Here is a 230686-nt window from a genome sequence, read left to right as displayed (position 1 = left end):
CATGGACGCCTCCATTAATATTTCTATGGAACCCTTTCGGGCTTTTGTGGGCGACTTGTTACCTTCCGAACAACGCACGGCGGGGTTTGCCATGCAAAGCTTTTTTATTGGGGTTGGAGCCGTCATAGCCTCGGCTTTACCAGCCATTCTCTCGGCCTTTGGTGTCAGTAATACCGCCGATGTTGGCAAAATCCCGGATGCCGTGCGATGGTCTTATTACATCGGGGCGGCGGTCTTTTTTGTCTGCGTTTTATATACGGTATTAACTTCCAGAGAATATCCGCCGGAAGATTTGGAAGCCTTTCGTCGGGAACACGCCCGCGTTCGATTATCCGACGTTTTCAGAGAAGCGTATTCGGGTTTATTTCAAATGCCGAAGGTGATGAAACAACTGGCAGCCGTGCAGTTTTTTACCTGGTTCGGGCTGTTCTGTATGTGGATTTTCATGACGAACGCGGTTACTCAGCACCTATACGGAACAACCGATACCCAATCCAAACTCTATAACGAAGGGGCTGATTTTGTGGGTATTGCAATGGCCATGTATAACGGTGTTGCGGCTTTATTTGCCTTATTCTTACCCTACATGGCGAGTAAGCTGGGCCGAAAAGTCACGCACCTGCTGTGTTTGTCGGCAGGAGGCTTAGGCTTGATTTCGATTTACTTTATAGAAGACCCTAATCTGGTTCTGCTGTCTATGACGGGCGTAGGCATTGCCTGGACGAGTATTCTCTCCATTCCTTACGCGATGCTGGCGGGAAGCTTACCCGCGATCGGATGGGGTTCTTTATGGGAGTCTTCAATTTTTTCATTGTATTACCACAGGTGGTCGCCAGTTTAGGTTTAGCCGCTCTGGCCCGTTTTTTGGGTTTGCAACCCATTCAGGTAATCGTTATGGGCGGCGTTTTACTGATGATAGCGGGTTTGTTATCGCTGAGAATTAGCGATGAAGAAAATCTGAAACCAAAACTTCCGTCGTAAGTTCTTTAAGAACGGAACTTTCAGAAAGCTTTCTGGCTTCTTGAACCTGCTTACATCTAAATCATCACATGATTACATTCTGGAAAACTGCTGTCCTGGGCTTACTGGTGCTGACGTTGAATTCTTTTTCGAAAGATGAAGAACTCATTACCCAGAAACTCCATATTCCTAAAGGAGTAACGGCAGGAGAAACCGCTGGCCGCATCGCTCTGAGTTTTCAGAATACTCCTTACGTAGCTCGAACGCTGGAACTGCCGGGAGAGGAGAAGCTAGTTATCAATCTTCATGAACTGGATTGCACTACTTTCGTAGAAAACGTGCTGGCTTTCACACGTTCGGTTCAAACGGATCGCCTAACTATAGAACAGTTCCAGAAAAACCTGGCCCACTATCGGTATTACCAGGGGCAGGTGAATGGGTACGGAAGTCGGTTACACTATTTTTCTTCGTTTCTACAACAACTCCAAACCTACGGTGAAGCGAAGTTGATGGCCGAAGAATGGGGCGGAGAAGCGTATCATAAACCCATTCATTTCATGACCCAGCATCGCAATTTGTACGTGCAGTTGGCGGATGAAAAGGCATTTAAACTCGTAGAAAAAATTGAAAATGAGTTAAATGCAGTGAACAACTATTATATTCCGAAAAATAAGATCGCTGTCCTTGAGTCCAAAATGCAGACGGGTGATGTCATTGGCATTACAACGGCTAAAGCTGGACTGGATGTGTCTCACGAAGGTTTTGCTTACCGGAGAAATGGACGCATTCATTTATTACATGCTTCGACGGATCAAAAGAAAGTGGTTGTTTCTTCGGAACCACTGGCGGATTATCTCGCTCGCCATCGAGACCAGACGGGTATTATTGTAGCCCGATTAAGTTACTGATTGACAGAACCTCATCCTCCGGGTAGACCTATACACTCAAGCTTACATGATGAATAAACAGTCAGGAAGACCGCAGGACAAGCGAACGGCAATTCTGGAAGCCACGCTGGATCTGATTTCTAAAAACGGATTTCATGCCACGCCCATGAGTATGGTGGCAAAACACGCCAATGTAGCCGCCGGAACGATTTACCATTATTTTGAGAGTAAAGAACAGCTCATCGACGAACTTTTTGCGATGTACCGGGAGAAAATTGCTCTGGTCATTGCGGAGTCGGATGATGCTCAGAAGCCGTATAAAGATCGTTTCCGAGGCGTTTTTCTAGGCTTGTATGAATATTACGTCACTAATCCCGATCAATTTTTATTCATTGAGCATTACGCCAATTCTCCCATCATGACTAAAGATTCCAAGGAGGATGTATTCAACTTTTATACACCCCTCTGGGAGTTTTTAAGAAGAGGAATCCATACGGGCCAACTCAAAGATATCTCTTCAAAACTGATGGCCTGGATGGTGTACGGTAACATAACCGCCGTAGTGAAAATGAAACTCTCTGGCGATTTATCGGTGAACATCATGCTTCTTAATACGGCGGTGAACACGGTTTGGGATGGGTTGAAGAAGTAATTTGTTTTTAGTTGTTAGTTAGGGGTTGTTGGGAAGGTTAAGAGTATTAAGCTAGGAACAAGATGGAACCTCGCACCAGCGTTATCCTTAAGAAACATCACTTGCCAGTAATGAAGTTACCAGTCAATCCAGTAAGCTTCTTCGCTTCGCTCTGAATGACAGGTGGGCCTATAACTATTATAATTAACACGTATAAAAAGGATGCAGGGCTCACCAGTTGGCGAGCCCTGCATCCTTTTATACTAACACAATAAGATTACTTGATCTTACCTGCTTTTTCCCATTCCAAAGCCAGTTTGATTGCATTATAGGCATTTACTTCGCCACCAGAGTTAGACAAATCTCCGAAAGGTACCTGACCTTCACCGCCGGGTAAGTTTACCTGTTGGGTAGGAAATTTAGTCGCTGATTCCACCAATAATTGCTTTAACTGAGCCGCCGAAATTTTAGGGAAATAAGATTTCACTAAAGCTGCCACGCCTGCTGCTACGGGAGAGGCCATCGAGGTACCGTCCAGCTCTTCGTATTTTGAACCGGGGACTGTCGAGTAAATCGCAACACCGGGAGAGAAGAGGTCCACGCCTTTTTTGCCGTAGTTCGAGAAGCTGGCTACCTTATTAGCTTCGTGGCTGATGGCACCTACTTCCAGCCAGTTCGCTGGTTCACCGCCTGCTTTCAGCTTACGGTTGGGGTAGTTGGGTTCTACGTCCGTATTCAGCGATTCGTTACCTGCTGCGTGAACTAACAGAACATTCTTCGATTCTGCATACTTAACCGCCTCATCAACGGCCTCTTTTTGAGGAGAATACGCTTTTCCGAAAGACATATTGATAATCTGAGCACCGTTGTCTACGGCGTAACGAATGGCATTAGCTACGTCTTTGTCACGTTCGTCTCCATCAGGAACCGCCCGCACGACCATGATTTTTACGTTATCAGCTACCCCTTTCATACCCAGGTTATTGGAACGGTCGGCTCCAATGATACCCGCTACGTGCGTACCGTGGCGAGCGTCAGGTCCGATTACGTCATTATTACCGTAGTTATGATCTTTGGTATCTTCGGGGTTATCGCCAATGATCGTCTGCCGTTCGTTGAAATCGGGGTTTAACTGAACCTCGGCTTCTGTTTTGTAATGATCATACGCTTCCTGAAGGTCTTTTTCGCTATAACCCATCTGATAGCCGCGTTCATAAGCCGCAATGGCTTTCTTCACTGCACTATCTACCGTTGATTTATCGATCTTGGCAATGTCATCAGCCGTAAAGTTATCCTTCTTCAGATAGCCTTTCAGAACGTTACCCGCGTCTTTGTAAGTCTTCAGCAGGTTGTCGATCATCGGAAGCATCATCCGTGATTCCTGAGCTTTTTCGTTATAGGCAATTTTTAATTCCTGATAATACGTAAAAGCCTCCTTCTGGTCAGCCGGAATGTCGGCTTCGGTTTTATCGCCAAATAGCTTTTTATACTTTCCGTATTCCCGGGTTAATTCCAGACTTTCCTTATCAATGTTTTGTCCGTTTTTATTACCCAAAAAGCTCCAGCCATTTACATCATCCACGTAGCCGTTATGATCGTCATCTTTTCCGTTCCCCGCAACTTCCTTGGGATTGGTCCAGATTTTAGACTTTAAGTCTTCATGATTGACATCAATACCCGAGTCAATAACTCCGACAATCACGGGGCTGGACTTCCGTTTTTTCAGTAACTCATAGGCTTTCTCCGTACTAACTCCACGAACTTTATCCGCGTCATAATCTAAATTAAACCAGTTGGCGGGAGCTTTCAGTTGTACGGGTTCCGTAACGGGGGCCTGAGATTGAGCCGTTGCCAGGTGAGCAGCCAGAATGGCTACCGGAATGAACCATTTACGCATATGTATTCGTGTTGATAAAATGTTCGATCAATAGAACCCCATTCAGATCCAGAAAAATCCAGGGGATACTTCCTAAATAGTGTTAAAAGTAAAAGGTTAAGCTATTGGATTAATTGGCTTCTAAGCATCTGCATTCCTAAACTTGCGGTTTCCTGAATGTAAGTAACGTTTTTTCGGCGAGAAACTTTTGGTGATTGCGGATCAATTACGAAAACAGGTACACTGGAGAAAACATAATCCACTAAACCAGCCGCCGGATACACTTGCAGAGATGTCCCTACGACTACAAAAATATCCGCTTCTTCGCACATGGGAATCGCTTCTATCATCGCTGGAACCTCCTCCCCAAACCAGACAATGTGCGGACGTAACTGACTGCCTGCTTCGCACAAATCTCCCGTCTTCAGTTCCCAACCATCCAGCTCATAAATTAACTCAGGATTGTGGGTGGACCGAACTTTGAAAAGCTCTCCGTGCAGATGCAATACCTTTTTACTGCCCGCTCGTTCATGCAGGTTATCAACGTTTTGAGTAATGATTTGTACGTCAAAATGTTCCTGTAGATCCGCCAGAATCCGGTGGGCTTCGTTGGGCTCTGCCGTGAGGGCCTGTTTTCTTCGCTGGTTATAAAAATCCAGTACAAGTTCAGGGTTTCGAAGCCAGGCCTCTGGTGTGGCGACGTCTTCAATCCGGTAATTTTCCCAAAGTCCGTCCGAATCCCGGAAGGTTTTGATACCGCTCTCCGCCGAAATTCCGGCACCACTTAAAACGACCAGCTTTTTCATAGGATCAAAGCTTATTGCTTATAACCACTGCTGCCAGCACATAGGAGCTGGCAGCAGGAATGGTAAATCATAAAGTTACTTCTTAGCCGTAGACGCCTTCTTACGCGTAGCAGGCTTTTTCTCGGCTGCCGGAGCGGCGGTTTCGCCACCCAGTTCCAGGCATTGCTCAAGGGTTAACGTAGCCGGGTCAGTACCTTTTGGAATTTTAACGTTCCGTTTTCCAATCTGAATGTAAGGGCCATACTGACCATTCAGTACCTTCACCGTCGCGTTTTCAGGGAATTCTTTAATAACCTTGTTCGCTTCCGCCGTTCGCTTATTCTGGATAATCGTAATGGCTTCTTCCAGCGTTACCGTCTCCAGGCTGATGCCACGGGTGAGGGAATAGAATTTACCACTGTGCTTTACGTAAGGACCAAAACGACCTTTGCCTTTGGTAACGGGCTGACCCTCAAATTCGCCAATGGCATCGGAAGCTTCCGCCGCCCGGCGTTCCTGAATGACTGCGATGGCTCGTTCTTCGTCAATGGTATAAGGATCGTCGCCTTCGCTGAGGTTATAGTACTTCTCATCAAATTTGATGTAAGGACCAAGTTTCCCAATGTTAACAAGTAGCTCTTTCCCTTCCAATTCACCCACTACGCGGGGTAACTTGAATAACTCGATGGCTTCTTCCAGGGTAATACTTTCGAGTAACTTATCCTTGGGAAGAGGGGCGTATTGAGGTTTCTGATCTTCTTTGGAATCGCCCAACTGAGCAAAAGGACCGTATTTACCCAGCCGAACTGAGACGGTTTTTCCAGATTTAGGGTCAACGCCTAACTCACGGGCCGATTTTACGGAACTGCGTTCAGCACTTGAACTTTGCTCAATGGTTTGATGGAAAGATTTATAGAAGTTGTCAATCATGCTTTGCCACTGAATCTGGCCGTCGGCAATCTTGTCAAATTCTTCTTCAACCTCTGCCGTGAATTTAAAGTCAACGACATTATCAAAATTATCCACCAGAAAGTCATTCACAATCATACCGATGGTCGTTGGGAATAACTTGGCTTTTTCCGTGCCGTAATTTTCTTTATTGGTCTTGACGGTAATCTTCTGGTCTTTTAGCGTCAGCTCCTGAAAATTACGCTCCTTGCCGGGACGATCTTCCTTAACGACATATTCGCGTTTGATAATCGTGGAAATGGTCGGAGCGTAGGTAGAAGGACGACCAATGCCGCGTTCCTCCAGTTCCTTCACCAAACTTGCTTCCGTGAACCGAGCCGGTGGCCGCGTAAAGCGTTCGGTGGCTTTCAGCGTATCCAGATTCAGCATTTGACCGATGGTTAAAGGAGGAAGCATTCCTTTGCTTTCTTCATCCTCATCATCCTTCGACTCTAGATAAACCTTTAGGAAACCGTCAAATTTAATGACCTCGCCCTGAGCGACTAATTCTTCTGAAGTAGTAGAAATGCCAATAGTTGCAGTGGTACGCTCTAGTTGGGCATCGGCCATTTGTGAGGCGATTCCCCGTTTCCAGATTAATTCATAAAGGCGTTGTTCCTGACGGGTTTCGCCGGCAGATGGAACTGAAAAATCAGTCGGACGGATGGCTTCGTGAGCTTCCTGGGCCGAGTCGTTTTTGGTTTTGTAGCGTCGCTGTTGCGAGTATTTTTCACCAAATTGATCGGTAATTGAGGTTTTGGATTTCGCCAGAGCTTCCTCACTCAGGTTGGTCGAATCCGTACGCATATAACTGATCTTCCCTGCTTCGTACAGTTTCTGGGCGATCTGCATGGTTGAGGCCACCGAATAACCCAGCTTGCGGCTGGCTTCCTGCTGAAGAGTAGAAGTCGTAAACGGAGGAGCCGGCGATTTTTTAGCCGGTTTGGTTTCCATATTCCGAATGGTAAACGTAGCTCCGTTACATTTTTCGAGAAATGCCCGGGCCTGATCTTCCGTTTCGAAATTCTTGGGTAACTCCGCGTTCAGTACTTTTCCGCCTTCGAGTAAAAATTGGGCGGTCACTTTAAAGCTGGACTTGGTTTGGAACTGGTCGATGCTACGCTCACGCTCGACAACGAGGCGAACCGCCACCGACTGTACACGACCGGCTGAAAGGCCACGCTTTACTTTTTCCCACAGAACCGGCGATAACTCAAAACCAATCAGACGGTCTAGCACCCGGCGAGCCTGTTGGGCATTCACCAGATCAATGTTGATCGTTCTGGGGCTTTGAATCGCTTTTTGTATGGCAGTTTTAGTAATTTCCCGAAACACAATTCGCTTCGTAGTGTCGGGTAATCCTAAGGTTTCTTTCAGGTGCCAGGAAATGGCTTCTCCTTCACGGTCATCGTCAGTTGCCAGCCAAACTTCTTGCGAAGATTTTGCCAGTTGACGCAGTTCGTTGACCACTTTTATTTTTTCGGGAGAGACTTCGTACGTCGGTAAAAAGCCATTTTTGATGTCAATTGCAAGGCCTTTATCAGGTAAATCGCGGACGTGTCCAAAGCTCGATTTTACCTGAAAATCAGCCCCCAAGTAACCCTCAATGGTCTTTGCCTTCGCCGGAGACTCTACGATGACGAGGTTCTTCTTAGCCATATGTTTCGGTTATAGGTGTATGGGAAGCGTGTGCCAAAGTAAAGGACAAAATTTTAAACAGATGCAATTAGATCTTAAGGAATAATAAACTTATTGTCCGTTATAATAGTTGAAAATATATAAAACTCATGCCAGTGAACGAGTTTTTAATAGCAAGAAAATCGTGAAAAGTATAATATTTGACCACGATTTTTAAGCTATTAGCCAAGAATCAGCCCTACTTGGCCCGTATTTTTGGGGCTGAAACTGTTCCTTAATTTATTTTAACGCTTACTATATAAAACGATGGCTTTTGATATTGAAATGATTAAGGCCGTGTACGCCCGGATGCCAGAACGAGTGGCCGCCGCTCGGCAAGTACTAGGTCGTCCGCTAACTCTTTCAGAGAAAATTTTATATACCCACTTGTGGGAAAATCCTCTGGAAAGAGAATATCTGCGTGGTAAAGACTACGTTGATTTCGCTCCTGACCGTGTAGCTATGCAGGATGCGACGGCTCAGATGGCTTTATTGCAGTTTATGCAGGCCGGACGTCCTCAGGTTGCGGTTCCTTCAACGGTGCATTGTGACCACCTGATTCAGGCAAAAGTAGGAGCAAAAGAAGACCTTTTAAATGCAGTGCAACAATCGAAGGAAGTATTTGATTTCCTTTCTTCGGTATCAAATAAATATGGAGTAGGTTTCTGGAAACCCGGAGCTGGTATTATTCACCAGGTAGTTTTGGAAAACTACGCGTTCCCCGGTGGTATGATGATCGGTACGGATTCTCACACTCCTAACGCTGGTGGTCTGGGTATGGTTGCGATTGGGGTAGGTGGTGCAGATGCCTGTGACGTAATGGCAGGTTTGGCCTGGGAATTGAAACAACCTAAATTGATTGGGGTAAAACTGACAGGTAAGCTGAGTGGCTGGGCCTCTGCTAAGGACGTGATCCTCTGGGTAGCGGGTCAGTTAACAGTAAAAGGGGGTACGGGTGCCATCGTTGAATACTTCGGTGAAGGGGCAGAAAGCCTTTCCGCTACGGGTAAAGCAACGATTTGTAACATGGGTGCTGAAATCGGAGCAACGACTTCCATCTTCGCTTATGACCCTAAAATGTCGGAATACCTGAGAGGTACCAGCCGGGCGGACGTAGCTGAACTGGCTGACGACGTGGCTGAATACCTCCGTTCGGATGAGGAAGTATACGCTGATCCTGCAAAATACTATGATCAGCTACTGGAACTGAATCTGGATACGCTGGAACCACATATCAACGGTCCATTCACGCCGGATTTAGCGTGGCCCCTTTCTAAATTTGCTCAGGCAGTGAAAGAAAACAACTGGCCTGCTGAATTAGAAGTAGGTTTGATCGGTTCCTGTACCAACTCGTCTTACGAAGACATCAGCCGTGCGGCTAGCGTGGCTCAACAGGCAGTTGACAAGAAGCTGAAGGCAAAAGCTGAATATACGATTACTCCCGGTTCAGAGTTAGTTCGTTTTACCATCGAACGGGACGGCTTCATCGGCATTTTTGATACGATGGGTGCTGTAGTAATGGCCAATGCCTGTGGACCTTGTATCGGTCAGTGGGCTCGTCACACGCAGGACCCTACCAGAAAAAATTCGATCATTACGTCGTTTAATCGGAACTTCAAATCACGTAATGATGGTAACCCCAACACGCACGCTTTCGTAGCCTCTCCAGAGATCGTAACGGCCTTCGCCATCGCAGGTGACCTTACGTTTAATCCCATGACGGATACGTTAGTAAACGAGGAAGGCCAGGCAGTGAAATTCGATGAACCGCAGGGACTACAGTTACCTCCCCGTGGTTTTGCAGTAGAAGACGCTGGTTACCAGGCTCCGGCTGAAGATGGGTCTACGGTTCAGGTTATTGTTTCTCCTACTTCAGATCGTCTGCAATTACTGGAGCCTTTCACGCCTTGGGAAGGAACGGACATTACGGGCCTGAAGCTGTTAATCAAAGCTAAAGGGAAATGTACAACGGATCATATCTCCATGGCGGGTCCCTGGTTAAAATTCCGCGGTCACCTGGATAATATTTCCAACAACCTCTTGATTGGTGCTACCAACTTCTTCAACGATAAGGCGAACGAAGTGAAGAGCCAGCTCACGGGCGAAGTAGGAACGGTTCCCGGCGTTCAGCGTGGGTACAAAGCAGCCGGTATTGGATCGATCGTGGTAGGAGATGAGAACTACGGTGAAGGTTCTTCCCGCGAGCACGCGGCCATGGAACCTCGTCACTTAGGCGTTCGTGCGATTCTGGTGAAATCTTTCGCCCGTATCCATGAAACTAACCTGAAGAAACAAGGCATGTTAGCCCTGACTTTTGCAGATCCTGCCGATTACGATAAAATCCTTGAAGACGACACCATCGACATCGTAGGATTGACGGAATTTGCTCCCGACAAGCAATTAACAATCGTGCTGAATCACGCTGATGGTTCTACGGAGACATTCCCAGTGAATCACACTTATAACGCGGCTCAAATCGAGTGGTTCAAGGCTGGTGGGGCTCTCAATATCATCCGTCGTGGCGTAGGAGCTTAATTGTACTTGACGTATGAATAGTAAAAAGACCTCGGCCTTGGTCGGGGTCTTTTTCATGGTAACCCTGTGAATCCGCTGGCAACAACACTTTGATATCTGCTTAGTTTCTTGGTCCTAAGGTGGTTGCTACCAGCAGAAAGGCTGGTAGCGGTATGGAGGGTTAGTGATGCTAGATACTCTGGCTGATCCGCTGGTAGCATTACAAAGGCTTTGGTAGGTGTATAATCTACAAAAAGCATCAACTAAAAAATGACATTTATTACCTGCCGAAGGTAGTAAATCGCATTCGCATAATCAGGCTGATCTTGTTGTTTTGAAGTAGATATAAACGCCTGATGAAATGAAAACGATATTGGTTCCTACAGACTTTAGTCCCCTTTCCCTGAAAGCCCTTGACCGGGCTGTTGATCTGGCTATTCCCGTTCAGGCTTCCATTTTATTGTTGGGAGTTGTGAAATATCCCGAACCTATATTAATGGACGCTCATGCTGAAGGAAGTTGGGATCAGGACATGGATGATGCCTTTGAGGAACGCGTAGAATCTATCGAAAATCGACTGCGTTGCCTGTTAGACCAGCCCAAGTATCATCAGGTGCCCATATCAGCCATTGTGAACCGGCAAATGAGCACTATCGGCGAAACCATTGCTTCCAGTAAAGCCGATTTGATTGTAATGGCCTCGGAAGGAGCTACGGGCTGGAAGGAGAAAACCACAGGTTCCAATGCCGAGCGGGTGGTAAGGTATGCCAAATGCCCGGTTTTGATTATCAAGAATGCAGAACCGATTGCCTATCAGAAAGTACTGTTTCCAACGGATTTTACGAATACCAAAGCCTTGCATGCCTTCTTTGCCTTTGCGGATGTTCGAAAAGCTCATCCACACTTCCTGACGGTAAATACGGGTTACCTGGATCGTAGTTTTGATGACCTCGAAGAAGACATGACCGAGCTGGCCGTTGATTTGAAATTGGAATCGTATTCCTACGCGATTATTGACGCCGTAAGTGAAGAAGCCGGAATTATCCGTTATGCCGAAGAAATCAATGCCGATTTAATCGCTTTGTACACGCATGGCCGCACGGGACTGAGTCACTGGTTTCATGGCAGCATTGCCGAAAAGGTGGTTAACCATTCCGAAGTGCCCGTATTAACACTGGTGCAGCAGTAGTTCAATTGCTCGTGTATAATGAAAAAAGACGTGACTGTTCGGTCACGTCTTTTTTCATTAACGGGGATCTATCAATAAGGATTACTTCCCTAAAGAAATCAGGTTAGCAAACAATCGGTACGCCCCGGGAACACCGGCGGGCAACTGCCGGAAAAAAGCATAACCTGTAAAAACATACCAGCCTTTGCCGTACTGTGTGGCCAGCATCCCACCGTTCAGAGGCTGTTCATTGGGATCGTTACTGCTGAAAATGGTTTGATACTCTGGAGCCCACTCATCGGCGAAGTACAAGCCACGTTCCTGAACCCAGCCTTTAAAGTCGGCATCAGTTATTTTATTAGGTGTATTGACAATCGGATGGTTGGGTTGAAGCAAACGCATCTCCGCTTCTTCTACCGTTACCCGATCTTTGGATAAATGGAAAGAATAGGGGCCCATGCCTTTTTCCAGGGGCTGAATGCCTGAATTAACCTGATACTGAACGATCAGTGTACCGCCATTCTTTACGTATTCCATCAAACGCGGCTGGTAATAGTTCATGCGAGGGTTCACGTTGTAGGCCCGAACACCCACCACAATGGCGTCGTATGCTGCTAATGATCCGGTTAATTCTTTTTCACCCAGGAGGGTTACGGAACAGCCCATCTGACGTAAAGCTGCCGGAATTTCATCACCTGCTCCGGGAATATACCCAATGGTTTTAGCCTTATTCTGAATGGCTAACCGCACCAGTTTGGTTTCGGCGGCGGGAAAAACCGCCAGCGGAGGAATGTGCTCATACCCAATTTCGTAAAGCCCCCGCGAAGAAACTTCATCCGTTGTTTTCACGACCACTTTTACGCTAGCGTCTGAAGCTTCTTTCGGAGGAATTAGCTGGAAGGTAACCGTCTGTTCCTGAAACTTGGTAGTAAAATCAACCGGAATCTGAGTCGGTTCAGACCTCCATCCTTTCGGTAACTCCAGACTAACCTGACCCGATACATTCGCCTTTGAAGCCTTGAGCATCACACTATAACTTTTGGGCTGACCGTCCGGGAAAACCAGCACTTTATCAGAAGGGGTTGCCGTAAAGACCGGACGAACCTCAAAGGGACGGTATAACTCACCGCGAACGGCGTCGGTGTATTTGTAGGTAACCGGAACCTGAAGCGTCAGGGGAAGACCATTAATGTCCACCGAAAACTCCGTCTGGAAATCAGCAGGTTTTTCGGGTAAGCCATTGATGGCTAACTCATCCACCCGATACATACCTTTGCTCATTTTGGGCTGTAGTAGCCAATACGGCTGTGTAATGGGCTGATTGAGAGGAATGGTAAAGCTGTTACTGAGGCGTTGTAATTCATTATCAGGCAGCGAAAGATGAAGCATTGTATCTTTCTGAAAACCTTTGAAACGCACCGATTTTAAAGTGACGGGTATGTCTGAGCGTTTGATAATCGTTGTGGTGAGGGTAATGCCTTCTCCTCCGGCTACAGCAAATTTCGAAGGATTACTTTCGTAGTAAAGTCCGGCACAAGCCACGATGAGCTGTGATAACTCTTTCTTCTTTTGCTCTTTCCAGTAGGCATCATCTAGCTTATCAACCAATTGATAGGCCTGAACCAGCAGGGGGACAATAGCCGAAGGCTGTTCGGGCTTGAATTCCTGAATTGCCTGGGTAATAACGCGTTGCACAGCTTCGCCGCCCTTCACGCGTTTCCAGCTTGTCTCCACCCCATCAAACAGATCTTTCGTTGCTTTATCTCCGTTTTTATGAACGAGGTACTCAATTTTCAGTCCACGCGATTTGGCAACGCCGAATCCCTGGGATTTATGTTGGGAACGACTTTCTGCCGCCAGTTCGGGATAAGAGATACCCAACAATGGATTATACCCACCAATTTCAACCGAAATCCAACTACCTTCGCTGGGTCGCTGGGCCGGGTTTATACCGAACGCAAACGTATTCCATAGGATCCGTTTGGGCTGCCAGGGCTTTACAAACTTGAGTTGTTCGGGGAATTGGGTAGGATCACCTGCCATTTTGAAGGCTTCCTCGGCCAGATAAGCCGAAGCCGAGTGATTCCCGTGGCCTGCTCTCGGATCGGGAGGGAAGCGGCAGATCATGACATCGGGACGGAAGTTACGAATTCGCCAAACGATGTCGGCCAGCACGGCATTCTTTCCCCAGACGTCCAATGTTTCTTCGGTATTCTTGGAAAAACCAAAGTCGTTGGCCCGACTGAAGTATTGCTCAGGACCATCAATGGCACGGGCTCCCAATAACTCATACGTACGAATCAAACCCATTAAGTCGGCCTGTTCGCTGCCAATCAGGTTTTGGCCCCCATCGCCGCGAGTGAGCGACAGGTAACCCGTTCGGGCCAGCCGTTCTTTAGCCAGCCAGGACAGCATAACGGTGTTCTCGTCGTCTGGGTGAGCGGCTACGTAGAGCACAGACCCCAGTACATTGAGCTTTTTGAGATTGAGAAGAATTTCCCCCGGAGGGAGCGGTTTGGGTATTTGAGCATACCCGACAGTATAAACAAACAGGATTAGAGCGAAGAGTGAAAAACGAAGCCTCATTGAAAATTGCTCAGGTTATTAGTAGATAAGGGAGCTTAAATGTACCAAAGTATGGGCAAACTAAGCCCGTTGTTGCGACGAAAGCCGATTACAAATTAATAACTGTTAATTAATATGTATTTAACTAACAATAAATTGAATTATATCTTTGGATTGTCGGAAATCTGTTTAACTTTGAAAATACCAAAACACTAACCGTCAAATTGTATGATCTTCGTCTGTATTGCCATCCTGGGATTGCTCATCTACGCAGTATTTCATCAATCCACTACGAATGAAAAAGTAACCCCAATCAGAATGGCGGCGTCGATCATAATTGCATTAAGTATCCTGGCTGCTGTACACGTGTTTATTCGTGAACGCAAAATTGCCCGCTCAACGGCTTCTAAAATTATGCACCACCAAACGGGCGTTCAGCAACGTGTAGCCGTGGCCTTACGTAATCGGAGGTAAGTGAATTGATAAGTACAGAAGAATCAGAAGATACCTACTTAATCTCAATAGCAGAGGAAGCGATACCAATCGCTTCCTCTTTTTTTATTTTATCAGGAGATTATATAACGTGTAATGGCAGGTAGAGTAGGAATGAAGTAGAATCTTGCTCCAGAAATTGTTAGGGATTGAAATAAGAAAGAAAAATCTCATTTCTAGTCAATTTCCATGTATTGCACTTTTTAATACAAGATTAGTTAAGCTAAATAAACGCGATAGTAAAATAAGCTATAAATAGATTTTTGAAATTAAATTATTGTATATGTATATATAATATGCTGTATAATAGATAGTTAAATGGAAATTTTATTGAAAATAGATAATAATAAAACTTTTTATTAAATCGAAATAAAGTATTGGTACGGAACTGGAATACTTTTTTTAAGATGAAATAAGCCTTTAAAAATCTATCTAAGTACTAGTATCATTTTCTTTCGAGTAACGATAATATTTAGAATTTCTGAATATTAATCAAGGCCCTACACCGAATTCAATTCTCTTTGAACAAGTACACATCAGCCTTTTATAAAGACTGAAATAATGCCGTTGTGTCAGTATACAGACCACAACAGGTTCGCTTAATAAAAGGATCAGGGAATATTCAGTCTCTATTATTAACGTATGAAAAAGCGTCAACCTTTATGGCTTACTCTGCACGCTACCGGAGTGAGTTATTACTGTAAACGAATGAGTATACTGGCCTTGTGTGTGATGAGTTATACGGAAAGCCAGGCTCAGCAAACACCGCCAGACACCCTTAGCAGACCTAGGGTTGATACTACTTCTGTTCCGATCATTACGTCAGATACCATTCCGGTTCCGGCCCGACCTGCGGTAAAACCAGACACGCTAGTTAAACCCAAAACAAAGCCCGATACAACGTCGGTTCCGATGAGCAAGCCTGACTCCGTTAATCGGCCTCCCGTCAGACCAACCGCTAAACCAGATACTACCGCTCCCCGAAGGAGTGTACTTCAGCAAGATTCGGTACCCATCCCGGCGGTCAAGCAGGATACGGTTCCCAAACCTACTCAAACACCGGCCAAAGCAGATTCATTGTCTACACCACCACCGCTTCAAAATGCTGCTACGGATAGCCTACCGGGTGGGAAAGTCGTCAGAGGAAAAGTTTCGGATGAAAAAGCGGGGGGCTTACCCGGTGTTGGAATTACCGTAAAAAACACGAAGATTCAGACCATTACGGCGGTTGATGGGACGTATCAGGTTAAAGTGCCGAACGCTCAATCCATTTTAGTCTTCAGTTTTACTGGATATCAACCCCAGGAACAGCCCGTTCGAAATCTAAGTACGATTAATGTTTCGATGAGGCCGGATGTAAAAGCGTTGAAAGAAGTCGTGGTGGTAGGGTACGGTACGCAAAACAAACGGGACCTTGCCAGTGCCACTTCCCGGGTATCTGCAACGGAGATAAAAACGGCGGTGGTTAATACCATTGATCAGGCCTTGCAGGGACGGACGACGGGCGTGCAGGTAACGGAATCGTCGGGGGAACCGGGTGCTTCTACCGTCGTTCGGATTCGGGGTAATAACTCCTTGAGCGGCAATAACGAGCCGCTTTATGTCGTCGATGGATTTCCAATGCCGCCTTACCGCGAAGCTTCCGCCAATTTTACGGGAGCTTACGCTCAGAACGGGTTGTACGGCATTAACCCGAACGATATTGAAAGCATGGAAGTATTAAAAGATGCTTCAGCGACGGCGATTTATGGTTCACGGGGGGCTAACGGGGTGATTCTGATTACAACCAAAAGTGGCAAGCGGGGCGAAGGACGGGTAGAATTAGTCAATCGAACGTCGTTTGGACAAATCGCCAATCCGATCCAGATGATGAACAGTCGGCAGTATGCGGAAGTCATTAACGAATCTTACGCCTTGACGAACCGACCTCCGGCCTTCACGGACATCAACGCTACTATGCCCAGCACCGATTGGGTAAAGGCGATTACCCAACCTAGTTTTCGGCAGGATATTACGGTAGGCGTTTCGGGTGGAGGACCTAAAACATCCTTTTACCTTTCCACCAATTACCTCCACGAACGCGGAACGATCATTAATTCCAATAACAATCGGGGAAGTTTTCGGGCTAATATTAACAGCGATATTACTGATTGGTACACCGTGAAAGCTCAGCTTTCGCTGGTCCGTCAGCAATCCAACCGGGCCATTACGTCTTCTAAAGCCTGGCCGAGTTCGGGTGGGTTACTGGATGGATTGAAAGCACCACCGACGCTTGGTCTAGATTACCTGGGCTTCAACAGTGCCGGAATTCCCAATTATTCGGGTTATTACTTCGCCAATCCTTACAATGAGTTGATGTCCAAAACGGATGTTTCGCTCAATGATTACTCCATTCTGAACCTGGAAAACTGGTTCAAAATTGTGAAAGGGCTGCAATTGGTGGTAAGCGTAGGTACGAATCAGAACCTGACGCGTCGGAAAGTTTTTCTGCCCCCCACCACGGCGGAGGGATATGCCTCGAATGGGAGCGGCAGCAATACCCTGGCGAATACGTATAGCTATAACCTGAATTCCTATTTCCTGTATGAAAACAATTTTGCTAATAAACATTACCTTAACACAACGCTTGGGGTAGAATATAACCAGCAGATTGTGGAGTTACTCAACACCAATTCTACGGGTTATGCAATTCCTGAGTTCGGAGTAGATAACATTGGTAGTGCTCAGAATCAGAATATTGGATCATTCAAGGAAAACCGAACCATCCAATCGGCTTTCGCCCGGGTTAACTATACGTTCAACGGTAAGTATGTGCTGAATACTTCGTTACGTCTGGATGGAGCTTCGCCCTTTGCGGCTAACAAAAAGTATGGATTTTTCCCATCGGTAGGGGTGGCCTGGAATCTCAATGAAGAGAACTTCATGAAAAACGTTCGCTTTGTTTCGAACGCCAAACTTCGGGGTTCGTTCGGGGAAACGGGTAGCCAGGCTATTGGAGCGTATTCTTCACTAACGCAGTTCTACAGCGGGTTTTACCAGATGGGGCAGGAAGGTAACATTGCGACCAGTTTGTATTCCACAACCATTGGTAACCCGAATCTTTCCTGGGAACGGACGCGACAGTTAAACGCGGGGATTGACTTTAGTTCAGCTAATGAGCGACTGAATTTCAGCGTTGACTATTACGAAAAACGAACACTGGGATTGTTGCAACCCCGTACCCTGCCTTCACAATCGGGTGTGAGTTCTATTCTGGATAATTATGGTTCCATGCGAAACCGGGGGGTAGAGGTTAGCATTCAGGCAACTATTATTCAAAAGAAAAGCTTGACTCTATCGACTCGACTGAACGTTTCCCATAACGTAACGACGCTGCTGGATCTGGGCGAACGAACCACGCCAGATTACGTGAACATCAGTGGAAACCTGCTGGGCGGAACCTCGGGTATTCTGATTCCGGGTCGGGAAGTGGGCTTGTTTTTTGGAAACCGAATTGTGGGTCTGGCCCAGCCCGGCGATTTTGATTCAGAAGGAACGCCCAATTATCCTTACGGAATCTTAAGTGATCAGATTCCGGGAACCTGGAAGTATCAGGATTTGAACGGAGACGGAAAAATTACGGCTGATGACCGACAGGTTCTGGGCAAATCCAATCCTGATTTTACATTTGGCTGGAACACTGACTTTACCTGGAAAAATTTCGGATTAACCGCATTTTTCACCGGGTCCGTGGGGAATGACGTACTAAATCTCACTCGTTTTTACCTCAATAATGGGCTGGTAGATTACGCGGGAGTTATTTTCAACCAGACCCAGGATTGGTATACTAACCGCTGGACCCCTTCCAATCCTCATAACAACCCTCGTTACCCAAGTACCCAACGAGGCATTGGATCGAGCGATATTAACTCGGTCATGCTGGAAGATGGTAGCTTCGCCCGATTGAAAATGCTGACGCTTTCCTACGGTTTTCCTACGTTGGGACCCGTTAAAAACCTCCGCCTTTTTGTAACGGGAACCAACTTGTTGACCATTACCAACTATACAGGATTCGATCCTGAAGTAAGTTCATTCAATCAGTCCTTATTGCAGCAGGGAATTGACTACGGAGCATATCCGGCCCAGCGTTCGTATACGTTCGGTCTTTCCTGCAACTTTTAATGAGCCAATCCATGAAAAATAGACTGCTTTTAGGATTTACCTTACTAATCGGACTTTCTTCCTGTCGAAATGCCCTGGATGAAGAACCGTTCTCGTCCATTTCTAAAGAACAGGTTTTCAGTAATGAAGACGGACTAAATAAGGCAACGCTAGGGGTGTACCAGATCTGGTCGGCACCGAATTTTAGTGACGTCTGGAGCCGCTTTTTATTAAGTGAATCAGGACATCGCTATTCCACAGGGGGCATCCTCGGTCCTGGAGCCGACCCTTACTATCGGTTTGGGCACTTACCTTCGGCGGGGGCTTTCGATGCCGTCTGGACGCGAATGTATCGGGTGATTTATCGGGCGAATATTGTCATTGATAACGCTCGGTCGGCAGTTAATCAGGACTCGACAGCAGCTCCTTACATTGCCGAAGCTCGTTTTCTGCGTGGATACGCTTACTTCAATCTCGTGCGGGATTTTGGCGGCGTTCCTCTGATTTTGCGTGAAATTACTTCTCTGAATGATCGGGACTTGATTTATGCTCCCCGGGCATCGGTGGAAGAAGTGTATACCGCTATTATTGAAGATTTAACGTTTGCCGAAGCGAATTTACCCAATCAGTGGACGGGAGAAAACCTCGGTCGGGTTTCGGCAGGAACGGTGAAGGCCATGTTAGGGAAAGTATACATGCAGATGGCCGGTCAACCCTTAAATCAATCGGAATATTACCAGCGGGCGGCGGCCAAGTTGCAGGAAGTGGTCGGAACGGCTAATGAGGCCAAGTATAACCTTGGACTTATGGATGACTTTGAATCGATCTTTTCGCTGGATAATGAACGGAATAAAGAGCTGGTGTTATCCTTTGGCTACTTTATTAACTCTTCGAATCCAAACGGTAACATCTTTCCCTTTAATCTTTTCCCGCGTGGGTTAGTGAATGGAGATGAACAGACGAGTTACGGATTAACGTACGATTTGTACCGCCTTTACGAACGCACCGATACGCGTCGGGATTTCACCCTCGTAGATCGGTATGTATTCAAGGGTGTGGCAAACGGCGGTGCTGAACCGGGAGACAGCATTGTGTATAACCCCACAACGCGGCATTATTACGTGAAACGAACGGGAGAAATCTTTCTGCAAAGTAATTTTGAATGTGGACTGGCCTACGGAAAACTGGCTCGCGTAGCCCGGCCTTCGGGAGCAGCGGCTCAAGGGTATAGCTCCGATTTGATCGAGTTACGATTTTCGGATGTGTTACTCTTACTAGCCGAAGCTTTAAACGAAACGAATCAGACGGCTCAGGCTTTGCCCTTGCTGAACCGCGTACGAACCAGGGCGAAAGCTTCGACAGTGCAGGCTAGCTCGGTAGCTGATTTACGACAGGCCATTCGTCGGGAGCGGCGTCTGGAGTTAACCGGAGAGTTAACCACCATTTACGACATTCGTCGCTGGGGCACTTTGAAAGAGGAAATGGCGGCCATTAAACCCGAGCAGATCATTAATAGCACCTTACCACCCTACGATGCTAAATTTGAAATATACCCCGTGCCTCAGTCGCAGCGGGACGCAAATCCGAATTTGACGCAGAATAGTGGATGGTAGTGGATAGAAACGAATTTTGAGCTGACTTAGATCAACTCCGCTCTTTCGGATTTGCAATCCGAAAGCCATCTGTAAGGGATTTGTAATCTGAGCTGACTTAAATCAATCATAGTTAAAAGGAGAAGGCAGACCATCGGATCTGCCTTCTTTTAGATACAATCACTTTCTTCGACTGACATGAAAAATACATGTCAGTTTATTTTAATGCATAAGTAAGATAACCACCATCCGCTACAATCTCAGCTCCGGTGATAAAGCTGGCTGCATCAGATGCCAGGAACAGGACTGTTTTAGCAATTTCATCGGGGTCTCCAAGCCTTTGCAAGGCGGTAGCACCCGCCAGCATACCTTGTGCTTCCGAAGGGATGACAGTAGCCAGACCTGGTGTGGTAATGGGCCCCGGGCTGATGATGTTAACGCGTATTTTTCTATCAGCCAGCTCATTAGCTGCGATTTGAGCAATTTTATTCAGTGCTCCCTTCGTTGCGGAATAGATGCTGGTTCCGAGGTTGGCAGCAGTAGCAGCAGTTGATGAAGTGAATAGTACGGACGCACCATCCGCCAAGTGAGGAATGAATTGTTGCAATGTGAAAAAATGCCCTTTCACATTTGTGTTAAACTGAGAGTCAAAATTTGCTTCGGTAACTTCTATAATGGGTTCAAAAACTCCGATTCCTGCATTCAGAAAGAGAACATCCAGCTTGTTTCCGGTCTTTGCGAACGCTTGTTCCAACGCCGCAATACCTGCAAGTTGGGAAGTGTCCGACACGACAGTGGTCAGTTTTGGGCTTTGTATTTGGTTACTCGCTTTTTGGAGATTTTCAGCATTTCTCCCAGTGATCCACACGTTGGCCCCTGATTCGATGAATGCTTTTGCCGTGGCGAATCCAATACCCGTAGTACCACCAGTAATAATGACGTTCTTACCTGTAAAGTCCATAGTTAATTTTAGCTATATTAGCAGTTTGTTTTCCGAACTACAAATCTAGCTAAAGTAGTTTGAAAAATAAACTACTTTTAATGAAAATAGAATGAAAACTAGCGAGAGAAGATCAACTTGTCCCATCAATTATTCGGTTGAAATTTTTGGTGATAAATGGATGTTTCTGATCTTGAGGGACATTATGTTCAACGGGAAGAATTCGTTTCTGGAGTTTCGGGCTTCGGACGAGAAAATATCTTCAGCTGTCCTTACCGAGAAGTTGAACCTATTATTGGAAGAAGGGATTGTTTCCAAAGTAACGTCGCCCAAAAATGCGTCCAAATTCCTGTATCTGATCACGGAAAAAGGCATTGAGCTGGTGCCAGCCATGGTAGAGTTTCTAGATTGGGGTTCCAGATATAACCCCGACGGAGGCCCCAAGACTTGGCTTGAACGGATCAGGCAAAATAAAAAAAAGGCGATTATGGAGCTTCAGGATAAATTAAGAGAGGACCGGCGTTCGCATGAGTTAACGTGAAATGAAGCACCTTATCAAGTAAAGGTCGGTAAGAGTAATAAGGTAATGTTTCACTTGGGTCTCAGGAATGGACAGGTAAGGGTATGGTATTGAAAATACAGGCCTCTAGCAATGTCCAAACATTAGCTGTAACAATATGACTGATCAGCAAGTAATAGAATTAATAGAAAAAGAATTTAAAGAGAAGACGCTCGGAGTAACGGAGCAATATCTTGAAATTCATATCCCTATTTATATTGACGGTAATCTAAAAATTGATCGAATTGACCGTGAGAAAAAAGGGGAACTAATTATTGCTTATTTACCTGTATTTAACGAAAGATTTTACTTTGCCATTTATATCGACATTGTAACGAATGACATAATCAGCATCGGGACCGAAGCTCACAATTGCGTATCTTTTAGGGCAGACTCTGCTAAATTCAACTTAGAAGAACTTGCTACAATGACGTTTCTCGACTCTACGGATGGAAGAAATAAAGGAGATAAAAAGGGAACTGGATTTTGGGAAGAAAGTACAATTTTTTTCGAACCTAACCCTGAACCAGATGAGTTTGAAGACAAACTGAAAAAGCTTTTAGACTTTTTAGAAAGCGATAGGGAAGGGACAAAGCATCTTGTAAGAAATGCTGGTGGATATATTCAAGTCACAATGGAGATGCATAATGGTAATAGTATGCTTGGAGGTCCGCATATTGATACCAATGCATTAAAAAGAATGAGTGATTTAGGTTTAGGAATAAATTTTGACCTTTGCGTTGGAGGTAAAAGTTTTAAAGATTAAAATTACTACTATTGACAGTTTAACTTAAATTTCAGGCGAACCACAAGCATATAATTTGAATTCATTTACTGTGAATTAGTACTTTGTTTTTTGTGGAGCATCCTAAACAAAAATCATAGTTTATAAGCTGTTTCTTATTTCAAGCGAAGTAGAAAATTAATAATAAACTACATCATAGTGAGTGATTACAATCATCCTACTTTTCATAGGAAAGAACATGCCGATGGCTTCATCGGAAACACTAAACCAAATGTCTTCCCAGTATTGTAACAGATAAGCTAAAGCAAATTTATCTATTTCGTTGGGGTAATTCCAGATAACGAATACCTCTGTATCTTTTAGTAACGCTAAATCTTTTAAAACAGCTTCTAATTCAGCAGAAGTATTAATGCCACCATATTTTCTTTTGTTGAATAATCTATCTACTAGATCTTTAAAAAGACTATTATTTGAATTCATACCGTATTGATTTCTAAAAAAATCCTCTAAGAATAATTTTTCATGGGTAGATATGGGCTGAAGAGATATATGGTAGCCATATTCCTTAAAAAACAAATCCTTTCTAAATTGTTCCATTGCTATAATAATTTATCTTAGGTCTCCGCTCTTTCTAATTTGCTACAAAAAATAATGTAAATTAATTATTTTTAAGACACTGCTCAAGTTGAAAAGTTGCATTCTCTTTTATAATTAGATCATCAGATTCTTCTAGCAGCTTTAATTTCTGTATTGCTTCAGGGGTATTAACTGCCCCTAAAGCGTAAATACATTTTTTAGCTAATGCACGCATTTCATCATAATCAGGAACATCAACTGCAACTTCATATAATTTATCTACACTTTTAGGATCTTTAATAAACTCAAGTACACTAACAATGTCTTCTTCAGAAATATGCCATTTCTCATCCAAAAGATGAAGTAAAATATCTGTATAGTCTTCATCTGCCCCATCCCAACAAAGCACAGCAACTGTACAAGCTAAACCCTTTTTATCTTTATTTGCTACATTTTCTTTCAATAAAGAAAGTGTTTGCTCTTTGAATCGAACTAACATCCCTTCTGGAAATTGTCCCCAATAATTATTAAAATAGTTGGTTCTACTTAATAATCCTTTATAAAATTTGTTAAAATCAAACATTACAGTATTTTTTTTAAACTTTGAATCCAAGGATTAAACATATGGGTATTTTGTAGTGTTCCCAAATTCAGAATACTCTCCGCTTTTTCGGATTTGCAATCCGAAAGCTATCTGTAAGGGATTTATAATCCCAGATTGCTGTTCATCTTAACTGATTATAAATTGCATTCAAATAAAAAGGCAGACCATTAGGGCTGCCTTTTTATTTGTCATAGCCGAGCGTAAATTACTTCTTCAACACGGGTAAAAGAATTTTACTGGCGGCTGAAGCATTATGGAATACTTTGATATTCGCTTTTTGGAAATCAGAGTCTTTTGCCTGATAAATATCTACAAATTTCTGAGGATTACGATCCGCTAAGGGGAACCAACTACTTTGAATCTGTACCATAATTTTGTGGCCTTTTTTGAAGGTATGAGCCACATCAGGCAGATCGTACTTCACCTGCGTTACTTGGTTCGGAACGAAAGCTTCTGGCTTTTCGAAACTCTTGCGGAAACGGCCTCGCATGATCTCACCCCGAACCAGCATCTGATAGCCGTTCATAATGTATGAATCCGACTCGCTGTATTCAAAGTCATCAGGGAAGACGTCAATCAATTTTACTACAAAATCGGCGTCAGTAGAGCTGAGACTTACCTGCAAATCAGCCGTTAAGGTTCCTGAGAGCGTCACATCGTCGGTGAGAACTTCCGTTTCAAAAACTAAAACATCGGGACGAATGGCTGCAAAACGCTGATCGTCAGTCATGTACTCACGTGTACGGGCCGTTTTTACCCCTTCGGCGTAAGGAACGGGTTTTGCGGGATCACTTACATACTCTGTAAATTCTTTCGTGCTCTGAGGTTTGCTAAAGCTTAAGCCGCCATTCGACTGTAAGTAAAGGGGCGTTTCAGTAACGGCTTTAGGAGGCCAGGTTTCGAAAGTCTTCCACTGATTTTCACCCGTAAAGAAGATCGTTGCTTCGTTCAGTTTATCAACCGAACCCTTGCCTTTGAGGTAATAGTTAAAGAAAGGAATCTCTACGTTTTCAGCGTAATACGTACTTGTGGGGCTGCCGAACTGTACATTACCCAGCGAAGAGCCATCGCTACCACGACCCGCCCATTGACCGTGGAACCAGGGACCCATGATGATTTTATTATTATTTTTTGCCTTGCTTTCAATAGCACTGTACGTGGTCCAGGCACCGAAGCAGTCTTCCGCATCAAATAGACCACCCACTACCAGCGTCGCGATGTTTGGCGAGATGTTACCCACAAAATTCCGTACGTTACGATCTGTCCACCACTTCGTCATGTTAGGATGTGTCATCAGGTCATTCCAGAAACGAACGCTGTCACCCGCCATTTTTGTGAAGTTGGGCAGAGCTCCTGTTCTCAGAAAAAAGTCGTAGCTGTCTTTGGTTGGTAAGGCAAATCCTCTGGGACCAACCGTAGTAGGTTTCGGACGCGGAGCACCAAATCCGCGAGCCACGTAGAAATTGAAGGCATCCATCAGCATAAATGCCCCGTTGTGGTGAAAATCATCACCCAGAAACCAATCCGTTACCGGAGCTTGCGGACTAGCCGCTTTCAGAGCAGGGTGGTTACTAAGAGCTGCCATGGTCGAATAAAAGCCGGGGTAGGAGATACCAAATACGCCAACCTTGCCATTGTTATCCGGCAGATTTTTCACCATCCAGTCAATGGTATCGTAGGTGTCACTGGCTTCGTCAACGTCTGATTTTCCCTTCTTTGCGGGGTTATACGGACGAATATCTTCAAATACACCTTCACTCATCCAGCGACCGCGAACGTCCTGAATCACCATGATGTAACCTTCCTTCAGATAGGTCTTATAATGATTAACGTAAAAAGGACGGTATACATCTGAGCCGTACGGAGCACAAGAGTAGGGCGTCCGGGTCATCAGAATGGGGTGTTTCTCTGATTTGTCTTTGGGTAGGTAAATGGAAGTGAAGAGCTTCGTGCCATCCCTCATCGGAATGTATTGTTCTAGCTTGGTGTAATTGTTTCGAAACCAGGTGGAGTCAGCGTTTTGTGCCTGGGTAAAAAGCGGTACTAAAAAAAGCAGTAAGTAACGAATCTCTTTCATTATTGATGGAGGTTTACGGGAAAAACAGAAGATTCGTAAAGGTACACCTAAATCCGACATAGAAATATAGCCACAAAAAAAGCCTGACCGGAAGGCCAGGCTTTCTATCGTAATAGCAAGAACTATTTGCCACGAAGTGAACGTGGGATATCGATCGTACCAACAGGTAAGCTCAGAGCGTTTAAGATTTCAACGTTCTCAACTTTGATGTCGCTTACACGAACAGATTTACCCAGATCCAGACCTTCGATGCTAACTTCTACGAAATCAGGAATGTTGTCAGCTAAACCACGTAAAGTTACTTTACGTAATTTCTGAACCAGTTTACCCCCTTTGATAACCCCAGGAGAGTTACCTACGAATTTCACGGGAACGTTCACTTTAATAGGCTTATCTGTGATTTCCAGAAAGTCAGCGTGTAATAATGAATCGTTTACAGGGTGAAATTGAGTATCCTGAAGAATAGCTTTACGGATCTCACCTTCGATGTTTAACGTTACTTCGTAAGCTTCTGGAGTGAACAGAAGATCACGGAATAAAATGGTAGGAGCATAGAAGTGTAATTGCTCGCCACCGCCGTAAACTACCGATGGAGTGTAACCCTCGGCACGAAGATCTTTAGATCCTTTCTTGCCGAGATTCGCTCTTTTAAACCCTACAATCTCGAGTTTTTTCATTTGATTTGGTAATAAGCGTTTCAAGTCAGAGACTTAAAACATGATTAGTAATTAATAAAAAGGGAACTGATTGATTCGTAATCACGAATGCGACCAATAGCTTTTGCAAATAGCTCGGCTACGGACAATACCGTTACTTTTGGATTTTCCTGTTTCTGAGGAATGGTATCAGAAACGATCAACTCTTCCAGTGCGGAATTGAGAATATTTTCGTGAGCTTTTCCGGACATCACGGGGTGAGAACAGATCGCTCGAACTGATTTTGCTCCTTTATCAAGCAACAACTGGGCTGCTTTGCAAATGGTACCACCCGTATCCAGCAAGTCATCGACCAGAATAACGTTGGCATCGGTTACGTCTCCAATCAATTGCATGGAGGCGATTTCATTTGCTTTCTTGCGGAATTTATCCACGATTACCAGGTTGGAACCGGGGAAGAAACTCGCGAATTTTCGCGTCCGGGCTACGCCTCCAACGTCAGGAGAAGCAAACACCAGGTTATCCAGATTTTTCGAGCGGATGTAAGGAACGAAAATTGAAGCTCCTTCCAGATGGTCCACTGGAAAATCAAAGAAACCCTGAATCTGACCTGCGTGTAAATCCATCGTAATTAAGCGGTCAGCACCTGCTGCCGTTAACAGATTGGCTACCAGTTTGGAACCGATAGAAACGCGAGGTTTATCTTTACGATCCTGGCGGGAATACCCGAAATAAGGAATCACAACCGTCACATAGTGAGCCGAAGCCCGACGAGCGGCGTCAATCATCAATAATAATTCCATCAGGTTTTCAGCTGGAGTAAACGTGCTCTGGATAAGAAACACGTCACAGCCGCGGATGGACTCATCAAAGCTGGGTGACATTTCACCGTCGGCAAAACGCTGAACGGTAACGGTTCCCAAATCTTTGCCGTAAAAACGAGCAATTTTTTGGGCTAAATACTGACTAGAACTGCCTGAGAAAATTTTTACCGGATTGGAAGCCATCGGTCTCCTTGTAAATTGAGCCGCAAAGGTATGAAAAAATACCTACAAAAACGCTCAAGGTTTTGAAAAAAGCTTGGAAATAATGGTTGATCTTCGGATAATCAGAAGCTTACTTAATCAGCTTTGGTAAATTTGGAAGTGCGGCCCAGCATGGGAGTGCCAATGTACCCCCGAATGGCCAGTTCCTGATCGGAAACTTTCGTGATTTTGCAGGAATAGGTCTTCCCATTCCGGGGATCATAAATTTTGCCGTCTTCCCATACTTTATCGTCGCTTTGCTTAAAGTTAGAAAGGATGACTAAACCCATCAGCGGCTTATTTCTGAGTTTTTCATCGGGATTATTCACGTCTGTTTTGGGTTGATTGGCTTTTACATCCTTTACCCAGACGATCTTGCCATAATAACGATCTCCCTGTTTATAGATCTGAATTTTGGATGTTTTTTCTTCGTTAAACCAGGTGCCCTGAATATCAGAAGCCCAAGAAGAAATAGCAGTGGTGCATAAAAAAACGAAGCTTAATAGGAATCTCATATCTGATAGTTTAATGGTAGTTTTCGGTATAAAAACGATACCAGAACAGCTCCCAGTATACCTACCGTCCCTCCCACAAGCACATCACCGGGATAATGAGCTCCTACGTAAATGCGACTGTAAGAAACCAAAGCTGCCCAGACGTATAACCATTTCAGCCAGGGGTACTCTTTACCGATTAATAATACCAGCACCGTAACAAAGCCAAACGTATTGGCCGCGTGGCTGGAAGCAAAGCCGTACATCCCGCCGCATTCCCAAACGACGTGTACCATTTTTTCAATAGATGGCTCGTGACAGGGACGGGGGCGGGCAGCCCAGGGCTTTAGTATACTGCTGGTGATCTGGTCGCCTACGAGAATAGCCAGGACACAGGTAAAGATGATACCTACGGCTTTAATCCGGTAACGCCAGATTAAGAACAACAGAATCAGAGCGTAAAAGGGAAACCAGAAATTTCGGTCGGAAATCCAGAACATGGCCTGATCCAGCCAGCTGGCGTGGGCTCCGTTGAGGGCCAGAAATAGCTCCGTATCTAATTCGTTAAGCATACAGGGGATGAAAAAACTTCCCGAAAGTGGTTAACGTTCGGGAAGCTAAAAAAGATACTAACTAAATCCGAGTACATCGCGAACGCGTTTGATTGTCTGTTGGGCAACGACTTTCGCTTTCTCTTCGCCAATGCTTAACGTTTTTTCCAGTTCCTGCGGATTTTCCATGTAATAATTGAAACGTTCGCGTTCAGTGGCGAAACGTTCCAAAATCAATTCGTACAAAGCCTGTTTGGCATGACCATAGCCGTAGTTACCTCCTTCATAATTGGCCCTCATTTGAGCCGTTTGCTCGGGAGATGCCAGCAAGGAGTAAAGCGTGAAGGTAATGTCACCTTCGGTTTTCTTCGGTTCTTCCAGCGGAGTCGAGTCCGTTAGAATGCTCATTACCGCTTTGCGTAACTGCTTTTCTGGTAGGAAAATGTTGATGTAGTTATTGTATGACTTCGACATTTTACGACCATCCGTCCCCGGAATTGTCATGACACTTTCGCTGATACGGGCTTCGGGTAATACCAGCGTTTCTGGGTATTTATTATTGAACGCCGAGGCGATATCACGTGAGATTTCGAGGTGCTGTTTCTGATCTTTCCCCACCGGAACCAGCTCAGCGTCGTATAATACGATATCTGCCGTTTGTAAAACCGGATACACGAATAATCCAGAGTTAACGTCCTTCAGGTTCTCTGATTTATCTTTGAATGAGTGAGCATTTGCCAGCATAGGGTAGGGAGTAAAGCACTCCAGATACCACGCTAATTCCGTGTGTTCAACAATGCGGGATTGACGGAAAAACACATTTTTCTCGGTATCAAAGCCGCAGGCAAGCCAGGCGGCTGCAATGGCATAAGTATATTGGCGACGGGCTTCGCCGTCTTTCAGTGACGTTAGGGAATGGAGATCGGCAATGAAAAAGAATGAGTCATTGGCGGGATCTTTTGATAACTCAATGGAGGGGAGAATCGCCCCCAGAATATTTCCCAGGTGAGGAAGGCCGGAACTTTGAATGCCGGTAAGAATACGAGCCATCGGAACTTAAATAGTTAATTGGTTTTTTCGCTCTTGTAGGCGAGCGATCTAATTTTACTGCAAAACTGCAATCTGCAAACCGTAATCAAAAATATACTGACGAGACTATGCCTCAAATTCCAGCATCAACCTTAAAGTTTTTAAAAGACCTGTCTCAAAATAATACCCGTGAATGGTTTCAGGGCCACAAAAAAGAATGGGAATCGGTAAAGTCGAACTTTGAAGAAACCGTGCAGGATTTAATTAATCGAATTGGGAAGTTCGAAAATCTGGCCGGAATTCGGGTGCAGGACTGTAACTACCGCATTGCCCGTGACGTGCGTTTTTCGCCGGATAAGTCGCCTTACAAAACCTGGCTGGCGGCTAGTTTCGGTGAAGGAGGCCGGAAATCGCCCAAAATGGATTATTACCTGCACATTTTGCCGAGCGGCTCGTTTCTGGGTGGAGGAATGTGGGATGCTAATCCGGTTCAACTGGCCAAATTTCGTCAGGAGGTGGACTACAATCCTCAGGAGATCAAGGCTATTATCTATGCCCCGCAATTCAAGGAGCACTTTGGTAACCCCGAAGGGTCTTCGCTGAAAACTGCTCCCAAAGGATATCCCAAAGACCATCCCGATATTGAGCTGATTCGTCGGACGCAGTTATTTTTCTCGCATTCCTTTACGGATAAAGAGGTAACTTCGCCGGATTTTACCGAGAAAGTAGAACAAAGCTGCCTGCTTTTGAAGCCTTACCTGGATTTTTTGAATATGATTTTTGAGGAATCTGCCGAGGAAGAAAACTAGTAATCGAAATGAATTAATTACTTTCTGCTGCTGTTATTACTACAGATAAGACGAAAGTAAGATTCTGAAGCTAGTTTGAACTTTCACGAAGCGAATCCGTTTTACCTTCGAAATACCTACTCATTACAAATAGAACAAGACAATGGCACACAAAGCAATTGAAGCAACTGATTCCAATTTTGAAGAACTGATTAATTCCGATAAACCTGTACTCGTAGATTTCTGGGCTGAATGGTGTGGACCCTGTAAGATGATCGGACCACTGGTTGAAGAACTGGCTGGCGAATACGAGGGTAAAGCCGTAGTAGCTAAAATGGACGTTGATGCGAACAGCACAACTCCTTCTAAATTTGGAATTCGCAGTATTCCTACGTTAATGATCTTCAAAAACGGGGAATTGGTTGATAAAGTAGTTGGTGCAGTACCTAAGCCTGTATTAGCTCAGAAACTGGCTGCTCAGTTATAATTTAAGTTGGAGTGTTTGATAAAAGAGGTTTGAGCGTTTGAGCTCAAGCCTCTTTTTTTTGATTTGTTGGGAAAAATTAAATGTAACCTAAGTTCTTGTAATGATTTATTGGGAGATAAAAGGTAGAATAGTAATCGATTAACAGACCACAAAGACGATCAACTAGTTACATTTAGTCAACAACCGCCTTAACTGCGTTCAAAATCACTTCACAAGCCTGACGAATTTCTGCTTCGGTGATGGTTAACGGCGGTGCAATTCGCATGGAATTATCGCAAAACAGGAACCAATCGGTAATGACCCCATTTTCAATGCCGTGATCGATAATGGCTTTTAGCTGAGTAAAGTCGGCAAATTCAACGGCCATGAATAAACCATGACCCCTGACTTCCCGAATGGCTGGATGGACCAGCAACTCCCGGAATAATTCAGCTTTGGCTTGTACGGATTCACAAAGTTTTTCTTCCAGAATCGTTTGGACTGTTGCCAGCGAAGCCGCGGCACTCACGGGATGACCGCCGAAAGTAGTGATGTGACCCAGAATGGGGTTATTCTTGAAAACTTTCATTAATTCCTGCGGAGCTATAAACGCACCAATGGGCATACCGCCACCCATGCCTTTGGCCGAAAGGAGAACGTCAGGCACAATACCAAACTGCTCGAATGCCCAGAAGGAACCCGTCCGGCCAAAGCCCGTCTGTATTTCATCAAAAATGAGTAAGGTACCTGTTTCGGTGCAGCGGTTTCGTAACGCCTGTAGGTACTCCCGCAAGGGAACCCGAATGCCCGATTCTGCGGAGATAACTTCGATGACAACAGCAGCCGTTCGGGTAGTAATGTATTCTAAATCACTAATGCATCCGTGATGAATATGACGGATGTCAGGTAACAAAGGGCGAAAGGGTTGCTTAAAAAAATCAGCCCCCGCCAGACTTAAAGCTCCCTGCGTGGAACCGTGATAGGCATTGATGCAGGAGATAAGTTCCGTTCGTCCCGTAAAGCGTTTGGCCAGTTTCATGGCTCCTTCCACGGCTTCTGCTCCCGAGTTGGTCAGATACACATTGTTTAGGGCAAAGCCCATCGGTGTGCGGTAGGCACCTAACGTTTGCACCAGAGCTTCGGCTAACTGAACCTGTGGAGCTTGCACGTACTCGCCGTAAACCAGCGTATGCAGGTAATGATCCACCTGATTTTTAATGGCGTTAACCACATTCGGGTGGCGGTGTCCCACGTTGGATACGCCAATGCCCGCAATTAAATCCATATAAGCCTTACCATCAGGACTGTAAAGCCAAACCCCTTCGGCTTTTTCAATCTCCAGGGCTAGTGGGAAATCAGAAGTTTGAGCAAGATAATTTAAAAAAAGCTGTCGTTGATGCATGGCAAAACGCAAGCCTGAATGAGGCTTGCCATTAATAAAACGTCCGGCAAAGGTACAGCTTGTCTCGGGTTGACGAGACAGGATTTGGGTAATAAGCGTAAAGAGTCTTAGTTAAGATTCGAAGAAACAGGCCGTTCCGCCAACCCAGGTAAAGTCCTTATTAAAGCGAACGCCAATCATCTCGCCCCGACTCAGACGACTTAAACTGGTAAGTAACTCAGGTCTTGTCGCGTGATCGGGCCAGACATAGAGCATCCGAATTTCGCATTTGACCAGGCCGTCTGGAGCTTGAATGACGGGTTGATAGCTTACTTTTTTCTGTAAAATATAGTTTTCAGGGTCTGTGATTTCCGCTAGTAACTCCCGGGTCGGGTAAAGATTAACACCCGTTCCGGCAAAACTGAAGAGCGGTTTCAAAACATAGGCCTCCAGATTTTCGGGGAAATTACCCTGATACTCACTCAAGTAATGCGTTTCGGGGACGTAAGGAGACTGAAGTAGGGGTAAGGTATACTTGGAAATTCGGAAAAACCAGTTGGGGTGTCCCACCCAGGTAACATCCAGGTCGTCCATGAAACTAAACTCGGCCTGCAAGTCGGGATAACTCGTTAAATCGTCAAAAATCAGGCGGTTGTAAATGCGTTTGATCGGTGTTTTAACGCCATCCAAGTCATAATACAGCGTTCGACCTTCTTTTTTGATTTGGGTATAGCAAACCGAACGAATGCCGAGAAAGGCTTCGGTAACCGCAAAATCCACCCGGGTTTTCTGCTTTTCAGGAAAGATTTCCAGCAGAATGCAATGAGCAGGCTCTTCGTCCGCCAGGATTACTTCTTTAAGCTTTTGCTTGTATTCTTCCAGCGAATAATTGCCAAAATTCCAGATAAAAGATTCTGGAATTGGGAACTGACTTTTGAATAACTCCGGTAAATAGCCCTGAAAAGCAAATAAGGAAGGAAAGCCCTGTAATTCAATGAGCTGAGGATCATATTCGCCCGCTTCGTTCTGGCAAATGGCAAAATCAATGGCCAGAAAGTGCGTATGTGCATTTTCGTTGGGCACTCGCTGATGCGGAGGTATAGCGGCATCCGTTTTAGATTTAAAATCGGGTGCCGCTATCGTATCGATGAATGATTCGCAAGCCGTAGTTAATTTTTCACGCAGGGAGACCGGAATGAAAACCGGCGATTCGGCAATTCGGAATTCCAGTTGATCAGGCCAATCCCGGTGGATGGTATCGATCAATTGCTGGTATTTTTCTTCGGAAAAAGCTGCGTTATAACTCGCTCGGACTGACGGAATCATACGTTCCTTTTTACTTTAGTTGGAAGACAATTTGTGATAAGCATCCCGCAAGAAGGTCGGAATAATAACCGATTCCGTCAAGAGTATTTTGTCGGGATCATTCAAATGACTAACCATGCTCTGATACTTGTCGAAGCCATGCTCGTCAATGATCTGCTTCTGCTTTTCGGGCTGCTCAAAGTAACGCAGCATCCCTTCGGCATCGGCTTCGGGGTGAAATTGCGTTCCAAATACTTCCTTCGAAAAACGGATGGCCATAATGGCTCGCTCCAGCGGTACATGCGGACGAATCTTTTCGCGGCTCAATACCTTTGCACCCATCGCATCAATCTGAGCCAGATTGGCATTAATAATCTGATAATCCCGCGAATCAACCGCCCAGAAAGGATCTGGTAATAACTCGAAATAAGGTTCGTCGTAGCCATTGGCCGTTTTATGAATGGGGAAGGTTCCAAAGCTGGTAGACTTCCGGCGATTCACTGTGGCAAGGCCCAAATGATGACAAACCATCTGGAAGGAATGGCAAATCAGTAAGAGGTATTTCTTAGGTGACTGCGTTTTATTATGTTCAAAAATTTCATCGATGAGGGCAAAGTAATCAGCCCCCCAGCCATCCGTTTCGAGTGGATTACCGGGACCACCCGTTGAGATGAAAATATCAAAATCGGCAATCTTCGGAAATTCAAATTTCTGACGAACATCAAAATGACTCACTTCACAACCTCCAATTTCGTCCGAAAACTCGCGGATCAACTGGTTAATGCAACGCATTCCTTCGTTGGGCACTCCATTATATAAATCAAGAATGGCAATCCGAATTCTATTCATTCTGCTCAATTTAATTAAGTAAATGTCTTGGCGGGGCAATCCAGCGCACCAATATAAATAGTAAAGATCGGTATCTTTATTGATAAAATAGGTATTATCGGATGCCGTAGCTAGTTTCTGCGACGATATAATCTACTACTTTCTTCAGATCCTGCGTTTCTTCCCATACCGCTAATTGCCGATCTGCTCCGGTTCCCATTTGTAGAATTTGGTGGATATACTCTACTTCTTTCCGGCTCCCTAATTCATCCAGAACATCATCTACAAAGTCGAGTAACTCCTGAGCTAAAACGTTATATTCCACTTCTTCCTGACGACCAAAATCAATTAATTTGCCCGAGATTCCGTAACGGGCCGCTCGCCATTTGTTTTCACTAATGAGGGCTTTACGGTACAGGCGGAAGTTGAGATTCTGCTTCATCAGCTTGTAAATCTTCACCACCAAAGCCTGCATTAAGGCCGCCAGAGCGATGGTTTCATCTACCCGCATGGGAATGTCACAAATGCGAAATTCGACGGTATCAAAATGCGGATGTAGCCGAATGTCCCACCAGATTTTCTTGCCGTCGTCAATACAGTTGGTTTTAACGAGCAGCTTTATGTACTCGTCATATTCATTAGCCGTATTGAAATACTCAGGAATGCCGGTTCGGGGGAATTTATCGAAAACCTTCGAACGGTAACTCTTGAACCCTGTATCCCGACCGCACCAGAAGGGCGAATTGGTGCTTAAAGCATAAATATGGGGCAGAAAATAACGCACGGCGTTCATGATCTCCAGCCCTTCGTTCCGACTTGGAATGCCCACGTGTACGTGCAAACCAAAGATGAGATTGGAACGAGCCACGTCCCGCATTTCGCTAATGAGCTGATCATAGCGGGGGTTGGGCGTAATGAGCTGATCTACCCAATCGGAAATGGGGTGAGTTCCGGCAGCGGCAATTCGCAGGTTTTGCTTATCGGCCAGCTCCATGATTTCGCGGCGGAGGAAGGTAACCTCCTCGCGAGCTTCATGAATATTCGTGCAAATGTTAGTGCCGACTTCCACCACGGCCTGGTGCATTTCGGCTTTTACACGTTCCTGTAAAATGATTTTACCGCCATCCACAATTTTACTCATGTGGGAGCGGAGTTCCCGGGTTTCGGGATCTATCGTCTGAAATTCTTCTTCGATTCCAAGGGTGAATACGGGCATAGATCGTACGTTCAGTTATTTCTTCCGGGATTTTTTAACTGGCTTAGCCGGAGCGTACTGCTCTAACAATTCGCTGATGTTACCGTTTGCAGTGGCCGTTTTAGCGAAATCGCCCCAGGTCAGGTTGAGTTTGCCGGGTTCAAATTCGCGGGCCTTTTCAATGGCGAAATTTGCCGCCGTTTCTACAACCCATTCAAAATTTTCAGCACCAACGGAGTTATAATCAGCGTCAGGAGCGGGGTTACCAAAGTCGATGGCGAGAGGAATGCCATCCCGAACGGCGAATTCTACCGTATTAAAGTCATAACCCAGAGCTTTATTCAGCCGTAGCACGTAATCTTCCATGAGCTTGATTAACTCAGGACTATCGTTAAAACTTGCTACGTAACGTAAATGATGCGGATTCCGAGGTTCATAAGGCATCACCCGAACGTGCTTGCCGCCGATGCAGTAACAACGGTAATACGATTGAAAATCAACGGCTTCCTGAAGTAACATGACCAATTGACCCGTTTCATCGTAAGCTTTGAAAAGCTCTTCTTTGGTATCCACTTTGTAGACACTCTTCCAGCCCCCTCCTGAATGTGGTTTCATGAACGCGGGAAAGCCGATGTACTCATAGATTTCATCCCAGGGCATCATGGCCAGGTTACGGAAAGACGTTTCCTGTGTATCGTCGGGACGAGCTTTAGAAGGTAACAGAACCGTATTAGGAACCGGAACTCCTACTTTTGTGGCTACGGCATTGTTAAAAAATTTCTCATCCGCACTCCACCAGAAGGGGTTATTAATGACGATTGTCCCGTTGATAGCGGCGTTCTTCAGATAAGCCCGGTAAAAAGGAACGTCCTGAGAAATGCGGTCAATGATAACGGCGTAATCGGTTGCTTCGCCCTGTACTACTTTGCTGATGCTTACCGGTTCGGCAATGATTCCCTCGGGGGCTTTTTGATTGATACGTTCGACAAAAGCGGCTGGGAAGGTGTTTTCCATGCCGTGAAGAATGCCAATTTTTTTCATCGTATAGAAGTAGTTGCAGATGATTAGATTCTGGATAAATACTGTGGAAACATGTCTCGCCAAACGGGCCAGTCGTGCGTGCCGTACCCGCGAATATCGAGCCAGTGACGAATGTTTTTATGAGACAGGATACTGGATAACCGCTCATTGGCAGGTCGGCAGAAATCAGCCTGACACGTGCCTAATACAATATCCATATTCCACAAATTCGAATCGTTGGATTGGGGTAAATAATCGGGTGGGTTATTGAAATACACGTTGTTGTCGTAATAGCCATCCATGAACATGCGAATGTCAAAGGCGGCCCCCATCGTAAATAAATGCGACACTTTATAGGGATACCTAAACGCAAAATTAGCCGCGTGATATCCCCCGAAACTACAGCCTGAAACAGCTACCCGGGGGGCATTACACTGTCGCTGCACCCAGGGGACTAATTCATCGTGCAGAAAGAGGTAATATTGATTGGCATTGTGCACGCGGGCCGAAGGGTGCAGGTGTTTGCCGTACCAGGAGTCAGCATCAATGGAATCAACACAATAGAGTTTGATTTTTCCCTGTTCAATCAAAGGTCGGGCAGCCGCTACAAGCTGGTGATCTTTAGCCTGATAATAGCGTCCCAGAGTGGTTGGGAAAACCAGAACAGGGTAACCCCAATGACCGAAAATTAACATTTCGACATTACGGTTCAGGTGATGGGAGTAATAAGTTAGGTACTGTTCGTTCACGTGATGAAGGGATTTCTTTACCCAAGATTCATTTCATTTTTAAATTATCCAAAATAAATTATTGATTTTTTATTGAAAATAAATATTTATTATCCATTTATTAACTTTAAGAAAAATTTAATTTGGTTTTGTGGGGATATGCCATTTGCTGAGAATATCATGCTTATTTTGCAGGTTTATTTTACCCTTCTGATTAGGGTTATTGTGGTGATCACCTAATTGAATACATTATGCAGAACCGGACGGTGTCCCTTCATTCGCGGTTTCTGGAACGTCAGGTTTCGTTAACTTTTTTGTTACCACCGAATTACGACGAATCAACCGAGGCTTATCCGCTGTTGATTTTGAATGATGGACAGGACTTTGAACGCCTTCGCCTCTCCGAAAGAGTCGAAGCATTGTATCAGCAGGAAGCCATTCCATCGCTGATGATCGTGGGTGTTCACGCCAACGAGTTACGTTTATCCGAATACGGTACCGCCCATCAACCGGATTATAAAGGCCGGGGGAATCGGGCAGAGGCCCATACGAAATTCATTTTACAGGAGTTAATACCTTATCTGGAAGAACGTTTTCGCTTACTAACTGATGCGAAAGCAAGAGCCATAGCGGGCTTCTCGCTGGGGGGCTTATCTGCTTTGGACATTGCCTGGAATCATTCGGAAGTGTTTTCGAAAGTGGGAGTCTTTTCGGGATCGCTCTGGTGGCGAAGTCGGGCGTATGAAGAGGGATATGATGATGAAAATGACCGGATTATGCACGTTCAAATCCGTAAATCGGCTCATAGACCGGAGCTGAAATTCTGGTTACAGGCGGGTACGGACGATGAAAAAGATGACCGTAATCACAACGGAATTATCGACGCTATTGACGATACCCTCGACTTAATGAAAGAACTCAAAGCCAAAGGGTATCAACCCGATGTTGATTTTACCTATGAGGAAGTAGCCGGGGGGCAACATAATCCCGAAACCTGGGGAGCCATCATGCCCGTATTTTTGAAATGGGCTTTTGCCTCATCCTTTTAAAAAAGGTTAAAAACAAAGTCCGGTGCAACTTCGCCGGACTTTTCTGCATATACTAGGGAAACTAATCGCTGTATCTGTGAACGCACGTTTTCTTTTCCTTCTTTTCCTACTAACTCAACCGGTTTTCTCTTTCGCTCAGGGCGTAAAAGGAATCGTCAAAAATAAAAGCGGCGAGGTGTTGCCATTTGCCTCCATTCAGGTAAAAGGAACGCAGACCGGAACGATAACCAATGAAGAGGGTCGTTATGAAATTAAATTACAACCCGGAACATACGAGCTTCAGTTTCAATACCTGAATCACCAGACCGAAGTTCGCCAGGTTGAAGTAAAGGAAGGCTTTCTGACGCTGGACGTGGCTCTGGAGCAGGTAGCCGTTCGACTCGCTGAAATTCGGGTTGGCAAAAGTAAGGAAGACCCTGCTTATACCATCATGCGAAAGGCCATCGCCACGGCTCGTTATCATCAGTTGGAGGTAGATACCTGGTCGGCCCGGACTTATGTAAAGGGAAATTTCAGAATTGAAAAAGTCCCGTTTCTTTTCGAAGACGCTCTGAAAAAGTCAAACCTACAGGTCGGTACGATGTACGTACTGGAATCCATTAACGACATCGAATTTCGACAGCCCAATCAGGTAACAGAAAAGGTAAGATCGATTCGTTCGAATCTGCCGCCGGGGGCTAATCCTTCTATCAACTTCGCCCGGCTAAGTTTTTACAATCCCAACCTCGGGGACATTGTCTCGCCTTTATCGCCCCGATCTTTTGGTTACTACAAATTCGAATACCTCGGATTTTTCACGGATCGCGGTCTGACGGTGAATCGCATCAAGGTAACCCCTCGCAGTAAGGGTATTAACGTTCTGGATGGTACCATCAACCTTATTGAAGGAAGCTGGAGCATCCACAGCTTGTCCTTCACATTTCAGGATGAAAACGGAATACAATACAGTATACGCCAATTGTTTTCACCTTTCGAGAATGTCTGGATGCCCGTACAACTGGAGACGAATGCTAAAATCAGCATCTTCGGAGCCAAAGGCGAAACCCGTTACGTGACCTCCGTTCGCAATTACCAGCTTAAGGTGAATCCGAAATATCATCAGGTGCCGGAAGTAGTGGATGAAAAAATAGATAAGGAACTGGCGGCATCCCTCCGTAAACCTGCGGACATCAAAACCGTTCCCGCTCAGGCCACCCGGAAGCAATTGCGGAAAATGGTGGATCAAATGGAGAAAGAGGAACGGAAAGAACGTAAAAAACAGGGAGAAGATGTGACCATTACTCGTAACTGGAGCTTTCAGGTGGATTCGCTGGCTCGAAAACAGCCCAGTACTTTCTGGGAAGGCGAGCGTCAGGTGCCTTTAACCGCCCTGGAAACGCAGGGTTACCAGCGAGCCGATAGCTTGTATAAAGCCAATGAGGCCAAAATTCGGAAAGACTCGATCCGAAACTTACCGGCGTTTAAACTGGGGCATCTGATTGCCGGGCATACTTATAATTACGGCCAACGGAAGGAAGGGGAGTGGTATCGTCAATCGTTGACGTTTGAATCACCGATTATGAACCTTACCAAGTTTGATTTCTTTAATTCCGTGGAAGGTTATGTATTAAAAACCCGATTGGCTTACACCGAGCGATTATCGAGAACAGCTCGCTGGCACATAGCTCTGGATGGACGCTATTCGTTTGCCCGCAACCGCCTGAATGGTGGGTTAACTACCGGATTTTCCAAGGAACGAACCAGCGTGACCCTTCAGGCCGGACGGAATGTTTTTCAGTTCAATCCTGCCAATCCGATCCCTGAAAACTTGAATACCTATTATACCCTATTTAGAGAACGAAACCTGATTAAATTATACGAAAAAGCATACGTTGAAGGGAATGTGACGCAGCAACTGGGAAACCGTCTGCGAGCATCGTTTAGTATGGCGTTAGAGGATCGCTATTTGCTGCAAAATAGGGTGAGCAAAGGCTGGATTAACCGCCCGGAGGTTGAGTTTACCCCCAACAATCCTGATGATGTTAAATTCCCTAATCAGGCCAATTTCGGCTCAAACCGTGCCGCTATTGTTAGGGCTGGGCTATCGTATCGGCCTTTTGCCAAAGCTGCCATAGTGAATGGCCGCCGGTATGTAATCAATAATCGTTCGCCGGAATTTACCGGAAATTATACCTTGGGAGTTGCGGGCAGCCGGGTTTTTAGTTCGGTAGAATTAGGGGTTCGGGATGAAGTAACGCTCTTTCGGAATTCCTTTAGTTACGCAGTGCAAGCGGGAGGTTTTATCAAGGGTCCCACGTATTTCATGGATTTCAAGCACTTTAATGGCAATGAAACGATCTTCCAAAGTCCGGGGCTGATGAATTTCAGAATGCTTCCTTATTACTCATACAGTACTGCATCGGGGTACTTGCAGGCCCACGGAAGTTATAACTTCCGTAAGTTTTGTTAACTCAGATTACTCCCGTCAGACTTTACGGAATTCGGGAAAATGTGTTCGTTAATTATCTTAAAACGAACAATGTAGGGCATCTGGAAGTAGGGTATGGCTTTGAAGGCATCCTGAAAGTATTAGGAGCGGAGGTCATCAGCAATTTTCAGAGTAATCGATTTCAAGGGATGGGCTTCCGAATCCGGTCCGCATTTTAAGAAATTTATCTTTATTGATTGTCAAAGGCTTATCGTACTGATAAGCCTTTTTTTATGAATTAATTTTTAAAAAACTATTTAATAAGTAAACGTTTATTTACTTTTGAAGTATCTATAACGATCTAGACGATGAGACCTAAGAATATTGAGAAGGAGGAAGCGATTCGTACAACGGCCATGCGAATCATTGCGGAGGAAGGACTGGAAAATCTTAGCATGCAGAAATTAGCGAAAGAGGCCAATATTTCGCCGCGAACGATTTACCTCAAGTACGAGAATAAAGAAGATTTACTGGTAAAACTCTTCATTGATGAAGTAATAGGATCTTACGAAGCTGCGGTATTACAGGACTTTAACGAAGCGATGGGTTTTGCCGAAGGCGTACAGAAGATATGGCTTAATGTCTTTCACTACTTCGTGGCCAATCGTTCAGCTTTTGTGTTGATGCAATACGGTAAATCGTCGCCCTTATTGAATCAATCCTTTCAGGAAAAGAATATTAAAGAAGGCCAGTTTTTCGCTCCGGTGCATCGCTTTCTCAAGCGTCATACCCAGGAAGGAATGATCGTTAATCTACCTTTTGAAGTGCAGCGAGCCTTGCTATTTGCTCCAGTCTTGGAGCTTGTTAATGAATACTTTGAACACCTGAACCGTCCTCAACAGATTATTAATGAGGAGAGGATCATTCAAAGTTGCCAGTCGGTTATCAAAGGCATGAGGATACCTAACGATTAACGCATACCTAATAAAAAGCCATGGATTCAATACAAAACAAAACTATTGCCATCATCGGTGGCGGTCCCGGTGGGTTAACGCTAGCCCGACTTTTACAAATAAAGGGGGTAAGGGTTAACGTCTATGAACGAGACGAAAATGAGCACGTTCGGGTGCAGGGAGCTACCCTGGATTTACACCAGGAGTCGGGATTGAAAGCATTGGAAGAAGCCGGATTAACCGCAGCCTTTAAAGCTAACTATCGTCCTGGTGCCGATCATATGCGGATCGTCGATAAAAATGCAACCATTCTCATGGACGAAGCTGTCAATGACCGTGAAGAGCTCTTCCGCCCTGAAATTGACCGGGGACCGCTGCGTAAAATTTTGCTGGATTCGTTAATGCCTGGAACCCTTAGTTGGGATAGTCATTTCAAAGCCATGAGTCCCGAAGGGAATGGCTGGAACTTGCAGTTTCATAACGGTGCTATGGCCTATGCCGATGTTGTGATTGCGGCCGATGGTGCGAATTCAAAAATCCGTCCGCTCATTACCCCCATTCGTCCATTTTATGCTGGAATAACAATTGTTGAAGGAGCCGTTTATCAGTCAGAAACGACGATTCCGGTCCTTCACGAGTTACTTCAGGGCGGTAAAATTTTTGCGTTGGGTGATTCCAAAACATTGATTGTTAGCTCTAAAGGTGACGGGAGTGTAGTATTTTATACCGGCTGTAAGACCGATGAATTCTGGTATAAAACTAGTGGAATTGATTTCACGAATAAACGGGAAGTACTCAACTGGTTTAATACTGCATTTGCAGACTGGAATCCACTGTGGACGGAGCTATTTGAAAAGGCTGAATCTACGTTCATCCCTAGACCCCAATACTGCATGCCGCCTGACCAGCAATGGGAAGCGTTATCCAATGTAACCATGCTGGGTGATGCCGCTCACCTCATGCCGCCGTATGCGGGCGAAGGCGTGAATATGGCCATGCTTGACGCTCTGGAATTAGCCCATGCCCTAACTAACGAAGATTTTCAGGATACGCAGTCGCCCTTGCGTTTTATGAAAAGAATATGTGTCGAAGGGCCGGAGAAATGGCACAGACCACCTTGGAGCAAACCGAATCCATGCACGCTCCAGATGGGTTGAGTCGAATGCTGGAAATGTTTAGTCAGGCATGATTATGAAAGGCCGGAATTTGATTCCGGCCTTTCATATTACTGAAGTTCAGTTAAGAATTGAAGGGTATCCACTCCGTCGGCGTAATCCCAGAGCTGAGGTGACTGGGTGGTGCCAAACGGAATGCTTCCCGGAAAATCCTTACTCACCATGCATTGAATTTTCTCTTGTTGAGCCTGAATCTTGGATTTTAACGCGTCCAAATTATCGTAACGTTCATAGAAAAGAACCGAAAGTGGAGATACCAGCGATTCGTTTTCAGTAACCGAAAGAAAGCCATTATCAAGAAACGGCGTACGATTGACGAGGTAAATCGAGCGGTTGTAATCGTAATTATGAACGTATTTATGATTGTTACTTACCGCTTCTAGCGAAGCAATGGCTTCAAAAAATGGCGTAAAGTCGTAATCATTCGGAACGTAAGCTTTTGAAATATTACGGCAACCCAGTCCATAATAAGTCAGAATATCCTGACCCAGCTTGAAGAGTTCTTCAGTCGTTTCCGTTCCAGTGAGAATGGCTACCGAAGTACGGTTTTTGCGAATGATGTGTGGTTTTTTAGCGAAGTAATAATGGAAATAACGAGCCGAGTTGTCCGAACCCGTAGCAATCATCGCATCCACTTCCTTCATTAACTCGGTAAACGTAATCTGTTCTGCAAAGGCAGGCTCTAAGTCAACCAGCTTTTTCAACAAAGCCCGAATCAACACTTCGTCTTGCGAACTAGGCTTAATAAAGGCATGATGCCCCGAAATCAGAACGCATAAAATGTCGTGAAAACCAACGGCGGGGAGGTTACCAGCCAGTACTAGTCCGATTTTTTTAGGCGAAACCGTTGCGTTCAATGCGGGATAACGCTGGGCCCATTCCTGTAAAGCATCGGTCGTAAGAAAATTACGAGCGATTTCTTTCAGGCTTAGCTGAACTAATTCTGGGGTAAACCAGCCGTTTTTACGGTTTGCAAATTCAGCCCATTCCTGTATTTCCTCCGCATTTAATTCATCTGTAAGCCAGTTTCCTAATTGGGAAAGAGCTTGTATTCTATGGTTTACTAACATGAGTTTCCTTTATAAATAATATGCTGGGGTGATTATTCAGATTTTTTTGAGCCCCGAACTTTATTTAGTTACATTTGTTATCCGATTGGATAAATAGGCTACGAAATTACTAAACACGACTGACATGGCCATCATGATTACCGACGAGTGCATCAATTGCGGTGCCTGCGAACCTGAATGTCCCAATACTGCTATTTATGAAGGCGGGGTGTCCTGGAACTTTGCAGGAGGTACGGCATTGGTCGACGTCGAATTAGGCGACGGGACCGTGGTGAGTGCTAAAGAAGCTCAAACGCCCTTTTCTGAAGAATTCTATTATATTGTTACCGATAAGTGTACCGAATGCATTGGCTTCCACGAAGAACCCCAGTGTGCAGCGGTTTGCCCAGTAGATTGCTGTGTACCTGATCCGGAAAACGAGGAAGATGAAGACACCCTGATGGCCAAAAAGGCCTGGTTGCACGACGAATAGAGTTTTAATAGGTGGTGTAGATAACCAAAAGCACCATCAGAGTTAAGACCTCATATACAGTCTTGGAAAATTTAAAGGACGAGCATTGCTCGTCTTTTTTTTGTACTTATCTGGGATGTGATAACACAAGTCAATTTTTAAAATATTTTGTAAATTGGCCTAAATACAGAATAATATGCAAACATACTATTTTTAAAATTTTGTTATACTTAAACTATAAAAAATATGTATATAATAAGAATGTGAGATTTTTATTCTGTTTTTATGAGAAATAAAAACCTAAAATTTGCATTTTTTACATTTTGACATAATATTTGATCCATATTTAAACCTCCATTATTATTCATGTAAACAAAATTATATAATGAAAAAGGCCGTACTTTCAATCTTTTCTTTGTTTTCGATGTACCCAGCATTTGCTGAAGTTTCCCCAGAAACGAAAAAGTTATTAAAGCCCAAAAAATCCGCTCAAACCGTCACTACGGATACTACGAAGAAAGCCCCGTTAGCAGAAGAGGGAAAAGAAACGAAGGAAGAAGGAAAGCTGACCTTTTCAGGATACATTGATACGTATTACATGGCTAACCTGAACAATCCGGCTTCTCGCAGTAACCTCGGAACGTCCGGTTTGGATGAAAATGGAACGCCTAAAGTTGGTAATGCCCGGGCGTTCGATCAGAAATCAGGTCAGTTCTCCCTGGGTTTGATTCAGACGAAAGTTGCCTACACCAGTGACAAGCTCGATGCCGTAGCAGATATTACGTTTGGTCCTAACTCGGACATTGCTAACTATGGTAACTATGTTGGCCCGTTAGGAGCTGGTTCTACGGCATTAGCTATTAAGCAGGCGTATCTGACTTATAAATTTTCGGGTAAGTTTTCGGTAACAGCGGGTCAATTCGGTACCCACATTGGCTATGAAGTTATTGATGCCCCGGTAAACTATAACTACTCGTTGTCTAACCTTTTCAATAATGGTCCTTTTTACCACGTAGGTGCAAAAGCACAGTACTCTTTCAGTGATAAAGCCTATTTGATGGCTGGCGTGGTTAATAATATTGATAATATCAACGATAATAATAAAGCTAAGGGAATTATATCTCAATTTTTCTTCTCACCTGCAACCAATTTTAATGTATATTTGAACTGGATTGGCAGTAATGAATATTCGAATGTTGGGGCTCCGGCCAAAGGAAATTTTTATTCTTTGTTCGATTTGGCAACAACCTACCAAATTACTGAGCGTTTCTTTTTAGGGTTAAATGCGGCCTATGGTACTAATAAAACCACAATTCCAGTTACAAAAGCAACTTCAACTCCCAAATGGGGTGGTGTAGCCGTGTATAGTAACTATGCATTTAGTGATAAATTTGGCTTGGGTGTTCGTTATGAGCACTTTGACAATACCAAAGGTGATCGTGCATTGGTTAATGGGGATGGGTTAGGTACGTCGGTAAATTCATTCACCGTAACCGGTAACTTCACTTTAGCTGATGGACACTTATTACTGAAACCAGAGTTCCGCATGGATGCGTATCCTAAAGCTCCCGGATCGGTTCAAAAATTTGAAGATAGTGACGGCAATTATACCAAAAGCAGTCAATCAACCATTGCCGTGCATGCCATTGTTAAATTTTAAACCCTTTCTCTCATCGTTTACTAATACTCATCAAACATTTATTTCCTAACTTCTATGCAAAAACCATCGTACGTTCCATTGATTATACTGGCCGCAGTCAGTTTATTGGGAGCTTTTATGCCGAATTTGCCTACGCAGATTCACACGGAAGGACTTGATACTGGCGACATTGCCTGGATGATCGTTGCTTCGGCATTTGTATTGCTGATGACTCCTGGTCTGGCGTATTTTTACGGCGGAATGGTAAATGCCAAAAACGTAATCTCTACCATGTTCCAGAGTTTCATTGGCATGGGGGTAATTTCGGTACTCTGGGTGGTCGTTGGCTTTAGTATTGCCTTTGGAGACTCAGTAAAAATTGGCGATTACGGTTTTTTTGGTAACCCCGCTACCTTCTTTATGTGGAAGGGTGTTCTGGACGGCAAGCCCTGGTCACTGGCACCAACCATTCCGCTGGCTTTGTTTGCATTATTCCAGTTGAAGTTTGCCGTTATTGCTCCGGCACTGGTAACAGGCTCCATGGCTGAGCGGATTAACTTCCGTAGCTACGTGCTGTTCATGATCTTGTTTAGCGTTTTCGTGTACAGCCCTCTGGCACACATGACCTGGCACCCCGAAGGCTTCCTGGCTAAATTAGGTGTTCTGGATTTCGCCGGCGGTACTGTTGTACACATGTCGGCAGGTTGGGCTGCTTTAGCAGGAGCCATCTACCTGAAACGCCGCAAGTCACACATGGAAGCAAATTTCCTTCCTCCCGCAAACATCCCATTCGTACTGTTAGGTACGGCTCTGTTATGGGTAGGTTGGTTTGGTTTCAACGCTGGTTCAGCGGTAGCCGCTTCACCTTTAGCCGTTTCAGCTTTCGCCACTACTAACTTTGCTGCTGCAACTGCTGGTTTAGCCTGGGTATTATTCGATGCAGCGAAAGGTAAGAAAGTATCTTCCTTAGGTTTCTGTATTGGTGCGGTAGTAGGTCTGGTAGCTATTACGCCTGCGGCTGGTTTCGTGACGGTTCCTGTAGCTCTGTTCATTGGTACTGTAGCAGGTATTGTTTCTAACTACTTCGCTCACCTGAAAGCTAAAGGTGCTCTGGATGATACACTTGACGTATTCCCTTGCCACGGTATTGGTGGTATGGTTGGTATGATCATGACGGGTATCTTCGCTACGAAATCGGTGAACTCCGCAGTAGCAGTAGATGGTCTGGCGTATGGTCCTTTCGACACGTTTAAAGCTCACATGATTGCACTGGTGATCGTATCAGTATTTGCTTTTGTAGTTTCTTACTTCCTGTTATGGGTAACGGATAAAATCCTTCCTCTGCGTGTAACGGAAGAAGATGAGAAAACAGGTCTGGACGTAAGCCAACACGATGAATTTTTAATCGAGGCTTAGTCTCATACCCCCAGCAAATCCACCGGTTTTCCGGTGGTTTTGTTGCATAGAATACGAAGGGAGCCCTGCATTGCGGGGCTCCCTTTTTATATAATTGCCAGAAAATCAGTATTAATAGTGAGCTTCAATCATCTGGGGTTCTTCCACTTCCACCAGGCCATTTTCAGCAATGGTAGTTAATTGAACGGTCTTGATCTCATTAATCAGCAAGGGATCGTATTGAGCGGTGATGCGGACGTAATTCTCGGTCCAGCCCTGCATCTGACCGTTTTCAATTTCCTCTTCGAAAAGAACCTGTAACGTATTCCCTAATTGGGTTTCGTAGAAGGCCCGACGTTTTTTATCGGATAGAATATGAAGCATTTTCGAACGCTCCGCTCGTTGAGAACCGGGTACGGCGGGCTTAATCGTTAATGCAGTCGTATTGGGACGTTCGGAGTACGTAAATACATGTAAGTAAGAAATGGGTAACTCCTGTAAGAACTGATACGTTTCCAGAAATAACTCCTGGGTTTCGCCGGGATGTCCCACAATTACATCAACGCCAATACAGGCTTGGGGCATTAATTCTTTAATTTTTGCCACCCGATCAGCATATAGTTCACGTTTGTAGCGACGTTTCATGTAGCCGAGCACTTTGTTACTGCCCGACTGAAGAGGAACGTGAAAGTGTGGAACAAAACGTTTGGAGGTACTGATGAATTCCAGAATTTCGTCGGTCAATAAATTGGGTTCGATGGATGAAATACGGAAACGGTCAATCCCTTCTACGTCATCCAGAGCTTTTACCAAATCAGCAAATCGCTCATGGCGAATACCGTTCTGAATACCAAAGTCACCAATATTAACACCCGTTAGTACGATTTCTTTCACGCCACGTTCGGCAATTTCGTGGGCTGCCTTCAATACATTTTCAATGGTATCACTACGGCTAGCCCCGCGAGCCAGGGGAATGGTGCAATAGGAGCAAGGGTAATCGCAACCGTCCTGTACTTTGAGGAACGTACGGGTACGATCGTTCAGACTATAGCTGGCGTGATAATCCACCACTTCTTCGATATTCGAGTTATAAACCCGAGCCTCACCCGTAGGTTCTTTCTGAAATTCGTCGAGTAATTCTACCAGCCGAAATTTTTCGGCAGCACCCAAAACAGCATCTACACCAGGAATGGTAGCAATTTCCTGCGGTTTCAACTGGGCATAACAACCCACAATCGCCACGTAACCGTCGGGATTAATCCGTTGAGCTTCGCGAACGATTTTCTTACACTTCTTGTCCGCGTTATCGGTAACGGAACAAGTATTAATAATGAAGATATCTGGATTCTGATTGAACTCGACGCGTTGATACCCTTTCTCTTCGAAATTCCGGGCAATGGTCGACGTTTCAGAAAAGTTAAGTTTACAACCTAAGGTATAAAATGCTACTTTTTTCATGGAATCATCCCGCTTATGGGAAGAATAAAAGGCGTAAAACTCCTGACGAGTTCCGCTGGTTGCTCATATAAGTTGCAAAAATACCTAATTTGTTCAGTTTGAGCTAATAAAAAAGCCTCCGATGTGAGTCGGAGGCTTTCGGTAATCTATATCAAAGCAGATTATTCTGCACTTTTAACCGTTTTGATGATACGGGCAGCTACTTTGTAAGGATCTGCTGCTGAGTTTGGACGACGATCTTCTAACCAGCCTTTCCAACCACGTTCAACCGTAGCGATGGGGACACGGATCGAAGAACCACGGTCAGAGATACCCCAAGAGAATTTGTTGATGGCAGCTGTTTCGTGCTTACCAGTCAAACGCAGGTGGTTATCAGGACCGTATACCGCTACGTGCTCTTTCACTACAGGACGGAAAGCTTCGAGTACTGTTTCGTAAGCTTCGCGGCTACCTGCGGTACGAAGTAACGTGTTAGAGAAGTTAGCGTGCATACCTGAACCGTTCCAATCCAGAGCTCCCAGGGGTTTGCAATGCCAGTTGATCACTACGTTATATTTTTCACCTACGCGTTCCAGCAGGTAACGAGCCACCCACGTTTCATCACCAGCTTGTTTAGCACCTTTGGCGAATACCTGGAATTCCCACTGACCTAAAGCTACCTCTGCGTTGATACCTTCTACGTTCAGACCAGCCTCAAGGCAAAGCTCAAGGTGTTCTTCGATAATCTCGCGACCTACGGCCTTACCAGCACCTACGCTGCAATAGTATGGGCCTTGAGGAGCTGGGTATCCACCTGCTGGGAAGCCCAGAGGTTTGTTAGTTTCGGGATCCCACAGGAAGTATTCCTGCTCGAAACCGAACCAGAAATCATTATCATCGTCATCGATCGTAGCACGACCGTTAGACTCGTGTGCAGTACCATTTGCATTCAAGACTTCGCACATTACCAACCAACCATTGCCACCTAAACGGGCAGGATCCTTGCAAACAAATACTGGCTTAAGCAAACAATCAGAAGAGCGACCTGGAGCCTGTTCGGTGGAGCTGCCATCGAAAGACCACATATCGAGGTCTTCTAGTTTGCCTGAAAAATCATCAACAATTTTAGTCTTGCTGCGGAGGCTTTGCATGGGCTTGTATCCGTCGAGCCAGATATACTCCAATTTAGCTTTTGCCATGGTTTTGTTATATAAGTAGTATGAAACGATTCGTTCGATTGACGGGTCAAATCTAAGTCGATAATGAGTACTTTTCCAAATCATTATTTGGCATATTCTTACTTTTTATGTTAAAATGTTTTGAATTATTTGAAATGTACAATAATATCTTTATTTTGTTAATATATATTTTTCATTACACCTCATTTTTCTAGAAAAAATCATCAAATGGATGAATTTTTGGGTAAATCCATTAAATTTTAACCTGTTTTTAACAAAATACCCCACTTTTTAAGGGTTAGGCATTAAAAAGTCACTCTCCATTTTTTAATAGATGAATTTAGTAACTATGCTCTTAGTGCAAGAGTGAAATTGTATTTTACCAAGAGGATAGGTAAGGAAGAATTAATTTTTTGCAGATTTGCATTTCAGCCACCGTTCCTAATTTATTTAGAGCCAGGTTGAAACCTCTTTATAATGTAATACCCCGACTCTAATTACCATTCTATGGCATTAGCACGTTTTAAAGCATTAAGCCTTGCTCAGTCCCGACAGTTGCCCACGGTAAAGGTACCCTCTGAAAAAGTTACGGAGTATTTTGGCAGCTTAACCTTCAATGAAGAAGCCATGCGGTCTCTGTTGAGTCCGGAAACTTTTCAAAGGATCACGAAGTCGATTAAAGAAGGACACAAAATAGACCGCGATACCGCCGATGAAGTGGCCGCCGCCATGAAGTCATGGGCCTTGTCGAAAGGAGCTTCTCACTATACCCATTGGTTTCAGCCTCTGACCGGAACTACTGCCGAAAAGCACGATGCTTTCTTTGATATTGTTCCCGGAACGGGTAAAGCCATTGAGAAATTCAAAGGCTCCGCTCTGGTTCAGCAGGAACCGGATGCCAGTTCATTCCCGAACGGTGGTATTCGCAGTACATTTGAAGCCCGTGGGTATTCAGCCTGGGACTCTTCGTCGCCTGCTTTCATTCTGGAAAACTCCGCAGGTACGTCTACACTTTGTATCCCCAGTGTATTTGTAGCCTATACGGGCGAAGCTCTGGATTACAAAACACCATTACTGAAGTCGATTGAACTCATTGACAAAGCGGCCACGAAAGTCATGAGTGAGTATTTCGACCGTAACACCGAAAAAACAATCCCGACGCTGGGAGCAGAGCAGGAATACTTCTTGGTAGATGAAGCTCTGTTTAATGCTCGGCCTGACTTATTAATGGCTGGACGTACCGTTTTCGGGCATTCTCCCGCCAAAGGTCAGCAACTGGAAGATCATTACTTCGGTTCAATCCCTCCTCGCGTGAACGCCTTTATGGTTGATTTCGAGGTGGAAGCTCAGCGTTTAGGTATTCCCGTTCGCACGCGTCATAACGAAGTGGCTCCCGCTCAGTTTGAGGTGGCTCCCACGTTTGAGGAAGTAAATCTGGCTTGTGACCATAACGCCTTATTGATGGACCTGATGCAGAAAATTGCGTCCCGTCACAAATTCAAGGTGTTATTCCACGAAAAGCCATTCGCCGGAATTAACGGTTCAGGGAAACATAATAACTGGTCATTGGCGACAGATACGGGTATTAACGTATTGGGTCCCAGCACAAAACCCAAAGAAAGCCTGCGTTTTGTTAGTTTCCTGGTCTGCGTAGTAAAGGCCGTACACGACCACGCCGATCTTTTACGGGCAACCATTGCTACGGCGGGTAACGAACACCGTCTCGGAGCCAATGAAGCACCTCCGGCCATCATGTCGGTATTCCTGGGTTCTGAATTAAGCCGAGTGATTGATACCATCGAGAACATGCCTCTAATGACCGAGTTCAAGCTCGAAAAAGGAGATAACGTGTATCTGAAACTGGGTATTAATAAAGTTCCTTCGTTGTTACTCGATAACACCGACCGTAATCGTACGTCGCCCTTCGCTTTCACGGGTAACAAATTTGAATTCAGAGCCGTAGGTTCTTCGGCAAACTCGGCGTCTGCCATGACGATTCTGAATACGATCGTTGCTGATCAGTTAATTCAGTTCCGTAAGGATGTCGATGAGTTAATTAATACCGACCTGAAGAAAGAGCTGGCGATTGTTGAAGTATTGAAAAAATACATTACCTCTTCTAAACGCATCATTTTCGAAGGAAACGGTTACTCGGATGACTGGGTAGTAGAAGCCGAACGTCGTGGGCTCTCAAACATTCGTTCAGCTCCAGAAGCTCTGGCGGTTTATACTCGAAAAGAAGTAGTTGACCTCTTTGAAAAATACGGAATCTTTACGGAGAAAGAACTGCACGCCCGTTACGAAATCGAGCTGGAGAATTACATCAAGAAAATTCAGATTGAATCCCGCGTCATTGGTGATCTGGCCATTAACCACATTATCTCCACGGCTCTGAAGTATCAGACCAAACTGGTGGAAAACGTGAAAGGTCAGAAAGACATCGGCATCGAAGAGAAGTATTACGCTCCAACGGTAGAAACGATCAAACGTATTGCAGAACATACGGCTCAGATTCAGATTCTGGTGGATGAAATGACTGAAGCCCGTAAAAAGGCAAATGCCATTACCGACAGCGAAGAACAGGCCAGACTTTACGGAACTGAAGTGAAGGATTACTTCGAAAAAATTCGTTATAACGTCGATAAGCTGGAACTAATCGTGGATGACGACGAATGGCCACTGGTGAAATACCGTGAGCTTTTAATGCTTCGCTAATTCGCTTTTTAGTTAAAAAATAGGAAAAAGCCCGCAGACATTGCGGGCTTTTTTTTCGTACTTTGGCTTTCAAACCAATGCATAACTAATATGCCGACTGCAGAAAACTCCGGCTACGACTCATCAGCTATTCAGCAATTGAAAGAAGAAATCCGCCAGGGCGGCCATTCTTTTGTTTACACCGAAGACCCTGATCTGGACGAACCCATGGGAGATGAATATGCTCACTTTCAATTTGTTGGCAACCATGAAGGGAAGGAAGTGATTTTTGACGCGGTGTTATACACGCTTCGCCTGCACCACAGTAGTCTGGTGTACGAAGAAGCGGAACGCCGGGCCACGCAGGAACACCCACTCTACGTTCCTATTGATCAGCGTGATGAAACCTATCAGGCTAATGATGAGATTGACGAAGAAGTGGAATTACTGATTACGGAAATTATTGAAGAGATTGAGGAAAACGAGGAAATCAAAGTAACCGAGCACTTGGAAACGGAAGTAAACCCCGAAGAAGGTACGGTTGAGCTGGACGTTTGCCTGAATGTAGAGGTATTGAACGACCAGGTGATTGAGCAATTCGTTTCAGAATTCACGTCAGGGCAGTTAGAGCTGGACCCTACATTGTATTCCTTCCACAGTCTGGACGAAGAGGAATAATCCTTATTAGTATGGATCAGTGAATGGTGACACTGATCATCATTCACTGATTACTAGAGCATGCATTTATTTTTTGAATCAGAAATTCAGGAACACCTGTATCTATCGGAAGAAGAGTCACGTCACGCCGTGAAAGTATTGCGATTGGGTACGGGCGATATTATAAAAATTGTTGATGGCAAAGGGAGTTTTTACGAGGCAGCAATCGTAAACCCTAATCCCAAACGCTGCTCTGTACAGATTCGGTCCGAACAACGGGAAGAGACACGTCCGTATTCGATCCATCTGGCGATTACGCCAACTAAAGATTTGGATCGGATTGAATGGATGCTGGAAAAATGCGTGGAAGTGGGCGTTAGCCGCGTAAGCTTTATTCTAACCAAACGTACGGACGAACGTTACTGGAAGGGCAAATCTATTAATCTGGAACGCTTGCAGAAAATTGCCGTTTCTGCCCTGAAACAATCCCTGAACTTGACTTTACCAGCGGTAGAAGGGCTTGTTCCATGGAAGGATTTTCTGAATCAGGTAAGGTTAGGTAGTCAGAAGTTCATAGCTCACCTGGAAGATGATGACCGGAAATTGCTGAAAACGGAAATCATTCCGGGTAAAGATTACGTTATATTGATCGGACCGGAGGGAGACTTTACCGCTTCGGAAATTGAAGAGGCAAAAAGGGCTGGGTTTCTGTCGGTGAGTTTAGGAAACAGTCGCTTACGAACCGAAACGGCGGGCCTTATAGCCGTACACACGCTTGATTTGATGAATCAGTAAAGCCTATGAATCTGAAACGGATTGCTGGAAATGTGTTGATTATCATCTGCTTGATGAGTCTGAATACCTGGGCTCAGCAGGCTTCGCTACGAATTGCCCGCTTGAAATACGGGGGGGGGGCGATTGGTATGGTAATAAAACTTCATTACCCAATCTGATCAAATTCTGCAATCAGAACTTGAAAACCAATCTGGCGGCGGAGGAAGATATTGTTGAGCCGGGGAGTCCTGAACTCTTTAATTACCCCTTTGTGCACATGACTGGGCATGGGAATGTAGTATTCACTGAATCCGAAGCTCAAAATATACGTAAGTATCTGATAGCGGGAGGATTCCTGCATATTGACGATAACTACGGACTGGAAAAGTTCGTCCGTAGAGAAATGAAAAAAGTTTTTCCTGAGCTAAATTTTGTCGAGTTACCTTTTAATCATCCCCTATACAAGGCGAAGTTTCCTTTTCCCGCGGGCTTACCCAAAGTGCACGAACACGATGGCAAGTCGCCGCAGGGCTGGGGATTAATCTGGCAGGGAAAACTGGTCTGTTTCTTTAGTTACGAATGTGACTTAGGAAATGGCTGGGAAGATCAAAGTGTGTATAACGACCCCGAAACCGTGCGGCAGCAAGCCTTGCGAATGGGAGCCAATTTGGTTTATTACGCCATGACCACTTTATAATTCTGGAAATGTATAGTATGAAAAATTTTTTGAATATTTTATAAACATTTGCAACTATCCTGCTAAAGCTGGAGTTTGATTCTTAACTTTGTCACTGGTACAATTTTAATTCTGCCGAAATGCAACTAATTATTCCAACATTTATTATTCACTGGTACCTGTCGCTGTTCAGCCAGACCTTCTTTTTGCATCGTTACTCTGCTCATAAGATGTTTACGATGAATAAGTTTTGGGAACGCTTCTTCTACTTGCTTACGTACATCTCGCAAGGTTCGAGTTACCTGAGTCCTAAAGGGTATGCGATCCTTCACCGGATGCACCACGCGTTTAGCGATGGTCCAAGAGATCCTCACTCACCTCACAACTCAAGCAACGCTTTCACGATGATGTGGAAGACGAAAGACATTTATAACGCGATTCTTTTTGGTAAAACCAAAATTGAACCACAATTTGATCGTAACTATCCTTACTGGAACACCATTGAGAAAATCGGTGATTCATGGATTTCCCGCATCGGCTGGGGTACGGCTTATTCTTTGGTTTACATTGCTGCTTTCATCTGGTTTGATATGCACTGGGCGTTTTTCTTCCTGTTGCCTATTCACTTCCTGATGGGCCCCGTTCACGGTGCAATCGTAAACTGGAGTGGTCACAAATACGGTTACCAGAACTACGATAACAACGATAAGTCTCGTAACTCACTGATTCTGGATTTCCTGATGATGGGTGAATTATTCCAGAACAACCACCACAAGTTACCTAACCAGGTAAACTTTGCTTCAAAATGGTTTGAATTTGATCCTACCTATCCGGTAATCAAGACGCTCCACTGGATGCGTATCATCCGCTTGAAGCCTGTCAAAGCTAAAGAATTACAGGAAGTGGAAGCTTAATTAAAAAGTTACCAATAAAAAAAGGACGATTCGTATGAGTCGTCCTTTTTTATTGGAATAATCGAGAGGTTATAAGTGAACTCTTCTATTTGCCTTACGCAGTCGCTCGGCTCTAGCCGAGTGACTGCGGGGGATTTTCGAGTAGAGACGCGACTTTATCGCGTCTGGGTAAGAGGCGATTTTTACCTTACGCCGTGGTTGGTGTTTCACTAATTACTGTTTGCGTGCAAATGATTGGTGGGACACCAGCCGTGGCGGGGAGAATCAGACCCTACGTTTACCTTTACGCCGTGGTTGGTGTCTCACCAACCACTATTTGCATACAAATGATTGGGGTAATGATGAGACACCAGCTATAGCATAAACCGACGCTAAGCTATTTCTTCTACAAAACCTCCTGGTAGTAATAGCCTGATTTAGATCAGCTTGCGGTTTGGATCGAAGTTTTCCAGATAATCTGACACTCGTTTGACAAACTGACCTCCCAGTGAGCCATCAACAATGCGGTGATCATAAGAGTGAGAGATAAACATCTTTTGACGGATCGCAATTACATCACCTTCGGGCGTTTCGATGACTGCTGGTTTTTTCTGAATAACGCCAAAAGCCATGATTGCTACCTGAGGTTGCAGAATGATAGGTGTCCCCATGATGTTTCCAAAAGAACCGATGTTTGAAACGGTATAGGTTCCATCTACCAGATCTTCCGCCTTGAGTTTGTTCTCACGAGCCCGCTTCGTCAAATCGTTGATCTTCTTGGTTAAGCCAACCAGATTGTATTGATCCGCGTTATGAATCACAGGAACGATCAGATTACCATTGGGAAGAGCAACGGCCATACCTACGTTAACCGCTTTCTTGACCAAAATTTTATCTCCTTCGACGGAGCTGTTAATCATCGGAAAATCTTTAATCGCCTTCACCACGGCTTCAATTAATAAAGGCGTGTAGGTCAGATTCTCACCGTATTCTTTCTGAAACTGACCCTTCATCCGATCTCTCCAGCGAGAAAGCGTGGTCATGTCCGTTTCAACGAAGCTGCTTACGTGAGGAGCGATGCGTTTGGAATCCACCATTCGTTCGGCGATAATCTTCCGCATCCGATCCATTTCAACAATCTCTACAGTACCGCTACTAACGCTTACGGGTTTAGGAGCATTGGTGGGAGCTGGCGTTGGTGCCGCAACGGGTTGGGGTGTTTCAGGAGTAGGCTTCTGGGCAGGTCTATTGGTTACGTAATCCAGAATATCATTCTTGGTTACACGACCGTCAGCTCCAGTCCCAGGAATCGCATTGAGCTCTTCCATAGAAATGCCTTCCTTCTCGCAAATAGTGAGAACTAAAGGGGAGTAGTAACGACCCTGAGTAGCGGGTGTTTCGAAACGCGGGCCGAGTGAAGCCGCTGCCGAGTGAACAGAACTTTCCAGGAAACTGGCTACTTCCTCTGGACTGCTGTTTTCATCCAGAGTAGGGGGCTCCGGTTTCGCTTCAGGAGTAGCCACTCCCGTACTTTCCATGCGGCAAATGGGTTTGCCAATAACGGCAACCTGACCTTCCTGAATCAAAATCTCCTTCAAAATACCTGTATGCGTAGAAGGAATTTCGGTATCTACTTTGTCCGTTGCTACTTCCAGCAGAGGCTCATCTATTTCCACGTGATCGCCGGGCTTTTTCAGCCAGGTTAATACGGTTGCTTCGTGGATACTTTCGCCCATGGCAGGCATGAGAATCTCAGTCATAAGAAAACTGTGTTTATAAAACGACGATGAATTCTTGATTCAAAGTCATTTCAGCAATTAATCCAAAGGAATATTGAGCAGAACCTTTCTTAATACATTCAGCAGGGAAATAGCCGACTGATGAATGTTCTGTTCACGGGTTCCTCCGAGGGTGAGCTTTTTGGTAATCGTTTGTTGAGGCGTAGCCAGAGCAATCCAGACGGTACCCACGGGTTTTTCGGCAGTGCCGCCATCAGGGCCAGCTATTCCACTGGTTGCGAGTCCAAAGGTAGTCTGAAAACGTTTACGAACGCCTTCGGCCATTTCACGAATGGTTTCTTCGGAAACTGCTCCGTGAGCAAGGAGCGTTTGTTCTTGAACGCCGAGCGTGTGCATTTTGGCTTCGTTGGAGTAACTTACCACGCCACCTTCAAAATATGCTGAACATCCTGGAACCTTGGTAATCAGGTGAGAAAGGTACCCTCCAGTGCAGCTTTCCGCCGCTGAGAGGCTCTGTCCTGATTTTTTCAGTAACTCAGCAACGACGTCTTCAAATTCATCCGAATCGTAGCCAAAAACGTAGGGCGAAATTAAAGGTAAAACTTTTATTACCTGTTCCTGGACTTCTTTTTCCAGAACATCCACGTTCGTTCCCGTAGCGGTGAGTCGCAGCTTTACCATGCTCATGGAAGGCAGATAAGCCAGCTTGATGTGCGAAGGGAGGGCGTCTTCCCAGGCTTCAATTCGCTCCGCCAGAAAGGACTCCCCAATCCCAATCGTTTTGATCATTTTATGATAAATGACGGGTAATTCGAATGATTGCTTCAGGCGGGGAATGATTTCGTCCGTCATTAAGCCAATCATTTCATGCGGAACGCCAGGTAAGGAAACGAAAATGGTATTACGCTCCTGAAACCACATGCCCGGAGCAGTGCCGCGGGTATTAGGGATGTACGTCGCATTTAAGGGCAGGGCGGCTTGGCCCTTATTAATGTCGGTTATCTCGCGACCTCTTTTCCGGAAAAATTCGGTAACAAATACCAGAGCCTCTTCATGGATAGCCAGACTGGTTCCAAAATATTCGCAAAGGGTTGTTTTCGTGATGTCGTCTTTGGTGGGACCGAGTCCGCCCGTGATAATAACGATGTCCGCTCGTTGTTCGGCCTCGGCCAGAATGCGTAAGATTTCAGACTTATTATCGCCCACGGAGCTTTTTCGAATGGTTCGAACGCCAATGGCTGATAACTCAGCTCCGATCCATTGGGTGTTGGTATCCGTGATTTGTCCAAACAAAATCTCGTCTCCAATCGTAATAATTTCAGCAGTAATGGTATTCATTTTTTCTACGTAAGGAGTCTGTACCAGAAACTAGGAGAGAGGATGACAACATCGTTGATCATCTTCGCTTCATAAAGCTAATCGTAATATCTGGCGGTATGTTTCGATTTTGCTCTAATTTTGCAGCTCAAAACTACATAAAAAGTCTTGACCCAATTTAAAACATCAACCACACGAATCTTTATGAAATCAGTAAAAACATGGGTTGGTAGTCTGTTAGTACTAGCATTGACTACACAAATAGTTCAGGCTCAGACGGATACTACCCAGGCAGCTCCTAAAAAAAGTGGCTGGGGCGGCATTCTTCAAAAGGCTGAAACGATTCTGAATCAAAGTTCCTCGGCAACGGGTTTAGGTTCGGATGAAATTGCCAAAGGTCTTAAGGAAGCTTTAACCGTAGGTATTCGCAATGGTTCCGATCAGGCTTCAAAGACGGATGGTTTCTTTAAAAATTCCTTGATTAAAATTTTATTACCCCCTGAGATTCAGAAGGCTGAAAGTACGTTACGCAGAATTGGTTTAGGAAAACAAGTCGATCAGTTTGTATTAACCCTGAACCGGGGAGCTGAAGACGCGTCGAAGAAAGCATTCCCTATTTTCGTGGATGCGATTACGAAAATGACGATTCCCGATGCCATTAATATATTGAAAGGGGAGAAAAACGCAGCGACGGAATATCTAAAACGTACATCCTTTGATGCTCTTTACAAAGAATTCTCGCCAGTGATTCAGACTTCGATTGAAAAGACGCAGGCCACTAAATATTACGGTACAATCGTAACGAGTTATAATAAATTGCCATTGGTACCTCAGAAATTGAACCCTGATTTGAATGACTACGCCACTCGTAAAGCGATTGATGGGTTATTTAAACTGGTCGAACAGGAGGAAGCGAAAATCCGCGAGAATCCACAGGCCCGGGTGACTGATTTGCTGAAAAAAGTTTTTGGACAGCAGTAGTTAGGTGCTTAGTATAATGTATCCGCTGCCAGCTTTTTTGCTGGCAGTACCTTCCCTGATACTTGACTGGTTGTTGCCAGCAAAAAGCTGACAGCGGTAGAGAAATAGTAACTAATCTCTACAAACAGAACCAACAACTTTCAACAACTAACAAACAACGATAAGGAAGGAACTTATCGAAGGCTTTTGCCCTTTACTAACCTGATTAAATTTTTTGAAACGGGCACGCATGCCATTCATTTATGAAAAAAGCAGAAATCCATTTTGACGTTGAATTAGACGAGAATAACGTTCCCAACAAAATTTACTGGGATGCTTCAGACAACCCAAACGAAGGGCTGAATGACACGCAGGCCGTTTCTATTGCCACCTGGGATCGTTACCACCGGGCAACGATGAAGCTTGATTTATGGACGAAAGACATGGAAGTAGGCGACATGAAGCAATTTTACATTGAAATCATGTCAGGTGTGGCGGATTCTATTATATCAGCCACAGGCGATAAGAAAATGGCCGAGCAAATTCATGACGTTTGCAAAATTCTGAGCCGTACCTAAAGGCTGAACTCGAAGAGTTACAGCGAAATGGCGGTAAATAATTTATAATAGGTAGTTTGATCGTTTGATAAATTTCGCTTTAGCGATGGAAGCGTTAACTTCATTTCTCAAACTTCAAACGATCAAATTTTCCAATCTTTATGCGGAAACTCAGTTGGGTTTTAGCCTTTCTTATTACCAGTACTTATGCCTTCGGGCAAGGCGTTAACTTTATTCCGGGTAATCTTCGAACGCCTTTCACCCAGGCGAAGACAAAGGGAAAATTAGTTTTCCTGGAAGTGTATTCGCCTACGTGTCACATCTGCGAGAGTTTTATTCCGACCTTTAAGAATGCTTCCGTAGGGAAAGCATTTAATGATCGGTTTGTGAGTTATAAGCTGGACGTTAATACGCCCGAGGCTCAGGCTTTTCTGGCGAAGCAAAACCTGTTTGTTCCGTCCTTACCTTTATTTCTGTTTTTTGATTCGAACGTGAAGCTCATTCACGCTCAAAGTACTGAAAATGCAGTACAACCCTTAGTCGCTCTGGCTAGTAAGGTGGCAGACCCCAAACAACGGGCTCAAAATTATCAGAATCGTTTTCGGCAGGGAGAACGTAATCCCAGTTTTCTGGCAGACTACGGGTATTTTAGCCGTATTATGAAAGATACGGTGAGTAACATTCAGACCATGCAGGCTTATACGAAAGCACTCAAGCCTGCTGAGTATACGTCGAAAGCCGCGTTTACGGTTATCCAGAAGGTATTACTCGATGCTGAAAATCCCTTGTTTGATTACTTCATGACCCATTTGGCCTTGTATAAGTCGAAATTTCCCGCCGAAGATTTAAAGAAGATCGGTGAGTACATTGTCATGACGACGCTATACTCCAGCCGGGCGGCTACTATGAGTCCCGCACGAATTCAGAAATTAGGGTCTTACTTAAATACGCTGGGATTTGACAGAAAATCAATCGAAAATCGAACACTGATTCCTGAACTGAATGCCTTGATCAAAACCCAGCAATGGGCTCAGGTCATTGACCGGGTCAATCAGTACGAGAAGTTAGGAAGTCCGGGACCCGATGAGTTTACGTATTTGGGAAATTACTTAAAAGGTAAGTCACAGAACCCACAGGTAGTACAGAAAGCAACTATGCTGTTAAGCCGGGGTAGAAGATAACACAAACGGCCCGTCACTGCGGCGTTTGTTATGTACTCTCTTTCTCAATTAAAACTTGAAGTACTCTTTCGCATTGTTGTAACAAATGTTCTGAACCATCTGGCCGAGCCATTCGGTGTCGGCGGGTAACTCCCCGTTTTCAACGTCATTTCCAATCATATTACAAAGAATACGACGGAAATACTCGTGACGAGGGTAGGATAGGAAACTGCGGGAGTCCGTTAGCATTCCTAAGAAGCGACTCAGCAAGCCCATGTTAGACAGAGCGTTGATCTGCTTCTCCATGCCGTCCTTTTGATCCAGAAACCACCAGCCCGAACCCCACTGAATCTTGCCGGGTGTGCTGCCGTCGTTGAAATTACCGATCATCGTCGCAAACACTTCGTTATCGGCTGGATTGAGGTTATAAAGAATGGTCTTGGCCAGTTTATCGTCGTTATCCAGCATGCCCAAGAAGGTGCTTAACGGACGAGCCTGCCCAAAGTCTCCGATGGAATCCCAACCCGTATCAGGACCCAACTGACGAAGCAGCCGGGCATTGTTATTCCGCAAAGCACCGAGGTGATACTGTTGCGTCCAGCCCTTTTCCCAGTCCATGATGGCAAATTCGAGCAACATGGCAGATTTGAACTTCAGACGTTCTTCCACGGAGGGTAACTGTCCGCTGCGGGCTTTAGCAAAAATCGTACGAATTTCGGATTCTGTATACTCAGCGGTGTACATGTGCTCCAGGCCGTGGTCAGACAAGCGACCACCCAAAGAAGCGAAAAAGTCGTGACGCTGGCGGAGAGCCGCTACGTAATCGTCGTACGTACTGATTGAACTATTGGAAACGCCTTCGATTTTGTCGACGTAAGCATTAAAATCCAACGGATCATCAATCGAAAGCATAGCCTTATCGGGACGGAAGGTCGGTAACACTTTGATGTCAAAACCTTCATTCGCCAATTGCTGGTGAAATTTCAGATCGTCCGATGGATCATCCGTTGTACAAACCGTCTCGACGTTCATCCGGCGAAGTAGGTTCCGCACCGTGTAATCCGGCGTATTCAACAAAGCCGTAGCTTCCTCATAAATCTCTTTAGCCGATTGGCCATTCAGAACGCGATCAATGCCAAAATATCGCTGTAACTCCAGGTGAGTCCAGTGATATAAAGGATTTCTCATGGTATAAGGAACCGTTTCGGCCCATTTCTGGAACTTTTCGAAATCGGTTGCGTCCCCGGTGCAATAGCGTTCTGCCACCCCATTCGTCCGCATGGCACGCCACTTATAATGATCGCCATAAAGCCAGATCTGGGTCAAATTTGCAAAGCTTTTATCCGCAGCAATCTGATCGGGAGGAAGATGGCAATGGTAATCGATTATGGGCATTTCTCGTGCATAATCATGATACAGTACACGAGCGGTTTCAGTTTGGAGGAGGAAATCTTCGCTCAGGAACGGCTTAACAGAGAGTAATGTGGCGTTCATACGAATAGCGTTCTTTTCTGTCAAGACCTGACAAATTCACTCTATCCCTCAAAAAAGTTTCAAAATAAATGAAGATCGGCCCGACCCGGGTTATTTCTTCAGTCGCGTAGGCGAACCAAAATGCAATTGCAGGTAATGGGCGGCGTTTTCATCTCCCAACTGAGCGGCCTGCTCCCAGTCGCGACGAGCAGCGTCCATTTGCTGGAGGCGGTAACGGGCTTCGCCCCGAAAACGGAGCACATTCGGATTTTCTGAACGCGAGTGCCAAACGGCCTTATCCAGTTCCAGAAAGGCCTGATCTGATTCGCCGAGTTCTAAATGCGAAAGTCCTTTGTAAAGGAAACATTCCCACTGGGTATTATCGAAAGAAGCGGAATGAGTGAAGTCGTACAGGGCCGAGTAATAGTTGCCGAGGTAATAATTACAAATGCCCCGGTAGAGGTAAGCAATGGCTGATTTAGGATAACGATCTACCAGCAAAAAGAAGTAGGCGTGAGCTTCTTCGTATTGCTTGTTCTTTACCAGATCAATACCCTCACTGAAACGCTTCCGGTCCTTATCGGCGGGCGTGTCATGATCTTCCGTGAAATACCGAATAATCACGTAGGGAATGAATAACAGGATCAGGGCAATCGTTTCCATAGTTTCAATTGGGAAGCTGAGCTAGTTCAGCCTGTAATTTTCTGGGTAAACTGGATTTCACCAAGTCGTAGGAATGGTTGGTTAATTCCTTAATGAGCGTATCTGAACTTCCCACAGGACTCGTAACGGTATTCCAGTGTTTTTTATTCATGTGATACCCCGGCTGAATCCAGTCATATTGCTCCCGTAACTCCAATGCCCTTTCGGGATCGCATTTGAGGTTACAGGAGAATGATTCGGTATCCAATGGGGTTAGGGCAAAAACCTTTCCCATTACCTTATAAACCAAGGTGTCAGGCCCGAAAGGGGTTTCTTCGGTAACGCCCTGCATACGCAGGCAATGCTCACGGAACAATTCTAAATTCACGGGGATGAATTTTTATTAACGAGTAAAAGCCCGTACAATCATCACAATCAAACAAAACAGGAACATCACAATGCTGATCTTGTTGATGCCGTGCATGAGTCTTAAATTGAAGCTATCGGGACGAGAGGGGTCTTTTTTTCCGAAAACGCGAAAAAAATAACGAAAGGCTTCGCCCAGTTGAAATTGTTTTTTAATGCGATTTTCCATGAAATTCGTTTGGTGTTTTGAGTTTGTAGTTTTGAGTTAGAATTCTGAATGATAGAATACTAGCTACCTCAAACTACTTTAATTTACTCTAAAACGGCTTCGGGTTCTTTCCAGACGCCGTCTTCACGCATAAGTTCGATAAGTTCGTCGAGTGCCCGGTCGGCAGGGACGGAGCGTTTGACTACTTCCTGACCGCGATAAAGAGCAATCTTGTTTACGCCCATACCTACATAACCGTAATCTGCGTCAGCCATTTCACCGGGGCCGTTAACTATACAACCCATAATCCCGATTTTAATTCCCTTGAGGTGGTCTGTTCTTTGTCGAATTCGAGCCGTAGTGTCCTGTAAATCGAATAGCGTACGTCCACAAGACGGGCAGGAGATATACTCCGTTTTGCTCATCCGGGTACGGGCCGCCTGCAAAATCCCAAACGCCAGTGAGTTTAAAAATTTAGCGTTGTTTTTGTGGTGATCAGCCGAATCAGTCTGTTTTATTAACAAGCCATCGCCTAAGCCATCTACCAGTAAACCCCCACAATCCGTGGCCGCGTAAAGCGTAGTTTGATCTACGGAATCACTGTGTTGCGTCCACTGGGTTACTACGGGCAAATGAATGCGATGTTGGGCTAATTTGAAGAACAAACGACGAAGCTCGGCCATCGCGTGCGTATTCTTCGTTTCAATAACCAGAATGGCGTAAGGATCTTCCTGTAAGTAATTCAGAATATCTCCTTCGCAATCGCTGATTTGTAGTTTTATAAAATGAGTAGCCTGTAAAACGCTGCCATTCAGAATAGTAATGAGGTATTCCTCTTTAGTTAGTAGAGGATAAGTTCGACTCTGATCCTTGAGGGTATTCCAGGTTGTATAATCAATGATTTCTTTCAGGCCATTGGGTAACATGAAAGGAACGGGCCGGGCACCGGAATAGATATAATCGGCTCCGAGGTCGTTCATCGCCCATTTATCGGTAGCAGGTAAATAGAAATGCCCGATGGGTTGTAAATCAGCGGGTTCGCTGATGTCGATTTGAGAATAATCGGCAATTACCCGGGGTACATTTTTCCCGCCAAAGTTTTCAACTTCAGCCGTTATCCGACGCGAGTAACTATAAGGATCGATGGGTAATACGTCAATCGGTTCGATGAAGGAAGCGGTTTCGCTGCGGTTGTTATAACGATCAACCAGCGTACGAGCCACGGGAATTTCAAATTCAGGATCTTCCGTTAAGCTTACCCGAACGGTATCTCCCAGACCATCTTCGAGAAGCGTACCGATGCCCATGGCCGATTTGGTACGCCCGTCTTCGCCTTCCCCTGCTTCAGTTACCCCTAAGTGTAGTGGGTAAGGGTTGAGTTTTTCCTCCTGTAACTTTTTGGATAACAAGCGATATGCCTCGACCATTACTTGAGGATTGGAAGACTTCATGGAGATAACGATATTCGTAAAGTTCTCATCTTCACAAATCCGTAAGAATTCCAGAGCCGACTCTACCATCCTACCGGGGTGTCGCCGTAACGACTCATAATCCGGTCGGATAAAGAACCATGGTTGGTTCCAATTCGCATGGCGGTGCCGTATTCCTTACAAATCCGAACCAGGGGTATGAATTTATCGCGAATCCGCTGAATTTCATCCTGATACGCCTGTTCGGTATAATCAATGATTTCGAAACGCTTTTTATCGGCGTAGTTACCGGGGTTAATCCGCACTTTTTCAACGAGACGAGCAGCTAACTCGGCAGCGTTGGGGGTAAAGTGAATATCCGCACAAATCGGAGTATGGTAACCCCGACGATTCAGTTCTTTTCGAATATTATCTAAATTCTGAGCTTCTTTCACACTCGGAGCGGTAATACGCACGAGTTCACACCCGGCTTCAATCATGCGGATGGATTGTTCCACCGAACCCAGGGTATCCATCGTGTCTACAGTAGTCATGGACTGAACACGAATGGGGTAATCAGAGCCCATCCAGAGATCTCCCACGCGAACCTGTGTGGTGGGTCGGCGGGTATAGGAAGTTAATGATTGACTATAGGATGGGCCAGCTGCCATGGAATCAGGCATTTGAAATTCCGATTTTACTTGCATGTACTTAGATAAAAGCTCGTCCTGCAAAGGTAGTGGGGGGCAGGCGTATCCGCGAGTTATTTACTAAAAATATACCTGAATCTTAACGATCAAAACAGAAGAAATGTTCGATAGACACTTTGCAAATATTACCTCTGATTCATCAATTTCTTGTAGTAATGCTATAGAATGAATATTCGACCTTACGTAATAAATTACACGTTAATGAAAAAAGGCTATTTGAGGAATCTCAAATAGCCTTTTCTATAATTACTCTAGCCGTAGCTTACCAGGACTGTTTCTTGTGACCAATCAGGGCATAGAACAGGATGTACGCATACAAAGGGATAAGAAGTCCGTAGGCTAATTGAGGACTTACGGTATCAGTGAGGTAGCCATGAATAAGAGGAAGTAAAGCTCCACCCGTAATACCCATAATTAATAGTGCTGAAGCCAGCTTAGTAAATTTACCTAGTTTATTTAGGGCCAGAGGCCAGATGGCAGGCCAGATAGGGGCGTTGGCGAAACCAATTAAAGCAACACATAACACAGAGGTAAAGCCCGTAGTTAGCAATGCGGCAATAGAGAGTATAATGCCTAGGATCGCTCCAATTCGCATGGCAAGTTGCTGAGAAAGAACTTTAGGGATTAAGACAATACCTAGAATATATCCTGCCAGCATGCCATACAGGGTGTAGGCCGTAAAATACTTTGCTTCGTCGCTTGAAAACCCAATTGATAAGCCATAGTTAATGATGGTATCTCCTGAGATTACTTCTGCTCCCACGTAACAGAACAAAGCCAGAATGCCTAAGACAAGATTAGGAAATTGCCAGACGCTGGTACGAGTTGTGGTTACGTGTTCAGTAATATCATCATCATCTTCTTCAGATACTTCAGGAAGATTAGAGAAACGAATCCAGATAGCCAGAACTATCAATACACCCGTTAAAATCATATATGGTGTTACTACTTTTTCAAGTGTGGCCGAACTATCCGTAGTAGCATTCGATAACAAAAGACTACCGAAAATAAGCTGGCTAGTAATACCCGCCAGTTTATTAGCTACCCCCATAAAACTAATACGCTGAGCCGCACTTTCACGAGGGCCCAGGATGGTTACATAGGGATTTGAAGCAGTTTGTAGAATAGTTAACCCAATTCCAATCAGAAATAAACCAACGAGAAACAAAGGATAGGAAAGGGTTTTAGCCGCCGGAACAAAAATTAAGGTACCAACGGCCATGGTAACTAGGCCAAAAGACATGCCCATTTTAAAGCCCGTTTTCTTCAGTAACCAAGAAGAAGGAATGGCCATCAGAGCATAGGAGATAAAAAAGGAAGTGGCAACGAGGTTAGACGAGAACGTACTGAGTTGAAAAGCATTTTTGAAAAAGACAATCAACACGCTGTTTACCCACGTCACGAAGCCGAAAATGAAAAACAGTACACCAATAATAATCAATGGGCCCAGGTACGACTGCTGCGGTTTAGCTGTTTGAGACATAGAAAGTTAGATATAGAATAGGGAGTGTAAGTGCGTTAAGCAGTTGATAAAAGTTCGTGAATTTATAAATAATTTTAATAATTACCTGCATCCAAATGATTGATCTACCAAATATGGTTTGGATTTTATTACAAAAAAGAGGGTAAGCAATTAGTTTTTAAGGGATATGGGCAAATTTTACTGAAAAATGATTCGCAAAACCTTCTGGTTGGAACAATTCATCTGACTCATCTTCACCCAAGACTTTTTTGCTTTTTATCGAAAGAAAGGAACATTTGTTCAAAGAGTTCAGTTTCTTTGACACAAGAATTGCTCTTTCCTCGAATGGCCGGGCGTTGCTGACAAACTTTCAGACGGCCTCCCATTCAAAGAAACACTAGTAGACAGAAGCCTGTACCTTATGGAAGAAAAGAGAGTTGCCGTGTTCCGAAAGGAACATTTTAATGCTGCTCATCGACTGCATAATCCCAACTGGTCGGATGAAAAAAATAAAGCAGTATTTGGCCTCTGCAATAATCCGAATTATCACGGGCACAACTATGAACTTATTGTGCAGGTGACGGGCTCTGTTGACCCGGAAACCGGATATGTTGTCGATTTAAAATATTTGTCCGATTTAATCAAAACGCACGTGAGTGATCGTTTTGACCACCAGAACTTAAATCTGGACACTGAAGAATTCGCTCAACTCAACCCAACGGCTGAGAATATAGCCATTGTTATCTACGACAAGCTTCGGGCCGAGCTCGATTCAAAGCTTGACTTAAAAATTCGTCTGTATGAAACCGAACGAAATTTCGTTGAATACCCTGTTGTCGGATACTAAGATTACGTTTTCTGATGAAGAACTGGGGGAAGACCACATTGCTACCTCCGTTGATACGCCCCTTCGGGCCGACGCCTTTGAATTGTCCGATGATGAAAAAATCGAAAAGATTCAGGAGCATTTTCGCGAAATCATGTTGACGTTAGGTCTTGATTTGAATGATGATAGCCTGAAAGGTACGCCCAAGCGAGTAGCCAAAATGTACGTAAAGGAAATTTTTAGTGGTTTAGACCCTAAAAACTACCCTTCTACGACGCTTTTTGATAACAAGTATCGCTATCAGGAGATGCTTGTGGAGCGGGACATCCAGTTTTATTCTAACTGTGAGCACCATTTTGTGCCAATTATGGGAAAAGCTCACGTGGCCTATATCTCGAACGGTAAGGTCATTGGTCTCTCGAAACTGAACCGTCTGGTGCAGCACTTTGCTAAACGTCCACAGGTTCAGGAACGGATGACGATGCAGATTGCTCGTGAATTACAACGTGTATTAGGGACAGAAGACGTAGCAGTAGTCGTGGACGCCAAACACCTTTGCGTTTCGATGCGGGGTATTGAAGATCCTACTTCTTCCACCGTTACCTCTTTCTACGGAGGTAAGTTTGAGGAAGAAAGCAGAAAGCAGGAATTCCTGAAATACTTACAGCTTTAATGCTTATACAGCTAGCCATAGGTTCAAACCTATCGGGATGTTCGTGTGCTCGTTAGCTGTGGTTTAAGAATTTTATATACAAAAAACGCCTCCAAGAAGTACCTAACTTTCTGGAGGCGTTTTTTGTTAATTAGCAGAGGGTTAATCCCTGACCTACTGCTGGTTATCGGCTTTGTTCTCATCCAGTGCCAGAAGGAAATGTTTCTGATTTAACACCAGATTTTCCCTATTCCACTTGATCTCTTTCATGCAGGGATACTGACGTACGGGACAGTTTTTCAACTGACAATGATGACAACAGGCGGGCAAACAGGGGTCTACGTGAATGAACACTTCAACTCTGGAGTTAAATTCCAGGTCAATAATAGCTTCCACTTCATGCACGGCTGTGTGTACCTTTTCCAGATCCCAGTAATACGGTAAGGTCAGGTGACAGTCAATGTGCAAATCGGCTCCGTAATGCTGGATTCTGAGGTTATGGATGTCAATCCAGTATTCTTTCCGGTGCTCTTTCAGAATTTCTACGACTCGCTTCACGGTGGCATCGTCTGCTTCGTCCATTAAACCCGCTGCCGATTTTCGGGCAATTTGGAATCCATTGAAAATCAGAATTACGCCAAACACAATCGATATCAGGCGGTCGAGCCAGAGGAAGCCGGATAACAAAACCAGGCCGATTCCGAAAAGCAGGATTAAAGTTGAAAACGCGTCGAGTTGTAAGTGCTTTCCGTCGGCAATAAGCGAAGGAGAGGACTGCTTTTCGCCTTCTTTCTGAACGTAATAACCCACGGCATAATTAACCACCATCGTGATGGCGACGAGTAACATCCCCGTGTCGAGTTCCTGAAGGGGTTCAGGGTAAATCCACTGACGAATGGCCTGAATAATGATGAAAATTCCCGCAAGCAGAATCAGAACGCCTTCGAGTCCTGCCGAGAAGAATTCAATTTTACCGTGACCGTAAGGGTGATTTAAATCGCTGGGCTGGGAGGCCAGATAGACGCTGTAGGTAGCAAATCCGCTGGCAAGTACGTTGACAATAGATTCCAGAGCATCCGATAAAATGGCACTGGAACCCGTCAGCCACCAGGCTACAAACTTGAGTAGCATCAAAACGACACTTACCCCAAAAGATAACCAGATGAGCTGCTGTTTTTTACTTAATGACATGGCTTTAACAAAAAAATGCCCCCGTTCGTAAACTTGGGCGTGCAAAATTAAGGATTTAAATGCCGGAACCGCAGTCATGCCCTATTTTTGCAAGATGCAAACTGAACTATCCCCCTGGAAAACCGTCTCTTCGAAGGAAGTCTACGATAATCCCTGGATTACTCTTCGCCATGAAGAGGTTATAACTCCCGCCGGAACCCCCGGCATTTATGGCGTGGCTCATTTTAAAAATAAAGCCATCGGTATTATTCCCATTGATAACGAAGGCAACACCTGGCTAGTGGGTCAGTACCGTTATCCGCTGGAAGAATACTCCTGGGAAATTCCCATGGGGGGCGGAAGCATCGACGTGGACGTCTTACTTTCCGCTCAACGTGAATTGAAGGAAGAAACCGGACTCATGGCTCAGAAATGGGAAATGATTGGTCGCATCCATACTTCTAACTCCGTAACGGACGAAGAAGGTTTCATCTTTGTGGCAGAAAATCTGGAACAGGGCGAAACCGAATTTGATGAAACGGAAGTATTACAAATCTGGAAGTTACCTCTCACGGAAGCCGTTGAAATGGTCATGAATAATAAAATCACCGATTCTCTCAGTGTATACGGCTTGTTAAAAGTAGCTCGTTTGAGAGGCGTTTGATTAGGTTTGAAAAGTTAGAATGTTTGAACACGTTTGATGATCTAAGTTTGAAGAGGTTTGAAAGTTAGATTTCGTTTGAGTGATCACTATCAAACTCACTTCAGACTTTCAAACCTCTTCAAACAACCTCAAACTTTATCAAACCATTTATAAGCTTACGATTTATAGAAATTATCCTCTACTAAATGACTTTACAGTTCTGGGAAGCTCTTTTTTTCGGATTCTCGTCCGGCTTTGTGATGTGCATCACTTTAGGAGCAGTGTTCTTTTCATTAATCCGTAATAGCCTGGACTACGGCTGGAAAAGCGGATTACGGATTTCTACGGGAGTCATCGTTTGTGATTCAATTTTCATTTTTGTTGCCTTAACGGGGACTTCGTTTATTCCAAACTTTCCCCATTTCGATACGTTTTTACGAATAGCCGGTTCCATCTTCCTGATTGCGATGGGAGCCAGTACCATTCGCAAAGCCAGTGCTCAAATTCCCGCTACGCAACCCAAGAGACGATTTTTTCAGTTTCTGAAATTCTTCGGCATTGGTTTTACCCTTAATGCAACGAACCCGGCGAATTTCATTATTTGGGTATCTGTATCTGCCTATGTAAAGGGAGTACTCAAATACGAATTGGACTTGCGAATCGCCTATTTCGGAGCCTGTCTGCTAGCCATTTTCATGACGCAGGTAGCGATTGCCTTCTTTGCTCAGCGAATCAAGCGTTTCCTGAATAATACGGTCATTACCTGGGTAAATCGCGTGAGTGGGGCCGTTTTTGTGGGCACTGGCCTTTATTTATTCTATCGTCAGGTAGAAATCTGGATTAGTGCAAGCTAATAAACTGTGTTGATTCCTCGTTACCCTTTTATTAGTGTACCCCATGAAAGCTATTAATCCAGACGCTCAATCGTTTCCGGTGATGCCCTACACCCAAAAGGGCGAACGATTACTACGAAATCTTATTCGTGCCTATAAGCCTTTGTACTGGCTGAAAAAAAACACATGGCGGAAACCCTTGCCTAATTTTGAAGAAAACCCGCGTTTGTCGCCCTACAAGGGAGCGGCTTATCTGGGGTACAAATATTACATCGCTCCACCGGTAGAAGCTCAGGGAAACCTGGAAGAACATTTTCGTTCGCAAACGCTGGACTTTACGCCTTCCCCTGCTTTTATGCCAGAGTCCCGTATTACGCTTACGGCTGGGGGCGATTTAATGCCTTATGAGCGAGTAAACCCAGCCGCTACTCAACATTTATGGGATGAAGTAGGCGAGTGGTTCTTTGGGGCTGACCTGGTTGTAGCCAATCTGGAAACACCGATTGACACCGATAAACCCGCCTCCGCCGTGCCGGAGGTGATGCTGAACGACATGCATTTCAACGGTTCCGACGAAATGTTTTCCATCTTTTCTGGAAATGGCTCGTATAAAGGGTACGATTTGCTTTGTACCGCAAACAACCACAGCCTGGATCAGGGAGAAGAGGGGGTTTTTAAAACCATTGAATTCTTAAAGAAGAAAAAGGTAGCCCACGTAGGAACGGCTACTGATGCTAAAGAGGCCGAAGAACCGCCAATTTTGGAGCGAAACGGTATTCGGGTAGCCTTTCTTTCCTGGACTTCCAATCTGAATAAATTCGAAACGGAGCCCGGTAAAGAATGGTTGGCTAATTACGAACGCCTGAATCGGCCCGAAGCTGATCTATCATCCATACGTACTCAGGTCAAAAACGTACGTCAACGAGGAGCCGATCTGGTGGTGTTTTTATTTCATACGGGGAACGCCTATCAGGCTTATCCTTCGGCTCATACGGTAGAAATCTATCATCGGGTTTTTCGGGAATGTGGCGTAGATATTATTCTCGGCAGTCATCCGCATAATCCTCAACCGATGGAGCGAGTGGATTTTACCGATCCATTTTCGGGCGAAAAGAAAGCGGGTTTTGCTATCTACTCGCTAGCCGATTTTGTGGCGTATGATATTTTCGTCTGGGATCGTCTGGTGCCCTTACTGAAGTTAACTATCGAAAAAGGGTCTGAGCAGGGCGTTCCTAAAACGCTTCTGACGAATGTGCAGGTATTACCCGTGTATAACTGGGGAGCCAAACCTGGGCAGCCGGATGAAATGCGTTTTCTGGACCTAAAAAAAACAGCCCGCCTGGTGCAAGACGGACTGGTTCCTGAATTCATGAGTCCTTTATGCGTGAAAGAACTCCGACATTTAAACTGGTTTTGTGACCGGCATTTTCTGCCTAGGCAAGCCGATCATTTATTAGCAGTGACGGAAGCTTCGTATCCTTTTTTGGATAAAAACTCTTCCCATTCCTGAATCATCATTTTGCGTAATACCCGGGGGAATTTGTGCTGACCGCCCATTTTCCCCTTCGACGCCATCCAGTCATAAAAGGTTTGGGTGGGTAAAACCGTTACCAGTACCTCTTTTAGGGCGTGTCGACGTTCAACGGCGTAATCGTCGTTGAGGTCCTTCAGTTTTTCGTCAATCAATACCCGAAGCTTTTCAACATCCACCGCATCGTCGGTACCGATGTACCAGTGGTGAGCAAACAGCGAATGGTAAGGAACACCAGCCACGGTAAACTCGGGTACCGAAATCTTTAGCTCATGGCAGGCTAATTCCAAAGCCCGGTTCATATTGTCAACCGAAAGGTGTTCTCCACACATACTCAGGTAATGCTTGGTCCGTCCGGTGATGGTAATTTCGTAACGTTTTTTATCCGTAAAGCGAACGGTATCGCCAATGAGGTAACGCCAGGCTCCCGAGCAGGTGGAGATCAGCAGAGCATATTCAACGCCTTCTTCCACATCGGAAATCATCAAACTTTTGGCATTGGCCTTTACTTCACCCTCGCCGTTGAAATTTTCGTCATTAAAAGGAATGAATTCAAAGAAAATACCCTGATTCAGAGCTAATTGCATGCCTTTGGCATCGGGACGAGCCTGATAAGCCATGAAACCTTCCGAAGCCAGATACGTCTCAATATACGTGATGGGTTTTCCCAATAGCTTCTCAAAGCCAACCCGGTAAGGCTCAAACGAAACGCCACCCCAACCAAATACTTCCAGATTCGGCCAGATTTCGTGAATGTGCTTGAGATTATAATGCTTAATGATCCGCTCCAGAAGTAATTGAATCCAGGCCGGAACGCCCACTACATACCCAATATCCCAGTCTTTTGCCTGTTTGGTAATCTCTTCGAGTTTGTGCTCCCAATCGCGAATGCGGGCGATTTCTTTGCCGGGCTTATAAAAACGCTCGAACCAGAAAGGAATCTGTGAAGCATTAATTCCACTCAAATCACCTTCAAAATACCGACCGCTGAACTTAAGGTCGGTACTTCCACCCAGCATGAGGTATCCTTTTTCAAATAACTCATTTGAAAGGTTTTTGAATTCCGACAATGCCAGAATCTGACGAATACTGGTACGTTGCATGGCTTTTACCATGTCTTTGGTTACCGGAATGTATTTGGAAGCCGATTCGGAAGTTCCAGAACTCAACGCAAAAAACTTCACCCGACCGGGCCAGGAAACGTTCTTTTTGCCTTCCTTGGTCAGATGCCACCATTCACTGTACATTTTATTATAGTCGTGAATGGGAACGATCTTTCTGTATTCCTCATAAAACTGCTCATCCTTGCGGAAGAGAGCCCAGGAGAGGATTCGCTCAAACTGATATTTTTCACCAAAAGCAGTGTAACGAGCCTTATTTAATAGCTTAATGAAGGCTTTACGCTGCGATTTCAATCCATTGACCCGGCGACGGCGTATGACAGTTCCTGTCAACCCAATTCCTCTTTTCAATAGACTCCCAAGTACGGCCATAACTTAACTGGATAGAATTCTATAAACTTTTACGGATTAATCTTAATGATTAGATGGTTTGATAAAACGTAGTTAGAGAGCTGGTAGAGCCTTTCGGTTAGGTTTGAAAGTTTGAAACGAGTGCGGCAATAGCCTGCAAAACGTTTTCTAACTTTTAAACAACGTCAAAAGCCATCAAGCAGACGCTAACTTTCTCAAACGCTTATAAATCCCAGGATTTCAAGGCTTCCATGGTTGAATAAGCCGTTAAATCGCATTTGCAGGGAACGACGGAGGCATAGTTATTAGCCAAAGCCCACTCGTCGGTATCGGTTCCTTCATCAAAATTAACGAAATCCCCATCCAGCCAGTAATAAGGACGACCGTAAGGGTCTTCGCGTTGCTGGAAACTTTCCATGTAGCGAGCATCTGCCTGACGGCACACTTTAATACCCTTTAGGGGCTCGTCAGATTTCGCGGGAAAGTTCACATTCAGGGCTACATGCTTGGGTAAGCCTTTTTCCAGCACCTGACGAGCAATCGTTTGGATGGCTTCCACGGTGTGAGAAAAGTCGGCTTCAGGATGGTAATTCGCCAGAGAAAATCCAATCGCTGGAATTCCTTCAATCGCGGCTTCCATCGCCGCCGACATGGTTCCCGAATATAAAATGCTAATGGCAGTATTACTTCCGTGATTAATACCACTCACAACCAAATCGGGCTTGCGATCTTTCAGAACGAGGTGTTTTCCCATTTTGACGCAGTCCGCCGGGGTGCCAGTAGTTTCATAGGCTACCGCAGCATTTTCAAAAAACGGGCTTTTTTAATACGAATCGGATGGTTAATCGTAATTGCGTGGCCCTGACCCGATTGGGGACGATCGGGAGCAATGACGATGACTTCTCCTAATTCCTGCATGGCCTCAGCCAGTACACTAATGCCTTTGGCGGTAATATCGTCGTCGTTGGTGACGAGAATAATTGGTTTTTTGTCGGACATAAAACTAGTTAAGCGGGTCATTTCCAAGTTAGGATAACCCATTTCAATATGTAATTTAGAGGCAGAAATAAGTATTAATTGGCCCCTAATCATGCTTCAAATCTCCCTTGCCCAGCCTTCGGATATTCCTGTTATTCAGGACATTGCCTTTACTGCTTGGAAGCCCACCTACGGGCATATTCTTTCAGAAGAACAATCCCGCTTTATGCTGGACTGGATGTATAGCTCTGAAACCTTACATCAAACTATGGAGGGTCATACGGTATTTCTACTGGCAAAAGAAGAAAACATCGCGATGGGTTTTGCTGCTTTTGAGCCCAAAGAAGGTGGTATTGTGAAACTCCATAAAATCTACTTTTTACCGATCAGCCAGGGCCGGGGGTATGGGCGGCAGTTACTGGATGAGGTTTCAAAACAAGCCGTTCAGGCCGGAGGCAAATACCTGGAATTAAACGTCAATCGAAGCAATTCGGCCCGTCAGTTTTACGAAAAACTGGGTTTCGAAATGGTTCGGGAGGAGGATAATTACATTGGAAATGGCTACTGGATGAACGATTACGTTATGCGTAAAAACCTGTTGTAATGAAATGATCCGGGAAAATACATTCCCCGGATCTATCACTTATACTTTTTCCGGCTTAAAGCTACCCAGGGCACTTTTAAAGCCCATGGTTGGGGTATACTCTTCCGTCTTTTTAGGATAATAGCCAACGCCATTGTAGGGGCGTTTGCGAGGGTGTGCCTTACAGGCCTCCGAACAGGCCCCGTCCATTTCCCATCCGCAATTTTCGCAAATGGGCAGGTGTTCATTACACTCAGGGTTTGCACAATTCACCATTCGGCTCGTGGTCGTTCCGCAGAGGTGGCAAGTCGAAATTACATTCGGGTTTACGTTATTCACGCTGGTGGTTACCCGACCGTCAAAGACGTAACATTCGCCGTCAAAGTTCTCGCCTCCTTCTTCCAGTCCATACCGGATAATGCCGCCATGAAGCTGATACACATTCTCGAAACCCTGATGTAATAAATACGCCGAAGCTTTTTCGCATTTAATACCACCCGTACAGTACGTGATGATCTTCTTACCGGAACCTTTCAGATGCTCAATTTCAGCCACGTGATCGGGGAGTTCGCGGAGGTTTTCCATGTCAAACGTAATGGCCCCTTTGAACTTGCCGACGTTGTGCTCGTAGTTCGAACGCATATCGACCAGCACTACGTCAGGATCATTCAGTAACTCCTTGAATTCATTCGGCTCCAGATGAATTCCGGTTTCCTTCAAAGGGTCTACGGGTAAATCAGAATTTACAATTTCCTCTTTAACCCGTACATGAAGTTTGTGAAAAGCGTGCTGATCGTGACTCTCAATTTTAAACTGAATTGCCTGAAAACGAGGATCGGCATGCAGCCAGTCCATGTACTTCTGACAATCTTCAACGAGGCCGGAAACGGTTCCGTTCAGTCCTTCGGGAGCGACGATAACGCGGCCTAACAGATTATTCTCCAGACAAAAACGATGGTGTTCTTCCCGATACGCCAGGGTATCCTCGATGGGCGTATAGAGGTAATAAAGCAGGATTTGGTACGGTTTCATAAAGTAATTTGAAGCCACCTGTAACGTGGATCATTCAACTGCAAAGGTAAGGTATTTTGAGATAGACAAGATTAGAAGGTCCTTAAAGACGCGGTTGAAAACTAAAAAATCCACTTTTTTTTGCTGAATTTTGAACTACTCGATACCCCGGATGGTTGCTTCCTACCTTCGTCAGAAGTTCACCACATGAATTTAATTTTTTACTTCTTTCCCAGATGCATATTGCTGTAACCGGAAATATTGGAGCCGGAAAAACCACACTTGCCCGAATGTTGGCCGAACATTTTGGCTGGGAAGTTTTTTATGAAGCCGTAGAGAATAACCCATATCTCGCTGATTTTTACGGAGATATGGGACGTTGGGCTTTCCATTTACAAATCTATTTTTTGCGAAGCCGTTTTGATCAGGCCCGGCGAATCATGGAATCTACCAAACGTATCATTCAGGATCGTACGATTTATGAGGATGCTCACATTTTTGCCCGCAATCTGTATCATTCAGGATACATGAGTCAGGTGGATTATGAGACGTATTTCTCGCTTTTTCAAACGATGATGGATGTGGTAAAACCGCCCGATCTGATGATTTACCTGAAAGCTGATTTACCCAAATTATTGGGACAAATTCAGAAAAGGGGACGCGACTTTGAATTAAATATGAGTGTCGATTACCTCACAGATTTGAACAATCATTACGAAGATTTTATTCGTAATTATACGGATGGAAAGCTTTTGATCCTGGATGTCAATAACTTAGATTACCTGAATAGAACAGAAGATTTTGAATTTATTATCAAAGAAGTAGATCGGGCTCTGCTGTACGGGTAATGCACTTAAATGTGCTGGACTTGCTTTTTAGAATAGGGAGATAATTCTACAGGAATGGATTGAATCATTACCAACTATTTTCCACTAACTAAACCTGAAATGCCATGAGCGAGCATGTTGAAAACATCGATGAATTAGCTCGTATTAATCAAAAAATACTAGCTCAAGGAGAAAGCCTGCCAACGGTTCAATTGAAAGATGGAACCACCGTCCAGACGGGAACGATTGCCACGTTACTGCATAACATCAATCTGTACAATCTTTCAAAAAGTGAGAAAATACAGCATGAGTTAAAAGCTGCTATTCCTACCTTATTTAAAGTAGGTTTATTTGACTTATTTCCACCCGCTGAGTGGTTGAATACCAACAATGAGGGTCGGAAATTTGTGGGTAATGCAGCTATAGAGTATCTCCAGAAATTAGAGAATTAGACTTCATTATTACGAAACAATACCCGCTCCTGAGAAGGGGCGGGTATTGTTTTTTACGCATGTTCCCTAAATTATCGACCTATTTTATGATTGTATTACCGGCTCCTTATGGTTGGGAAGTAATTCATCAGCAGGCTCATGGCATGCTGGCGTTACAATTGGCTATGCAGTGGAAAGTGAACAAGCGTCCCGTTCGCTGGATTGAAACTTTGGTGGCTTTAACCGAACATGATGATGGCCAGGAACCCTGGGAGGGCCGAAATCACCTCACGGATGCAGGAGCACCGCTCAACTTTGAGATGATTCAGTATTCAGTTCCGCAATGCATTAATGTTATTCAGATTGGTTTGGAGAAAAGCCGCTGGAATGCTCTGATGACTTCCATGCACATTTCTTTCCTCTACGAACCCAAACGAACCCAATCGTCTGAACTGGACCAGTTACTCCACGAACAAACCCGATTACAGGAAAAATGGCGTAACCATTACCACGTGGGTAAGGATGAGGTTACGTATGCGTACGCATTTTTGCAATGGTGCGATGCATTATCCTTGATTCTATGTCAGAATCAGTTACCCGTGGATGAACGTCGGCTGGAAATAAGCAAAAGTCCCGATGGAGAATGTTCTTACGTTTTTCAACGCAAGAATGGTACCATTGGCGTAGAACCCTGGCCTTTTCAGAAACAGAAGTTTACGGTTGAAATCGAGAGTTATCAGGTAGAAAAACTGACTTTTACGGATGATAAAGATTTGTTTAATACCATGCAGCATTCAACCGTAATAGACAAAAGCTGGGAATTCAGAAAATAAATTTACTGAATCAAGGTTAAGAACTCTTCTTCGGTTAATACAACCAGCGGAAACCCTCGATTGATAAATTCTTCTGCTCGACGCATTTTTGTGGATTTCAGGTCTTCTCCGACCAATAAGGCATTTTGTTTCCCTACTACCACATAATGCGTTTGAGGTGAAATGTTTTTCGCCGCAACGCCTCCCTTCTGAATCACTAGATGCTGGGCTTCTTCGCGACTAAACGTTTCAAGATCTCCCGTGAAAACCACCAGCTTTCCAAACAGATGATGGTCAGGACTGGGGATTTGGTACAAATTCGGAATGACCGTGGCCGATTTAGCTTTGCGACGGGGCCGGGGCGTGAGTCGGGCAAAACTGCCGTCCAGATTACGCTTGCTGATTTTGGTTTTATAAATCAGATCATCCAGGTCTTCTGCTTGGTGAAGTTCTGCCATACGAAGGGCTAGCATAGCACATACGCGGGCATCATCATCGGCCCGGTGATGCACAAACTTGATTTGATTATAGTAGGCCAAATACCCCAGTGAGTGTTTAGGCTCGTTGGGCCAGGTAACCTTAGCCATGTCAACGGTGCAGGCGTATTGCAGGTTTCCAATAGTCAGCCCGTAATGATCGACAAGGCCACGTAACAGGTTCAAATCATAAGAAGCATTATGGGCAAGAATGGTCTGATTTTCAAGATATGGGCGTATCTCGGACCATAACTCATCGAAGGTAAGTTCGTTTTCGAGCGTAGCTAATTCAATTTTATGAACACGTTGCTGGAAAAACCCCATTTCGAAGGGATAAGGCTTGATTAACCAGTATTTCGTTTCCTGTATTTTTCCGTCTTTCACAATGGTAATGCCTAAAGAACAAGCACTGGATCTGGCATTATTGGCATTCTCAAAATCTATAGCAACAAAATCTAACATAAGAAACTAAGCAATTGGGCCTAATCGCGAGATATAAATAAGTATCTTATCTATACATCACTCTAATAAATGTAAGGTTTAAAAGTAAAAAATGGTTGAAGAGGTAACGAATTTATTAAAAGGTAAATTCAGGTTGTGCTTGTTATTTATGAAAAAACCTCATCAGCAAGGCCGATGAGGTTTATACTAATCCTTTTTCAATTTAAGTTACAAAAATACGAATGATTAGTTTAGTCTCCCTAAAATCTAGTAATAATTACACGATATGATTAATTAGTTATAAGGTAAATTCAGCTATTGAACCATAAGCATAGAGGGCCAATGGTTTTAAAACCAATTGAAAATCAGGACTAATGGGATGAACATTGATTAAGTACGTCGATAGAGATAACCAATGAAAAACCCTACCCGGAAACCAGATAGGGTTTAAAAAATACAAGTGTTTACAAAGCATAAATATACGTATAGTCTATGTATATTCATTGGCGGAGTTACTTTTAATGGAATAGGTATGCCGTTGGTTGTTATGCCTGTTGCTTATCAACAGGGGAAAAGATGGCGGAATCTGATGAGGTAGAGGCATGTTAGACGAAGCGATAGGGCATAAAAAAACCTTCCATTTTTATGGAAGGTTTTTTACTAGAGCAGACACTAGTCGTTAATGACGGGCTTTTTGTGTTTGTTTTTCCAGTTAGCCAGGTCTCGTTTTAATCGAGCTCTTAAGCTCTGGTTATAGGCTTCAATCTGAAAATTGATGTGAAGTATATTTTTAAAGGCATCCATAAAATACTCATCAATCTGAGACTTCGCCAAGGATTCGTCTTCCGTTTCCAATGGGATAACAAAACCCAGGTGACGATTCTTCGTATTTAGAAAAACGGCATCAGGGTTCAGGCTGGTGTCGGAAGGGATAGAAACCAATAACTCAGGATCACCGGAGCAAGAGTAAGTAACTTTATAATGAGGTACCTCAAATTCCTGAACGGTCCCATACGTACTCCGTACCTTCATAGTAGTAGTGTGAGCGGGCTCAATTTTGGGAGTTTGGGTAATATTTACCGGATGGAGTGAATGCAAAGAAATGGTTTCATCCAGGTGAGAATCCAATTCAGACGACAGCGATTGACGATTCAATAAATCCTTGAATGCCTGATTATATTTTTGTTCAAAGTAAGCAGGCAGGGCGGTTTGAGTAGTAGGCGATGTAGTCATAATTGAACAGGTTGATCATGCTGATAAATTCGTTACTCGAATTGTCAAAAAACCGTGCCAGTGTTGCGTTTCCCTGATTCTATTACGTTTAAATCCATAGCATGTTCTTATAAATCGCTAATTTATAAGAAGTTATCGTAAACGTTGGAGATATAATTTAACGCCTTGCGTTCCTTCAGCAATGTGGATAGTATTGGGAAGTGAGAGGGGAGGGGTAAGCTTTAATTCTACGATAGCTCCAGCAGGTATATAAGCAATAGAAGTAGAATTTACCGTATAGTTGGATTTAACAGAAGATATTCTAGACTCGGCAAGAGGATTGTTATCGATGTATATCAGGGCAAAATACAGCCCCAGGGGTGTTTGATCGGGAGTAATAGAAAACGTAAGTTGGTAATAGCCTGCATTATTGACCTGAAATGAATAATAAGCATGACTAACAGAACTATAATTAGCTTTGATATCAGGCGAAGAAGTGTAGGTAGGAAATAGCACAGCGACGGGAAACGCCGAACCTTTATTCTGAGCTATGGCTAAATTCAAACGATTGGTATTGGAAGTTTTGTAGTTGTTATAGTCTAAAACGTATCCTTGCCGATTGTCCCAGGCATACAAATACGAGTTGTTAGGCACTTCACTGGAACGAACCATACGATCCCAATTCTTTCCATCATATACATAGAAGCCCGAATCCTGATCTATCTGGTAGATCATCAAACCAGCCACTGCGGTGTCTTTTCCAGGGCTTCCGGGTCTGTTTTGCTTTGTAATCCGTGGGATTAACAAACCTTTGTTAGGAGAAGAAATCTCCAGTTGAGCACTCGAATGAGGGGTGGAAGTACCGATGCCAACCTGAGCAAAAGTAGTTAGTGAGAAAATACTAAGGAGGAAAATAGAAAAATACTTCATAGGTGAAAAATCTTATAATTTAAAACCGCCGAATTTAAGATATATGACTTAATTAATTAGGTTTCTATGCATATAAAGTATCTAAATAATTTTAGAATAATAGGCCCTCTAATGAGTCATATTTATATAAGTAAAAGATATAATAATATCCTTGCCGTCTTCTATTAAGATTACTGGTAAGGACACAATTTAATGTATCAACAAAAGCCTGTGATTGAATAAATTCCAATTTTATAATGAATAGGAATTAATATTTATTAAATGAATAATACAGATTTTCGGGAAAGTTAAGCTTTGATCAATGAGCTGATTCTGGCTTGTTAATGGATAAAGTTTGAAGAAATTAATGATCGAATAGATTGAGAATAGTTAGGAAAGATTACCTGTATTTTAATTTTTGTCTTCATGAATTGATCTTTTCTTTGCATCACTAACCAAAGAGTAATCATGAAGAAGATTGGAGTTATTCTGCACGGATCGGGTGTATACGATGGAACGGAAATCCACGAAGCGACCTTAGCTTTACTTGCCATTAAAGAATTGGGAGCTGATTATCAGTGTTATGCTCCTAATATTATGCAGCATCATGTAATCAATCACCTCACGGGAGAAGAAATGTCCGAGCAGCGGAATGTACTGGTCGAATCGGCTCGTATTGCACGGGGGGCGGTGAAGGATTTGAAAGAGCTAAACCTGGAAGAGCTGGATGGCCTTTTGATTCCGGGAGGATTTGGGGCAGCAAAAAATTTGTCTAACTGGGCTTTCAATGGTCCGGCTGCTGAGGTATTGCCGGAGGTAAAAGAGCTTATTTTAAAAGCGGTACGGAATAAAGTCGGCATTGCTTCCCTCTGCGTGAGTCCGGTTGTCATTGCGAAAGCACTGGAAGGTTCGGAATATCATCCACTCCTGACGTTAGGCACAACCGAGGAAGCTTCACCCTATGACATTTCTGGTTTTGCGGCGGGGATTGAAAGTGTAGGTTCGCAGCACGCATTAGCTGGCATCGACGAAGTCATTGTTGATGAGAAACTGAAAATAGTCACGGCTCCGTGTTACATGATGGAAACCGACATCGTAGGGATCCGAAAAAATACCCAACGAGCAGTGCAGAAATTGCTGGAAATCATCTAAACAAAAAGCGGTAGAGTAAGGCTCTACCGCTTTTTGTTACTTAGAATGGTAAATCGTCCGTGCCGTTATCGGAAGGCAGGAGAGGAGACGCGGGAATAGAAGGAATATCTGAAGATTGATTTCCAGCTCCGCCGACGAATCCGTTATTATCAACCAGCTCTACTTTCCAGGCTCTGGCTTCAGTGTACCAACGGCCGTTATACTCACGCGATTCGAGGTTAAAAGAAACCTTGATTTTATCGCCGGTTGTGTACTGTTTGAAATCTGCTACTTTGTCTCCCCAAAGAGAGAAGTTTACTTTTTTCGGATATTGATCTTCCGTGGTTTCAATTACGAAATCCTGTTTTACCCAGGGATTACCTGTTTTGCTGGTTCCATTTACTTCGGGCAACACTTGTTGCAGGATACCTTCGATTTCTAATGCCATTTATTTTTCAATAAGAGGATTTGATTATCAGCACCTAGCATGGTACTGGTGCTAATGCTGCTGCAAAAATACGATACACTACTTGCATTCGCTTCTAAAAATCTATACTTTTGCACCACATTAAACAAAGGGCGTTGTGGTGGAATTGGTAGACACGCTACTTTGAGGGGGTAGTGCCGGTTCCGGCATGGGAGTTCGAGTCTCCCCAACGTCACTCTCGTGAGGGGTAAAACCCGAGATAAACCCGATAAATCGGCTGTAAAAGCTGGTTTATCGGGTTTTCTGCGTTTAGGCCCCCTGCTGAATTTCGGATATAAAAAACTGGTATTATTAACGAATAGACCACACCCGAGCTTTGGCTATGCCTGTCGCTAGTCTCTCCGTTGAGCAGCGAAGAGACCAGAACGACCGGCTTATCTCTCTAATGTTAATGTGTTCAGGGGGTAAGTAAACGCAGTTGCATGCTTAAATGAGGTGGGTGAGTCGCCACTCCTTAGAAACTACCTGCACCAGATATTACTCTTGACATTTTAGCTAGATAAGATTTATTGAAGCTTGGTTATTTTAATATATCCCTTCGTTCCAAGGGGATAAAAGTCCATTACAGTAGGGGCTATTCTATTCTCGACGTAGCTGGGACTGACTTTTATTCTAATGGTTGAGTTAGGTTCAATCCGTACTATTCTTGTAATTAATACCCTTGGGGTCTTCAAAGTTGCTATGCCTGTAAGCGGACTTTCTAACTTTCCGTTGATTCTGAATTCAATTATAGATGAATTTCCAGAAATGGTTTCGGCGTTAATGCAATATTCGATGGAATAAACGCCTCCTTTTTGGATGACAAAGGTAGTACTATCGGCATTGAGGGTAATATCCGGGGAGGAGCTTTGTACGGTGAATGGTAGAGGATAATCACTAAACCCATTCCAAGCTATAAACCTTGTAGCTTGTGGTCCAAATGTAAGCGTAGCATCCATGTAACTGAGCGTAGGAAGCTCTGACTTCTTAACTATCTTTTCCCATACGTTACCATCGTAAAAATAAAATCCCGGATCATTATCGGTTTGATAGATGATTAGACCAGCTGTAGCCGCTAGCTTGCCTGGGCTACCGGGGCGGTTGGCATAGGTTATCCTTGGAATAAGTAGCCCTTTATCCGTTGAGCTTATTTCTAACTGAGCACTGGGATCGGGTGTTTCCGTACCTATGGCTACCTGAGCATAGCTAGAATAGGTGGAGAGGAAAAATAGGAGAGTGTAAAGGTGTTTCATAGGAAATTAAATACATTTAATAATTTTATAAAATTACTGGCAGTTACAATGCCCCCGGTCAACATATGGTTTTATTGCCATTACTGTTAATGTAATAACAACCACCTTTTGGACCCGTGCGAAGACGATTTCCGTTGTAGGTTCCGCATTCCCATTCTTCAGGCTGTTGTTCAATAGCTAGAATGTCATTTTCTTTTATGATGAGGATATGGACCTGACCATGTTCACGCTCCGTACGTTGAGTTTTAACCGTTTTGCCCTTATAGCGGGTTTCTACTGTGATAGTACCTGCATTAGTATGCTTCCAGGCTTGTAATCAGGTCTTCTCAATCGTATTTTTTCTTAATTGAATCTTGTAAGGAAGAGAGGTAACGGTAACCGTATCTAGTACATCGTTTTCATTATTGTACACTATTGTTATAGGAGTAGTATTCCCTGTAATGATATATTCAATGAGATACTCGTAACGCTCTGTGTCTTTGGAGCAGGAAAGGATTAGAAATAAACTTAACAATAATGCAAATAAGGAAAACTTCTTCATGAAGGAATTAGTTGAATTATATTACTTTAAAACTTCTGAGTAGTAGCACTGGAAAGTCCATTATCAAACCAACGCTTTAGGTGAAGTAACCAGTTGTCCTAAATTATTTAAAATTCTGTTTTACAGATTCCTTGTGAGAAAGAGATTTTTGTCCTTAAGATCAGGAAAGAGGCAAGAATAATTAGGCGGTACAAAGGGCGAATAGTTAAAGTTGAAAGGTAGTACTGTTTACATATAAACTTCAATATTAAAAGATTGTTAAAATATTACAAAATATTTTATCTGAAATCTTTCATTTATATTATTTGAACGTGGGTAAGAATACTTAGGTTTTGCTTTTATTACTTGCCTTACTGTAGAAGCCCTCAAAATAATTAACTTTTTCGTAGCCGGTATATCAGGTAACCTATTTACTTTAATTAATAACGGGTTTAAAGTCTTTGGTAAAAATGTAGTTTACGGTATCAAGCTTGTTATGATCGCCGAGGGTGGCTTTTAGGAAAGTTTTGGTTTTAAAATACTTTCTTTCCGCATGTTTTCTTAAAGCTATTCGTGCTTTTATGACGGAATCTCTTTTAATAATGGCTACTAGCGAATCTTTATATTGCGTAGCTTCATTTATATGTTTCTGGGCGTCTTCTCTGGAAATATCTGATAAAGAACCCTTACCAAACGTTTCTAAGTACAGGTTGGCTTGGGATGATTCTGTTTGGGCAAGTTCAATGGTTGATTCAAGCAGACTTTTGTAATCTTCATAATCCTGATAGTTAGTAGTCAGCCGCATAGAGTCAAGGTAGTTATCGCTAACTTCTTCAAAGTCTACGGTTCTAAGTTCATAGATCGTACATGGGTAGTTACCTTTAAAAGCAAGATCTTCAAGATGTTTTCTTAAGGATGAATCAAGTTTTTCGCAAGTTTCCTCTTTGGTAAGCTCATGGTTACATGAGAAAATAGAGAGCAGGAATACTGCAAACAATACATGTTTGAGCATAAGAATTCAAATAGTTAAATGTGCGTAGGCGGTACCTAGGTATATGCGTCTTCAATACTAAAAGCTTATCAACTAAATACAAAACCCTTTATCTAAATCCCCTTATTTTGGGTGTTTATACGTGAGAAATAATACTTAGATTCATGCTTTTAATAGAGTAAGTCTGTAGGTTTTAAACCTATTTTTTTAGAAAAATTTAGGTGTCTGAATGGAGCCATCTTTTGAGATGGTTTTACATTCCTTCATAACCGTATACAAAAGCCCCTGAAGTTCGAATATCATAACAGGGAATACGTAATCTTCTGCAAGTTTCTACCCAACGTTTGGTAACGCTTTTGCTGTTCGTTACGTCCAGTACCACTTGTTTCATTGAAACCTGTTTTATCCAATCACCTGGGTAACGAATCGCATTATTGGTGAGGAGCAAAATATCGAACGATTGGTTGATGGAAAACGAAGTGTACTTAGGAATTTCTTTATGTATCCAAACGATACTTCTGGATTGCCACTCAATGTAATTCCCGTAAGGAATGGGACGGACATGAGTCGGCGTTACGCCTGATTCTTTGGAACGTATATCATGATTAATCCAGAAAGGCACCAGGTGTAAGGATTGAGTTCTGGTATCGCCATATAAAGCTGAATCAGCCAGTAGGTGTAGCTTTCTGCCTTTGATCAGACTAATAGCGGTATGCTTTTTAAGGTGGTGAATGCAGATAATTTGCTGTTGTCGATGTTGCGTAAAGGCATATACCTTGCTGAACGAAAATAGAATGACGAGCCCCAATCCGCCCCATAAATAGGCTTTTTGCCTTTTTAGAAAAAGCATCAAAATCATCAGGATAACTCCGTAAATGATTACCAATTGCACAGGGGTGATCAGCAGATTATTCCATAAAGCTCCGGGTAGATGCTCGGTTGCTTTCACTACTACGTTTAAGCCACCGAAGGATAATTTTAATACATACAACAGAAAGTCATTGAGAACCGGAACGCTGGCGAAGATTAGATACGCCATACCTACGATTAACCCCAGACTGGAAAAGGCCATTACCAACGGATTGACCACTAGAAAATACGTAGGAAACTGATGAAAGTAATAAACCGCCAGCGGATAAGTCACCACCTGTGCGGCCACGGCTCCGCAGGATAAACTCCAAAGTTCGGCCCCCAAGGGGTTATCAAATTTCCAGAGCCAATGCAGCTTGGGATAGAGGTACATGATTCCTGCCACGGAAAGGTAGGAAAGCTGAAAGCCCATTTGAAACAAGCTGTAAGGGCTGAAAAGCAGAATGAGAAAAGCGGAAAAGGCCAGGGTATTAAACGCATTTCGGCTGAGTCGAAAGGTATCACTCCAGACAAAGACACTCAGCATAATGGCCGATCGTAGCACTGGGCCAGATAAACCCGTTACCAAAGCGTATCCCCAGAGGAACGAAGTAACTATACTGGCAAAGAGCCACTTTTGGTGACTGGATCCTTTTCGCAGGGGTGTTAGTAACCAACTTAACACCAGAAAAAGGATACCCACGTGCATCCCGGAAACGGAAAGTGTATGAATGGCACCGGCAGCGGAATAAGCCTGGAGCAACTCATAATCAAGTTCTTCCCGAACGCCCAATAACATGGCAGCCGCTACGGCGTATTCCTGTCTTGAGGGCAGTTTCTCTGCCAGTAGGGATGATGCTTTATCATTGATCGTGTAGGCTAAATTGAGTAACACCGAAGGGGGATGGTTACCAAGCCGGGCAAAATCAAAGGCGTGTACATATTGCTGATGGTAAATGCCCTGGTAACCCAGATAAGCCTGATAATTGAATTCATCGGGATTAGAAGGTGGTTCGACTAACTCCGGTCTTTTGCGAATGAGCCATACGTCGCCATACCTGGGCTTATGCGTAATGGTCCGGTCGATAAACAGAAGTATTTTTCCCTGAGTCTCCCGCCATTCATGTTGAACTTTTACGGCATTGATCTCCGCAATAACTCGGTAGGTGCTGGGCTTTTTCTCAACGGCAGAGGACAAAACCGCCCGGTAGGCTATAACAGAATCCTGAAGAGGTGTAAAATGGTTAATCGCAAGTTTTTCATCGGAGGTGTGAGTAATCAATCCTCCTAAACCCATACAGAATACCGTTCCCGCCAGACCGCCAAGCCATTTGATTCCGACGGTAGTAAACTGAAGCCCCAGGAATGCGATCAACGCCGTTCCTGAAATGATCAGAAAAGTTTGAAAGGAGAAGTGCCCCCAATGGTAGAGTAGAGTACCCGCAGAGAGGGCTATTACATACCTTAAAAAAGGAAATAGATTCCAACGCATGAAGTCATTTTTTAGGCTTCAAAGTTGAAATCTATTTTCACGAATCCTTGCTAAAACTGAGTATACTTAGCTAATGGTTAAGGGACCGCAATGCGATGGCTCGCTTTCTCGGATTCCGTCGCAAAGGTTAAAATGTAGGTACCTGGGGTTAATTGCCCGACCGGGATTGAGTAACTACTGCTGGGCTGATTGTTTGCTTCTGAATGAAACAAAGTATGGCCCTGCGTATTAGTGAGTTGATATTTGACCGAATGTAATCCCTGAAAAGTAGCGTCAAAATAAAGTATCTTATTCTGAATTGGGTTCGAGTAAACCTTCAGTTGTAGCGTTGAGGTTTCTTCGAGCGAATTATTAGCATTAACCAACTGTTTTCGGCGGGGACTTAACTCTAAAACGGCCCGCACCCGATTTTTCTGATCCTGGGTAAAAACATTCATACAAGCATCGGGCGAATAATCAAGGTAATTTTCAATCATATTTCGCGTGGTCTGTCCTGAAACGCAGTTGGAGTAGCGGTCGTTACAAAAGCGGGTGTTGTTAGACGATTCCGTGGGGGGAGTGTCATCGCAGTAATCAGTACCGCAATATTCATCGCCCCAGGTGTGAATCAACCCCAGCCAGTGGCCTACTTCGTGGGTAACCGTTCGGCCCAATGCGTAAGATTGATCAGCCAGATCTCCAGTAGAACCAAAGTATTGGTGAGCCACGAAAATACCATCCGTATGGGCATAATCCTGAAAGTAAGAACTTAAGCCGGGAACCGAGGTGGAAGCTGGAAATTGTCCATAACCCAGGTACGAATAAATGTCGGGTAAGACCCAGATATTCAGGTAATGGTCAGAAGGCCAGTAGCTTGTGGCACTAACTGTTTCCAAATCCGTATCAATCGAATAAATGGATTTGTTTCGATACCGACGAATGATTCCCGTAGTCGCATTGCCGTTAGGGTCCCGATTGGCAAGGTAGAATTCGATCTCCATGTCAGCACCTACGGCATTGGTATTATAGCCATTCGTACCTTCTTTCCGGCGATAATCTTCATTCAGGACCCGGATTTGCGACTCAATTTGCTCCACCGAAATATTCGCGTTTCCGCGTCCGCCGATGGTTAATGAATCAGGGTTGTTATGGATCACATGAACGACCACGGGAATGCGAATAATTTTCTCAGCGGTACGGCCACCCCGATTTTTTTTATTCTGGATGTAATGCCGAATCGAATCTTCGAAAATCTGCCGGGAGATGGTTGCGTTTTTTACCTTCAAAACCTGCTGTTGATACACCGGAGAAAACGCACAATCCCGGATGCGTTGAGCCCAGCTGGTACTCATGCATAAAAGTCCAAGCAAAAAGCCGCTGAGGAGCGGCTTTTTGCAAAGAATACTGGAGTGACTATCTTTTTGATTCATGAGGAGCTTCGGCCTTTTCGTAGGCTTCAATGATCAATCGCACCAATTTGTGACGTAACACATCACGTCCGTCTAACTGAACAAAACCAATTTCGGGAACATCCTTTAAAATGGTTAAAGCCTCACTCAAACCAGATTTCATCTTGGTTGGTAAATCCACCTGAGTGCGGTCCCCGGTAATAATGGTCTTGGAGTTTGGACCCATCCGCGTCAGAAACATCTTTAGCTGCATGGTCGTCGTGTTTTGAGCTTCGTCCAGCAGAATAAAGGCATTATTGAGCGTTCGTCCCCGCATATACGCCAGCGGGGCGATTTCGATGGTTCGGTTTTCGATGTATAATTTCAGCTTTTCGGCTGGAATCATGTCGTCCAGAGCATCGTAAATCGGGCGTAAGTAAGGATCAATTTTCTCTTTCAGATCGCCGGGCAGGAAGCCAAGATTTTCGCCAGCTTCCACAGCGGGGCGAGTAATGATGATTTTTCTTACTTCCTTATTTTTCAGAGCTTTAACTGCAATGGCAACGGCCGTATAGGTTTTCCCGGTACCCGCCGGACCCACCGCAAATACAATGTCGTGTTTAGCAACTGCATCAACCATGGCCAGTTGATTGGCCGTTTTCATACGGATTACAATGCCTTTGTTCCCGTACAGAAAAACGTCATCATCGGTTGGGGTCTGTGGAACAGAACCTTCCTCTTCGGTATGGCCGAGGTAATTCTTTACGTTGTCAGAAGTGATTTTACCGAACCGTAAATAATGCTGTTGTAGAGATTCTAAAATTTCTGTAATTCGACTGATTTCAGCGGAGGTACCCCGAATGGTAATTTCATTACCTCTTGAAATAATCTTACTCATCGGGAAAGCCGCAGAAAGCTCCCGGATATTCGTATTCTCGACGCCTAAAAAGTCAACTAGTGAAACCTCGTCGAGGGTAATGGTCTTTTCTATCAAACTATACAGAGGTTTTGTGAAAATTTCTTTGACTAAAGTAATGATTTGCGACTGGTTTTCCGAAAGCTTGTCTATTTTTTTTCAGGTTTGAGCCCTGGGATTCGGGTTTATTTTCAGTATCAGCCATTTAGCAAATTTCTGAAAAAAATGAGCTTATTCCCTGTGAAATGAGCGTCATTTTTGCGTAACATTGTACCTATGGATGACAAACGACGAAACATAACTGCAAGAAAACCAACAACTTCGGTAGGAGGGCTCGCCACTAGTAATCGTTGGCTCGATACGGGACTTGGAAAGATCCCTCCCCAGTCGGTTGATCTGGAAGAAGCGGTTTTGGGGGCGGTAATGCTGGAAAGAGACGCATTAACCAATGTGGTGGATATCCTGAAACCAGAGAGTTTCTATCGCGAAGCTCATCAAAAAATATTTTCGGCGGTTCTAACGCTTTTCAATAATTCGGAACCTGTTGACTTATTAACCGTTACGCAACGCCTGCGAAATGATGGCACGCTTGAATTTACGGGTGGTTCGGCTTATCTGGCCGAGTTAACCAGCCGAATCAGTTCCGCCGCTAACGTGGAGTCGTATGCCCGTAAAATAGCTGAAAATTCAATCAAACGCGATTTGATTACTTCTTCCAATGAAGTACTGAAAATGGCGTATGAAGATACCACGGATGTTTTTAACCTTCTGGATAAGGCCGAGCAGGATTTATTCCGAATTTCAGAATCGAATATTCGTAAGAATTTTTCGGATATGAATGCGGTGGTGAAACAAGCTCTGGAAGAACTCGAAGCAAAGAAACACTTACGCGATGGTCTGACGGGCGTGGCTTCGGGCTTTACGGCTCTGGATCGGGTAACGGGGGGCTGGCAAAAGTCCGAATTGGTGATTATTGCGGCTCGTCCTGCCATGGGTAAGACCGCCTTTATTCTTTCCGCGTGTCGAAATGCGGCGGTGGACTGGAATCAGGCCGTAGCCGTGTTCTCGCTGGAGATGTCTTCGGTTCAATTAGTAAACCGTCTGATTTCGGCGGAGGCAGAAATTGAAAGTGAGAAAATCAAAAAAGGAAGTCTGGCCAACCACGAATGGGCTCAGTTACACGCCCGAATTGGGAAGCTCAACTCGGCTCCAATTTTCATTGATGACACCCCGGCCTTATCCATTCTGGAACTTCGGGCAAAGTGTCGTCGATTAAAGCAGCAGCACGATATTCAGTTGGTGGTTATTGACTACTTGCAACTAATGCAGGGCGATAGCTCGAAAGGCGGCGGAAACCGGGAGCAGGAAATTGCCTCGATTTCACGAGCTTTAAAAAACCTGGCGAAAGAATTGAACGTACCCGTGATTGCCCTGTCCCAGTTGAGCCGGGCCGTGGAAACGCGGGGTGGAGAGAAAAAACCACAGCTTTCGGATTTACGGGAATCAGGTTCGATTGAGCAGGATGCGGATATGGTAATGTTCCTGTATCGTCCTGAATACTACGGTATTACTCAAGACGAAAATGGACAGCCAACGACGGGTGTAGGGGAAGTAATCATTGCGAAAAACCGTTCGGGTTCTACCGAAACGGTGCCGCTTCGCTTTATTAATAAGTTTACCAAATTCGCTGATTTAGGTGGAGGAGATTTCTCCATGATGGATGCTCCGCGTTTCAGTCCAGCGGATAACAGCGAGACGATTGGGTCCTTCGAAAATCAGGCTCCTGCCAGGACCTTTGGTAGTAAAGTGAATCAGCAAAGTCAAACCCCACCTCCGGGTGAGTTTGGCAGCTTCAGTACGGGGATGGGTGACGTCCCATTCTAGGTATGGCTGAAATAACGCATAATAAAAAAGGAACTCGAATCAATCGGGTTCCTTTTTTATTAAACCTGCCAGCGGACATTTTCTTTTAAGATTCGTACAGGACTTCCCCCAAAAATAGCTTTGGTCCCTTCCAACGGCTTCGTGATAAGGCTTCCTGCCGCTACGATAGAGCCACTCGATACTGTGCTTCCTTTGAGAATGGTAGAGCGGCAGCCAATCCATACGTTATCTCCCACATGAATGGGTTTAGGATAGTTAATGACTTCGCCTTGACTATTTTTTATGGTGTGCAAATCCGTATCCATCATTAGGATCTCCCAGGAAAGTACACAATTCGCACCGAATTCAATTTTGCGATAACAGATGAGGGACGTTTCTGCCGTGATCGTAAAATTATCCCCAAAGATCAGAGTGCCGTCGTCGCCAACCGAAATTTTAGAACCATGGCCAATATTGCACGCTCCTTTAAAAACAACGTTCCCGGAAACTTGCCAGATTGAACGTGATTTTTGTTTATCAAATATGCCAATTTCACCATAACCAATCTTAATCTTACCCGGCCAAAGATGGCCTTCAATGGAAACTTGCCCGGCTAAGTGATTGAAGTGTACTTGAGGAGCCACGTAAACGGGAAAACGTATGGCTTGTCTAAACGGGAAATATTTAAAGTTGAACCGGATGGTTTGTAGGTTGATGTTAGATAGAACGTTAAAATACCTCTTCATAAATGATACTTAATCTTTCAAGGTCAGGATTGATTTACAAGTATACTTTACGAATTTTAAATGTTTATTTATTTTAACAAATGTTTATCGACCAAAAGTAATAATTCTTTAGACTTGACTTCATCAAATTTCCTCCCAAATAAGGCATGAATATGACTTTCCTTTAAAGCCGTAAAGTCCTCTTCTACCAGGGTTTTGGGTAAGATGACAGTAGGGGTATGCCAGTCGGTGTAGAATAACCCTAACCAGTTTAATCCATCGGTATTTTTTTCATAGTCAAAATATAAATCATTTGCATAAGGAGAGGTTTTTACCAAAGTCGGTAAGAACATTTCATCTGGGCAATACATGAATTTATAGAAACGAATCAGCTTCTGAATAGCAACCTCGGTGAATAAGTACTTAACGAATGCATGAGTTAACCCAACCCAGGTTGGGCCCTGGTATAAGTGAATGTTTTCAGGGATTCTTCTGCATAGGGGATGCTTGTTTAAATACTTCCTTACCTGATAAAAGAAAAATTGATTACTGTGCTTGCCCCGAGGGTTTAAGAAGTCGTTATTAATGAAATGATAATGGTTAAATCGGTCACTAAACCGACGGTCAGTAGTCGGATAAATGCAACCCTGTACAGGAATAAAAATGCGTTTTTCCTGTACTAAAAAAGATCTAATGTATTCAGGAGGTTTGATGGGATAGTCTGAACCACTAAGTAAAATGTACTGGTCAAATGCTCCATACTGATACGCCGCCCGGAGTAATTCAACCTCCGCTAATACAGTTCCTATGCCTACCCAGAAAATGGACTTACGATCGCTTATCCAGTGAATATTTTCGGTAGTCATTACTTCGTTCTGAAACAGTTCTATTGATTGTTTGCGATCTACATGAATAAAAAAATGATCATCGCTATGTTCCAATTGCTTAATGAGCCGGGCCAGGTGAGAAGGCTGATGATGAGCAATAATCAAGTAGGCTATTCGAGATAGAGACTGCTTGCGTTCCATCGAAAGAGAGTTTAGAAAGCTGGGCTGGCGGCATAAAAAAAAGGCTCAAAAAAATTGAGCCTTCTCTAAACTATCGGGTAACCTTCTCTGATCTATTGTGCTTTCTTCTCCAGCCACATCACATTCTCTACGTGATGGGTATGCGGGAACATGTCAACGGGTTGAACTGCTTTCACCTCGTATAATTCCGATAACATCGCTACATCGCGGGCCTGGGTGGCAGGGTTACAGCTTACATAGACAATCCGCTGGGGAGCGGCGGCAATGATTGCTTCAACCACATCTGCATCCATACCGGCTCGTGGAGGATCAGTAATGATGACGTCGGGTTTGCCATGTTCAAAGAAAAACTCAGCCCGAAGGAGTTTTTTCATGTCTCCGGCGAAGAAACTAGTATTCGAAATACCATTGATTTCTGAATTAACCTTAGCGTCTTCTACGGCTGAGGGAACGTATTCAATGCCAACTACATGAGCAGCCTGACGAGCTACGAAGTTGGCAATCGTGCCCGTTCCGGTGTATAAATCGTACACTAGCTCATCGCCTTTCAGTTGAGCATAGTCACGGGTAATCTTGTATAGCGTATAAGCCTGATCGGAATTGGTCTGATAGAAAGATTTCGGACCCACCCGGTAAATCAGGCCTTCCATTTGTTCTTCGATGTAAGGCGTTCCTGATACGTGAATCACGTCCTGATCCTGAAACGTATCGTTTACCTTTTCGTTTACCACCACATGAAGCGAAGAAATCATCGGAAACGTTTCCTGTAGGTAACGGGTCAGTTCGTTAATCGCTTCCCACTGAGGTTCGCCAAACTGAACAATCACCATAACCTGACCCGTACTGGCCGTACGAATAACGACGTTCCGAATAAAGCCCTGGTGCTTAATAAGATCATAGAACGTCCAGTCCCGATCTTCAGCGTAAGCTTTAATCGCCAGTCGAATGGCGTTAGAAGGCTCTGGTTGTAAATGACATTTTTCAATGTCGAGGATACGGTCGAAACGCTTGGGAATATGAAAACCAGCGGCCCGCCGTTCCAGCGTATCGCCCGAAGCTATTTCGGCGTCGGTATACCAGCGGTTTGACGAAAAAGTAAACTCCAGTTTATTACGGTAACCATACTCCTGAGCAGAGCCAATAATGGGAAGAATGCCCGGATGAGGAACTTTAGCCAGCCGATCCAGCGAATCCCGTACCTGACGGGTTTTAAAATCAAGCTGAGTTTCGTATTGAATGTGTTGCCATTTACAGCCTCCACAAGTGCCAAAATGCTGACAACGAGGCTCCTGTCTTACGTTCGAAAACTCATGTACAGCAATGGCCCGGCCTTCTCTAAAGCTATTTTTGGTTTTGAAAATGCGGACATCTACCAGATCACCGGGGGCCACTTCACCCTCAATAAAAATCACCTGACCATCATTCCGGGCCAGACACTTACCTTCTGCGGCAAAATCTTCAACCCGTAAATTTTCCAGAATTACGGGTGTTTTCTGTTTGTTCTTTCTCATTGACTTTACAAAATTAGATAATTTCTACAGGTCAATCGCTATTTAATGCGTACTCGTCGGGGATTCTTTGTTAAATCGTTCATAAAGAGTAATTTCAGAGCGGAACCGAATCTTCTATGGCAAAATTTTACCTGACTTTATTACTACTTTTCAGTACCCTTGCCGCCTGGGCGACGCACATCGTTGGTGGAGAGCTTCAGGTCGAATCATTGCGAGCCAGTTTATACGGGGGGACGCACCGCATTTACCTGAATCTTTACTTTGATGACATTAATGGAAATCGCGGAGCGGATGATCCCAGTGTCACGATCTCCATTTTTCGAAAAAAGGACAACGCCCGGATGTCGGACCTGGTCATGCCGAGGTTAACGGATGAAATTATTCCGTACAGCAACCCGCTGTGTAGCACTTCGGCCGCCTCTTTGCGAACCCGTTTGATTCGATACGGGTCAGAAGTGATTTTTCGTCAGGAAGTGTTCAATGACCCCGATGGGTATTACCTGGTTTGGGAAAGATGTTGCCGCAATAACATTATTAATAATATCGTCAGCCCGAGTAGTGCCGGAACCGCATTCTATCTGGAAATGCCTGCTCTTTACCAGAATAACCGGGTTTTTGTAAATTCTTCTCCTCGTTTCGAAACCGTTAAGGGGGATTTTATTTGCATTAATAAACCTTTCACTTTCGACTTTAGTGCTACCGATGCCGACGGTGATAGCTTATCCTATTCGCTGGTAACACCCCTGAACGGGTATAGCACTGCGGCTCAGCCTGCACCTTTGGCCAGAGGCAGTTCGGCCTATCCGGCTGTAAGTTGGGGGGTGGGGTACTCGGCAACGAATGCCATTCCCGGCAATCCTCCTTTAGCCATTGATCGTCGAACGGGTCGGCTTTCGGTAACGGCTACGCAACTGGGGTTGTATGTGTTTTCAGTGATGGTGGAAGAGTTTCGGGCTGGCAAACGAATTGGTCTGGTGCGACGGGATTTTCAGCTCAAAGTCATTGACTGCCCGATGAGTGCCCCGCCACGGGTGATGGCTCGAGAGGCAGGAAAACGTAACTTTTACCGAGCCGGAGAAACCATCGAAATGGTCGTGGGTCAGGAGCGTTGCCTTGACTTATTTTTTACGGATCAGGACGCGAATTCTCGTCTGAATCTGAAAGTCAATCCTTTGTATCCAACGCTACTGGATTTTAAGCTCGACCATTCTCAAGTAACGATTACCCATGCAGGGGACACGGCCAAAGCACGGATTTGTCTGGCAGAGTGTGCCGAAAGTTTTGAAGGTCGGCCGCTGCGGTTTCAGGTGATTGCCAGTGATGAAAGTTGTCCATTACCGCAGCATGATACTTTAACCATCAGCGTTTTTGTCCGACCAAGACCGAATCTGCCACCTCAAATTTCTACGACACTGGCTAACAATCGGGCGACGATAGCGATGGGTACTCCCTTACAATTCAATATTGATGGTCTTGATCTGGATCCCGATAGCATTCGTCTTGAAGCCCGAGGCAGAGGTTTTACTCTGGCCAGTGTAGGGATGACTTTTACTCCTTCCAGCGGCTTGGGAAAAGCCCGATCTCCTTTTCAGTGGACTCCCGTTTGTAGTGCCGTTCGAAATGAACCCTATATCGTGGACTTTTATGTCATTGACCTCCGTTGTGGTCGGAATCGGCGGGATTCGGTCAGTGTGGAACTGAAAGCCACGGGCAGACCCAGTCAAAGGCCACGGGTTGAAACCACACTTGCCGGTAATACCGCTACTGTCTTGCTGGAAGGAACCACCGGGCAACCCGTTCGTTTTATGGTTAATGCCGAGGATCCTGATAATGATCCGATTACACTGACGGGGAACGGGCGGGGCTTTACGCTGGCTTCTGCCGGCATGAGCTGGCAAAATCGATCGGGTACGGGTAAGGCCAGCGGTCCTTTCGAGTGGATACCTACGTGTGCGTTAATGGAAGGGTTACCCGAAAAAACGTTTGTGATTGACTTTGTAACGGAAGATAACTCCTGTAACCCCAATCGATTCGATACCGTAAAAGTGGAGTTAACCATTCGCGACCGTATGGTGGACTATACGTTTACTCCGCCAAACGTGTTTACGCCGAACGATGACGGAAAAAATGATTACTTCTCCATTGACGATTTACCGTTGGATAACTGCCTTGAACAATTTGAATTCGTGGAAATTTATAACCGCTGGGGAAAGCAGATCTTTCGGGATACCAAACCAACCTTTCGGTGGACCGGAGAAAATACCTCAACGGGACAGTTTTATTACCTGATTAAGTACAGCAAACGGCAATTCAAAGGGGTTGTGAACCTCCTTCGATGACTCGATGGAAAAAATCACGTACTTTGAGTGCTTTAATGAATAACCATTACAATGAAAGATAAGGTAGTATTAATCACGGGCGGTTCGTCGGGGATTGGCAAGGCGTTGGCTCTTGAATTTGGCCGGCAGGGTAGTAAAGTCGTGATTACGGGACGGGACGAGAAGAAACTGGCTGAGGTTAATCAGGAATTAAGTCGGGCAGGTATTGATTATCTAAGTCTGGTGGCGGATGTGAGTATTGCCGAAGATAATGGCCGCATGATTCAGGAAATTATCAGCAAATACGGTCGACTGGATGTACTTATTAATAACGCGGGAATTTCCATGCGGGCCATGTTTGAAGACATGGACCCGGAAGTAATTCGGAAGGTAATGGATATTAACTTCTTCGGAAGTGTATACGCGACCAAAGCCTCACTTCCATACATCAAAGCAGCCAAAGGCAGCATTGTCGGAATTTCCTCTATTGCAGGTTACCGGGGTTTACCCGTTCGTTGTGGCTATTCGGCGTCTAAATTTGCTTTAAATGGCTTTTTAGAAGCCTTACGCACGGAACTTTTACACACGGGCGTGCATGTACTGACGGCTTCGCCTGGATTTACGGCGTCCAATATTCGGGTAGCTTCACTCGGCAAGGATGGAAAAAGCATGGGCGAAACCATGCGAGATGAGGAAAAAATGATGTCAGCGGAAGAGGTAGCCGTCCATATTTACAAAGCCGTTGTGAATCGTAAACGCGAATTGATTCTGACCTCTCAGGGAAAGCTCACCGTCTTTCTTAATAAGCTATTCCCCAAGTTTATGGACAAAATGGTGTATAATACACTGGCCAAAGAAGATAACTCGCCCCTACGAAATCGATCTTAGAGAATTACCGGACAATCCACACATCCGCAGATTTCACGTAAACGAGCTGATTCTCCCACAAGACCTGATACCAGATATCAGACTTTCCTACGACTTTTAATCGGTGGCCTTCTTTTACCATCTCAGTAGGAGGGGCCGCCGCCGAAGGATCTGAACGAAGAATAGAATTCTGTTTTCGGATGATAACCTGTCGGTAACGTCCGGGAAGATTGACGAGTAGGGTAATGGCTAACCAGTACAGAAAAAACAGAGCTTTATACCGAAAAGCAATGTACTGATGCTTGATCCTTTTAATCAGCAGGATAATAAAAACGTATAAGCCCACGCTAAGCAAAAGGCCGATGAGGTAACCGGAATACTGTTTGAATAACAAAACCAGTAGATTAAAATCGTCGAGTTCGTATCCTTTCCAGCCCTGATCACGGGCAATTTCATTCATTTTTCTCAGTACCCTTTCATCAGGAATCTGTTCGTAATACAAATTCAGGTAATACTGAACGTGCAACCAGTCTTTTTTTTGCTCGTAGAGGTACGCAAGTTTAAGAAAAATAGCGGGAGAAATGCGGTTGGAAACTTTCAGGACATCCTCGTAAGCGAGGGTAGCTTTCGAAAAATTGTGAATTTTAAACAAAGAATCGGCCTGCTGAATCTTGGCCGTGACGTTCTGAGCAACAGCGTTTCCGAGGCTCAAAACGAAAAAAAGATAAAGAAATTGTAAAATTTTAACTCTTAACACTTGCGTTCGGCTTCTGATAACACTACTTTTGCACTCGCAAAAACGGAAAGGCTTTCTGTCAAGCAAAGATAATGATTCTGTAGCTCAGCTGGTAGAGCAATACACTTTTAATGTATGGGTCCTGGGTTCGAATCCCAGCGGAATCACAAGTAAAGAAAAGTACGAATCAGAGTTTTTTAAGTTCCCATCAGACTTGCCTTAACTCACTATTTCAACTTAGATTTACCGCATCATCAGCAAATTAGTACGATTCTGTAGCTCAGCTGGTAGAGCAATACACTTTTAATGTATGGGTCCTGGGTTCGAATCCCAGCGGAATCACAAATAAGTTTAGCGATTCTATCGCTTCAGTACACCAGAAATTTACGAGTATCGATTCTGTAGCTCAGCTGGTAGAGCAATACACTTTTAATGTATGGGTCCTGGGTTCGAATCCCAGCGGAATCACTTTAAGAAACATCCTAAACCAGGATGTTTTTTTTATGGCTTCAGGTTAAATCAGTGATACTCTTGCCTGTATAACGAGATTTCAATAACCTCGGTAAAACCGGAGCCAAGCATCTTTCCTAATACAAAGTCCCTCAAATCATTAAAGAATACCTGAAATTTCGTGCAAATAGGTAATTATTTGTGCGAAGTATAGTTTTTCATACGGAACTCTAAACCTGAAATTTATCAATGATTATTAGTAGTGAACGTTCGGCAAAGCCGCATTATCTTATATTGGATGGATTACGCGGCGTGGCAGCCCTTATCGTCGTTACCTTTCACCTGACGGAGCCCTTAGGGACCGGGCATTTGGATATCCTTGTGAACCACGGCTACTTAGCCGTTGATTTTTTCTTTCTGTTGTCAGGCTTTGTTATGGGTTACGCGTACGATGACCGATGGCATACCATGACCGTCGGTTCGTTTTTTAAGCGTCGCCTCATACGGCTTCAACCCATGGTCATATTGGGAATGACGCTTGGAGCTATCGGATTCTACTATACAGATTCAACGATCTGGCCATTGATTCACACCGTTCCTTGGTGGAAAATGTTGCTAGTCCTGCTCATGGGGTACACGATTCTACCCGTTCCGTTATCCCTTGACATACGGGGCTGGCAGGAAATGCATCCGCTCAACAGTGTAGGCTGGTCCCTGTTCTTTGAATACATTGCCAATATCCTCTACGCGGTCGGCATACGGAAATTCTCGACTGTTGCCCTCAGTATACTGGTAGGTATCGCAGCCCTGGCCCTGGCTCATTTGGCTATTACTAGTCCCAGCGGAGACGTCAGCGGTGGCTGGACCCTGAATGCGGAGCAGGTACGGATAGGAATTACCCGGACGATGTATCCGTTTTTTGCCGGATTACTGTTGTCACGCATCACCAGGCCCACTCGCGTAAAACGTGCCTTTTTATGGTGCAGCCTCTTGGTAGCTCTTGTATTATACATGCCACGCATAGGCGGTGCTGAGCATCTGTGGCTAAATGGCATGTATGAATCAGTCTGTATAATCTTCATTTTTCCCCTCATCGTTTATTTGGGAGCCAGCGGCGTGGTGCATACGGAGACGGAATATCGACTGTGTAAATTCCTGGGGGATATATCCTATCCGCTTTATCTGGTTCATTACCCACTCGTTTATTTTTACGTAGCCTGGATCAGTAATCATAAAGGCGTAACGCTCGCCCAAGCCTGGCCTTATGCTTTATTAGTCCTGATCGGTAGTGTTGCCTTGGCCTACGTAAGCTTGAAATGGTATGATGAGCCGGTTCGTGCATGGTTAAGAAAAAAACTGGGGTGAGAGAACATATAGTAAAATGAGAAGAGGCACGCGAAAGCGTGCCTCTTTGTTGGGTTCCCTTACCGTTCATCCTTCTCCTGTATTACTCTTTCGCATTCATTTGTTATTTGCCGGAAAAATATCTAGTAAATCCTGCAACGATTCTCTAAAATTTGAGAACTACCGTAAGTCGTTTTACGTTTTATCAATTAGATATCTTTCCCGCAACATATGGCAGCTTCGTTAACCAAGATTAAAGATTCGTATATCGACTATCTCTTAGAACACGGTCAACAACCACCGACCGTTTTTGCTTTTGCCAAGAAACTCAAAATCAAGGAAGCGGATTTTTACGAGTATTATAATTCCTTCGAACAAATTGAAAGCAGTATCTGGCTGGGCTTTTTCGAAGATACATTGGCTCGCCTCCGTAATGATGAGGTATATGAAACGTATTCCGTTCGGGAGAAGTTACTGGCCTTTTATTATACCTGGATCGAAACGCTCACGAACAATCGGAGTTTCGTCATTCGTAGTGTGCAGGAAGCCCGCAAGCACCGTTCGCTTCGCACGCCTTCGACATTGGCAGAATTCAAGTATCAGTTTGAAAAGTTCGTCAAAGATCTGATGGCCGAGGGGCGGGAGAGTCGTGAAGTACAGTCTCGTCGCATCATTGAAAATAAATACCCGGATGCGTTCTGGCTCCAGACGCTCTGGTTACTGGATTTTTGGAGCAAGGACACATCCAAAGGTTTCGAGAAAACGGATACGGCTATTGAAAAAGCCGTTAACATGGCCTTCGATCTGCTGGGAGCTTCCGCTCTGGACTCGGCACTGGATCTGGCCAAGTTCGTGTATCAAAATCGCTAAGTATTCTCTATTAGTATGAAATCACAGCAATCCATCCCCACATCTAAAGTAGCTCGGGCCACGCAGTTTGTTAAAACGGGCGTTAAAATTGGCGGGAACTATTTAAAGCATAATGTTAAGAAACTGGTGAATCCTGATCTGAGTAGGGATGAACTGCACGAAGATAACGCCGTTGACATCTACGAATCCCTGAGTCAGTTGAAGGGCTCTGCCTTAAAGGTAGCTCAAATGCTGTCCATGGATCGGAATCTACTACCGAAGCAGTATTCCCAGCGTTTCCAGTTATCGCAATATTCGGCACCTCCTTTGTCGGCTCCGCTGGTGACGAAGACCTTTCAGAAGCTTTTCGGAAAGTCACCTAAGCAACTATACGATACCTTTGAAATGGAAGCTACCGCGGCGGCCTCGATTGGTCAGGTACATAAAGCCACGAAAGATGGCAAAAATCTGGCCGTAAAAGTGCAGTATCCCGGGGTAGCGGATAGCATCAGTTCAGATTTAAAAATGGTAAAACCAATGGCGAAAACGCTTTTTGGTTTGAACGAGAAAGACGTAGATCGCTACACGGCTGAGGTAGAACTTCGCTTGCTGGAAGAAACGGATTACGAGCTGGAATTACGCCGGGGAAAGGAAATTACTCAAGCCTGTGCTCACATTGAAGGATTAATTTTCCCGCAATATTATCCAGAGCTTTCGGCTCGACGGATTCTGACGATGGATTGGCTGGAAGGAAAACACCTGAGTGAATTTCTGGAGACCAACCCCAGTCAGGCAGTGCGGAACCGCATCGGACAGACGCTTTGGGATTTTTATGATTACCAGATTCACACCCTCAAACAGGTTCATGCCGATCCGCACCCCGGTAACTTCCTGCTTCGTCCCGACGGCACTACGGGAGTGATTGACTTTGGTTGTATCAAGGACATTCCGCAGTATTATTACGAAAATTACTTCGCCCTGATTAACCCCGATACCGTGGCAGATCAGAAAAAGACGGAGACGATTTTCTATAACCTAGAATTCTTATATCCGGGTGATTCCGACCATGAGAAAGAATTGTTCTCAGGACTTTTCGTTCAGATGATTCATCTGCTGGGTCGTCCGTTTAAAGAAGAAACATTTGATTTTGGGGATGATGCCTACTTCGAAGAGGTATACGCCTTTGCCGATAAGCTGCAACGCATTGAGGAAATCCGTAATTCCAAGGTAGCTCGGGGTAGTCAGCATGGATTATATGTGAACCGAACCTACTTCGGGTTGTATTCCATTCTGAATGAATTAAAAGCCCGGGTTAAGACAAACCGACCGGATTGGTTACGTCCTAAAGGTAAAGCCTAATCATAAAAAAAGACCTTTCCAGAGAAAGGTCTTTTTTTATGGGGATTACTTGGCAAAAGCCATCGGAATCTGAACTTTTACATCATCCCACATTAACTGCAGAGTCGCTCCTTCGCTGGTTTCTTCAAACTTGAAGGTGAGGGCTTCGTAAATCTGATTATTCTTAATCGCGGGAACATCTACACGAACGTAATCATGTTCAGGCTTGTAATTAAAAGCTCCCCATTGCCCCAGGTCGGTGTTCAGGATAATGGTCCATGAATTCTGATTGGGAATGCTGAATAAAGTATAAGTGCCTGAGCGAACGGGAACACCCGCAATTTTAAGGTCTTTCGTAAGGGTCAGTTCGGTCGCTTCGTTGGCTCCTGTTCGCCACAGTTTACCATAAGGTTCAAGCTTCCCAAAAATCTCCCGACCTTTTCGCATGGGTTGGCCATAGGTTAGTTTCAGGTAACAATTTTCGGTTTTATACTGAGCCATAGCCACGGGGCTGGGGCGTAATTGGGGCTGTACTAATTCAACGGTAGGGGTTGACTGGGTGGAGTCGGCCTGAGCCTGAACTTTACCCGCAAACAGACTAAGCAGAACGAGCAAATGAAATAATTTCATAGTTTAAGTAAGCGTACGTCGTTTTAATGTCGGAACTTTCGGCAAAAGTTAACGAACAAAAACAACGAAATAAGATACCTTTCGAGAGATTATCTCCCATTTCCGCTTATTTGATCTGATTGTCAGCGTAATTCATGAAACCCCATTTCGACGATATTTTTATGGAACTGGCCATTAATCTGGCCAAACGATCCCACTGCATCAAAGCTCAGGTTGGTGCCGTATTAACGAAAGACACCCGTATTATTTCCATCGGTTATAACGGCCCCCCCGCCGGAACTCACAACTGCGACGAAGAATTTCCCGAAGTAGGCTGTCCCAGGGATTCCAAAGGAAGTTGTTCGCTGGCTCTGCACGCCGAACAGAATGCCATTCTTTACGCGGCCAAACTGGGAGCCAGTATTGAGGGAGCCACGATTTACGTAACCCTTTCGCCCTGCATCGCCTGTGCCCGTATTATTTATTCCATGGGCATTACCCGCGTGGTTTTTAAGGACTCTTATGCGAAGTATAAAGGCATTGGCGTTGACGAAGGCGTCGAGTTTCTGCGAAAGTTTGGGGTTACCGTAGAAGAATATGTACCAACGATGGCCTGATCAATAAAAAACAGCAACGAATCAATTCGTTGCTGTTTTTTATAATGGGAAGCTTAAGTAGAGCTCATCTTAGTGATGAACGCCGCCTTCACCGTGTACGTGACCGTGGCTTAATTCCGTAGGAGTAGCTTCACGAACGTCAAGGATTTTACCTTTGAAATGTAATTGCATTTCAGCCAGCGGGTGATTGAAATCCATCCAAACGGCATCGTTCGTAATTTCTACGATACGGCCATTCATTTGTTGACCTTCTTCGTTGGTCATGGGTAACACGTTACCAACCTGAAGTAAGTCTTGGTCGATTTCGCCGTTAACGCTAAATACATCAAGTGGTAAATCAACCACCGCTTCGGGATCACGCTGACCGTAGCCTTCGTCGGGAGAGATGGAGAAGTCAAAAGTGTCACCTGGTTTCAAACCTTCCAGGCTGGTTTCAAATCGTTCGGGATATCCACTCAGACCATGGATGTAACCCATTGGTTCTTCTTCGCCAATGGCTTCTACCAATTCAAAGTCTGCTTCATCCGGGCCTTTGATTGATAAGTCGTACGTTAAAAGAACTACTTTGTTTTTTGTAATTTCCATGAGCTTTGTTTTTTGCAAACGTACCAATCATACGCCGGCTTGAGAAATAAGACAGTTGAAAAGATTAAAAGGTCGAATGGATTTAAACTGAACCTTGTTGGTTAAATAACCATTCCAATATAAAGTGGATCGGACTAAATTTCTATTTACCCATGAATTTTCTGGCACATACTGTACTTTCGGGGCGTAATCAAGACGTGCAGGTCGGTAATTTGCTGGGTGAATTCGTGAAGGGCCGCCTGGAAAATTATCATCCCGAAGGCATTTCTCAGGATATGCTGGTAGGGGTAAGGCTTCATCGAATCATCGATGATTTTACGGACCATCATCCGGTTACTCGCCGCAGCAAAGACCGTCTCGTGGAGGAATACGGGTTATTATCAGGCGTTTTGGTGGATATGTTCTATGATTATGTATTAGCCCGAGAATGGAAGACATACGGGACAGGACCTCTGACCGCCTACGCTCAGGACTTCTACCAGGCCGTTTTACGACACCAGGCCGTATTACCCGAGGTCATGCAAAGCACCGTTCGTTCGCTGACCAGCCGGGATTGGTTTACCGGGTATGCCACTTTGGCGGGGATTGAATGGTCCCTGAAAGGAATTGGTGTACGCTTTCCGCCAGCGGCGGGGATTGAACGCAGCATCGGACAACTGGCCGATGAATACGAATTTTTTAAAACCGATTTTGAAGAGTTCTGGCCCGATCTACAGCAGCGGTGCCAGCAGTTCTTACAGGAATCGAATCATTTATAATTGAGTAATCCTATGCCCCAGACGTTTGACGCGATTTGGAAAGACGTAAAGAAAAATCAGTTTGCACCCATTTATCTTCTGGCCGGGGACGAACCCTTCTACATTGATCAGCTTGCTAGTTACCTGGAAGAAAATGCCCTTTCTCCTTCAGCCCGCGATTTCAATCAGTTTGTTCTGTATGGAAAAGATACGAGCATTGCGAATTTATTAGGTCATGCCAAACGTTACCCCATGCTTTCCGACCGACAGCTAGTGATAGTCAAGGAAGCTCAGGACATGCAGGGGCTTGATTCCAAAGATACCGTACGTTTTCTGGAAGATTACATTGTTAATCCGCTGGATTCTACCATCCTGGTGCTATGCTTCAAAAGTACCGTGGACGAACGCAAGGCCTGGGTAAAGGCAGCCGATAAGAAAGGTGTCTACTTTTCTTCTAAAAAGCTGTATGACAACAAGATACCGGATTGGATTGCCGCGTATTGTCACGACAAAGGAGTGAAGATTAGCCCGAAGGCGTTACAAATGTTAACGGAGTTATCGGTAATGATCTTAAACGAATTGCCAATGAACTGGAGAAGATTATCCTGAACTTAAAAGCGGACGAATCCATCCAGGCCGAGACCGTAGAACGCTTTGTAGGCGTGAGCCGGGAGTATAATAATTTTGAATTACAGAAAGCTCTTATTCAGCGAAATACCGAACGAGCCAATCGCATTGCGTATCACTTCGCAAAGAACCCGAAGGATAACCCCATTCAGCCCACCTTAATCATCCTTTATAATTTTTTTAGCAAGCTGTTACTCGTACATTCCATTGCTGACAAAAGCGAACGGAATCTGGCTTCTGAGCTGGGAGTTAACCCCTTTTTTGTGAAAGATTACCTGGCGGGTGTACGCAACTACAGCCTGGACAAAACAGCTCAGGTGATTAAATATCTGAGACAGGCGGATGCGTATGCCAAAGGGGTAGACGGAGGTACAATTACCGATGAAATTATCCTTAAAGAATTAATTTTCAAGATTTTGCACTAGAGATTCTAAATTTCTGCTTAAAAGCACATAAAAGTAACATCCTCCCAGTTGGGGAGGTATTTGTGACAGGCAGTCAATATGGCAGAATACGTTTCTTATTTTTTGTCCTGATTTGTGAATCAGTCATTTTCAGCTATTTAGGTGAATAGATGGACAAAAATGGAACCATATAGGTTTAAAAATCCGTGCCGAATGAAGTTGAGGATTATTGAGTAGCGGAGGGAACAAAACTGGTTCATTCCGACACGGAAAGGAGTCGTTTAGCAAATACTTAGCAAGCCCAGCAGTAGCAGAAAAGCACGAATAGAAAGGGTATAAATGCAAAAACGCAGGCTTTCGGCCTGCGTTTTGTTTTGTAGCGGGGACGAGAATCGAACTCGTGACCTCCGGGTTATGAATCCGACGCTCTAACCATCTGAGCTACCCCGCCGTTATTTTGTGGTGCAAAAGTATGTGATTTTTCAGCGAAAAGCTATACCTTGTGAAAAAAAAATCGAGAATTCTTTCAATGACCCGTTTGAGTAATTGAATATTTTATTGATTTTGAGTAATTTAACTGGAGGCGTCATTGACGAAAAAAATTATGACTAAGTACAAATTTGTTACCGAATACGAACTCCGGGCTTCTCCCAAGATGCTCTTTTCTTATATCAGCACTGCTTCTGGCCTTCAGCAATGGTTTGCTAATAAAGTAAACGTGGGCTCCAATCAGTCTATGATTTTTGAGTGGGACGGCGAAAACCACCCTGCCAAGATTACTTCGATACGCCAGAATAAAAGTATCAAGTATGATTTCTTACCTGAGCCCGGTGAAACCGAAGGCAACTATATGGAATTTCGTCTCGAACAAAGTGACCTTACCAATTCTACATTCCTGAAAATTACGGATTACTCGGATAACAACGATGAGGAAGACCTCCAGGCTCTTTGGGATGGATTAATTGATAGTTTGCGGGAAGTAGTAGGGGGATAAATGTTAGGAGTTGTTAAATCTGGCTACTGCAAGAGATGATTCCTTCATTTCTTGGTTATACTTGAGCCCGATTGACAGAATCTGCCATGAGAAAATTAGATAAATTAGTGTTAAAGGCTTTTTGGGGGCCTTTCATTGTAACTTTTGCCGTTACTGAATTTATTTTTTTAACCCGTTTCATCCTTCTTTATTTCGACGAAATCGCCGGTCGCGACGTAGGCTTAGATGTCTATGGGCGTCTGTTTTTCTTTTTCAGCTTAATGGTCGTTCCGGTGTCCATGCCGCTGGCGGTGCTCTTGTCTTCGCTGATGTGTTTTGGTAACCTGGGCGAATTCTCAGAGTTAACGGCTGTAAAAAGTGCGGGCATTTCTCTGGGACGGGTTATTCGGCCCGTGGCGGTGGTTATGTTGTTTATTACCGGATTCATACTCTGGTTTAATAATACGGTTCAACCCTGGGCAAATTTGAAGGGCTATAGTCTGCTTTGGGACATTAAGACAACGAAAGCAACGCTAAGTTTCAAAGAAGGTGTTTTTAATAATGACCTTCCTGGCTATAGTATTAAAGTTTCCAAGAACTATGAAAATGGTTCGCTGAAAAATGTATTGATCTATGATCATGCGGAGAGTAATGGCAACCGGCACGTGACGATAGCTGATTCAGCCCGAACGTACACGATTCTGGATGGAGGGTATCTGGTTTTTGAGTTATTTAATGCCACAGACTATGTAGAAGATGTGGATAAGTCTTCCGGCGATGGAAATACCACTGACTTTGCCAAAAACGCTTTCAAGCATACCAAGAAATACATCAATATGCGTTCGTTTCAAATGACGAAAACGGACGAGGACCAATTTAAAAACCACGCGATCATGAAGTCCATAAGTCAGCTTTCGATGGACGGGGATTCGCTGAAAAATAATTACGAGCTGGCGATTAAAGGACTGGTCTCCATGGCAAGGCAGTATTATTCTTACCACCTGCAACCGCTTAGTGAAACAGCCCAAAAAATGCCTAACCGCTGGGTTGACTCCCTGATTACAGCAAGAGAAAAGTTACCGCTCGTCAAAAGCACGGATATTACAGCCAGTGCGTTAAGCTCGGCCAAGTCCCGGTTGACTTCCATTGAAACGGATGATTTGCTGATGTATGACCGCCGTAAGAATATTTATAAAAATGAGCTGGAGTGGAATCACAAATTCACAACCGCGATATCCTGTCTGGTTATGTTTTTGATTGGGGCTCCGCTGGGTTCCATTATCAAAAAGGGTGGATTCGGTTTACCCGTTCTGGTGGCCATAGTCTTTTTCATTCTGATGTATGTATTAACAATTCAGGGTGATAAATACGCCAAGGAAGGAACCATGTGGGTGCCTTTGGCCGCCTGGATGTCCAATCTGGTGCTGTTTGGTTTTGGTATTTATTTCCTGATGAAGGCCTTGAATGATTCCCGGTTGTTTGAAGCTGACGTATATAGCATTGCTTTCAACCGTTTGAAAGAAAAAGTGATGAACTGGAAGTCGCAGACCACATTATTTAAGAAAAAAAGCAGAGCAGTATAGTGTTTTTTCGTTTAAATCGTTGTATTTTTGCGATTCACAATTAATATTAGCTGCATCACATGTATCTGACTGCCGACAAGAAAAAAGAAATTTTTGAATCGCAGGGGCATGCCAAGTCAGCAACCGACACAGGTTCGGCTGAATCGCAAATTGCTCTGTTTACGTACCGGATTAGCTCTTTAACGAGCCACTTGAAAGTACACAAAAAAGATTACGCTACTCAAGCAGGTCTTTTGAAATTAGTAGGTAAACGCCGTCGTCTACTCGACTATCTGCACAAAAAAGATATCAATCGTTACCGTGCAATTATTGCAGAATTAGGTCTCCGTAAATAATCGGATGATTGTCAAGTCAGGGAATTCCTTTTGTGGATTCCCTGACTTGTTTTGCGTTTGTCCTGAAATTTATTTTCGACAAACAGATTACTTCCCGTGCTTTTTTTACTCTAATAGAATAAAGACTGCACAGGAGTAAAAATACAGTAAACCAGAAACGCATTTTCTGGTTAACCTCTTGAAAGCGGTTCCTCCTCTAGGATGAGCTACACAGCGGTCCCTCGCTTAGTGGAGAGCGGTCTCAAAAGCGGTCTAAACGAAAAAATATGAACGTTGTAACTAAAAAAATTACCCTTCCCGATGGTCGTTTTATTACCATTGAGACAGGGAAACTGGCTAAACAAGCCGACGGCTCAGTCGTAGTTCGCATGGGCGATACGATGTTACTGGCCACGGCAGTAGCCGCTGCAGATGCACGTCCGGGCACCGATTTCTTACCTTTATCGGTTGACTATCAGGAAAATTTGCATCTGCTGGTAAAATCCCAGGAAGTTTTCAGCGTCGGGAAGGTCGCCTTTCTGATTACGAAATCCTGGTAAGCCGTCTGGTAGACCGAGCTTTACGTCCCACCTTTCCCGGAGATTTTCACGCAGATGTTCAGGTGAACATCATGATGATCTCCGCAGATCCTGAAGTATTGCCTGATGCCCTGGCCGGTTTAGCCGCATCAGCTGCTTTAATGGTATCTGACATTCCTTTCAATGGTCCCATTTCAGAAGTACGGGTAGCAAAAATTGACGGATTGTATTTGATCAATCCGCCTACCTCTATGCTGGATCGTGCTGAACTGGATCTGATCGTTGCTGGAAATAGCAATGATATTTTGATGGTAGAAGGAGAGTGCAACGAAGTATCGGAAGAAGATATGTTAACGGCACTCAAAACAGCTCATGAAGCGATCAAAGCTCAGTGTGCGATTCAGAAAGAATTAGAAGCAGAAGTAGGGAAAACAGTGAAACGTACGTACAGTCACGAAACGCACGATCCCGAACTGAAGAAGTCATTATATAATGCTTATTACGATAAGGTTTATGCCGTTGCCGCTCAAGGTAATGCGAACAAAACCATTCGTAAAGAAGGATTCAAGGCGGTTCGTCAGGAATATCTGGATAGCTTACCCGAAGATCACACCATTGACCTTTCGCTGGTAGGAACGTATTTCCACGATATTGAGAAAGATGCCGCCCGTAATCTGGTATTAAACGAGCGTCGCCGTTTGGATGGTCGTCAGTTAGACGAGATTCGTCCGATCTGGTGTGAAGTGGATTACCTGCCCCGTGCCCATGGTTCGGCTGTGTTCACCCGCGGAGAAACGCAGTCCATTACGACGGCAACGCTGGGAACCAAGATGGACGAACAGATTGTGGACCAGGCTTTATTTTCCGGTTATAATAAATTCATGTTGCACTATAACTTCCCTGGATTTTCTACCGGAGAAGTGAAGCCCAACCGTGGACCTGGACGCCGTGAAGTAGGACATGGTAACCTGGCCATGCGTGCCATTAAGAAAGTAATGCCAGCAGATGCTGAAAATCCATATACGATTCGTGTCGTTTCGGATATTCTGGAATCTAATGGTTCTTCTTCTATGGCAACGGTTTGTGCCGGTACGCTGGCACTGATGGATGCAGGCGTAAAAATTAAAGCACCAGTTTCAGGAATTGCGATGGGATTAATCTCTGACCCTGAGACGGGTAAGTACGCCGTGTTATCCGACATCCTGGGTGATGAAGATCACTTAGGTGATATGGACTTTAAGGTAACGGGTACCGAAAAAGGAATCACTGCCTGCCAGATGGATATGAAAATTGATGGCTTAGCGTATGAAGTGGTGGCAGAAGCATTACTTCAGGCAAAAGCGGGTCGTCTGCATATCCTGAACGAAATGAAAAAGGCTATTGCCGAAGTTCGTCCGGATCTTAAACCTCATGCTCCACGTGCCTTCATCATTGAGATTCCACAGGAATTCATTGGTGCAGTGATTGGACCTGGTGGTAAAGTTGTCCAGGAAATTCAGAAAACTACGGGAGCTACCATCGCCATCGAAGAAAAAGACAGTAAAGGTTTCGTTAGCATTTTTGCTACCAATAAAGAAGCCATGGATGCTGCGGTTGGTCGCGTGAAAGGAATCGTAACTGTTCCTGAAGTAGGTGAAGTGTATACGGGTAAAGTAAAAACGGTTACTGATTTTGGAGCTTTCGTAGAATTTTTACCAGGACGTGATGGCCTGTTACATATTTCTGAAATCTCATGGGATCGTTTGCCCGCCATGAAAGGTGTTCTGGAAGTAGGTGAAGAAGTTCAGGTGAAACTGATTGAAGTAGATCAGAAAACCGGAAAATTCCGTTTATCTCGTCGGGTGTTGTTACCCAAACCCGAAGGTTATCAGGAACGTCCCGAAAGACCCGAACGTAGCGACCGCCCCGAACGCAGTGACCGGGGAAATTCTGAGAATCGTCGCCCCCGCAATTAATTTTTGTAGGACAAGCTTCCATTCCTGAATTTTTTTTCTACGATTTCATGTTACATAATCATCAGCAACCCATAGCAAATTCTGATGCCAGATGAGACAGCTAAAAATTTCTAAGCAGATCACTAACCGGGAAAGCCAATCTCTTGATAAATACCTTCAGGAAATTGGTAAAGTGGATTTGCTCACCCCGGACGAGGAGGTAGAACTGGCTCGAAGAATTCGTGAAGGTGACCAATTAGCGTTAGAGCGACTGACTAAAGCAAACTTACGTTTCGTAGTGTCAGTAGCTAAACAATATCAGAACCAGGGTCTTTCTCTGGGTGACTTAATCAACGAAGGTAACTTAGGTTTGATCAAAGCCGCTCAGCGTTTCGACGAGACTCGCGGTTTTAAATTCATCTCATACGCTGTATGGTGGATTCGTCAGTCTATTCTTCAGGCTTTGGCCGAACAGTCTCGTATTGTTCGTCTGCCCCTGAACCGGGTAGGTTCCCTGAACAAAATTTCTAAAACGTTCTCTGAACTGGAGCAACGTTTTGAGCGGGAACCTTCTCCCGAAGAGTTAGCCGAAGTACTGGAAATTTCCGCCGGCGAAGTAGTAGACACCCTGAAAATCTCAGGTCGTCACGTTTCAATGGATGCTCCTTTCGTACAGGGAGAAGAAAACTCCTTACTTGACGTTCTTGAAAATGACGGTGAAGACAAACCTGACTCAGGATTAGTGAATGAGTCTCTTCGTAAAGAGGTACAACGTGCCTTATCTACGTTAACTCAACGCGAAGCAGATGTCATCACTCTTTATTTCGGTCTGGATGGTAACCATGCCATGACACTGGAAGAGATTGGTGAGAAATTTAACCTGACTCGTGAACGTGTTCGCCAGATTAAAGAAAAAGCCATTCGCCGTTTACGCCATACTTCACGGAGTAAAGCGTTAAAAACGTATTTAGGATAATTTTTCAAGTCCAGAAAAATAAAAAAAGCCTCCACTTCGGGGGCTTTTTTTATAGGATTTATTTTTAAGTACTTCGGACCTCCGTCCGCTTACGATATAATCTATTATGATTTTGCAACCGCTATTGGATCTGGCAGAATTATGCGTACGTCGCGGCATAACCCAGGCAGTCATTTCGCCCGGCTCTCGGTCTGCTGCTTTGACGTTAGCTTTTGCCCGGCATCCTTCTATTGAAACAAAAGTGATTCCCGACGAACGAGCGGCGGCCTATATAGCCCTGGGTATGGCACAACAATTGAATAAACCCGTTGTACTTATCTGTACTTCTGGAACCGCAGCTCTGAATTTTGCTCCGGCTGTCGCCGAAGCCTACTTTCTGGGAGTGCCCTTGCTAGTACTCACTGCCGACCGCCCCCCCGAATGGATTTATCAGCAGGATGGACAAATGATTCATCAGGATTCGGTGTATGGAAAACACGTCAAGGAGTCTATTTCATTACCAGCAGATTATACCCATTCGGATAGTTTGTGGTTTATCGAACGAAGTGTAAATCAGGCCATTCACACGGCGGAAGAAGATCCGAAGGGACCGGTTCATTTGAATGTGCCCATCCGCGAACCCTTCTATCCGAAAGCGGATGAATCGTACACCTATGGTTCACCTAAGGTGATTCTGCGTTCAAGGGGTAAAACTCAGTTACCAGTAGAAACCTGGGAAGAGTTACTTCAAAAAATTGAATCCACTGATCGGGTTTTGATTTTAGCGGGTCAGCAGGTGATTTCCCGCGAGTTACTGGAAACACTTCGCCAAATCAAAGACGAGTTAGGGATCCCCGTAGTAGGGGAGGTGCTCTCCAATCTTCACGGAAATTTCATTACCCATCCCGATTTTTTTCTGGCTTCTACCCATACGGATTTACTAGAAGAGCTACAGCCGGACCTGGTCATTTCTTTTGGAGATGCATTCGTTTCCAAAAATCTGAAATTATACCTCCGAAAACATAAACCGAAAGATCATTACCACATTACTTCCCGACGGGAACTGATTGATCCCTTCCAGACTTTAACGCATCAGCTTGCAGTTGATAAAGAGCTATTTTTTAAAGAGTTACTGGAAACGCTGGACTTACGGGCATTCCGAAATGGTGACGATGAAATCGAAACGGAATACCTGGCTCACTGGGAAAAGGCCGAACAAAAATCACTTCAGGCTATTCGTTCAAATTTTCGGTTGACGGAAGCTTTCGTAGAATTCAAAGCTATCGATGAAGTGATGGCGGTAATGCCAGCTCATTCCCAGTTACATCTGGCCAATAGCATGTCGGTTCGATACGCCAATTTTATTGGGCATGAGAGAAACATTACCGTTTTTTCAAATCGTGGAACCAGTGGCATTGATGGATGTTTAAGTACGGCTGTCGGAGCCGCGTTGACAACCGATCAGTTGGTTTTTGTACTGATTGGAGACGTAGCCTTTTTCTATGATCGAAATGCTTTATGGCATCCCCATGTACCGGCTAACCTTCGGATTGTCTTAATCAATAATTCAGGCGGTAGCATTTTTCGAATGATTGAAGGACCTCGTCAGCAACCTGAACTGGAGACCTTCTTTGAAACGCGTCATCAGACCTCGGCCCGAAACACTGCTCAGGACGCTGGATTGCATTACGAGCACGTGGCTAGCTACGAAGAACTCGAAAAAGCTCTTCCTTCGTTCATTTTAGAGGATGAAAATGCTAAACTCCTGGAAATCAGTAGTAATGCTGAGATGAATCAAAATTACTTTGATCATTTTAAGACCCTTATGAAAGCACTTTAGGTCTCTTGTAAGTCCTTTGAAATGAGTAGTTTATGGTGAGTATTACGTCAGTCTTTTGATCGATAATGCCTTCTGAGAATTGGATAGAGGAACAAAGCTCGATATAGTGCCCGTTCCGTTCAATTCTCAGAACGTATTATCGGCAGGTTTTAGCCGCTTCCAATGCTTTTTTCTCATGCAAAGCAGCCCCTTTTTGCCAGGATTTACACTTTTCAGCCGACTGACCCAGTAACTCGTACGTTTTTCCGAAGTAATAATTAATTTCATCTACCGAAGGGTCCAGCTTTTCGGCTTTTTGTAATTCTTGCAGGGCTTTTGCAGCATCGGATTTCTTCAGGTAATAGATACCCAGGTTACGGAAAGCCCAGGCATTATTTTCCTCAAGCCGGAGGGAGCGATCTAGCTCAGCCTTGGCCTCTTCCAGTCGATTAAGTTCCAGCAAAGCAAAAGCCCGGTTGTTAACGGAGTAGGCGAGAAGTTTGCCTTCCGTAATTTTTACGGCCAGATCGGCCCATTTCAAACCTTCCTGCGGATTTCCGAGCATGGTACTAACCATAGCCAGGTTATTAACCGAACTAGGCTCATTGGGTTTATACTGCAATACTTTTTTGAAATCTTCCTGAGCCTTGGCGTATTCTTTCCGAAGTACATAGATCCACCCTCGGAAGGCGTAGGTAGTGTAATCGGATGGGCGTAATTGAGCGGCTTTATCAAAAGATGAAAAAGCTAAATCTTCCTGACCCGTCATGTATTGGGCATTACCTAATAAAGCCCAGGCCGAAGACGAATCGGGTATCAGTTTTACGGCTTCTTCCAGGTCTTTTCGAGCAGGGGCATATTGGCCTTCCAGCGAAAAAAGATTACCCCGATTTTGATACGTGCTTCCAAGTTTAGGATTGATTTTCAGTGAGTTATTTAAATCACTCAGGGCTTTTTCCGTATCACCCTGTTGCAAGTAGGAGAGGCCCCGGTTGGTCAATGCTTCTGAAAAATCTTCTTTTTTCTTGATGGCTTCTGTATAAAAACGAATGGCTTGCGGGTAATCCTGTTTCAGTAACTGGTCGTTGCCGCGAAGGAAAAATTGGTATGCTTCCTGTTCACGCTGGTTTCCACAACTGACAAAAAAAACTAGGAAAAGTAGGGATAGTAATCGCATATTCGTACTGGAAATGGCTCGTTGCCATGTATTCACATTATTCGCATTCATTATGAAAGTCATTGGAGAAGTACCGCATCCTTCCTGTAAAATCACCCTGTATGCCTGGAACAATCGCTACATTGTTAAAGTTGAAGCCGGTTATTTTGAGCAGACGTATAAAATTAATGAGTATGATATTACAAGTGAGGATGATTTAAAAGAAATGTTGAATGGTCCTTTTTTGGACAAAGTGATGCGTCGTTTCGAAGAAATGGCCAAAGATTGGGGCGAAGCCGTGGACGAATTAGATGATTAAAAAACGTAGACAAATACCGTAACACCTTGAAAATCAGTTTTAGTATTTACTAACTAAATAATACTAAAGGTATTTTGGACTTAGTCAGGTTTTTTAATCAGCATAGATCCAGCAGATTTTATGATCCTTTTGGCGAATAATCGCTTACGCCCAAACCCAGGTTTCAAATAGATTTTGCTGTTCCTTACTCGGGTTAGCATCCCTGACAATGACGTATTTTTTCAAGGGAGAAGTGCTTAGTTTGACATCAAACGTTCGAATCAAACCACTTCTCCTTACTTCGAAAAGTAATTCATCATTGGGCTTCTGAGTTAGAATAAACCGATTCAAATCAGTGAGTGGTTGGCCGTTTACACTGACCAGTTCATCGCCTGCATTCAGACCAGCCCGATAGGCCGGAGAGTCTTTGATGATGGATGATACCACATTTTTGCCGGGAGCTACGTTTGCTCCGAGAAAAGCTGTTGTGAAGGGCTGAATCTCGTTCGCAAGGGAACAACCTACGTACGCCAGGTATTTATTAAAATTCAAAGCTTTCGTTCCCCAGATGTAATCGCTGAAAAAGGAGTCAAAACTTACTCCGGCTATGTGCTCGATGGCAGACTGAATTTCTTCTTCACTGAAGCCTCGGTTTTGTTCCAGGTAATACGTCGTATACAAGTAACGCATCACATCGTCAAGGGAGCGACTCCCCTGGGTGGCGTGAATAATTTCAAGGTTCAACAACGTGGCCACAGCGGCCCCCTTCACGTAGTAAGAACTCTGGCTATTGATCGCATTCTCGTTAGGACGGTAGTACTTGATCCAGGCATCCCAACTGGCATCCGTCAGTGACTGGATTTGGGTGCCGGGTGTGTTAGCCACGTAACTGAAATCGCTCGCTACATCAGCCAGGTATTTTTCGACACTACTCAGTTTCGCCCGACGCAGGATGTGATTATCGTACATGCTGGTGAAGCCTTCTGCAACCCACAGCAGATGCGTATAATTTTCATTCTCGTAATCGAAAGGTCCCAGCTCAATGGGACGGATTCGTTTTACATTCCACAGGTGAAAATACTCGTGAGCGACCAGCCCCAGAAAGTTTGCGTATGAAACGTCCTGGCTATACGTATTCCGGTTAGCCTGCAAAGTCGTGCAATGCAAGTGCTCAAGCCCGCCCAGTCCACCGTTGGTGTGTTGAACGATAAACAAATAGTGTGAACAGGGATGTTGCCCAACGACAGTTAAGGCCGCCTCACAAATGCGTTTGTAATCGCTTAAGAGTTGCTCTTCATCTACGGGAGCGTGAGAGCCAACCATGGCAATTTGATGGGGAATTCCACAGGCTTCAAAATGCAGAGTACGGTGCGTACCAATCTGGAAAGGCGAATCAACCAGCAAATCGAAATGATCTGCCCGATAGGTATGAGGATCCCATTCGACGGCGGGGAGGGCCGTCGATACTGATTTCCAGTCAGAAAAGGGCTTTATGGTAACGTAATGCGGTAAATGAACGAAGGGTTCGGCGTATAAAAAGGTAGCCGCCCCGGTTAGGTAGGCTTGTTGATCGTCGAGAAAATTAGTGCGAACGGTTAACTCGTTGGCGTATAACTGGTAATGAACTTTTAAGTGTTTGGTACAGGAACTGAGCGGAATCCGCCAGACATTTTTTCTAATCTTTCGGGCCACCGTTGGCTGGTGATCCGTCCATGCTTCTAAGCGGTCAACGTTTTTGGAATACTCACGAATCAGATAGGAACCGGGTGTCCAGACGGGCATTTTTAAATCAATATAACCCTGGTGCTGGAGGTCCGGCTGGTTTACATCTGAAATTTGCATTTCGACCTCAACACAGTGCGTAGCTGGCTCAGGCATCGAAATGGTGTACTGTATATGGGTTTGACTCATGGAATCAGGCACAAAAACGAAACCGCAAAGGAAGAACACGATAAAAACGAAAACAACGAGTCGTTGAATCATATCGGTTTTGTATTTCTTTGCGTTTAAACCGTGAAAATAGTCTATGGAAATGAAGACACCGCCCTTTATTTGTCTTTTTTTGTAGCATTTTGTAATAAACCCTCACAAAACCCTCTGGTTTGTGGTTATTGCAGTGGTTGTTCTATGCCATTGGCCTCTTTTTTCATAGATTTTTATAAGTATTAAGTTCTGAATGATCCTAAATCAGCCTCTCTCTATGCGTACACGCCGCTTGTCCCTCTTGGGGTCGTGCTTACTTTCGATGTATTCCGGGCAAGCTTTGTTAGCTCAGAATACATTAAATTATATCTCACCGGATACGTATTATCGTTCAGGAATTGAGTTTATTGAAAAGAAAAATTACGCATCTGCCCGTCAGGAATTCCAGCGATTTCTGGATACGAATAAGGGCTTACTGGCCAGTAATGATTTGAATGCCGTCAATGCGGAGTATTACATCGCTATGTCGGCTTTGTATCTGAATCAGCCTGAAGCCGAAATTCTTTCGGAGCGGTTTGTGAAAAACCACGGCGATCACCCGGCAGCCAAGCAGTTGTATGCGGATCTGGGTAACTATTATTATAACAATGGTGATTACGCCCGGGCCATTCCTTACCTGGAAAAAGCCAGTGGGATGGAAGCGACCTTCAAGCTGGGGATGGCTCAGTATTACACTCAGAATTATCCGGCAGCCCTGACTTCGCTGGATGTCGTGAAGCAAAGCAGTACGGAGTTTGCTACCGCAGCTAGCTATTATGCCGGAGTGATTCGCTTCAAGAATGAAGATTATGCCGGTGCCGTCCTCGACTTTCGTCGGATTGAAAACTCCAAGGAATTTGGGAATGAAGCCCCCGGCTGGATTGCTCATTCCTATTATCGCCAGCGACAATACGATTCCCTGATTTCTTACGCAGAGCCCATTTTACGGAAGGGAAATAAATCGGGTAAGAAATTGGACGACCTATCGTTGCTAACGGCTGATGTGTACTTCCAGAAAGGCAATTACGCCAAAGCCTCCGAATACTATAAGATGCATACTAATTTCCGGGGTGGGAAGTTACCCGCACCGGCGGCCTATCGGTATGGGTATTCCCTGTATCGCCAGAACGATTTTAACGGAGCCATTAACACCTTCAAGCCGCTGGCGGCCAATAGAGATACCCTCGGACAGTATTCCTCTTATTACATGGGGATTAGTTATCTGAATACGGATAATCTACAGTATTCCTTGGCTGCGTTGGATCAGGCCCGTCGCCTGAACTTTAATAAATCGGTTCAGGAAGACGCCGCGTTCAATCACGCAAAAGTTCAACTGGATTTGGGAAATGGGAATGAATCCGTAAAGGAATTCGATCAGTTCATCCAGACGTATCCCAACAGTGCGTACCTGAATGAAAGCAAAGAATTACGGGGTGAAGGCTTATTACTTTCCAATAACTACGCTCTGATTCTGGATTATCTCGATAAAGAACGCAACCTGAGCCCGAAACAACGGAATCAATACCAGCAGGCAGCCTATAACATTGGCATAAACGCCTATAATGCCGAGCAGTTTGACCGGGCCATCGTAGCTTTTGACAAATCCCTAAAATACAATGATAACCGCGATCTGGCGGTAGCGGCTCGTTTCTGGAAAGCAGAAGCAACTTCAGCCCAGCAGAAATACGCCGAAGTCATTCCTCAGTATACCCAGCTTATTGCCAGCAGTGAGCAGTCCCGAATAGTGCCGGATTATAAAATTCGGAGTCGTTACGGCTTAGGTTATGCCTATTACAACACCCGGGAATACGATAAAGCATCCACGCAATTCAAGGCTTATACTGATGCGGTGCGTGGACTACCTTCGGCGGATCGCAGTAACTACGAGGATGCCATGATCCGATTGGCTGATACGTACCTAGTGGCGAAACGTTATGATGAGGCTACCAAGATTTACGATCAGGTTGCGGTTACGGGGAAATCAGATAAGGATAATGCCCTTTATAATAAAGGAATTTCCCTGCTCTATACCGATAAATACGCCGAAGCCCGGACTACGCTGAATCAGTTACTGAATCAGTATCCTAATTCGCCCTATGTAGATGATGCCATTTTTCAGTTAGGTATGGTGGAACTGAATCAGCAGAATTACCAGGGAGCCGTAGCCCAGTTTACAAAACTGATTAAACAACAGCCTCAAAGTCCTATCCTGCACGCAGCTTATCTGCAACGAGCCATTGCCTACAGTAACATGAAGCGTTACGACGAGGCCATTGCCGATTATCAGGTAATCCTGAGTAAATACGCAGCGTCCAAAAGTGCAGAATCAGCCCTGATTGGTGTACAGGATGCCCTGAATTCCGCAGGTCGTCCCGAAGAATTCTCTACTATTATTAAGGGATACGAGCAAAGTAACCCGAATGGCGAATCGCTGGAGAAAGTGAAATACGAAGCCGCCAAGAACTTATACTTCGGTGAGAAATACGCTCAGGCGATTGAAGCATTCCAGAGTTACATTCAACAATATCCGAAGAGTGCTTCTACCCCCGAAGGCGTGTATTACCTGGCTGATTCCTATTTCCGGACGGAAGACCGCACGAATGCGTTACGGTATTACTATCAGGTAATTCGCGAAAACAAAACCCAGTTTGTCAATCGGGCAGCTCAGCGGGCTGCGGAACTAGAGTACCAAAACGAAAACTACCGGGCCGCCGCTAACAACTACCAGACTTTACTTCGCACGTCCAGTAACAAGAAAGATCAGGTAGCGGGTCAGCTGGGGTTGATGGAAACGTACTTCAAGGGCAATAAACTGGATTCTTCGCTGGTGTATGCAAAAGAAGTCATCAATGGTGGTAATGCAGTATTAGGAGCCCAAAACCGGGCCCAGCTGTTCGCCGGAAAAATTGCTCTGGCGAAAGGCGATTCCAAGAAAGCCATCGAAGAATTTGAGAAGACTGCTAAACTCGCCAAGGATTCCTACGGAGCGGAGGCGATTTATAACGTCGCTCAGATCCTGTATAAAGAGAAGAAATGCAAAGAATCACGCGATAAGATTATCAATGAACTCAAGGAGCAATATACCGATCAGTTGTGGATTGACCGGGGCTTCCTGCTACTGTCCGATGTCTATGTGTGTCTGAATGAAGCATTTCAGGCGAAGGCTCTGCTCAATACCATTATCGAGGGAGCTGAGAATAAAGAAGTAGTAGAAGAAGCTCGTAAAAAATTAGCTGCTCTGGGAAATAAGTAATCCATTCAACTGAAGATCTGTCCAAACATGAGTCATAATCGCACCATTCGAACCTTCCTTCAATCCCTGGGTTTTGTGGGTTTATTGGGAAGTAGTGTCACCAGCTTTGCCCAAAACCGAAATCCAGGTGAAGGAGAAATCCAGACCGGGGAAATTGATATCGTTCGTGAACGTAAAATCAACCTGACTACCCAAAACCGCAATTTCGAGAAAATACCGGCCAGTCAATCGGCTCGGCCTGATCGGCAGCCACTCAAGTATCAGTTCACCGATCAGAAGCTACTCATTGCTCCGCCTCAGTTTAATCCAGCAGTAACCGAAATGCCCAAATCGCAGAATGATGGTTCGCTGTTTAATTCCGAAGTCAAGGTTGGAGCCGGTAACTATGGTCGCTTCTTACTAGAGGCTAATGTCAATTCCCGCAATGACCTGCCTTACGGACTGAGCATAAAGGGATTACACAATTCCACGGCTACGGGTCCGGTGGATGGTCGTAACTCCGGTACCAGTCACCAGTTGATTCAGGTAGATGGACGTTACAGTGGAGGTAGCATGAAGCTGACGGGTAGTCTCGGGTATGACCGTAATCAGTATTACTTCTACGGATACAGCCGGGCTATTGAAACGCCCAAACGAGAAGATATCAAGCAGGTACTCAATAACTTTAACGTCGGCATTGGCATTGAAAATACGAAGAAAGATGCGGTCATTGATTACTCCATTAAAACGAAACTGCGTTCCTTAAGTACGTTTACGCAGGCGAATGAATACGACTGGGGTACGAACCTGAAAGCGACTTTTCCGATTACGAAAAACTTTTTTGCTCACCTGGCCGGAGATGCTTACCTAACCCAGCGGAATGATTCGCTAACTAACAGCCGGAACCTGTTCCGCATCAAGCCGACCTTCCAGTATCGGACCGATCGGTTTAGCGTGCTGGCGGGTATTAACGTTGTCAATGAAACGGACAATCTCAACGCCCTGGCGAAACCCACACATGCTTATCCGGTAGTCGAACTGGATTTGATGCCTGTAGAGGATATTCACGTGTTTGCGGGGTATCAGGGAGACATTCACCGGAATACGCTGGCCAGCCTGACTGATGAGAATCCTTACCTGGCTCCAAACGTACGCTTGTTGAATACGGAAAAAGTGCACGATTTCTACATTGGAACGAAAGGGCTGATTCAGGGAGGCTTTAGTTATGAAGCTAAAGTATCTTTTGGCCGGTACCGCAATCTGTATCTGTTTAATAATTCCGGTAGTGACTCCACTCGTTTCTCCGTGTTGTACGATCAGCCGCAGGATAATGGTTTCTCGAATGTCATTAACGTGTCGGGCCAACTAAACTACCAGCATGAAGACATCTGGCGTTCGTTCCTGAAATTTGATGTGTATGGGTATGACCTCAAGCAGATTGATTTTGCCTACCATCGTCCGACATTCACGGCTACCTGGAGTAACACAGTAACCTTCAGCAAGAAATTAATCGTCGGAACGGATTTCTACGTTATTACCGGTTTGAAAGGCCGAAATCTGAATTCAGGAGTCGTAAGAACGCTGGCTCCCATCATTGACCTGAACCTGCGAACCACCTACCTGATTACCGACCGCATTTCTGCTTTTGTGAGTGTCAATAACATTGTAGGAAAGAACTTTGAACGCTTTCAGTATTACAAACAACAGGGTGTTAACTTCCTGGCAGGCGTATCCTACCAATTCTAAATCATTGCTGTTGCTTTAAATTAGGCCCGCTGTCTCAGCGGGCTTTTTTTATGTATAGAGAATGTTAGGAAGATAATCGGGAATTTCTCTCTCTTTGTTCATTGCTTACTGTCTTACCGTAATCTGTCATTCAGAGCGAAGCGAAGAACCTTACTTAGGATAACGACTTATTTCTACAGGCAAACTAATAATGTACAATCGTTGGATCTTTGATGACGAATGATCAAAGTATAAATGAATTCTTCTCGCGGCGTTGAGGTGGAGGTCAATCTGTTCTCTCATGATCTAGTAGGCTCGCAAAAGTGATAAGGTCCTTCGCTTTGCTCTGGATGACAGAGAGGGATACTCCAGCGAAAAGAGAGAAATTTTTTATGAAGAATGTCCTGTTTAGCCCAGTCTCCAATGTCCTGTAAATAACAAGAGTTAATGAGCCCTGACTGAATAAAAACTGCATGCAGGTGAGGGCAATCTGCTAAAAACCGAAAACTCATTTGACTTTTCGTAGTTGTTATTCTACCTTTAAACTTTAAAATGATCTGAACTTCCTCAGATCTTTCATGCTCAGGTAATAACGGTTTCAACCTCACTGGATCTCATGGCTACCATTCCCGAACACGTAAGAAACTTGCTTTTTGAACAGGATTGTGTGGTAATTCCCGAATTTGGGGGATTTATCGGCAATTTTGATTCAGCAACTTTTTTATCCGATGGATCTGTTCTGCCTCCTCGTACCCGGCTGGTATTTAATGAGATGTTACAGTTTGATGATGGCTTGTTGTCCAATCATGTGTCGAAATCGGAGAATATTTCCCGGGAAGAGACCAGAAACCGTCTGAAGCAATTTGTTGAGCAGGTTAAACTGGACATTCGTAGTCAGCAACAGTATCGATTTGAGCATCTGGGAACCTTCACTCAAAACGGAGAAGGTAAACTGGTGTTTGCACCTCAGGAAAAGGTTAACTATTATGGAGAAGGGTATGGTTTAGCCTCCTTCGTTCCTGCCTACCACCGTCATTATGCGGTGAACCAAGCCACAGAAACTGCTTCGGTTGTAGAAACACTGGCGGAAGAACCGATGGAGTCGAATTTAACCGTAGTTCATTCTTCCAAACGGCTGGGCCGTTGGGTGGCCGCTGCGGTGCTCGTGGTGGTAACGGTAGTGGGAGCCTGGTATACCGGACAGAAAACAAACCTGAGTAGCATGAACCCCATGACTGCTCTGGATTTCTCCTGGTTGAATTCAAAGAAGGTTTCTCAGCCCGTAAGCGTAGTAAACGACCCAATTCATGCGAAAGTAGCTATTACTCCCAAACCTGCTCCTAAAGTTGAAGTAGTTGATGTACGCGAAACTCCTAAAGTAGAAGTTGAGGCAGCGGAAGAGAAAGTAGTAAAGAATAAGGTTAAGTTTTTAGTGACTCCATCCCGGGTAAAAACCATTGAAGGAGAAGCCGTTCCGAGTGGCTATTATGTAGTAGCTGGTAGTTTCGGAAGCGTCAAGAGTGCTCAGGTCATGAAAAAGCAATTGCTTTCAAAAGGATATAAAGTAGAATTATTACGTCCCCGGAAAGGTTTGGTTAAAGTAACGGTTAGTGACCGTCTCAACACGGCCAGTGCCGCTCAGGCCATGGCTCAGAAACTGGGACCTGATTTTAATAATAATCTCTGGATTCTGAAATCCATCGCTGATTAAGGAATTATTTATTCGTATGTTTGAAACCAAACCTCAGCCGGGTTTGGTTTTTTGTTACCACACTTTACGTAACAATTTACCCATTTGGTCGTTTTACAATCAATCGTTTGAATCATAAGTAACGTATATGAATAGCAGTGTGCAACTAGAACAGGAAGAACGCAGAAACCGATCGGTGGCTTTGATGGTCACGACCGGCATTTATGTTCTTTTGTTTTTGCTGTTATGGCTGGTCGGTATGTGGAAATTGACACCACCGCCAGAACCTATGGTGGGCATTGAACTGGCCAATATCGGTTCTGGGGCCCTGGGTAGTGGAGACATTCAGACTCGTAACAAGCCCAGTAAACTGACGAATCGGGAAGAATCCAAGCCTGCCAAGGAAGAGGTAAAGGAAGAAAGGGTACGCAAACCTGAGGTGAAAGAGGTAGTTCCGGTAAAAAAGGTAACTACTCCCAAGGCAGTGGAGGCTCCTTTGAAAACATCCAAAGTAGAAAGTCCGGTTAAAGTGCCCCCGAGGCCGGAGCCGAAAGAAGTAAAACCCGTAGAGACGAAAACGCCAGCTCCAGCTACGCCAGCGAAGACGGTTTCAAAGCCCGTTGAGCAGCCCAAAGTGGATACAAAAGGTTTGTATGGGAAAGCGAAATCCAATGGAACCAACGGCACCAGTGATAATCCCGGAGGTAACAACAACGGTCCTGCCGGAAATAAAGGGGTAGGAGATTACGGTGCTCCAGATGGAAAAGTGGATGGTCGGGGCTTGTATGGAAAAGGCTCAGGCGGCGGTGGAGGTACGGGTAACGGTTCTTCGTTAAGTATGACGGGCTGGACCTGGAGTCGCAAACCCAGTCCGCAGGGATTGAATTCGGATGGAAAGGTGGTATTCCGGATCAAGATTGACGAGAACGGTAACCTGATTTCGAAATCTGTGGTGGAAAGCACACTAAGTCCGGCTGATGTTCGTAAATGCGAGCGGGAGATTGAACGACTCGAATTCGTTCCTACCAATTCCGCTGGAAGCCGGGCGGCTCAATCCTCCGGTACGATCACTTTCGTAGTCCGCTCTCAATAGAAAACGTACTTACAATACATACGAATGCGTACTTTTGAAGTACGCATTTTTTTATGACCATGACTTATCAGGAAACCATCGAATACCTTTATCAACAGTTACCCGTGTTTCACCTCTCCGGCAAGAAAGCCTATAAACCGGGTTTCGCTAATACGGATGCATTGCTGGAGCATTTGGGAAATCCTCATCGACAATTCAAAAGCATTCATGTCGCTGGAACGAATGGGAAGGGAAGCTCTTCGCACATGCTCGCGGCTATTTTTCAGCAGGCAGGGTACAAAACGGGTCTCTACACTTCCCCGCATCTAAAAGATTACCGTGAACGTATCAAAATCAATGGACAACCTATTCAGGAACAGAAGGTTATCGATTTCATTGAACATAACCGAATGTTTATTCAATCGGTAAACCCTTCCTTCTTTGAGCTCACCGTTGCTTTGGCGTTTCACGTATTTGCGGAAGAGCAGGTAGATATTGCCGTCATTGAAGTGGGAATGGGGGGACGATTGGATTCAACGAATGTAATCCTGCCCGAACTGTCCCTGATTACGAATATTGGCTGGGATCACGCTGATGTATTAGGCGATACTCTGCCCAAAATTGCGGCTGAAAAAGCAGGTATTATCAAGCCTCAGGTTCCGGTGGTCATCAGCGAGCGTCAGGTAGAAATTGATGAAGTGTTTATTACTAAAGCAGCATCAACCACAAGTCCTATTCTGTTTGCTTCTGATGAATTGCAGGTTGTTTCCGAACAGCTAGTCAAAGGAAAAAGGCAGCTAAGTATTCAGGGTGGAGATGGGTTGATTGATCTGGAATTAGATTTAACGGGCTCGTATCAATCTAAAAACGTTCTGGGTGTGCTCCAGGCTGTTGAAGTATTACGTGAGCAGGGATACGATTTGCCAGAGCAGGTAGTAAAAGAAGCATTACAAAATGTGATAGGGCTGACCGGACTGAAAGGACGATGGCAGTTAATTCAGGAAAAACCCCGGGTGTATGGGGACACAGGGCATAATGAAGCCGGCATTAAAGAAGTTTTAAAAACGGTTGCATCCTACACCTACCATCAGTTATGGTTTATCCTGGGGTTTGTAGCGGATAAAGATTTGTCGAAAATTCTTCCCCACTATCCTAAAGAAGCAAAGTATGTATTCTGCCAATCTTCTACGCCACGAGCGTTGGCTGCAGAAAAATTAACAGAACTGGCTCAGGCTTACGGATTAGAGGGAACGTGGTTTGTAAATGTCAATGAAGCATTGAATGAGGTATTATCCCAGGCAAATGAAGACGATTTGGTGGTAATAGGAGGCAGTACGTTTGTCGTGGCGGAGGTAGACCAGCTATAAAAAGTAAAAAGCTCCTGAATATCCATTCAGGAGCTTTTTAGTGCTAGGGTAATCTGGAATTACAGATTAGCTACTTTAGCTACCAGGTCAGCAACGCGGCTTGAGTAGCCGGCTTCGTTATCATACCAACCTACGATTTTCACTAAGTTACCTTGGCTAGAAGTTAATTCTGAGTCGAAGATACAAGAGTGAGTATCGCCTACGATATCGGCAGAAACGATAGGATCAGTAGCATAGAATAAGTAACCTTTCATCGGTCCATCAGCAGCAGCTTTGATTGCAGCGTTGATTTCTTCAGCAGTGGCTTCTTTCTTCAATACCAAAGTAAGATCCGTTACAGAACCTGTAGGTGTAGGAACGCGTAAAGCAGAACCATCTAATTTACCTTTCAGGCTAGGTAATACCAGACCGATGGCCTTTGCAGCACCCGTAGTACTAGGAATGATCGACAGAGCCGCCGCACGAGCACGACGTAAATCGCTGTGAGGAGCATCTTGCAGATTCTGATCAGCAGTATATGCGTGAACAGTAGTCATGTATCCTTTCTCAATACCGAATGTATCTTCAATTACTTTAGCCATAGGAGCCAAGCAGTTGGTCGTACAAGAGGCATTAGAGATGATTTTGTCATCAGCAGTTAAGATGTCATCGTTAACACCTAATACTACTGTTTTAACATTACCCTTGGCAGGAGCGGAGATGATTACCTTCTTAGCTCCGGCAGTTAAGTGTTGTCCAGCACCAGCTTCATCAACAAAACGGCCAGTAGACTCAATAACTACGTCAATATTTAAATCACCCCAGGGAAGTAACTTAGGATCACGCTCAGCATAAGCGTGGATTTTGCTGCCATTTACAGTGATGCTTTCTGAATCAGACTCTACTGTACCAGCAAATTTACCGTGAATTGAATCGTATTTAAGGAGGTGAGCTAAGGTTGCATTATCTGTTAAATCATTGATAGCAACAATCTCAACGTTTTCTTTCTCTAATAGACGACGGAAGGAGAGCCGTCCAATGCGACCGAACCCGTTGATTGCGACACGAACTTTTGCCATGTGAAAATAGATTAATGGTTTTCGATGCAATATTAATTAATATAATACGAATTCCCTATCACCTATAAAGAGTAATAATTTAGCAATTAACTAGCTACTAAAATTAGCAATAATAGATGATTAGTATTTTAGTAAATTATTTTAGTATTTAAAAATTGCTAAATATATTATTAATTATCTATGCTATTGCTAATGATATATTGCATTTATCTAATCGTCTAAAAGAATAGGGTAGTCCCTGATATGTAAGCCAAAACAGTATTCATAGTCATTATCCTGCAATAGAGATCAGTCAGGAAATAGCATATATGATAAATATATGAGAGATAAGTCTAGAAATAAGTAGAAAAATAATGTGGAATAACCAAAATAGAAAAACACATCATATCGTATATCCCTAAGACTAATCAAAGCACTATATCCTTCATTTATCTATCAAATCCTTTGCTAATCACCAACACCATAGTATAATAGGGATTGCTGGCATTACATTTTTTACAGTTATCTGTAAATCAGTAAATACTCCAATAGGATACACAATAATAGACCTGTAATCATATTTTATTATCATCTATTGACATCCATATAATATTCTGAATTGTATTATATGGAACGTATAAGATTTAACTATAATACTAGTACATACCTGTAAATCAATCAAATAACCTCTATAATCTTAATAATATTTGAGGAGATGTAATTTTATATATTGTACTTTTTAAAGTGACAAACTGTCGTATCTATTAAAGAGAGTTTCTATTTACATTTGCAGAAACCATTTTAATATATGACTGAATTACAATCAACGATTGAAAAGATCTGGGACGATCGTCAACTGCTAAATACGGACTCTGCTAAAGAGGCTATTCGTTCTGTAGTAGAAGCCGTAGACAAAGGCACGCTTCGTGTAGCAGAACCTCTTGCTAATGGAGAATGGAAAGTTAATGAATGGGTAAAAAAAGCAATCGTTCTTTATTTCCCTTTACAGAGCATGCAAGTACAGGAAGTAGGCATCTTCGAGTACCATGATAAAATGAAATTGAAGACGGGTTACGAACAGTTAGGTGTTCGGATCGTTCCTCCAGCCGTGGCTCGCTATGGAGCTTACCTTTCTAAAGGCGTTATTTTAATGCCATCTTACGTGAACATCGGAGCCTATATTGATAGCGGTACTATGGTTGACACCTGGGCAACCGTCGGAAGTTGTGCTCAAATTGGTAAAGACGTTCACTTAAGTGGTGGCGTCGGAATTGGGGGTGTTCTTGAACCACCTCAGGCAGCACCCGTTATTATAGAAGACGGTGCTTTTATTGGCTCTCGTTGTATTGTCGTAGAAGGGGCTAGAATCGGTAAAAAAGCCGTTTTGGGTGCTGGAGTCGTGATTACGGGCAGTTCAAAAGTGATTGATGTTACTGGGGAGACACCTGTTGAATACACCGGATTTGTGCCTGAAAACTGCGTAGTTATCCCAGGCAGCTATACCAAACATTTCCCTGCTGGCGACTATCAGGTTCCTTGTGCTTTAATTATTGGCAAGCGTAAAGAGAGTACGGATCTGAAGACTTCATTGAATCAGGCTCTGCGTGAAAACAACGTAGCTGTATAGTGATTTCTATAACATTAACTCAGTAAAAAGGGTAGGGGAACAATCTCCTATCCTTTTTTATACCCTTCTAATGAATATTTGATCTGTTAACTTTCATAAACTTTTGAAGCACAATTGTAATTTACATTCGTAAATAATACTGATGTTCAACAGATTATACGGGATATACCTGTTCACAATACTAAATTTACAAAAGTATTTGACTATTTACATTAATGAATTTATAAATGTTTCTATCCGTCATTGGTTAATTCACAAAAGTAAAATACATTTGTAACATGCTAGTGTTTACAATACGATATAGCCACTATGACTGATAAAGAAAAAGTAATTTACCTGCTAGAATCCAACGACTTAACTGCTGCACAATTTGCAGACTCTATTGGCATTCCAAGATCCAGCATTTCTCATATACTTTCAGGCCGAAATCGGCTCAGCATGGATATTGCTCGCAAAATCGTGAAGCAATTCCCTGAAATCACCTATGAATGGCTTTGTGATGAAAATCCGACGGTCATTAAATCAAATGGCTTTTCGCACCCTAAATCCGCTTATAGTCAGCCTATTGTTAACGAAATGCAGCCGCAGGTTAAGTCCTCAGATTTCGCTAGAAAAAATGGAGTAGGACAAAGACCCGATCTGGCGTATTCTCAGGCTCATGAAAAAGCCTCTTTTGAGAATAAACACGTCGTTAAAATGATTGTCTTCTATTCCGATCAAACCTGGCAGGAGGTTTTTTAATAAGTAAGCATAATGATTCTTTCCACACATTTATATTCCCCCATATACGAATGAATAATCATTCAATAACGTACTTGAGTGCATACTAGGTTGGGTCATGAGGCTACGCTTCAACGATCATTTTGAGAATAGTTTGATCGGACTCGGTGGCGAGATTTAGATACCCTGATTCGATCCTTCCTACTAACCGTCTCTTTACAGTTACTATTTTCATACCATTAAGTATTTCCCAATCACTTTGCCGATGACCGATTCACAAGATTCATAGGGCAACGAAAAAGCATATAGGCAATTCTTGCGAAAGACCATTGCATCGCTTACGTTTCAAATATAGGGCAAGACGGCTACATCTTTAATTACTATCGGATTCCTCCAGGTCACATCCATTCAAAGGAAGACAAAGGCTTAGAGAAAAGACTTGCGATTAACCAAGACAGCAAGGATTTCAAAAACGAAAAGGCCAACTGCGGCGTTCCTTCATAAACCATTTCAGTCTCAGCATTCTACTAATCCGAATAACAATCCCTGGTATAACGCTGGCAATCGTTGAGGCTTCACTACCAACTAATTATTGAGAAGGAGACCTATAAGGACCTATTTTTCAACTATTTATTAATATTCTAAAAGTTAATGTTTCACGTGGATATTAATTTGTTCATTGTGAAAGAGTTAGCTACCAGTCGGGCGTGAAACAAAACCCTGTGGTAGAATTAACCTTTAAAAGGGCGGGAGTGAGGCTTATATTTGCTTAGATTTTGTATCCTGACCTGGGATTCTTCTACGTGTTTTTTCTTTCTATTAAACATAAAGTACGTTATTATACACTATGGATCAACTTAATTCTCTTCAACAAGTAGCTGAATTTCATCATACTTTTCATGCTCCTGTCTTATCTGATCCACAAATACCCAGTGAGAACAGATCGAAATTACGGTATGCTTTACTGGCGGAAGAACTGAAGGAATTTCAGGAAGCGGTGGAAGCAAATGATTTGATTGGCGTAGCGGACGCTCTCTGTGACCTTCAATATGTTCTGTCTGGAGCGGTGCTTGAATTTGGTCTGGGAGAGAAGTTTGTTGACCTATTCAACGAGGTGCATCGTTCTAATATGAGCAAAGCCTGCTCTACTGAGGCCGAAGCACAGGCCACGGTTGCCTTCTATCTGGCGAAAGATGGCACGGAAGCGTCCTATCATGAAGACAACGGTAAATGGCTCGTATATCGCAAATCTGACCATAAAACGCTCAAGTCGGTCAACTATTCACCGGCGGATTTGGCATCTATTTTACAATCCTAGTCCAGAGCAGGCTTCGGAGCTCTTCACGAAGCCTGCTCTCCAAAAATTAACTTGTATAAATAGGCTGGTATTTTAAAAAGACCAACCCAGACTTAAAAGATTGCGTTTCCAGTAGCTCTAATTCCAGATGCTTCATTTCTTCGGAAAAGAGCCGTTTGCCTTTACCCAGAATAACGGGACATACCCGCAACTGAATTTCATCGATCAATTCTGCTCGTAACAGCGATTGTGCTAGTGAAAGGCTTCCCCAAAGCACCATGTCCAGTCCAGACTTATTTTTAAGCCGTGTGACTTCTTCAACGGCATTTCTGTTGACAATCCTGGCATCGTTCCATTTTCCCCAGGGAACATGATCCACCATGCGTGAGAATACAATCTTCGGCGTTTCATTTAATTTGTCAGCTATGGTTTCAACCTCAGTGGTTACCGTTGGCCAATACTCCACGAACATGCGATACGTTCGGGAGCCCAACAGGATGGCATCGATGGTGCCCATGAAATCCAGCACATCATCCTCGGATTCTTCGTTATACTCAGGCTTATTAAAGAAATCCGTCTGACCGTTTTCATCAGCCGCAAAACCGTCCAGTGAAATCCATTCCTGTAGAATTAATTTTCTCATTTTGATTTGATGGTTGATTCATTGTAATCTGCTAAATTATTGATCCATCTATAATCAGTATAGGGATGAAATACATTTCATAGCTCCGTAAATTCGTACCGTTACTCCTGTAAATCAGCTATTTATATATGTTATATAATTTATATTATGTTAAGTAATTAAATCCAATATCCACCCTACATGAAGTTTTTGAGAATTCTATGGCTGTAGCTAAACTCCACAAAAAAAGTCTCTGCGAGATTCTCGCAGAGACTTTTTTATACTACACCAACTCAAATTTGCTACTGTAACGCTGCAAGTTTTGAATCGTAAGCGTCTGTTTTCTCTAACGTCTTAAGAATGGTATACGTTTGAGACAAGTTATTTTTCAGAGCTTCTTCCTGCTTCAATGACCATGCTTTTTCAAAGTATGGTAATGACTGCTTGAATTTAGCTACCGTTTCCTGTTCAACCGCTTTACCTTCTTTGTTATAGGTGTTCATGTCCATCGCGTCTACTTTGCTTTTCACCATAACACCTTCGTTGAAATAATAAACGCCCATGTTATAGTTGGCATCGTAGTTATTAGGCTCGATCTGAAGAACTTTCTCGTAGCCAGCCTTAGCCGCACTTTTTTCCTCTTCCAGTTTTTTCGTCAGTTCAGCAACTTTCGCCTGAGCTTCGGCTGCTTTACCAGAATTCTGCTGATCAGAAGCAGCCTTTGCCTGAGTCGCTGAAGCTAAAGCAGTCTTCGCTGATTCGAATTTTGATTTTACTTCACCCAACTGACGCTTTAATTCTTTGTCCGTTGGTTTTTTCTTCAGAGCAGCCGTCAAACGAGTTACCTCATCCTGATACAGTTTCACATCCGCTTCAGCCGTTTTTACTGCTTTGTCAGCGTCTCCGCCTTTTCTGGCTTCTGATGCATACTTTTTCAGTTCTTCCTGCGTATTCTGTGCGGCATTGTCATACAGAATGGCCAGGTTAACGATGTTCTGCGTGTTGTTGGGATCTTTCTCAACTAACGCCTTCAAATCATCGATCGCTTTGTGCGTATTACCTGATTGCAGATAAATGTTGATCTTTTCGTTTTTAAGATCCTTGCTGTCGGGGTTAACCGCAATCCCTTTATCTAAGACTTTGACCGCCTCATCATCGTTCTTTTCAGTACGATAGATGTTAGACAAAGTGTAAAAAATAACGGGATCTTTACCACCCAATTCCAGGTACTTGCCAAAGCCTTCCTTAGCCGTGGCATTATCGCCCGTTTGTTGAGCCACAATACCCGTAAACATGGCAGCCGTGGTATCCTTAGGATCTACGACCATCGCTGTCTTGAGAAGTTTCAGAGCGTCAGGAAAATTCTTGTTCTGATATTTTGCATTTCCCTGTCCAATCAAGCCATAGTAAAGACGAACTTTATCCTTCGAATCCGGTGCCTGCGTGATTGCTTTCTGGGCATCTTTCGCAGTACTACCCTGTTTTCCATCTTTCGTGTCCAGCTCCACTGCTTTTTTGTAAGCATCGTAAGCAGCCAGCGAAGACATGGAATCAAGACCCGCTAATTTCTGATCTGTTGAGAGAGCTTCATAAACCTGGCCTTTCACTAACCACGTCTTTGGTTTTGCTCCTGACTTGGCATCCTGAACTGCTTTATCGATCTCCTCCTTTGCCTTGTCGAGCTTTCCGCTTTCTAACGCTGCCAAAGCACTGTTCTGGCCATAAGCGGATGCTGATAACAGGCCTAATAAGGCCGGAAGAATGAGTTTATTCATTGTACTACTATTTTGGTTTAGTTACTATGCGAAGTAAGTACTTTTCCTGATATACGGAAAACGTACTTTTAATTGATTTGTTTGACAAGACTTTATTTCTGTAGTCTTTTAATCGTAAACAAAAAGAAAGACCTTGAAGACTTTAAAAATCTTCAAGGCTTAAAAAATCATGCCTCAGCAGGTGCTTCAGGCGGCGTAGTAGGCTGTTCCCCCTCCTGCCCTGTCACCTCCAGCAGCTCTTCATTCTCAATCTTGGTAATGGATGAAATCTCATCCCCATTACGTAAACTGATCAGTCGAACACCCTGCGTATTTCGTCCCATTACCCGTAGATCGGCTACGGCAAAACGAATCGCAATTCCTGAGCGGTTAATGATCATTAAATCGTCATTATCAGTCACTTGTTTAATAGCCACCAGCTTACCGGTTTTATCGGTTACTTTCAGCGTAGTAACGCCTTTGGCACCCCGGTTCGTCAGGCGATAATCTTCAATGTCGGAACGTTTTCCGTAGCCCTGTTCCGATACAACGAGTAACTGAGCCGTCGCGGGATCCACCACACAAACCATTCCAATCACTTTTTCATCATCTGCCAATTCGACACCCTTGACACCCGTGGCAGTCCGGCCCATCGGACGAACTTTACCTTCGTTAAAACGAACCGCACGACCTGCATCTACGGCAATGATAATTTCGTTGTTACCATTCGTCAGAGCTACGTCCAGCAGGCGATCACCTTCATTGATATTTACGGCAATGATCCCATTCTGACGCGGACGCGAGTAAGCTTCCAGCGAAGTTTTCTTCACCGTTCCCTGTTCCGTACACATCACAATGAAGTTATTGTTTACGTAATCAGGGTCCGTCAGCGTCTTCACGTTAATCACGGCACGAATGTGATCACCGGATTCGATGTTCAGCAAGTTTTGAATCGGACGACCTTTTGCCGTCTTATTTCCTTCAGGAACGTTGAATACCCGTAACCAGAAGCATTTACCCGTATCCGTAAAGAACAACAGGTAATTGTGCATAGTGGCCGTAAAGAGGTGTTCGGTGAAATCGTCATCTTTCGTTTTCACTCCTCTCGCTCCTACGCCGCCGCGGCTTTGGGTGCGGTATTCAGCCAATGGCGTCCGTTTGATGTATCCTTGTGAAGAAACGGTAATCAGCATTTCTTCATCGGCAATCATATCTTCAATTGATAACTCGTCGTCCGCGTGAGAAATCTGCGTCCGCCGATCGTCACCGTAACGGGCTTTTAATTCCGCTAAATCATCCTTAATGATTTGATACTGACGTTCGGTACGAGCCAGGATATCTTCCAGATCAGCAATGAGTTTCATTAACTCATTGTATTCTTCCATGATTTTATCCCGCTCCAGACCCGTCAGACGTTGCAGACGCATTTCCAGAATCGCTTTCGCCTGAGCTTCACTCAGAATCAGTTCGGAACCTTCTTCGTTTTTGAAGGTATCGACGATCTGTAACGAACGATTCGGGTTTTCCAGAAACTTCTTGCGTTGATCTGGCGTCATGAACGAACCATTCATCAAACCAGCCTTCGCCACTTCCGGGTCTCGTGAGCCACGAATCAGAGCTATCACGGCATCGAGGTGATCCAGAGCGACCAGCAAGCCTTCCAGAATGTGAGCCCGTTTGCGGGCTTCGCGTAAGTCATACCGCGTCCGACGCACAATTACATCCAGACGGTGCTCAACGTAATAGCGAATCATGTCCTTCAGATTCAGCGTCATCGGGCGACCTTTAACCAGGGCCACGTTGTTTACGCTGAATGCCGTTTGAAGGGGCGTATGTTTATACAGGTTATTCAGGACCACATTAGGAACGGCATCGCGTTTGAGTTCGATAACCAAACGAATACCTTCCCGGTTGGAGCTTTCATCCCGAATAGCGGAGATGCCTTCGAGTTTCTTGTCTTCAACCAGTTCAGCAATTTTTTCCTGAAGTGTCGCCTTATTCACCTGATAAGGCATGTCGGTAATAACGATCTGGTCCTTACCCGTTTTAGTCTGCTCGAATGTAGCATTCGCCCGTACCACTACGCGACCACGACCCGTTTCAAAGGCATTCTTGATACCCGTCAAACCGTAGATCGTCCCGCCCGTGGGGAAATCAGGACCTTTGATATGCTGCATTAACTCAGGAATCGTAATGTCCGCATTATCCAGATACGCGGCAATACCATCCACTACCTCCGTCAGGTTATGAGGAGCCATGTTGGTGGCCATACCCACCGCAATACCCGCCGAACCGTTCAGCAACAAGTTGGGTAATTTTGCGGGCATAACCGTTGGCTCCTTCAGCGAATCATCGAAGTTGTTCTGAAAGTCAACGGTTTCTTTACCTAAATCGGCCAGTAATTCTTCAGCAATACGCTTCAGACGAGCCTCCGTGTAACGCATGGCTGCGGGAGAATCGCCGTCAATCGAACCAAAGTTACCCTGACCGTCCACTAAGGGGTAACGCAGGGACCAGTCCTGGGCCATACGTACCATGGTATCATAAACGGAAGAATCACCGTGGGGGTGATACTTACCTAACACTTCTCCAACGATACGGGCTGACTTCTTATATCCGCGGTTGTAGTTAACGCCCAACTCGTCCATTCCAAACAAAACCCGACGGTGAACGGGCTTCAGACCGTCACGCACATCAGGCAAGGCACGCGATACGATAACCGACATCGAATAGTCGATGTAGGCTCCACGCATTTCGTCCTCAATGTTAATGGGAATGATATTTCCAGAGTTACTATTGTCTTCGGGCAGATGGTCTTCTGTAGTTTCAGCCATTTTAAATCAATTGCAGAATTTCCCGATTTACGAGGGAATCATTATTATTAGAAGTACCAAAAATACTGATTTTTTACCGTTTTTTCAAAGATTTTCCCAAGAAAAGGACACCTAACTTTGCCAACGGATTATTGGATTTTGCGGTTACTCCCTACGAACGGAACAGAAAAGCACTCATACTCAGTCAGCCAGAAATTCATTCGGCTTTTGACGTGAATAGGAGTGCTTTAACGGGGCTTTAGACCTTACCCGTACGGCTTTATACTTTTTCCCAGGGTAATAGCTTTTTGAATTTTTTCCTGGTCTTCGGATCTTCGTTATCCCGGTAGAGCGATTTTTCTTCGGCCTCTCCCCTACGATTTTTCATTTTCCAGGCAAACCCATGCGTAGGACTGGAAAAGATAGAGCTTCCCCGATAAATTCTTCCTTCGTGACGATGTTCCATTTTGACGTGACAGCTTTTCATGGGACACTTCGGAGCCCAGCAAGAACTCATCAGTACGGTAAGAATCAGGCTAAAAGCCAGCGTAAGTATTGATTTCATAAAGTAAACAGACTGTTTTATGGAAACGATCATTCGGACTTTATCAGTGCATGAACGATTATTTATCAATGAATTGGTTATTGATTCCCTGTTGCATGACTTGCCAGGCTACTTTTGAGCCCAGCTTATACGCCCATTGAAAACGTTTATTCCTATGGCTCACTCCCACGCTCACGATCATTCCCATGCTCCTGCCGAAGTAAATCGTGCTTTTGTCATTGGCATCATTCTCAATACCACCTTTGTTATCGTTGAAGCCGCCGCTGGTTTTTATACCGATTCGCTGGCCTTACTCACCGACGCCGGACATAACCTAAGTGATGTAGCCAGCTTATTGCTGGCCATGCTTGCGTTTCGTCTCGCCAAATCCAAACCGACCGAACGTTTTACCTATGGCTATCAGAAAAGCACCGTTCTGGTTTCTCTGGCCAATGCTGTGTTATTACTCGTAGTCATGGGTGGCATTGGGTATGAGGCCTTCAACCGATTATGGTCCGCTCACGTTGTGGCAGGAAATACCATAGCCTTGGTCGCTGGTATCGGTATTGGAATTAACGCATTTACAGCGTTATTATTCTTTCGACAGAAAGAGCACGATCTTAATGTCAAAGGGGCTTATCTCCACCTGCTGGCCGATGCCTTGGTATCCGCAGCGGTAGTGGCAGCAGGCATCGCTATGCCGCTAACGGGCTGGTACTGGCTTGATCCTGTTCTCGGGATCATCGTCGCCCTGGTGGTGGTCTGGAGTACCTGGTCTTTGCTTCGGGATAGTCTAATTCTGTCGCTCGACGGCGTTCCGGCCACTTTATCTACGCAATCCATCAAAGAGCAGATTCTTCAATACCCTTCCGTCCTTGACGTGCATCACATTCACATTTGGGCGATGAGTACCACAGAAAACGCATTAACCGCCCATTTGGTTATTCCTTCGCATTTGAGTTCTGCCGAAATCTTTAAGCTAAAGCACGAGATCCGCCATACCCTCGAACACCTCTCCATACAGCATGCCACCCTGGAAACGGAAACGCCAGACGACCCCTGCCTGGATACACACCATCATTAATACAGCAAAAAGTCGATGGCAAATCTGAAGCAAGTGCCCTTGCCCGGACTGCTTTCCACCTGTATTTGGCTTTTGTATTGCAACAGAATCAAGCGTACAATGGATAAGCCCAGGCCCGAACCCTGGTACAGTCGGCTGGTTTCAGGGGTGGCCTGGGTAAATTCTTCGAAAAGATGGTCCAGAAACTCGGGGGGCATACCAATGCCGGTATCTGCTACTTCAAACTGAGTCGTTACCCATTTTTCCGTAATCTGCGTAGCAAAAACACGTAAGGATACCTGACCTTTCTCCGTGAATTTTATGGCATTTGAAATTAGGTTGTTCAGTACCTGCACCAGTCGTCCCGGATCTCCGTAGATGGTTTGAGGAATACTGCCGTCCACCTTCAGATTCAACTCAATGGCTTTACCCCGGGCTGAAGGCTGATAGGCATCAATCACCCGATGCACCACTTTCTTTAAATCGAAAGGAATTTTTTCCAGCACGACTTTTCCGGCTTCCAGTTTACTATAAGCCAAAATATCGTCGAGTAGCGTATGAAGCGTCTGAGATGAAAACTGTAGAATATCGACCAGTTCTTTCGATTCTTCATTCAAATCTTCCATCAATAACAGATCACAGGCACCAATGATGGGATTCAAAGAGTTTCGGATTTCGTGACTCATGGTCGATAAAAAACGGGCTTTGTCTTCCCTGGCCAACTCCGCCTGGCTTTTGGCCAGTTGCAGGCTTTTATTAAGTTCGGCCAACTCATTTCTGGCTTTGATATTTTCCAGACTGGATCGTCGAAGTTCGAACAGCCATACCACCTGAGCCGCCAGATCCTGTAGAGCTTCCACTTGAAACTGGCTCAATTGTTTGGGTCTCTGATCGAACACACATAAGGTTCCGATGGCCTGACCTCTGGGGGAAACCAGCGGCACGCCGGCGTAGAACCGCACGTGAGGGTCTCCCGTAACAAAAGGGCTATTTGAAAAGCGGACATCCAATACCGAATCTTCCACAATCAACGGGTGCGAAGGTTCCTGTATGGTATAATTACAGAATGCTATTTCTCTGGGAATTTCGTCGATATCAACGCCTATTTTAGACTTTAACCATTGCCGATTTTGATCAATTAAGGTCACTAAACTGATAGGCGTATCGCAAATAGCAGAAGCCAGTCGGGTAATGGCATCATAAGCAATCTCGGGTGGAGTGTCTAAAATCTGATACTCATTTAAATCCTTCAAACGCGATTGTTCACTCAAAATCATAGCTTTATAACGTATTTCAACGAGCGTAAATACTTATTTAATTAAATACTCATTTACTGAATAACTGCAATCGTTATACTCCATTACTTATTTACGTAAATAGGTATTTAATGAAAAGCCACCCCTATTTAAACATTTAAGTAATTACTCATGCAAGTAAACTAAATCTATAGTTCCCGGTTTGGTTTAAACCGCTCAATAACTCTGCTACTTTTCTATACTGAGCTACCTCCACACTTGAGCCTGAAAAGTTCTGGTTATCGCATGAACGCTGGAGCATTTGAAAAATACGATCCAGCTCTTTTCTTCAAACCTAATTTATTTTTATAGGGTTTAACTCACATGGTTGTTTTGGGGAGTTCATTTACCAAAACCTCCTGTTAACTGATTCGGGCTAGTAACCTTTTTCTCCTTTCAGAAACTTGATAGCGGTGTGAAGGCCGATTTCTCATTACGGCACACCTATCAAACAAAACGCCTAAAGATAATCAGATTTTAACACTACGTGATTCTTAAAAAAATCGATCACCATGAACGAAGTGCTACAAAATTATAAACGTATAGTATAAATAGTTATCTAAATAGTGATATAAAATAAATCTTTAAAAATAATCTTTTCGCTGATTTGCATCTTCTCTAATATTTATGAACTTTTGGTAAGATCTTTTTATAGTCCCCAGCATCCTATTTTATCCACTTCGGTGATGATAAGATAAATAAAACCTTGTTCTTTAGCACCGGTCTCCGTGTTTACAAATGAAGAAACTTTTTTATGAAACTTTCCGCCAGAAAGGTTGCCTCGGTGTTGCTTGTCACCGCCGTTTCACATTATACGTTTGCCCAAAATGACACACGTACATTTTTTAATCATTCCGTCGCCTTGACGGTAGAACGTAGCATCAAGAGCGGCTACAAAGTCAACCAGGATTATAGTTACGTAGTTACTACACATCAGGTAGAACTCGAAAGGGCGGTCACACGTAATTCAGACGAGCAGGTTTCTTTGCATTTTCTGGTCATCCCTCAATACAATACAACTGATTTTCACGACTGGAAGTTCAAGGAAAACCGTTCGAGCTGGGAAGCAGGAATTAACGCCGGACTTAAGATTTGCGTATACCCTGGTAAGGACCATCAACGCGTGTTTTTATTTGCTTCCATCAGTAGCGGACCCCATTACATTGATCGGGCCCCTGTTCGACAAAACAATGGCTTTATCTTTAATAATAACTTTCGTTTCGGCTTTCACTTCCCCATTGCAGGGGCCTTAGGAATGGAAATAAAAGCCGGACTAAGGCATATGTCTAACTTAGGCCTTTTCCCACCCAACCACGGCCTGGATAATGTGATGATAGGCGGTAACCTCAACTATGCCTTCTAGAGAAGAATGGATTACGATCTTATGTCCTTTCCTGGGGAGTTATGCAAAAATGCCCCAAACAAAAAAGCACTTAACTAGGTAGTTAAGTGCTTTTAAGAGCCCCCTATCGGGATCGAACCAATGACCTACTGATTACAAGTCAGTTGCTCTACCAGCTGAGCTAAGGAGGCTTATGTTGCTTGCGGGTGTTTCATTTCCCTCAAACGTTCCGCAAAACTAGTATTTTTACGACCCTTTGTCAAGACCGTCTTTTATTTTTTTGAAGATATTTTCTAATAATCTGGTTATCAAAACGGATTTTAACAAAAATACCCATCTGAGTAAGATGGGTATTTTTGTTACTAATGAAAGTCAATCTTCTATTAATCTTCGGCTTCCCGAACGACACGCAGCTGATGTTGCAGTTGTTCCAGATCTTTACGAGAACGTTCGATCCGTTTTTCGAAGTCAAGACGGATTTTCTCCGCGTTTTTAGAATTCGCGAAGAATGCCAGGTTGTTTTCCATTTGAGCAATTTCGTCTTCCAGCGTGCGAATCTTGCGACGAATGTCGTTTTCCTTTCCACGCAGATCTACCTGACCGCCACGACCGCGTTCCTGCTTCACTAATTCTACCTCGCTTTCCAGCACTAATTGCTCTTTTTCGTGAGCACTTAGTTTACCCATCGCTGCTACGTAGCTATTGATAGCCTTGATGTAGCGTTGCTGAATGGGCTGAATTTCTTTGCGTGGCACAAATCCGATGGCTGCCCACTGGGTTTTGAATGCGTTCAGTCGATCCACATCGGTATCTCCCGACTTCGCCTCCTGTTCAATCTGATCGCAAAGGGCTTTTTTCTGAGCCAGGTTTGCTTCAAATTCTTTCTCGATACCGGCGTTTTTATCTCGCTTGCGTTCAAAGAAGGCATCACAGGCTTTCTTGAAACGATCAAAGATCTTATCCCGCATTTTCTCGGGAACGTGACCAATGGATTTCCAGCGGCGTTGCAGTTCGATAACCGTTTGCGTGGTCTCTGCCGAGTCCTGTCCGCTTTCCAGCAAAGCCTCCACCTGTTCGCAAAGGGCCGTTTTCTGACGGAGATTCTCATCCCGCTTGGCTTCCAGCTGACGGAAGAATTCACCTTTGTTACGGAAGAACGTTTTAATGTCTCCCCAGAACTTCTGGCTCATTTCCCGACCTTTATCACGAGGCATGGGACCTTTTACCGCATTCCATTGATCCTGAATCGCCAGGATAGCCTTCGTTTTATCGTTCCACTCATTAATGGAATTCGACTGGAAGGTCGTGAATGTGGCTACCAGTGAAGCAATGTCTTCTTTTAATTTATAGATTTCCTCCGACTGCGTTTTCAAAGCTTCGTTTTGTTCCCGCTTTTTGCTGTAAAGCGTGTCCAGGGTAGCTTTGAATCTCCGCCAGAGTTCTTCGTTTACTTCTTTGGGAGCTGGGCCAATGTGTTTGAATTCTTCAAACAACTCGTTGGCATCATCAAGCATTTTTCCGCTCACTTCTTCTCCAGCCTGAACCGCCGCCGCAGTTTTCTCCACTCGCTCGATCAGTTCAATTTTAGCCTGCATATTCCGCTTGCGATCCAGCTCTTTCAATTCGAAATAAATATTCCGATTGTTGAAATAACGGTCTACCAGAGCGTGATACGTCTGCCAAAGCGTGTTGTTATGAGCCGAAGATACATTGCCTGCTGATTTCCAGTCAGTCTGAATTTGCTTGAACGTATCCCAGCTTTTCTCGCCAGCTCCGCTTTTTTCTTCGTTTTCTACGAGCTCACGAAGTTTATTCAGCAATTCCGTCTTTTTCGTGAAGTTATCTTCACGGGCTTTCTCCGCCTGTTGGAAATGACGAACGCGTTCCCCGCGAATCTGACCGTATAACTGGTCGAATTTTTGAGTCAGTGCATCGGCTTTGTACGCAAACCCTTCTTCATCGCCACCTTCCTCAATAAAACGTTGCAGAGCTTCCTGACGTTCACCCGCTTTGATATGCTCGAAAACGGGCTTGGTTTCTTTCAGAATTGCGTCGGTAGCTTTCAGATCGGCAGTTCCTTCTTTTACAGCAATGAGCGTGGTCTCCAGTAACGTTACCAGATCCTGTTTCGACCATTGCGTATAATCAGTGTGCGTGTGGTCACTGGCCTCGACTTCATCCGCCGACGAATCAACCACTGATTCATCAGATTCGGAAGTGGGCAGTGAAGGATCCGCCACTTCAGGTGCAGCCTCAGCGACTACTTCTGGCGTGGATTCCCATTCGGTCGTCACCGATGGTTGTGCCGGTGCTACCTCTTCCGACACGGGAGTTCCCTCAGCAGAAGTCTCTGCTGAGTCAGCCGGTGTCGTTGGTTGATCTTCAGTGCCAGCGTGTGATGTCGTTTCCTGTGTAGGCAGCCCTTGCGGTGCGTTCTGTCCTGCTGTCGAATCCGTCGATTGCTCTTCAGGGGTCAGTTGGTTGTCGTCAATCATTTTGAAATCCTTTACCCATTGAATTGGAATGGCAAAAATAGAATAAATTCGGCACGCACTGTACCACTTCGTAGATTCCGCTGCAATTGAATCCCTTTTTTAGATGAAATTTAGAAAAACATGCTCGTAATCACGACTTAGTCCTTTCTTTTGTCCATGTTAAATTTGTATGAAAGCCATGCCATCATCACCTATGCTTGATTTATCCGCTCTCCGGGAAAACTATACCAAAGGCAATCTGGATGTCTCTTCGGTCTTGTCGAACCCCATAGATCAGTTTCGCATCTGGTTTCAGGAAGCAACCGCTTCTCAAGTGCCCGAACCCAACGCCATGCACCTGGCAACGGTCTCGGCCTCAGGCCAGCCTTCCGGTCGTATTGTGTTATTAAAAACCGTGGACGAACAGGGATTTGTGTGGTATACGAACTACGAAAGCAAAAAAGGCCATGAGTTAGCCGACCATCCACAGGCAGCCCTGACATTTTTCTGGGTGGAACTGGAACGCCAGGTTAGAATTGAAGGAAAAGTGGAAAAAGTTACCGAGGAAGACTCGGACGCCTACTTCGCCGTCAGACCCAGAAGCAGCCAGATTGGAGCTTGGTCATCCCCCCAAAGTCAGGTTATTACGAACCGTGAAACGCTGGAAGAAAACGAAAAGCGTTTTCAGGAGCAATTCTTGAATCAGCCTGTCCCCCGACCCGCTCACTGGGGTGGGTATCGACTCATTCCTCAACGCATGGAGTTCTGGCAGGGCCGCCCTTCCCGTTTACACGATCGGCTGTTGTACACATTTACGGATAACCAATGGCAAATTGAGCGATTAGCTCCTTAATAATTTGAGAAGAGCTGAAGGTTTCAGGGGTGATTTATAGATAGTCAATCAAGCCTGAAACCTTCTATTTAAAGGATTCGTAAATCTGAATCATTTGTCGGGCGGTTCGCTCCCAGGTAAAATCCTGAGCAATCTGTTTCGCTTCTTCCACTAATCGGCTACTCCGGGCCTGATCCGTATAAAGCGTAAGAATCGATTCTGCTAATAGAGATACATCCGTTGGCTCAATACACGTGACGGACTGCCCGGCAATTTCGTGCATAACGGGTAAGTCAGAGGTGATTACGGGTACGCCCACGGCCATGGCTTCCAGCAGCGGATTTATAAAACTTTCCCGGGTAGAAGGATAAATAAAAACCTTTGCTCCCAGATATAGTCCGGGTAAATCGCTCTGCTTCAACGTTTCCAGAATACGAATACGGTTCCGCAATTCAGATTTATGTATGTGAGCCAGGCTATTTTCTACAAAAGCATTTGAAACGTTGGTAATCACCAGGCATAGTTGATCCGCTCGCTCTGCTACTCTGGCGAAAGCCTCAATTACCCGCTGGGTATTTTTTCGGGCCTCGGAGCTTCCGAAATGCAATACGTACTGATCTGGCAGGGAATAACGCTTCTGTACCGCAACCTGATTCGCTTCATGGGCCTGATGATACGCCTCGCTTACACCGTTATACACTACCTGCACCCGATTTGCCTGCACTTTCGGAAAACGATTCAGAATTCGCTGTTTTTCTTCCTCGGAAACGGTAATCACTAACTCTGCTTGATCGACCACCCGGGGAACAATCCAGCGACGGTATCGATTACTCAATTGCTGATACCGCGTTTCCGCTTTTGTCCGGTCGTGCGTATCCATGAAGTTAATGTGGTGCAGATTTAGCACCAGAGGCACCTCACGGCGTACCGGGGCCGTATTAGCCGTACTGTGCAAGACGTGAATTTTAAAGCGACGCATGTACCGGGGTAACTGCACCTGTTCCCAGTGAAGGTAATTATAACCCGGAATTTCGATGACGTGAAAATTGGAGGCTTCCTGCATACTGCTCCGATCTTCGCCGGGACGGGCAAAAATAAAGTATTCATTTCGCTGATCGAGCTTTTGCAAGGCTTGGATCAGGTTAATGGCTACGTAATCAGAGCTGTGTCTTTGGGGATCAAAAATGCGTTGAGCTTCAATTCCAATTTTCATAGATTCGTTACTGAATCGTCAGTAACCTCATTAAATGCTTCCGGCTGAATGATCTTCAAAACTAATGATTCTTAACAGGAATTAATTATTATTTTTGTATGTTAGTACATATAATGTATTAACATCATAATTCAATAGTGTGAAATCAGAAGATCATCCTTCGTTTATCATCTATTAACATGGATTTACAGGCACTAAAAAAAATAACAGATACCTACAAACAGACGCACGAAATGCCCGTCCTGTTTGTGGGACATGGTTCGCCCATGAACGGCATTGAAGATAACACCTTCAGCCAATCCTGGCGGGAACTGGGTAAACAGTTACCTCAACCCGTTGCGGTGCTGGTCGTGTCGGCTCACTGGCTTACGCGGGGTACCCACGTAACCGCCATGGATCACCCCAAGACCATCCACGATTTTCGCGGTTTTCCTCGGGAGTTGCATGAAGTTGAATATCCCGTTCCAGGAAGTTTGTCCGTTGCGTTAGAAACCAGACAGCTTATTACCAGTACCGACGTTGGTTTAGATCACGACTGGGGGCTGGATCACGGTTCCTGGACGGTGGTTCGCCATATGTATCCCGAAGCGAATATTCCGGTTTTACAGTTGAGCATTGACTATAATAAACCCGCATCCTATCATTATGCCTTAGCCAAAGAACTGGCGGCTCTTCGTAAAAAGGGGGTATTAATTATGGGAAGTGGCAACATGGTTCATAACCTGCGGATGATTGCCTGGGAACACATGCATAAACCCGAATATGGGTATGACTGGACACTGTCCATGAACGAGGCGTTCAAGAAAAACATTCTGGAGCACACACACCAGAACCTCATTCATTACGAGAAGCTGGGACCAGCGGCTTCCCTCGCCATTCCAACGCCCGATCATTATTACCCGCTGCTGTATACCCTGGGTTTACAAAGCGAGAAAGATCAGGTACAGTTTTTCAATGATAAGGCCGTAGGTGGCTCTTTAACCATGACTTCGGTTGTATTTTCAAGATAAGTAAATACGCAAAACAGTAGTTACGTATTCTAGTAATTACTGTTTTACGTATTTACTCAAATAAAAAGTCCTCATTTTCAGAATCATAGAAAATGAGGACTTTTTATTTACAGTAATGCGAAGAGATCTTTCGTTCCAATTTGTCGATAATTGGTGAATCCTTCTCCGAATTCAGCACCGATCTGATGGCCCGCTTCCCGCCAGCGTGATACCAGAAAATCGAAGAACTCTTTACTGGAAATATACGAGGCCGGTTCGGTGTTCTTGGGGTCGTAGAACTGACTGCGATAGGCTTTCACACTTTCGAGTTTTTTCTCCCAAAACTCTGAAATGTCAACAACCACATCGGGCTTGATGTAACGATCCTGGATGTAATGAAACACCTGTTTGGGTCGCCAGGGTAACTGCGGGGTGCCATCTGGCTCGAAGGTTTCGATGCGACGGAGGCCACTCAAGAAGTTAGCCGATTCCGCCAGAGCAGCCCCTTTTCCGTGGTCCGGGTGACGATCATCAATGGCATTGGCAATTAATAAATCCGGCTGGTAACGACGAATCACTTCTACGACCTTCAACTGATGGGCTTCATCGTTTACAAAAAAGCCATCCCGGAAGCCCAGGTTTTCGCGAGCCGAGAGACCCAGAATTTCGGCAGCGTTGGCAGCTTCCTGAAGACGTAACTCCGGCGTTCCTCTGGTTCCTAATTCTCCACGGGTAAAATCTACAATTCCTACTTTCTTCCCCTGAGCAACTGCGGCAGCCATGGTACCTCCGCAGGACATCTCCGCGTCATCGGGATGAGCAGCCAGAACCAGTATGTCTAATTTCATTAGCGTATGCGTAATTTTTGTCCAATTTGTAATCGGCTTGTGCGTAATCCATTTAACTCTTTAATCCGGCCAATGGATATACCCGAACGACGTGATATTTCATCCAGAGTATCCCCTTTCCGTACGGTATACCAATCGGTTTCCCGGTATTCTACTTCTTCTTCCGCTTCGTCAGCATCTCCTTCCGGCTCGTTCTTGGTTTCTTCAAACTTACGCCCGGTCACGTAAGCAAATACTTTAGGCGTGAGGATGTACTGGCTAAAGCGTATCACATTCTCAGGAAAGGCAAAAATCTCCAGTGGGTTAAAGGGATGACCTTCGTACCGCAACTCGAAATGAAGGTGTGGCCCACTACTTCGACCCGTGCTTCCACCTAACCCAATCAGTTCGCCCGCTTTTACCTGCTGTTTGGGCTTCACCAATTGTTTGGATAAATGCCCATAAACCGTTTCCAGCCCATTGTAATGCCGGACGACGATGTAACGACCAAATCCCCGGCCTTCGAAGCTTACCACCCGAACCTGGCCATCAAAAGCGGCCCGAACCTGATCGCCTGTATTTAGATTCAAATCCACGCCTTTGTGCCAGCGAATTTTCCGCCAGCCGAAAATCGACGTAGGTTGTCCCTTCTCAAGCGGTGCCGACCAATACTGCTGACGAGTGGTGTCATAGAGTTGAATGTTAATTGACTCGTCAAAGTTCCGTATGTCGTAGCCATAGGGATTTACATGGTGCTCGTCCCACACTCTAAAGTGCTCACTTACTTTTGCCCAGGTGTCAGAATTATAAGGACGAATTTCCTGAAAAGTTTCTACAATAAACTGATCCGTTTCCAGCTGAGACGCATGCATGGTATCAACTGCACTGCGTACGAACGGATTAGGTAACTTCAACGGCTCAAATTGCTCGTAGGACCGTAAGAGTAATACGGGATCTTCTTCCAGCGTCGATTTTTTCGTTACCGGCTTGGGAGGAATCTTACTTTTGATGGTGGGGGTATTCTTAAAAACACCCCGTTCCTGAGCCTGGACGGGCGTTGTAGCGAGGTAAGTGGCTAGAAAGAAAACGGCGGTACATAAATAGTGGGAATAAGACATGAATACCAGGTAACAAATAAGGAGGCAGGCCGTGCCTGTCTCTTACTAATAATTGAGCCAATAAGAACGGATTTACGAAGGCTGGGTTTAATGAGGAAGCAAATAAAACGAGTAACCACCGCAGACGATGCAGCCTGCGGTGGTTAGCGATACTCATTTCTTATTTTACCCGGAGTTTTTTACCAATACTCAGGTTACTGTTACGCAACCCATTCAGACGTTTCAGTTGGGTAATGGTGATGCCGGAACGGTGAGCGATTTCGGATAAGGTGTCTCCTTTCCGAACGCGATACCATCGAATCTGACGGTGTTGTTTCGATTTCTCCCCCGTGTTATATTCATACTGAACGCGGTTACTTCCGCCGCCCCGCAGGTGGTCCCACACCTTGGAAGTGAGCAGGTAATGATCGGATTTGATTACGTTTTCGGGGAATTTATAAATCTCCAGCGGATTAAAGGGATTACCCTCGTAGCGTACTTCGTAGTGCAAGTGCGGTCCCGTACTCCGGCCCGTGCTTCCTCCCAAACCAATTTTTTCCCCAGCCTTAACGAACTGCCCTGATTGAACCAATTGAGCTGATAAGTGACCATATAACGTTTCTAAACCGTTATAATGTCGGATAACGACATAACGACCGTACCCGCCTCCATCAAAACTGACTACCCTAACCTGCCCATCAAAAGCAGCAAACACATCCTCTCCGGTATCCAGATCAAGATCAGCTCCCGTATGCCAGCGGCCCCAACGACGGCCAAACTGGGAGGTTAACACGCCTTTTTGGAGCGGTGCCGACCAGAGTTGGCTTTTGGCCTCATCATATAGGAGTAGATCGATAGGTTCGTCGAAATCCAGTGGATTGATGTTATAGGGATCAATGGTATTGGGATCCCAGATGGAGAAGTAGCGGTGGGTTGTTACCCAAACCCCGGAAGAATCATCATAGACCTGATCTTCGGTTTCCGTCGGAATTTTCTCCGTTTTATCGTCTACCCGCGTGGTGTCCATATTACTGGTCACGGGGTTTACGGCTTTCTTGGGTTCAAACTGTTCCGAAAAGCGAAGACTCGGCGTAGCTTCCTGCTGAAGCTCAAACTCATTCACTTTTTTCTTATCTGTCGACTTAGGCTTAATACTGGGGGCCTTTTTAAACAGACCTTTTTCCTGTTGAGCAAAGCTTTCCGTGGTGGCGAACACGCAGATGCTACAGAAAAAAAGAGCGGTTACTAATTTCATCATGTGTTTCAGTACACCTAAAAAGTATCCATTCAGACGTATTGAATGGATCGATATGTCTATCCCAAAAAGAAGCGGAGCTTTCAGGAGGGTTTGGCTCCGAAAGCCCCGCTTCTATTCCGTTAGAGTACGGTAAGGGAGTTATGTTCAATTAATTTTCCAAAATTTCTGGAGTAATGACCACTGGAGCTTCCATTTCAGCCAGCCAGCGTTCAGCGTCCAGAGCAGCCATACATCCCGTACCTGCTGCCGTGATCGCCTGACGGTATACATTATCCTGAGCATCACCACAGGCAAATACGCCTGCTACATTCGTTCTGCTACTACCGGGAACGGTTTTAATGTATCCTGTAGTATCCATGGTGATATAATCCTTGAAAATATCGGTGTTAGGCTTGTGTCCAATCGCTACGAAGAAGCCCGTTACGCATAAATCCTGCGTTTCTCCCGTAATTACGTTTTTCACCCGAGCCCCTGTTAATCCCGTTTCATCACCTAATAACTCTTCCGTTTCGGTGTTCCACAGGATTTCGAGGTTAGGTAATGATTTTACGCGGGTCTGCATGATCTGCGAAGCACGTAACTCATCCCGACGCACCAGCAGGTATACCTTCTTGCATAATTTGGCGAGATAGCTTGCCTCTTCAGCAGCGGTATCACCCCCTCCGACAACCACTACTTCCTGACCCCGATAGAAGAACCCATCACAAACAGCACAGGCCGAAACGCCGCGACCATTGTAGATATCTTCACCGGCTAAGCCCAGCCATTTGGCAGACGCTCCCGTAGAGATGATGATGGCATCGGCACAGATTTCGTGCGTTTCATCAATCCATACTTTCTTGGAGGTTGGGTCCGAGAAATCAACTTTGGTAGCTAAGCCGTAACGGATTTCCGTGCCGAAACGACGAGCCTGTTTCTCCAGATCCTGCATCATTTCAGGACCCGTTACTCCTTCGGGGTAACCAGGAAAGTTATCGACTTCCGTAGTAGTAGTCAACTGACCACCGGGTTGAGGACCTGTATATAAAACGGGATTAAGTCCCGCACGTGAGGCGTAGATAGCGGCTGTGTACCCCGCAGGGCCTGAGCCGATAATTAGGCAATGGATATGTTCTGCTGACATAAAAAATGGGAAATGATACTTCCTTTGCAACAACGTTGCTAACACAAAAATTGCCAATTCATGCCGGAAAGGCAAGATTTTTTTGAGACTTACTGAAAAACAGAGTGTAGCATTGGGAGTTTTGCGTTTGGGATTTAGAGTTTTGTCAGAAATCTCCCCTACTTAAATGCCTTTATCTGAGTATCGGCCCTAAACTACATCTCGGAATAATTCCCTAGTTATTGACAGCCCGAGGAAAATTTTGAACCAGTATTAACTCAAAACACTAAACTCTCAACTCCCAACGCTAAAGTATTTTCACCTCAATCCGCCGATTGAGTGCCCGGCTTTCTTCGTCGGTGTTGGAGACTACGGGTTGCGTTTCTCCGTAGCCCACGGCTTTGATGCGGTGGGCGGAGATCCCCTGACTGGTCAGGTAATCCGTTACAGAACGGGCCCGTTTCAGGGATAACTCTTTGTTATTTTTGTCTTCTCCTACGTCATCGGTATGGCCTGAGATTTCGATAGAGACGGACGGATTTTCGTTCAGCAGTTTTACGAGCTTCTCCAGCTCTGCCTGTGACTTTTCCTTGATTTCCCATTTACCCGAATCGAAAAAGACATTTTTGAGGATTTCGTGCTGATCTTTTCGGATGGCTTCCAGAGCGATATCCAACACTTTATCGGCACTAGCTCCCGAAAAATCAAAGGAAAGACTCTTATACAAGTACCCCGGACGATTCACAAAGACGGCGTATTCGTTTCCTGAGGTTAAAACCACGGCATATTCCCCCGTGCGGTTATCGCTGCGGAGAACGGCTTCTTTTTCTTTGGTTTTCAGATTTATCACTTCCAGAGCCGCTACCAAAGGTTTCTTGGTAGTCGCATCGACGATGGTTCCCTTGAGCACATGAGCCCGCTTGAAACGGGAGGCCAACGTTTCAGGAACATCCAGCTCCCATAAACGCGACTGCCGATGATCCGTCTCGATGCGATCCTCCTGCGAATAATAGCCCTTCCGACCATCGGCTGTGATGTAAAGAGCCACCTGATCTTCATGATTGTTCAGCGGATACCCCAGATTTTCGGGTTTTGAAAAAGTTTTTCCGTCAAATTCGGTTAACCAGAGATCAAATCCCCCCAGGCCCGTGTATCCATCGGAAGCAAAAAACAGCGATGTACCATTGGCATGCAGGAAGGGAGACACTTCATCTTCGGTGGTATTAATAGCCGGCCCGGCATTAACCGAAGGCATCCAGCGACCGAGTGAATCCTTTTTACTCATCCAGATATCTCGCTTGCCTAGGCCCCCGGGACGATCGGAAACGAAGAAGATGACCCGTCCATCGGGCGATAAGGTAGGTTGAGACTCCCAGGCAGCGGAGTTAATCTGCGGCCCCAGGTTTTCGGGTTCCGTCCATTGATCGCCATTTCGATAGGTAATGTATAAATCACAATTCCCATATCCCCGACGCAGGCGACTCTGGCAAACGGTAAAGACTAGCGTCCGGCCATCCGCTGAAATGCTGGAAGTTCCTTCGTTTTCATCGGTATTAATCATCCCGGAAACCGCCCTGGGCTTCGTCCAGCCGAGTTCTTCGGTATACGAAGAAATGTAGAGATTTTCATCCCCATTGGGTTGTTCAATTCCGGTAAAGAAAAGGTGTTGCCGATCGGCAGTTAAGACTGGGAAATACTGAGAATCAAAAGCATTAATAACGTCGGGGAGCTTTTTGACCTGTACGGTAAGCGGGTGTTTGACTGCCTCCTGAGAGAAGCGGCAGACATCCAGCATTCGCTGAGCACGCTTCAGACTTATTTTCAGAATCGGACTCGGCTTGGTAATGGATTTCTGAACCTCCAGGTATTTCTCCAGCAATGGAGCTGCCTGAGCGTAGTTCCCGGTTTTCAGGTAATAAGCCCCTAGCCATAAAAAGGCAGGCTGCACTTCCGGCGAGTCGGGCTTGAGCGTAACGGCTTTCTGGTAATACTTCGCCGATTCTTCCAGATTCCGGTCATATTCGAAAAGCTGAGCCAGTCTGAAATAAGCCTCGCCATAATTTTCGTCCCGCTCGACGGCCTTCTGAAATTCCTTGCGAGCCGCCCCCATATCCCGATTAGCCAAGGCCTTTTGCCCTTTCTCGTAAGCATCCCGGGCTCTTTTGTCCTGAGCAAATGAAGTTTGGTACCCCAGCGTGAACAGGGCCAGCACTGCGGCTGCTTTGAAACATCTTCGGGCCTGCATGGGCTCCGTAAAAAAATTCCGAACTAAGGTACCTTTTTCAAACATACGGCTTAGGGTATATTCATGTATTTATGCGTTTGTAACGAAACCCGCCACTTCGGATTGTCTTTTACGTACGCAATGATTTGGGGAAGCATCATTTCGTGCCTGCTCCATTCCGGCTGTAACAGAAGCTGACAGTCAGTCTGTAACTTCGCTGCGTGTTCTTCCGCAAACTCAAAATCGGACTTATTATAGATAATTACCTTCAATTCATTCGCTTTCGAATAAATGTCTGGATGCGGCTCCTTGAATTTCTTGGGTGAAAAACAAACCCAGTCCCAACTTCCCGACACCGCATATACACCGGAGGTTTCAATATTGGTCTGAAAACCGACTTGCTGTAAGGCCGCTGTCAAATCCGTTAAATCGTGCATTAAGGGCTCTCCACCCGTAATTACTGCCAATCGTCCTGGATGCTGAAGGGCTCCTTTCACTATGGCTTCAATCGTAAATTGAGGATGCAGGCTGGCATCCCAGCTTTCCTTCACATCACACCAGTGGCAGCCTACCTCACAGCCACCCAGGCGGATGAAGTAAGCGGCTTTTCCGTTATGATATCCCTCGCCCTGAAGCGTATAAAAGGATTCCATCACAGGTAATTGAACAGGCTGGGGAGCAATAAGCACTTCTGACATATCTCGTTATAATCTTTTCACAAAGATAATTCAACGGCAATTGCATCCGGTAAAGTTCCAGAGCTTTAGCTGGCACTTTGTTGTTTTTTGCGTTGCCAGAATAACACATACGAGCTTAAAAATACCAGTAACCCGCCCGCTAATGTAAACAGCGTTCGCTCCACGCCAACCTGAAACGTGTTCGTCGATTGTCGGCCAATCAGCAGAATAATATAAATCGTCAGGAAAATACAGGCTATTGGATAATTATGCTTGACAATCAGCAGAAAGGTAAACATACAGAGGATGAGTAAAGGCATCCCTAGTAGCGGATCCGGGTGAAGGGCCAATAGGAAGCTCCCGATGATGCTCCCGATAAAGGTGCCCAGCACTCTCCCGCCTACTCGCTTGAGCGTATCCAGATGGTTATCCTGTAACACGATTACTACCGTTAAGGGAATCCAGTACGCGTGCAGTGAATGCGTATAATTCACAATCCAGACACTTAATATCAACAGAAACATCAGCCGAAAGGTGTAACGCCAGAGATCAGGCTTTACTGAAGAAATGAGCGTCAGATCGACCGGGTTGGCCCGAGGGCGTTTCCGGGCCCGGCGACTTTTCAGTCGCATGACGGGAGACTTTTTATCAAAAGCCTGGGGGTATACAAACCAGAGAAACGCTTGCAGGCCGATGCCCAGAATTCCACTGAATAAGACCGCCAGTAATGCTTTTTCATCCGCCTTCGTCGCCAGGGTTACGAAATACAAGGCCGATGCGGGGGCATTGATACTCCTCCAGTCCTCTGGAAAGAAATGTCTCCAGTACGTCAAAGCTACGGATAATAAGAGCACGCCGAAGACGACATTGATGGTATGAAAAGAGCTAAAAATTCCCCAGGCCGTCGTCCCGATCAGGATGAGCAAAACGTAAGCCAGCATTTGCAGACGCTCCCTGTACGAACCCTTAGCCCGGACGCTCATGAGGCATTGCATCACCATTACCATGAATCCGGCGAAGGGCCCAAAGTAAGAAATCTGAGCTAATACCAGCCCTACAAATACCCCAAGTGTGGGTAAGGCAGCTCCTTCCAAATCGCTTCGGGTAAAGTTTTTCAATAACTTAATTTGAGGTCTATGTAGTAAATTCATTCTTTCCATATCCGGTTAATACACTAACAATCAGACACTATTAAATACTCAATTACTTAAATGATCTTTATAGTAAATCAGTATTTGATTATTTCAGTAATTACTCATCACCTATTTTTATTGAAAACCGATAACTTGTCGAGTCTAATTTTTTTTCCTTCTTTTCATGCGTAAATTCTTATTCCCAGTCTTTTTTCTGGCGAGCCTGATTTGTTCGGCTCAGAAACAGGTGTATCTGTTTTCTTACTTCACAGATAACGGTCAGGACGGTTTACATTATGCCTCCAGTACCGATGGTCTTCACTGGTCGGCCCTGCGTCAGGGAGCTTCTTACCTGAGCCCTGAAGTAGGCAAAGACAAGCTCATGCGGGACCCTTGTATCATTCGGGGAGCTGATGGTCAATTCCACATGGTCTGGACGTCCGGCTGGCACGATCAGATTATTGGCTATAGCTCTTCCAAAGATTTAAAAAACTGGTCACCTCAACAAGCTATTTCGGTCATGGAGCATGAACCCACCGCTAAGAACAGTTGGGCCCCCGAAGTCTTCTACGACGATCAGCAAAAGCAGTACCTCATCTTCTGGGCTACAACCATTCCGGGAAGACATGCGGACATAGCCGATTCTGAACACGAAAAAGGACTAAACCACCGCATCTATTACGTCACGACCAAAGACTTCAAAAAATTCAGCAAGACGAAGCTATTCTTTAATCCCAGCTTCAGTGCCATTGACGCAAGCTTGCTGAAAAAAGGAAAATGGTATTACATGTTCGTGAAAAACGAGAATCCGAAACCAGCGGAAAAAAACATACGGATTACCAAGTCAAGGAAAGCGGAAGGGCCTTATCCCGTTGAGGTTTCGGCTCCGATTACGGGTAAGTACTGGGCAGAAGGCCCTACGGCGGTAGAAATTGGCGATTACGTCTATGTGTATTTCGACAAATACATCGACCATACCTACGGTGCCCTCCGTTCGAAGGACATGGAACACTGGGAAGATGTATCTGACCAGGTAGAATTTCCCAAAGGCATTCGTCACGGAACAGTCTTGACGATTACTGAAGCTGAATTTAATGCGATCAAGTAATTGAAGATTGCCTAAAGTCACTACTTGCCTGCCTCTTTTTGCTAGTAGTAATGAATTGACCGATTTCCAGCTTATGCTGCCAGCGAAAAAGCTGGCCGGGCCACGCTGGAAGCGACGAAGAAATAAGTACTGCCTCTCGTGGGAGATACTTTTGGACTGCCGCTGCCAGCTTTTTTGCTGGCAGCATGAGCTGGGAGGGAGCGAGTCATTGCTGCCAGCAAAAAAAGCTGGCAGCGGTGGAGAAATGACCGATGGTGTATGCTTCGTAATTTCTCGCTTCTTAGAGATGTATTAGCCTTTCCATTTTCAATCGGTGAAAGCTTCAGAAGCTATGTTTTTTAAGATCAAGTAATATTACCGCCGCTGGCAGCGGGGGGCGAGTCATTGCTGCCAGCAAAAAAACTGGCAGCGGCGGAGAAATAACTCAAGCAGGCTCTTAGAAAAATACAAAATCCCCGAAGCAATTTCGGGGATTTTTTGTTGAGTTGTGTATGTTTCTGACCGAAGAACTATTGAACCATCAGGCTATAGATTATTAATCCCAATCCGCAGAAAAACCGGGAAGATTACCTCTTGTCGCGTATCCACATCCCAAAGCGGACTGATTTGCTTGATTAACTCCGGCACGGGGTCTTCGCCTTCGTTGGCTTCCTTATATCCCTGCACACTCGACCAGGAGCTGAAATAGCCCGCCAGATCTTCCAGCGTCCAGTCTTTTACCATCTCAAAATCCGGAGACTGAATTTCTCGGTAAGGAAAGGAAATCCGGCTGTACTTCTCTTTTATATGATGCCGCTCGGGTGCCCAATAAGGCCCGACAACATTTTCATAAAATTCCAGAATCAGGGGATCAATGTCTGGGGAGATTTCTAAGAGCTCGTACCCCCACACCGCAATGACCCCTTCGGGTTTCAGTACCCGTTTGGCTTCCTGGTGAAAGGCTTCAAAATCGAACCAGTGAAAAGCCTGAGCCACGGTTATTAAATCAAAGTAATCATTCGGGAAGGGCGTCTCTTCAGCCCGACTGATTTCATAGTGAACCTTCTGAGCCGGGGTAGCCTGACTCAGTTGTCTTTCACTAATATCCGTCGCATTGACCTGCTCGAAATATTCGGCCAGTTTAACGGCCACTTGTCCGTTACCCGTAGCACAATCCCATGCCTTTTCCTTCGTGGGAACCTGCTGTAAAATGAAGTCATATAACTCCTGTGGATACGTAGGCCGGTACTTAGCATAGGCTTCTGATTGCTGGGAAAACAAATCTTTCATAACATCAAGGTGGTTTAAGGCACTGATTAACTGTTCTTTACAAATGTGTATTTACTTAAATAATGCTTTATTAAAATAAGTAATTGATAATTTACGTAAATCATTATTTATTCATAACCTCTTTTACTTGAATCACTATTTACTTATTTAATAAAATACACACTTAAACAAATACTCATTTCATTACAAGTTTTTGCTTGCAAAATAGGCTTACTGTTATGTATAAAAAATTCCCGCCACGGAAAAACCGGACGGGAACTTTCAACGAGATTCCTAATGTATTTTACCGGATTTCCTGAGCCTGCGTAACTGCAATGGCCACCATATTTACGATCTCCCGAACGGAACTACCCAACTGCAATACGTGCACGGGTTTCTTCAATCCTAAAAGAACAGGGCCGATGTATTCCAGATCCCCTACTTCTTTCAGTAAGTTATAGGCAATGTTAGCGGCGGACAGGTTAGGGAAAATTAACACATTGGCTCCCTCTTCGGCTAAATCAGAGAAAGGATACTGTTGCTTCACCAGATCGGTATTAAAGGCCAGGTGAGCCTGCATTTCGCCTTCTACTACCCAATCGGGATGCTTTCCACGGAGGATGGCTGTAGCTTTCCGCATTTTTTCAGCATCTTCACCGTCAGCCGTACCGAAGTTAGAGTAGGTTAACAGAGCGATTCTGGGTTTAACACCCATGCTTTCTACTGAATTCGCCGTTAATTCCGTGATCTCAACGAGTTCCTCAACCGTCGGATTGAAGTTAACCGTCGTATCAGAAAGGAATAAGGGTCCTTTTTTCGTTAACAGGATGTACATACCGCACACCTTACTGATGCCTTCCCGGCGACCAATGATCTGCAAGGAAGGACGAATGGTATCGGGGTAGTTACGCGTCAGACCCGAGATCAGACAGTCGGCCTTGCCCGTCTCTACCATCATCGCACCGAAATACGTCCGACGAAGCATAAATTGCTGGGCATCAGCGGGACTAATTCCCCGGCGTTTGCGTTTTTCGTAGAAAGCCGAAGCAAATTCATCCGCCAGCGATTTGGCCTCCTCCGAACGAGGATCAATGATCTGAATGCCTTCCAGTTCCAGACGGTCTTCCTTGATGAGCTGGCGAATTTTAGTCTGGTTACCCAATAAAATAGGCTCGCAAATGCCTTCGTCCCATACTTGCTGAACAGCTTTCAATACCGCCTGACTTTCGGCATCGGCAAAAACTACTTTCTTAGGATCTTTTTTCGCCTTGTTGACGATGGCACGGGTCAATTGGTTATCCTGACCTAAGCGTTTCGCTAATACCTGCTCGTAAGCTTCCCAGTCTTCAATGGGCTGGGTTGCTAAGCCTGACTCCATCGCTGCTTTCGCTACTGCGGGAGCTACTTTGGTTAATAAACGAGGGTCCATCGGCTTGGGAATGATATAATTCCGGCCAAAAGACAGGTTTTTCTCGTTGTAAGCAATCGTTACAATATCGGGGACGGGTTCTTTAGCTAATTCGGCAAGAGCATACGTAGCCGCCATTTTCATGGCTTCATTAATGCCCGTGGCCCGCACGTCGAGAGCTCCCCGGAAGATATACGGGAAACCTAAGACGTTATTAACCTGATTGGGGTAATCACTACGTCCCGTCGCCATAATAATGTCAGGACGAGCCGCGGTAGCGTCTTCGTAAGAGATTTCAGGCGAAGGGTTAGCCATGGCAAAAACGATGGGGTTATCCCCCATGCTCCGCACCATATCCTGCGAAAGGACATTGGCCGCACTTAATCCAATGAAAACGTCGGCACCTTTGACCGCGTCTACCATAGAAATGGATTTCTCTACGGCAAATTCACGCTGAATATCAAAGATGTTATCGCGTTCCAGACAGATCGTACCGTCTTTATCGAACATCGTGATGTTTTCCTTACGGGCTCCCAGATTCACGTACATTTTTGTACAGGAAATGGCCGCCGCTCCGGCTCCACTAATCACGAATCTTACTTCGCTGATTTTCTTTCCAACGATTTCCAGAGCGTTTAACAGAGCAGCACCGGAGATAATCGCCGTTCCATGCTGGTCATCGTGCATGACGGGAATCTTCAGTTCCTTCCGCAGACGATCTTCAATTTCGAAACACTCGGGAGCCTTAATATCTTCGAGGTTCACACCGCCGAAGGTCGGTTCAAGGATTTTTACCGTCCGAACAAATTCATCGACGTTTTTTGTATTCAGCTCAATATCAAAGACGTCGATATCTGAATAAATCTTGAAAAGTACGCCTTTCCCTTCCATAACGGGCTTACCCGCCTCTGGACCAATATCTCCCAGTCCCAGTACAGCCGTACCGTTGGAGATGACCGCTACGAGGTTACCCTTGGCGGTGTATGTATATACGTCTTCAGGATTTTGAGCAATAGCGAGACAGGGTTCTGCAACACCGGGCGAATAAGCTAGTGAGAGGTCGCGTTGAGTGGCTGTTTCTTTCGTAGTAACCACTTCGATCTTTCCAGGACGGCCTTTGGAGTGGTAATCCAAAGCATCCTGACGGCGAAGATTTTTTTTCTCTTCCATGCATGCGTTAGTTTTTAGAAGCACGTCTTCCAATCCCTGGAAAACGCTTCAGAAGTACGATAGGCCACTAAGGTAGTGCATTTAGGCCGAGGCTGGTGTCAAAATTTAGCATTCTTTATTGCCTCCAGAAGCCCCTAATGAATCATTTCATTCTCCTCTTCCAAAAGATTCTGATCTTTCAATTTACCATTTCATAACAAATCCAAACATCCTTCGGTCAGGTTTGAAAGAAACGTTCTAATATTTTGAGTACGGTGCAATCATCTTTTCCACTTCCTACTGAACAAAGAAGGCCTCCCCGAACCGAGGAAGCCTTTCCCATAAAAGCCATGAAAAAGTAAAGGCAAAAAAAATGTGGGAACAAGCCCACATTTTTGAATAGCAGTTCGGTGACTATCGGTTTTCGATAGGAACGAATTCGCGAAGCGTAGCACCCGTATAAATCTGGCGAGGACGACCAATAGGTTCTTTCGCCGCACGCATTTCTTTCCACTGAGCAATCCAGCCGGGCAGACGTCCGATGGCGAACATAACGGTAAACATGTTCGTTGGGATGCCTAAAGCACGATAGATGATACCTGAATAGAAATCTACGTTGGGGTATAACTTGCGAGCAACGAAGTATTCGTCGTTCAAAGCAGCTTCTTCCAGTCCTTTTGCGATTTCCAGAACGGGATCATTCACGCCCAGTTTCGCCAGTACTTCGTCAGCTGCTTTCTTAATGATTTTCGCCCGGGGATCGAAGTTTTTGTACACACGGTGACCAAAACCGAACAAACGGAAGCCCGTTGTTTTCGCGTTTTTAGCCATATCAATGTATTTGCTAACGTCTCCGCCGTCGGCTTTGATCGCTTCGAGCATTTCGATTACTTCCTGGTTAGCACCGCCGTGCAGAGGTCCCCAGAGAGCACTAATACCCGCCGAAATCGAAGAGTACAGGTTGGCCTGAGAAGAACCGACCAGACGTACCGTCGAAGTCGAACAGTTTTGTTCGTGATCGGCGTGGAGGATCAACAGCGTGTTCAGGGCTGAAGCAACCACGGGATCAACTTCGTATTTCTCAACGGGCAGCGAGAACATCATGTGTAAAAAGTTTGAACAGTAGTCCAAATCATTTTTAGGATAGTTCATCGGGTGGCCCATCGCCCGTTTATAGCTCCAGCTGGCAATTGTAGGCAACTTCGCCAGTAAGCGAATGATATGACGGTCAGAATTGTCTTTTCCTTCGTACGAGTCTGGATAGAAGGCACTCAGGGAGCTTACCAGCGAGGAAAGCGTCGCCATGGGGTGCGAATTCACGGGGAATCCTTCAAAGATCGTACGTACGCCTTCGTTTACGATCGTGTGGCGACGAATCGCTCCTTCGAATTCAGCGTATTGCTCAGTAGTGGGAAGCTCTCCATAAATAAGCAAATAAGCGACTTCAAGGAAAGTCGCTTTCGCTGCTAAATCTTCGATACTATAGCCACGGTAGTTCAGAATACCCTTCTCACCATCCAGAAAAGTGATTGCACTTTTCGTAGCACCAGTGTTTTTGTACCCAGAATCAATCGTGATGTATCCCGATTCATCGCGAAGTTTGTTAATATCGAGGGCTTTTTCAGCCTCCGTCCCTACTACGATGGGAAGTTGATACTTTTTACCTTCAACGGACAGTTCTGCAAAATCAGACATAAAGCAAAAATTTATTTGGCAATGGCCATGCTAAGGAGAGGCATCGTTTTGATGACAGCGAAAATACACAAAAACCCTTCACACGGCACAAAAATAAATTTGAATGACGTAAAAAAGCGGCCTCCATTCCGCAAAAAAACTTGCTAATTTGCTATATAATTTTGTACAAATCCCTTATTCTATTGACTATCAATGATTTCAGCGAATTATAATTTTACCGTCACCGATCGCTTTTTACGTTATGTTCAGGTCGATACGCAATCCGATCCGCATTCAAAAACCTCTCCTTCTACTGAAAAACAGAAAGATTTAAGCCGAATACTCGTTCAGGAGCTTCTGGAAATGGGTATTACGGATGCTGAACTGGATGCATTCGGGTACGTCTATGCGACGTTACCAGCTACCTCCGGCAAAACGAATATTCCGGTGATCTGCTTCTGTTCGCACGTGGATACCTCGCCCGACTGCTCCGGGGCCGGTGTCAAACCCCTGGTTCACAAAAATTACGATGGTTCCGATGTGATTCTGCCCGATGACCCCACACAGGTGATTCGCCAGAAAGATCACCCCGACCTGGCCGCTCAGATTGGGAATGATTTGATTACTGCCTCTGGAACTACTTTGTTGGGAGCTGATAACAAAGCCGGTGTGGCTGAAATTATGGATGCGGTTCATTACCTCATTACGCATCCCGAAATTGAACACGGCGTTATTAAGATCCTCTTCACGCCTGATGAAGAAGTAGGACGTGGTACAGAACACGTAAATCTGGCGAAACTCGGTGCTCACTTCGGCTATACCATTGACGGCGAAACGCTGGGTTCGCTGGAAGACGAGACCTTCTCTGCCGACGCCGTTCACCTTCGCATTCAGGGAGTTAGTCAGCACCCCGGTTTTGCCAAAGGACGCATGGAAAGTGCCATCAAGATTGCCGGAGACATTCTGGCTGCTTTACCTAAAGATCGCCTTTCGCCCGAAACGACGGAAGCGATGGAAGGCTTTGTTCATCCGACTTTCATGAATGGAACGGTTGAAGAAGCCGAACTGGAATTCATCATCCGTGATTTTTCGGAAGCAGGCCTGCACGAAAAGGAAGCCTTTCTGAAAGAGATTACCAATCAGGTATTAACGCATTATCCAAATTCCAGCATTGACTTCAAGGTTATGGAGCAGTACCGGAACATGAAAGAGGTACTAGATCAGCATCCACAAGTAGCTCAATATGCTTTGGAAGCTATTGAACGCAGCGGTATTGTGGCGAAGCAAATGAGCATTCGCGGAGGTACCGACGGTTCCCGACTTTCCTTCATGGGCTTGCCTTGCCCCAATATTTTTGCAGGCGAGCACGCTTTTCACTCCCGTCAGGAATGGGTAACACGTCAGGACATGGAAAAAGCCGTGGAAGTCATCGTAAATCTGGCTCAAATCTGGGCCGAAAAGTCATAATTATTCGTTTGAGCTGGGTAATTCGGAAGTTCTGGTTACTTTCACACCTCACCGAAGGCAAGGGTTAACCTTACTTCCGAATGTTAGCCCCAAACGTACTGAAATGGCTTTATGGCACGACCTTCTTACGGTTAACGATCCATTTACCACCATTTCTATTGAACAACAAACAGCCCCAAACGTAACTAGAGCCTTTTCTGGTCATCCTTCTGCCCATTCAAGCCGTTCTCAGTCCCATTCATGAACACTATGAAGAAAGTAACCCTCTTATTCCCCGCCTTAGTTCTATTGGCGTCATGTGAGTCCAAACAATCGGAACAGTCCTCTGCCAAAGGTTCGGACGCCCCCGCCTATGAAATCAAAGGCGATTCCGTTCAGAGTCAGTTATGCGTACGTCCCGACTCTTTGTGTGCGAAAGCCAGCTTCACGTATCCGGTTTTTGAAGGAAACAAAGCTCTGACCGACAGCATTATTCGGGCCAGTGTGGCGGCCTCGGGTTACCTGGACGGAGAGAGCAGTACAGAAGAAATGAAGAAAGCCAGCCCGAATACCGTCGTAAAGGACTTTGTGGCAGGCTTTGATGACTTTATTACCGATCAGCGGAAACGTTTTCCGAATGAACCCATTTTAGGCGGAGCCTGGGCGAGTGAAGTAAAAACCGAGGTAATCCGACAAACGCCTCAGTTGACTGTCGTTTCGATTTTCAGCTACAATTACTCCGGCGGTGCTCATCCCGTTACGTTCACGCAATACGCTAACTTCACTACGAACGGACACCGGATTAATCTTTCCGAATTATTTAAGCCAGGTTACGAGAAGACTCTTTCGACCGTAGCCGAGAAAATTTTCCGTAAACAGGAAGGATTAAAAGACGGGGATGCCTACGGAGATCGTTACTTTTTTACGGGGAATGCCTTTGCTTTAAATGATAATTTCAGCATCCAGAAAGAGGGCTTATTATTCCGCTATAATGCGATGGAAATCAAGTCATACGCTGAAGGTCCAACGGAAATTATGATTCCTTACGCAGAGCTGAAAAGCATTATTAAAAGCGATGGATTATTGAGTAATCCAGTGCAATAATTGGATAACATTACCTTTATAAAAAACGGCGAATGATTTCAGGTTCATTCGCCGTTTTCTTTGATAAGCGTTCGAGCAGTCATTAGATTTTCGTCAGGCGAACCCTCCAGCCAATGGATAGTTAAGCCATCCCGTTCCATTTTTCGGAAGAAGGTCATCTGCCGTTTAGCGTACTGATGAATGGCTACGTTCAATCGTTCAAAGAGTAACGCATACGTCCATTTTCCTTCCAGATATTCCGTTATGAACTTGTATTCCAGACCATAATACATCAGTCGGTTCGCAGGTATGCCCCGATTCAGTAAAGCCTCTACTTCTTCAATCATTCCGTTTTCTAATCGTTCCCGTAAACGTTTGGTAATACGATCCCGACGGATTTCAACGGGTGGATTTAAGCCCATCACCAGAGGATTTAACGTTAGTTCAGGGCGAGCTTCCAACGCATTATTTTGCAGGTATTCCGCAATTTCAATGGCTCGTATCGTTCGTTTCCGCGTCGAAAGATCTGCGACCGCATGAAACGCGGAATGCAGACGAGAAAAGCGACTTTGTAATTCTTCATCCGTCAGGGTATCCAATTCCGTTCTTAGCTTAAAGTCATTCGGAATGGTTGTATACTGGTGGTTTTTAAGTACCGCTTCCAGGTATAAACCCGTCCCTCCACACAACACGGGTCTTTTTTGACGATCCTTGATTTCAATAAACTTTTCTCGAAAATCTCGTTGAAATTCCGCTAGATTATAAGCGGTACCGGCGTCAACCAGGTCAATTAAATGGTAGGGTATATTTTCATATTCGGACAGATCTTTCCCTGTCCCAATCGTCATATCCCGGTATACCTGCCGGGAATCGACGCTTATAATCTCTGCATTAAATTCTTTCGCTAACTGCACCGCCAGACGGGTTTTGCCCGAAGCCGTCGGCCCAAGAATAACGAGGGGCTGAAGCGTTTGTAACTCGCTCATATTAACTTAAAAACTTGATGTACTTGTAATTACCGGAATTATACACTTCCCTGAATTCTCCCGAAAAATCCTTTTTGAGTCGATGTGGGTAATGCCGAATATTCGTTTTTAAATCCAGCCAGAACTCCTGTGGCAGTGTTGTTCCTACACGCTTAAAACCGAGCCGTTCATAACTTTTACCAGTTGACCAATCCCGGTCAGCGTAGGTCATTAAATCCTGCACGGGATGTTCACGCAAAAAGGCTTTGATCAATTTATCCAGTCCGCCCACAACCGTATGATTCAGCACATTAGAAAACCGAATTAATTCTCCTGAATAGTAGTTTTCTCCCCGGCCAGGCATGAAACGTACAGGGCCGAAGCCAGCCACGGCCACACAGTCATTAACGATAGTCGGGTCATTTAAAAAAAGCTGGTTTTGTGGCTTATTTTTTAAAAATAAGCCGTAGCGATAGGGACATTTAGCCGAATCCTGTAAATGGTTCTTTTTCAAAAACTCTTTAAAAAAATCAGATTCAATCGGTTTTATAAACGTCAGCCGCCCCGGAATTCGGGCTGATTTTCCAAGCAAAGACTTTAGCCGACTTTTCACAATGGAAGGTTGATTCTCCCATACATCCTGCCATAATTGAATCACTTGCCAACCCCGTCTTTCGTAAAAGTCTAATTCTTGTAAAAGTACAATTTTATCCCTTTCTACGTTGAGAGCTATAGCCAATTGACGGGCTTCATTTTCATACCGGCCTTCACCCGCTTTTACCCAGTCCTCTCCCTCCATTTCCTGCCAGAGGAATTGTTCAAACGTCTCGCGAAATATCGTGTTCTGTAATGAAGTCATTTGGTAAAACAAAAGGGCGGAGCCATGCCCCACCCTTTCTTTTCTTTAGGGGTAATCTTATCTTCCAATCAGAATTTTGTTGGTCACTTCCTGGTCGATGGTAATGTAACCCGGATAGTTTACCCGAGCTCCCCCTAAAGAAAGCGTAGGCTTGATCTTGATGGTTAACTTACTAGCCTTGGCTGATTTGTTACCCGCCAGATTCTGTACAAACTGAATGAACGAATCCCGCGTTTTGGCATCAGAAAGCAATTGATAGGCGTTTGTCGACACTCGGATGGGAACCTGCGTTTTAGAGCCCGGAGCGACCGAAATACGCTCATTAATGAACCCAGTGGCAATCTCCTGCCCCGTTAGCAGCACTTTATACTCCAATTGATTGATTCCGGCGGCCCTACCCGTTGGATTCTGGATATTCAGGTTTACCCGGGCATCTAAAGGCACATTTTGACGCAGCAATGCCGCTCCTAACTGTGGAAATTTCAACGGATTAAGGGCTTCGAAGTTCTTGAACTCCCGAATGTCTACACCAGCTAGATAAATGCTATCTGCGGAGGTTACATCGTAGCGACAATCGCCCAGAGCTTTCGCTTCCGCAATTTGTTTGTTTACACCGCAACGGCTCAGCGTACCTGCTGCCAGCAGAAGCGAACCCCATAAGATTATTTTTTTCATGGATTTGGGAAATGCCTTTTTATGCAACAAAAATATTCTAAAAAACTGAGCCCATACCTATACTAAAACTATTGACCACTTTAAAATACACAATAATTAATATATTCAATAATTACATAATACATCTATTAATAAATTATTTGTATTCAATAGTATTTATCTAATCAATCATTATTGACTACGGCCTTTTACTACATACCCAGCTACCGCAAAAATCTTTTCTATTCACTTTCCATTCCTGATTACATTCTACTGATCTGATAGATATCAGAGACACTTTATTATGTAACGTCAACAATTATTCATTATCCAACCCACCCATATACGAATAAAAAAGTCACCAGGTTATTCGTAATGGGTTTTAACCCCTCTCGATTCATTCTTTTATTCCCCTTAGACACTACCTACTTCCGTTTAAGAAGTAAAATGATAGAAGCATTATTTCCTACTCTCTTCTGTCATTCTGGACGGAGGGCTTTACTAGCGTATTGGGTAACGGCTAAATTGATCAGCCCTTCTTTGATTTCGTCCCATTCCCACGGAAGGTCTCTCCCCTCATTCGAAATGAGAGGTAGGAATATTAAGCATATTCTGCTGAGAGAAATAAAGGATCGTCTTCCGGTTTTTAATTAGTGAAGACTTCAAAAGTCATGATTCGCATCAGGGCCGACGATTGTAGTTTTACACAATCTCTTCGCATAAGCAGACTGCTCAGGGCAATGGGCAGTCAATTTTCTAGTACAACCTAAAATATAATATTTTATAAGTTAATTAGCTTATAATTTCATAGTATTAGATAATTAGCTTATATTTGAATATTATCAGATAAATAGCTTATAAAATGAAAGTATTTGCTGTACTCACAGGCGACATTGTGGATTCTACGAAGCTAGTGATTCCAGAAAGAAAAGTCCTGATGAAGAATCTTGACTACCTCTTTACACGTCTGGAAGCGAAGAACGAATTACAATTGAAGATTCCATTTGAAGTATTCAGAGGAGATAGTTTTCAAGGATTACTGGATACGCCAGCCGAGGCTTTACGAGTAGCCCTGCTTATTCGCTCCTACCTGAAAAGCGATTTTTATTCTGGACAGAATCTGGATGCCCGAATTGGCATTGGAATCGGTACAGTAGCCTATAAATCGCCTAAATTGTCTGAGTCAGATGGCGAGGCCTTTCATTACTCAGGGCGTCTTTTAGATGGGATGAAGAAGCATCCTAATCGTATAGAAATTCAGTCTTCCTGGCCCGCCCTGGATGCAGAAATCAATACGGGACTCGTATTACTCGAAACCATTACCAGTAAGTGGACCGCAGCCCAGGCTGATATTATGTATTTAAAGCTATTGGGTCACACCGAAGTGAACATTTCTGCAACGCTGGGTATAACGCAGTCGGCAGTGAACCAGCGGTCGAATGCCGCTTCCTGGAATGCCGTTGATTTGTTCGTCAAAAGATTTTATACAGTTGTTTTGCAGTGCATTAATTCAAAATAAATTGAATACAACTTTTATTATACATCAATTACTGTATAATAAACATATTGACTACAATAAAATATGTACACCACCTCTCAACTGCTCATTATACTAAAACTATTGATTGCTCATATTCTGGGAGACTTCTTCCTACAGAGCCATGCATGGGTAAAAGATAAAGAACAACGTAGTTATAAATCACCTTATCTGTATGCTCATGCGGGTTTACATTTTTTATTGACCTGGCTATTTTTGAATAGCTGGAATCAGTGGATCGTTGCTTTAGTCATAGCCATTTTGCATTTGTGCATTGACATCTGGAAGCTGGAGGCCGACCGACGTTCGCAGGCCAAAGTTCGGAACTTTCTACTCGATCAGGTAGCTCATGTAGTCGTACTCATTTTGGCTTGGCTTTATCTCATCGATCGGAATCTGACCTATCTGTGGAGTAACTTACTTTCCGATGCAGACAGCTTGATCGTAATGGTAACTTTTTTACTGGGGACCTTCCCCGTTTCTATTCTTATCAACATGGCTACTCGGCGATGGCAGGATCAACTCAACCTGCATAGTACCGGTGGCCTGGATCGAGTGGGTATGTGGATTGGCATTGTGGAACGCATCATCATCATTGTTCTGATTTTTGCCAATCACTATGATGCCATTGGCTTTTTGATTGCGGCGAAATCGTTACTACGATTCAGTGAGGAAAAACAGGCTACCCCCAAATCAGAGTACGTGTTAATCGGTACCCTATTAAGTTACGGGGCAGCAATTGCCTTGGCGGCAGCCGCTGAGGTTTTGATAGAGCGTTTCTAACTGACCCTTTATCCATTCACACGATTCTCAGAGCATTCTGATTAGCTACCTGTAAAGGTAATTTTATAACTAAATTAATTTACTATATAATTATTCTAATCAAAATACTCTATAAGGCTAAGATGTTACACATCTTTCCGCATTTTAGAAGGAAATTTCAGACGAAATCTTGGTTTTGTACAATTTAAAACGGCAGTTTCCACTGCCGTTTTTCTGTTTCTAACGAAGCTTGGCAAGTGGATTTTGATGCTTATCCCTCAGCCTATTTGATCCTTGAAAAAAGGTATACCCCATTTAACCATTCATGAATTCTGAAGAAACTTAATGACGGCTATTCCTCGGTTAGAAAGACTCCCAATTATCAACTATTTATTTAGTTAACAGATTAGTTAGAATCATCTCAATCTTCTCGAAAAGCTTCGCTTCCTCCTCTTAATACAGAAAAGTATAAATCCAGTAATTCTCTTTGAAGATTTTCTCTATCTATCAAATCAGATCTCTTAATTAAAAAATCAATTGCCCGATTGTGCCCTACGGCTCCTTTCCTAGATTCCTTATTTAGCTACCACTCAAGAGCTGATTTCTGACTAATGACTTCTGGTTAATTATTAATTTAAGTATTTAAGTATATCCTTATTATTCACTTTTTCAATCTTAGTATTTTACTTAAAGTAACCGTACCTATTGGTGTTTGAATAGATCCCATATATCCCTCTCAAATCTTAATGAAAGTTAAAAGTCTAACTTATTCCGAATATTTCGGAATAATCAACTATATTTCGGATGTAATCGGATTATCATTTATCTCACTTATACCTTGTCACTTATGAAAAATAGCAAAATCCTAATTCTCTCTGCTACTCTACTGTCATTATTAGGGGCGAGTAGCTGTAATAAACGCTCTGAAGTTGTTCCTACTTCTCAAGAAAAAGTTATCAAAATCGGCGAAACCACCAGTCTTTCTTCGAAAGGGAACAGAATAAAAATTAATGGATTGGATAAAAATGTAGTTATCCTTGTCAATGACAAAGTTTGGTCTAAAGAAAAATTAGAAAAAGATTTAACTACTGATCAAATTAGTTCAGTTGAAGTTTTCAAAAAAACTCCTGATAATTTCATTCAGAAGAATTTTGGGGATGATCCCGAAATTCTCAGCAAAGCAAAAAATGGAGTTCTACATATTACAACTAAGGATCAAGTTAAAATCAAATCCTCGGGTAAAACGCCAATCATTCTTGTCAATGGCAAAGAAGTAACCCAAGATCAAATGAATGCTATTGATCCTAATACCATTGAAAAAGTAAATGTTTTAAAGGGCGAACAAGCTTTAAGCCAATACGGTGAAAAAGCAAAAGATGGCGTTGTTGTGATTACTTTAAAAAAGTAGCCGATCAGTAAAACTTATCTTCATCCTCTGTTTTTTGAAATCGATACAGGTAAGGTGCTTTATGAGCCTTACCTGTATATTTTTTTCAATACGTTCCAGAATTTCAAGACTCAGCATTTTTCGCTGAAAGTTGGTCCGCAGCAACGTTTTTCCTAAAATTATTTCGTAAGCTTTTTGTAATTCAGCGATGGTAAATATTTCGGGTAATAAATTAAAAACCAGCCACTTTTGGTCTAACTGCAATCGCAAAGTTTCCAGAGCTTTTTTTACCATCAGGCTATGGTCCATCATGAGAGAAGGTAACTCGTTAATGTCAATCCAATCACAGGAATCAGAAATTTCATCTGTGGTGAGAACGACTTTTGAAAAATCAACCAAAGCATAAAAGCCAACGGAGATAAAACGTTTTTCTAACCACTCGGGAACGTCCCGTTTGTTTGCTTCCGCCCACTCCCTTTGCATCTTTACCTCTCCCCTTTCCCGCTGACCAAACGTGTAAAATTGTTCGAGATATACTTCGGTCAATCCGGTTCTTTCCATTAATACCCGCTGAGCCGCCTCGTTCAAATCTTCATCCTGCCGGATAAATCCGCCCGGTAAAGCAAAAAAATCCGAGTTTTTAAAACGCAAAACCAGCACTTTTAACTGACTGGCATGAAAGCCAAAGATGACACAGTCGAGCGAAAGTTGAGGAATGTAAGGATTTTCTAAACTCATAACCTCTCTAATAAACGCCTTTTTATACAATTTTTTCAAGAATACGTCTAAAAGATTGGATAATGAAATTTCTAGACCGATTATTGTATCCTGATGATACAATAAGTGATTTTCATATTGATCTGAGAATAATTAGTATCAATAACCCGATGAAAACGCTCATTAAAATCCGATAAACCTAGTATAAAATTTCAACGAATCACGCACATGAAGCGAAAACGAACCTATCAGCGGATCGCCTTGTTAGGTCCATTGGCTATGGCCATTGGGTTAGCCTCATTTATTTCGAGGGATCAGGTCCCTCAGGAAAAACCGGATGAAAGTCGGTTCACTCCCGTAGTTGTGGCAGAGGACCTCGACGAACCCATGTCTTTTGAAGTATTGAAAGATGGCTCTGCGTATATCATAGAACGTAAGGGAGCTGTGAAGCGATACAACCCAGCAACGAAATCGGTAGATCTGCTTGGCACACTCGAAGTGAATACCAAGTATACCAGTGCAGAAGGGAAAGTTTCAGAGGCTGAAGAAGGGCTGATGGGAATGACACTGGATCCCAACTTTACGAAAAATCACTGGATCTATTTGTTCTACGCCCACCCTACCGAACACAAGCATTTGCTTACTCGCTGGATAGTCGAAGAGGATGGTTTGAAAGAGGGTTCAGAAAAAGTCATGCTGGAAATTCCAACGCAACGCGAAGTCTGCTGTCACACCGGTGGTGGCATGACCTGGGATAAAGCGGGTAACCTTTTTCTGACCGTGGGTAATAATACGGGAAATCAGAAAGCGGCCCAAACCGACGAGCGTCCGGGTCGGGCCAGTTGGGATGATCAGGGACATGCGGGTAACACGAATGACCTTCGCGGAAAAATCCTTCGCATTCACCCCGAGGCCAATGGAACTTATACCATTCCCGAAGGAAACTTATTCCCAAAAGGCACGGCTAAAACACGTCCCGAAATTTACTCGATGGGGCACCGAAATCCCTGGAGAATTTCTATCGACAGTAAAACGGGTTATATCTACTGGGGTGAAGTTGGTCCAGATGCAACGGAGGATTCAGAAATTGGACCTCGCGGCTATGACGAATTGAACCAGGCCCGCAAGCCAGGTAACTTCGGCTGGCCCTGGTTTGTAGGTGACAATCAGGCCTTTCCGGTTTACGATTATGCCGCTAACAAACCTCTTGAGAAAAAAGACCCCAATCATCCAGTCAATAACTCTCCCAATAATACGGGCTTAGCCGAGTTACCTCCGGTTGCTCCAAACTTCATTTACTATCCTTACGGGGTTTCGGAAAAATTCCCACTGGTGGGAACGGGTTCCCGAAGTGCAACGGGTGGACAGGTATATCGGCAGGCTGATTTCAAAGGAGCCAAACGCCCCTGGCCCGCTTACTACGAAGGTAAATGGATCGTTACTGATTTTTCCCGTGGATGGATTATGGCCATTACCATGAATGAGGCTGGAGACTATCAATCCATGGAGCGGGTGCTGCCCAGTTACCCTCCTATCGAACCCATTGATATGAAGTTTGGACCCGACGGAGATTTATACGTACTGGAATACGGTAGCAACTGGTTCCGGAAAAGCGATAACTCCAAACTGGTTCGTATCGAATATAATAGCGGAAACCGTAAACCCATTGTTCAGGCTTCGGCTAGTAAAAAAGGGGGCACCGTTCCTTTGAAGTTAACACTCTCGGCGGATGGCACTAAAGATTATGACGGTGATGCTCTGAAATATCAATGGAAAGTAACGGCTCCGGGTAGTACACCTAAAGTTTTCAACACGGCCAATCCCGCCTTAACCCTTGATAAGGCCGGAGTTTATACGGCGTCATTAACCGTAACGGACTCCAAAGGAGCCGCCAACACGAAGTCGGTAAAAATTATTGCGGGTAATGAGCCCCCCGCAGTGAACATTGCACTGACCGGAAACAAAACATTCTTCTTCCCCAACAAAGCCATTGAGTATACGGTGAATGTCGAGGATAAAGAAGATGGCAATTTGGCCAGCGGCAAAATTCCTGCCGACCGGGTGGCTTTGAGTATTGACTATACTTCGGAGGGTTTTGATTACGCAGAAGTAATTCAGGGACAACGGACTGTCGATGCGAACACGCAATACGCGGTAGCTCAGACGCTTATCAGTCAGAGTGACTGCAAAGTTTGCCATCAGATTAATAGCAAGTCGGTAGGTCCAAGCTTCACCGATATTGCAACCAAGTACAAAGGTAGTGGTGGAGTTAAAGCTCAGTTGGTTCAGAAAATTCGGAACGGTGGCGTTGGCGTTTGGGGCGAAGTAGCCATGCCTGGCCACCCCGCCATGTCCGTTGCGGATGCCAATTTGCTGGTTGATTATATTCTGAACGTGACGACCAAGAAATTCAGTACCTTACCCATGCAGGGAAAAATCACACCTACCATTCCCGAAGGAGATAATGAAAAGGGCTCCGTTCTGGTTCGGGTAGCGTATACTGATCGGGGTAATAATCTGAATGCCAAGGCTATTCCCTCTCAAACGTCTGAACAACTCATCGTTTTGCGTAGTCCCGAAATGAATGCTTCTTCAGCCGATGCCGTGAAAGGTGCGGAATTGAAAGCGAGAGGTATGGGCAAAGGGATCAATGTTATTCCTTACGCAAACTCAGTAGTCACGTATAAGAACATTGACCTTACGGGCGTGAAGAAAATGGATCTGGGAATCACCGTTCAGGATCGGGAAGGTAATGTGGGTGGTACCGTCGAAATTCATACAGACTCTCCTTCGGGTCCACTCATTGGTGAAGCGAAACTGAAAAAAGACGCTCCCGTTGATATTGAAAAGTACATGGCGGAACTGGAGTCTGGCGATTCTACAAAAGTGGCAGCGGCGAAAAAACGGAATCCTTTTTATCGTCCACCTGTTCGGGTAAAACTGAAAGAGACCAACGGAATCAAGGATTTGTATTTGGTCTTCAAGAACGAGGAGGCCAAAGCAATCCAGCCGTTGATGACTTTTTCAAGTCTCCGATTTTTAGACTAGTCATCTGACCATCCCCTCAGCAAAAGCTCTGTCATGCGTGCGTGGCAGAGCTTTTTGTTTAAGGAATATTTCGTAAATGGTTCTACTTTTTTGTAAACTACCCAAAGAAGAAATCATGGAAATACTGGAAGCTATTACCGACTTTGCCCGAAAAGCCCACGAAGGCCAACGCCGAAAATTTGTTGATGAACCCTATCTAAATCATTTAGTTCGGGTTAGTGAAATTTGTAAAGAGGTTACATCCGAGTTACCCATCATCGCAGCCGCCCTTTTGCATGACCTGCTGGAAGATACGGAAGTTACCTCCGAAAAATTGTCTACATTTTTGTCACAGCGGTTTAGCCCGGAGGAAACCCGCCAGACGTTAAAATGGGTACACGAACTAACGGATGTATATACGCACGCCGACTATCCCCAGTGGAATCGCGACAAACGAAAAACCAAAGAAGCCGAACGTTTAGGAAAAATAAGTGCGACGGCTCAGACTATCAAATATGCTGATATTCTAGACAATAGTCTGGATATTGTGAAGTCAGGCTCAGGATTTGCTCCGAGGTATTTGATCGAAGCAAAGATGAATCTGGAAAAAATGAATCGGGGAAATAAAGAGCTCTATAAAAAAGCAAAAGAGGCGGTGTCAGAAGGTTTGCGAAAAGTTAGAGGTAGGTAATATCATTTGATTTTTCGTAACTCCCTCAAAAGAGCCTTAGACTACCCTTTCCTCATCGCTTTGAAAAACGTTACTGAATGGCTACCTGCTTCTTGGGTTGAGTCAAACGCATCAGTATATCTTATAACTAAGTAATTAGTTTCATTCATTTAGGAAAGAAAACCCGAAATCGGGAATTTCCTTCCTAATGGATAATGAGTTAAGGTTGTATTTTTCCTTCGATTGAATCATCCAGCGTTTTGCCTACCAAAGCTCCGGCGACGGTTTTAATAAAGGCAACGGCATTACCGTGTTTATTATCCCAATAATATCCTTCTGTCGGATCTACTCTAATAGCCGTAATGCGAGGATCGTCCTCACCTTCTGTAAACCAGGTTTTTAGGATCGGTTCCCAGAGTTCTTTGATGGTAGCTTTGTCTTTTGAAATGGTTGCATTTCCATACAAACTTAAAAAGTCAGAATATGAAGACCCCTGAAATAACAACTGAACTTTGTGGTCAGTCTGAATCTCCGCATTTTTATGACTGTCGTCCGCACTTAAAAACCAGAGGCTTCCATCCTCTTCTATCTTCTGCACAGACATGGGCCGAACGTGCAAAGGCTCATTGGTTTGAATGTCCGTAATGAAGAAGCAGGTTTTATTTTTATCAACTAACTCCTTAATTTTCTCACTGGCTTCCGCTCCGATGAGGTTTTCTCTATTCTTTTCGGGTTGTTGCTGATTAATGCTGTCCATGATCTATTCTAGTTATACGTTTATTACTTCTATAAGTATAAAGATTGTTCCACCCTTACTAGAGTCTCAGATTTTAGGCATCACTGTCGCTTTCAACTATTGATCTTGAACTATCATTTATTGATAGATATTTACACTAATACTTACTTAAAAACTCTAATTAATAGCTTATCAAGTATCCATAAAATCCTTTTAAAATAGAAATTATATTGACTTTATATTAATACAATAACTCCTCTTTTTTGCTATTAATATTTTTCATTTAACTGTTTTTAAATGCTATAATTTTTCAAATTATATTGTAAAAAGAGCTGGTTTATTTCATGAGCTATAGGCTATCGCATTAGTTAATGAAAATTATTACTTCTTAAAAACTGTATGAAATAAAGAGGCTGCCTTTTCCTCGGGTTAAGATGACTCTGATCTGTCATCCAGAGCAAAGCGAAGGAACTTATTGACTTTGCGAATGCATCTGGGGTATCATTTAACAAAATCAAGTTAGTCCGCGTTTTCAATTCCCGCCTCACTCGGCTAGAGCCGAGCGACGGCGAGGAACTAACTTAATAACCCCAGATCCGTCCCACGGCTACCGAAGGTCTCTCCCTTCGTTCAAGATGACCGTAAGAGTTAACCACTGGTGCGAGATTTCATCTCGTTCCTAAGATGATGGCAGGTTCCACCTGCCGTCAGTATTCAAGCCTATCCTCTCCACGGCATAATGATGAATCGGCACGATCCTTTATCTCGTAGATATTTAAAGCTCAACTTCTAATCATTTGACTTATGAAATACTTCGTGCTTGCTCTGGTACTGATTTGGGGAAGTTATAATCATACTGATGCTCAGCAAGTAGCCAACTATTCTACGGGTACACCTGGCCATGATACTTATGAAGAATTTTCTTTCTGGGCAAGAAATAATCAACGATCCACTATTGATTATACATACGGAGCGAACCGGAAAAGTTTGCGATTAACGTATTTGGGAAAAGGGAACCTTCCGCACTCCTTTCAGGTAAAATTTCCGAATCAGTTAGTTTTGACTGTTATCCCAAACGGGAACACCTTACTAGTTAAAGATTCCAAAGGAACGTACAACAAGGTATTTACCTGGAAATATGAAGGTCCGGTCAACGGCATTGGTACTTTCTGCACTCCCTGTGCCAAAGATGAAGCGGCTGCCATGAAGATTATAAATCGCTATTATATTCAGAAATAATTTACTTTAAAAGCAAGGTTTCATTCATACTCCAATCAACGGAAAATTACCATTTTAGAGAATGAATAAATTTATAATTACTTAATTTTAAAATGAATTTTACCACCTTCTCTCTTAATCCAGAGAGTAAATTCTATAGCATATAAAAATAAAAACCCATCCTTTATGACTATATGCTTTGATTAAATCCAGCAATAAGGTTAATAAAATTTAACTGAATTTTCGTGCATTATTATAACTAAATAACCCGCTATTAGAATCATATGAATTTAGTTACCTCATGGTATTCATACATTTTAACATTATCTATCACACCAAAAATACCTTGTTATTACTTCAAAAATAATAACAAGGTATTTTCACATTAAGAAAAACTATCGACCACCCGGCCCGGTACTTCCACCCACGCTAGTTACCAAACTACTCATGGTGAAGGTCGAAACCTCGGTTCCTTTTTGATAGGTTCCGCTCGTGTAAAGTCCATTCAAGTTCGTGCCACCTGTTACGCTTCCGCCGGTATATATTTTATAACTTTGAGCATTTTTGAGTTTAGGACTTGAAAACATCATCGTTGCATACGTCCGGGGAATCTGGAAAGTCAATGCCTCTACTCCATCAGTTGATTCAATATGTATAAGTTGATTCAGAGTACCCCCACCTACTATTACAGCAGCCTGGGTACTTACGGAAGCTGTTGGCATACTCGTGGCTCCACCAATCCCCACCAGAATACCTCCGGTGATTTTAAAAGTGTTGCGATCACAGTCAAACCCTTCCTCGGGTGAACCAGCCCCAACCGATATAATTTTACCTCCCGTTAACGTTAGCTTTCCATTTGAATCAATCCCATCGTTCGATGTACTATATACGTACAAATTTCCTCCGTTAATGTAAATGAATGTTCCTGCATTAATCCCATCATCAGAGGTTTTGATGGTAAACTCCCCGTTATTAATGGTTAGTACACTTTTGCTTTCAATTCCCTCGCCGGCGGAAGAGTTGATCACAAAGGTTCCTCCGTTAATGGTCAGGTAAGGGTCAATCGTGGTATCGGTATCATAGCTGGCCGCGATTCCTTTGTCGGCTACATTAATCGTAAATGTTCCGTCATTAATAATGATATATCCTTCCTCACACTGAATGCCATCCCCAGCGGTTGTCATGGTAAGCGTTCCGCCATCAGCAATGAATGCGTCGTTGGTATGAATTCCGTCAGACGCCGCCGAAGGAATGGTAATTGTGCCACTAATCACCCGAACATAGTCATCACTGCAAATGGCGTGTTTATAGTTTCCCTTGATAGTTACACTCCCATTTCCGCTAAAAATTAATTGGCCTTCACTAAAAAAAGTGGCTTTCCTGTCTTCCGTATCACTGGCCGTATACGTTATTCCGTCAGTCAGGCTATTGGTGGTATTATCCGCCAGAACAATAAAAGCCCGTTTGCTCGACTGAATGTTAATGGCCGGACCATCATTATTCGTCAGATTAACCCCATTTAGGGTTAACTTGAATTTTTTGTCACTATATACTTTTAATGAGCCATTTGTCGAAGTACCACTAATGACATAGGCAACTGCCGAAACGGTTGAGTTTACCACTACATCTCCGTTACTTTCGGTAACCGTAACTCCCTTCCCAGCCAGGGGGTTATCAACCGTAATGGTGCTGCCGTAGGTAATGGTAACCGTAGAAGTAAACGTAGCATTAGCTAGTAAATCATCAGGGTTTTCGGCCTTGCCCGTGTTTCCTTCAATGGCCGTCGAGATCGTTGAAACACTATCAATGGAGACGCTGGCCCCCTTAGAAGCATCCTCTACTGTTTCATTATCCTTCGAACAGGAGGCCAGCATTAGCAGGCTTATTAAGATCAGGATTAACTGGCCACGAAAGGCTAAAGGTGTGTTTTCCCGGTTGGAATACTTCATTGGCTAAACTGTTTATTGGCGTTCATATTGGCAGTAATTCACCCGAAAGTCGGGGAATACTTACCTTTACGCAGCCCAAAACCATTGCGTGGCAAAACAGTCAGCGAAGAAGCTTTTTTAACTAATCCGTTTGAAAAGGAAGGTCAAAATCCGGGGAATACCCGTTCGATCATCATCATCGAAATACTCATTCAGGCTGACTATCTCAAAACCATGATTGCTGGCCGCCTGGGTAAATTCAGAAATATGGTGCGTGAAACAAGTTACCACCTGCGTCCCCTCGGCGGTTTCAAACCGGGCTTTTGATCCTGAATATTGCTTGAACGGGTGTAATTCACCTATGTATAAGTACCCGCCTTTCGTAAGAGCATGGGCTACTTTTTCAAAAATCAGATCCAGATTTTCGATGTGTTCCAGAACCAGACTAAACGTAACCAGCTCATACGGCTGCTTAATAAAATGCCAGCCTTCCGTTAAATCAGCCTGATAAAATTCTACTTTGTCGGAAGTAACTTTGGCCTTTGCCTGAGCCAGCATTTCCTCCGAAAAATCGACTGAGGTTAAATGCTTCGTTTTTTCAACCAGCCATTCGGTGTTTTTTCCCGTACCGCAGCCGAGTTCTAAAATGGAGTTGAAAGAAAAATCGGATAACGTTTCCCGTAAAGATAACGCTTCGAGGTCACGGGTTTTATTCTCGTTGGTATCGTACTGAATCGACCAATGGTTGTAAGCTTCTTTAACATTCATGACTATTCAAATTTTAATAATTCCTGGTAAGGATTACCTTCCAAAGCTAATAGTTTTGCAAAAGCTGGTTCGGTTTTTATGCCTTGTTTTTTTAATGTAATGATTTCCTGACGAAAGTCTTCACCCCGCTCCTGGAGGATTTTGTACTCAATGATCATATGCCGATAACCCAGTTGCTGACGCGTCGGTATGTGCTGACCAAAGACTTCGAGTTCAGAGCTATCGATCCGAAAACTGGCGACAACCGCTTCACTTTCCAATCGGTTATTATCCCAGATTTTGAAGTCTTTTTCGGATTGAAAAAGCCGGGTAACGGTTTCTCTAAATTCCTGTTGTTCGGTAAAGCAACAAATCACATCCAGATCGCTATTTTCAATATCAATTGCCAGGGGAATGGTACCCACCAGCAAGGGATCATAAGCCGACAATTTCTCAAAAATCTGGTATGTACTTAAAACTTGATACGCTTTCTTTTGTCGATTATTCCCACTTTTCAGGTATTCAATCGTTTCAAAATTCATAGGCAGCCTAGCTATGCTGCAAAGCTACGGGATTCTTAAAAACAAAAACAGGTTGCCCGTTACCGGACAACCTGTTTTCATACTTTCGAAATAAATACTCCTTATTGGGGGTTTTGAACAACCACTCCGTTTGAGTTATTGATTTCATCCTGAGGAATCAGGAATTGCCATCTGATATCATTGGCAGGAACATCAAATACGCCGTTGTTATACGAAGCATTGTGGTTACCTCCGTTACGATTCAGAGGGGAAGCCGTACGCTTCAAATCGTAAAAGCGGAAGCCTTCACCCCAAAGTTCAGCCCGACGTTGGGTCATGATTTCATCAATTAGATCAGCACCCGTTTTCGTTGACTTCACATACTGAGGATCACGGTTTACAGCCAAAGTGTATAATGCATCCGCAGCACCTGCGTTATTACCTGCCCGAGCTAATGCTTCTGCTTCAATCAGGTACATCTCAGCCGCCCGCATGTAAGGCACATCCCCAATACTTAAGGTAGGGTCTGCTACACGAAATTTTCTGGACTGATACGCGAAACGCTGGAAGTTAGACGCGGGTAAGGGGAAATCCGTGGTGTTTTTTCCGGTCGGATCCCATAACTGCTTACGGATATCGGTCGATGCAATTTTAGTATACAACGCAGAGTTGATCAACTTGGGAGTTGAGCGAATTGCTGTTGAGTTAAAATTGATGGACATGTACGCAAAGAACGAATAGAAGTAATTCGTTTGGTCCGCTACAATACGTGAACCCCACATCCACTCTGGGTTTTCGTAGTTGTTGAAACCACCCAGATACTGGGCATTGCTCATCAAGGTATAACCCGATCTGGCTTCTTTAGCAAACTGAGCTGCCGTAGCGTAATCCTGCTGAGCTAAAGCAATACGAGCTTTGATACCTTTGGCGATATTAATGTTAAAGTGAGACTTGTTAGGTCGGCTATATCCATCAAAAAGAGTGATGGCATCATTAATATCCGTATTGATCTGAGCGTACACCTGAGCAACCGTACTTCGGGGAGTAGGTTCAGTTTTGGGCTCTAATACCAAAGGAACGGCTAAGCTGCTGTTAGCTCCACCCGCTACGTAACGCTCTCCGAACAGTTGAACCATTTGGAAGTAAGCCCAGCTACGGTACGTCAAAGCTTCCGCTTTAATTGCTTTCTTATCAGCATCCGTTCCTTCCGTTTTATCCACATTCGCAATAATCATATTGGCGTTACGGATAATTACGAAATAGAACGTATAGTTATAAAAGTTGATAGAGCTGGAAGGGTTCCGGTGAGAAATCCAGCGGTATTCACTTAATAACCAGCTATTAGAAGCGTTAGGGAATACCATGTCATCTCCCATGGCTTCCATGTATAACATGTTCCCGGACTGTCCACCCTGAGACTGAGTACTAAAGATTTGGGAATACATCAAACGGTGGATACCATTGACCGCAGCCCATGCATTTTTAGTAGTGGTAAAAACCCCTTCCGTAGCGATCTGATCGGTGGGAGCTGTTTCCAGAAAATCTTTATCACAAGAAGTAAGGGACCCTGCTAACATCAATCCCAGTACTCCTCTTTTCAGTATATTTTTCATTTTTAAATGCTAAATTTTAAGAACTGACTAGAAACCAAGTCTTGCACCGATTGAAAGTACACGGTTGAAGTTATAGGTATTGTCAACGGTACCGTTGAATGATCCTGTCACGTTCATACCCTTTCTAGCAGAGAATAAACCTAAATTTTCTCCTGAAGCGTACACACTTGCCGTTTTCGCTCCGATGCTGGTTAACCAGGTAGCAGGAATAGCATAGCTAAGGGTTACGTTGTTCAGTTGCAGATACGAAGCATCCGTTAAGTAACGTGTACTGGCACCAGTCAAGTTGGCAATGTTTCCGTTATCAAAGCGGGGAACATTTGTTACGTCACCCGGATTCTGCCAGCGTTTCAGTGCGTCTACGTGCATGGCCGTTCCGTAAGTACCTCCGTGCATCAGTGACGCATAACCACCATCGTAAACTTTACCACCCACCTGATACGTAAATACTAAGCTCAGGGTTAAACCTTTATAAGAAAGGTTATGATTCATAGAACCGTAGAACTTAGGAATAGACGAGAAACCGGTGTAACGATAGTTCGCTTCTGAGATAACGGTAGTCAATGTATCACTTCCTACAACTTTAGCATTGGCTGTCATCATATTGGTTTTGTAACGAGACTGACCCGTTTCTGAATCTACTCCAGCAAACTCACGCATGTAGAAATCATAAATCGAGTGGCCTACGCTATATCCCTTCGTTCCCGATTGAATCAGTCGCTGCGTTTCAGGCATTTTCGTGATTTGGTTTTTAAACGTAGTTACGTTCAAAGTTGCCGAATACTTGAAGTCCTGATTTCTAACGATATCACCCGTTAACTGTAACTCAAAACCACGGTTGTACAGGTTACCAATATTCCGGTTCACGGAGAAACCTCCACTGGTGGTACCACCATTTGATAAGGGCAGAGGTACACTGAAGATCAATCCATCCGTTACACGGTTGAAGAATTCAACACTACCTGAAAGGCGGTTTTTGAATAAGCTAAAGTCAACGCCCAAATCAAAGTTCTTACCCGTTTCCCAGGTTAACTGACTGTTGGCAATCGTCGCCTGCGTAATGCCAGGTTCAGCAACGTTATTCACAGCCAGGTTATACAGGGCCTGGTAAGGATATAAGCCAAGCGTAGAGCCTAAGTTGTCATTACCAACAACCCCGTAAGAAGCTCTCAGTTTTAACATTTCAACCCAGTTCACACCTTTCAGAAAATCTTCTTTCTCGATGTTGTAAGCTCCACCTACAGACCAGAAGCTAGCCCAACGTACATCACGAGCGAACTTAGAGTTACCATCGCGACGAATCGAAGCATTCAGAATGTACTTCTTATCGAAATCGTAGCTGGCACGAGCAAAGTAACTTTCAATACCGTAGTTATCTTCATAAGAAGAAGCATTCAATACTGTAGCGAAGTTAGGTAACTCCGTAATGCCGTTTACGATAATACCTGAACGAGCACTTACCAGATAGTTATACTTGTAAGAGTAACTTTCGTGACCACCCAGGATATTCAGGTTATGCTTACCAAACGATTTATCGTATTCCAGTAATTGGTTGAACGTCGTTGCAGTGGTGCGGTACATATAATGATACGCACGACCCGCAGGAGCTCCGTCACCAATAATAGGGTTATCAAACGTACGACGGTGTCTGTCCTGTAAGTCAAAGCTCAGATTAGAAGTAGCTTTGAAGCCGGGGAACAGATTAAACGTAACGTAGGTACGACCGCCCACTACTCCGACAACATCCTGACGATTATTCAGTTGGTTTTCCCAAATAGCATGACGACCGCTTGAGTAAGGACGGCTATCACCTTGGTCATAAATCCGGTTACCGTTGGCGTCCAGCGTGTAATCCCCCGTGGTAGCATCGTGCTTGTATACAGGATAGATAGGACCAATGAAACGGGTAAAGTAGAACGGGTTAACGAATGAAGTTCCTCCGTCAGGAGCAGCATCAATGTTCGCACGGCTGTAGCTACCATTTAAGTTAAAGCCTGTTTTGAACCATTTCATCGGTTGAGTATTCACACTTACTCGACCCGTGAAACGCTCGAAATCAGATTTCAACAGGTACCCTTCTTCTTTCGTATACCCAATCGAACCAAAGTAATCTGACTTGTCACTACCACCGTCATAAGAAAGGTTGTAGTTCCGACGGCTCTTGCCACCCTGTTGAACCGCTTTTTCCCAGTTCAGATCTTCGGGATATAACAATTGTGCATTAGGGTTCAGTACACCATTCGCATCTACGATTGCATTGTTTGCCACATTGAATGGGTTGTATTTCAGCAGATCGTAAACACCCGTATAGTTACGGTTATTGTAGGTAGTCAATTGACCCGCCGCGATTTGTCCGGCAATGTCACGGGGAATGGCTAATGAGCCATACTGAAGGGTATTCCGCTGTACTTCCCACATTAAAGGATAATACTGCTGAGCACTTACTCTTTCGTATTCGGGAAGACCACGAGAAATAGCACCTACCGATGCATTGAAATTCAGATTACTACGGTTGCTTTTTCCTTTTTTCGTAGTGATCATCACTACCCCGTTCGATCCTCTTGAACCGTAAATGGCTGTAGTAGAAGCATCCTTTAACACGCTGATCGACTCAATGTCATCAGGGTTAATGTTTGAAGTATTACCCGTGTAAGGTACACCATCTACTACATATAGAGGTTCGTTGGAAGCTGAAATAGAGCCAAATCCACGAATCCGAATGGACGGAGCAGAACCAGGAGCTCCACCCGACTGGATCGTTTGCAGACCAGGAGCTGCACCCACCAGCGAGTTCAGGGCGTTAGAAACGGGACGGTTTTTGATTGCATCTGCATTAATCTGTGCGGATGCACCTACGTGCGTTTCTTTACTTACTGTACCGTACCCCACAACCATTACCTCGTTCAGAATTTTTGAGTCTTCCTTAAGGATAACGTTTACGTTAGTTTTGTTGGTTACGTCAACCTCTGTTGTTAAATAACCAATGTAACTAATTACTAACGTTTTTGAACCTTGTGGAACGATTACGGAGAATTGACCATCGGAATTGGTGACCGTTCCACGAGAGGTGCCTTTCACAGAAACGCTCACGCCGGGTAGTGGCGTATTGGAATCCGATGAAGTAACAACCCCCTTCACTGTAGTCTGAGCATACAGATAACTTCCCGCTAAGAAGAGCAGCAGGAAACTCAATAGAGATTTACCCATGAATGAAGTGTGTTTTGATAAAAATAATGATTAAGGATAGGAAACAACTTTTAAAAGTAATATGACCACTTAATAAAAAAAAGTTGAATACGACTTTCTAATAAATTTCTAATAATTATCCTATTTTAATATAAGGTTAAGTTAGATTAATGCAATATTAAACAGAATAAACCATGGTGTATATTCGGCCAAGTCCCTTTTGGCACCAGGAATATTTCGTCGAACGTATGCTTTCCAGAAAGATTATTTTACCCTCTGGAGGCTTAGCTATTTCACTAAATTGTCCAATACCGGGTTTATTCTTCACTCTTCCTTTGATGGCCCTTTCGGCTGAAGGCTTCTAAACTTTTCAAATAGTAGTTAGTTACCTATGCTTAAATCTAAAATAAGCACCCACCTTAAAACTTATGATTATTAATTAAGTATAAAACAGAATTATATTTCGTAATACATCTATTATACAAAATATAGCCACACCGCACTACTAGCAATAAAGATATTGCATACTCAGAGCCCGAATGTATGGAGTCTACATTGGTAGGACTCCAGTCAAAGTATTACTCTCTCTCTCCCAAGTCCTTTAGATCAATTCATTTGTTTTCATTAAGACATGCTAAACTTCCTCACCCAAACCTAACCAGCTTGAAGTACCAATCCGCTAAGAAAGCATTCTGTCTACAGAGGGACTAGTCAATAAAAGAAAGGTAGAAACCAACTCCCCTACCCTTCCTAATCTATCATTAGTGCTCGGGTAGGGCATTCGCTATATAAAGCTGTACGCTTTCTTGTAAACTGCTCAACCTTCTGTGATCTGCTGCCTTTTTTTATCCCGATAAGCCCAGGCGGCCATCGCGTTAATCACATCCTCTAGTTCTCGCCCGGCATCTGTTAATGTATAGGTAACGACCGGGGGAACAACGGGCTGAGCTTCCCGGATCAATAGCTTGTCTGCTTCCAATTGCTTCAGGTGTTGAATGAGCATTTTTTCGGTAATGTGCGGCATCGCCTTTCGAATCTCGCTGTAACGTTTGCTTCCACTTAATAAGTGATACAAAATGATGGGCTTCCAATGGCCGCCAATCTTTTGCATTACATACGTAACCGGACATTCCTGCAAAACAATTTCCCGATTGGCATTATAAGTCGAAGCTTCTTTGATCTGTGTCATGGGTACATACTTTAGGGTAAGTACTTGTAAAAAAGTAAGTACAAAAATACCTTTGTCTCAACAAAAAACAAAAGACAATCATGAAATACTTGATTACAGGTTCTCTGGGAAACATTAGCTCTCCACTTACTCAAACATTAGTTCAGGCTGGTCAGGACGTAACCGTTATTAGTAGCAATGCCGACAAAAAATCAGCTATCGAGGCTCTTGGGGCCAAGGCTGCCATTGGTTCGGTAGCCGACGAAGCTTTTCTTACCCAGGCTTTCCAGCAGGCTGATGCGGTTTATCTGATGATTCCGAATGATTTTTCGAAACCTGATTACCCAACGTTCCAGCGAAAAATTGCTGATTTGTACGTGAAAGCTCTTTCCAACAGTTCCATTCAATACGTAGTATTGTTAAGCAGTATCGGTGCTCACTTGCGAAAAGGGGCAGGCCCAATTGACGGGCTGGCTTATCTCGAAGAAAAACTACAGCAACTGACGGACCTTAATATTCAGGTGCTCCGCCCTTCGTATTTCTATTATAACCTTTTCAGCCTCGCCGGCTTAATTAAAAATGCAGGTATTGCGGGTAACAACTTTGGGAATACGGAGGAAAAACTGGTATTAACCCATACTTCTGATATTGCCGATGTTGCGGCTGAAGAGTTACTGAAACATGATTTCGAGGGTTATCACATTCGTTACATTGCCAGTGACGAACGCCATCCGAGTGAAATCGCGGCAGTATTGGGTCAGTCAGTTGGAAAAGAAAATACCCCCTGGGTTCCCTTTACCGATGAACAATCGCGGGAAGGCATGTTGGCTGCTGGCGTTCCGCCCGTTTTCACCGAACTATACGTAGACATGGGTAAGGCCATTCGGGAAGGAAAACTTCAGGAAGATTACTGGAAGAACCGTCCCGTATTAGGAAAAGTTAAACTGGAAGATTTCGCCCAAGAATTTGCCGGGGCTTACCAGCAGGGATAAGATCAACCAAGGTCTTTACGAGCGATATAAACGCTTGTCATTGGGAGTCCGTAAGGTCTGTAGGATATACATTACTGCAACCTTACTGACTCCTTTTGTTATTTTCTAACGAAGTCATTTTGAACAAAGTGAGAGAACTTACTTAAGCATTTGAGATCTCCTTCCCTGGTGGAAAGTACATCGAAACATCAGCTAGTTGTTTCACTCTAGATGAAAAGCTTGTTTCTAACCTAAAGTATAAAAACACTAGACTCCCAAACTGGTAATGCACGCTTATCAAACCTTTCTCTACTAAACAGCTATCACTTAAGTTAACAGAGCCGTCCATGTTTTCACTATAACGATATACAATATACGTAATAATATAACTATAAGAGTTTGTCAATAGGCATCAATTGCTGGTATGGAGTGTACAGCCATTACTACTCCTTTCGACTTCATTGCCTCAGCTCCCTTGCCCAAAAGTCAGGAGATTATGATCGGGATCTAGTAACGAAAACTCTTTTTGTCCCCAAGGTTTGGTTGCCAGTGGCATGCACTTGACTTTCTTCGCTAAAAGATATTCATACCATTCCTGAATCGTGTCGGTTCGAATATATACCTGACCATAGTTTTCAGCGGGATCTAACGCTTTGAATTCAAAAAATTGAATTTGCACAAGATCTTTCTCCAGCATTAGGTACCCATCATAATCCATTTTTCCGACTGAAGTAAAACCTAAAAGATGCATGTAAAACTCCTTGGTAACAGCTTTGTCACGCATGGGAAGTTTAGGGTGCACAGTCGTAAGCATGGCGTTGCATTTAGATTTTCAGATGGTTAGATTCGAGAAGTTTAAGTATTTACTTAAATACCACCTAACCTATCAGTAAATACTTAACTATTTTTAGTGATCTTACTTCGTGGCTTTCATTGCCTTCACCTTTTTAATTTTTTCATCGGAGACCAGTTGTTCGTATTCGGGCGATTCCAGGCCGTAAACAGCCATTTTCCCTTCCTCATTACTATGTACGCCAAAACCATAGGTTTTAGTCAAGGGAGATGCCCGAAAACAAGGCTGACCTTTAGAGAAAAACTGTTCGCGGGCGGCTGAATAGTCAGCTTCTGCAATGGCATTCCTCTCAGCATGTATCTGAAAAAGTACATCGTCCGAAGTATATTGATACGGATATCCGGCAATTAGCTCGTATTGCAGATACGCAACCGTCTTTTTACCATTTTTACAAGGCGGTACCGTTCCCTGACTGGCTTTGGTGTCTTCCGCCACTTCAATAAAGGTATCGAAATAATTCGTACTATGAGTTTTCATGCCTGATTTCTGAAAGTTTCCTACACAAGTGTCAAGCTAATGTATTGATTTTTCGCCTGTACTTTCATTCATCAAAAGCATTTTCCCTCCGAATCTTTGCAGAGGCAATATCCCCTATTATGTCCGAATTAGTTCATTGATCAAAAGACTCATTCATTCATTTCAACAAATAATGCACTAATAATCAATAGTTTATCAATAAATATAAAATAAGATGGTATAATTTATAAAAAAGTTTGTATCTTTGTATCAACAAACACCGCGGGATGGAGCAGTTGGCAGCTCGTTGGGCTCATAACCAAAGGTCACAGGTTCGAGTCCTGTTCCCGCTACTTAGTAAAAAGGCAGTTACATGAAAATGTGACTGCCTTTTTTGATGCTTCTTTTTTAACCTGACACTCGTTCAATAATCGAAGCACGAAAATCAGTATACTAGTAACTGAACCCTTCTTCCCTTTTATTAGCTCAGTCTATTCAAGGCAGTCGGTTATACCTACCCATTGGATTTCTTCCAACGTATTTTGACAGCTGATATAGTTTCCAGTCTGATTTCAGGAATGACCTGGAAATTATTTTTTTGATAAAATTCCAAAGGTGATTGATACAAACTTCCGTTTAATTTCCGGTCAGAATTTTGATCAATAACCCAGCCATTTAATGCGTCTTCATTTTCTTTCAGCTTATTCAGCATTTGCGTTCCTAAGCCTTTTCCATGTAGTTTTTCAGAAAGAATAATGGCAAACCATTTTTCATCTTCTCTTACAAAGGTAGTTACCCACCCCTCAATTTTGCTATCGCCATTCAATAGCAAATAGTGCACTTGTTGCGTAAGGCTATTCAAGTGATCATCAAAATCCTTAATTGTCTTATGTTGAAGCTTTTCTGGATATTCATGGTTCCATAATTTAAAGACCTGTTCTTTGTCTTCTAAGCTTAGTTCCGTTTGCTGTTTAATGATCATAAGCCATATTCGAATTTATTTTCATGTGATAATTTAGAGCGTATTTCCGTGTTTAAATGCAGCCTGTTAATCAGGTTATTTTAACTTCATAACTCTAATCTATACTACCAAGTTAATGGCACATTTGCTAGCCGTATTTTCCGGAAATGAGTTAAAATATTTCTTAGTCCCCGTACAGTGGCAAAACGGTATGAAGTAGGCTTGGACAAGGATGATGGATATCTAAGCAGCTATCATCGGTTATACTGCGTCTATGTGTCCCCCAATAAAAGCATTCCCTCTGCAAGGGCTAAATAATACTCAGCAGTACTTATGTTGGTTATTAAAAGGATTCTGGTACATTGCTCATCCCCATAGATTGTCACCGGAAATAACTACCTAAAACTTAACATGAAGAAATTTTTATTACTGATTACTTGGCTCTTTACCCATACGGGCTTTGCTCAACAGGGAAAAGCCCTTAGCGACTCAAGTAAATTTAATACCTATCTCGCACGCCATACCAGTTCATTTACCTTCAATGGTCAAAAACCCATTGGTCCCGGCTGGGACTTATTGGAAAAGCAGTTTGCGGATAATCAGTTTGTGGCCTGGGGCGAATATCACAATTCAGGGGTATTGTCTCAGCTATCGTGTTTTGCACTGGAAGCCGCCTCCCGTCATGGATTTAAAAACTGGTGTGTAGAAGTCAGCCCGTTTGTAGCCTCCGAGTTAATGCGGATTTCGACTAGTAAAAGCCCCTACGACAGTTTATTGGCAGTCTCCAAAGATCATCCCACGTATGGAACCTTTCCGTTCTTTAAGACTCAAGACGATGCCCAGATGTTAAACACTGCGGCCAACTATAAGTATCAGATTTGGGGGATCGATCAGGAATTTCAAATGGCTTTTCCGTATGCAATCAACCGGGTTTATAATGCCCAGTCGCCGAAGGTGAAGCAAGCCTATCAGGCTGTCCGGGATAGTTTACTGGCCCGGTGGTGGATGCCCAAAGTTAAGTTACTCGACAGTTTACGCAACGGGATTCCCCAGCAACAGTATAAACAGGTACTCGATGATATTAAAGTCTCCAGAACGATCTATTATGAAGATAATTCATTGATGCGGGCGACGCTAATGAAAAAAAACTTCTATCGTTACTATGACCAGACCAAAGCAAAAAACGAGAAGGTGTTCTTCAAACTGGGAGCCAATCATTTAGCCAAAGGATTAAACCTGATGACCCATCTGTATGATATGGGTAATGCGGTCTATGAGCTGGCTCAACGGAATCAAACCCGTTTCACCAATGTCTATTTCATGCTGAGATACACCACGGAGGATGGAAAAATCATTGATGATTATGAGAGTGCCGAAAACGAATATCCCAAAGAGTTTTTAAAACTATATAACAAAGAAAAATGGGTGGTTGTGGACTTACGTCCCCTGCGGGTTCGCTATAGAAACGATAAAACACTGACGGAAGATACGTATCAACTTATCGACAAATATGATTTTGTAGTGGTGTCCCCGGAGATAAAAAAATAGAACGTCCGATACGAGCTACATCAGCAACCTAGCTCCACCTTTCGCAACCTTATCAGTTACTGGTATCAAAGAACGTTTGATACCAGTAACTGATTTATAATCGAAGAGGCAACCTGTGCTCGTGAAATACCTAGACTAATGATTCTCTAAATCAAGCTCTTCATCCCCAGGTTTATAGGGTGTATAAATAAGTAGAAGCGTCATCATTTCGTTTTTTGAATCCATATCGCCGAACGAAAATACGGTGGCAGGGGGTGAATTAGGGTTATAAGGATTATCTTCCGTATTGTCATAGCTGCAATCTAAATGAATAACAGACCCTTTAGGAACTTTAATTAATTCTTTAAAGCGGTAAAGTTCCTGCCATCGAAAATCCCACTTTGCAATTCGCACTAGTGGAATGGTGTCTTGTTGAGGAGTTACGGCATAGGCGGTAAAGCTAGTGCCTAAATAGTGCATATGGGGCCAAACATAAAGCAAGGACTGGTCTTCCTTCGTTTGTACCTGTAGATGATGTTTACTGCGATCGCCGGGTAACAAAAGCAAAGGAGGTGTTATATCCTTTTCCCCGATCCCTCCCGAGCCTAAGCTAATCACTTTCACTGTACGCTGTATAGGCGTTTTCTGAAAAAACAGGTTTACTCCCACGATGGATTCCTCGTCCGCGGCAAGGGCAGAATAGTGAACCGTTAGCAGTATCACCCCGCGTTTGGGAAGCGTCCAGCCAAAAGTTTTGGGGTAACTCTCAACGGAAGTGCCTGGAATCCAGCCCGTGTAATAAACCATATGTTGTTTGAGCTTTTTTTGCTGTTGCAACAGGCTTGGCGTATTAGGATCATCAGTGGTATTGATAACTTTTGCTCCCTGATTAATATCAACGGAGGGATCGTCCACTTTATAAAAACCGTAATTCACATGGTGAATTATTTTTTTATTGTTCGTGTAAAACTCAACCCCTTCGATGGCCTGATCCTTGGGTAGATCCATAGGTATTTGAAAAACAACGAATCGTTCTTTGGTATCGCCAACGAGATGAAAAGTAGTATCTATTTGTAAGGTCAAGTCCGGGCTTCGGTGATAAGCCGTTTGCTCACGTAGCAAACGAGTAATTTGAGCTGATTTTTTCTGATAGTTGCCCTTCGGTGCTTTCGCTTCGATCCAGTTGACAATCATTTTCTTTTCCTGTGAGGAAAGCCGTCTTTCATTAGCAAAGGAGCGGTAATGAGCATCGGCTTGCCAGGGCGGCATATAGCCTGTGGTAATTACCTTTTTAATAAATGAAATTCTTTTAACAATGTCTTCATAGGTTTGAAGAGGAAAGGGAGCCGCATCTCCGCTCCGGTGACAAGTTGCACATTTTTGTAAGAAAATGGGCTCCACGTCTTGAAACGATTGTCCATTTGTACCAGTAAGTAAACACCATTGAAGCACCAGGCAAAGTAATACCTTTTTCATAGCCTATAGATCATTAATCAGACAACCAATGGGGGAAACCTGTACAGGCAAGATGGGTTGATGAGCAAAAAAGGCATCAATCGCACTAGCTAAATAGTGATGGCGGGCCTGAGGACGAGTCTTGCCCAGGGCCGTCACCCAATCATCAATAGCCCCCCGATACAATACCTGTCCCTGACCATCGATTAGAAAAGCTTCCGGCGTAGTAGTAGCTCCTAACGCTCTCACGAGCGAGCGATTGGCATCGGTCAGGAGCGTAAAGTCGATGGAATATTTGCGTTTGAATTGCTCGTAATCTGCCCTATCATAAGCTCTTCCAGGAAATACGCCAATAACGCTGAGGTCTTTGCGTTGGGCTAATTGGGTAAGCTTTCGGGAGTACTGCTGGCAAAGCGGGCACTCTGGCGATAGAAAGACAATGACCCGTGCTGGCGAATGAAAATCTCCCAGCCGGGTAGGCTCTCCTGTGAGGGTACGAAGAACCAACTGATCCAATGGCCTTGGCTGTTGTACAGGCTTCAGCCCTAGCAGTAAAAAAAAGAAGAGAATAGCAGCAGGCATATCATAAAAGCTTCGGTCCGGGTGGACCGAAGGCTATCAATAGTTAAGGTTTATCCCACCACACTCTTCCGGTTAGATCACTAGGGCCTCCGAAGGAAGCATCCTGTTGCTGAGCGGTAATGGCATCCATCGCGTTTTGATAATTCAAGTCCGTTATCGTTGGAACTGGAATGGAAAAACGACGGGGCATTTGTTGCAGTGTACCCCCTTGATGTACATTTTCCAAAGCTAAGATTTTTCCATCAACGGAAGGCAGTCCGGTACGCTTAATGAGTGCCCAGGCTTCATTTTGGTTTTTGAAGTAATTAATGTACTGCTGAACGATAATTTGCTCAAGACCAGTTGCACTGGAATACGCTACCCCTGGCTGGGTTTTATAAGCCGCGGCTTCGGCCGCACTTAAAGCTTTATAATCGTCCAACTTCGACTTACGAGCCATGTCTTCGTAGTTCGCTAAGGAGGCGTCAATACCTTTGTAATACCAGCCCTCTGCATCCGACCCTACGATTCCGCGTACGGCTAATTCAGCTCGCATAAAACACCAGTCCGCATACGTAATAATAGGAAAGGTCGTTTGCCCTGTCCCGTTGTTAAAAGCTCCATAGAAGAGTCGACTCTGGACCGATGAGGGAAGCCGATCCGTCCGCTTGGTTCCATTAAAAGTGTACTCAATGGCAGAAAAATAAATTGAGTTAGACGTATTCAAAGAGGCGTCAGGATCAGCAAATTGGCCCCGATACAGTTGCCCATCCCAAGTAAAAGATGCCGGAATTTTACCCTGTTGTTTAGCCGCATCAAATCGTTCTTTGGTAAAAGCAGATGCCTGAAAAAACACACGAAGACGTGGGTCGCTGGTTTTCCAAAGAAAGTCCACAAAATTCTTAGCCCCTGATACACTGCTGTTGCTGGTCGGGTTTCGGTTAGCGGCCGAAGAAAATTGCTCTCCCGCTACAAATTTCCAGTCGTCAGCGGTCGAGCTCATGATATTTGTAGCATCAGAGAGTACGTCAGTAGCGATGGATTTTAAACGATCGGGATTCCGTTTCATGAGTCGAAAAGCAATTTTCAATCGCAATGCATTCGCAGCCTTAATCCACTTAGAAACATCACCTGCATAGTAAATATCATTATCCGTCAGACTTACCTGCGTAACCGTTTGTGTAGTCTTTAAGGTAGCGATGCTGGCTTTCAATTCATTTTCAAGGATGTTATAAAGCTCTTCCTGCGTATCGTATTTGGGCGTTAGCAGGGCTGGCACGGTGTAACGAGCCTGAAAGGCTTGTGAATAAGGCAAACTACCATTTACATCGGAGGTGTACCAGGCATAATACGCTAATGGAATGCTCGTGATGGCCCGCAAATGTACATACCGGGCTTTTTGATCAGCAGGCATTCGGTCAATGAGCTTCTGGACATCCACTAACTTATTCCCCACCCTGGTATAAAAAATACTGTAACGCTGGTTGAGATTTCCTGATCCTTCATAAACGCTGGAAGCATTTCCATTCAAAGAAACAAAGGATTGGGTCCAGTAGTAAATAGCTCGGTTATAATCGTAATAATTTTCAAAATCGTTAGCATTGATATTGAGCAGTGCCGCCGTGAATTCATATTCAGGCGGAATGTTCAAAATGGCATCAGGATCGGTATTGATTTCAGCAAATTTCTGTCGGTCGCAGGCCCATAAGCCTCCTAATGCCAAAACCATCAAAATAAGGGATCGCATAGTTATCATAAGAGATGTTGCTTAAAAACTACCATTGATGGAAAAGCCCATACTGCGGATATATGGCATGCCTGAGCTTTCTACCATCGCACCTGAGCTTGTACTGTTGAGGTTATTGGGATTCACGTGGTCTTTGGCACTGTTGTAGAGGTAGAAAAGATTATTGGCTATTAGTCCAATACGCAGGCCATTGAGCTTAAGCCGACTGACGGCTTTGGCTGGAACATCATAGGTTAGGTTGACTTGCTGAAGAGAAACCCAAGAGGAGGTAAAAATAGATTCTTCGCGAATACCGTTGGCCCAACTGTGCGTGTTGGCATAATAACTAGCCGCACTGTTAGGCCGAACAATACCTTTTTCGTAGGCTTCCTGTTGGGTCATACCAGAAAGGTCGTATACCTTCCCATCAATACCCGTAACCGTAGTTCCCTGTTGATAAACGCCATCAAGGATGACTCCATCCGTACGAGCCACTCCCGCTTGCGTAGTGTAAGAAAGTCCGCCCAGCTCGGTTGTACGTCCGGGTAAAGTACTTTTTAAGTTACCTAACCACTGACCCAAGTCGGAGGTCGTCGAATAAACCTTTCCACCAAACTTGGCATCTAGGATGACATTAAGCTGCAAGTTTTTGTAATTGAAGCTGTTACGCCAGTTGCCCATAAACTTAGGGACAATAGAACCTAATACGGGCGATTTATCTACCCCCTGGGCATAGTTCTGAGCACGCACGAATACCGAAGTACTATTACTAGCGGCCCGCAATACGTGTCGGCCATTAAGGGGACTGTCGGTGACGGCTCCGTCAGATGTACGAGCCTGATACTTCGCGTAACCATAGGGAGCAATGATAGTTCCGTAATCACCACCAGCTTTCGCTACGGCTTGAAAACCATCTCCCCCATCTAAAGTGATGTATTCCAGTCCAAAAGGAAGTGAGACCACCGAGTTTCGATTAAGCGTATAATTAAAGTACGTATCCCAGGAAAAATTTCGTGTTTTGACGGGTGTTCCGTAGAGAAGTAGTTCGATGCCGCGGTTGCGAACCAAGCCCGCATTAGTCAGGGCTTGACTAACTCCAGAGGTAATAGGCACCCCAAATTGAATGATTTGATTGCGGGTATCCTGCGAGTAATACGTAATGTCAAGGCCCAATCGGTTTTTAAAAGCTTTTAACTCTAGACCGGTTTCAAATTTTTGAGAACGTTCGGGAATTAAGGCCTGATTCGGGAGGGTATTGGCTTGATATTGGTAGTTGATGACGGTTGTACCGTTGATATTAATGTAAGGGCTGTTGCCTTGGTAGGCTCCTGTATTAGCCGTATAGGGGCTCGTACCATTGCCTGCAATGACGTACGAAGCACGTAATTTTCCGTAGTCCAGGAAATCAGGTAACCGGGTTTTAAAGGCATCAGTAAATACCCAGGCTAAATCCGCACCAGGATAAAAATACGAATAATTACCATGACCATCGTTATAAACCAGGGTTGAGTTCCAGTCATTACGGCCGTAGACGTTGAACGTCAGATAGTCCTTAAAAGCTAAGCTAGCTTGGTAAAAAAGTGAATTGCTACTGACTTGATTGGGCTTATCTTCCTGATAACCGATCGGGTTCCGGGAATTGCTCAGGCGATACACATCGGCTAGAATGCCTCCGTTGGTCCAGTTGCGAATACCTTTAGAAATGGAGCTGTTTAATTCTCCTCCTCCCTGGAGTAACAGATCGAATTCACCCATGCGACGGGTGTAATTTAAATTACCCCGAAAACGGCTCACCATAGTATTGCGAACGAAGGTTTCGTACCGAGGATTAGAAAAATTAATCTCCATGCCCCGCTGCTTATTTTCGTTGGTTGAACCCACGTAGTTGAGGCTAGCCATCCCCTGAAATTCAAAGCCACTGCCCAAAGGAGCCCGCATGTCAATGCTTCCCCGTAAGTTATTATCAATTTGACGGGCATTATTTTCGAACAGCTGAAACAAGGTATAGGTGAACCCACTGGGATCATTATCATTGACACCGCCCTGGCTAGTGTTCAGGTAATTATTCTTCCAGTAATCCATATCGTAGTTACGCACCACGCCGTAGGCCAAATTACGCAGGAGCCCACCCAAAGAGCCCTGATTGGCTGGATTAGTGGTATTACTACGGACAAACGTTACGTTGGCATCCAGAAGCACTTTGCCAAGCAAGCGTTGGGTACCTCGAAAGTTAAAGCTGTTACGGTCAAAGCCATTGCGTGGGGTTACACCCTGAGAGGCCAGTCTGGAGAAGGAAAGGCGAAACGTACCTTTTTCATTACCTCCGGAAATCCCAACATTGGTGTTACTGGTCAATCCGGTACGAAAGAGATTCAAGATGTCGTTCGGGCGGGGATTGTTCTCCATAAGATTACCCGTTACATCACGTACGGTTTGTCCCGACAAAGCCGGTCCAAAGCTGTAGCCGTAGGAATTAGGGTTGATTTGCAATTCGCCATTAGCTGCCGTAATGAAGTCGGCTGTATTAGTACCTGAGCCAAATTGGTTTTGGAAATCTACGGTACGGTAGGGTTGATCCCATACTAACGACTGCGAAACGGTAACGCCTAGACCCCGCTGCGAAAATCCGCTCTTGGTTTTAATAAGGATCACGCCATTATTGGCACGACTGCCGTAAAGTGCCGTTACTGCTCCACCTTTAAGTACGTTAATCGATTCAATATCATCGGGATTGATGTCTTTAAGAATATTACCAAAATCCTGGTCTCCTCCCCGGTTAGGTAGTACGACATCTTGTTCCATGACAATCCCATCCACAACAATTAGGGGTTGGTTGCGGTAAGGATCTAAGGAAGCACTGCCCCGGATCAGAAAGCGAGGAGTAGACTGAGGGCCGCCAATGCCGGGTTGTACTTGCAGGCCCGGCACCATTCCCTGCAAAGCCGAAATCGGGTTGATGGCAGCCTGCCGGCGAATGGCATCCCCATCGACAGTTGTGGTAGCGTAGCCTACGTTTCGTTTAGAACGGTCCCCAAAACCGGTTACGACCACTTCCCCCAAAGCTTTGTGCTCTTCGTTTAAAATAACATTAAACACCGTTTGGTTACCCACGACGACTTCTTTACGCTGATAACCGATCGAAGTAAAAACCAGGACGGTGCCTGGGCCCGCTATACTTAAGGAATACCGGCCCTGAGCGTCCGTAGAAACGCCGTGCGTACTTCCTTTCACGGTAACGTTTACGCCAGGAATACCCTCATGCTTCAAACTATCCGTTACGGTTCCACGAATGATAATATCCAACGCGGAGCGGTCCTCCCAAGATTCAGTGGATAGTGTAAGGTCGGCTAGAGGAAGGCTGGCACTCGACGTGTTTTTTTCCAGCGGTTTGGGTTGCTCGGTAATAATGTAGCCTTTGGTTTTGGTTTTTTTGTAGGTTAATCCCAAAGGTCCCAGCAGACTTTCCAAATTAGACTCCAACCCTGCTTCCCAGCGGATGTCTTGCATGGAAACATAATAGCCTTTAATGACTCGATCAAAATAAAGTAAATCAACTTTGTAATGGTTCTTGAGTTGAGTCAGGGCCTGTTTTAACTCGACTTGGCTAGGCTTTCTGTTTTGTGAAGAGTGAGATGAAACCTGTGCGATAAGTTGAGCCTGAGCCGGTTCAAAAGCGGCTAGAAGACCCACCATGGCTAGCACTCTAGGTATATGGTGCATCACGGGCGTAGGGGTTTGTTAGTGGTGGTAATGAAAATATGATTATTGATTTGGGTGAACTGCAGGGAAGAAGCTTCGATCAATAGCTCCAAGAGCTCTTTTCCATTATGTGCGGTAAAGGAACCGGAGATGGTCTCTTGGGCCAATTGAGGGTCCTGAATTTCGACCGTCAATCCATAATTATCGGCAAAAAGCTGGGCTATTTCTTGCAGTGAAGTCTGCTCGAAGACAAATCGGTCACGCGTCCAGGCGGTATACTTATCCGGAGTTTCATCACGCTTGACCTGAGGCTTCTCGTTGGGCGTAGTGGTTACTAGATCACCGGGAGACATCATTATTTTTTTGACGCCTTTGTCCTGCACATATCGAAGTTCAATCTTTCCCTTATGTAGCACGACTCGTGCCGCTTGGTGACGATCATAGACGGTAAACTCCGTCCCTAAAACCACCACCTGCATACCCTGACTGGTTTGCACGACCAATTTTTTGTGATCGGGCGTGTGCACGACGGAAAAATTAGCTTCTCCGGTAAGATATACTTGCCGTAGCGTATCCATCCAGGCAAAACGGGGTTCTCGCAGCGTCGAGTTAGCATTAAGGATCACCTTACTACCATCAGACAACGTCAGATGAGCGGTCTCTCCATAGCCCGTCCTGTAGCTTTTATAAAGTAAATGATCTTTAAATAGATAACCGCCAATGAGCAGGAAGCTCACGCAGGCTACAAGCATCCAAATGCGGGAAAGTGATTTGGATTCAACAGCAGGCGGGGGCGTTGTATCCTGTTCAAGACATCTTTTTTGATGACGAATAAACGCCTGCGAGGCGTCGGTTTGAAACTGGGGATGGGCAGATTCATAGCGATCCAGGCAGAGGAAAAAGAATTCCAGATGCTCTTCCTGCTGAATCCACTGGTTAATCCACTGCTTTTCGAAGGCAGTGGAAGTTCCTGCAAAATAGCGGAAGAGTAATTCCTGAGTAATGGGAGGCTGTGTATGCATAGAAATAAAAATCAAAAAACCAGAAACTGAGCTACCAGGAGCAGTAGCCATTTGTCACGCAGAAAATCCTTTACCTGTTGAATGGCTTTGGACATTTGAATCTCCACTGTCTTAGGTGAAATCTGGAGTTCGTCTGCAATCGCTTTATAGGGTTTCCCTTCAAAGCGATGAAGGAGGTATATCTGTCTGCGTTTAAGGGGAAGGGCATGAATAGCCTTTTCAACGTCGTGGTAGAGTTCTTCAAACTGAGTAATTGTATCCGGTTGTTGGGTGACCTGAATGGCTAGCGAGGGGAAATCTTCCAAAGAAAAATGGGGTTTAATCTCACGGCGAACGTAATCAAAGCATCGATTTCGTACAGAGGTATAGAGAAAAGCACGGTAAGAGCTTGTTATATTTTCATACAAACGCTTGGCTTGAAATTCATAAAAGATATCTGATACCAGATCTTCTGCGATAGCTTGTGAATAAACAAAGCGGACCGCATGGGCACATAGCGGCTGGTAATAGCGTTGAAATAATAAACTCATCCCCTCTTCAACACTACGCTCGAATGCTTTGGTGATAAGCACTTCGGCATCTACATGCAAAGTTGATTTAGAAACAATAGTAGCGTAGAGCGGACTGGCCATAGTTCAAATGTTTGGGGGTAACAATCGGGCACTCTTTCTTTTACACTCGTAATGGTCGTTGATGACGAACAACCCCTTTAAAAACCCCTATTGGATTGTTGAAAAAATAAAAAGTCAAATAATATTTGGTCAGATTGGAATAAAGGAAATTTATGTCTCGCAGGAAAGATGAGCATCTTGCTAACTCAGATCATAAGAAACACATGGATAAACATGTATGATGTTTTATTAAAGAAAAGCCTTGCCGAAACGTATCCTGCATGTATGCAAGAGGTCGTTGCACAGTTATCCTGGTCTCGCATCAGGCCATTTTATAGACCGGCTGCAAGATCCCCGAGAGCGGGAGTTTTATATTCATAAGGCTCTACAGTAAGGTTAGTGCCAAGATATACTCCGTTTGTAGATGAAAAGAGACCTTTACTAAAGACAGGGGAAAGCCATTACTAATTGTGGAAATTGATTGCTCTATATACAATCAGATTTAAAAGATTCTTATTTATTTGATTTTCAAACATTTATAGAAGACTATCAGAAAAAGAGAAGAATGATCCATTGAAAACAACGCATGATCGACCCGGCACTGGGCTACTCATTTGCCAGGATAAAGACAAAATCATAGCCGAGGCTGATTTAAAAAAGCGGGTCATAAGAAACTAGTGAAAAGGTAATCGATCCTCTTTTGTGAAAGAGTAGCGTAAAGAAATTAGGATGCGGCCTTTAGTAATACACGGATAATAATATACGTAATCAATTTGATTACTGTCTCACGGAAGTGATTTCGTAATAAATGTCATTAATCATGTAGCGGGTTACTAAGGTATCGTTTTGTAAGAACCCAAAATTTCGATCACCAATTGTGCTAAATTGGATTCTATTGGCGGATGAACTAATTAGGCTGGCTTCAACAATAACAACGCCAGACGTATGTCCATTCTCAAACGATTCAATGTAAAATTTTGCGGAAGTTGAAGTTAAGCCTCCCACACGGGTAGTAATGGTTTGACCTTGGTAGGGTAAAGTTATGGTATCTCTATTGGTGGTTTGTCGAATAGCCTGATAAATGCCATTGACCCGTTCATTGAGTGAGGTTTTATCGTTGCCCTTACTACATGATAACCCAAGCAAAGAAAGAAGGGATAAGGCCGCTAGGCGTTTCATAAGGCATAAGTAGTAGCTGTTGAAGAATGCTCTGAATTACCGTTTAAATTTTTGTAATCACAAGCCATTCGGATGGAATATTATTTCAAATAATAAACTTCTATTAAAATAAAAATAAAGTAATAAATTATTTAACAAAATATATAATAAGTCTTACATGAATCAACATATGTAGAAATAGAGAATTGTTTTAACTTATTTACAAAATTTAAAAGAACGATGGAAAGCTTTACACGCAAAGGAATTGAAAGAATATTTCAATCCCTTTGCGTGATTTTTACCGTTTGTAATAGGCTACTATACTTGCTTTAGCTAATGTTTGATTCCACAGATTGAAACCCACTATTGCCGGACTTACATTCTCGTTTAACCCAAGCTTATCCGTTTTCAGGGCATAAACCGTAATGATATATTGATGAAATCCATGTCCTTCCGGTGGACAAGGCCCACCAAACCCTTTGATTCCGTAATCCGTTATACTTTGAACAGCACCTTTAGGGGCCAGATTTAAATTAACGTTTCCGGCATTGGTTACCATTTCATTCACACTGGCAGGAATATCGAATACTAACCAATGCCAGAATCCGCTTCCTGTTGGAGCATCAGGGTCATACATAGTGATGGCAAAACTTTTTGTTCCTTGAGGTACATTTTTCCAGGACAATTGAGGAGATTGATTGCTTCCTGAACAGCCAAATCCATTGAACTCCTGCGTTTTAGTGGCTCCTCCCCCTAAATCTTTGCTAAATAATGTAAAGGTTTCCTGTCCGAAAGCTGCTGTTGCGAACATTAAGTACCATGCAAAAATTAAACTTGCTTTTTTCATTTTATCATGATTTAAAATTTTAGGCAAAGTTAACTTTAGCGATGAAGCTCAACTGGTGAGAAAAGTTCAAAAACTGTTGCGAAAAGATCAACTTTTATGCTGCTTGGGTGTGAAGCCGTATTTAGATCTATATGCCTGTATGAAACTTGACAAATTCTCGTACCCTGCTTCAAAATAGACCTCAGAAGGGATTTTGTTTGCATGACGGAGTAGACGATTTGCATGTTCCAGTCTTTTATCTTGAAACCACTTGATTGGCGATTCAGAATATTGCTTTTCAAATTCTCTTTTAAAAGTGGATATACTCATATTACATAAAAAGGCTAATTCCTTTAAAGTTAATTTATTCAATTGATTACTTTCAATGGTTTGAATGAACTTCTGGGTAACATCATCACTTTTATCTATAAATGAATACAAAAAGGCAGTTCCATATATTTCCGTCAAATACACCATTATTTCTTCTAATTTAACTTCAAGTAACTTTTGCTGTATATTTTTTGAAAGCAAAGAAATATCCATTAGGCTTTTCACGAACCCTTGAATAAACCCATCATATTCAAATGCATAAACTGATTTGTACTCTTTAGAGTCTATTTTATCTATCCCCCTTTTCTGTAAAAGTTTCAGTAGCATTTCATTTGTAAAGAATAAAAGGACACTTCTGTAATTTTTTATATGAGAAAATTTTTCGGTCATCAAGCAATGTCCCGATTTCATTAGAAGAAATTTGGAGGTATCGATTGATAAAGCTGAATTATTAAAAATAACTTCTTTAGTCCCTTCGGTTAAAAAGCTAAGTGTATTTTGGTTTAAAATAATTTGTTGTCTAGAAATTTCCTTTGAGTTGGTATAGTTTATAACCTGAACTGATAGAGCGTTCTCTGAATTTAGCTCGTCAGGAATTGTAATAATGTCCATTTAGTTTTTGCGTTGCTTTCCTTATTCTTCTAAACCGTGTCTCTTCTCAGTATTAAGGCAACAGATCGTCAATTGATGCCCTTTGAAGAGATGCTATTCCGAGTGACCAGGCCGAGAAGTATCACTCAGTGCAGTAAAGATATACTCATTCATAAAAGACAAGCACTTGGCGTTTCCATTAATCCTAGCAGAAACTGCCGTGCTATCTTCATTTTCTTTGAACACCTTTACTTTCGCAAACGTATTGGACTTCTATGACCTAAGGTCTGATTTTGAATTCTTTCACTCTTCATTCCTTATTTTATCTCTAACTTCCATTAAGGCGAATCCGAGTAAGTTCAAGCCATTCCAGAGCTTGGGATTTTCAGCTTTATCATGGTCTGCTACAAGACCGATACCCCAAATTTTGTCTACTGGACTGGCTTCTACTAAAACTTTTTCGTTTGTGTTCAGTAAAAACTCTTTTAAGTCTTTATGCTGAGTAAATTTTTGCAAACTTCCTTCAACTACTATATCAAATCGCTTGCTATTCCAAAGGGTCTCATCGAAATTTCTTACTTGTCTCCCTAATGCTTTTGCTTCTGCTGGTGATTTTGAAACCATAATTTTATCATACGTCTCTTTATCTTCAAACAAAAGTGCCTTTTGAGCCATCATCCACTGTTCAGCGGTATTGTATTTTACTTGATTAACTGTAAAAGGCGATGGCCACCACTGACTAAAACACGACGGGGTCAGCTCTCCACTTTTACTTTTTTGATGTCCCCAGAAGAATAAATAGTTTATTCGTTTTCCTTTTTCGAAATTGGTTATCAACCATTCTATATTATACGTCATATTCTATTCTTTTTAAATTCGGTTAGGTTCGTCTCGTACGATTACTTTCAACTTATTAATCGTACGAGACACTATTCTATATCAAATCAAACAGAAGTTTCATCTTGATATGATTTCCTCAAAATAACATCGATAGTTCTCATTTTACAAAGCGTAGTACGCTGCTATTTGTCTTATTTTGATTAGGCTAATAATAGCCTATATACCCATATTAAGAATAGCATTTTTTTATTTTCGTGACTTTCTTATTAGTCTACCCATTTGTAAGTACATCGATCAGTCAATACCAAATATTCTATTTAAAGAGGCATTCTTTAATTTGATTGATTTAAAAAAATAACATTTACAACAGTTTGTATCCTTGCTTAGCTTTTTCGCAAAATCTTTTCCATCGCCCGACCTTTCGCCAGTTCGTCTACGAGTTTATCCAAATACCGAACCTGCCGGGTCAACGGGTTTTCAATCTCTTCAATTCGATAGCCACAAATGGTTCCGGTAATCAGATGAGCGTTGGGATTCAGGGTAGCCTGTTTGAAAAAAGATTCAAAGGATACTTTTTCATTGATCAGATCCTGAATTTTCTGATCATCAAATCCAGTCAGCCATTCAATGACCTGATGCAATTCTTCTTTGGTACGGCCTTTCTTTTTCACTTTCGTTACGTAATGCGGGTACACGGACGCGAACGTCATCGTAGCGATCCGCTGATCGTGGGTAGCTGACGAGTTCATAAGAGCATTTTCAAAAGGATAGATACACTGAATACGAATGGAATAACTTGCAGCAGGAAAGATAATGATTTACCCAGTCTGTTCGAGTGTTAAGTAAAGCATTCTATGTCGGGCATCACTCGAAACAGTTAGGGTTATACATATAGCTTTTATTCAGTTTTGTTTAATGTCCAACTGATTGCTTTTTCTTTTGTTGCTCTAAAAATTGTGTTATGTTTTTCTTTGGGCTCGGGTGAATAATTCCATTTTACATTTAAGGAATTTTCTTTTTTAAGTATTTCTGCCAAATCCTCTGTATATTCTAAAATACCTTCTGTATTGGAGCCTGCAAACCAAATTCTTTTCTCTGCTTTAGGAAAATTGGCTAAATATTTTTTTGTATTTCTTACCAAATAGTGATTATTCCACCAAAGAGACGGGTCGAACGCAATGTAATTATCGAACATGTCAGGGGTAAGAAAAAATGTCTCAACAACAAATAGTCCTGATAAAGATTCGCCAATAATGCTTTTTTCAGTGGTTGTTCTATATCGTTTGTTTATTTTTGGGAAAAGTTCTTCTTTGATGAAAGCCCTAAATTTTTCTGAACCTCCAACCACTGGTGCGATTTCTTTGTCTTTTGTTACTTCGGTAAAACCTGTCAAATCTCTTCGTCTTTGTGTATTTTCAATTCCTACCAGAATCAAAGGTTTTATTTTATTCTCCTGTATCAGTTTAGCCAAAGTATTTGCCACGTGAGGAAAGTCTTCTTCTATTCCTCCATCTGCCATGTACATTACAGGGAATGAGTCTGCGTTTGTTTTATAATTTACTGGCGTCCAAACATTAATAGTTCTTTCTTCCCCAATTTGTTTAGAGTAAACTTTAAAAGTTTCGTGTTCAGGAATTGGGTCGTTTGGGTGTGATACTGTTGAAAAACTTGTCAGTACTACCAGTATAACTAGTAAGTTATAATAAATGAATTTCATAGTTTTTTGTTTTGTTAGTTAATCTTTTAATGCTGTCATTTCAAGCTAATGTACAACAATTTACGTTAGCTAAGGTCGGGCATTTGAAAAACGCCAACTCACCAGCTTATGGAATTATAATCGTTCCCTTTGCGACAGTCAGCCATCCTATTGTCAATACGATGTTGCTTGCTGTTTTTCGTCATAGAAATGTAATGACCTATTTTGTTCCTTAACCTAAATTTTCTTCAGCAATTATAGAACAATAAACTGGTTTTTTTTCGTCAATACCATGTATAATTTCCTAGCCTGTTCTGATGAATTTGGCGAATCGTCATTTGAAACGATAGATAAAATCAGTATATGACTAAAGGCAGTTTAAAACTGCTTTTTATCAAAAGTTCCAAGTGCTGCTCTTCGAGTTTAACACTTTGAATAAAGAGTGGCTTTAATTCATGAAGAAAACTTGTAAGAATCAGAGATAGTTATTGAGCTTCGCTAAACACCAATGATAGCGAGTATCATATATAACCTATCATGGAATTCTAAGTCAATCCTTATATTATCGTTCAATATCCAAGTTCTTCCTTCCCATGCATCTTCGGAATCTTGTTTAAATTCATTTAATGTCCATTCTCCTTTTCCATAGTAGTCCGTACCCAATTCTTTGATTAATTGATTAACACAAAATGAGATTTCTTTAACCAAGGTACCTGTCCCAAAAAGCGTATTTATTTTTGTAAAGCAAATATTACCGTTTGAATGATTGATTAGAGCATTAAAATACCCATAATAGGTATCGCTCAATCGCACACAATCGTGCATACCCCTCCTTCTGATTAATTCTATAAATAATATCTTCTTTTCGTTTTTCTCGTGTTAATTCTGTAATCAGTTCATTAAATTTCTTATTCGAATTTCTATTTATTATAAAATCTGAAAACTCTTTTTGATTGAATACTTTGGTATCCAAATCCTCAATACCATACATAAACTTCGTCTTATTGATAAAATCTTCATCTTTCGAAACGACAATATCGCAAAAACCACCAAAAAATGCATGTTTACTATCATTTAACATATTCATCATTTTTTGTTTTCTAGGTTTTCCCTTTACAAAACCGAAGAAATCTAATCCACTATACATATCAATAAATAAATCGTACCTATATTTACCTTTCCCATTTGTATTCTTCAAAAAATAATCAGCATATGAAGTTCTAAATTTTTCCTTATCCGTTATCACATCCCCATCATAACCTTCAATCCCTAAAAATTTGAGATTATCTCTTAGTTGATTTTTATGTAGAAATTGTAATTGTTCCTTAAATTTTTTTTGCTCAATAGATAAAGAGTCTGAATAATCCGTAATAGACAACATGAATTCATACATATCTGATGGCTTCAATAACATGTCCACTAAATCCTTTGGCATATCTTCAGGTATTTGATCTTGATAAATTACATTTTTAAAGTCTAAAGGAATATTAGAAAACATATATTTCAATACTCCACCGAATAATTCATCATCTTCTGAAAAATCCGTAAATAAATCATTTGCGGAAGCTATATTTTCCCAATCAAAACTATTGTAATATTCGATAGGCTTGAGATTATTAAACATTATACCTTTATCATAATGATAGCAATTACTATCAACAATTTGTTCCATAAATTGCATATCAGTAAATTTTTCATCTGTTTTATCTCTCGATAAATCATGCAAGTGAGCTTCGGAAAAACAATAAATTATTTCTCCTTTACTTTTAATAATTAATTCTAACATTTCTTTGTTAGAATTATCTTTCAAATCTTGTATAACACAGGTATCTAAATAAATTCTCATTTCGTTAAAAAATATTAAATGTAATCCATTTATTATTTTCTGTCGTTGTTGGCAATATCTATTAAAACTCTAACAACGACAAATTTCAGTGTTTAGTACATTTTTCGAATATATTCATTATTGGCATCTAATCCAATATACATCTACACTCATTATAAGTTATTAAATTAGTAAATAAGTCATTTTATCTAATCCTGTACATCTATATCTTAGTATTCTTTCTACCATTATTAGTGTTATCACCAATAATACTAACTTGATCTTCTGATATACTTACATCAACTTAATATTAAAATCATTACAAAAAAGCCCCAGCTCCAAAAAGAAGCCAGGGCCATAAAAAATCCAATCAAATAACTTACTTCACCTCACCCAACAACACCTCCACAGCCTTCTCCAGCTGCTGATCTTTTCCTTTACTTACCTGCTCGTAATCGTTCCAGACTTTTACGTCGGGTTCGGTTTGCCAGTTTTCGAGGTATTTGCCGTTCATAGCTTTTACACCTAATGGTGGTACGCCCCAGCGGACGCTGTTGTCCTGTAAAGATTCCCAGCCTGCGAAGGTACACGTGCCCGGTACGGGCTGACCTACCAGCTTACCCAGCTTCATTTCCTGCACGGTAAAGGCGTAGCAGTGTCCGTCGGAGTAGTTCGCTTCGTTGGCCAGCGAAATGCTTGGCTTCGTCCATCGGAAGTTGGGCTCGTAGCCGTTGCTGCGAGTGTCCGTAGTATAGTCCATGAACTTCTTCCCTGAGAGGAACATCGCCAGATCGGCCACGAGGTCGCCGCCGCCGTTGAAACGGGTGTCTATGACGATGGCTTTTTTGTCGGCAAACTTGCCCATCACTTCTTCGTAGGTCATCCGGTACGCTCCGTCGTTCATGCCTGGAATGTGCACGTAACCCAGTTGGCCTTTGCTCAGCCGTTCCACTTCGTCCTGGTTTCGTTTCACCCAGCGACGGTACAACAGGGAACTTTCCTCTCCCACCGAAACTGGCTTCACAATGATTTCGCGGCGTTCTTTACCGTCCAGAATCGTTAGTAACGTATTCTTACCCGCCTTGCGGTTCAGGTAATACGGCAGGTCACGCTCAGGCGTAATGGTTTCACCGTCGATGGCTTCAATAATCATACCCGCTTTCACATTCAGGTTCGCCTTCGCTAATGGGCCATTCGCAATAACTTCATCAATCTTCACGCCCGTACCCGTGAAATTTGGGTCATAGAAAATTCCCAGCGAGGCCGTCTGATCGGCGTTGGCGTTGAAGCTGCCGTAGGATGAACCGCTGTGCGACACGTTCAGCTCACCCAATAGCTCGCTCAGCATTTCCGAAAACTCGTAGTTGTTGCTGATGTGCGGCAGGTATTTTTCGTAATCGGGTTTGTAGCTGTCCCAGTTAATACCGTGGTAACCACCCGTGTAGAAGGTCTCTTTGGTACGACGCCATACGTGCTCGAACATGAACAGACGCTCGGCCTTTGTATCCAATAGCATTTCTCCACCAACGTTAATACCTTCCTGCTTGGCCGATGCCGGATCAATTTTCACAATGCGGCCTTCGGTATTCAGGAAGATGTTTTTCTGATCTTTATCCCACACCATCGATCCACCGCCGGAGTTGAGCGGTAACAGCATCTTGGTTTCCTTCGTCCGCAGGTTCGTTGACCAAAGATTAAAGCCCTTCTCGAAACGAGCCAGGTAATACAGCGTTTCACCGTCTTTGCTGATCAACGCATCAGCCAGCGAAGACGAATGAATGGTGAGTTTGGCCTTCCGATCCGACAGCCCTTCCCACTCGATCAACACGTTTTTCACGCTGTCTTTCTTCGCTACTTTCGGATCTTTCTTCTTGTTCGTCGTATCCGACTTGGCATTTTTCTCGTCGATTTCTTTCTGTAAAGCCGCTTCCTGCTTCGACAGTTTGAATTTTTCGAAGGCATCCTGCGTGAAGAACATGGCGTATACATCAGAAGTACTGCCGCCACTCATGGCTGCTGCCCGCATGCCATCGCGGTTACTGAACCAGAGCATGGCTTTGCCGTCCATGACCCACTTGGCCCGGTAATCCTGAAAGCCACTTTCCGTGAGGTTACGCACCTTGCCTTTGCCACTGGCTTCCACCATTCCCACTTCTCCAGCAGCGATACCCGGCATGGAGTAATCAAACAAAAACCATTGGCTGTCGGGACTCCACTGAAAATATTGATCATTATCCCGCATAGAGAATAACTCCTTATCCGTCAGAATGCTACGCGTCTGCTTCGAGGCGATGTTATACACCTTTAGCGTCATCCGATTTTCGATGAAAGCGATTTCCTTTCCATCGGGCGAATATTCCGGTTCGTAGTTTTCTTTCGTATTGTCGATAATCGGCGTTTCCTTAATTAAGGTCGAAGCGTAGAAATAGGGCTCTTCTTTACGCACGATGCGGGTCTCGTAGATTTTCCAGCTATTCCCCCGTTCGGACGCATACAGCAGTGCTTTACCGTCGGGCGAGAAACTTACGTCGGTTTCCTGCTCGGGTGTATTCGTGATGCGTTTGGTAATCCCACCTTCCAGCGAACTCACAAACACTTCGCCCCGGAACAGGAAGGCTACTTCTTTGCCGCTTGGAGATACCGCCATGCCGCGAATCCCCCCGCTAACTGGCATTACTTTCTCGTTATTACTGCGAGAATCTGAAGCGATACTGATGCTCAGTTTCTGAGGTTTTCCATTGGCAGCCATCGTATACAGGTCGCCGTCATAACTGAAACACAGGGTACCGTTCTGAGCCTGACTCAAAAAACGAACGGGGTGTTTCTTAAAGGAAGTAAGAGCCTGAGGCTGCGAAGGGTTCTCTAATGGTAATTTATATACGTTAAAAGAGCCGTTGCCTTCACTCAGGTAAACCAGACTTTTATCCCCGTCGGCGAAAATGGGATTTCGGTCTTCTCCGGCAAAGCTGGTAATCTTGGTGTGCTTACCTGCTTTTGCGTCGTAGACCCAAAGGTCACGGGCGATAGATGAGACGTGGTGCTTCCGCCAGGCATTTTCGCCGCCTTTTTTATCGTGATACACCAGCTTACTACCGTCTTTGTTAAACTTCACGTCCTCAGCGGGTGTCGTAAAGAGCTGCTCAACCCGACCTCCCTGCGTTGAAACCTGGTATAACTCGGGCTGCGAACCCGTGGGAAACTGGCGGTTGCTGGCCAAGTCCAGACGAGCGGAACCAAAGACTACCTTTTTTCCATCAGGTGTGAAATCGTAGGGATATTCAGCCGCCGAGTGAGAGGTAATGCGGCGAGGTTCGCCCCCCTCCAGGCTGATCACAAACACGTCGAAGTTACCGTAACGGTCGGAAGCAAAAGCGATGGACTTTCCATCACGCGACCAGACGGGCATGAAATCGTGAGCGTCGTGGGACGTTAAGGGCGTGGCTACGCCGCCCGTCGAAGCTACTTTCCAGAGGTCTCCTTTGTAGGTAAACACAATCGTTTTACCATCGGGCGAAATCGAAGGGTAACGCAGCCACGATGGCGTTTGCTGAGCCTGAGCCATGAGGGCCAGACTACTCAGCAAAAGGGTCGTAAACAGTTTTTTCACAATGGGTGTATTAGTTTGAGACGACAGGCAAGATACGCAATTTGAGCACAGCATGTGTGATTCTGTGCCACAATGCACGTTTTCTGAGATGAAAATGGTCTAAAACGAAAAATCCCCAAACGATCTTTCGTTTAGGGATTCTTGAATTATTTCTATCTAGAAATTAAGCTCTTTCCTGATTAATCTCAGGACTTACACTGATTTCAGCGGCTTTCCGTTTTTTCTCCATATCAATAGCGATGGGGCTTCCGAAAATATAGAAGAGTTTTTTCCGTAAACCCCTGGCTTTTTTCACGTCGGCAATGATGTCGTTTACTTCGTGAAAATTGATCATTAAGGGATTTGCTTTCTGGCTAATATTGGTAGTGATGCCGTATACCGGAGGTTCGTCTTCATGCTGGTAGGTTCCGAAAATCCGGTCCCAGAAAATAAACGTTGCCCCAAAGTTTTTATCAATATACTTGGGCTGAGAACCATGATGCACCCGGTGATTAGACGGCGTTGCAAAGATGTATTCTACCCAACGCGGCATTTTGCGAATGTACTCTGTATGCACCCAAAACTGGAATAAAACGGCAATCTGGTTCGTTGTAAAAAAATGATGGGATGGAAACCCAACAGGGCTACGGGCAAAAAGAAAATGGTCTTCAGGTTCTGAATCCAGCTCAGTCGGAAAGAAACGCTCAGGTTATAGCGTTCGCCAGAATGATGCACCACGTGCGTAGCCCACCAAAAGCGTTGTTCATGGGAGATGCGGTGAGCCCAGTAACTGCACAAATCAAAGATTACGTAACAGGGAATAAACGTCCACCAGTTGAGCGACATCCGCCAAGGTAACTGGTTGTAAATCCATACGACGGCAAACAAAAGACTGAATTTCAGCGTCGCTCCGACTACCAGCGAACCCAGCCCCGTCAGTATCGATCCGATGGTTTCGTGTTTTTCGTAGTACGGGTTCTCCTGAAAATACGAGATGACCATTTCCAGTGCCGTAAAGAAAATCATCACGGGTACCGCCCAGAGAATTAGGTTCGGAGCTGCTTTTTCCAGTTCAGCAAGATTGTCCAGTGGAATCTTAGGTGCCCCAAATAAAGATTGTTGAATAAGTAGAAGTTTTAGTGTAGCAATCATCTGATAGATTGGGTTGGTGAGCAAGAAATCTGTTGATATGCGAACTTACAATTCACTCTCAACAGCTGACCAAAATGCCAGAATATATCATTTATAACCCCTCCTGGTATGGAGTTGTTTACTACTTCACTACATTTATTGTACTTCTATTCGAAACTGATTAATCATTTTACTCCGAATCTTAACGTTACCCATACGTTCAGGATTAAATAGCTATAATGCAGGGAGCAGGCTAAAACCATCCGCACTTCGTACCTCTTCAGAGCCTGTCTAAGAATGACATTTTATATACATCGGGATACTGTAAGTAGGCTTCCTCTACGTTTAATAAAACAGTGATGGGCATTAGTTTACACCCCAATTTGTCTTTCACAGCGAAGCGAAGGAATTCCTACTGATTTTCAATCGATGAAGGTTTCACAAGCCATAATTCGCATGAAGAGCCCATGGCTATAAATGCTACGGGTCTCAGAGAGCTAATAATATTTTTCAAGTATTGCCTTATGCCAATATAATTAAAACCATCTATATTTAGTGCTTAATTGTTCATTGTAACTAGATGAAATAGCCTACGTATCACATACCATATGTCGATTACACTATTTTATATAAGTGTAAAAACTTATTTTTCATCTGCATTAGTACGCACAAAAACTTAAGTACAATTACAAAAAATCCTTATCTGTGATCAGATAAGGATTTTAAGATACTGTCTCTAACTACTGAAGTAAAGAGACTTCCTTATTTATTAGCGGATTATTTAATTCCAGACGTACATTATGTCTGGAATTTTTGTTTTTAATTACTAACTATTCAAAGTTACTTACAAATAAAAAATATTTGAATTATAAATAAAATTTATTTCAGTAGTTGTAAAAATATACTTACCTATTTCAGCTAGTTATACTTAGGCACATCAATCAGACAAATACTTATAGCCCTACTCTATGTATTTTATTAACCCATAATACTTCGTAATTAACTGCATTTTTGATTACTTAAGAGTCCATTTATGTTTTGTATTTCGTAGCTGTGAGTACTATCAAACTGTATTATGAAAAAATTTAAAATAGCGAATAGTGTCTAATAAATAGAAATACTAGTTTCGGCAGGCTTCATTCTGAAATCAGGCACCTAATTTATAATTTTTCTTAATAGTATTAGAAAAGGTCACTCAGCAATCGTTAAGAGTTAATAGGGTGTAAATTATTCCCAGGAGCGGCAGGAATGTGTAGAAAAATAAGAAGTTTAATCTTTAATAGATGATGGGCTGGGCTTTACAACTAGTCTAAGCCCACAAGAATTGATTGTATGGCTTCCCTCTTTTCTGTAATTTTTCGTTACTAGCTCATTGAAGCAAACCCATCACCTGCAATGCTCATCCTGTTATTCCAAATGAGCACATGGGTACCCATTATGATACAATTATCTGATTTTCAGAAAATTTACAACTATTCATTTAGCTTGCTAACGTAGCTACTCAAGAGTATCTGGCCAAACAATTGCCATTCCTGACTCTAACACTCAAGTAATAGTTTTACTGATCATCTTCAAAACATTCTACTCACTAATAACAAATCTTACAGGCAACATAATTTCTGCGAATGGCCTCTGCTTTACTTACTTTCTTTATTCCATGTGTGCACCTACTTAGCCCATGACAAACCCTGTTGTGAAAAGCATAGGCTTTAGGAGATAAGCAAATATAACCCGAATCTGTTTTAGGCGGAGTAACTGATAAAAGTACGGAAAGCCAAAGCGTATACATAAGAGCGGTCAGATTTTATAGGAGCGGACAATGGCAATTTAAAATCTTTACTCCACTATTTATAAACATTTTTCAAATAAACTAGTTAGCTATTATTACTCCCAAAAAAAGGCCTATCCCTACAACCGAAATAGGCCTTTTTTGAAAATTCAATTAAGTCATTACTTGACTAATTTAACTTGTCTTATTTAAACGCAAGCGTCCAGTCTTTACTGTATCAACAATCCCGTTCCATTAAATCAATGGTTATTTTCCAAACAACAGATTGTTCTAAACCGAGAATCATTAACTCAGTTTTCTAGCTGATTCTGTAGTTCGGTTGGTAATTTAGAAAAAAAGTTAAGTCCGGTTAATCCTTCTATTTCCCGCACACTTACCTTGTATTGTTTCCAGTCTGGGAAAATGATATCCTGGTTATTGGGCATATTCACGGCGAATACTTCCACATTATCTTTTGTGATTCGCTGCAGATCGTTTTCTCCAGCGGGCATTAATAACACTACTTTCCAGAATCGGCGAGGTACACTGATTTTTCCATTCGCGATGGATGTAGCCTCGCCCATCGTTCCTTTTCCGCCATCCCCAAAACTTCCGGCATACTGATACGCTTCCCAGCCCGCTTTTACTTGGCTACGGCAATAATCTTCAACGTGTTTCCATACACCCTGCTTTAATGCCGGAGCCTGAGGGATGATGTTAGTTAGTACGAACGTGGTAGAGTTATCACTTTCACTGGCACTGCGGTCCCCCACTGGACACAACTACCCCCGATCAAAGCCCGTATTGTTGTGGGGTAACCCAGCGTAGCCTAAGTAAACAAAACCTTATCCGACTCATCTGGTCTAATGGGCTTGAGACGGCAACTGGTGACGAAGAAACATAGGATAAAGGCCCCTTTTAGAACATTTAATCTATTCATAAGCACGATTTCAATCATTGAGATCTAAAAGGTAGGCTTACCCTTTCTCTATACGTATACAAAAATAGAGCCGCCCTTACAGGATCTACCTTCTTGCGATTTACAATAAACAATGAATGAGTTAGCATGTCTGGCAAGACTTTTGATAGGATTTAGTTATTAATCTCTAGTAACCTCTAAAAGATGAAGCTGACTTTCTATTACGGAATAGTACTGGTAACATTACTACTGCCAGTGGTAACGGTTTACCTGGGCATTCACCTTGCTTCGTGGATCAGCCTTTACGCTTTAGTAGCCGGGAGTTTTTGTCTGATTGTCTATGGCTTGTTCCTTTGGTTTATGAAAGTCTCTTTTCCCGGTAAACGCTGGATGGCTATTTTATCGCTTCTAGCAGGGCTTGGCTGGCTTATGATTGAGCTCTCTATGCTTAGTGGCTGGCGGGACAGCTAACTTCTTTTCAACATCAATCCTTCTTGATCTAAGCTCTGGGTCTGTTTGTGTATTGTAACAGAATCAAAGGCATAAAATTTATTAACAATTATCAATCATTTGCCTTAATATCAGTTACCTACACGTACTCGAATTAGGCTATTTTTTAATAATGAGAACATCCTAGCTTTGTCTTGGTAACAGTGAAAAGGCACTTGTTCCATTGGATTCAAGCATGCATTAGTCTCTTTATGTTCTCTAGTTAGCTAAATTTGTTTCTCATTATAATAAAGTAGTTTATTCCGATAGAAGTAAACGTCGTTTAACCTTTTAAATCTGATTAGGCTTGCTTTGGTAATCAGAGCAAGCTTTTTTATAATCCTTTCTAATCGTCTTTCTCCATTTTTACTAATGCAGCATTGAGTAAAGGACACTGTTAGTATAATATTCTATCAGGCCATAAGAAGATTAAATAGTTCAATTTTTCGTGATTCTTTGGATAATGTTTTTCTCGAAAACTCCTGTAGATTGAACTTTGAGGTGTTTTTCAAAACCGTTATAGTTGTCCACATAGCGAGCATCTGGTTCTTTTAGACTAATTACCACTCTAGTTTCAGAATTACTTAGGGGGGTAAGTTTTGTTTCGAATACACCCATGACTATACTAGGAGAATAGACCGGATCTCTTTCTATTACTACGTAAGCAACACTACTCAATAATTTCCGCTTTTGTTCAAAAGTATATCGTCTGTAAAATGTTGTAAATCAAGTAGATATAATACATTTTTCTTTATCAATTAAATTCGTTGGTAAACCACTTATATAATACTCTTCTAAAGTCCTCTCAAATACATTAATGAAGGGAAAGGAAACAACTGTATCTATCGGAAATTTTGGATAATTACCTTTAAACGTTAGAAGTGATACAGGTATGTCTTGCCCTTTGGTGCAGAGTGGCAAGAGAAAAGAGTAAATAATAGCTTACACATGATACGTAAATACTTGATTAAGGTGGAATTAATAAATTCGGGCAGAAGGACTGAATAGTGGAGATTAGACATATGAGTTAGGTTAATTCTTTATGCTCAATGATAGTAAAAATCATTAAAGGTAAAACTAACTATTCATTCTTAACGAAAGTTTCCCTATGCTGGTAACTTGCAAAGATATGGTTAGGTACCAATCAATCTTTGGATGCCAAATAGCGTTAGGCTTTCTGTTTTTCAGGTGACCTAAATAACAGAAATTTTTTCTACTTTTCGCTGCATTACTACCGTTAGCTAAATCGTTGAAAATTAGTTAACGTATAAAGAGGCGTTAGATTAAAAAGGGCTTAAATTGGGCTACCACTAATCCAACCCGCCCTAATGAATGCTTGTCACTTACCTCTAACTATTGCCTATCATCTACCCGCACTCAAAGCCGAACAACTCTCCATCATTGATGCCCTGGCCGATGAATACATCCTTATTAACTTAGAAGACCATACGACGCCCCTTCAACAGGCCGTTAGTTTTCTGGCCCCTGACTTCCTGCTGATTCAACCCCCTCAGCTTTCGCTCTACCAATGCACCTTTGGCCTGCTTCAGCAAATCCGGGCAACCCCCAAACTGGCAACGAAGTGTATCGTGTTTCTCTCCTCGGAGGGTAATCATCAGCTATTTAATTCCCTGGATTTGAGTGGTCTTTTACCCACAAGCTTTTCTCTCCAGGATTTGCGTTCCTGTTTACAGCAACTCCAGCAAGGCCTCCGCTATGTCTCGATTACCCTAACAACCCTGGATAACTGTTCGGAGACGTTAAATTACCTGGCTAAACTTACCTCCCGTGAACGGGAAGTAATAGGCCTTATTGGTTGGGGGGAATCCAATCAGGAGATAGCCAGCAAGCTCTCCATCAGTGTGAAAACAGTTGAAAACCACAAGCTTCGCATTGTTCAGAAATTATCCCTCCCATCAGCCCGTAAGCTTCGACAGATCGCTGTCAAAATTCTAGACCGCATTGGCTAGAGGATTTCCCCTACCTGGCTTACAAAATCCATGGTTTTCCCCTATTGCATTCGGAGTACGTTGCAGTCACCTTTGTTCAGCAGATTGATCTGATAAATCGCCCGTAAAGAATGGCCACTGAACGGGTATTTATAACTACTCAATGAATCGAAACATGTATACGAATCAACCATTGCGAAAAGGACTCTATGCGATTCTGGCAGGGCTGCTTACGCTACCCATTAGCTGTAACAGAGAACAGAATGACACGCCTACTCCCGCCATTTCTAAACCGTCTGGTGCCAGATTTAGCCAGGGTGGGCAGTGCACAAGCCTCACCTTCGGAAAAGATTTGGGTATCTGGAGCGTCGTACCTAATAGCCGTTTCCAGGTTATTGTTGCCGGAGATGGCGACCGTCAATTTGTAGGACAAATCTTACCCGAGCCTGAATTTGGTTCACGCTTTCTCATTCGAGGTGGCCAGTTTATTGCACGGGGTGATTTTAGTCCAACTTCCGTGGCACAAGGGGCTAGCGGCTGCTTTGAACCAGGGCCGGATGGAAATGGCTGGTTTGTTCCGGGCTTCAGCGTCAATGATCTGGGCTCTAGCTTTGAGCAAGTGAGTGCGAATGACGGCTCGCCGGCGTACCGCGTTAAAGACCGTTTTCAAGGCGTGACCGATGTTTTCTCTACCAAAGCGTATCTGGGAGTATGGACCGTAAACAATACCCCGTTAGAAGCCCGAAGAATACCTGGCATTGGGTTGGTGGTTGCCCAGAATGTTACGAATGCGGATTCTCGCTCCCAGGGTCGTGATATGTTTATGATTCGGGGTAGAAACATTCTTCAACGCGGTGATGTAAACGTATCCAATGCCCTGGACCGGGGCCGCACCGAGGCTTTTGCCGGGGCCCAAACAGGTCTGAGTGGACTGCTCCCACCTTTTAGCAATCTTACCATCACTGGCTACGAGCGTCTCCCCGCAGCAAATGGTGCAGACGAGGCCTATCGACGATTACCCTAACTTATTTGATTAGAATCTCAAAAGGCTCAACGTTCTTTTTCTAAACCCATACAAGCCCGATAATTGCCGGGCTTGTATGATTTAAACTCCTATAATCAGTTTTCATTTGACCTTATTTAGCTTTCAAGCCTATCCTATATTCTTGCACTGCAAGAGTATCCCCCTTCGCTACTTTAGCTATATAGGCTTCGTCAAATTCATTTAATCTGCTTAAAGCATTACCCCATCCTCCTTTTCTTTTATATAAATAGTTTATTCTAGGCATTTCCATTTGATTGTAGTCTCCATATGCTGAATAAACCTCTCTAATTAAATATAATGAACCATGTATAGGCATATAGGTTACATTATCAATAATGAATTTGTGCTTTAAAATCTCATTTATTGGAGAGGTTTGTGACTGAATAGTGTGACTTGGGCTAATGATGACAAACTCATTCCCTTTCTTAATAACAGAACGCTTAGGATTTGTACGGGCATCAAACGTACCAATTACGACTGAATCCTGGTGGGTGAAGGTGATAAGTGTATCCTTCGTAATTTTTATTTTATCATTCTCAAAATAGCTGCTATGTTTTGTATACTTCCCAAATCCCGTATAGGTCGAATCCTCTATGAAAGTATTAATAATTGCCTGATCGGTAATTTCTTTGCCGTCCGTAAAAAGTCTGATTGGTGTTTTTACTTTAAAATAATCCGTTACCATATAGTGAGGAAACGAAATCATTTCTTCTCGGTCTTTGCTACATGACCAGAAAAACAGTAAAACGGAGGCCATTAACACAAGTGATACTTTCTTCATACAGGTTAGGTTATAAAAGGGGTTAATTCTCAATCTTATCCTGAACAGACTGTGGAAGCTCCGAAAAGAAATCCAGGCCTGTCGTTCGCTCTAGTTCACGTACCGTTACCTGCCATTTCCGCCAGCTTGTCCCGGCTACGTCCTGGGAGTTAGGCATGTTCACCGCAATTACTTCCACTTTCTCAGTGCTCACTCTGGAAACATCATTATCGCCCTGCGGCATAATCAGGATCACTTTCCAACAACGGTTCGGTACACTCACTTTTCCACTAGCAATAGTATTTGCTGAGCCGTTCGATCCTTTACCTCCTTCTCCGTATCCACCGGCATAGATATACGCTTCAGAGCCACGTTTCACTTTCGTCCGACAATAGTCCTCTAAATCGCTCCAGATGCCCCGGTTCAGGCTGGGAGCCTGCGGAATCATATTGCTCATGACAAACGTAGCGGAGTTATCACTTGCCGTCGCCGTACGGTCGCCCGAGGGACACAAATGCCCCCGGTCAAACCCACTATTGGTATAGTCTGTAGGTTTGATCATCGTAAAGTTACGCGGTAAGTCCTCATCGGGCCTGAAATCATCCTGACGATCCGCAGAACCTAAATCACTGGTTTGAAGATGCCAGCCAACCCAGCGGGCAATACCCTTCAGCGGCTGATAGGAAAGCACGTATTGAGGCTTGACTAACAGATACTCCGAACCGTCGGCTGAGGCGTTGCCGGTAGTGAGTGATGGATAACCCAGAATCGCCTGCGTGGAAAGCTTGGATGAGGGCTTAGATGGGTTAACTACGGTCTTGCGTCCACAGGATGCAACAAGCAGTATAAGGGCAATAGTGGCGGTGAATGAGTAAGATTTACTCAATGTTTTTAGTGGCGGTAACATGTACTAATGATCTATCGGGCGGAACTTAAGGGTACTGAATTAATCCTTACTTTTCCGATCTTCTATACTTCTGAATGAGAACGCATAGAAAACGGAGCCAGTATTATCGGCAAAACTATATCAAAATCTTCAATAGTGAAGGTTAAAAGATTGCGTGTCGAGTGGAAACAGCTTATTACCACTTTACGTGGATTTTCAAAGGCACACGGAAAGAAAGCTACCTGGGGACGTAGGAATAGATCATCGGATTCCTACATGTGCATCCCGGCAAGACTTCAAGTTTTCCCGATTATATCTCAAGTAAAACCGACTACGGAATAACGGTCTACTTTGTTATTTGCCAGCAAAAAACACGCAATGCAGGTAATCGAAGAAATTCTACAGCATGAAGAGCGGCTACGGCTGGCCATGATCCAAAGCAATGTAGAGATGCTGGATGCTTTAGTCTCGGATGATGTGATTGTAACTGATCCAGCTGGCTACCTACTTACTAAAGCCGATGATCTGGCCGCCCATCAATCCGGGCAGTTACGAATAGAAAGTATTACCCCACAGGAGGTCAAGATTAAAGTTCTGCTCGAAACGGCTATTGTTTTTGCTTTAATGAAATTGAAAGTCTGGGTGGCTGAAGTCGCTATTGAAGGTCTGTTCCGCTATACCCGGGTTTGGCATTACTCAGAAAATCGCTGGCAGATTGTTGCCGCTCATATCAGCCAGGCAGAGGAGAACTAGCTTATGATTAAAAAAGCTACGGGCTTTCTTTGCATGATGCATGCCAAATACGTAACTGAGTTCTTTTTGTGCAAGACAAGAAATTCTTCGGTTCATGACTCCGCATTTGGAATTATTTGCGTTCAAGCTACCTAATTTCCATCAGAGCTTATAAGGCAGATTTTAGTCACAAATGCAGAAATCCCGAGATTTCAGAGAGATGCTTACGCATGAATAATAGTGACCACGTGCTTACTGAACTAAGGATTATTTAATAGAGCTAAGCTTCTGCTGAATTGGTTCTAAGCTTAGAGATCTTTCCAATACTATTCCATTTTTGTCGAGTAAGAGGTACGTAGGAAAAGCATTGACGTTGTACCCTTCATTCACTTCTCCTTTATCGGCTTTTAACTCTGAAACCTGTACCCAGTTTAGCTTATGAGTACGAATAGTCTTTAACCATTGAGGTTTATCAGATTCATATTCAGCGGCAATTCCTATAATCACCAGCTTATCCATATATTGGCTTTGTAATTGCTTTAACTTAGGAAATGATTTAATGCAAGGCCCACACCAATGTCCCCAAAAATCTAAAAGGACATATTTACCCCGATAGTTGTTCAGATCAACTGCTCGTCCTGCCGTATCTGGAAGCGTGAAGTTTAGAGCTTCTTTTCCTACAACTGGTTGTTTCTTTAGGAGTTCTAACCGCTTAGCTACTTGCTTACCCTGATCACTATCTTGTACCGCAGCAGATAATGACTTTAAAATATTCTCATACTGATCAATCGGAGTGTCATCAGTAATGGTTTGCCAATACAATAAATAGGCACTATGAATAGAAGAAGGGTTTTTAAGGATGAAATCCAGTATATCTTTATTTCTTTGCTGCTCCAGTTTTGCCCTTTCTGAGCCGGATGCTGTTTTAAACTTTTCGTCATAAACCCATTCTATTGATTCTTCATAGCGACTGAGAACTGTATTGTCTGGACCGCCTTTAAAAATAAGCTTGTAAGGAGTTTCAATCGATCCAGAAACCGTTACGGGTACTTCATCGTAGTAAAAAGCAGTGTATCTGGGAGAAGTAATTCGAAGATGAATACGTCCATCATCACTAGGTTTAGCTAAATAGCTAAAATGATCCTGTTTAGCAAACACAGTATCCAGCTGGTATTTACCTTTTTGCTTATAACCAAAAATGACGGGTCGATTACCCAGGCCCTTGATATTACCTGTCACTTTTCCCGGCTGAGCAATTAATGAGTTGGTAAACAGAGCAAATAGCATTGTGGGGAAGAGTATATATTTAGATTTCATATGAAATGAGATACCTGGTTTAATAAGTTGTTTTGTGAATAGAATAGCCTAATCCCTTAGGAAGGCAATTTAATCATAAATCTCCTATTTAAGACGCCAGCCTCGGTATTCAGCCGACCCCGTTTTGAATTATTCAGTAATGAAGTGCACTTTCTTCGGTTACTTTTGGTGACAAAGAATCGTAGTATGAGATTTGTTTTTCTGCTAAGTTTTCTAGCCCTGCTAACTGATTATCAAAATCAGTCTGGTAACGACTTCCAAAGGCTCTTATATAGCTCAGAGTGACAAACCATTATGGAATTTAAAAAACCTAAGCGTATATAGCCCGTCCCATGATCCATTTCTTGGATTCTCGGCAGCTAAACAGAATCATGGAATAGACCTTCTTCATCGGTCAGACTTACCAAGCATCTGAAGACAGCCTTTCAAAATAAATTATATGATCAGCTAATCTTGCTAGAGACGTACCAACCGGAGAGCGAATAAATTATCAAAAACTGACGCTATTCAAACGCAGTCTTAAGGTTCAATCTTTCTCCTTTATACGAGTCTCTGGGACATGGAAACGATCGGATAAACCCGTATCCTAGTTACAGAAAAAGATTTTAGCCAAGGGATAGATAAAGCGTACATTCAACAGACAGAAGTCAAATCGCCAGACAGATTTCAGGGATTAATCCATATCGTAGACTCTAGCGTTCAAATGTCAAAATAGTTAATGATTTGAAGGTATATTCATTACGGATTTATGATGAAATAGGTAAAATAATAGGTTAGCAATGCATCAATATCTTGACATGAAGTTTTAGTCAACCTATATTAATTAGAGGCTTCTGAATTATCTTCGCTTTCCCGTTATCAACTTATCTTATCTAACACACTAGTGAAACAATTTTTACTCTCTGCTGGTCTTATGCTGGCTACCGTATCCGCTTATGCCCAATTGGGTGTAGGTACCTCTACGCCCAAGGCTCAACTCGACGTAACCGCCAGTAATCCGTCTACGCCTTCAAACACTGATGGTCTGCTTATTCCACGAGTTAGTGCTTTCCCTGCTACTAACCCAACGGCTGAGCAAAATGGAATGATGGTGTTTTTAACGACAGCATCTGGCAACAAACTTCCCGGCTTCTATTACTGGAATGAAAGTTCTAAAGCCTGGAAATCCATTTATAGCTCAAGCGAAACGTTAAAGTTTTACTATCCTTTTTCTACCCAGTCGCTGGGAGAAAATAAAGCACTTTCTATTTATAACTCCCCTACGGCAACGTTGTCGACTAAACCTAGATTTGGGTTAACCGTATTAGGAGAGATTACTCCCCATCAAATTAGTAATGGAACAACTATAACAGGTGCTGTTTTAACCCTGGTAAGAGGTGCTGTCAATAACCCAACCATTACTTACCCCTGTTATGCCTATGCCGCTATTTACCGTCAGACTTATGGAGGGCGTGAACCCATTGGGATATTAGAATTTGAAATTTCTCAACCCCAAGGCCCTAATGCAGCCATTAATTCACAGGGAGTTTTTGATAAGGTAATTTTGGATACAGGATTCAGAAATGCAGATGGTCAATATAAAGCTACCCAGCTTTGGGCTAGAAAGGATTTGGCCTTGGGTACCTTTTCTAAAGATATTATCCCTGTTATCCCAGGCTCTTTTATTGGAATCGAGTTGTTAAATCCACAAGACTCGAATGGGAACGCTATTTTTAGAATGAGTGATGCCATGGGTAGTATTCTATTTGCGAGTAATCGACCTTTCAATCAGGTGCTTTCAGGGTATGAAAACGTGTCACTCTCTGTGATAGTAGAATAAACAGAATACTATAAAAGAATAAAGGCTGCAAACATACACCCGTTTGTAGCCTTTATTCTTTTTATAGTATTTTATCTACTTACTAAGCCCCTCCAGAAACCTAACTTATTATAAGTTTTTACAATAAATTTTCGAAGCTACCTTAAGCAAGCCTATCTATGTCCTCATCTCCCCACTAACCGCCTGTCTATACTATCGGCAGAATACCTTCATTATGTTACCGTAGATCAGCTTATGGTTGTGTTTCTGGATGAGCAAGACCTAACTTACGGCCGCTTAAAGGCTCAGGGATATCGGGTTAGTTAATTCCATGCGGATGCCCTTTCAACCTTTTTCAATTTACATAACATACGCTAAACGTAGAATCGACTATGATTAGGCCCTTCAAATCACTGCTTACGTTATCTTGCTTTTGGTGTATTATTGCAAGTACATCCTGCCATAATGCCCCTAAGGAAAATCCAAAGGCTACTAATGAGGCCCCATCCAATGAAACGGAACCCAAAACAGAGTCTTCAGGTACCGGGGCTTCTCAAAGTTTCGATATTAATACCATTCCGGTATCGAATCACCCGCTCGAATCATTTCCCTTTTTTAGTCTTCCCAAGGGATTAGCGGAGCAAAACAAGCCTGTCCAGCGGTCCTTTGACAAATTGTTCTTTGCACTAAACGGTGTCATGACGCCGCTAGAAGGAAAAGTCTGGAAGAGTTATATCGTTACGGAACCGGGTAGTTCTGAGGAGTGGTCACTGCCCTATTTTGAAAAAAGCTACGATGACGCAATCACCAAAGTGGGTGGCGTCAAGGTCTTCGATGGTGAAATTACGAGTGCAGAATACGAACGTTACCACAATCAGGCCTCTTATTTAGGCGAAGATGGCTCGATTGGTTACGCAGACGAAAACATCAAAGTGTACGTGATCCGCCGGGCGGATGGTGGAGACATCTATATTCAGCTCAGCGGAAACACGGCTTCCGGTAAACTCAATATCCTGCAAAAAGAAGCTTTCAAGCAAACCATCACCCTGCTTAAGTCCGATCAGATCCGAAGCCAGTTGGCTGAAAAAGGGAAAGCGGTCCTTTACATCAACTTCGATGTCGATAAGGCCACATTGAAACCGGAAGGTCAGGACGCCGTGAAGGAAATCCAGAAAGTACTTAGTAGCGATAAAGGGCTTAAGCTTAGCATTGAAGGGCATACCGATGATACCGGCAATGCGGATCACAACAAAAATTGTCGGAAGATCGGGCTAAAACTGTGCTTAAGGAGTTGATCGCGTCCGGCATCGATCAATCCAGATTGAAAGCTGTGGGGTACGGTGCCCAAAAACCTTTGGTGCCGAATGATTCAGAAGACAATAGAGCAAAGAATCGCCGGGTAGAACTGGTAAAAATAAACCAATAGTGAGCCAATAGCCCGAGCCATCCCAACGATGGTAGCTAGGATACTCCTAGCCTTTCACTACATTTAAAAATAACTCTTGATTTTAGCATAAAGAGCTACTTCGCCCCTTGAAGTAGCTCTTTATTGTTTATTTTAACTACGTGACTCTCTACGTCAATTTTTCACCAATCGTGAGAAATTATAACCTCTCGACTTGGCTAAATCGCCCACGTACGCAGTTTGAACATATTAAGTACATTTCGAATTTTCTAGTCTCATTGATTTATAGAATCTTATCTGCTCCAGGGAGTTTTAAGGTCAGTTTTCCCACTATAAAAGACAAAATGATGGATAGCGGGGCGACTATCAAAAGCTTGATTAGAGGTTCGATAGACACATCGGCTAGTAGCACTGATAACCCAATGACGATCAAGGGATGCAGAATATAGGTACTGTAGGTGCTGCGAGCAAAAGTGTTAAAAAAAACGTTACTTACATTCCAGTGATGCCTGCTATAACTTAACAGAGCTATACTGATGGAGATACCCGTAATCTGTTCCCACAGGCATAATACGAGTGATTGTCCATTCCATCCCCCGTTGAAGCTGGACATCGGCAATGCTAGTTTGGTAGTCACTATAAATAGTAAGGGGAATACCATGAAAACCATTACCAGGGCTATTCTAAAAAATTGTTTCCCCAGTTGTAATGAGAGCTGGTCCAGCCAATGGTTTTGTTGAGCGACTATTCCGATGGCAAAAAAGGCTACGTACTGCGGAAAGTAACAAAGCTGAAAACCGACCGGATGTAACACCCAGCCGACAGGAAAGATTAATCGCACCAGGAAACTAATCAAGCCAACAGCGACAGCAAACCATAGAATACTTGACCTAGAAGGCAGCTTAAGGGCATCTGGCAATGAGTAACGTGGTCGAAACAAGACGTATACTACATTAAATAGCAACAAAGCAGCCACAAACCACAACACGCCCGGATCGATCCAGTTGTCGTACCCCGCTAAGAACTGAAGAAACGTACCTGATGATGATGTCCGTAGCGATACACCAGGAAATTCATTACCGGGGAAAGAACAAGAGAATAAAAAACCAACGGAATCCCCAGACGCTTCAGACGATCCAGAACAAATTTTTGGGCTCCTTTTCGTTGATAAGACGGCTCAATAAAGTAGGAAGACAGCAGAAAAAATAAACCCATGAAAAAGGACTGGTTTGTAGCTACTAATAGCGTTAGACCAATCTTAGCCATTGCATCGGTAGTAGGTTGCTTGTAATACCATCCGCCGGGGGCACCATAGGTGATAGATACATGGTGCAGAATGACCAGAGCCGTCAGGAGTATCTTGTCGTAATCCAGGTAATGAATTTTCGATTGTGTTCTCCATGTCAATGAAGAAGGTGCGTCGGTTGGCATAAAAAGTAGATCATGGAATGTTTTCTATAGTGAGTAAGCCATTGGTTAAGTTAATCCCATTGCTTGCCTTAAAGTTAAGGTGCCGTCTTACTAGAAGTAACTAAGGCTCTCATCTAAGGACGTTTAGTTAACTTCCTTACGATTTTGCAATTCTATAAAAAGAGCCTTACGCTTCTTGCCATACTCCATTAGAGCAGGAATAATGGCCCAACTGGTAGCAGCTACAAAGTAGGACTCAAGTATAAAAGCTGATCCAACAATGACGACTAAGAGGATAAGCATAAAAAGGCCTATTTGCTGAAGCTTGGACTTTCTAGTTAACAGTTGAGCATTGGAAAGCTCCTGAAGCATTGATTTGTCGTAAGAGCAAGAGGTAAATAGTATAGCCATCGTTTTAGTTAGTTTGAGCGTTAAACTAGTTACACTTACCCTCATATAATCCAGCAAAGGGATAAGAGGTATTTCTATAGAGCTAACTGGAGACTTGATATCAATACATGACGTTTTGCCTATACTTTTAGAAACACTTGCAATCGCCCTTAAAGGACTACTTTAGCTTCAATTGGTGGCGGTAGGATCTTCGAGCTTCTATTAAAGTATTCATTTATTGAAGGTTTTGGCTTTCAACCTACACATCAGAGTAGCAAACAAAGAGTAAGGTTTTTATAGTATAATAAAGGTTAGGTAATCAATACTGACAAAGGTAATTGCCGGAATAGCCAGATCTGATTATAATTTATATCTTTAGAGCCACACTTATTTTTCAGTTAAAAAAACGCACACAATGGGAGCTTGGGGAGCTGGCTACTTTGAAGATGATGACGCCATGGGTTTCATGGATTCGATTGAAGAATCTGATACTCCTAAAGAGTTGATTGAACAAGCTTTAACTGATGCTATTGAAGCGAAATACCTTGAATTCTCAGAAGGAATCGCAGCCGTCGTATCATCTGTCTATATCGATCGTCAAGTGAATGGCACTACCTTTTCATTGGCTTATCATGATGAACCTTTGGCAGTAGATACCTTCCCTGACAGACACCCTGACATTGACCTTTCTGACCTAAGCAGTAAGGCGGTGGAAGCCTTACAAAAAGTGCTTAGCGAGAACTCTGAATTACACGAACTTTGGGCTGATGCAAAAGAAGAAGTGTATAAAGAATGGAAGGCAAACATCTATCAACTCATTCAGCATTTAGAGCGATAGCCTTACCATTAGCCTACTTGTTCACTTACGTAAAACACCTTCAAAAAGACCTTATACTACCTCCAGCAAAAGCATTTAGCCGACTCAGATTTGAGTTAGCTTCGTTAGTATAGGTGCAATACCATTGACTACTATTCACTCTAGCGGATATACCCCTTTGTTAATCAAGCTCCGTTTGAAAATTTTGAATATCAAGCTCGAAAATATACTCCAGGCCATCTATCTCGTCCTGCTGTTCACCTTTATGTATAAATTGAAAAGGACGAATGGTCGCCAATGAAGCAGCATTATCGGGACGAATAGTTGCTCGAACCACCCTAACCTCTTCCGCTGCCTTAGCTCGAAGCAGCAAGTCCCGCAGCATTAACCTGGCATAGCCCTGACCTCGATAGGCCGGTACTACTGAGTAGGCCACTTCAACCATACCCGCTTGGTCGGGAGGGCCATGAAACCCGGCATGGCCCAAAACTTTCTGGTTCACCGTAACCACTTGGGCTATCCAATTCAAAGTACGAGGGTCCTGACGACATTGGTTAAGTCGGTTATTCCATCGCCGAGTGGCGTCATCAGTGATAAAGAAAGCATCAAGTTCAACACCTATTAGCTTACTTGCCTGTTGTAGATCTCGACTAATTAAAGCCTCTAAAGCTTGTTCCGTAAACTTAATCCAGGTTAGCTCGTGAATCATCAGTGCATTTTAAATAAGGCCATCTAGATTATACATATCCTTTGGGAGCACTCAACTTAGGGTTCTAATAAATCCCAAAGATTGCCGTAGAGGTCTTCAAACACCGCTACCTTCCCATACACCTCTTCTTGGGGTGTCTAACGGACTTGACTCCTGCCTGCGGAAAAGCCTGATAATCTCTTTCGAAGTCATCAGTATAGAGGAAGAGGAATACGCGGCCACCCGTTTTGATTGCCGATCCGGCTTCCCTTAAATTCGCCATCTGCTTTGGCCCAACAACAGAGCACAGGACCCATTGTCTCTCGGAGCACCCAGCGTTTAGTCTCGCTTAGCTTAGCGTCTTCCAATAGGGTAAATCCTAGTTTAGGTGAGCAGGCGTTGATTTATGTAAGTATGATTAGAATGCTAAGCTAGTCATTCGGTAAATCATAATATCGCCAGCAACGACATGAACTATGATAGCGATTAGGGACAATATAACTTTGAATCCTCTTACCAGGGTTAAAGCTAATCTAGAGTAGACTTTTACTAACCCGAATTGCCCTTAACGCGTCCACTAGCAGTAATAGAGGCGAGCGGACAGTTTATTGTTTAGCCTATTACCAAAGGTCTCTTTCATATGACTCTCATCTGAACACCAGTTGTTGGAAAAATCACATAGGTGATATTTTTAAGAAAAAATACAAGAATTAATTAGTATTTATTATCAGTCTATTGCATTTGAGAGATATAAATAGGGTACACTTTGCTGTGATTTGGGCCAAAATACATAGAAATAAAGTCTATTAATGCGTTAATACCTTTACATGAAGTTTTAGTCAACCTATATTAATTACAGGCTTCTGAATTATCTTCGCTTTCCCGTTGTCAACTCATCTTATCTAACACACTAGTGAAACAATTTTTACTCTCTGCTGGTCTTATGCTGGCTACCGTATCCGCTTATGCCCAATTGGGTGTAGGTACCTCTACGCCCAAGGCTCAACTCGACGTAACCGCCAGTAATCCGTCTACGCCTTCAAACACTGATGGTCTGCTTATTCC

The 230686-nt window shown here is 43.9% G+C and carries 190 protein-coding genes, 7 tRNA genes and 5 pseudogenes (1 of these 202 cut by a window edge); 91 read left to right on the top strand and 111 right to left on the bottom strand.

Features of this window, described 5'->3' with window-relative positions; genetic code table 11:
• From BWI96_RS01010 to BWI96_RS01000, 4 genes are all read left to right on the top strand, one after another.
• Positions 1-841 carry the 3' portion of an MFS transporter gene (locus tag BWI96_RS01010; protein WP_369804032.1) on the top strand. It extends 353 nt beyond the left edge of the window, so only the last 841 of its 1194 coding nucleotides appear in the window; its start codon lies off the left edge, out of view; its stop codon occupies positions 839-841.
• The gene (locus tag BWI96_RS23080) at positions 826-981 is read left to right on the top strand and encodes a hypothetical protein (protein ID WP_369804031.1); all 156 of its coding nucleotides are present in this window, start codon (positions 826-828) and stop codon (positions 979-981) included. Before BWI96_RS01010 ends, BWI96_RS23080 begins: the two co-directional genes overlap by 16 nt.
• 68 nt (positions 982-1049) lie before the next feature.
• Entirely contained in the window at positions 1050-1868 is an 819-nt protein-coding gene (locus tag BWI96_RS01005; protein WP_106634843.1) for an N-acetylmuramoyl-L-alanine amidase-like domain-containing protein, read from the top strand.
• A gap of 46 nt (positions 1869-1914) precedes the next feature.
• A complete protein-coding gene (locus BWI96_RS01000) occupies positions 1915-2499 on the top strand; it encodes a TetR/AcrR family transcriptional regulator (RefSeq protein WP_106634842.1) in 585 nt (194 codons plus the stop codon).
• A 256-nt stretch (positions 2500-2755) separates the two neighbouring features.
• Here BWI96_RS01000 and BWI96_RS00995 read toward each other — a convergent pair whose 3' ends face one another.
• The 3 genes from BWI96_RS00995 to topA all read right to left on the bottom strand — a co-directional run bounded on the left by BWI96_RS00995 (position 2756) and on the right by topA (position 7746).
• Positions 2756-4375: a S8 family peptidase gene (locus tag BWI96_RS00995; protein ID WP_106634841.1), complete on the bottom strand. Its 1620-nt coding sequence runs from the start codon at positions 4373-4375 to the stop codon at positions 2756-2758.
• 101 nt (positions 4376-4476) lie between these two features.
• Positions 4477-5160 carry an NAD-dependent deacylase gene (locus BWI96_RS00990; protein WP_106634840.1) on the bottom strand — a complete coding sequence of 228 codons (684 nt, stop codon included), beginning with the start codon at positions 5158-5160 and terminating at the stop codon, positions 4477-4479.
• Positions 5161-5235: 75 nt separating this feature from the next.
• Entirely contained in the window at positions 5236-7746 is a 2511-nt protein-coding gene (topA, locus tag BWI96_RS00985; RefSeq protein WP_106634839.1) for a type I DNA topoisomerase, read from the bottom strand.
• A 285-nt stretch (positions 7747-8031) separates the two neighbouring features.
• On the opposite strand from topA, the gene BWI96_RS00980 reads away from it, so the two are divergent.
• Both BWI96_RS00980 and BWI96_RS00975 read left to right on the top strand, forming a co-directional pair.
• On the top strand, positions 8032-10299 hold the full coding sequence (locus BWI96_RS00980) for an aconitate hydratase (protein ID WP_106634838.1): 2268 nt from the start codon (positions 8032-8034) through the stop codon (positions 10297-10299).
• 340 nt (positions 10300-10639) lie between these two features.
• The gene (locus BWI96_RS00975; protein WP_106634837.1) at positions 10640-11467 is read left to right on the top strand and encodes a universal stress protein; all 828 of its coding nucleotides are present in this window, start codon (positions 10640-10642) and stop codon (positions 11465-11467) included.
• A gap of 81 nt (positions 11468-11548) precedes the next feature.
• Here the strand turns inward: BWI96_RS00975 and BWI96_RS00970 are convergent, their stop codons facing one another.
• Positions 11549-14032: a PIG-L family deacetylase gene (locus BWI96_RS00970; protein WP_106634836.1), complete on the bottom strand. Its 2484-nt coding sequence runs from the start codon at positions 14030-14032 to the stop codon at positions 11549-11551.
• Positions 14033-14239: 207 nt separating this feature from the next.
• Between BWI96_RS00970 and BWI96_RS00965 the strand changes: the two genes are divergently transcribed.
• The 3 genes from BWI96_RS00965 (at position 14240) to BWI96_RS00955 (ending at position 20256) form a co-directional block, all read left to right on the top strand.
• A complete protein-coding gene (locus BWI96_RS00965) occupies positions 14240-14485 on the top strand; it encodes a hypothetical protein (protein WP_106634835.1) in 246 nt (81 codons plus the stop codon).
• Between the two features lie 660 nt (positions 14486-15145).
• Positions 15146-18664 carry a TonB-dependent receptor gene (locus BWI96_RS00960; protein WP_106634834.1) on the top strand — a complete coding sequence of 1173 codons (3519 nt, stop codon included), beginning with the start codon at positions 15146-15148 and terminating at the stop codon, positions 18662-18664.
• Between the two features lie 11 nt (positions 18665-18675).
• Positions 18676-20256, top strand: a complete 1581-nt coding sequence (locus BWI96_RS00955) for a RagB/SusD family nutrient uptake outer membrane protein (RefSeq protein WP_106635040.1) — start codon at positions 18676-18678, stop codon at positions 20254-20256.
• 196 nt (positions 20257-20452) lie between these two features.
• On the opposite strand, the gene BWI96_RS00950 is transcribed toward BWI96_RS00955, so the two are convergent.
• Entirely contained in the window at positions 20453-21196 is a 744-nt protein-coding gene (locus tag BWI96_RS00950) for an SDR family NAD(P)-dependent oxidoreductase (RefSeq protein ID WP_106634833.1), read from the bottom strand.
• 91 nt (positions 21197-21287) lie between these two features.
• Here BWI96_RS00950 and BWI96_RS00945 point away from each other — a divergent pair, with 91 nt between their 5' ends.
• Both BWI96_RS00945 and BWI96_RS00940 read left to right on the top strand, forming a co-directional pair.
• Complete coding sequence (locus BWI96_RS00945; protein ID WP_106634832.1) at positions 21288-21716, top strand: helix-turn-helix domain-containing protein; 429 nt, start codon at positions 21288-21290, stop codon at positions 21714-21716.
• Between the two features lie 136 nt (positions 21717-21852).
• Positions 21853-22500: a DUF4279 domain-containing protein gene (locus tag BWI96_RS00940; protein ID WP_106634831.1), complete on the top strand. Its 648-nt coding sequence runs from the start codon at positions 21853-21855 to the stop codon at positions 22498-22500.
• A gap of 156 nt (positions 22501-22656) precedes the next feature.
• On the opposite strand, the gene BWI96_RS00935 is transcribed toward BWI96_RS00940, so the two are convergent.
• From BWI96_RS00935 to trpS, 8 genes are all read right to left on the bottom strand, one after another.
• A complete protein-coding gene (locus BWI96_RS00935) occupies positions 22657-23076 on the bottom strand; it encodes a hypothetical protein (protein WP_106634830.1) in 420 nt (139 codons plus the stop codon).
• A gap of 61 nt (positions 23077-23137) precedes the next feature.
• Complete coding sequence (locus tag BWI96_RS00930; RefSeq protein ID WP_198555106.1) at positions 23138-23668, bottom strand: HEAT repeat domain-containing protein; 531 nt, start codon at positions 23666-23668, stop codon at positions 23138-23140.
• A gap of 196 nt (positions 23669-23864) precedes the next feature.
• Entirely contained in the window at positions 23865-25736 is a 1872-nt protein-coding gene (locus BWI96_RS00925; RefSeq protein WP_106634828.1) for a CocE/NonD family hydrolase, read from the bottom strand.
• Between the two features lie 122 nt (positions 25737-25858).
• On the bottom strand, positions 25859-26413 hold the full coding sequence (locus BWI96_RS00920) for a 50S ribosomal protein L25/general stress protein Ctc (protein WP_106634827.1): 555 nt from the start codon (positions 26411-26413) through the stop codon (positions 25859-25861).
• Positions 26414-26457: 44 nt separating this feature from the next.
• On the bottom strand, positions 26458-27399 hold the full coding sequence (locus BWI96_RS00915) for a ribose-phosphate pyrophosphokinase (protein ID WP_106634826.1): 942 nt from the start codon (positions 27397-27399) through the stop codon (positions 26458-26460).
• 113 nt (positions 27400-27512) lie between these two features.
• Positions 27513-27932, bottom strand: a complete 420-nt coding sequence (locus tag BWI96_RS00910; RefSeq protein ID WP_106634825.1) for a DUF2147 domain-containing protein — start codon at positions 27930-27932, stop codon at positions 27513-27515.
• Positions 27929-28483 (bottom strand): phosphatase PAP2 family protein, encoded by a 555-nt coding sequence (locus BWI96_RS00905; protein ID WP_232793527.1) that lies wholly within the window; start codon positions 28481-28483, stop codon positions 27929-27931. Before BWI96_RS00905 ends, BWI96_RS00910 begins: the two co-directional genes overlap by 4 nt.
• Positions 28484-28540: 57 nt before the next feature.
• A complete protein-coding gene (gene trpS, locus BWI96_RS00900; protein ID WP_106634823.1) occupies positions 28541-29512 on the bottom strand; it encodes a tryptophan--tRNA ligase in 972 nt (323 codons plus the stop codon).
• Between the two features lie 107 nt (positions 29513-29619).
• Here trpS and BWI96_RS00895 point away from each other — a divergent pair, with 107 nt between their 5' ends.
• Both BWI96_RS00895 and trxA read left to right on the top strand, forming a co-directional pair.
• On the top strand, positions 29620-30300 hold the full coding sequence (locus BWI96_RS00895) for a DUF2461 domain-containing protein (RefSeq protein WP_232793526.1): 681 nt from the start codon (positions 29620-29622) through the stop codon (positions 30298-30300).
• A gap of 142 nt (positions 30301-30442) precedes the next feature.
• Positions 30443-30766 (top strand): thioredoxin, encoded by a 324-nt coding sequence (gene trxA / locus BWI96_RS00890; RefSeq protein WP_106634822.1) that lies wholly within the window; start codon positions 30443-30445, stop codon positions 30764-30766.
• 172 nt (positions 30767-30938) lie between these two features.
• Here the strand turns inward: trxA and BWI96_RS00885 are convergent, their stop codons facing one another.
• The 6 genes from BWI96_RS00885 to BWI96_RS00860 form a co-directional block, all read right to left on the bottom strand.
• Entirely contained in the window at positions 30939-32147 is a 1209-nt protein-coding gene (locus BWI96_RS00885) for an aspartate aminotransferase family protein (protein WP_106634821.1), read from the bottom strand.
• Between the two features lie 111 nt (positions 32148-32258).
• The gene (locus BWI96_RS00880; RefSeq protein WP_106634820.1) at positions 32259-33452 is read right to left on the bottom strand and encodes a hypothetical protein; all 1194 of its coding nucleotides are present in this window, start codon (positions 33450-33452) and stop codon (positions 32259-32261) included.
• A 15-nt stretch (positions 33453-33467) separates the two neighbouring features.
• A complete protein-coding gene (locus BWI96_RS00875; protein ID WP_106634819.1) occupies positions 33468-34280 on the bottom strand; it encodes a type 1 glutamine amidotransferase in 813 nt (270 codons plus the stop codon).
• Positions 34281-34374: 94 nt separating this feature from the next.
• The gene (locus tag BWI96_RS00870; RefSeq protein ID WP_106634818.1) at positions 34375-35475 is read right to left on the bottom strand and encodes a carboxylate-amine ligase; all 1101 of its coding nucleotides are present in this window, start codon (positions 35473-35475) and stop codon (positions 34375-34377) included.
• Positions 35476-35490: 15 nt separating this feature from the next.
• On the bottom strand, positions 35491-36495 hold the full coding sequence (locus BWI96_RS00865; protein WP_106634817.1) for a RimK family alpha-L-glutamate ligase: 1005 nt from the start codon (positions 36493-36495) through the stop codon (positions 35491-35493).
• 23 nt (positions 36496-36518) lie between these two features.
• The gene (locus tag BWI96_RS00860; protein WP_232793525.1) at positions 36519-37223 is read right to left on the bottom strand and encodes an esterase family protein; all 705 of its coding nucleotides are present in this window, start codon (positions 37221-37223) and stop codon (positions 36519-36521) included.
• 230 nt (positions 37224-37453) lie between these two features.
• On the opposite strand from BWI96_RS00860, the gene BWI96_RS00855 reads away from it, so the two are divergent.
• From BWI96_RS00855 to BWI96_RS00835, 5 genes are all read left to right on the top strand, one after another.
• On the top strand, positions 37454-38251 hold the full coding sequence (locus BWI96_RS00855; RefSeq protein ID WP_106634815.1) for an esterase family protein: 798 nt from the start codon (positions 37454-37456) through the stop codon (positions 38249-38251).
• 76 nt (positions 38252-38327) lie between these two features.
• Positions 38328-40700 carry a DUF5686 and carboxypeptidase regulatory-like domain-containing protein gene (locus BWI96_RS00850; protein WP_157830162.1) on the top strand — a complete coding sequence of 791 codons (2373 nt, stop codon included), beginning with the start codon at positions 38328-38330 and terminating at the stop codon, positions 40698-40700.
• Positions 40694-40897: a hypothetical protein gene (locus tag BWI96_RS00845; protein ID WP_106634813.1), complete on the top strand. Its 204-nt coding sequence runs from the start codon at positions 40694-40696 to the stop codon at positions 40895-40897. Before BWI96_RS00850 ends, BWI96_RS00845 begins: the two co-directional genes overlap by 7 nt.
• Positions 40898-41026: 129 nt before the next feature.
• On the top strand, positions 41027-41632 hold the full coding sequence (locus tag BWI96_RS00840) for a TetR/AcrR family transcriptional regulator (RefSeq protein ID WP_106634812.1): 606 nt from the start codon (positions 41027-41029) through the stop codon (positions 41630-41632).
• Positions 41633-41652: 20 nt separating this feature from the next.
• Entirely contained in the window at positions 41653-42768 is a 1116-nt protein-coding gene (locus BWI96_RS00835; protein WP_232793524.1) for an NAD(P)/FAD-dependent oxidoreductase, read from the top strand.
• A 68-nt stretch (positions 42769-42836) separates the two neighbouring features.
• On the opposite strand, the gene BWI96_RS00830 is transcribed toward BWI96_RS00835, so the two are convergent.
• Positions 42837-43856 (bottom strand): acyl-CoA reductase, encoded by a 1020-nt coding sequence (locus tag BWI96_RS00830; RefSeq protein ID WP_106634811.1) that lies wholly within the window; start codon positions 43854-43856, stop codon positions 42837-42839.
• A 124-nt stretch (positions 43857-43980) separates the two neighbouring features.
• Between BWI96_RS00830 and BWI96_RS00825 the strand changes: the two genes are divergently transcribed.
• From BWI96_RS00825 to BWI96_RS00815, 3 genes are all read left to right on the top strand, one after another.
• A complete protein-coding gene (locus BWI96_RS00825; protein WP_106634810.1) occupies positions 43981-44328 on the top strand; it encodes a 4Fe-4S binding protein in 348 nt (115 codons plus the stop codon).
• 364 nt (positions 44329-44692) lie between these two features.
• The gene (locus BWI96_RS00820) at positions 44693-45967 is read left to right on the top strand and encodes a porin (RefSeq protein ID WP_232793523.1); all 1275 of its coding nucleotides are present in this window, start codon (positions 44693-44695) and stop codon (positions 45965-45967) included.
• A 54-nt stretch (positions 45968-46021) separates the two neighbouring features.
• The gene (locus tag BWI96_RS00815; protein WP_106634809.1) at positions 46022-47362 is read left to right on the top strand and encodes an ammonium transporter; all 1341 of its coding nucleotides are present in this window, start codon (positions 46022-46024) and stop codon (positions 47360-47362) included.
• Positions 47363-47473: 111 nt separating this feature from the next.
• Here the strand turns inward: BWI96_RS00815 and mtaB are convergent, their stop codons facing one another.
• Both mtaB and BWI96_RS00805 read right to left on the bottom strand, forming a co-directional pair.
• Entirely contained in the window at positions 47474-48799 is a 1326-nt protein-coding gene (gene mtaB, locus BWI96_RS00810) for a tRNA (N(6)-L-threonylcarbamoyladenosine(37)-C(2))-methylthiotransferase MtaB (RefSeq protein WP_106634808.1), read from the bottom strand.
• A 161-nt stretch (positions 48800-48960) separates the two neighbouring features.
• Positions 48961-49977, bottom strand: a complete 1017-nt coding sequence (locus BWI96_RS00805; protein WP_106635037.1) for a glutamine synthetase beta-grasp domain-containing protein — start codon at positions 49975-49977, stop codon at positions 48961-48963.
• 486 nt (positions 49978-50463) lie between these two features.
• On the opposite strand from BWI96_RS00805, the gene BWI96_RS00800 reads away from it, so the two are divergent.
• The 5 genes and pseudogenes from BWI96_RS00800 (at position 50464) to BWI96_RS00780 (ending at position 55671) form a co-directional block, all read left to right on the top strand.
• Complete coding sequence (locus BWI96_RS00800; RefSeq protein ID WP_106634807.1) at positions 50464-52671, top strand: glutamine synthetase III; 2208 nt, start codon at positions 50464-50466, stop codon at positions 52669-52671.
• A gap of 90 nt (positions 52672-52761) precedes the next feature.
• Positions 52762-53328: a hypothetical protein gene (locus BWI96_RS00795; protein ID WP_106634806.1), complete on the top strand. Its 567-nt coding sequence runs from the start codon at positions 52762-52764 to the stop codon at positions 53326-53328.
• A gap of 60 nt (positions 53329-53388) precedes the next feature.
• Positions 53389-54102, top strand: a complete 714-nt coding sequence (locus tag BWI96_RS00790; protein ID WP_106634805.1) for a 16S rRNA (uracil(1498)-N(3))-methyltransferase — start codon at positions 53389-53391, stop codon at positions 54100-54102.
• A 53-nt stretch (positions 54103-54155) separates the two neighbouring features.
• Positions 54156-54778, top strand: a pseudogene (locus BWI96_RS00785) (DUF4159 domain-containing protein).
• Between the two features lie 119 nt (positions 54779-54897).
• Positions 54898-55671, top strand: a complete 774-nt coding sequence (locus BWI96_RS00780; protein WP_106634803.1) for an acyl-CoA desaturase — start codon at positions 54898-54900, stop codon at positions 55669-55671.
• A gap of 416 nt (positions 55672-56087) precedes the next feature.
• Here the strand turns inward: BWI96_RS00780 and BWI96_RS00775 are convergent, their stop codons facing one another.
• The gene (locus BWI96_RS00775) at positions 56088-57410 is read right to left on the bottom strand and encodes a dihydrolipoamide acetyltransferase family protein (RefSeq protein WP_106634802.1); all 1323 of its coding nucleotides are present in this window, start codon (positions 57408-57410) and stop codon (positions 56088-56090) included.
• A 57-nt stretch (positions 57411-57467) separates the two neighbouring features.
• A complete protein-coding gene (locus BWI96_RS00770) occupies positions 57468-58727 on the bottom strand; it encodes a competence/damage-inducible protein A (RefSeq protein WP_106634801.1) in 1260 nt (419 codons plus the stop codon).
• 183 nt (positions 58728-58910) lie between these two features.
• Here BWI96_RS00770 and BWI96_RS00765 point away from each other — a divergent pair, with 183 nt between their 5' ends.
• The 3 genes from BWI96_RS00765 to BWI96_RS00755 all read left to right on the top strand — a co-directional run bounded on the left by BWI96_RS00765 (position 58911) and on the right by BWI96_RS00755 (position 61404).
• On the top strand, positions 58911-59687 hold the full coding sequence (locus BWI96_RS00765; RefSeq protein ID WP_198555105.1) for a DUF4197 domain-containing protein: 777 nt from the start codon (positions 58911-58913) through the stop codon (positions 59685-59687).
• 242 nt (positions 59688-59929) lie between these two features.
• Positions 59930-60244, top strand: a complete 315-nt coding sequence (gldC, locus tag BWI96_RS00760; protein WP_106634800.1) for a gliding motility protein GldC — start codon at positions 59930-59932, stop codon at positions 60242-60244.
• A 140-nt stretch (positions 60245-60384) separates the two neighbouring features.
• Positions 60385-61404: a thioredoxin family protein gene (locus BWI96_RS00755; RefSeq protein WP_106634799.1), complete on the top strand. Its 1020-nt coding sequence runs from the start codon at positions 60385-60387 to the stop codon at positions 61402-61404.
• 48 nt (positions 61405-61452) lie between these two features.
• Here BWI96_RS00755 and uxaC read toward each other — a convergent pair whose 3' ends face one another.
• From uxaC to BWI96_RS00725, 7 genes are all read right to left on the bottom strand, one after another.
• Positions 61453-62877, bottom strand: a complete 1425-nt coding sequence (gene uxaC, locus BWI96_RS00750; protein WP_106635035.1) for a glucuronate isomerase — start codon at positions 62875-62877, stop codon at positions 61453-61455.
• Between the two features lie 90 nt (positions 62878-62967).
• Entirely contained in the window at positions 62968-63519 is a 552-nt protein-coding gene (locus tag BWI96_RS00745; protein ID WP_106634798.1) for a tetratricopeptide repeat protein, read from the bottom strand.
• A gap of 4 nt (positions 63520-63523) precedes the next feature.
• Positions 63524-63886, bottom strand: coding sequence for an MmcQ/YjbR family DNA-binding protein (locus tag BWI96_RS00740; protein ID WP_106634797.1), 363 nt, complete (start codon positions 63884-63886; stop codon positions 63524-63526).
• Positions 63887-63901: 15 nt separating this feature from the next.
• Entirely contained in the window at positions 63902-64093 is a 192-nt protein-coding gene (locus BWI96_RS00735; protein WP_106634796.1) for a DUF6728 family protein, read from the bottom strand.
• Between the two features lie 83 nt (positions 64094-64176).
• Positions 64177-65592: a flavodoxin-dependent (E)-4-hydroxy-3-methylbut-2-enyl-diphosphate synthase gene (locus tag BWI96_RS00730; protein WP_369804030.1), complete on the bottom strand. Its 1416-nt coding sequence runs from the start codon at positions 65590-65592 to the stop codon at positions 64177-64179.
• Positions 65586-66188 carry a flavodoxin-dependent (E)-4-hydroxy-3-methylbut-2-enyl-diphosphate synthase gene (locus BWI96_RS23075; protein WP_369804029.1) on the bottom strand — a complete coding sequence of 201 codons (603 nt, stop codon included), beginning with the start codon at positions 66186-66188 and terminating at the stop codon, positions 65586-65588. The genes BWI96_RS00730 and BWI96_RS23075 overlap by 7 nt, the downstream gene beginning before the upstream one ends.
• 265 nt (positions 66189-66453) lie before the next feature.
• Positions 66454-67674 carry a sugar MFS transporter gene (locus BWI96_RS00725; protein WP_106634795.1) on the bottom strand — a complete coding sequence of 407 codons (1221 nt, stop codon included), beginning with the start codon at positions 67672-67674 and terminating at the stop codon, positions 66454-66456.
• A 400-nt stretch (positions 67675-68074) separates the two neighbouring features.
• Between BWI96_RS00725 and BWI96_RS00720 the strand changes: the two genes are divergently transcribed.
• The gene (locus BWI96_RS00720) at positions 68075-68500 is read left to right on the top strand and encodes a 6-carboxytetrahydropterin synthase (RefSeq protein ID WP_106634794.1); all 426 of its coding nucleotides are present in this window, start codon (positions 68075-68077) and stop codon (positions 68498-68500) included.
• Entirely contained in the window at positions 68454-69152 is a 699-nt protein-coding gene (gene folE / locus BWI96_RS00715) for a GTP cyclohydrolase I FolE (RefSeq protein ID WP_106634793.1), read from the top strand. The genes BWI96_RS00720 and folE overlap by 47 nt, the downstream gene beginning before the upstream one ends.
• Before the next feature lie 153 nt (positions 69153-69305).
• On the opposite strand, the gene BWI96_RS00710 is transcribed toward folE, so the two are convergent.
• A complete protein-coding gene (locus tag BWI96_RS00710) occupies positions 69306-70322 on the bottom strand; it encodes a cation diffusion facilitator family transporter (protein WP_106635034.1) in 1017 nt (338 codons plus the stop codon).
• A gap of 94 nt (positions 70323-70416) precedes the next feature.
• Between BWI96_RS00710 and BWI96_RS00705 the strand changes: the two genes are divergently transcribed.
• From BWI96_RS00705 to BWI96_RS00695, 3 genes are all read left to right on the top strand, one after another.
• Positions 70417-70965, top strand: a complete 549-nt coding sequence (locus BWI96_RS00705) for an NUDIX hydrolase (protein WP_106635033.1) — start codon at positions 70417-70419, stop codon at positions 70963-70965.
• Between the two features lie 185 nt (positions 70966-71150).
• The gene (locus BWI96_RS00700; RefSeq protein WP_106634792.1) at positions 71151-71798 is read left to right on the top strand and encodes a LysE family translocator; all 648 of its coding nucleotides are present in this window, start codon (positions 71151-71153) and stop codon (positions 71796-71798) included.
• 43 nt (positions 71799-71841) lie between these two features.
• On the top strand, positions 71842-73287 hold the full coding sequence (locus BWI96_RS00695) for a CapA family protein (RefSeq protein ID WP_157830161.1): 1446 nt from the start codon (positions 71842-71844) through the stop codon (positions 73285-73287).
• On the opposite strand, the gene BWI96_RS00690 is transcribed toward BWI96_RS00695, so the two are convergent.
• A complete protein-coding gene (locus tag BWI96_RS00690) occupies positions 73224-74801 on the bottom strand; it encodes a GH3 auxin-responsive promoter family protein (protein WP_106634790.1) in 1578 nt (525 codons plus the stop codon). The two genes, BWI96_RS00695 and BWI96_RS00690, sit on opposite strands and share 64 nt — an antisense overlap.
• Positions 74802-75003: 202 nt before the next feature.
• Positions 75004-75779: pseudogene (gene surE / locus BWI96_RS00685) on the bottom strand (5'/3'-nucleotidase SurE).
• A 91-nt stretch (positions 75780-75870) separates the two neighbouring features.
• On the opposite strand from surE, the gene BWI96_RS00680 reads away from it, so the two are divergent.
• On the top strand, positions 75871-76362 hold the full coding sequence (locus BWI96_RS00680) for a GNAT family N-acetyltransferase (protein WP_106634789.1): 492 nt from the start codon (positions 75871-75873) through the stop codon (positions 76360-76362).
• Between the two features lie 39 nt (positions 76363-76401).
• On the opposite strand, the gene BWI96_RS00675 is transcribed toward BWI96_RS00680, so the two are convergent.
• Positions 76402-77373 (bottom strand): rhodanese-related sulfurtransferase, encoded by a 972-nt coding sequence (locus BWI96_RS00675; protein ID WP_106634788.1) that lies wholly within the window; start codon positions 77371-77373, stop codon positions 76402-76404.
• 215 nt (positions 77374-77588) lie between these two features.
• Between BWI96_RS00675 and BWI96_RS00670 the strand changes: the two genes are divergently transcribed.
• The 3 genes from BWI96_RS00670 to BWI96_RS00660 all read left to right on the top strand — a co-directional run bounded on the left by BWI96_RS00670 (position 77589) and on the right by BWI96_RS00660 (position 79443).
• A complete protein-coding gene (locus BWI96_RS00670) occupies positions 77589-78200 on the top strand; it encodes a deoxynucleoside kinase (protein ID WP_106634787.1) in 612 nt (203 codons plus the stop codon).
• Positions 78201-78304: 104 nt separating this feature from the next.
• Positions 78305-78631 carry a hypothetical protein gene (locus tag BWI96_RS00665; RefSeq protein WP_106634786.1) on the top strand — a complete coding sequence of 109 codons (327 nt, stop codon included), beginning with the start codon at positions 78305-78307 and terminating at the stop codon, positions 78629-78631.
• Positions 78632-78717: 86 nt separating this feature from the next.
• The gene (locus tag BWI96_RS00660) at positions 78718-79443 is read left to right on the top strand and encodes a DUF3891 family protein (protein ID WP_106635032.1); all 726 of its coding nucleotides are present in this window, start codon (positions 78718-78720) and stop codon (positions 79441-79443) included.
• A gap of 2 nt (positions 79444-79445) precedes the next feature.
• Here BWI96_RS00660 and BWI96_RS00655 read toward each other — a convergent pair whose 3' ends face one another.
• The 3 genes from BWI96_RS00655 to BWI96_RS00645 form a co-directional block, all read right to left on the bottom strand.
• Positions 79446-80360, bottom strand: coding sequence for an exonuclease domain-containing protein (locus BWI96_RS00655; RefSeq protein WP_106634785.1), 915 nt, complete (start codon positions 80358-80360; stop codon positions 79446-79448).
• A gap of 651 nt (positions 80361-81011) precedes the next feature.
• Positions 81012-81572, bottom strand: a complete 561-nt coding sequence (locus tag BWI96_RS00650) for a hypothetical protein (protein WP_106634784.1) — start codon at positions 81570-81572, stop codon at positions 81012-81014.
• A gap of 132 nt (positions 81573-81704) precedes the next feature.
• The gene (locus BWI96_RS00645) at positions 81705-82481 is read right to left on the bottom strand and encodes a hypothetical protein (protein ID WP_106634783.1); all 777 of its coding nucleotides are present in this window, start codon (positions 82479-82481) and stop codon (positions 81705-81707) included.
• Positions 82482-82928: 447 nt separating this feature from the next.
• Here BWI96_RS00645 and elbB point away from each other — a divergent pair, with 447 nt between their 5' ends.
• Complete coding sequence (gene elbB / locus BWI96_RS00640) at positions 82929-83612, top strand: isoprenoid biosynthesis glyoxalase ElbB (RefSeq protein ID WP_106634782.1); 684 nt, start codon at positions 82929-82931, stop codon at positions 83610-83612.
• Positions 83613-83652: 40 nt separating this feature from the next.
• Here the strand turns inward: elbB and BWI96_RS00635 are convergent, their stop codons facing one another.
• Positions 83653-84039 carry a DUF3127 domain-containing protein gene (locus tag BWI96_RS00635; RefSeq protein WP_106634781.1) on the bottom strand — a complete coding sequence of 129 codons (387 nt, stop codon included), beginning with the start codon at positions 84037-84039 and terminating at the stop codon, positions 83653-83655.
• 130 nt (positions 84040-84169) lie between these two features.
• Here BWI96_RS00635 and BWI96_RS00630 point away from each other — a divergent pair.
• A tRNA-Leu gene (locus BWI96_RS00630) sits at positions 84170-84253 on the top strand.
• A gap of 331 nt (positions 84254-84584) precedes the next feature.
• Here the strand turns inward: BWI96_RS00630 and BWI96_RS00625 are convergent.
• The 5 genes from BWI96_RS00625 to BWI96_RS00600 all read right to left on the bottom strand — a co-directional run bounded on the left by BWI96_RS00625 (position 84585) and on the right by BWI96_RS00600 (position 91523).
• Complete coding sequence (locus BWI96_RS00625) at positions 84585-85310, bottom strand: hypothetical protein (protein WP_106634780.1); 726 nt, start codon at positions 85308-85310, stop codon at positions 84585-84587.
• A gap of 956 nt (positions 85311-86266) precedes the next feature.
• Complete coding sequence (locus BWI96_RS21375) at positions 86267-86842, bottom strand: hypothetical protein (protein ID WP_157830159.1); 576 nt, start codon at positions 86840-86842, stop codon at positions 86267-86269.
• A gap of 232 nt (positions 86843-87074) precedes the next feature.
• Entirely contained in the window at positions 87075-89162 is a 2088-nt protein-coding gene (locus BWI96_RS00610; protein WP_106634777.1) for a ComEC/Rec2 family competence protein, read from the bottom strand.
• A 77-nt stretch (positions 89163-89239) separates the two neighbouring features.
• Entirely contained in the window at positions 89240-90493 is a 1254-nt protein-coding gene (locus BWI96_RS00605) for a zinc metalloprotease (RefSeq protein ID WP_198555104.1), read from the bottom strand.
• A 61-nt stretch (positions 90494-90554) separates the two neighbouring features.
• Positions 90555-91523, bottom strand: a complete 969-nt coding sequence (locus tag BWI96_RS00600) for a PhoH family protein (protein ID WP_106634775.1) — start codon at positions 91521-91523, stop codon at positions 90555-90557.
• A 198-nt stretch (positions 91524-91721) separates the two neighbouring features.
• On the opposite strand from BWI96_RS00600, the gene dnaB reads away from it, so the two are divergent.
• Entirely contained in the window at positions 91722-93329 is a 1608-nt protein-coding gene (dnaB, locus tag BWI96_RS00595) for a replicative DNA helicase (protein ID WP_106634774.1), read from the top strand.
• A 59-nt stretch (positions 93330-93388) separates the two neighbouring features.
• Here the strand turns inward: dnaB and BWI96_RS00590 are convergent, their stop codons facing one another.
• From BWI96_RS00590 to rlmD, 3 genes are all read right to left on the bottom strand, one after another.
• On the bottom strand, positions 93389-93952 hold the full coding sequence (locus BWI96_RS00590; protein ID WP_198555103.1) for a hypothetical protein: 564 nt from the start codon (positions 93950-93952) through the stop codon (positions 93389-93391).
• Between the two features lie 170 nt (positions 93953-94122).
• Positions 94123-95061 (bottom strand): beta-1,6-N-acetylglucosaminyltransferase, encoded by a 939-nt coding sequence (locus BWI96_RS00585; protein WP_106634772.1) that lies wholly within the window; start codon positions 95059-95061, stop codon positions 94123-94125.
• A 92-nt stretch (positions 95062-95153) separates the two neighbouring features.
• Positions 95154-96572 carry a 23S rRNA (uracil(1939)-C(5))-methyltransferase RlmD gene (gene rlmD, locus BWI96_RS00580; RefSeq protein ID WP_106634771.1) on the bottom strand — a complete coding sequence of 473 codons (1419 nt, stop codon included), beginning with the start codon at positions 96570-96572 and terminating at the stop codon, positions 95154-95156.
• A 116-nt stretch (positions 96573-96688) separates the two neighbouring features.
• Here rlmD and BWI96_RS00575 point away from each other — a divergent pair, with 116 nt between their 5' ends.
• On the top strand, positions 96689-98911 hold the full coding sequence (locus BWI96_RS00575; protein ID WP_106634770.1) for a gliding motility-associated C-terminal domain-containing protein: 2223 nt from the start codon (positions 96689-96691) through the stop codon (positions 98909-98911).
• A 51-nt stretch (positions 98912-98962) separates the two neighbouring features.
• Positions 98963-99778, top strand: coding sequence for an SDR family oxidoreductase (locus BWI96_RS00570; protein ID WP_106634769.1), 816 nt, complete (start codon positions 98963-98965; stop codon positions 99776-99778).
• 4 nt (positions 99779-99782) lie between these two features.
• Here BWI96_RS00570 and BWI96_RS00565 read toward each other — a convergent pair whose 3' ends face one another.
• A complete protein-coding gene (locus BWI96_RS00565; protein WP_106634768.1) occupies positions 99783-100469 on the bottom strand; it encodes an SH3 domain-containing protein in 687 nt (228 codons plus the stop codon).
• 118 nt (positions 100470-100587) lie between these two features.
• Here BWI96_RS00565 and BWI96_RS00560 point away from each other — a divergent pair.
• From BWI96_RS00560 to BWI96_RS00535, 6 genes are all read left to right on the top strand, one after another.
• Positions 100588-100660, top strand: a tRNA-Lys gene (locus BWI96_RS00560).
• Between the two features lie 102 nt (positions 100661-100762).
• Positions 100763-100835 (top strand) — tRNA-Lys (locus tag BWI96_RS00555).
• A 53-nt stretch (positions 100836-100888) separates the two neighbouring features.
• Positions 100889-100961 (top strand) — tRNA-Lys (locus BWI96_RS00550).
• Between the two features lie 231 nt (positions 100962-101192).
• Positions 101193-102308: an acyltransferase gene (locus tag BWI96_RS00545; RefSeq protein ID WP_106634767.1), complete on the top strand. Its 1116-nt coding sequence runs from the start codon at positions 101193-101195 to the stop codon at positions 102306-102308.
• 210 nt (positions 102309-102518) lie between these two features.
• A complete protein-coding gene (locus tag BWI96_RS00540) occupies positions 102519-103157 on the top strand; it encodes a TetR/AcrR family transcriptional regulator (RefSeq protein WP_106634766.1) in 639 nt (212 codons plus the stop codon).
• Positions 103158-103172: 15 nt separating this feature from the next.
• On the top strand, positions 103173-104495 hold the full coding sequence (locus BWI96_RS00535; protein ID WP_106634765.1) for an AarF/ABC1/UbiB kinase family protein: 1323 nt from the start codon (positions 103173-103175) through the stop codon (positions 104493-104495).
• A gap of 45 nt (positions 104496-104540) precedes the next feature.
• Here the strand turns inward: BWI96_RS00535 and BWI96_RS00530 are convergent, their stop codons facing one another.
• Positions 104541-105104, bottom strand: coding sequence for a DUF2911 domain-containing protein (locus BWI96_RS00530; RefSeq protein WP_106634764.1), 564 nt, complete (start codon positions 105102-105104; stop codon positions 104541-104543).
• A 134-nt stretch (positions 105105-105238) separates the two neighbouring features.
• Here BWI96_RS00530 and BWI96_RS00525 point away from each other — a divergent pair, with 134 nt between their 5' ends.
• Positions 105239-105700: a dCMP deaminase family protein gene (locus BWI96_RS00525; RefSeq protein WP_106634763.1), complete on the top strand. Its 462-nt coding sequence runs from the start codon at positions 105239-105241 to the stop codon at positions 105698-105700.
• A 69-nt stretch (positions 105701-105769) separates the two neighbouring features.
• On the opposite strand, the gene BWI96_RS00520 is transcribed toward BWI96_RS00525, so the two are convergent.
• A complete protein-coding gene (locus BWI96_RS00520; protein WP_106634762.1) occupies positions 105770-106285 on the bottom strand; it encodes a peptidylprolyl isomerase in 516 nt (171 codons plus the stop codon).
• 152 nt (positions 106286-106437) lie between these two features.
• Here BWI96_RS00520 and BWI96_RS00515 point away from each other — a divergent pair, with 152 nt between their 5' ends.
• Positions 106438-107043 (top strand): ACP phosphodiesterase, encoded by a 606-nt coding sequence (locus BWI96_RS00515; protein ID WP_106634761.1) that lies wholly within the window; start codon positions 106438-106440, stop codon positions 107041-107043.
• A 12-nt stretch (positions 107044-107055) separates the two neighbouring features.
• A pseudogene (gene holA / locus BWI96_RS00510) lies at positions 107056-108074 on the top strand (DNA polymerase III subunit delta).
• A 356-nt stretch (positions 108075-108430) separates the two neighbouring features.
• Here holA and BWI96_RS00505 read toward each other — a convergent pair.
• Positions 108431-108504, bottom strand: a tRNA-Met gene (locus BWI96_RS00505).
• A 153-nt stretch (positions 108505-108657) separates the two neighbouring features.
• Between BWI96_RS00505 and BWI96_RS00500 the strand changes: the two genes are divergently transcribed.
• From BWI96_RS00500 to menD, 6 genes and pseudogenes are all read left to right on the top strand, one after another.
• Entirely contained in the window at positions 108658-109047 is a 390-nt protein-coding gene (locus BWI96_RS00500) for an START-like domain-containing protein (protein WP_106634760.1), read from the top strand.
• An 86-nt stretch (positions 109048-109133) separates the two neighbouring features.
• Positions 109134-110609, top strand: a complete 1476-nt coding sequence (locus BWI96_RS00495; protein WP_106634759.1) for an LptF/LptG family permease — start codon at positions 109134-109136, stop codon at positions 110607-110609.
• A gap of 59 nt (positions 110610-110668) precedes the next feature.
• The gene (rpsO, locus tag BWI96_RS00490) at positions 110669-110944 is read left to right on the top strand and encodes a 30S ribosomal protein S15 (RefSeq protein WP_106634758.1); all 276 of its coding nucleotides are present in this window, start codon (positions 110669-110671) and stop codon (positions 110942-110944) included.
• A 266-nt stretch (positions 110945-111210) separates the two neighbouring features.
• Positions 111211-113417, top strand: a pseudogene (pnp, locus tag BWI96_RS00485) (polyribonucleotide nucleotidyltransferase).
• A gap of 91 nt (positions 113418-113508) precedes the next feature.
• Positions 113509-114372, top strand: a complete 864-nt coding sequence (locus tag BWI96_RS00480; RefSeq protein ID WP_094810398.1) for an RNA polymerase sigma factor RpoD/SigA — start codon at positions 113509-113511, stop codon at positions 114370-114372.
• A 106-nt stretch (positions 114373-114478) separates the two neighbouring features.
• Positions 114479-116191, top strand: a complete 1713-nt coding sequence (gene menD / locus BWI96_RS00475; protein ID WP_232793522.1) for a 2-succinyl-5-enolpyruvyl-6-hydroxy-3-cyclohexene-1-carboxylic-acid synthase — start codon at positions 114479-114481, stop codon at positions 116189-116191.
• 136 nt (positions 116192-116327) lie between these two features.
• Here the strand turns inward: menD and BWI96_RS00470 are convergent, their stop codons facing one another.
• Complete coding sequence (locus BWI96_RS00470) at positions 116328-117383, bottom strand: tetratricopeptide repeat protein (RefSeq protein ID WP_198555102.1); 1056 nt, start codon at positions 117381-117383, stop codon at positions 116328-116330.
• Between the two features lie 16 nt (positions 117384-117399).
• On the opposite strand from BWI96_RS00470, the gene BWI96_RS00465 reads away from it, so the two are divergent.
• The gene (locus tag BWI96_RS00465) at positions 117400-117645 is read left to right on the top strand and encodes a hypothetical protein (RefSeq protein ID WP_106634755.1); all 246 of its coding nucleotides are present in this window, start codon (positions 117400-117402) and stop codon (positions 117643-117645) included.
• 144 nt (positions 117646-117789) lie between these two features.
• Here BWI96_RS00465 and BWI96_RS00460 read toward each other — a convergent pair whose 3' ends face one another.
• Positions 117790-119607: a M61 family metallopeptidase gene (locus BWI96_RS00460; RefSeq protein WP_106634754.1), complete on the bottom strand. Its 1818-nt coding sequence runs from the start codon at positions 119605-119607 to the stop codon at positions 117790-117792.
• 217 nt (positions 119608-119824) lie between these two features.
• Here BWI96_RS00460 and BWI96_RS00455 point away from each other — a divergent pair, with 217 nt between their 5' ends.
• The 5 genes from BWI96_RS00455 to BWI96_RS00435 all read left to right on the top strand — a co-directional run bounded on the left by BWI96_RS00455 (position 119825) and on the right by BWI96_RS00435 (position 128672).
• The gene (locus BWI96_RS00455; protein ID WP_198555101.1) at positions 119825-122839 is read left to right on the top strand and encodes a tetratricopeptide repeat protein; all 3015 of its coding nucleotides are present in this window, start codon (positions 119825-119827) and stop codon (positions 122837-122839) included.
• Positions 122840-122866: 27 nt separating this feature from the next.
• Positions 122867-124564: a hypothetical protein gene (locus BWI96_RS00450; protein WP_106634752.1), complete on the top strand. Its 1698-nt coding sequence runs from the start codon at positions 122867-122869 to the stop codon at positions 124562-124564.
• 595 nt (positions 124565-125159) lie between these two features.
• A complete protein-coding gene (locus tag BWI96_RS00445; protein ID WP_106634751.1) occupies positions 125160-126254 on the top strand; it encodes an SPOR domain-containing protein in 1095 nt (364 codons plus the stop codon).
• Between the two features lie 127 nt (positions 126255-126381).
• Positions 126382-127326, top strand: coding sequence for a hypothetical protein (locus tag BWI96_RS00440; RefSeq protein ID WP_106634750.1), 945 nt, complete (start codon positions 126382-126384; stop codon positions 127324-127326).
• A 59-nt stretch (positions 127327-127385) separates the two neighbouring features.
• The gene (locus BWI96_RS00435; RefSeq protein WP_106635031.1) at positions 127386-128672 is read left to right on the top strand and encodes a folylpolyglutamate synthase/dihydrofolate synthase family protein; all 1287 of its coding nucleotides are present in this window, start codon (positions 127386-127388) and stop codon (positions 128670-128672) included.
• A gap of 59 nt (positions 128673-128731) precedes the next feature.
• Here BWI96_RS00435 and gap read toward each other — a convergent pair whose 3' ends face one another.
• Positions 128732-129730, bottom strand: coding sequence for a type I glyceraldehyde-3-phosphate dehydrogenase (gene gap, locus BWI96_RS00430; protein ID WP_106634749.1), 999 nt, complete (start codon positions 129728-129730; stop codon positions 128732-128734).
• A 787-nt stretch (positions 129731-130517) separates the two neighbouring features.
• Between gap and BWI96_RS00425 the strand changes: the two genes are divergently transcribed.
• The 3 genes from BWI96_RS00425 (at position 130518) to BWI96_RS00415 (ending at position 133374) form a co-directional block, all read left to right on the top strand.
• Positions 130518-131336 (top strand): 2,3,4,5-tetrahydropyridine-2,6-dicarboxylate N-succinyltransferase, encoded by an 819-nt coding sequence (locus BWI96_RS00425; protein ID WP_106634748.1) that lies wholly within the window; start codon positions 130518-130520, stop codon positions 131334-131336.
• 309 nt (positions 131337-131645) lie between these two features.
• Positions 131646-132077, top strand: coding sequence for a helix-turn-helix transcriptional regulator (locus tag BWI96_RS00420; RefSeq protein WP_106634747.1), 432 nt, complete (start codon positions 131646-131648; stop codon positions 132075-132077).
• Positions 132078-132903: 826 nt separating this feature from the next.
• Positions 132904-133374, top strand: coding sequence for a nucleoside triphosphate pyrophosphohydrolase family protein (locus tag BWI96_RS00415; protein ID WP_106634746.1), 471 nt, complete (start codon positions 132904-132906; stop codon positions 133372-133374).
• Between the two features lie 46 nt (positions 133375-133420).
• Here the strand turns inward: BWI96_RS00415 and BWI96_RS00410 are convergent, their stop codons facing one another.
• From BWI96_RS00410 to BWI96_RS00395, 4 genes are all read right to left on the bottom strand, one after another.
• Positions 133421-133996, bottom strand: coding sequence for a dihydrofolate reductase family protein (locus tag BWI96_RS00410; RefSeq protein WP_106634745.1), 576 nt, complete (start codon positions 133994-133996; stop codon positions 133421-133423).
• A 281-nt stretch (positions 133997-134277) separates the two neighbouring features.
• Positions 134278-135750, bottom strand: coding sequence for a lipopolysaccharide assembly protein LapB (locus BWI96_RS00405; RefSeq protein WP_106634744.1), 1473 nt, complete (start codon positions 135748-135750; stop codon positions 134278-134280).
• Between the two features lie 167 nt (positions 135751-135917).
• Positions 135918-138563, bottom strand: coding sequence for a DNA gyrase subunit A (gene gyrA / locus BWI96_RS00400; RefSeq protein WP_106634743.1), 2646 nt, complete (start codon positions 138561-138563; stop codon positions 135918-135920).
• Positions 138564-138822: 259 nt separating this feature from the next.
• Positions 138823-139107, bottom strand: coding sequence for a hypothetical protein (locus BWI96_RS00395; protein ID WP_106634742.1), 285 nt, complete (start codon positions 139105-139107; stop codon positions 138823-138825).
• A 154-nt stretch (positions 139108-139261) separates the two neighbouring features.
• Between BWI96_RS00395 and BWI96_RS00390 the strand changes: the two genes are divergently transcribed.
• Positions 139262-140170 (top strand): cation diffusion facilitator family transporter, encoded by a 909-nt coding sequence (locus BWI96_RS00390; protein WP_106634741.1) that lies wholly within the window; start codon positions 139262-139264, stop codon positions 140168-140170.
• Here the strand turns inward: BWI96_RS00390 and BWI96_RS00385 are convergent.
• Positions 140167-141426: a GAF domain-containing sensor histidine kinase gene (locus tag BWI96_RS00385; RefSeq protein WP_106634740.1), complete on the bottom strand. Its 1260-nt coding sequence runs from the start codon at positions 141424-141426 to the stop codon at positions 140167-140169. The genes BWI96_RS00390 and BWI96_RS00385 overlap by 4 nt on opposite strands.
• Before the next feature lie 772 nt (positions 141427-142198).
• Here BWI96_RS00385 and BWI96_RS00380 point away from each other — a divergent pair.
• Positions 142199-142807, top strand: a complete 609-nt coding sequence (locus BWI96_RS00380; protein WP_106634739.1) for an acyloxyacyl hydrolase — start codon at positions 142199-142201, stop codon at positions 142805-142807.
• 97 nt (positions 142808-142904) lie between these two features.
• On the opposite strand, the gene BWI96_RS00375 is transcribed toward BWI96_RS00380, so the two are convergent.
• A tRNA-Thr gene (locus BWI96_RS00375) sits at positions 142905-142977 on the bottom strand.
• A gap of 192 nt (positions 142978-143169) precedes the next feature.
• Entirely contained in the window at positions 143170-145281 is a 2112-nt protein-coding gene (locus tag BWI96_RS00370; protein WP_106634738.1) for a DUF349 domain-containing protein, read from the bottom strand.
• 178 nt (positions 145282-145459) lie between these two features.
• Here BWI96_RS00370 and pdxH point away from each other — a divergent pair, with 178 nt between their 5' ends.
• Complete coding sequence (gene pdxH, locus BWI96_RS00365; protein WP_198555100.1) at positions 145460-146113, top strand: pyridoxamine 5'-phosphate oxidase; 654 nt, start codon at positions 145460-145462, stop codon at positions 146111-146113.
• Positions 146114-146177: 64 nt separating this feature from the next.
• Here pdxH and BWI96_RS00360 read toward each other — a convergent pair whose 3' ends face one another.
• Entirely contained in the window at positions 146178-147305 is a 1128-nt protein-coding gene (locus BWI96_RS00360) for a glycosyltransferase family 1 protein (protein ID WP_106634736.1), read from the bottom strand.
• Positions 147306-147484: 179 nt separating this feature from the next.
• Here BWI96_RS00360 and ygiD point away from each other — a divergent pair, with 179 nt between their 5' ends.
• Positions 147485-148315 (top strand): 4,5-DOPA dioxygenase extradiol, encoded by an 831-nt coding sequence (gene ygiD / locus BWI96_RS00355; RefSeq protein ID WP_106634735.1) that lies wholly within the window; start codon positions 147485-147487, stop codon positions 148313-148315.
• 107 nt (positions 148316-148422) lie between these two features.
• Here ygiD and bshB1 read toward each other — a convergent pair whose 3' ends face one another.
• The 7 genes from bshB1 to BWI96_RS00320 all read right to left on the bottom strand — a co-directional run bounded on the left by bshB1 (position 148423) and on the right by BWI96_RS00320 (position 156630).
• A complete protein-coding gene (bshB1, locus tag BWI96_RS00350) occupies positions 148423-149142 on the bottom strand; it encodes a bacillithiol biosynthesis deacetylase BshB1 (protein ID WP_106634734.1) in 720 nt (239 codons plus the stop codon).
• Positions 149142-150239, bottom strand: a complete 1098-nt coding sequence (locus BWI96_RS00345; protein ID WP_106634733.1) for a peptidoglycan DD-metalloendopeptidase family protein — start codon at positions 150237-150239, stop codon at positions 149142-149144. The genes bshB1 and BWI96_RS00345 overlap by 1 nt, the downstream gene beginning before the upstream one ends.
• Positions 150240-150399: 160 nt before the next feature.
• Positions 150400-151476 (bottom strand): peptidoglycan DD-metalloendopeptidase family protein, encoded by a 1077-nt coding sequence (locus BWI96_RS00340; RefSeq protein ID WP_106634732.1) that lies wholly within the window; start codon positions 151474-151476, stop codon positions 150400-150402.
• Between the two features lie 148 nt (positions 151477-151624).
• The gene (gene trxB, locus BWI96_RS00335) at positions 151625-152599 is read right to left on the bottom strand and encodes a thioredoxin-disulfide reductase (RefSeq protein WP_106634731.1); all 975 of its coding nucleotides are present in this window, start codon (positions 152597-152599) and stop codon (positions 151625-151627) included.
• A 286-nt stretch (positions 152600-152885) separates the two neighbouring features.
• The gene (locus tag BWI96_RS00330) at positions 152886-154868 is read right to left on the bottom strand and encodes an OmpA family protein (RefSeq protein WP_106634730.1); all 1983 of its coding nucleotides are present in this window, start codon (positions 154866-154868) and stop codon (positions 152886-152888) included.
• Positions 154869-154873: 5 nt separating this feature from the next.
• Positions 154874-155500 carry a 7-carboxy-7-deazaguanine synthase QueE gene (locus BWI96_RS00325; protein ID WP_232793521.1) on the bottom strand — a complete coding sequence of 209 codons (627 nt, stop codon included), beginning with the start codon at positions 155498-155500 and terminating at the stop codon, positions 154874-154876.
• A 65-nt stretch (positions 155501-155565) separates the two neighbouring features.
• Complete coding sequence (locus tag BWI96_RS00320) at positions 155566-156630, bottom strand: FUSC family protein (RefSeq protein ID WP_157830158.1); 1065 nt, start codon at positions 156628-156630, stop codon at positions 155566-155568.
• 166 nt (positions 156631-156796) lie between these two features.
• On the opposite strand from BWI96_RS00320, the gene BWI96_RS00315 reads away from it, so the two are divergent.
• Positions 156797-157720: a glycoside hydrolase family 43 protein gene (locus BWI96_RS00315; protein ID WP_106634728.1), complete on the top strand. Its 924-nt coding sequence runs from the start codon at positions 156797-156799 to the stop codon at positions 157718-157720.
• 71 nt (positions 157721-157791) lie between these two features.
• On the opposite strand, the gene BWI96_RS21370 is transcribed toward BWI96_RS00315, so the two are convergent.
• From BWI96_RS21370 to BWI96_RS00295, 4 genes are all read right to left on the bottom strand, one after another.
• Positions 157792-157929, bottom strand: coding sequence for a hypothetical protein (locus BWI96_RS21370; protein ID WP_157830157.1), 138 nt, complete (start codon positions 157927-157929; stop codon positions 157792-157794).
• Positions 157930-158245: 316 nt separating this feature from the next.
• Complete coding sequence (locus BWI96_RS00305) at positions 158246-158989, bottom strand: class I SAM-dependent methyltransferase (protein WP_106634726.1); 744 nt, start codon at positions 158987-158989, stop codon at positions 158246-158248.
• A gap of 283 nt (positions 158990-159272) precedes the next feature.
• A complete protein-coding gene (locus BWI96_RS00300) occupies positions 159273-161546 on the bottom strand; it encodes an NADP-dependent malic enzyme (protein ID WP_106634725.1) in 2274 nt (757 codons plus the stop codon).
• Positions 161547-161939: 393 nt separating this feature from the next.
• A complete protein-coding gene (locus tag BWI96_RS00295; RefSeq protein ID WP_106634724.1) occupies positions 161940-163220 on the bottom strand; it encodes a citrate synthase in 1281 nt (426 codons plus the stop codon).
• 192 nt (positions 163221-163412) lie between these two features.
• Here BWI96_RS00295 and pepT point away from each other — a divergent pair, with 192 nt between their 5' ends.
• Both pepT and BWI96_RS00285 read left to right on the top strand, forming a co-directional pair.
• The gene (pepT, locus tag BWI96_RS00290; protein WP_106634723.1) at positions 163413-164666 is read left to right on the top strand and encodes a peptidase T; all 1254 of its coding nucleotides are present in this window, start codon (positions 163413-163415) and stop codon (positions 164664-164666) included.
• 249 nt (positions 164667-164915) lie between these two features.
• Positions 164916-165749 (top strand): DUF3298 and DUF4163 domain-containing protein, encoded by an 834-nt coding sequence (locus tag BWI96_RS00285; RefSeq protein WP_198555099.1) that lies wholly within the window; start codon positions 164916-164918, stop codon positions 165747-165749.
• Positions 165750-165793: 44 nt separating this feature from the next.
• Here BWI96_RS00285 and miaA read toward each other — a convergent pair whose 3' ends face one another.
• From miaA to BWI96_RS00270, 3 genes are read right to left on the bottom strand one after another with little or no spacing between them, the layout of a single operon-like run.
• Positions 165794-166714, bottom strand: coding sequence for a tRNA (adenosine(37)-N6)-dimethylallyltransferase MiaA (gene miaA / locus BWI96_RS00280; RefSeq protein WP_106634721.1), 921 nt, complete (start codon positions 166712-166714; stop codon positions 165794-165796).
• Position 166715: 1 nt separating this feature from the next.
• On the bottom strand, positions 166716-167552 hold the full coding sequence (locus BWI96_RS00275) for a hypothetical protein (RefSeq protein ID WP_157830156.1): 837 nt from the start codon (positions 167550-167552) through the stop codon (positions 166716-166718).
• Positions 167553-167609: 57 nt separating this feature from the next.
• Positions 167610-168227: an LEA type 2 family protein gene (locus BWI96_RS00270; protein WP_106634719.1), complete on the bottom strand. Its 618-nt coding sequence runs from the start codon at positions 168225-168227 to the stop codon at positions 167610-167612.
• An 841-nt stretch (positions 168228-169068) separates the two neighbouring features.
• Between BWI96_RS00270 and BWI96_RS00265 the strand changes: the two genes are divergently transcribed.
• From BWI96_RS00265 to BWI96_RS00255, 3 genes are all read left to right on the top strand, one after another.
• Complete coding sequence (locus tag BWI96_RS00265; protein WP_106634718.1) at positions 169069-169725, top strand: SatD family protein; 657 nt, start codon at positions 169069-169071, stop codon at positions 169723-169725.
• A 63-nt stretch (positions 169726-169788) separates the two neighbouring features.
• Entirely contained in the window at positions 169789-170526 is a 738-nt protein-coding gene (locus BWI96_RS00260; RefSeq protein WP_106634717.1) for a DUF3307 domain-containing protein, read from the top strand.
• An 826-nt stretch (positions 170527-171352) separates the two neighbouring features.
• On the top strand, positions 171353-171913 hold the full coding sequence (locus BWI96_RS00255) for a TonB-dependent receptor plug domain-containing protein (RefSeq protein ID WP_106634716.1): 561 nt from the start codon (positions 171353-171355) through the stop codon (positions 171911-171913).
• Here BWI96_RS00255 and BWI96_RS00250 read toward each other — a convergent pair.
• Positions 171902-172630, bottom strand: coding sequence for an NUDIX domain-containing protein (locus BWI96_RS00250; RefSeq protein ID WP_369804026.1), 729 nt, complete (start codon positions 172628-172630; stop codon positions 171902-171904). The two genes, BWI96_RS00255 and BWI96_RS00250, sit on opposite strands and share 12 nt — an antisense overlap.
• Positions 172631-172837: 207 nt before the next feature.
• Here BWI96_RS00250 and BWI96_RS00245 point away from each other — a divergent pair, with 207 nt between their 5' ends.
• On the top strand, positions 172838-175657 hold the full coding sequence (locus BWI96_RS00245; protein ID WP_106634715.1) for a PQQ-dependent sugar dehydrogenase: 2820 nt from the start codon (positions 172838-172840) through the stop codon (positions 175655-175657).
• Between the two features lie 115 nt (positions 175658-175772).
• A complete protein-coding gene (locus BWI96_RS00240) occupies positions 175773-176327 on the top strand; it encodes an HD domain-containing protein (protein ID WP_106635029.1) in 555 nt (184 codons plus the stop codon).
• A gap of 199 nt (positions 176328-176526) precedes the next feature.
• Here the strand turns inward: BWI96_RS00240 and BWI96_RS00235 are convergent, their stop codons facing one another.
• The gene (locus tag BWI96_RS00235) at positions 176527-177063 is read right to left on the bottom strand and encodes a pyridoxamine 5'-phosphate oxidase family protein (RefSeq protein ID WP_106634714.1); all 537 of its coding nucleotides are present in this window, start codon (positions 177061-177063) and stop codon (positions 176527-176529) included.
• 783 nt (positions 177064-177846) lie between these two features.
• Between BWI96_RS00235 and BWI96_RS00230 the strand changes: the two genes are divergently transcribed.
• On the top strand, positions 177847-178281 hold the full coding sequence (locus BWI96_RS00230; RefSeq protein ID WP_106634713.1) for a hypothetical protein: 435 nt from the start codon (positions 177847-177849) through the stop codon (positions 178279-178281).
• Positions 178282-178655: 374 nt separating this feature from the next.
• Here BWI96_RS00230 and BWI96_RS00225 read toward each other — a convergent pair whose 3' ends face one another.
• From BWI96_RS00225 to BWI96_RS00200, 6 genes are all read right to left on the bottom strand, one after another.
• Positions 178656-180209 (bottom strand): carbohydrate-binding domain-containing protein, encoded by a 1554-nt coding sequence (locus BWI96_RS00225; RefSeq protein WP_106634712.1) that lies wholly within the window; start codon positions 180207-180209, stop codon positions 178656-178658.
• 117 nt (positions 180210-180326) lie between these two features.
• The gene (locus tag BWI96_RS00220; protein ID WP_106634711.1) at positions 180327-180956 is read right to left on the bottom strand and encodes a class I SAM-dependent methyltransferase; all 630 of its coding nucleotides are present in this window, start codon (positions 180954-180956) and stop codon (positions 180327-180329) included.
• 2 nt (positions 180957-180958) lie between these two features.
• Positions 180959-181477, bottom strand: a complete 519-nt coding sequence (locus BWI96_RS00215; protein ID WP_106634710.1) for a DUF4269 domain-containing protein — start codon at positions 181475-181477, stop codon at positions 180959-180961.
• A 101-nt stretch (positions 181478-181578) separates the two neighbouring features.
• Positions 181579-183069: a RagB/SusD family nutrient uptake outer membrane protein gene (locus BWI96_RS00210; protein ID WP_106634709.1), complete on the bottom strand. Its 1491-nt coding sequence runs from the start codon at positions 183067-183069 to the stop codon at positions 181579-181581.
• A gap of 27 nt (positions 183070-183096) precedes the next feature.
• Complete coding sequence (locus tag BWI96_RS00205) at positions 183097-186276, bottom strand: TonB-dependent receptor (protein ID WP_106634708.1); 3180 nt, start codon at positions 186274-186276, stop codon at positions 183097-183099.
• A gap of 796 nt (positions 186277-187072) precedes the next feature.
• Complete coding sequence (locus tag BWI96_RS00200; protein WP_106634707.1) at positions 187073-187444, bottom strand: helix-turn-helix domain-containing protein; 372 nt, start codon at positions 187442-187444, stop codon at positions 187073-187075.
• An 80-nt stretch (positions 187445-187524) separates the two neighbouring features.
• Here BWI96_RS00200 and BWI96_RS00195 point away from each other — a divergent pair, with 80 nt between their 5' ends.
• Complete coding sequence (locus BWI96_RS00195) at positions 187525-188415, top strand: NAD(P)H-binding protein (protein ID WP_106634706.1); 891 nt, start codon at positions 187525-187527, stop codon at positions 188413-188415.
• A 445-nt stretch (positions 188416-188860) separates the two neighbouring features.
• Here BWI96_RS00195 and BWI96_RS00190 read toward each other — a convergent pair whose 3' ends face one another.
• Both BWI96_RS00190 and BWI96_RS00185 read right to left on the bottom strand, forming a co-directional pair.
• On the bottom strand, positions 188861-189208 hold the full coding sequence (locus BWI96_RS00190; RefSeq protein ID WP_106634705.1) for a VOC family protein: 348 nt from the start codon (positions 189206-189208) through the stop codon (positions 188861-188863).
• Positions 189209-189310: 102 nt separating this feature from the next.
• On the bottom strand, positions 189311-189724 hold the full coding sequence (locus BWI96_RS00185) for a DUF6157 family protein (RefSeq protein ID WP_106634704.1): 414 nt from the start codon (positions 189722-189724) through the stop codon (positions 189311-189313).
• A 260-nt stretch (positions 189725-189984) separates the two neighbouring features.
• On the opposite strand from BWI96_RS00185, the gene BWI96_RS00180 reads away from it, so the two are divergent.
• A tRNA-OTHER gene (locus BWI96_RS00180) sits at positions 189985-190056 on the top strand.
• A gap of 161 nt (positions 190057-190217) precedes the next feature.
• Here BWI96_RS00180 and BWI96_RS00175 read toward each other — a convergent pair.
• Positions 190218-190685 (bottom strand): GNAT family N-acetyltransferase, encoded by a 468-nt coding sequence (locus tag BWI96_RS00175; RefSeq protein WP_106634703.1) that lies wholly within the window; start codon positions 190683-190685, stop codon positions 190218-190220.
• A 390-nt stretch (positions 190686-191075) separates the two neighbouring features.
• Between BWI96_RS00175 and BWI96_RS00170 the strand changes: the two genes are divergently transcribed.
• The gene (locus BWI96_RS00170; RefSeq protein WP_106634702.1) at positions 191076-192212 is read left to right on the top strand and encodes a hypothetical protein; all 1137 of its coding nucleotides are present in this window, start codon (positions 191076-191078) and stop codon (positions 192210-192212) included.
• Between the two features lie 135 nt (positions 192213-192347).
• Here BWI96_RS00170 and BWI96_RS00165 read toward each other — a convergent pair whose 3' ends face one another.
• From BWI96_RS00165 to BWI96_RS00085, 17 genes and pseudogenes are all read right to left on the bottom strand, one after another.
• Positions 192348-193667, bottom strand: coding sequence for a cytochrome c (locus BWI96_RS00165; RefSeq protein ID WP_106634701.1), 1320 nt, complete (start codon positions 193665-193667; stop codon positions 192348-192350).
• 3 nt (positions 193668-193670) lie between these two features.
• Positions 193671-194228, bottom strand: a complete 558-nt coding sequence (locus BWI96_RS00160) for a redoxin domain-containing protein (RefSeq protein WP_106634700.1) — start codon at positions 194226-194228, stop codon at positions 193671-193673.
• Between the two features lie 43 nt (positions 194229-194271).
• Positions 194272-195954 carry a SusD/RagB family nutrient-binding outer membrane lipoprotein gene (locus tag BWI96_RS00155; RefSeq protein WP_198555098.1) on the bottom strand — a complete coding sequence of 561 codons (1683 nt, stop codon included), beginning with the start codon at positions 195952-195954 and terminating at the stop codon, positions 194272-194274.
• Between the two features lie 21 nt (positions 195955-195975).
• Positions 195976-199626, bottom strand: coding sequence for a SusC/RagA family TonB-linked outer membrane protein (locus BWI96_RS00150; RefSeq protein ID WP_198555097.1), 3651 nt, complete (start codon positions 199624-199626; stop codon positions 195976-195978).
• Positions 199627-199652: 26 nt separating this feature from the next.
• Positions 199653-200654: a FecR family protein gene (locus BWI96_RS00145; protein WP_198555096.1), complete on the bottom strand. Its 1002-nt coding sequence runs from the start codon at positions 200652-200654 to the stop codon at positions 199653-199655.
• An 11-nt stretch (positions 200655-200665) separates the two neighbouring features.
• Complete coding sequence (locus BWI96_RS00140) at positions 200666-201286, bottom strand: RNA polymerase sigma-70 factor (protein WP_106634696.1); 621 nt, start codon at positions 201284-201286, stop codon at positions 200666-200668.
• Between the two features lie 756 nt (positions 201287-202042).
• Entirely contained in the window at positions 202043-202444 is a 402-nt protein-coding gene (locus BWI96_RS00135; protein ID WP_106634695.1) for a hypothetical protein, read from the bottom strand.
• A 277-nt stretch (positions 202445-202721) separates the two neighbouring features.
• Positions 202722-203297, bottom strand: coding sequence for a YbhB/YbcL family Raf kinase inhibitor-like protein (locus tag BWI96_RS00130; RefSeq protein ID WP_232793520.1), 576 nt, complete (start codon positions 203295-203297; stop codon positions 202722-202724).
• Between the two features lie 60 nt (positions 203298-203357).
• On the bottom strand, positions 203358-204191 hold the full coding sequence (locus tag BWI96_RS00125; RefSeq protein ID WP_106634693.1) for an AraC family transcriptional regulator: 834 nt from the start codon (positions 204189-204191) through the stop codon (positions 203358-203360).
• A gap of 282 nt (positions 204192-204473) precedes the next feature.
• On the bottom strand, positions 204474-205028 hold the full coding sequence (locus BWI96_RS00120) for an NADAR family protein (protein ID WP_106634692.1): 555 nt from the start codon (positions 205026-205028) through the stop codon (positions 204474-204476).
• Positions 205029-205393: 365 nt separating this feature from the next.
• Positions 205394-205759 (bottom strand): DUF2200 domain-containing protein, encoded by a 366-nt coding sequence (locus tag BWI96_RS00115; protein ID WP_106634691.1) that lies wholly within the window; start codon positions 205757-205759, stop codon positions 205394-205396.
• Between the two features lie 149 nt (positions 205760-205908).
• Positions 205909-206727: an alpha/beta hydrolase gene (locus BWI96_RS00110; RefSeq protein ID WP_106634690.1), complete on the bottom strand. Its 819-nt coding sequence runs from the start codon at positions 206725-206727 to the stop codon at positions 205909-205911.
• A 477-nt stretch (positions 206728-207204) separates the two neighbouring features.
• Positions 207205-207513: a hypothetical protein gene (locus tag BWI96_RS00105; protein ID WP_106634689.1), complete on the bottom strand. Its 309-nt coding sequence runs from the start codon at positions 207511-207513 to the stop codon at positions 207205-207207.
• The gene (locus BWI96_RS00100) at positions 207485-208552 is read right to left on the bottom strand and encodes a hypothetical protein (RefSeq protein ID WP_106634688.1); all 1068 of its coding nucleotides are present in this window, start codon (positions 208550-208552) and stop codon (positions 207485-207487) included. The genes BWI96_RS00105 and BWI96_RS00100 overlap by 29 nt, the downstream gene beginning before the upstream one ends.
• A 358-nt stretch (positions 208553-208910) precedes the next feature.
• Positions 208911-212093: a S41 family peptidase gene (locus BWI96_RS00095; protein WP_106635028.1), complete on the bottom strand. Its 3183-nt coding sequence runs from the start codon at positions 212091-212093 to the stop codon at positions 208911-208913.
• Between the two features lie 208 nt (positions 212094-212301).
• Positions 212302-212963, bottom strand: a pseudogene (locus tag BWI96_RS00090) (sterol desaturase family protein).
• Between the two features lie 2364 nt (positions 212964-215327).
• Complete coding sequence (locus tag BWI96_RS00085; RefSeq protein WP_198555094.1) at positions 215328-215789, bottom strand: DNA/RNA non-specific endonuclease; 462 nt, start codon at positions 215787-215789, stop codon at positions 215328-215330.
• 350 nt (positions 215790-216139) lie between these two features.
• Between BWI96_RS00085 and BWI96_RS00080 the strand changes: the two genes are divergently transcribed.
• The 3 genes from BWI96_RS00080 (at position 216140) to BWI96_RS00065 (ending at position 219397) form a co-directional block, all read left to right on the top strand.
• A complete protein-coding gene (locus BWI96_RS00080; RefSeq protein WP_106634686.1) occupies positions 216140-216406 on the top strand; it encodes a hypothetical protein in 267 nt (88 codons plus the stop codon).
• A gap of 1346 nt (positions 216407-217752) precedes the next feature.
• A complete protein-coding gene (locus BWI96_RS00070; RefSeq protein ID WP_106634684.1) occupies positions 217753-218394 on the top strand; it encodes a LuxR C-terminal-related transcriptional regulator in 642 nt (213 codons plus the stop codon).
• A gap of 154 nt (positions 218395-218548) precedes the next feature.
• Positions 218549-219397, top strand: coding sequence for a hypothetical protein (locus tag BWI96_RS00065; RefSeq protein WP_106634683.1), 849 nt, complete (start codon positions 218549-218551; stop codon positions 219395-219397).
• Between the two features lie 112 nt (positions 219398-219509).
• On the opposite strand, the gene BWI96_RS00060 is transcribed toward BWI96_RS00065, so the two are convergent.
• Together BWI96_RS00060 and BWI96_RS00055 are read right to left on the bottom strand one after the other, a co-directional pair.
• A complete protein-coding gene (locus BWI96_RS00060; RefSeq protein WP_106634682.1) occupies positions 219510-220199 on the bottom strand; it encodes a hypothetical protein in 690 nt (229 codons plus the stop codon).
• A gap of 22 nt (positions 220200-220221) precedes the next feature.
• The gene (locus tag BWI96_RS00055; RefSeq protein ID WP_157830154.1) at positions 220222-221064 is read right to left on the bottom strand and encodes a DNA/RNA non-specific endonuclease; all 843 of its coding nucleotides are present in this window, start codon (positions 221062-221064) and stop codon (positions 220222-220224) included.
• 378 nt (positions 221065-221442) lie between these two features.
• Here BWI96_RS00055 and BWI96_RS00050 point away from each other — a divergent pair, with 378 nt between their 5' ends.
• Positions 221443-221817 (top strand): nuclear transport factor 2 family protein, encoded by a 375-nt coding sequence (locus tag BWI96_RS00050; RefSeq protein WP_106634680.1) that lies wholly within the window; start codon positions 221443-221445, stop codon positions 221815-221817.
• Between the two features lie 246 nt (positions 221818-222063).
• Here the strand turns inward: BWI96_RS00050 and BWI96_RS00045 are convergent, their stop codons facing one another.
• Positions 222064-223083 carry a TlpA disulfide reductase family protein gene (locus BWI96_RS00045; RefSeq protein WP_198555093.1) on the bottom strand — a complete coding sequence of 340 codons (1020 nt, stop codon included), beginning with the start codon at positions 223081-223083 and terminating at the stop codon, positions 222064-222066.
• A 913-nt stretch (positions 223084-223996) separates the two neighbouring features.
• Between BWI96_RS00045 and BWI96_RS00040 the strand changes: the two genes are divergently transcribed.
• From BWI96_RS00040 to BWI96_RS23070, 3 genes are all read left to right on the top strand, one after another.
• A complete protein-coding gene (locus BWI96_RS00040; RefSeq protein ID WP_157830153.1) occupies positions 223997-224932 on the top strand; it encodes a hypothetical protein in 936 nt (311 codons plus the stop codon).
• 371 nt (positions 224933-225303) lie between these two features.
• Positions 225304-226206 carry an OmpA family protein gene (locus BWI96_RS00035; RefSeq protein WP_198555092.1) on the top strand — a complete coding sequence of 301 codons (903 nt, stop codon included), beginning with the start codon at positions 225304-225306 and terminating at the stop codon, positions 226204-226206.
• Positions 226191-226337, top strand: coding sequence for a hypothetical protein (locus BWI96_RS23070; protein ID WP_198555091.1), 147 nt, complete (start codon positions 226191-226193; stop codon positions 226335-226337). Before BWI96_RS00035 ends, BWI96_RS23070 begins: the two co-directional genes overlap by 16 nt.
• Positions 226338-226599: 262 nt before the next feature.
• On the opposite strand, the gene BWI96_RS22760 is transcribed toward BWI96_RS23070, so the two are convergent.
• The 3 genes from BWI96_RS22760 to BWI96_RS00020 form a co-directional block, all read right to left on the bottom strand.
• Entirely contained in the window at positions 226600-227316 is a 717-nt protein-coding gene (locus BWI96_RS22760) for an acyltransferase family protein (RefSeq protein ID WP_369804046.1), read from the bottom strand.
• 17 nt (positions 227317-227333) lie between these two features.
• A complete protein-coding gene (locus tag BWI96_RS22755) occupies positions 227334-227747 on the bottom strand; it encodes an acyltransferase family protein (protein WP_106634676.1) in 414 nt (137 codons plus the stop codon).
• A 123-nt stretch (positions 227748-227870) separates the two neighbouring features.
• Complete coding sequence (locus BWI96_RS00020) at positions 227871-228137, bottom strand: hypothetical protein (RefSeq protein WP_106634675.1); 267 nt, start codon at positions 228135-228137, stop codon at positions 227871-227873.
• Between the two features lie 394 nt (positions 228138-228531).
• On the opposite strand from BWI96_RS00020, the gene BWI96_RS00015 reads away from it, so the two are divergent.
• Positions 228532-228954, top strand: a complete 423-nt coding sequence (locus BWI96_RS00015; RefSeq protein ID WP_106634674.1) for a DUF4259 domain-containing protein — start codon at positions 228532-228534, stop codon at positions 228952-228954.
• A gap of 160 nt (positions 228955-229114) precedes the next feature.
• Here the strand turns inward: BWI96_RS00015 and BWI96_RS00010 are convergent, their stop codons facing one another.
• Positions 229115-229642 carry a GNAT family N-acetyltransferase gene (locus tag BWI96_RS00010; RefSeq protein ID WP_106634673.1) on the bottom strand — a complete coding sequence of 176 codons (528 nt, stop codon included), beginning with the start codon at positions 229640-229642 and terminating at the stop codon, positions 229115-229117.
• Positions 229643-230686: the final 1044 nt, after the last annotated feature.

The sequence above is a fragment of the Siphonobacter sp. SORGH_AS_0500 genome, from assembly GCF_002838835.1.
Lineage (GTDB): Bacteria > Bacteroidota > Bacteroidia > Cytophagales > Spirosomataceae > Siphonobacter.
Note: the sequence above shows the minus strand (reverse complement) of the source record. Positions and strands in the feature narration are given on the sequence as shown.

Excerpts from the sequence above, each read along its gene's own strand:
- BWI96_RS01005 (WP_106634843.1), top strand. The coding sequence starts at position 1,050 with ATGATTACATTCTGGAAAACTGCTGTCCTGGGCTTACTGGTGCTGACG.
- BWI96_RS01000 (WP_106634842.1), top strand. The coding sequence starts at position 1,915 with ATGATGAATAAACAGTCAGGAAGACCGCAGGACAAGCGAACGGCAATT.
- BWI96_RS00995 (WP_106634841.1), bottom strand. The coding sequence starts at position 4,375 with ATGCGTAAATGGTTCATTCCGGTAGCCATTCTGGCTGCTCACCTGGCA.
- BWI96_RS00990 (WP_106634840.1), bottom strand. The coding sequence starts at position 5,160 with ATGAAAAAGCTGGTCGTTTTAAGTGGTGCCGGAATTTCGGCGGAGAGC.
- topA (WP_106634839.1), bottom strand. The coding sequence starts at position 7,746 with ATGGCTAAGAAGAACCTCGTCATCGTAGAGTCTCCGGCGAAGGCAAAG.
- BWI96_RS00980 (WP_106634838.1), top strand. The coding sequence starts at position 8,032 with ATGGCTTTTGATATTGAAATGATTAAGGCCGTGTACGCCCGGATGCCA.
- BWI96_RS00975 (WP_106634837.1), top strand. The coding sequence starts at position 10,640 with ATGAAAACGATATTGGTTCCTACAGACTTTAGTCCCCTTTCCCTGAAA.
- BWI96_RS00970 (WP_106634836.1), bottom strand. The coding sequence starts at position 14,032 with ATGAGGCTTCGTTTTTCACTCTTCGCTCTAATCCTGTTTGTTTATACT.
- BWI96_RS00965 (WP_106634835.1), top strand. The coding sequence starts at position 14,240 with ATGATCTTCGTCTGTATTGCCATCCTGGGATTGCTCATCTACGCAGTA.
- BWI96_RS00960 (WP_106634834.1), top strand. The coding sequence starts at position 15,146 with ATGAAAAAGCGTCAACCTTTATGGCTTACTCTGCACGCTACCGGAGTG.
- BWI96_RS00955 (WP_106635040.1), top strand. The coding sequence starts at position 18,676 with ATGAAAAATAGACTGCTTTTAGGATTTACCTTACTAATCGGACTTTCT.
- BWI96_RS00950 (WP_106634833.1), bottom strand. The coding sequence starts at position 21,196 with ATGGACTTTACAGGTAAGAACGTCATTATTACTGGTGGTACTACGGGT.
- BWI96_RS00945 (WP_106634832.1), top strand. The coding sequence starts at position 21,288 with ATGAAAACTAGCGAGAGAAGATCAACTTGTCCCATCAATTATTCGGTT.
- BWI96_RS00940 (WP_106634831.1), top strand. The coding sequence starts at position 21,853 with ATGACTGATCAGCAAGTAATAGAATTAATAGAAAAAGAATTTAAAGAG.
- BWI96_RS00935 (WP_106634830.1), bottom strand. The coding sequence starts at position 23,076 with ATGGAACAATTTAGAAAGGATTTGTTTTTTAAGGAATATGGCTACCAT.
- BWI96_RS00925 (WP_106634828.1), bottom strand. The coding sequence starts at position 25,736 with ATGAAAGAGATTCGTTACTTACTGCTTTTTTTAGTACCGCTTTTTACC.
- BWI96_RS00920 (WP_106634827.1), bottom strand. The coding sequence starts at position 26,413 with ATGAAAAAACTCGAGATTGTAGGGTTTAAAAGAGCGAATCTCGGCAAG.
- BWI96_RS00915 (WP_106634826.1), bottom strand. The coding sequence starts at position 27,399 with ATGGCTTCCAATCCGGTAAAAATTTTCTCAGGCAGTTCTAGTCAGTAT.
- BWI96_RS00910 (WP_106634825.1), bottom strand. The coding sequence starts at position 27,932 with ATGAGATTCCTATTAAGCTTCGTTTTTTTATGCACCACTGCTATTTCT.
- BWI96_RS00905 (WP_232793527.1), bottom strand. The coding sequence starts at position 28,483 with ATGCTTAACGAATTAGATACGGAGCTATTTCTGGCCCTCAACGGAGCC.
- trpS (WP_106634823.1), bottom strand. The coding sequence starts at position 29,512 with ATGGCTCGTATTCTTACCGGCATTCAAAGTTCCGGCCTTCCTCACCTG.
- BWI96_RS00895 (WP_232793526.1), top strand. The coding sequence starts at position 29,620 with ATGCCTCAAATTCCAGCATCAACCTTAAAGTTTTTAAAAGACCTGTCT.
- trxA (WP_106634822.1), top strand. The coding sequence starts at position 30,443 with ATGGCACACAAAGCAATTGAAGCAACTGATTCCAATTTTGAAGAACTG.
- BWI96_RS00885 (WP_106634821.1), bottom strand. The coding sequence starts at position 32,147 with ATGCATCAACGACAGCTTTTTTTAAATTATCTTGCTCAAACTTCTGAT.
- BWI96_RS00880 (WP_106634820.1), bottom strand. The coding sequence starts at position 33,452 with ATGATTCCGTCAGTCCGAGCGAGTTATAACGCAGCTTTTTCCGAAGAA.
- BWI96_RS00875 (WP_106634819.1), bottom strand. The coding sequence starts at position 34,280 with ATGAATAGAATTCGGATTGCCATTCTTGATTTATATAATGGAGTGCCC.
- BWI96_RS00870 (WP_106634818.1), bottom strand. The coding sequence starts at position 35,475 with ATGCCCGTATTCACCCTTGGAATCGAAGAAGAATTTCAGACGATAGAT.
- BWI96_RS00865 (WP_106634817.1), bottom strand. The coding sequence starts at position 36,495 with ATGAAAAAAATTGGCATTCTTCACGGCATGGAAAACACCTTCCCAGCC.
- BWI96_RS00855 (WP_106634815.1), top strand. The coding sequence starts at position 37,454 with ATGCAGAACCGGACGGTGTCCCTTCATTCGCGGTTTCTGGAACGTCAG.
- BWI96_RS00840 (WP_106634812.1), top strand. The coding sequence starts at position 41,027 with ATGAGACCTAAGAATATTGAGAAGGAGGAAGCGATTCGTACAACGGCC.
- BWI96_RS00835 (WP_232793524.1), top strand. The coding sequence starts at position 41,653 with ATGGATTCAATACAAAACAAAACTATTGCCATCATCGGTGGCGGTCCC.
- BWI96_RS00830 (WP_106634811.1), bottom strand. The coding sequence starts at position 43,856 with ATGTTAGTAAACCATAGAATACAAGCTCTTTCCCAATTAGGAAACTGG.
- BWI96_RS00825 (WP_106634810.1), top strand. The coding sequence starts at position 43,981 with ATGGCCATCATGATTACCGACGAGTGCATCAATTGCGGTGCCTGCGAA.
- BWI96_RS00820 (WP_232793523.1), top strand. The coding sequence starts at position 44,693 with ATGAAAAAGGCCGTACTTTCAATCTTTTCTTTGTTTTCGATGTACCCA.
- BWI96_RS00815 (WP_106634809.1), top strand. The coding sequence starts at position 46,022 with ATGCAAAAACCATCGTACGTTCCATTGATTATACTGGCCGCAGTCAGT.
- mtaB (WP_106634808.1), bottom strand. The coding sequence starts at position 48,799 with ATGAAAAAAGTAGCATTTTATACCTTAGGTTGTAAACTTAACTTTTCT.
- BWI96_RS00805 (WP_106635037.1), bottom strand. The coding sequence starts at position 49,977 with ATGGCAAAAGCTAAATTGGAGTATATCTGGCTCGACGGATACAAGCCC.
- BWI96_RS00800 (WP_106634807.1), top strand. The coding sequence starts at position 50,464 with ATGGCATTAGCACGTTTTAAAGCATTAAGCCTTGCTCAGTCCCGACAG.
- BWI96_RS00795 (WP_106634806.1), top strand. The coding sequence starts at position 52,762 with ATGCCGACTGCAGAAAACTCCGGCTACGACTCATCAGCTATTCAGCAA.
- BWI96_RS00790 (WP_106634805.1), top strand. The coding sequence starts at position 53,389 with ATGCATTTATTTTTTGAATCAGAAATTCAGGAACACCTGTATCTATCG.
- BWI96_RS00780 (WP_106634803.1), top strand. The coding sequence starts at position 54,898 with ATGCAACTAATTATTCCAACATTTATTATTCACTGGTACCTGTCGCTG.
- BWI96_RS00775 (WP_106634802.1), bottom strand. The coding sequence starts at position 57,410 with ATGACTGAGATTCTCATGCCTGCCATGGGCGAAAGTATCCACGAAGCA.
- BWI96_RS00770 (WP_106634801.1), bottom strand. The coding sequence starts at position 58,727 with ATGAATACCATTACTGCTGAAATTATTACGATTGGAGACGAGATTTTG.
- BWI96_RS00765 (WP_198555105.1), top strand. The coding sequence starts at position 58,911 with ATGAAATCAGTAAAAACATGGGTTGGTAGTCTGTTAGTACTAGCATTG.
- gldC (WP_106634800.1), top strand. The coding sequence starts at position 59,930 with ATGAAAAAAGCAGAAATCCATTTTGACGTTGAATTAGACGAGAATAAC.
- BWI96_RS00755 (WP_106634799.1), top strand. The coding sequence starts at position 60,385 with ATGCGGAAACTCAGTTGGGTTTTAGCCTTTCTTATTACCAGTACTTAT.
- uxaC (WP_106635035.1), bottom strand. The coding sequence starts at position 62,877 with ATGAACGCCACATTACTCTCTGTTAAGCCGTTCCTGAGCGAAGATTTC.
- BWI96_RS00745 (WP_106634798.1), bottom strand. The coding sequence starts at position 63,519 with ATGGAAACGATTGCCCTGATCCTGTTATTCATTCCCTACGTGATTATT.
- BWI96_RS00735 (WP_106634796.1), bottom strand. The coding sequence starts at position 64,093 with ATGGAAAATCGCATTAAAAAACAATTTCAACTGGGCGAAGCCTTTCGT.
- BWI96_RS00730 (WP_369804030.1), bottom strand. The coding sequence starts at position 65,592 with ATGGTAGAGTCGGCTCTGGAATTCTTACGGATTTGTGAAGATGAGAAC.
- BWI96_RS23075 (WP_369804029.1), bottom strand. The coding sequence starts at position 66,188 with ATGCAAGTAAAATCGGAATTTCAAATGCCTGATTCCATGGCAGCTGGC.
- BWI96_RS00725 (WP_106634795.1), bottom strand. The coding sequence starts at position 67,674 with ATGTCTCAAACAGCTAAACCGCAGCAGTCGTACCTGGGCCCATTGATT.
- BWI96_RS00720 (WP_106634794.1), top strand. The coding sequence starts at position 68,075 with ATGGAAGAAAAGAGAGTTGCCGTGTTCCGAAAGGAACATTTTAATGCT.
- folE (WP_106634793.1), top strand. The coding sequence starts at position 68,454 with ATGAAACCGAACGAAATTTCGTTGAATACCCTGTTGTCGGATACTAAG.
- BWI96_RS00710 (WP_106635034.1), bottom strand. The coding sequence starts at position 70,322 with ATGTCATTAAGTAAAAAACAGCAGCTCATCTGGTTATCTTTTGGGGTA.
- BWI96_RS00705 (WP_106635033.1), top strand. The coding sequence starts at position 70,417 with ATGCAAACTGAACTATCCCCCTGGAAAACCGTCTCTTCGAAGGAAGTC.
- BWI96_RS00700 (WP_106634792.1), top strand. The coding sequence starts at position 71,151 with ATGACTTTACAGTTCTGGGAAGCTCTTTTTTTCGGATTCTCGTCCGGC.
- BWI96_RS00695 (WP_157830161.1), top strand. The coding sequence starts at position 71,842 with ATGAAAGCTATTAATCCAGACGCTCAATCGTTTCCGGTGATGCCCTAC.
- BWI96_RS00690 (WP_106634790.1), bottom strand. The coding sequence starts at position 74,801 with ATGGCCGTACTTGGGAGTCTATTGAAAAGAGGAATTGGGTTGACAGGA.
- BWI96_RS00680 (WP_106634789.1), top strand. The coding sequence starts at position 75,871 with ATGCTTCAAATCTCCCTTGCCCAGCCTTCGGATATTCCTGTTATTCAG.
- BWI96_RS00675 (WP_106634788.1), bottom strand. The coding sequence starts at position 77,373 with ATGAAACCGTACCAAATCCTGCTTTATTACCTCTATACGCCCATCGAG.
- BWI96_RS00670 (WP_106634787.1), top strand. The coding sequence starts at position 77,589 with ATGCATATTGCTGTAACCGGAAATATTGGAGCCGGAAAAACCACACTT.
- BWI96_RS00665 (WP_106634786.1), top strand. The coding sequence starts at position 78,305 with ATGAGCGAGCATGTTGAAAACATCGATGAATTAGCTCGTATTAATCAA.
- BWI96_RS00660 (WP_106635032.1), top strand. The coding sequence starts at position 78,718 with ATGATTGTATTACCGGCTCCTTATGGTTGGGAAGTAATTCATCAGCAG.
- BWI96_RS00655 (WP_106634785.1), bottom strand. The coding sequence starts at position 80,360 with ATGTTAGATTTTGTTGCTATAGATTTTGAGAATGCCAATAATGCCAGA.
- BWI96_RS00650 (WP_106634784.1), bottom strand. The coding sequence starts at position 81,572 with ATGACTACATCGCCTACTACTCAAACCGCCCTGCCTGCTTACTTTGAA.
- BWI96_RS00645 (WP_106634783.1), bottom strand. The coding sequence starts at position 82,481 with ATGAAGTATTTTTCTATTTTCCTCCTTAGTATTTTCTCACTAACTACT.
- elbB (WP_106634782.1), top strand. The coding sequence starts at position 82,929 with ATGAAGAAGATTGGAGTTATTCTGCACGGATCGGGTGTATACGATGGA.
- BWI96_RS00635 (WP_106634781.1), bottom strand. The coding sequence starts at position 84,039 with ATGGCATTAGAAATCGAAGGTATCCTGCAACAAGTGTTGCCCGAAGTA.
- BWI96_RS00625 (WP_106634780.1), bottom strand. The coding sequence starts at position 85,310 with ATGAAACACCTTTACACTCTCCTATTTTTCCTCTCCACCTATTCTAGC.
- BWI96_RS21375 (WP_157830159.1), bottom strand. The coding sequence starts at position 86,842 with ATGCTCAAACATGTATTGTTTGCAGTATTCCTGCTCTCTATTTTCTCA.
- BWI96_RS00610 (WP_106634777.1), bottom strand. The coding sequence starts at position 89,162 with ATGCGTTGGAATCTATTTCCTTTTTTAAGGTATGTAATAGCCCTCTCT.
- BWI96_RS00605 (WP_198555104.1), bottom strand. The coding sequence starts at position 90,493 with ATGAGTACCAGCTGGGCTCAACGCATCCGGGATTGTGCGTTTTCTCCG.
- dnaB (WP_106634774.1), top strand. The coding sequence starts at position 91,722 with ATGGATGACAAACGACGAAACATAACTGCAAGAAAACCAACAACTTCG.
- BWI96_RS00585 (WP_106634772.1), bottom strand. The coding sequence starts at position 95,061 with ATGGAACGCAAGCAGTCTCTATCTCGAATAGCCTACTTGATTATTGCT.
- rlmD (WP_106634771.1), bottom strand. The coding sequence starts at position 96,572 with ATGAGAAAGAACAAACAGAAAACACCCGTAATTCTGGAAAATTTACGG.
- BWI96_RS00575 (WP_106634770.1), top strand. The coding sequence starts at position 96,689 with ATGGCAAAATTTTACCTGACTTTATTACTACTTTTCAGTACCCTTGCC.
- BWI96_RS00570 (WP_106634769.1), top strand. The coding sequence starts at position 98,963 with ATGAAAGATAAGGTAGTATTAATCACGGGCGGTTCGTCGGGGATTGGC.
- BWI96_RS00545 (WP_106634767.1), top strand. The coding sequence starts at position 101,193 with ATGATTATTAGTAGTGAACGTTCGGCAAAGCCGCATTATCTTATATTG.
- BWI96_RS00540 (WP_106634766.1), top strand. The coding sequence starts at position 102,519 with ATGGCAGCTTCGTTAACCAAGATTAAAGATTCGTATATCGACTATCTC.
- BWI96_RS00535 (WP_106634765.1), top strand. The coding sequence starts at position 103,173 with ATGAAATCACAGCAATCCATCCCCACATCTAAAGTAGCTCGGGCCACG.
- BWI96_RS00530 (WP_106634764.1), bottom strand. The coding sequence starts at position 105,104 with ATGAAATTATTTCATTTGCTCGTTCTGCTTAGTCTGTTTGCGGGTAAA.
- BWI96_RS00525 (WP_106634763.1), top strand. The coding sequence starts at position 105,239 with ATGAAACCCCATTTCGACGATATTTTTATGGAACTGGCCATTAATCTG.
- BWI96_RS00520 (WP_106634762.1), bottom strand. The coding sequence starts at position 106,285 with ATGGAAATTACAAAAAACAAAGTAGTTCTTTTAACGTACGACTTATCA.
- BWI96_RS00515 (WP_106634761.1), top strand. The coding sequence starts at position 106,438 with ATGAATTTTCTGGCACATACTGTACTTTCGGGGCGTAATCAAGACGTG.
- BWI96_RS00500 (WP_106634760.1), top strand. The coding sequence starts at position 108,658 with ATGACTAAGTACAAATTTGTTACCGAATACGAACTCCGGGCTTCTCCC.
- BWI96_RS00495 (WP_106634759.1), top strand. The coding sequence starts at position 109,134 with ATGAGAAAATTAGATAAATTAGTGTTAAAGGCTTTTTGGGGGCCTTTC.
- rpsO (WP_106634758.1), top strand. The coding sequence starts at position 110,669 with ATGTATCTGACTGCCGACAAGAAAAAAGAAATTTTTGAATCGCAGGGG.
- BWI96_RS00480 (WP_094810398.1), top strand. The coding sequence starts at position 113,509 with ATGAGACAGCTAAAAATTTCTAAGCAGATCACTAACCGGGAAAGCCAA.
- menD (WP_232793522.1), top strand. The coding sequence starts at position 114,479 with ATGATTTTGCAACCGCTATTGGATCTGGCAGAATTATGCGTACGTCGC.
- BWI96_RS00465 (WP_106634755.1), top strand. The coding sequence starts at position 117,400 with ATGAAAGTCATTGGAGAAGTACCGCATCCTTCCTGTAAAATCACCCTG.
- BWI96_RS00460 (WP_106634754.1), bottom strand. The coding sequence starts at position 119,607 with ATGATTCAACGACTCGTTGTTTTCGTTTTTATCGTGTTCTTCCTTTGC.
- BWI96_RS00455 (WP_198555101.1), top strand. The coding sequence starts at position 119,825 with ATGCGTACACGCCGCTTGTCCCTCTTGGGGTCGTGCTTACTTTCGATG.
- BWI96_RS00450 (WP_106634752.1), top strand. The coding sequence starts at position 122,867 with ATGAGTCATAATCGCACCATTCGAACCTTCCTTCAATCCCTGGGTTTT.
- BWI96_RS00445 (WP_106634751.1), top strand. The coding sequence starts at position 125,160 with ATGGCTACCATTCCCGAACACGTAAGAAACTTGCTTTTTGAACAGGAT.
- BWI96_RS00440 (WP_106634750.1), top strand. The coding sequence starts at position 126,382 with ATGAATAGCAGTGTGCAACTAGAACAGGAAGAACGCAGAAACCGATCG.
- BWI96_RS00435 (WP_106635031.1), top strand. The coding sequence starts at position 127,386 with ATGACTTATCAGGAAACCATCGAATACCTTTATCAACAGTTACCCGTG.
- gap (WP_106634749.1), bottom strand. The coding sequence starts at position 129,730 with ATGGCAAAAGTTCGTGTCGCAATCAACGGGTTCGGTCGCATTGGACGG.
- BWI96_RS00425 (WP_106634748.1), top strand. The coding sequence starts at position 130,518 with ATGACTGAATTACAATCAACGATTGAAAAGATCTGGGACGATCGTCAA.
- BWI96_RS00420 (WP_106634747.1), top strand. The coding sequence starts at position 131,646 with ATGACTGATAAAGAAAAAGTAATTTACCTGCTAGAATCCAACGACTTA.
- BWI96_RS00415 (WP_106634746.1), top strand. The coding sequence starts at position 132,904 with ATGGATCAACTTAATTCTCTTCAACAAGTAGCTGAATTTCATCATACT.
- BWI96_RS00410 (WP_106634745.1), bottom strand. The coding sequence starts at position 133,996 with ATGAGAAAATTAATTCTACAGGAATGGATTTCACTGGACGGTTTTGCG.
- BWI96_RS00405 (WP_106634744.1), bottom strand. The coding sequence starts at position 135,750 with ATGAATAAACTCATTCTTCCGGCCTTATTAGGCCTGTTATCAGCATCC.
- gyrA (WP_106634743.1), bottom strand. The coding sequence starts at position 138,563 with ATGGCTGAAACTACAGAAGACCATCTGCCCGAAGACAATAGTAACTCT.
- BWI96_RS00395 (WP_106634742.1), bottom strand. The coding sequence starts at position 139,107 with ATGAAATCAATACTTACGCTGGCTTTTAGCCTGATTCTTACCGTACTG.
- BWI96_RS00390 (WP_106634741.1), top strand. The coding sequence starts at position 139,262 with ATGGCTCACTCCCACGCTCACGATCATTCCCATGCTCCTGCCGAAGTA.
- BWI96_RS00385 (WP_106634740.1), bottom strand. The coding sequence starts at position 141,426 with ATGATTTTGAGTGAACAATCGCGTTTGAAGGATTTAAATGAGTATCAG.
- BWI96_RS00380 (WP_106634739.1), top strand. The coding sequence starts at position 142,199 with ATGAAACTTTCCGCCAGAAAGGTTGCCTCGGTGTTGCTTGTCACCGCC.
- BWI96_RS00370 (WP_106634738.1), bottom strand. The coding sequence starts at position 145,281 with ATGATTGACGACAACCAACTGACCCCTGAAGAGCAATCGACGGATTCG.
- pdxH (WP_198555100.1), top strand. The coding sequence starts at position 145,460 with ATGCCATCATCACCTATGCTTGATTTATCCGCTCTCCGGGAAAACTAT.
- BWI96_RS00360 (WP_106634736.1), bottom strand. The coding sequence starts at position 147,305 with ATGAAAATTGGAATTGAAGCTCAACGCATTTTTGATCCCCAAAGACAC.
- ygiD (WP_106634735.1), top strand. The coding sequence starts at position 147,485 with ATGGATTTACAGGCACTAAAAAAAATAACAGATACCTACAAACAGACG.
- bshB1 (WP_106634734.1), bottom strand. The coding sequence starts at position 149,142 with ATGAAATTAGACATACTGGTTCTGGCTGCTCATCCCGATGACGCGGAG.
- BWI96_RS00345 (WP_106634733.1), bottom strand. The coding sequence starts at position 150,239 with ATGTCTTATTCCCACTATTTATGTACCGCCGTTTTCTTTCTAGCCACT.
- BWI96_RS00340 (WP_106634732.1), bottom strand. The coding sequence starts at position 151,476 with ATGATGAAATTAGTAACCGCTCTTTTTTTCTGTAGCATCTGCGTGTTC.
- trxB (WP_106634731.1), bottom strand. The coding sequence starts at position 152,599 with ATGTCAGCAGAACATATCCATTGCCTAATTATCGGCTCAGGCCCTGCG.
- BWI96_RS00330 (WP_106634730.1), bottom strand. The coding sequence starts at position 154,868 with ATGTTTGAAAAAGGTACCTTAGTTCGGAATTTTTTTACGGAGCCCATG.
- BWI96_RS00325 (WP_232793521.1), bottom strand. The coding sequence starts at position 155,500 with ATGTCAGAAGTGCTTATTGCTCCCCAGCCTGTTCAATTACCTGTGATG.
- BWI96_RS00320 (WP_157830158.1), bottom strand. The coding sequence starts at position 156,630 with ATGAATTTACTACATAGACCTCAAATTAAGTTATTGAAAAACTTTACC.
- BWI96_RS00315 (WP_106634728.1), top strand. The coding sequence starts at position 156,797 with ATGCGTAAATTCTTATTCCCAGTCTTTTTTCTGGCGAGCCTGATTTGT.
- BWI96_RS21370 (WP_157830157.1), bottom strand. The coding sequence starts at position 157,929 with ATGACTCGCTCCCTCCCAGCTCATGCTGCCAGCAAAAAAGCTGGCAGC.
- BWI96_RS00305 (WP_106634726.1), bottom strand. The coding sequence starts at position 158,989 with ATGAAAGATTTGTTTTCCCAGCAATCAGAAGCCTATGCTAAGTACCGG.
- BWI96_RS00300 (WP_106634725.1), bottom strand. The coding sequence starts at position 161,546 with ATGGAAGAGAAAAAAAATCTTCGCCGTCAGGATGCTTTGGATTACCAC.
- BWI96_RS00295 (WP_106634724.1), bottom strand. The coding sequence starts at position 163,220 with ATGTCTGATTTTGCAGAACTGTCCGTTGAAGGTAAAAAGTATCAACTT.
- pepT (WP_106634723.1), top strand. The coding sequence starts at position 163,413 with ATGATTTCAGCGAATTATAATTTTACCGTCACCGATCGCTTTTTACGT.
- BWI96_RS00285 (WP_198555099.1), top strand. The coding sequence starts at position 164,916 with ATGAAGAAAGTAACCCTCTTATTCCCCGCCTTAGTTCTATTGGCGTCA.
- miaA (WP_106634721.1), bottom strand. The coding sequence starts at position 166,714 with ATGAGCGAGTTACAAACGCTTCAGCCCCTCGTTATTCTTGGGCCGACG.
- BWI96_RS00275 (WP_157830156.1), bottom strand. The coding sequence starts at position 167,552 with ATGACTTCATTACAGAACACGATATTTCGCGAGACGTTTGAACAATTC.
- BWI96_RS00270 (WP_106634719.1), bottom strand. The coding sequence starts at position 168,227 with ATGAAAAAAATAATCTTATGGGGTTCGCTTCTGCTGGCAGCAGGTACG.
- BWI96_RS00265 (WP_106634718.1), top strand. The coding sequence starts at position 169,069 with ATGAAAGTATTTGCTGTACTCACAGGCGACATTGTGGATTCTACGAAG.
- BWI96_RS00260 (WP_106634717.1), top strand. The coding sequence starts at position 169,789 with ATGTACACCACCTCTCAACTGCTCATTATACTAAAACTATTGATTGCT.
- BWI96_RS00255 (WP_106634716.1), top strand. The coding sequence starts at position 171,353 with ATGAAAAATAGCAAAATCCTAATTCTCTCTGCTACTCTACTGTCATTA.
- BWI96_RS00250 (WP_369804026.1), bottom strand. The coding sequence starts at position 172,630 with ATGAGTTTAGAAAATCCTTACATTCCTCAACTTTCGCTCGACTGTGTC.
- BWI96_RS00245 (WP_106634715.1), top strand. The coding sequence starts at position 172,838 with ATGAAGCGAAAACGAACCTATCAGCGGATCGCCTTGTTAGGTCCATTG.
- BWI96_RS00240 (WP_106635029.1), top strand. The coding sequence starts at position 175,773 with ATGGAAATACTGGAAGCTATTACCGACTTTGCCCGAAAAGCCCACGAA.
- BWI96_RS00235 (WP_106634714.1), bottom strand. The coding sequence starts at position 177,063 with ATGGACAGCATTAATCAGCAACAACCCGAAAAGAATAGAGAAAACCTC.
- BWI96_RS00230 (WP_106634713.1), top strand. The coding sequence starts at position 177,847 with ATGAAATACTTCGTGCTTGCTCTGGTACTGATTTGGGGAAGTTATAAT.
- BWI96_RS00225 (WP_106634712.1), bottom strand. The coding sequence starts at position 180,209 with ATGAAGTATTCCAACCGGGAAAACACACCTTTAGCCTTTCGTGGCCAG.
- BWI96_RS00220 (WP_106634711.1), bottom strand. The coding sequence starts at position 180,956 with ATGAATGTTAAAGAAGCTTACAACCATTGGTCGATTCAGTACGATACC.
- BWI96_RS00215 (WP_106634710.1), bottom strand. The coding sequence starts at position 181,477 with ATGAATTTTGAAACGATTGAATACCTGAAAAGTGGGAATAATCGACAA.
- BWI96_RS00210 (WP_106634709.1), bottom strand. The coding sequence starts at position 183,069 with ATGAAAAATATACTGAAAAGAGGAGTACTGGGATTGATGTTAGCAGGG.
- BWI96_RS00205 (WP_106634708.1), bottom strand. The coding sequence starts at position 186,276 with ATGGGTAAATCTCTATTGAGTTTCCTGCTGCTCTTCTTAGCGGGAAGT.
- BWI96_RS00200 (WP_106634707.1), bottom strand. The coding sequence starts at position 187,444 with ATGACACAGATCAAAGAAGCTTCGACTTATAATGCCAATCGGGAAATT.
- BWI96_RS00195 (WP_106634706.1), top strand. The coding sequence starts at position 187,525 with ATGAAATACTTGATTACAGGTTCTCTGGGAAACATTAGCTCTCCACTT.
- BWI96_RS00190 (WP_106634705.1), bottom strand. The coding sequence starts at position 189,208 with ATGCTTACGACTGTGCACCCTAAACTTCCCATGCGTGACAAAGCTGTT.
- BWI96_RS00185 (WP_106634704.1), bottom strand. The coding sequence starts at position 189,724 with ATGAAAACTCATAGTACGAATTATTTCGATACCTTTATTGAAGTGGCG.
- BWI96_RS00175 (WP_106634703.1), bottom strand. The coding sequence starts at position 190,685 with ATGATCATTAAACAGCAAACGGAACTAAGCTTAGAAGACAAAGAACAG.
- BWI96_RS00170 (WP_106634702.1), top strand. The coding sequence starts at position 191,076 with ATGAAGAAATTTTTATTACTGATTACTTGGCTCTTTACCCATACGGGC.
- BWI96_RS00165 (WP_106634701.1), bottom strand. The coding sequence starts at position 193,667 with ATGAAAAAGGTATTACTTTGCCTGGTGCTTCAATGGTGTTTACTTACT.
- BWI96_RS00160 (WP_106634700.1), bottom strand. The coding sequence starts at position 194,228 with ATGCCTGCTGCTATTCTCTTCTTTTTTTTACTGCTAGGGCTGAAGCCT.
- BWI96_RS00155 (WP_198555098.1), bottom strand. The coding sequence starts at position 195,954 with ATGCGATCCCTTATTTTGATGGTTTTGGCATTAGGAGGCTTATGGGCC.
- BWI96_RS00150 (WP_198555097.1), bottom strand. The coding sequence starts at position 199,626 with ATGGTGGGTCTTCTAGCCGCTTTTGAACCGGCTCAGGCTCAACTTATC.
- BWI96_RS00145 (WP_198555096.1), bottom strand. The coding sequence starts at position 200,654 with ATGCATACACAGCCTCCCATTACTCAGGAATTACTCTTCCGCTATTTT.
- BWI96_RS00140 (WP_106634696.1), bottom strand. The coding sequence starts at position 201,286 with ATGGCCAGTCCGCTCTACGCTACTATTGTTTCTAAATCAACTTTGCAT.
- BWI96_RS00135 (WP_106634695.1), bottom strand. The coding sequence starts at position 202,444 with ATGAAACGCCTAGCGGCCTTATCCCTTCTTTCTTTGCTTGGGTTATCA.
- BWI96_RS00125 (WP_106634693.1), bottom strand. The coding sequence starts at position 204,191 with ATGGACATTATTACAATTCCTGACGAGCTAAATTCAGAGAACGCTCTA.
- BWI96_RS00120 (WP_106634692.1), bottom strand. The coding sequence starts at position 205,028 with ATGACGTATAATATAGAATGGTTGATAACCAATTTCGAAAAAGGAAAA.
- BWI96_RS00115 (WP_106634691.1), bottom strand. The coding sequence starts at position 205,759 with ATGAACTCGTCAGCTACCCACGATCAGCGGATCGCTACGATGACGTTC.
- BWI96_RS00110 (WP_106634690.1), bottom strand. The coding sequence starts at position 206,727 with ATGAAATTCATTTATTATAACTTACTAGTTATACTGGTAGTACTGACA.
- BWI96_RS00100 (WP_106634688.1), bottom strand. The coding sequence starts at position 208,552 with ATGAGAATTTATTTAGATACCTGTGTTATACAAGATTTGAAAGATAAT.
- BWI96_RS00095 (WP_106635028.1), bottom strand. The coding sequence starts at position 212,093 with ATGGCTCAGGCTCAGCAAACGCCATCGTGGCTGCGTTACCCTTCGATT.
- BWI96_RS00080 (WP_106634686.1), top strand. The coding sequence starts at position 216,140 with ATGAAGCTGACTTTCTATTACGGAATAGTACTGGTAACATTACTACTG.
- BWI96_RS00070 (WP_106634684.1), top strand. The coding sequence starts at position 217,753 with ATGAATGCTTGTCACTTACCTCTAACTATTGCCTATCATCTACCCGCA.
- BWI96_RS00065 (WP_106634683.1), top strand. The coding sequence starts at position 218,549 with ATGTATACGAATCAACCATTGCGAAAAGGACTCTATGCGATTCTGGCA.
- BWI96_RS00060 (WP_106634682.1), bottom strand. The coding sequence starts at position 220,199 with ATGAAGAAAGTATCACTTGTGTTAATGGCCTCCGTTTTACTGTTTTTC.
- BWI96_RS00050 (WP_106634680.1), top strand. The coding sequence starts at position 221,443 with ATGCAGGTAATCGAAGAAATTCTACAGCATGAAGAGCGGCTACGGCTG.
- BWI96_RS00045 (WP_198555093.1), bottom strand. The coding sequence starts at position 223,083 with ATGCTATTTGCTCTGTTTACCAACTCATTAATTGCTCAGCCGGGAAAA.
- BWI96_RS00035 (WP_198555092.1), top strand. The coding sequence starts at position 225,304 with ATGATTAGGCCCTTCAAATCACTGCTTACGTTATCTTGCTTTTGGTGT.
- BWI96_RS22755 (WP_106634676.1), bottom strand. The coding sequence starts at position 227,747 with ATGCCAACCGACGCACCTTCTTCATTGACATGGAGAACACAATCGAAA.
- BWI96_RS00020 (WP_106634675.1), bottom strand. The coding sequence starts at position 228,137 with ATGGCTATACTATTTACCTCTTGCTCTTACGACAAATCAATGCTTCAG.
- BWI96_RS00015 (WP_106634674.1), top strand. The coding sequence starts at position 228,532 with ATGGGAGCTTGGGGAGCTGGCTACTTTGAAGATGATGACGCCATGGGT.
- BWI96_RS00010 (WP_106634673.1), bottom strand. The coding sequence starts at position 229,642 with ATGATTCACGAGCTAACCTGGATTAAGTTTACGGAACAAGCTTTAGAG.